Origin of the sequence: Pseudomonas sp. 2957 (assembly GCF_031456345.1) — a bacterium.
Taxonomy (GTDB): domain Bacteria; phylum Pseudomonadota; class Gammaproteobacteria; order Pseudomonadales; family Pseudomonadaceae; genus Aquipseudomonas; species Aquipseudomonas siliginis.
The window spans coordinates 230687-410556 of record NZ_JAVDUL010000006.1; the positions used below are offsets into that span (position 1 = coordinate 230687).

General features: G+C 59.5%; 186 protein-coding genes, 5 tRNA genes and 1 pseudogene (1 of these 192 cut by a window edge). 108 read left to right on the forward strand and 84 right to left on the reverse strand.

The window, feature by feature from the left end; genetic code table 11:
• The 3 genes from pgsA to J2Y39_RS22075 all read left to right on the forward strand — a co-directional run.
• Positions 1-5, forward strand: the final stretch of a protein-coding gene (gene pgsA / locus J2Y39_RS22065; RefSeq protein WP_041478738.1) for a CDP-diacylglycerol--glycerol-3-phosphate 3-phosphatidyltransferase. 556 nt of this gene lie to the left of the window's left edge; the window shows 5 of its 561 coding nt (coding positions 557-561); its start codon lies off the left edge, out of view; its stop codon occupies positions 3-5.
• A gap of 60 nt (positions 6-65) precedes the next feature.
• A tRNA-Gly gene (locus tag J2Y39_RS22070) sits at positions 66-141 on the forward strand.
• Positions 142-187: 46 nt separating this feature from the next.
• Positions 188-261: transfer RNA gene (locus tag J2Y39_RS22075), tRNA-Cys, on the forward strand.
• Positions 262-347: 86 nt separating this feature from the next.
• Here J2Y39_RS22075 and J2Y39_RS22080 read toward each other — a convergent pair.
• The gene (locus J2Y39_RS22080; protein WP_164488345.1) at positions 348-881 is read right to left on the reverse strand and encodes a GAF domain-containing protein; all 534 of its coding nucleotides are present in this window, start codon (positions 879-881) and stop codon (positions 348-350) included.
• Between the two features lie 490 nt (positions 882-1371).
• Between J2Y39_RS22080 and J2Y39_RS22085 the strand changes: the two genes are divergently transcribed.
• Positions 1372-1458, forward strand: a tRNA-Leu gene (locus J2Y39_RS22085).
• 82 nt (positions 1459-1540) lie between these two features.
• Here J2Y39_RS22085 and xerC read toward each other — a convergent pair.
• The 5 genes from xerC to J2Y39_RS22110 form a co-directional block, all read right to left on the reverse strand.
• Positions 1541-2572 carry a tyrosine-type recombinase/integrase gene (gene xerC, locus J2Y39_RS22090; protein ID WP_310219714.1) on the reverse strand — a complete coding sequence of 344 codons (1032 nt, stop codon included), beginning with the start codon at positions 2570-2572 and terminating at the stop codon, positions 1541-1543.
• 1 nt (position 2573) lies between these two features.
• The gene (locus J2Y39_RS22095; RefSeq protein WP_056785291.1) at positions 2574-2780 is read right to left on the reverse strand and encodes a DUF4224 domain-containing protein; all 207 of its coding nucleotides are present in this window, start codon (positions 2778-2780) and stop codon (positions 2574-2576) included.
• Between the two features lie 43 nt (positions 2781-2823).
• Positions 2824-3321, reverse strand: a complete 498-nt coding sequence (locus tag J2Y39_RS22100) for a hypothetical protein (RefSeq protein ID WP_310219715.1) — start codon at positions 3319-3321, stop codon at positions 2824-2826.
• Between the two features lie 51 nt (positions 3322-3372).
• Entirely contained in the window at positions 3373-3690 is a 318-nt protein-coding gene (locus tag J2Y39_RS22105) for a hypothetical protein (RefSeq protein ID WP_310219716.1), read from the reverse strand.
• Between the two features lie 73 nt (positions 3691-3763).
• Positions 3764-4117, reverse strand: coding sequence for a hypothetical protein (locus J2Y39_RS22110; RefSeq protein ID WP_310219718.1), 354 nt, complete (start codon positions 4115-4117; stop codon positions 3764-3766).
• Positions 4118-4516: 399 nt separating this feature from the next.
• Here J2Y39_RS22110 and J2Y39_RS22115 point away from each other — a divergent pair, with 399 nt between their 5' ends.
• Positions 4517-4813 carry a hypothetical protein gene (locus J2Y39_RS22115; protein WP_083386928.1) on the forward strand — a complete coding sequence of 99 codons (297 nt, stop codon included), beginning with the start codon at positions 4517-4519 and terminating at the stop codon, positions 4811-4813.
• Positions 4814-4838: 25 nt separating this feature from the next.
• Here J2Y39_RS22115 and J2Y39_RS22120 read toward each other — a convergent pair whose 3' ends face one another.
• Together J2Y39_RS22120 and J2Y39_RS22125 are read right to left on the reverse strand one after the other, a co-directional pair.
• Positions 4839-5018: a hypothetical protein gene (locus tag J2Y39_RS22120; RefSeq protein WP_150635505.1), complete on the reverse strand. Its 180-nt coding sequence runs from the start codon at positions 5016-5018 to the stop codon at positions 4839-4841.
• Entirely contained in the window at positions 5015-5512 is a 498-nt protein-coding gene (locus tag J2Y39_RS22125; RefSeq protein WP_150635504.1) for a hypothetical protein, read from the reverse strand. The genes J2Y39_RS22120 and J2Y39_RS22125 overlap by 4 nt, the downstream gene beginning before the upstream one ends.
• Positions 5513-5558: 46 nt before the next feature.
• On the opposite strand from J2Y39_RS22125, the gene J2Y39_RS22130 reads away from it, so the two are divergent.
• Positions 5559-5837: a hypothetical protein gene (locus J2Y39_RS22130; RefSeq protein ID WP_310219720.1), complete on the forward strand. Its 279-nt coding sequence runs from the start codon at positions 5559-5561 to the stop codon at positions 5835-5837.
• Between the two features lie 73 nt (positions 5838-5910).
• On the opposite strand, the gene J2Y39_RS22135 is transcribed toward J2Y39_RS22130, so the two are convergent.
• Complete coding sequence (locus J2Y39_RS22135) at positions 5911-7956, reverse strand: DNA cytosine methyltransferase (protein ID WP_310219721.1); 2046 nt, start codon at positions 7954-7956, stop codon at positions 5911-5913.
• Between the two features lie 70 nt (positions 7957-8026).
• The gene (locus J2Y39_RS22140) at positions 8027-8629 is read right to left on the reverse strand and encodes a hypothetical protein (protein ID WP_310219723.1); all 603 of its coding nucleotides are present in this window, start codon (positions 8627-8629) and stop codon (positions 8027-8029) included.
• Positions 8630-8709: 80 nt separating this feature from the next.
• On the opposite strand from J2Y39_RS22140, the gene J2Y39_RS22145 reads away from it, so the two are divergent.
• Positions 8710-9360, forward strand: coding sequence for a hypothetical protein (locus J2Y39_RS22145; protein WP_310219727.1), 651 nt, complete (start codon positions 8710-8712; stop codon positions 9358-9360).
• Positions 9361-9375: 15 nt separating this feature from the next.
• Here the strand turns inward: J2Y39_RS22145 and J2Y39_RS22150 are convergent, their stop codons facing one another.
• From J2Y39_RS22150 to J2Y39_RS22200, 11 genes are all read right to left on the reverse strand, one after another.
• Positions 9376-9756: a hypothetical protein gene (locus J2Y39_RS22150; RefSeq protein ID WP_310219729.1), complete on the reverse strand. Its 381-nt coding sequence runs from the start codon at positions 9754-9756 to the stop codon at positions 9376-9378.
• Positions 9757-9831: 75 nt separating this feature from the next.
• Positions 9832-10296, reverse strand: coding sequence for a hypothetical protein (locus J2Y39_RS22155; RefSeq protein ID WP_310219730.1), 465 nt, complete (start codon positions 10294-10296; stop codon positions 9832-9834).
• Entirely contained in the window at positions 10293-10535 is a 243-nt protein-coding gene (locus J2Y39_RS22160; protein ID WP_310219732.1) for a hypothetical protein, read from the reverse strand. Before J2Y39_RS22160 ends, J2Y39_RS22155 begins: the two co-directional genes overlap by 4 nt.
• Before the next feature lie 2 nt (positions 10536-10537).
• Positions 10538-11206, reverse strand: coding sequence for a YqaJ viral recombinase family protein (locus tag J2Y39_RS22165; protein ID WP_310219733.1), 669 nt, complete (start codon positions 11204-11206; stop codon positions 10538-10540).
• On the reverse strand, positions 11203-12183 hold the full coding sequence (locus tag J2Y39_RS22170; RefSeq protein WP_310219735.1) for a RecT family recombinase: 981 nt from the start codon (positions 12181-12183) through the stop codon (positions 11203-11205). Before J2Y39_RS22170 ends, J2Y39_RS22165 begins: the two co-directional genes overlap by 4 nt.
• A 55-nt stretch (positions 12184-12238) precedes the next feature.
• The gene (locus J2Y39_RS22175) at positions 12239-13381 is read right to left on the reverse strand and encodes a hypothetical protein (RefSeq protein ID WP_310219736.1); all 1143 of its coding nucleotides are present in this window, start codon (positions 13379-13381) and stop codon (positions 12239-12241) included.
• 156 nt (positions 13382-13537) lie between these two features.
• A complete protein-coding gene (locus J2Y39_RS22180) occupies positions 13538-13663 on the reverse strand; it encodes a hypothetical protein (RefSeq protein WP_310219738.1) in 126 nt (41 codons plus the stop codon).
• The gene (locus J2Y39_RS22185; protein ID WP_077571970.1) at positions 13660-13854 is read right to left on the reverse strand and encodes a hypothetical protein; all 195 of its coding nucleotides are present in this window, start codon (positions 13852-13854) and stop codon (positions 13660-13662) included. The genes J2Y39_RS22180 and J2Y39_RS22185 overlap by 4 nt, the downstream gene beginning before the upstream one ends.
• Positions 13851-14084, reverse strand: coding sequence for a hypothetical protein (locus J2Y39_RS22190; protein ID WP_073474139.1), 234 nt, complete (start codon positions 14082-14084; stop codon positions 13851-13853). Before J2Y39_RS22190 ends, J2Y39_RS22185 begins: the two co-directional genes overlap by 4 nt.
• Entirely contained in the window at positions 14081-14317 is a 237-nt protein-coding gene (locus J2Y39_RS22195) for a hypothetical protein (RefSeq protein WP_310219741.1), read from the reverse strand. The genes J2Y39_RS22190 and J2Y39_RS22195 overlap by 4 nt, the downstream gene beginning before the upstream one ends.
• 439 nt (positions 14318-14756) lie before the next feature.
• Positions 14757-14954: a hypothetical protein gene (locus J2Y39_RS22200; protein WP_125926727.1), complete on the reverse strand. Its 198-nt coding sequence runs from the start codon at positions 14952-14954 to the stop codon at positions 14757-14759.
• Between the two features lie 498 nt (positions 14955-15452).
• On the opposite strand from J2Y39_RS22200, the gene J2Y39_RS22205 reads away from it, so the two are divergent.
• Positions 15453-15767: a DUF1654 domain-containing protein gene (locus J2Y39_RS22205; protein ID WP_150635491.1), complete on the forward strand. Its 315-nt coding sequence runs from the start codon at positions 15453-15455 to the stop codon at positions 15765-15767.
• 33 nt (positions 15768-15800) lie between these two features.
• On the opposite strand, the gene J2Y39_RS22210 is transcribed toward J2Y39_RS22205, so the two are convergent.
• From J2Y39_RS22210 to J2Y39_RS22220, 3 genes are all read right to left on the reverse strand, one after another.
• The gene (locus J2Y39_RS22210; protein WP_150635490.1) at positions 15801-16280 is read right to left on the reverse strand and encodes a hypothetical protein; all 480 of its coding nucleotides are present in this window, start codon (positions 16278-16280) and stop codon (positions 15801-15803) included.
• Complete coding sequence (locus J2Y39_RS22215; RefSeq protein WP_150635489.1) at positions 16277-16603, reverse strand: hypothetical protein; 327 nt, start codon at positions 16601-16603, stop codon at positions 16277-16279. The genes J2Y39_RS22210 and J2Y39_RS22215 overlap by 4 nt, the downstream gene beginning before the upstream one ends.
• A gap of 78 nt (positions 16604-16681) precedes the next feature.
• Positions 16682-17512 carry a S24 family peptidase gene (locus J2Y39_RS22220; protein WP_150635488.1) on the reverse strand — a complete coding sequence of 277 codons (831 nt, stop codon included), beginning with the start codon at positions 17510-17512 and terminating at the stop codon, positions 16682-16684.
• A gap of 89 nt (positions 17513-17601) precedes the next feature.
• Between J2Y39_RS22220 and J2Y39_RS22225 the strand changes: the two genes are divergently transcribed.
• The 10 genes from J2Y39_RS22225 (at position 17602) to J2Y39_RS22270 (ending at position 22854) form a co-directional block, all read left to right on the forward strand.
• A complete protein-coding gene (locus J2Y39_RS22225) occupies positions 17602-17811 on the forward strand; it encodes a hypothetical protein (protein WP_131671943.1) in 210 nt (69 codons plus the stop codon).
• A 32-nt stretch (positions 17812-17843) separates the two neighbouring features.
• Entirely contained in the window at positions 17844-18056 is a 213-nt protein-coding gene (locus J2Y39_RS22230) for a hypothetical protein (RefSeq protein WP_047297571.1), read from the forward strand.
• A gap of 18 nt (positions 18057-18074) precedes the next feature.
• On the forward strand, positions 18075-18281 hold the full coding sequence (locus J2Y39_RS22235) for a hypothetical protein (RefSeq protein WP_047297572.1): 207 nt from the start codon (positions 18075-18077) through the stop codon (positions 18279-18281).
• A 100-nt stretch (positions 18282-18381) separates the two neighbouring features.
• The gene (locus tag J2Y39_RS22240; RefSeq protein ID WP_310219745.1) at positions 18382-19143 is read left to right on the forward strand and encodes a phage antirepressor KilAC domain-containing protein; all 762 of its coding nucleotides are present in this window, start codon (positions 18382-18384) and stop codon (positions 19141-19143) included.
• Positions 19140-19925 carry a DUF1376 domain-containing protein gene (locus J2Y39_RS22245; RefSeq protein ID WP_310219747.1) on the forward strand — a complete coding sequence of 262 codons (786 nt, stop codon included), beginning with the start codon at positions 19140-19142 and terminating at the stop codon, positions 19923-19925. The genes J2Y39_RS22240 and J2Y39_RS22245 overlap by 4 nt, the downstream gene beginning before the upstream one ends.
• On the forward strand, positions 19915-20721 hold the full coding sequence (locus J2Y39_RS22250) for an ATP-binding protein (RefSeq protein ID WP_310219748.1): 807 nt from the start codon (positions 19915-19917) through the stop codon (positions 20719-20721). The genes J2Y39_RS22245 and J2Y39_RS22250 overlap by 11 nt, the downstream gene beginning before the upstream one ends.
• A gap of 192 nt (positions 20722-20913) precedes the next feature.
• Positions 20914-21312, forward strand: a complete 399-nt coding sequence (locus J2Y39_RS22255) for a recombination protein NinB (protein ID WP_103486694.1) — start codon at positions 20914-20916, stop codon at positions 21310-21312.
• Positions 21312-21536, forward strand: a complete 225-nt coding sequence (locus tag J2Y39_RS22260) for a hypothetical protein (protein WP_310219751.1) — start codon at positions 21312-21314, stop codon at positions 21534-21536. The genes J2Y39_RS22255 and J2Y39_RS22260 overlap by 1 nt, the downstream gene beginning before the upstream one ends.
• Entirely contained in the window at positions 21527-22177 is a 651-nt protein-coding gene (locus J2Y39_RS22265; RefSeq protein ID WP_310219752.1) for a recombination protein NinG, read from the forward strand. The genes J2Y39_RS22260 and J2Y39_RS22265 overlap by 10 nt, the downstream gene beginning before the upstream one ends.
• A complete protein-coding gene (locus tag J2Y39_RS22270; protein WP_310219754.1) occupies positions 22174-22854 on the forward strand; it encodes a hypothetical protein in 681 nt (226 codons plus the stop codon). Before J2Y39_RS22265 ends, J2Y39_RS22270 begins: the two co-directional genes overlap by 4 nt.
• Positions 22855-23029: 175 nt before the next feature.
• On the opposite strand, the gene J2Y39_RS22275 is transcribed toward J2Y39_RS22270, so the two are convergent.
• Positions 23030-23272, reverse strand: coding sequence for a DUF6555 family protein (locus tag J2Y39_RS22275; protein WP_310219756.1), 243 nt, complete (start codon positions 23270-23272; stop codon positions 23030-23032).
• A gap of 150 nt (positions 23273-23422) precedes the next feature.
• Positions 23423-23659 (reverse strand): hypothetical protein, encoded by a 237-nt coding sequence (locus tag J2Y39_RS22280; RefSeq protein WP_310219758.1) that lies wholly within the window; start codon positions 23657-23659, stop codon positions 23423-23425.
• Positions 23660-24066: 407 nt separating this feature from the next.
• Here J2Y39_RS22280 and J2Y39_RS22285 point away from each other — a divergent pair, with 407 nt between their 5' ends.
• The 3 genes from J2Y39_RS22285 to J2Y39_RS22295 are packed head-to-tail and all read left to right on the forward strand — an operon-like array spanning position 24067 to position 25273.
• Positions 24067-24438, forward strand: coding sequence for a hypothetical protein (locus tag J2Y39_RS22285; RefSeq protein ID WP_056785377.1), 372 nt, complete (start codon positions 24067-24069; stop codon positions 24436-24438).
• Entirely contained in the window at positions 24438-24776 is a 339-nt protein-coding gene (locus J2Y39_RS22290; RefSeq protein ID WP_310219762.1) for a hypothetical protein, read from the forward strand. Before J2Y39_RS22285 ends, J2Y39_RS22290 begins: the two co-directional genes overlap by 1 nt.
• Positions 24773-25273, forward strand: coding sequence for a DUF2514 family protein (locus J2Y39_RS22295; protein WP_310219763.1), 501 nt, complete (start codon positions 24773-24775; stop codon positions 25271-25273). The genes J2Y39_RS22290 and J2Y39_RS22295 overlap by 4 nt, the downstream gene beginning before the upstream one ends.
• Positions 25274-25320: 47 nt before the next feature.
• Here the strand turns inward: J2Y39_RS22295 and J2Y39_RS22300 are convergent, their stop codons facing one another.
• Complete coding sequence (locus J2Y39_RS22300; RefSeq protein ID WP_310219765.1) at positions 25321-25575, reverse strand: hypothetical protein; 255 nt, start codon at positions 25573-25575, stop codon at positions 25321-25323.
• A gap of 72 nt (positions 25576-25647) precedes the next feature.
• Here J2Y39_RS22300 and J2Y39_RS22305 point away from each other — a divergent pair, with 72 nt between their 5' ends.
• From J2Y39_RS22305 to J2Y39_RS22400, 20 genes are all read left to right on the forward strand, one after another.
• Positions 25648-26271: a putative metallopeptidase gene (locus tag J2Y39_RS22305; protein WP_310219767.1), complete on the forward strand. Its 624-nt coding sequence runs from the start codon at positions 25648-25650 to the stop codon at positions 26269-26271.
• Between the two features lie 31 nt (positions 26272-26302).
• Positions 26303-26824, forward strand: coding sequence for a DUF2280 domain-containing protein (locus tag J2Y39_RS22310; protein ID WP_115148299.1), 522 nt, complete (start codon positions 26303-26305; stop codon positions 26822-26824).
• Complete coding sequence (locus J2Y39_RS22315; protein WP_110646876.1) at positions 26799-28079, forward strand: terminase large subunit domain-containing protein; 1281 nt, start codon at positions 26799-26801, stop codon at positions 28077-28079. Before J2Y39_RS22310 ends, J2Y39_RS22315 begins: the two co-directional genes overlap by 26 nt.
• On the forward strand, positions 28076-29866 hold the full coding sequence (locus J2Y39_RS22320) for an anti-CBASS protein Acb1 family protein (protein ID WP_310219771.1): 1791 nt from the start codon (positions 28076-28078) through the stop codon (positions 29864-29866). The genes J2Y39_RS22315 and J2Y39_RS22320 overlap by 4 nt, the downstream gene beginning before the upstream one ends.
• Positions 29863-30993 (forward strand): DUF2213 domain-containing protein, encoded by a 1131-nt coding sequence (locus J2Y39_RS22325; protein ID WP_310219773.1) that lies wholly within the window; start codon positions 29863-29865, stop codon positions 30991-30993. The genes J2Y39_RS22320 and J2Y39_RS22325 overlap by 4 nt, the downstream gene beginning before the upstream one ends.
• Before the next feature lie 11 nt (positions 30994-31004).
• The gene (locus tag J2Y39_RS22330; protein WP_310219774.1) at positions 31005-31484 is read left to right on the forward strand and encodes a hypothetical protein; all 480 of its coding nucleotides are present in this window, start codon (positions 31005-31007) and stop codon (positions 31482-31484) included.
• A 1-nt stretch (position 31485) separates the two neighbouring features.
• Positions 31486-32448, forward strand: coding sequence for a DUF2184 domain-containing protein (locus tag J2Y39_RS22335; protein ID WP_310219776.1), 963 nt, complete (start codon positions 31486-31488; stop codon positions 32446-32448).
• Positions 32449-32460: 12 nt separating this feature from the next.
• Positions 32461-32847 carry a hypothetical protein gene (locus J2Y39_RS22340; protein WP_310219777.1) on the forward strand — a complete coding sequence of 129 codons (387 nt, stop codon included), beginning with the start codon at positions 32461-32463 and terminating at the stop codon, positions 32845-32847.
• 50 nt (positions 32848-32897) lie between these two features.
• The gene (locus J2Y39_RS22345) at positions 32898-33419 is read left to right on the forward strand and encodes a DnaT-like ssDNA-binding protein (protein WP_310219778.1); all 522 of its coding nucleotides are present in this window, start codon (positions 32898-32900) and stop codon (positions 33417-33419) included.
• Entirely contained in the window at positions 33416-34456 is a 1041-nt protein-coding gene (locus tag J2Y39_RS22350; protein ID WP_310219781.1) for a hypothetical protein, read from the forward strand. Before J2Y39_RS22345 ends, J2Y39_RS22350 begins: the two co-directional genes overlap by 4 nt.
• Entirely contained in the window at positions 34456-34842 is a 387-nt protein-coding gene (locus tag J2Y39_RS22355) for a hypothetical protein (protein WP_124376727.1), read from the forward strand. The genes J2Y39_RS22350 and J2Y39_RS22355 overlap by 1 nt, the downstream gene beginning before the upstream one ends.
• Positions 34843-34853: 11 nt before the next feature.
• Complete coding sequence (locus J2Y39_RS22360) at positions 34854-35279, forward strand: HK97 gp10 family phage protein (protein ID WP_310219784.1); 426 nt, start codon at positions 34854-34856, stop codon at positions 35277-35279.
• A complete protein-coding gene (locus tag J2Y39_RS22365; RefSeq protein ID WP_310219786.1) occupies positions 35276-35692 on the forward strand; it encodes a phage tail terminator-like protein in 417 nt (138 codons plus the stop codon). The genes J2Y39_RS22360 and J2Y39_RS22365 overlap by 4 nt, the downstream gene beginning before the upstream one ends.
• Before the next feature lie 72 nt (positions 35693-35764).
• Positions 35765-36418: a phage tail protein gene (locus J2Y39_RS22370; RefSeq protein ID WP_310219789.1), complete on the forward strand. Its 654-nt coding sequence runs from the start codon at positions 35765-35767 to the stop codon at positions 36416-36418.
• Positions 36419-36421: 3 nt separating this feature from the next.
• Entirely contained in the window at positions 36422-36805 is a 384-nt protein-coding gene (locus tag J2Y39_RS22375) for a phage tail assembly chaperone (RefSeq protein WP_310219791.1), read from the forward strand.
• Between the two features lie 62 nt (positions 36806-36867).
• On the forward strand, positions 36868-37116 hold the full coding sequence (locus J2Y39_RS22380; protein ID WP_150635463.1) for a DUF1799 domain-containing protein: 249 nt from the start codon (positions 36868-36870) through the stop codon (positions 37114-37116).
• Between the two features lie 10 nt (positions 37117-37126).
• Positions 37127-40105: a phage tail tape measure protein gene (locus J2Y39_RS22385; RefSeq protein WP_310219793.1), complete on the forward strand. Its 2979-nt coding sequence runs from the start codon at positions 37127-37129 to the stop codon at positions 40103-40105.
• Positions 40105-40443: a phage tail protein gene (locus tag J2Y39_RS22390; protein ID WP_310219795.1), complete on the forward strand. Its 339-nt coding sequence runs from the start codon at positions 40105-40107 to the stop codon at positions 40441-40443. Before J2Y39_RS22385 ends, J2Y39_RS22390 begins: the two co-directional genes overlap by 1 nt.
• Before the next feature lie 9 nt (positions 40444-40452).
• The gene (locus tag J2Y39_RS22395; protein ID WP_310219797.1) at positions 40453-41202 is read left to right on the forward strand and encodes a phage minor tail protein L; all 750 of its coding nucleotides are present in this window, start codon (positions 40453-40455) and stop codon (positions 41200-41202) included.
• 1 nt (position 41203) lies between these two features.
• Positions 41204-41998 (forward strand): C40 family peptidase, encoded by a 795-nt coding sequence (locus J2Y39_RS22400; protein WP_310219799.1) that lies wholly within the window; start codon positions 41204-41206, stop codon positions 41996-41998.
• Positions 41999-42111: 113 nt separating this feature from the next.
• On the opposite strand, the gene J2Y39_RS22405 is transcribed toward J2Y39_RS22400, so the two are convergent.
• Both J2Y39_RS22405 and J2Y39_RS22410 read right to left on the reverse strand, forming a co-directional pair.
• Entirely contained in the window at positions 42112-42315 is a 204-nt protein-coding gene (locus J2Y39_RS22405; protein ID WP_150650869.1) for a hypothetical protein, read from the reverse strand.
• An 84-nt stretch (positions 42316-42399) separates the two neighbouring features.
• Complete coding sequence (locus J2Y39_RS22410; protein WP_310219802.1) at positions 42400-43482, reverse strand: type I restriction endonuclease; 1083 nt, start codon at positions 43480-43482, stop codon at positions 42400-42402.
• 149 nt (positions 43483-43631) lie between these two features.
• Between J2Y39_RS22410 and J2Y39_RS22415 the strand changes: the two genes are divergently transcribed.
• The 8 genes from J2Y39_RS22415 (at position 43632) to J2Y39_RS22450 (ending at position 51492) form a co-directional block, all read left to right on the forward strand.
• Positions 43632-43976: a hypothetical protein gene (locus J2Y39_RS22415; RefSeq protein WP_310219806.1), complete on the forward strand. Its 345-nt coding sequence runs from the start codon at positions 43632-43634 to the stop codon at positions 43974-43976.
• A 78-nt stretch (positions 43977-44054) separates the two neighbouring features.
• Positions 44055-44618 (forward strand): tail assembly protein, encoded by a 564-nt coding sequence (locus J2Y39_RS22420; protein ID WP_186566057.1) that lies wholly within the window; start codon positions 44055-44057, stop codon positions 44616-44618.
• 58 nt (positions 44619-44676) lie between these two features.
• Positions 44677-48243 (forward strand): phage tail protein, encoded by a 3567-nt coding sequence (locus tag J2Y39_RS22425; protein WP_310219808.1) that lies wholly within the window; start codon positions 44677-44679, stop codon positions 48241-48243.
• Between the two features lie 8 nt (positions 48244-48251).
• The gene (locus J2Y39_RS22430) at positions 48252-48563 is read left to right on the forward strand and encodes a hypothetical protein (RefSeq protein ID WP_310219964.1); all 312 of its coding nucleotides are present in this window, start codon (positions 48252-48254) and stop codon (positions 48561-48563) included.
• Complete coding sequence (locus tag J2Y39_RS22435; protein WP_310219810.1) at positions 48563-49243, forward strand: hypothetical protein; 681 nt, start codon at positions 48563-48565, stop codon at positions 49241-49243. The genes J2Y39_RS22430 and J2Y39_RS22435 overlap by 1 nt, the downstream gene beginning before the upstream one ends.
• Before the next feature lie 21 nt (positions 49244-49264).
• Positions 49265-50626, forward strand: a complete 1362-nt coding sequence (locus tag J2Y39_RS22440; protein ID WP_310219811.1) for a hypothetical protein — start codon at positions 49265-49267, stop codon at positions 50624-50626.
• 1 nt (position 50627) lies between these two features.
• On the forward strand, positions 50628-51011 hold the full coding sequence (locus J2Y39_RS22445) for a hypothetical protein (RefSeq protein WP_310219813.1): 384 nt from the start codon (positions 50628-50630) through the stop codon (positions 51009-51011).
• A 58-nt stretch (positions 51012-51069) separates the two neighbouring features.
• A complete protein-coding gene (locus J2Y39_RS22450; protein WP_310219815.1) occupies positions 51070-51492 on the forward strand; it encodes a cell wall hydrolase in 423 nt (140 codons plus the stop codon).
• Positions 51493-51504: 12 nt separating this feature from the next.
• On the opposite strand, the gene J2Y39_RS22455 is transcribed toward J2Y39_RS22450, so the two are convergent.
• Both J2Y39_RS22455 and J2Y39_RS22460 read right to left on the reverse strand, forming a co-directional pair.
• Complete coding sequence (locus tag J2Y39_RS22455; RefSeq protein WP_409037440.1) at positions 51505-51837, reverse strand: hypothetical protein; 333 nt, start codon at positions 51835-51837, stop codon at positions 51505-51507.
• A 78-nt stretch (positions 51838-51915) separates the two neighbouring features.
• Positions 51916-52125: a hypothetical protein gene (locus J2Y39_RS22460; RefSeq protein ID WP_310219819.1), complete on the reverse strand. Its 210-nt coding sequence runs from the start codon at positions 52123-52125 to the stop codon at positions 51916-51918.
• A gap of 193 nt (positions 52126-52318) precedes the next feature.
• Between J2Y39_RS22460 and J2Y39_RS22465 the strand changes: the two genes are divergently transcribed.
• Positions 52319-52454, forward strand: a tRNA-Leu gene (locus tag J2Y39_RS22465).
• A gap of 144 nt (positions 52455-52598) precedes the next feature.
• Here J2Y39_RS22465 and J2Y39_RS22470 read toward each other — a convergent pair.
• On the reverse strand, positions 52599-53525 hold the full coding sequence (locus J2Y39_RS22470) for a universal stress protein (RefSeq protein WP_150635930.1): 927 nt from the start codon (positions 53523-53525) through the stop codon (positions 52599-52601).
• Between the two features lie 255 nt (positions 53526-53780).
• Here J2Y39_RS22470 and J2Y39_RS22475 point away from each other — a divergent pair, with 255 nt between their 5' ends.
• The 4 genes from J2Y39_RS22475 to J2Y39_RS22490 all read left to right on the forward strand — a co-directional run bounded on the left by J2Y39_RS22475 (position 53781) and on the right by J2Y39_RS22490 (position 57426).
• A complete protein-coding gene (locus J2Y39_RS22475) occupies positions 53781-54854 on the forward strand; it encodes an NAD(P)-dependent alcohol dehydrogenase (protein ID WP_310219827.1) in 1074 nt (357 codons plus the stop codon).
• Positions 54855-54889: 35 nt separating this feature from the next.
• A complete protein-coding gene (locus J2Y39_RS22480) occupies positions 54890-55114 on the forward strand; it encodes a hypothetical protein (RefSeq protein ID WP_310219829.1) in 225 nt (74 codons plus the stop codon).
• 46 nt (positions 55115-55160) lie between these two features.
• Complete coding sequence (locus J2Y39_RS22485; RefSeq protein WP_310219831.1) at positions 55161-56402, forward strand: DUF4010 domain-containing protein; 1242 nt, start codon at positions 55161-55163, stop codon at positions 56400-56402.
• Positions 56403-56502: 100 nt separating this feature from the next.
• The gene (locus tag J2Y39_RS22490; protein WP_310219835.1) at positions 56503-57426 is read left to right on the forward strand and encodes a universal stress protein; all 924 of its coding nucleotides are present in this window, start codon (positions 56503-56505) and stop codon (positions 57424-57426) included.
• A 53-nt stretch (positions 57427-57479) separates the two neighbouring features.
• Here J2Y39_RS22490 and J2Y39_RS22495 read toward each other — a convergent pair whose 3' ends face one another.
• A complete protein-coding gene (locus J2Y39_RS22495) occupies positions 57480-58043 on the reverse strand; it encodes a GNAT family N-acetyltransferase (RefSeq protein WP_041478749.1) in 564 nt (187 codons plus the stop codon).
• Positions 58044-58267: 224 nt separating this feature from the next.
• On the opposite strand from J2Y39_RS22495, the gene J2Y39_RS22500 reads away from it, so the two are divergent.
• On the forward strand, positions 58268-59179 hold the full coding sequence (locus J2Y39_RS22500; RefSeq protein ID WP_310219838.1) for a universal stress protein: 912 nt from the start codon (positions 58268-58270) through the stop codon (positions 59177-59179).
• A gap of 41 nt (positions 59180-59220) precedes the next feature.
• Here the strand turns inward: J2Y39_RS22500 and J2Y39_RS22505 are convergent, their stop codons facing one another.
• The 3 genes from J2Y39_RS22505 to fnr all read right to left on the reverse strand — a co-directional run bounded on the left by J2Y39_RS22505 (position 59221) and on the right by fnr (position 62459).
• Complete coding sequence (locus J2Y39_RS22505) at positions 59221-60126, reverse strand: amino acid ABC transporter substrate-binding protein (RefSeq protein ID WP_310219839.1); 906 nt, start codon at positions 60124-60126, stop codon at positions 59221-59223.
• A 49-nt stretch (positions 60127-60175) separates the two neighbouring features.
• Entirely contained in the window at positions 60176-61516 is a 1341-nt protein-coding gene (gene potE, locus J2Y39_RS22510; RefSeq protein ID WP_150635441.1) for a putrescine-ornithine antiporter, read from the reverse strand.
• Positions 61517-61718: 202 nt separating this feature from the next.
• The gene (gene fnr, locus J2Y39_RS22515; protein WP_252887852.1) at positions 61719-62459 is read right to left on the reverse strand and encodes a fumarate/nitrate reduction transcriptional regulator Fnr; all 741 of its coding nucleotides are present in this window, start codon (positions 62457-62459) and stop codon (positions 61719-61721) included.
• A gap of 233 nt (positions 62460-62692) precedes the next feature.
• Between fnr and J2Y39_RS22520 the strand changes: the two genes are divergently transcribed.
• Entirely contained in the window at positions 62693-63613 is a 921-nt protein-coding gene (locus tag J2Y39_RS22520) for a universal stress protein (RefSeq protein ID WP_310219842.1), read from the forward strand.
• A 44-nt stretch (positions 63614-63657) separates the two neighbouring features.
• Here J2Y39_RS22520 and J2Y39_RS22525 read toward each other — a convergent pair whose 3' ends face one another.
• From J2Y39_RS22525 to J2Y39_RS22565, 9 genes are all read right to left on the reverse strand, one after another.
• A complete protein-coding gene (locus tag J2Y39_RS22525; protein ID WP_252869429.1) occupies positions 63658-63870 on the reverse strand; it encodes a hypothetical protein in 213 nt (70 codons plus the stop codon).
• Between the two features lie 342 nt (positions 63871-64212).
• On the reverse strand, positions 64213-64416 hold the full coding sequence (locus J2Y39_RS22530; RefSeq protein ID WP_224787232.1) for a hypothetical protein: 204 nt from the start codon (positions 64414-64416) through the stop codon (positions 64213-64215).
• Between the two features lie 8 nt (positions 64417-64424).
• Positions 64425-65795, reverse strand: coding sequence for an ATP-binding protein (locus J2Y39_RS22535; protein WP_310219843.1), 1371 nt, complete (start codon positions 65793-65795; stop codon positions 64425-64427).
• Positions 65792-66454 (reverse strand): response regulator, encoded by a 663-nt coding sequence (locus J2Y39_RS22540; protein WP_016774538.1) that lies wholly within the window; start codon positions 66452-66454, stop codon positions 65792-65794. The genes J2Y39_RS22535 and J2Y39_RS22540 overlap by 4 nt, the downstream gene beginning before the upstream one ends.
• An 11-nt stretch (positions 66455-66465) precedes the next feature.
• Positions 66466-67110, reverse strand: a complete 645-nt coding sequence (locus tag J2Y39_RS22545; RefSeq protein WP_041478760.1) for a tetratricopeptide repeat protein — start codon at positions 67108-67110, stop codon at positions 66466-66468.
• Positions 67107-67916 carry an SDR family oxidoreductase gene (locus J2Y39_RS22550; RefSeq protein WP_041478761.1) on the reverse strand — a complete coding sequence of 270 codons (810 nt, stop codon included), beginning with the start codon at positions 67914-67916 and terminating at the stop codon, positions 67107-67109. Before J2Y39_RS22550 ends, J2Y39_RS22545 begins: the two co-directional genes overlap by 4 nt.
• Positions 67903-68577, reverse strand: a complete 675-nt coding sequence (locus tag J2Y39_RS22555; protein WP_310219847.1) for an iron-containing redox enzyme family protein — start codon at positions 68575-68577, stop codon at positions 67903-67905. The genes J2Y39_RS22550 and J2Y39_RS22555 overlap by 14 nt, the downstream gene beginning before the upstream one ends.
• Positions 68577-70055, reverse strand: a complete 1479-nt coding sequence (locus J2Y39_RS22560) for an AMP-binding protein (RefSeq protein ID WP_310219849.1) — start codon at positions 70053-70055, stop codon at positions 68577-68579. The genes J2Y39_RS22555 and J2Y39_RS22560 overlap by 1 nt, the downstream gene beginning before the upstream one ends.
• Complete coding sequence (locus tag J2Y39_RS22565) at positions 70045-70722, reverse strand: thermostable hemolysin (RefSeq protein ID WP_310219852.1); 678 nt, start codon at positions 70720-70722, stop codon at positions 70045-70047. The genes J2Y39_RS22560 and J2Y39_RS22565 overlap by 11 nt, the downstream gene beginning before the upstream one ends.
• Positions 70723-70928: 206 nt before the next feature.
• Between J2Y39_RS22565 and J2Y39_RS22570 the strand changes: the two genes are divergently transcribed.
• A complete protein-coding gene (locus J2Y39_RS22570; RefSeq protein ID WP_150742029.1) occupies positions 70929-71480 on the forward strand; it encodes a cytochrome b in 552 nt (183 codons plus the stop codon).
• 132 nt (positions 71481-71612) lie between these two features.
• On the forward strand, positions 71613-71741 hold the full coding sequence (locus tag J2Y39_RS22575; RefSeq protein WP_290127647.1) for a hypothetical protein: 129 nt from the start codon (positions 71613-71615) through the stop codon (positions 71739-71741).
• Positions 71742-71748: 7 nt separating this feature from the next.
• Here J2Y39_RS22575 and J2Y39_RS22580 read toward each other — a convergent pair whose 3' ends face one another.
• From J2Y39_RS22580 to rfaH, 17 genes are all read right to left on the reverse strand, one after another.
• Positions 71749-73158 (reverse strand): MFS transporter, encoded by a 1410-nt coding sequence (locus J2Y39_RS22580; protein WP_409037441.1) that lies wholly within the window; start codon positions 73156-73158, stop codon positions 71749-71751.
• A 215-nt stretch (positions 73159-73373) separates the two neighbouring features.
• Complete coding sequence (locus tag J2Y39_RS22585; protein WP_310219858.1) at positions 73374-74048, reverse strand: polysaccharide lyase family 7 protein; 675 nt, start codon at positions 74046-74048, stop codon at positions 73374-73376.
• A gap of 27 nt (positions 74049-74075) precedes the next feature.
• Complete coding sequence (locus tag J2Y39_RS22590; RefSeq protein ID WP_310219860.1) at positions 74076-75260, reverse strand: MFS transporter; 1185 nt, start codon at positions 75258-75260, stop codon at positions 74076-74078.
• Between the two features lie 409 nt (positions 75261-75669).
• On the reverse strand, positions 75670-77148 hold the full coding sequence (locus tag J2Y39_RS22595) for a family 16 glycosylhydrolase (RefSeq protein ID WP_310219862.1): 1479 nt from the start codon (positions 77146-77148) through the stop codon (positions 75670-75672).
• A 30-nt stretch (positions 77149-77178) separates the two neighbouring features.
• The gene (gene galE / locus J2Y39_RS22600) at positions 77179-78234 is read right to left on the reverse strand and encodes a UDP-glucose 4-epimerase GalE (RefSeq protein ID WP_310219864.1); all 1056 of its coding nucleotides are present in this window, start codon (positions 78232-78234) and stop codon (positions 77179-77181) included.
• A 31-nt stretch (positions 78235-78265) separates the two neighbouring features.
• Entirely contained in the window at positions 78266-79684 is a 1419-nt protein-coding gene (locus J2Y39_RS22605; RefSeq protein WP_150742034.1) for an oligosaccharide flippase family protein, read from the reverse strand.
• 17 nt (positions 79685-79701) lie between these two features.
• A complete protein-coding gene (locus tag J2Y39_RS22610) occupies positions 79702-80631 on the reverse strand; it encodes a glycosyltransferase family 2 protein (protein WP_310219866.1) in 930 nt (309 codons plus the stop codon).
• Positions 80625-81932 carry an O-antigen ligase family protein gene (locus tag J2Y39_RS22615; RefSeq protein ID WP_310219868.1) on the reverse strand — a complete coding sequence of 436 codons (1308 nt, stop codon included), beginning with the start codon at positions 81930-81932 and terminating at the stop codon, positions 80625-80627. The genes J2Y39_RS22610 and J2Y39_RS22615 overlap by 7 nt, the downstream gene beginning before the upstream one ends.
• 1 nt (position 81933) lies before the next feature.
• A complete protein-coding gene (locus tag J2Y39_RS22620; protein ID WP_056785623.1) occupies positions 81934-83040 on the reverse strand; it encodes a glycosyltransferase in 1107 nt (368 codons plus the stop codon).
• On the reverse strand, positions 83037-84116 hold the full coding sequence (locus J2Y39_RS22625; protein WP_236168962.1) for a glycosyltransferase: 1080 nt from the start codon (positions 84114-84116) through the stop codon (positions 83037-83039). Before J2Y39_RS22625 ends, J2Y39_RS22620 begins: the two co-directional genes overlap by 4 nt.
• An 11-nt stretch (positions 84117-84127) precedes the next feature.
• Positions 84128-84835 (reverse strand): WecB/TagA/CpsF family glycosyltransferase, encoded by a 708-nt coding sequence (locus J2Y39_RS22630; protein ID WP_305383007.1) that lies wholly within the window; start codon positions 84833-84835, stop codon positions 84128-84130.
• A complete protein-coding gene (locus tag J2Y39_RS22635) occupies positions 84832-86190 on the reverse strand; it encodes a UDP-glucose/GDP-mannose dehydrogenase family protein (RefSeq protein ID WP_310219872.1) in 1359 nt (452 codons plus the stop codon). Before J2Y39_RS22635 ends, J2Y39_RS22630 begins: the two co-directional genes overlap by 4 nt.
• A 46-nt stretch (positions 86191-86236) precedes the next feature.
• Entirely contained in the window at positions 86237-87628 is a 1392-nt protein-coding gene (locus J2Y39_RS22640) for an undecaprenyl-phosphate glucose phosphotransferase (RefSeq protein WP_258708099.1), read from the reverse strand.
• A gap of 66 nt (positions 87629-87694) precedes the next feature.
• The gene (locus J2Y39_RS22645; protein ID WP_310219874.1) at positions 87695-90004 is read right to left on the reverse strand and encodes a polysaccharide biosynthesis tyrosine autokinase; all 2310 of its coding nucleotides are present in this window, start codon (positions 90002-90004) and stop codon (positions 87695-87697) included.
• A 2-nt stretch (positions 90005-90006) separates the two neighbouring features.
• Positions 90007-90540: a polysaccharide biosynthesis/export family protein gene (locus J2Y39_RS22650; RefSeq protein ID WP_056785638.1), complete on the reverse strand. Its 534-nt coding sequence runs from the start codon at positions 90538-90540 to the stop codon at positions 90007-90009.
• 12 nt (positions 90541-90552) lie between these two features.
• Positions 90553-91713 (reverse strand): outer membrane beta-barrel protein, encoded by a 1161-nt coding sequence (locus J2Y39_RS22655; RefSeq protein WP_310219877.1) that lies wholly within the window; start codon positions 91711-91713, stop codon positions 90553-90555.
• Positions 91714-91764: 51 nt separating this feature from the next.
• Positions 91765-92283, reverse strand: a complete 519-nt coding sequence (gene rfaH / locus J2Y39_RS22660; RefSeq protein ID WP_056785643.1) for a transcription/translation regulatory transformer protein RfaH — start codon at positions 92281-92283, stop codon at positions 91765-91767.
• Between the two features lie 684 nt (positions 92284-92967).
• On the opposite strand from rfaH, the gene J2Y39_RS22665 reads away from it, so the two are divergent.
• Positions 92968-93942 (forward strand): NAD-dependent epimerase, encoded by a 975-nt coding sequence (locus tag J2Y39_RS22665; protein WP_056785646.1) that lies wholly within the window; start codon positions 92968-92970, stop codon positions 93940-93942.
• Between the two features lies 1 nt (position 93943).
• Here the strand turns inward: J2Y39_RS22665 and J2Y39_RS22670 are convergent, their stop codons facing one another.
• Entirely contained in the window at positions 93944-94153 is a 210-nt protein-coding gene (locus tag J2Y39_RS22670) for a hypothetical protein (protein WP_310219880.1), read from the reverse strand.
• Positions 94154-94247: 94 nt separating this feature from the next.
• Positions 94248-95174 (reverse strand): alpha/beta hydrolase, encoded by a 927-nt coding sequence (locus tag J2Y39_RS22675; protein WP_310219882.1) that lies wholly within the window; start codon positions 95172-95174, stop codon positions 94248-94250.
• Between the two features lie 118 nt (positions 95175-95292).
• Between J2Y39_RS22675 and J2Y39_RS22680 the strand changes: the two genes are divergently transcribed.
• From J2Y39_RS22680 to J2Y39_RS22720, 9 genes and pseudogenes are all read left to right on the forward strand, one after another.
• Entirely contained in the window at positions 95293-96198 is a 906-nt protein-coding gene (locus tag J2Y39_RS22680) for a LysR family transcriptional regulator (RefSeq protein ID WP_310219883.1), read from the forward strand.
• Between the two features lie 202 nt (positions 96199-96400).
• On the forward strand, positions 96401-97648 hold the full coding sequence (locus J2Y39_RS22685) for an ABC transporter substrate-binding protein (RefSeq protein WP_056785656.1): 1248 nt from the start codon (positions 96401-96403) through the stop codon (positions 97646-97648).
• A 77-nt stretch (positions 97649-97725) separates the two neighbouring features.
• On the forward strand, positions 97726-98601 hold the full coding sequence (locus J2Y39_RS22690; protein WP_024012825.1) for a branched-chain amino acid ABC transporter permease: 876 nt from the start codon (positions 97726-97728) through the stop codon (positions 98599-98601).
• An 11-nt stretch (positions 98602-98612) separates the two neighbouring features.
• A complete protein-coding gene (locus J2Y39_RS22695; RefSeq protein WP_310219885.1) occupies positions 98613-100394 on the forward strand; it encodes a branched-chain amino acid ABC transporter ATP-binding protein/permease in 1782 nt (593 codons plus the stop codon).
• Entirely contained in the window at positions 100387-101091 is a 705-nt protein-coding gene (locus J2Y39_RS22700; protein WP_073474647.1) for an ABC transporter ATP-binding protein, read from the forward strand. Before J2Y39_RS22695 ends, J2Y39_RS22700 begins: the two co-directional genes overlap by 8 nt.
• 33 nt (positions 101092-101124) lie before the next feature.
• Positions 101125-101895: an SDR family NAD(P)-dependent oxidoreductase gene (locus J2Y39_RS22705; protein WP_310219886.1), complete on the forward strand. Its 771-nt coding sequence runs from the start codon at positions 101125-101127 to the stop codon at positions 101893-101895.
• Positions 101896-101919: 24 nt separating this feature from the next.
• Entirely contained in the window at positions 101920-103065 is a 1146-nt protein-coding gene (locus J2Y39_RS22710) for a glycerol dehydrogenase (RefSeq protein ID WP_310219888.1), read from the forward strand.
• Between the two features lie 108 nt (positions 103066-103173).
• Positions 103174-103710: a 2,4'-dihydroxyacetophenone dioxygenase family protein gene (locus J2Y39_RS22715; RefSeq protein ID WP_024012829.1), complete on the forward strand. Its 537-nt coding sequence runs from the start codon at positions 103174-103176 to the stop codon at positions 103708-103710.
• A gap of 87 nt (positions 103711-103797) precedes the next feature.
• A pseudogene (locus tag J2Y39_RS22720) lies at positions 103798-104703 on the forward strand (LysR family transcriptional regulator).
• 121 nt (positions 104704-104824) lie between these two features.
• Here J2Y39_RS22720 and J2Y39_RS22725 read toward each other — a convergent pair.
• The 3 genes from J2Y39_RS22725 to J2Y39_RS22735 all read right to left on the reverse strand — a co-directional run bounded on the left by J2Y39_RS22725 (position 104825) and on the right by J2Y39_RS22735 (position 108905).
• On the reverse strand, positions 104825-107284 hold the full coding sequence (locus J2Y39_RS22725) for a fimbria/pilus outer membrane usher protein (protein WP_310219890.1): 2460 nt from the start codon (positions 107282-107284) through the stop codon (positions 104825-104827).
• A gap of 197 nt (positions 107285-107481) precedes the next feature.
• On the reverse strand, positions 107482-108231 hold the full coding sequence (locus J2Y39_RS22730) for a molecular chaperone (RefSeq protein ID WP_041478776.1): 750 nt from the start codon (positions 108229-108231) through the stop codon (positions 107482-107484).
• Between the two features lie 68 nt (positions 108232-108299).
• The gene (locus J2Y39_RS22735; protein WP_056785673.1) at positions 108300-108905 is read right to left on the reverse strand and encodes a fimbrial protein; all 606 of its coding nucleotides are present in this window, start codon (positions 108903-108905) and stop codon (positions 108300-108302) included.
• Between the two features lie 320 nt (positions 108906-109225).
• On the opposite strand from J2Y39_RS22735, the gene J2Y39_RS22740 reads away from it, so the two are divergent.
• The 6 genes from J2Y39_RS22740 to J2Y39_RS22765 all read left to right on the forward strand — a co-directional run bounded on the left by J2Y39_RS22740 (position 109226) and on the right by J2Y39_RS22765 (position 117960).
• Positions 109226-110446 carry an EAL domain-containing protein gene (locus J2Y39_RS22740; protein WP_095179872.1) on the forward strand — a complete coding sequence of 407 codons (1221 nt, stop codon included), beginning with the start codon at positions 109226-109228 and terminating at the stop codon, positions 110444-110446.
• Positions 110447-110619: 173 nt separating this feature from the next.
• Positions 110620-111327, forward strand: coding sequence for a response regulator transcription factor (locus J2Y39_RS22745; protein WP_041478777.1), 708 nt, complete (start codon positions 110620-110622; stop codon positions 111325-111327).
• 7 nt (positions 111328-111334) lie between these two features.
• The gene (locus J2Y39_RS22750; protein ID WP_252869452.1) at positions 111335-114967 is read left to right on the forward strand and encodes a transporter substrate-binding domain-containing protein; all 3633 of its coding nucleotides are present in this window, start codon (positions 111335-111337) and stop codon (positions 114965-114967) included.
• A gap of 101 nt (positions 114968-115068) precedes the next feature.
• Positions 115069-115446: a type 1 fimbrial protein gene (locus tag J2Y39_RS22755; protein WP_016774580.1), complete on the forward strand. Its 378-nt coding sequence runs from the start codon at positions 115069-115071 to the stop codon at positions 115444-115446.
• 338 nt (positions 115447-115784) lie between these two features.
• Positions 115785-116216: a hypothetical protein gene (locus J2Y39_RS22760; RefSeq protein WP_310219894.1), complete on the forward strand. Its 432-nt coding sequence runs from the start codon at positions 115785-115787 to the stop codon at positions 116214-116216.
• A 115-nt stretch (positions 116217-116331) separates the two neighbouring features.
• Entirely contained in the window at positions 116332-117960 is a 1629-nt protein-coding gene (locus J2Y39_RS22765; RefSeq protein ID WP_310219896.1) for a methyl-accepting chemotaxis protein, read from the forward strand.
• 74 nt (positions 117961-118034) lie between these two features.
• Here the strand turns inward: J2Y39_RS22765 and J2Y39_RS22770 are convergent, their stop codons facing one another.
• Positions 118035-118574, reverse strand: coding sequence for a hypothetical protein (locus J2Y39_RS22770; protein WP_095179878.1), 540 nt, complete (start codon positions 118572-118574; stop codon positions 118035-118037).
• A 324-nt stretch (positions 118575-118898) separates the two neighbouring features.
• Here J2Y39_RS22770 and J2Y39_RS22775 point away from each other — a divergent pair, with 324 nt between their 5' ends.
• Positions 118899-119855 (forward strand): fimbrial protein, encoded by a 957-nt coding sequence (locus J2Y39_RS22775; RefSeq protein WP_150635413.1) that lies wholly within the window; start codon positions 118899-118901, stop codon positions 119853-119855.
• Here J2Y39_RS22775 and J2Y39_RS22780 read toward each other — a convergent pair.
• Together J2Y39_RS22780 and J2Y39_RS22785 are read right to left on the reverse strand one after the other, a co-directional pair.
• Positions 119850-120209, reverse strand: coding sequence for a response regulator (locus J2Y39_RS22780; RefSeq protein ID WP_016774585.1), 360 nt, complete (start codon positions 120207-120209; stop codon positions 119850-119852). The two genes, J2Y39_RS22775 and J2Y39_RS22780, sit on opposite strands and share 6 nt — an antisense overlap.
• Before the next feature lie 23 nt (positions 120210-120232).
• Complete coding sequence (locus J2Y39_RS22785) at positions 120233-121672, reverse strand: ATPase domain-containing protein (protein ID WP_041478782.1); 1440 nt, start codon at positions 121670-121672, stop codon at positions 120233-120235.
• 313 nt (positions 121673-121985) lie between these two features.
• Between J2Y39_RS22785 and pstS the strand changes: the two genes are divergently transcribed.
• From pstS to J2Y39_RS22815, 6 genes are all read left to right on the forward strand, one after another.
• Positions 121986-123017 carry a phosphate ABC transporter substrate-binding protein PstS gene (gene pstS, locus J2Y39_RS22790; protein WP_051600442.1) on the forward strand — a complete coding sequence of 344 codons (1032 nt, stop codon included), beginning with the start codon at positions 121986-121988 and terminating at the stop codon, positions 123015-123017.
• Between the two features lie 74 nt (positions 123018-123091).
• Positions 123092-124057, forward strand: coding sequence for a phosphate ABC transporter permease subunit PstC (gene pstC, locus J2Y39_RS22795; RefSeq protein WP_024012838.1), 966 nt, complete (start codon positions 123092-123094; stop codon positions 124055-124057).
• Positions 124057-124968, forward strand: coding sequence for a phosphate ABC transporter permease PstA (gene pstA, locus J2Y39_RS22800; RefSeq protein WP_016774590.1), 912 nt, complete (start codon positions 124057-124059; stop codon positions 124966-124968). Before pstC ends, pstA begins: the two co-directional genes overlap by 1 nt.
• 75 nt (positions 124969-125043) lie before the next feature.
• Entirely contained in the window at positions 125044-125805 is a 762-nt protein-coding gene (pstB, locus tag J2Y39_RS22805; protein WP_240996754.1) for a phosphate ABC transporter ATP-binding protein PstB, read from the forward strand.
• Between the two features lie 93 nt (positions 125806-125898).
• Positions 125899-126597: a hypothetical protein gene (locus J2Y39_RS22810; protein ID WP_305383022.1), complete on the forward strand. Its 699-nt coding sequence runs from the start codon at positions 125899-125901 to the stop codon at positions 126595-126597.
• On the forward strand, positions 126597-127238 hold the full coding sequence (locus J2Y39_RS22815) for a hypothetical protein (RefSeq protein WP_236169731.1): 642 nt from the start codon (positions 126597-126599) through the stop codon (positions 127236-127238). The genes J2Y39_RS22810 and J2Y39_RS22815 overlap by 1 nt, the downstream gene beginning before the upstream one ends.
• 151 nt (positions 127239-127389) lie before the next feature.
• Here the strand turns inward: J2Y39_RS22815 and J2Y39_RS22820 are convergent.
• Positions 127390-127477: transfer RNA gene (locus J2Y39_RS22820), tRNA-Ser, on the reverse strand.
• A gap of 123 nt (positions 127478-127600) precedes the next feature.
• Here J2Y39_RS22820 and J2Y39_RS22825 point away from each other — a divergent pair.
• Entirely contained in the window at positions 127601-128272 is a 672-nt protein-coding gene (locus J2Y39_RS22825; RefSeq protein WP_008006561.1) for a Bax inhibitor-1/YccA family protein, read from the forward strand.
• 65 nt (positions 128273-128337) lie between these two features.
• Here J2Y39_RS22825 and J2Y39_RS22830 read toward each other — a convergent pair whose 3' ends face one another.
• Together J2Y39_RS22830 and J2Y39_RS22835 are read right to left on the reverse strand one after the other, a co-directional pair.
• Entirely contained in the window at positions 128338-128667 is a 330-nt protein-coding gene (locus J2Y39_RS22830) for a YceK/YidQ family lipoprotein (RefSeq protein ID WP_130910296.1), read from the reverse strand.
• 58 nt (positions 128668-128725) lie between these two features.
• The gene (locus J2Y39_RS22835) at positions 128726-129163 is read right to left on the reverse strand and encodes an Lrp/AsnC family transcriptional regulator (RefSeq protein ID WP_095179888.1); all 438 of its coding nucleotides are present in this window, start codon (positions 129161-129163) and stop codon (positions 128726-128728) included.
• Between the two features lie 147 nt (positions 129164-129310).
• Here J2Y39_RS22835 and J2Y39_RS22840 point away from each other — a divergent pair, with 147 nt between their 5' ends.
• A complete protein-coding gene (locus tag J2Y39_RS22840) occupies positions 129311-130204 on the forward strand; it encodes a DMT family transporter (protein WP_305383037.1) in 894 nt (297 codons plus the stop codon).
• 3 nt (positions 130205-130207) lie between these two features.
• On the opposite strand, the gene J2Y39_RS22845 is transcribed toward J2Y39_RS22840, so the two are convergent.
• The 4 genes from J2Y39_RS22845 to J2Y39_RS22860 all read right to left on the reverse strand — a co-directional run bounded on the left by J2Y39_RS22845 (position 130208) and on the right by J2Y39_RS22860 (position 134352).
• Positions 130208-131248 carry an FUSC family protein gene (locus J2Y39_RS22845; protein ID WP_243242787.1) on the reverse strand — a complete coding sequence of 347 codons (1041 nt, stop codon included), beginning with the start codon at positions 131246-131248 and terminating at the stop codon, positions 130208-130210.
• 57 nt (positions 131249-131305) lie between these two features.
• Complete coding sequence (locus J2Y39_RS22850; protein WP_016774598.1) at positions 131306-132265, reverse strand: HlyD family secretion protein; 960 nt, start codon at positions 132263-132265, stop codon at positions 131306-131308.
• Positions 132266-132267: 2 nt separating this feature from the next.
• Positions 132268-132624, reverse strand: coding sequence for a DUF3302 domain-containing protein (locus J2Y39_RS22855; RefSeq protein ID WP_016774599.1), 357 nt, complete (start codon positions 132622-132624; stop codon positions 132268-132270).
• Positions 132625-132726: 102 nt separating this feature from the next.
• On the reverse strand, positions 132727-134352 hold the full coding sequence (locus tag J2Y39_RS22860) for an NADP-dependent glyceraldehyde-3-phosphate dehydrogenase (protein WP_016774600.1): 1626 nt from the start codon (positions 134350-134352) through the stop codon (positions 132727-132729).
• A gap of 506 nt (positions 134353-134858) precedes the next feature.
• Between J2Y39_RS22860 and J2Y39_RS26625 the strand changes: the two genes are divergently transcribed.
• The 10 genes from J2Y39_RS26625 (at position 134859) to J2Y39_RS22910 (ending at position 145016) form a co-directional block, all read left to right on the forward strand.
• Complete coding sequence (locus J2Y39_RS26625; RefSeq protein ID WP_095179898.1) at positions 134859-135470, forward strand: transposase; 612 nt, start codon at positions 134859-134861, stop codon at positions 135468-135470.
• A gap of 54 nt (positions 135471-135524) precedes the next feature.
• Entirely contained in the window at positions 135525-137123 is a 1599-nt protein-coding gene (locus J2Y39_RS22870) for a ShlB/FhaC/HecB family hemolysin secretion/activation protein (RefSeq protein WP_122704462.1), read from the forward strand.
• A 12-nt stretch (positions 137124-137135) separates the two neighbouring features.
• Positions 137136-138935, forward strand: coding sequence for a DUF2341 domain-containing protein (locus tag J2Y39_RS22875; RefSeq protein ID WP_305383039.1), 1800 nt, complete (start codon positions 137136-137138; stop codon positions 138933-138935).
• Between the two features lie 11 nt (positions 138936-138946).
• A complete protein-coding gene (locus tag J2Y39_RS22880) occupies positions 138947-139372 on the forward strand; it encodes a biopolymer transporter ExbD (RefSeq protein ID WP_003201710.1) in 426 nt (141 codons plus the stop codon).
• A 3-nt stretch (positions 139373-139375) separates the two neighbouring features.
• Positions 139376-140080: an energy transducer TonB gene (locus J2Y39_RS22885; RefSeq protein WP_122692655.1), complete on the forward strand. Its 705-nt coding sequence runs from the start codon at positions 139376-139378 to the stop codon at positions 140078-140080.
• A 39-nt stretch (positions 140081-140119) separates the two neighbouring features.
• Positions 140120-141817, forward strand: a complete 1698-nt coding sequence (locus J2Y39_RS22890; protein WP_310219922.1) for a putative porin — start codon at positions 140120-140122, stop codon at positions 141815-141817.
• 17 nt (positions 141818-141834) lie between these two features.
• Complete coding sequence (locus tag J2Y39_RS22895) at positions 141835-142464, forward strand: hypothetical protein (protein WP_056785753.1); 630 nt, start codon at positions 141835-141837, stop codon at positions 142462-142464.
• A 17-nt stretch (positions 142465-142481) separates the two neighbouring features.
• The gene (locus J2Y39_RS22900; protein ID WP_056785756.1) at positions 142482-142952 is read left to right on the forward strand and encodes a YbjN domain-containing protein; all 471 of its coding nucleotides are present in this window, start codon (positions 142482-142484) and stop codon (positions 142950-142952) included.
• Positions 142949-143890 (forward strand): peptidylprolyl isomerase, encoded by a 942-nt coding sequence (locus J2Y39_RS22905; RefSeq protein WP_310219924.1) that lies wholly within the window; start codon positions 142949-142951, stop codon positions 143888-143890. The genes J2Y39_RS22900 and J2Y39_RS22905 overlap by 4 nt, the downstream gene beginning before the upstream one ends.
• Before the next feature lie 145 nt (positions 143891-144035).
• The gene (locus J2Y39_RS22910; protein WP_310219926.1) at positions 144036-145016 is read left to right on the forward strand and encodes a LysR family transcriptional regulator; all 981 of its coding nucleotides are present in this window, start codon (positions 144036-144038) and stop codon (positions 145014-145016) included.
• Between the two features lie 364 nt (positions 145017-145380).
• On the opposite strand, the gene J2Y39_RS22915 is transcribed toward J2Y39_RS22910, so the two are convergent.
• Positions 145381-147993 (reverse strand): Ig-like domain-containing protein, encoded by a 2613-nt coding sequence (locus J2Y39_RS22915; RefSeq protein ID WP_310219928.1) that lies wholly within the window; start codon positions 147991-147993, stop codon positions 145381-145383.
• A 411-nt stretch (positions 147994-148404) separates the two neighbouring features.
• Entirely contained in the window at positions 148405-148764 is a 360-nt protein-coding gene (locus tag J2Y39_RS22920; protein WP_252878118.1) for a DUF6124 family protein, read from the reverse strand.
• Between the two features lie 627 nt (positions 148765-149391).
• On the opposite strand from J2Y39_RS22920, the gene J2Y39_RS22925 reads away from it, so the two are divergent.
• The gene (locus J2Y39_RS22925) at positions 149392-149910 is read left to right on the forward strand and encodes a GNAT family N-acetyltransferase (protein WP_310219930.1); all 519 of its coding nucleotides are present in this window, start codon (positions 149392-149394) and stop codon (positions 149908-149910) included.
• 1 nt (position 149911) lies between these two features.
• Here the strand turns inward: J2Y39_RS22925 and J2Y39_RS22930 are convergent, their stop codons facing one another.
• Positions 149912-150604 carry an aspartate/glutamate racemase family protein gene (locus J2Y39_RS22930; RefSeq protein WP_310219931.1) on the reverse strand — a complete coding sequence of 231 codons (693 nt, stop codon included), beginning with the start codon at positions 150602-150604 and terminating at the stop codon, positions 149912-149914.
• A gap of 197 nt (positions 150605-150801) precedes the next feature.
• Here J2Y39_RS22930 and J2Y39_RS22935 point away from each other — a divergent pair, with 197 nt between their 5' ends.
• The 10 genes from J2Y39_RS22935 (at position 150802) to J2Y39_RS22985 (ending at position 166987) form a co-directional block, all read left to right on the forward strand.
• Complete coding sequence (locus J2Y39_RS22935) at positions 150802-151293, forward strand: hypothetical protein (protein ID WP_310219933.1); 492 nt, start codon at positions 150802-150804, stop codon at positions 151291-151293.
• 430 nt (positions 151294-151723) lie between these two features.
• A complete protein-coding gene (locus J2Y39_RS22940; protein ID WP_130911429.1) occupies positions 151724-152698 on the forward strand; it encodes a hypothetical protein in 975 nt (324 codons plus the stop codon).
• Between the two features lie 129 nt (positions 152699-152827).
• The gene (locus J2Y39_RS22945; protein ID WP_076563101.1) at positions 152828-153505 is read left to right on the forward strand and encodes a DUF3313 domain-containing protein; all 678 of its coding nucleotides are present in this window, start codon (positions 152828-152830) and stop codon (positions 153503-153505) included.
• A 288-nt stretch (positions 153506-153793) separates the two neighbouring features.
• Positions 153794-154294, forward strand: a complete 501-nt coding sequence (gene tpx, locus J2Y39_RS22950; protein WP_076563099.1) for a thiol peroxidase — start codon at positions 153794-153796, stop codon at positions 154292-154294.
• A 174-nt stretch (positions 154295-154468) separates the two neighbouring features.
• A complete protein-coding gene (locus J2Y39_RS22955) occupies positions 154469-155773 on the forward strand; it encodes an MdtA/MuxA family multidrug efflux RND transporter periplasmic adaptor subunit (protein WP_041481001.1) in 1305 nt (434 codons plus the stop codon).
• On the forward strand, positions 155770-158877 hold the full coding sequence (locus J2Y39_RS22960; RefSeq protein WP_310219937.1) for an MdtB/MuxB family multidrug efflux RND transporter permease subunit: 3108 nt from the start codon (positions 155770-155772) through the stop codon (positions 158875-158877). Before J2Y39_RS22955 ends, J2Y39_RS22960 begins: the two co-directional genes overlap by 4 nt.
• Positions 158878-159013: 136 nt before the next feature.
• Positions 159014-162121 carry an efflux RND transporter permease subunit gene (locus tag J2Y39_RS22965; RefSeq protein ID WP_056785782.1) on the forward strand — a complete coding sequence of 1036 codons (3108 nt, stop codon included), beginning with the start codon at positions 159014-159016 and terminating at the stop codon, positions 162119-162121.
• Positions 162118-163587: an efflux transporter outer membrane subunit gene (locus J2Y39_RS22970; RefSeq protein WP_150635394.1), complete on the forward strand. Its 1470-nt coding sequence runs from the start codon at positions 162118-162120 to the stop codon at positions 163585-163587. Before J2Y39_RS22965 ends, J2Y39_RS22970 begins: the two co-directional genes overlap by 4 nt.
• 436 nt (positions 163588-164023) lie before the next feature.
• The gene (locus J2Y39_RS22980; RefSeq protein WP_150635393.1) at positions 164024-166105 is read left to right on the forward strand and encodes a bifunctional diguanylate cyclase/phosphodiesterase; all 2082 of its coding nucleotides are present in this window, start codon (positions 164024-164026) and stop codon (positions 166103-166105) included.
• A 135-nt stretch (positions 166106-166240) separates the two neighbouring features.
• Positions 166241-166987, forward strand: coding sequence for an SDR family oxidoreductase (locus tag J2Y39_RS22985; protein ID WP_041480996.1), 747 nt, complete (start codon positions 166241-166243; stop codon positions 166985-166987).
• A 131-nt stretch (positions 166988-167118) separates the two neighbouring features.
• On the opposite strand, the gene mapR is transcribed toward J2Y39_RS22985, so the two are convergent.
• From mapR to J2Y39_RS23000, 3 genes are all read right to left on the reverse strand, one after another.
• Positions 167119-168528 (reverse strand): GntR family transcriptional regulator MpaR, encoded by a 1410-nt coding sequence (gene mapR / locus J2Y39_RS22990; protein WP_217848558.1) that lies wholly within the window; start codon positions 168526-168528, stop codon positions 167119-167121.
• Between the two features lie 369 nt (positions 168529-168897).
• On the reverse strand, positions 168898-170328 hold the full coding sequence (gene ccoG / locus J2Y39_RS22995) for a cytochrome c oxidase accessory protein CcoG (RefSeq protein ID WP_310219941.1): 1431 nt from the start codon (positions 170326-170328) through the stop codon (positions 168898-168900).
• Positions 170329-170523: 195 nt separating this feature from the next.
• Positions 170524-170772 (reverse strand): DUF3203 family protein, encoded by a 249-nt coding sequence (locus J2Y39_RS23000; RefSeq protein ID WP_056785796.1) that lies wholly within the window; start codon positions 170770-170772, stop codon positions 170524-170526.
• A gap of 121 nt (positions 170773-170893) precedes the next feature.
• Here J2Y39_RS23000 and J2Y39_RS23005 point away from each other — a divergent pair, with 121 nt between their 5' ends.
• Positions 170894-171406 carry an MgtC/SapB family protein gene (locus J2Y39_RS23005; protein WP_056785798.1) on the forward strand — a complete coding sequence of 171 codons (513 nt, stop codon included), beginning with the start codon at positions 170894-170896 and terminating at the stop codon, positions 171404-171406.
• Between the two features lie 150 nt (positions 171407-171556).
• On the opposite strand, the gene J2Y39_RS23010 is transcribed toward J2Y39_RS23005, so the two are convergent.
• Positions 171557-171715 carry a hypothetical protein gene (locus tag J2Y39_RS23010; protein ID WP_167351302.1) on the reverse strand — a complete coding sequence of 53 codons (159 nt, stop codon included), beginning with the start codon at positions 171713-171715 and terminating at the stop codon, positions 171557-171559.
• A 217-nt stretch (positions 171716-171932) separates the two neighbouring features.
• On the opposite strand from J2Y39_RS23010, the gene J2Y39_RS23015 reads away from it, so the two are divergent.
• The 3 genes from J2Y39_RS23015 (at position 171933) to glgB (ending at position 179692) form a co-directional block, all read left to right on the forward strand.
• Positions 171933-173930 carry an alpha-1,4-glucan--maltose-1-phosphate maltosyltransferase gene (locus J2Y39_RS23015; protein ID WP_150635389.1) on the forward strand — a complete coding sequence of 666 codons (1998 nt, stop codon included), beginning with the start codon at positions 171933-171935 and terminating at the stop codon, positions 173928-173930.
• 186 nt (positions 173931-174116) lie between these two features.
• The gene (treS, locus tag J2Y39_RS23020) at positions 174117-177458 is read left to right on the forward strand and encodes a maltose alpha-D-glucosyltransferase (protein WP_310219946.1); all 3342 of its coding nucleotides are present in this window, start codon (positions 174117-174119) and stop codon (positions 177456-177458) included.
• A 2-nt stretch (positions 177459-177460) separates the two neighbouring features.
• Positions 177461-179692 (forward strand): 1,4-alpha-glucan branching protein GlgB, encoded by a 2232-nt coding sequence (glgB, locus tag J2Y39_RS23025; RefSeq protein WP_310219948.1) that lies wholly within the window; start codon positions 177461-177463, stop codon positions 179690-179692.
• Positions 179693-179870: the final 178 nt, after the last annotated feature.

Genomic DNA, 179870 nt, shown 5'->3' on the forward strand with positions numbered 1-179870 from the left:
AATAAAAGTTTTTTGAATCAAGGGGTTGACGGGGCTTCTTAATTCTATAGAATGCGCCACACCAAGCGGGAATAGCTCAGTTGGTAGAGCACGACCTTGCCAAGGTCGGGGTCGCGAGTTCGAGTCTCGTTTCCCGCTCCAATTTGTACAGTGTTTGTTGTTGCGCTACTGACAGCAAATACTTTGAGGCCGAGTAGCAAAATGGTTATGCAGTGGATTGCAAATCCACCTACGCCGGTTCGATTCCGACCTCGGCCTCCACTATCAAAAACCCCGTAGATCAATGATCTACGGGGTTTTTTGTTGCTTGTGGAAAAAGTGTGGTGTTCCGCATCGTTTATGGAGGGTCACTCAGTCAGACACGCCCCGGTCTTGATATGGCTGGCACCTTCCACCGTCAGATTCGAGAAAAAGATGCAGCCAATAAGGCGTGCGAATAACGTCAGTGTGTCCGCAAGATCCGGGTTATCAAACAGAACGGCCCTTGAATCCAGAGCACATAGGGCACCCCATAGTCTTCCGTCCGGCAGGAAAACAGGCGCGCCTGCGTAGCTTTCAATTGAATACTGCTTCACCACAGGACGTGACGAAAGTCGTCCATCCTTGCTGATTTGTGGAAGGAAGAGGGCTTGAGGATTTCGTCGAAACTCACTGCAGAGCGTAGTTTCCAGATCCAGCGTATCGCCGACGTTTATTCCCAGTTCAATCGGATCGTATGCCGAACAGACGATCCATTCCGTTTCCGTGAATTTTGCGATTCCGGCAAAGCGTGTACCGGTCAGGCGGGTGACAAGCTGCAGGATATTGGTGGTCGCTTCGATCTCGGCGATCGCCGAGCGCTCCTCTTGGCTTAAAGACGCTTTTAGAACGGTGTCACTCATTTGCATGGAATCAAATCTCCTGATTGCTTGTACATCCCTGAGCTCTGCTCTGGTGACGTTCTGTGAGGCGTGATCGTGGTTGAAGGGGGGCGTGCTGATACCCTTTGATTATTGATTTCGGCGCCAACCTTTAGCGTAGACATCCCGTCCAGACTTGGGTTGCCTGCTCATAATCTCAATCGATGAAACATCTGTCACCCGTGCAGCCAAGGTGATGGTGAGCATCTGAATCTTTTGAGTTTATCGCCACAATTTCCAGTCTGGTTGCTGCGATTTGCCAGTTACCTCGGCCTCTACTTCAAGCAAACTCCGTAGCTCCCTGATTTCTGAGGCTTTTTGATTTTCTGCGGTCAGCGATATTTAGTTCTCAAATCGCGCACTCCAAACTTGCTTCACCGGGACGTGATGTATATATTCCCCGCTCGGCTTTTCAAGCGGTCATCCTGTCAGGATCCAACCGCAAGGCTGAGCAGAGCAATACCGCGCTACCGCCCGAATGGCGAAACTGGTAGACGCATGGGACTTAAAATCCCCCGCTCGTAAGGGCGTGCCGGTTCGATTCCGGCTTCGGGCACCATCTTAAATCAAGGGTTTGCGGGTGAAAGCTGATGCAAGCCCTTGTTTGTTTCTGGTCAGCTATTTCGAACTTGGTCCGCAATTCACTTGGTAGGCATGACCTTTTTGCCCTTTCGATTGCGGATGTACTGCTCGGTCATCACCACCGTCGTATGCCCAAGTTGATCTCTGGCTTGCAAGATATCACCACTGGATTCCGCCTTATCGGTACCCGCCTTGGCGCGCAAGTCGCGCATCTGAAACTCCGCTTTCGGCACGCCGGCCGCCTCCCTGGCCAAGTCGAATCTCCTGCGCAACATCGCCACTGTCATCGGTGTGCCGTCCTCCGTAACGATCAGCCGCGTCGAGCGGACCTTGTGTTCTGACTTCCGGGACATGATTCGATCAATCAAAACCTTCAGCTCCCCAGTTATCTCGATCCGACGCTTCGCCTTTGTTTTGCCCTGCAGAACCCAAATCTGCCCGTCGCGCACGTCGCGCTCGTCCATCAGCCGAGTATCAGTCACGCGTTGCCCGGTGAGATAGGCGAGGTCCATTGCGTCTTGCAGGCCCACATCTGCCTTGTCGTGCACGCGCTTGAATAGCGCATCCTCGACATACGTGTCCCGGCCAGTTTCCTTGTTGCCCTTGATGCCCGCGCATGGATTGGCAAGAGACGTGTAACCCTTGTCCCGAGCGTAATTCCAGATGGCGCTGAGCAGTGCCTTCTCGCGGTTCGCGCGCACCGGCGCGGACTTGCGCCATGTCAGGTACTGGCGTACGTGCAACGGCTCGATCGTTTCCAGCGGCGCGGGCGGGTCGTCGAAGAAAGCGATCAGATTCTTCAGCTCGCGCTTGTTGTCAGCCTGGGTGGCTGTGCCTTTGGTGGGGACGACGTCGACCATGTATTTTTCGGCGACGTAGCGGAACGTGATGACCTTAGCGACCAGATCGCTTGCGGTGCGATCACGCTCTAGCTTCGCGTACTCCATGATCGCCAAGCCGTAGTCGCTGCCCAGTGGAATTTCCTTGCGGTCCTTGCCGCCCGTGTCGTAGTAGTAAAACACCCGGCCGCTGGCTTTCTTGCGTTCCCGCAGCCTGGCGATCGAGCCGGGTTTACTTGGTCGTCTTCCCATGTCAGCTGGCCTTACGTGATTTCCATACGGGCTTTTCTGATTCAAATGCGCCGACGGCGGTGACCGCCATCGCGGTGACACTCGGCCAACCGTTCACTTTAATCGTATGGCGAACGCCATTCTTTTTCAGGTTGAGGATCTGACCTGCCTTGGTCCGCGCGCCGGTGAGCTCGCAAACCTCCTCGTGAGATAGAAACTGGATGGTCATGTGATGCTCCATGCCGCGCGTGGCGGCAGAAGGTGGTGATGGGTTATGCGCCGACCTTGGCCAGAACTGCGTCGGCAACCTTCATGGCAGCCTGCGCATCGTTGACGTAGGCGGTGTCGAACCCGCCTGCCAAGTGGATCGTTGCTTGACAGGCACGCAAGTTCTCGCGGGTGAGTTTCAGCGCCGCGACCAGCTCTTCGTGCAGCTCGCGCTCTTCCCGACCGATTTCCCAGAATCGCGTTGCCCAGTGATCGGATGGCGGCGGGTTCGTGTTCTGCGCGCCGAAGGCCAGCGCTCCTACCACTGCGTCGAGCAAATCGCGCTTGTAGGCGTTATCGCCGTCGATGCTCAGGCCCTGCCGGCGCAGCGCGTCGAGCGCGTTATTCAAGTTCGCCTCGGGCGATGGCAGCACCAGGTCAAAGTCAGCTTTGCCCGGCCGGCAGACGATGACAAACATCTGGCAATCGAGCGGCAGGTGTTGGGCGATATCCGAGATCGATTCGATAGCCACTTCGCGCAGTTGGTGTTTTTGATCAGACATACGAAAACCTCGCCCGCCGTACACCGGCAGGCTGTTGAGTTGGGGGAGGGGTTACTGCTTGATGAGTTCAGCGGGGACTTTCACCGCGGCGCCGCGCTTGGCGAAGATCACGGCGCGGAACACTGCGATGGTTCGGGTTTCGCCGGGCTGGCGGTTGAACGGATCGTTGGCCATGTCGGCCAGCCAAGGGTGCCGGTGTCCAACATCGACCCAGACGCCGTACTTCGTGATCAGTTGCACGGCGTCGGGCAGGGTGAATAGATCCATCTGACCGGTACCGGGCTGCTGATCACCCTCGATCGCGTTGATTGCCCAGTCCAGCGCCGGGCCGGTCAGTTCCTCTGTGCGGACGCTGACCATGCGATTCATCCGATCACCGCCTTTATGGTCAGTACCAATGGAAGCCAGAAGAAGAGGGTGCAGCCGAGTAAGCATTTTGTGATCATGGCGCGGATCTCGCAGCTGTGACCTCGTCGATGAGCGATTGCGGAAGGCGTGCTGCGAACTTGCCCTCCGACCACGACAGCGGTTCGGACTGACGGATCATCTCGTTCAACAGTTCGAACGCCGCGACAAGCTGCTGATCTCGGATTTCGCCATCCTCGGGAAGGTCGTCAACAAATATGTCGGACGGGTCTAGTTCGCGCGGCATGTTCGGCTCGCAGATGCAGAGCTTTTGGTCTGCCAGATCAATATCGCTGTCGATCAGGTAATCACGCAGGCTGTCTTCGTCGAAAAAATATTTTTCATCATCGAAAATGACCAGCGGCTCGCCTGCCCAATCCTTGATCGGCATCGATGCAAACTTCGCCAGAGACTTTCTTCGTAGCACTGGCGGCAGTAGCTCCGGCTCTCGTGGATTGGATGACCTGGATTCTTCTCGCACCGGCGGTGAGTGGCGCCGCACCAGCGAGCCATGTGTTCATCGTTGCCCCAGAAGCGTCCATCGGCTGCGACCCAGCCAGTGAGGGTCTGAATGCTGGCGGCTTCGGGGGATTCGTACATCACGACTTTTTCTTCAGACATGACTTCGTCCTTGCCGCTATAGCGGCTAAAATATGTACAAGGGAATTGGAGCTGTAGAGGTATTGAAACCAGCCGTCCGTAACCGCTTCGGCGCCGTTGCGCTTCGTTCGATCAGGTCTATCTTTGGAGGAGTTTTAAGCCCCTATCAAGGAACAGGCAGGAGGGCGGTATGAGGCTTCGCGGCGACATTTTCTGGGCTTGGGCAGATCCCGAGATCCACAACCGAACACATGATGAAACTCTCAGTAATGGAACTCACATCGACGTGCAGGTCAGGCTATCTCGTACCGGCGAAACTCAAATGTTCATCGGTGTTTATGCTTCCGGTGGCATGGCGTTGCATGAAGAAACCGTTAACCCAAGTCCGGGTGAATCAATGACCAGAGCTATGGCTTGGGGCGTAAGCCGAGCTCGTCAGTTGGCTGCTGCTGGAAGTGCGAGTCCTAAGTCAGCGTCCTCGAAATAGCGGCTGACTTTGAAGGGGGAGGGAGTTACTGGTATTTCTTTCTGATGCGCGTGACGATGGCTTCGAGCTTTTCCGCCATGGCCCACATGTCGCTGTTGTCGCGGCGGGAGACGACCGGGGAGCGCTGAACGTTGCGGTCCATCAGGATCTTCGCTGCCAGCAGGATCAGCCAGGCTTCGAACTTGCGGCGGATGAAGCGCTTCATTCCTGCGGTGCCGGGTGGCTCGCGTTCCAGCGCTCGAAGGCTTCTTGCGTGGTGGCGGCTTCGATCTTCTCGTCGCACTGGTTGCACGCCGCCACACCGCCGGCCGCGCCGACATCGCGGTGACCTTGCTTGCACGGGTTCATATGCCAGTCGTCATCCTGTTCCTGTTCAACCACCTCCACCACCAGGTGCTTGCCGCATGAATGGCAGAAGTGCATGCCGTTTTCCTCCGGCCCGTCCTCGTGGAATGACCAAGTCTCACCGCAGCCACTGTTCCAGATGCCGCTGTCGTCTTCGCGACTCCATTCGCAGGTCCCGGCTCGATCATCGTTCAGTTGATCCGCTGCGTTCAGGCGCTGCTGCAGGGCGTCACGTTCGGCGGTGACCCGGTCGAAGTCAGCCGACTGGACGTACTGGCCGTCATCGGCAGGCACCATGTCCGCACACGACTCATCGGTCTCACGGTCAAGGTCATAACGCATTACTTTGCACATGCTTGTGTCCTATGCCGGGCCATACCCGGGCGGTGGAGTGAGTTCAATGGATCAGGTACAGTTCCGCGATTACCCAAGAAGGATCGCCATGAGCTGCTACATCTGCGGAAATAGCGTTGCACCAGTTGTGATGCCAGACAGCGAGGAAATTCCGTGCCCAGAGTGCGGGCGGTACCGGATTACTGGAACCGCAACAGAACTGCTTAAACGAAACATCCTGAAGTTTGATATTTATCTGTCACGGCGGTGGCTGGCCGACCAGCAGGGCAGCGGGATCATCCCGCTGATCGATAGCAATATCACTGGACGGCTGATGCTGCATTAAGGTGCTGCCCTAGCTCATAAGATCGGTTGATTTCATGGCGCTGGTTCCCCTTGCCGCGGAGTTGGAGGCTGGGTTACGCGGCTTCGGCTTGTCGTTCGGCGGCGCGCCACGGGTCATTGGCCCGTGCCAGTGCAGCCATCGGCGGAGGGCTGACGCTGTTGCCGCACATGTGCACCTGCTGGGTCTTGGTGAACGGCTTGCCGTCTGCTCCGTGACTAATGATGTAGTCGGCAGGGAAGCCCTGAGCCTTGTACAGCTCGGCCGGTTGCAGCATCCGCAGGCAGATGTCGACGATCACGTAAGGCGTGCCCTTGATGGTGACGGTTACCAGCCCGAGGCGATCCTTGGTGGTGATCGTTGGCGCTGGCGCGTCTGCTGCGCTCATGTTCTCGGTGCCGTAGTAGCTGATCAGGAATGCCGCGACCCGCAGTGCACCGGCCTCAACCTCTGGCGAGAGCTGCAGCTCGACCAGCGATCTCTTGCCGCCACCGCCTGCTGTGATGGTCGGCGCCGGTTCGTCCACGCCTTGGCCAACGCTGGCGCCGAACTGACGTTCCATGAAGGCAGTGACCAGCGCGTGATGAGTACCGCCGGCGCTGATGGTGTGCAGCGGATCGTCGGCGTCCCGCGCATCGCAGTTGCCGCGCAGGTGCACCAGGTTCGCCGTCACCAGTTGCTGCTGGCTGCCAGTGTTCGTCACGGTGGTCATCGGATCGTCGACGCTCTTGGCGACGGTGGTGTTGAACCCGCCGTTCATCTGGGCCATGAACACGGTTGAGATCCCCATGGCGTGAGCGGCACCGGCCGGGCGCTTGTAGTCGCCGCCGCTGGTTATGGTCGGCAGCGGCTCGTCGAGCGCCTTGCCTTCGTCCGCAAACCGGAACTTGACCAGGTGCGCAGCGGCGAGCGCGCGGTGACCACGCGTCATCAAGGTGCCGAGAGGCTTGTCCGCCGCTACCGGATTTCCGGCATATACCGGGCCACCAGCGCCTACCAGTACCGGACTGATCAGCGTCAGCTCGCCGCGATTCGCACACGTCACAGTCGGCAGCGGGGCGTGTGGATCGTTGACCCGGTCGCTGCCCTGATGGGTTGCTGGTGCGATGATTGGGCTGGCCATGGCGAACGATCCGCCACGCGGCCAAGACGTCACCGTGCGCAGTGGCTCATGGGCAGACTGGACGCTTTCGCCGGACCAGTTCGCGATCGGCACGATGAATGGGTCAGCGGCATCGATGACGAACTTCTTCATGCCCTTGGCGATCCGGCGCAGGGTGGCGGGTGCCAGCGGCTTTGCCCGGTCGAAAATGCTTTTGCTCGGTATGGTCCAGTCTATGCACTCGGCGGCAGTGCGCCACTTCTTTTGGCCCTTGGCCGGGTTCTTCGCGTGGGTTGGCTCTGGCCACACGATCGGCTGGCCGTCGCAACGGGCGATCATGAACAGTCGCTCGCGGCTGGTCGGCGCGCCGAAGTCGCAGGCCTTGATGACACGCCATTCAACGGCGTAGCCCAGGCGTTGCAGCTCGGCGACGAACACGGCCCAGGTCTGCCCGCGGCGTTTCGGATCAGGGACCAGAAACTGCTGGTGAACCGGTACGACTTCGCCTGGCTCGGCAATGGCGCCGCCCAACTTCATCACGCGGCCGGTCGACTTGCAGCGCTTGGCGATCAGCGGCCCCCACTGGAGGATCTGTTTCACGTTCTCCAAGCTGATGACGCGAGGCTTCTTCTTGCCGGCCCACTTCAGGCCGATCCATGACAGGTTCCGAATCTCCCGCTTGCGCGGCTGGCCGCCGGCGGCCTGGCTGTGGTGCGTGCAGTCCGGCGACATGTGGAACCAGCCCACGGCCTTGCCGCCGCACTCGGTGTCCGGATCACCGTCAAACACGTCGGTGGTGTAATGCACCGCGCCCGGGTGATTCACGGTGTGCATGCTGATCGCCTGCGGGCTGTGGTTCTTGGCGACATTCACCGCGCGACCCAGACCCATCTCCAGCCCGGTACCGGCACCGCCGCCACCGCAGAAGAAGTCGACAACGATCTCATCGTCCTGAGTGCTGAAGCCGAGTCCGTATTGAGTTTTGAAATCGAAGGGGTGTTTCTTCTGTTGTGCGGACATAGGGGATCCTCGCCGGCTGGCGTGATTCGTATAAGTGGGGTATTTGTGTTCGGCCCGGCATGGAGCCGGATCAGGCGGTAATGCGTTCGCCGATCACGGTGGTGGTGAACTGCACGGTGTACTCGGTCACCAGCTTAAATTCGCCGCCGCAGGTGTCGCAGGACATTTCCTTGTCACCGTAATCTTCCGACTCAATGTGCATCACGGTTGCGCAGTGAGGGCACTTGCATTGGTCTTGGGCGCGATAATCCCACTCGTCGTAATCGCGCTCTGCGACCTTGGCCAGCGCCTCGGCTTTCGCGACTGCATCTTCGGCGTCCTGACAGGGTATGCAGGTGAAACCGTCAGGGTGGCCCCATGGTGTTTCCGTGAGCTTGGAGCGGTGAGTGCCGCACAGACGGCAAACGTTGTGTTTGTCGCACACTGAGTAACTGTACTTCTCACCGGTTCCGTTGCACTTGGCGCAGCCAGACACCCAATACCAAGCTCCATCGATACGCTCGGCGTACAGGCCGTTTTCCGGGGGCCGCAGGCTGACTTCAGGCAGGTCAGTGGTGGTACGGTGAAATCGGTGATGATCCGCACCGTTCCACACGTTGAGGTTGCCGTTACGCTGGCGCTGGGTCCACTCACCGGGGATCTCCGGGATCAGGATCTTCGTGTTCTTGTCCATGGATTATCTCCAGTCAGGCGCCGCCCTCCGCGACCGGTGGTGGCAATTTGGTTTGGGTTGGGGTATTACGGGTGACCGGCATGGAGCCGGGTCAAGGAGATAGTGTGGCGATAGAAAATTTGATGGTGACCCTACATCGGCTTCCTGAGATTAAGGCTGTAGTTGATACTGGGACCGACCTGGTAACGCTTTTTGGATTCGTTCTCACCGCAATCGCGGTAATAGTTGGCGCTCTCTACAACACGCACACTTTTAAACGGTCTGTTGAAAGCCAAGAGCGCGTAGCAAAAGGAAGTGCCGAAGTCCTGAGAGCGCAAGGCCGATCTGAAGCAATTGCCATGAATCGTCAGCAGTGGATTAATGGCCTACGAGATGAATTGTCTCATTTTCTATCTCTAGGTTATGACGTGCATACACTTGCTCAGTTCATCGTTGACACCACTTGGATGGACTCATCGATACCTGAAGATCGGGCGAAAAATCTAGAGCTTTACAGACTAAGATACTCGGATTTTTCTGATAAGGTTGCGCGCTCACGCTTTCATTTCGCAAAAATTGAGTTGTTCCTAAATCCCGCAGAAGCCGAATCGAAGGAATTAGTTGACATTATGAGCGAATACATCAGCGAAGCGGTTGCATACGGCGATATTTTGGATAGCGGAAACCGCGCGGTAATGGCTGCACAAGTTATTCTTAAAAATGAGTGGGAAAAAGTAAAAAAAATGGAATGATGGGGGCTTCCACTGTTACGGTAGATGAATCTCGTCTTCATTCTCTCCGGGGTGCTTTGCTAAGTAGAGCAGCCCCGCGTCCCTCAGCTGTCGCAACACCTTTTCACTAGGCTCATAAGGTGTCGTGACACTACGAAGCATCCAAGCCTGTGTTTCGAAGTCGGCGCCTATAAGGTTCCGAATCAGGTTCTGATGGATTTCCTGCTGATTGTTGAATCCGTGCTCTTGCATCACTTTCTTCAGGTCAGGCTTGAACACCCCGGCCACCTCAACCGTAAACTTCTCGACGCCCAATGCAGCGTCCTTTGCTGCTGCCTTCTCGCGCTTCCTGCGCTGCTTGATGGCTTCCGCTGTCGGCTGGGGCTCTTCCACCGCCATTTCCTGTTCTTCGGCCATGGCCTACCTCTTCAATTCCGCTGGCCGGCAAGTCCAGCCAGGTCTGTCGTTTGCGTTGTTGGGTGCGAAAACGTCTCACGCTGCGACCTTCACCTGATGCCAGGCGCCGGCGGCGTAGAACAGCTTTGCGGCTTGGGCTTCGTCCATCGAAATCTCGTCGGGGATAGCGATCCAGCCCGAGGCCACCAGATGGTTCGGGTTCGCGCTGTTGCGCAGCTCAAGGTAGTAATGCTCGATCGCATCGGTGAGACGCTCGACCTTGTAGATGACCTCGGGCGAGATCTCGACCGACTTGATGTACTCGGCGCCGCGCTCGTCTCGACACATGGCGGCGATGTAGATCGTCCAGCGATAGGAGAAATCGAATATCGCGTTGGCGATCGCCAGGCTGCGGATCTGCTTGCAGCTCTTCCAGTTCGCCATGATCTGGCTGCCGCTGGGATCAATGTTCACCACAGCGACGTGGTTGGTGCGCAGCAGCGCCCGGCAACTGCGTTCAGCCCGGGCGAAACCGTTGTTGGGTTTGCGTTTCGACTTCATAGCGCGTCCGCCATTTTGCGCAGCGCCTTACGTTCGGCGGCCGATATCGCCTTCGGCCGCCGCTTGAGGACCGTTTCAGGGTCTATTTTCTTCGAGCGGGGCGGCTTTGGCTTCATTCGGGCGATCGGCAGCTCCTGATAGTTACCGCCGGGGCGCGCCCAGAAGTCCGCCATCGCGGCCGCGATTCGATCCGACTCAGTCTGCTTTTCACGAACTGCGTTGAGGTTGAGGCTGATCATGCTCAGGCTCCTAATCGATGGGCTTGTGCCCGCGCTTTATCCGCTACTTCGTCAACCATCCGGCCAAGCTCCAAATTGAACTGGACCAGCTCTTGATGAAGCATCGCGATGTACTCGTCATCGCGCTTGATGGTCTCGATGTACAGGCGGCAGTCTTCGTCTTGGCGCGGATCGAACGACAGGAAATCCCACCATTCCCGGCCCGTAACGAACATGCAGCCCTGAACCTGAGGCTTGTGTTCGTCGGGCATTCCTTCGAGCCAGGTGCGAACGTGGACGGCTTCATTGAATGGACACTTCGACTCGATGCCGCCGTCCTCGCCAATCAAGCCGTCCGGCGAGCAGCCCAACCAGTCGTATTTTGGATGAACCAAGAAGCCCGACTTGATGACGGTATTGCCGGTCAGAATTTCGTAAAAGTCGTGACTCGACTGCTCGACCTCGGTACCCCACGCCATCGACTTGCTGCTGACCGAATGCTTCGATCGGTTGGCCAGTCGCTCGAAGGCCAACTCGCGCATGTAAGTGGTGCGGGCCGCGAGTGGCTTGCGCTTCCCTTGCTTGTCACGATCACCCCAAGCAATCACATCCTTGAACCTGCTTGCCGTGAGGCGCCCGCTGCGGTCTTGATGCCACTGCTCGGTGCGCTGAAGGTCTACTGAGGCGTTCATTGATTACCGTCCTGCGGATCGTTGTCAGCACTGGCGTTCGAGCTTTCATTGAGGGTTGTAAACTCTGCCTCGATTGTCTGTGCAATCGACTTCAGCTCACCGTGACGTGTCACGCCAATTGCGCCACGCTGCTGCGGTTTCAGGGCCTTCCAGGCTTTTTCGTAGCCATCAATTCCTTGCTCTTGAGCGATCTTTTTGAGCTGCTCGAACAGGTCCGCAGTAGCGTCGGTTGCGTCGCCCTGAGGAACCGACGCAGCTCCCACATCTGCTGGCTTTTCGTTGGTAGATCGTGGGGTAACGTCCGTTTCCGGTAGCGCGTGGCCGTCGTCCAGCTCGTCACGGGTGTACACGCCAAGAATCACGTCGGGGCAATACAGGCGTGCCCATTTTTTCAAGGCCAGGTATGCGATCTGCTGCTTCGGATCGTCCGCCCAGAGCGTGGAGTTTCGGGTTCGAGCCTGAGTCATCAATGTGGTCAGTTCGCGGGGAGCGTCTTCGCCAACGAACGTAGCCCAGACGCGGACGCCGAGGCCTTTCTCGTCGTTTATGTTCCAGTTTGGGACGCGGTATTTCTTCGGCTGTCCGTGATCATCCATTTGCTTTTTGCTTTCGATTTCACGGAAGTTGCCAATGATCTTGTCCCAGTCGCCAAACCACTCGTAATGGATGCGATCAAGAGTCGGCGCTCGAGTGGTGATGACCGCATTGACCAGCTGTGCTTCATAGCTCAACTGGCCACCGTTCACGATGAACGTCTTCTGCGCAACCTGGAACGGATTCATGCCCCATTGCATGGACTGCATGATCACTGCCATGCAGTCGGCAGTGTTTCCGTGGAAATGCTTCGGCAGGGTGGTTTTGCCGCCTGCCATGATGCCCGCGAGTTCAGTCATCGACTGCATGCTGTCGCGATTGAGGATCAGGCCCGTCGGGCTTGTGTCCATTGGTACGGTAGCAATCTGGGTTTGAGCGTTCATTCCTAACTCCATAGCCGACGACTTTGGCCGGCCTCCGGGGTGATTTCAGGGTTTGTTAGAACGACAGGGCGCGCAGCCAGGCCGATGCCTCGTCATTGGTGACGCAGAAGGCCATGGCCACGACCTCGACCACTTCGTTAGCGCTCGGCATGTTCGAGTCAGCGACTTCGTCAGCCACTGGAACCGGATCACCTCCCACTGCATCTGCTGGCGCTGTGTCGGTAACGGCTGGTGTCGTGATGACGCCTGCAACCGCGGCGGGTGCTGCAGCCAGTGCGCGCAGGCGAGCCAACTCTTCTTGGTCGCGCTGATACTGCGCATCGCGTTCGCGCTGCTGGCGCTGCTGTTCTTCTTGCTGCTCACGTTGCTGGCGTTGTTGCGCTTCCATATCGCGGCGCTGCTGGTCGAGTTCATCCTGCTGCTTCTTCAAACGCAGGCGATCTTCCTCGGCGCGCTGCTTGCGCAACTCTTCTGCTTCAGCATCGGCGATGCGTTGCTTCTCACGCAGTTCATCCAGCTCTTTTTGTTGGGCCAGCAGCTTGGCTGCCGCCTCTTCGCGGGCAACAGCAGCCCTTTGCAGCGCTTCAAGCTGTTCAATAGCGTTGTCGCGGGCAATGGTGGCTTCCGCTTCGAACTCGGCGTATTCGTCCGGCAGGATTACCGACTCTTTGACGCTCAGAAGCACGTTGGCAACATCGGCAGCGCTACGGCTTGCATATGCAGCGGCGACTGAGCTGAATCGGGTGATTTTTGCTCGGATGGCTTCGACGCGCTCAGCTTCGATGCGCTCGCGTTCGGCCTTGGCGTCAGCTGCGCGCTTTTCTTCGGCCTTGATGGCTTCGTCGACAGGCGCTTCGATTGCCAGCACGCGATCCTTCAACGCCTCCCCGAATTCCTTCACTTGGTTGACGCGAGCTTGGGCGTCTTTAACCGCCTGTTGATAGGGGATCAGCGCCGTTTTCGTGGTATTGGCCAAGGCGTAGCGGACATCGCGAATATCCACGCGAACTTCCTTCGCATTCGCCAAGCCCTCACTTGTAGAGCAGTCGACAACGAGGTTTGCGTAGGTCGTTTCCAAGCGGACGATTTGTTCTTCATGCGGCCGATATTCGGCGATATCGGTGACAGCTACTTTTGGCGCTACAGCGGTCATTTCGATGGACTCTTGCAAAGGTGCTTGTTGGGCTTTTGCGGACATGACGGTTCCTTGCCGCGGCGAGCGCAGCTTGTGGTGGTGTTGTTTATTGAGTGATGCGATCGGCGAGAGCGCTGAGCAGCATCAGGAAGGTATAAATCGAGAGGACTCGAAACGAGCCGCGCCGAATCAGAGTGCGCCGAGCGCGCTGAAGGCTGGTCATCGGAATACGTGGTAGGTGGTGGAGCGCGGAACCTGGCAAGTGCCCGAGCCATCGCGAATGACACCGTAGGCGCCGGCACCGGCAATCAAGATCACAGCGAGAAACCAGTACAAGAGATTCATGGCCGAGCCCTCACAGCGATGCGTCCGCCTTTCATGGTCACCGACAGGCGCTGCGGGAGGCTGTCGACCAGATCCTCTCGCTTGCGACCGATCACTTCGTTGAAGGGCAGGCCGAAGCCGAGGATCGCGATGCGGCGCTCGATATCGTCGAGCTGCTCATCGACCAAAGTTTTTACCGGAGGCGTTGTCATGCTGCAGCTCCTTGCGAGACGGATGCGTTGTAGGAGGCGTAAATCTGGTCGATGCGTGCGCGGAAGTGACGGTGCTCGGCATCGTCAATGGCACGAAGCATGAAGGCCAGGGTGATGCAGGATGTCGCGGCGGCGCTGGCGTTGGGCTTGCCGAGGTCGCGGATCATGTTGCTGATCTCGCCCTCGATCCAAGTCACCGCCGTTTGATGGTCACGCTGCTGGATGTTCATTTGAGCCCCCAGAATTCGCCGTAGGCGACCACCGCTGCCGCGACTCGCTTGGCCCGCGCCTTGCGGTCGACCAACTCTTGAGCTGCCATCAGCGCCTGACGCTGTGTGCGTTCTCGCGCTGCGGCTTCGTAGTCGTGAAAGTCTTCAACCTTCGGCGCCTTGGGGCGCCCCCATTCATCAAAGCGCCGATCCCACTCTCGGGCCTGCGCACTGTCTGCATAGCTGGTTGCCATGGTCGCCTCCGTGGTGGCGGGTGTTGATCCAACAAAACTCGGATGCACTCATACGCTCCGCTGGTTGCCGTTGGGCGCGGAGGGGAGTGCATTCGGGGTTTGTCGGGTAGGGTGGGTGCAGATGGCCGGAGCTGATCCCGGCATGACTATTAGCGGCCTAAGTGACACCGGAGCTTCACCGGGGCGAAGGTTTCAGCCGCTTATTCTTGGACTCGCCGTGGCCATCTGGGCGCTTACTCACTCTACCGGCCACGATTCCCGCGATCCCTCAGGTCTTACACTTGCCCGTCAGCCCGGGCATTCATCTGCGTGTTGCGGTGATGCAGGCGGGCGGTTATAGGCCGCAGTTTCGTCCGCATCGGGGTGTGAACTGACCTGACCACATATTCCAGTTTCTTGGTTTATGGCGGGTCATTTCAGATCACACCCCGATGCGCTCTCATAGAGAGGATCGGGCAGCAGCCTTGCAATCAGCCGCCGTCATTCGATGGCCGTCTTCGCACTCAACAACGCGCACGCCACTGGTGAGTCCACGCTCAGCGTTGAGCCTATTCGCCTCTCGGATGCAGGCGTTCAGGTCAGCATCAGCGAAGACCTGCAGCTCTCCGCGCAGCGTGATGTGGATTACCTTGTTCATCGTCTTGCCCTCAGTTGATTTCCCGTCTGGCCCTGTCACCAAGGCCAGCCAGTGAAATCTGTTTTTCTCCGCACCCGCTTACCAGGTCATTCACTCAGTTCGGTCAACACCTCGTCCGCCGTCGCAGTGGGCTGCGCGTTGGCAGGCTTTCGGGCCTGTCGGATCGCCGGTCGCCGGTAGAGGCAAGTGCGGTTTTGTTCATCGGTTTACTGACCTCCCACCGATGGAGCCGGGAGTGACCTAACCGGAATGGCCGGGTAGTCGTTCATGGCGCGGGTTTTTAAAGAGCGGCGGGTCTGTTGAGGCTCTTCGCAGTGGCTGTGTGTCGCTGCGATGGGTGCAATTTAGAAAACTTAACAAAACACGTCAACACTTATTTTAGAAAACTTAACAGGCGGGACGAAAGGTAATGGATCGCGCTCATCGCAACAGGTCTTTTTGTTTAGGAATCTACACGCTATGCTGTATGTATATACAGTCAAATAAGGAGCAGTCTGGATGGCAAAGAAGCAGACTAAGCCGGCAGTGCGGCAGGAGATGAGCGGGATCGAGCGACTTGGTCTGAGGGTGTCATCGATGATCAACCACCCTATCGCTCAGGATCAGCGGTGGGTGACGATCCACCGCCTGGATACGGATGGACATAGGGAGTGGGGAGAGGTGATGGGGTTACTGTCCGAGACGGACGGCATAGAAATTACGTTCAACGACGACGATTCGGTGACGCTGAAGTGGGAGGCATCATCAGAAAACGATCATGAGGTTGAGGTGCCTGACGAGTTCATGAAGGTGGAGGAGGTTGCGCCATTTTGACGCACAACGAAGCCCGGCTCTTGGCCGGGCTGATCACTTCGGCGCGACCTGCGCACCCGGTGCTGCTGGAGCAGCTTGGGTTGCCTGCTGCTGGCGCTGAATCTGCTCAAGCAACTGCTTGGTTTCAAGCGACTGCTGTTTAGCTTCTTGAACGAGTGCTGAGGTTTCTCGGCCAGAGTCGAAGGCCGTGAAAGATAGGCTGACCGCAGCAATTATGGTGCCGACCATCACTGCAGTGGCCGACCAGATGTTCGCCTTCATCCCCTTGAGCGGTTGAATCTCAAGCCGAAAGTCGCTTACGGCTTGGCGTATGTCACCTTGGAAATCCGCAATACGGCGATCCATCCGCGCTTCGACAGCGGACAATTTTGCATCTAGCTCTTCACGATTCATATCACTCATAACGACAGTATCCACTGGATTCTGGTTTTCGTCTTGAATCTTTTCCTGGCTCCCAGTCGGCAAATTGTCCCTAATCGGTCTTATGTTTTCACCCCAGCCGTGATTCTTCATATTTCAGCCGCCGGAGGATTGTCTAAAATCCAGCTGATCACTCTCTGAGTATAGATTGACCGATAAGTCCCGCAGTTTTCGCAACTCATCGCGAAGCTCATGCGATAGAAGTTGGTCCCAGCGATCGGCATTTTGTAGGTGGTCAATACCTGATCGTCAGAACCGTCAGCATTCCCGGTAAACACATTCCACTCTCCGGAAGTCCCGCAATGGGGACAGACCATCGACATAGATACGCCATCTAGGAATCTTATAAAATCGTCATAGCTGACTCTGAATTTTTCAGGATCAAAATTGACTGCGCCGTCTTCTGTATCGCTCATCGCAACATCCCTGCATATTCCTTCAAACTTGAGTCTCGATGCTGTCGGAGAATTTAAGTCCTATGCTCGACAGCTTGCCTATGCTTTTCGCCCGTTCCATATAAAAAGAACCTTGGCGTGGATCGTCACATCATCGATTCTGGCTGTCTGATTTTCGTAATGTTGGTTGTCCGAAATCAGGCGGTAATTGTGTTCGTCCAGCCGCATCACCCGCTTGATGTACAGCTCCTGGTGCCAAGTTACGACGTAGATCCCCTCACCAACGAACTCTTTCACGCCGCGATCAACGATCACCAGATCCTTGTCGTTGATCGTGCCTTCCATCGATTGGCCCCACCCGGTGATCATGGCTAGCGCACTGGCTGAGGTGTACGTCACTCCCTTCTCGCGCAAGATTGCCTCACGCACCACAAGGTTGCGGACCGCCTCGTTGTACTCAGGCGGAACCTGGCCGTGGCCCATTGCGGCACGGATGTCGTATTGAGGGATCAGGATCTCGTCGCTCGTTGGGCGCAGCACCGCGTAATTCTTCGGTAGGTATTGCTGTCCGTTTACAGCAGGGGTATCGGCCTCAGCTGCTGCCGCCAAAACCATTTCCCGCGCTTTCTCTGACAGGTTCTTCCCGGCTTTTGTCGCAAGCATGTGAGCCACCAGTTCCGCGCTGGTAGCGCCTGATTTCGGGCCATCTTGCGATGCGGCATCACCTGGCGATCCCGTTCCTTCAGACAGCCATTCGGGCGAGCACTCAAGAGCCTTCGCTAGCGCGAGAAGATTTTTACCCTTCGCCCCATTAGTGCCGGACACCCAAAAGCTGACGGTCGCTTTGGAGACGCCAGTCGCTTTGACTATGTCCGCAGGCGTCAGGCCTAAGGCCTTCATGCGCTCGGTGATGCGGTCTTTAAATTCCATATTTAGGATTCTAAACAAATCACTGTTTAGATAACTTGCCTTGTGTTGTTAAGAACTCTAAACTCGGCGTAGACACTGGAGACACAACCATGACCTACGACGAAGCGTTGACACATTTCGGCACTGGCCGCGCTATCGGCGACGCCCTTGGCGTGACTGGCAGCCGGGTATCTCAGTGCCGAGCCACGGGCGGCTTCTCCTACCCAATGCAATGCGTTCTGGAAAAGGAGTCGAGCGGGGCGCTGATAGCGAAACGCGAAGACGATCCCGCCCAGGCGCTCAAGAAATCCGCCGCATAACCATTTTTCCATCACCAAGGAGCATCACCCGTATGGCCTTTGACAACCCGGCCCACAAACGTAGCGAAGTGATCAAGACCCGTCACAAGCCCGAGGAAGCTCGGAAGTTGCGCATGGAAGCCCGTTTGGCCGGCATGCAGTTGGCGACCTACGTCTACGAGCTGGCGAACCTGGCTCGCAGCCTGGGCGCCGCCGATCTTCTTCGAGAACACCACGGGGCCAGCAAGCAGGATAAATCGGCTTAAGACCCCTATGGAGGGCCTATGCCTGAAACAACATTCGAAATGCTGCCGCTGGAGGTGCAGGAAGAGGTTCGACAGCTGAGTGTCGATCTCGGATGGAGCCTTGAAAGAGCGGCAGATGAATACCTTGAGATGGGCAGGTCGCTAGCGCTTCAAGCCCAGCTCAAACAGGTACGGCGAAAAGCACCTGTGCTTTCGCTGGTAGGACACAAAAAGGGCCTCGATTAGGACTCTTTGTGAACACAGAAGGGGCAGTCACTTTCCTTCGGACGAAAAAAAGCCGGGATTGCAGCTCGGCTCTCTTAAACATCTCTGTGGGACGAATTATATGCACACCACAACATCAACAATCAATACCCCGGCCAGTGTCGCGACACAATTTGGCAACGGTGAAAACGTGTCGCGCATCATTTCAACAATCGCCCTCCGCGACATGATCAACGAGGCGCGTCAGCAAGCCGGCGAGCCAAAGGTTCGCAACGACCATTTCCTTTCCCGGGTAGAAGACGAGCTGGGCGATGATCTGGAGGGGGTGCAAAAATATTACACCCCCCTCCACGGTAACCAGGTTGCTACCTACGGCCTGACTCTCGACCAATGCATGCTGGTAGGGATGCGCGAATCGAAAGCAGTTCGTCGATCCGTTCTTCAAAAGCTCAAGGAACTGGAAGGCCCTCGGGTTCTCGCCACGCTCCCAGACTTCTCCAATCCTGCCGCAGCCGCCCGCGCGTGGGCTGAGCAGTTCGAGCTTCAGCAGGCTGCCAATCAGGCCCTGATTGAGGCCGCGCCGAAGATTGCCTTTGTCGAGCGTTACGTCGAATCAACTGGGCTGAAGGGGTTCCGCCAAGTGGCGAAGCTCCTCAAAGCCAACGAATCGCGCTTCCGCGAGTTCCTGCTCGACAAAAAGATCATGTATCGCATGGGAGGCGAGTGGCAGGCGTATCAGCCTCACATCGACGCTGGCCGCTTTGAAGTCAAAGCCGGCACCAGCGACAGCGGCCACGCCTACAACCAATCCAAATTCACCCCCAAGGGCGTCAACTGGATTGCCGGCCTGTGGGCTCAGCACAATCTCAAGGGGGTCGAATGATGGCTGCGCTTCCGTACATGCAGTTTTATGTCGCCGACTACTTGGCCGACACCACGCACCTGACTGCGGAGGAGCATGGTGCGTACATGCTCCTGCTGTTCAGCTACTGGCAGACAGGCAAGCCTTTGCGCATCGATCGCCTCGCAACCGTCGCACGGATTCCCAACGAACGTTGGCCGTCCGTTGCCGATACGTTGAGTGAGTTCTTCCACGTCACGGAAACGCATTGGGTTCAGTTCCGCGTCGAAGCAGATCTTGAGGCTGTAAACAGCAAAGTCGTTACCGCCTCCAACGCGGGCAAGGCGTCCGCGCGGGCAAAGGCCCTCAAAAAACAACAAGAACTCAACGACCGTTCAACGAACGTTGACGATCCGTTGGAACGGAATGGCAACCATACAGATACAGATACAGATACAGATAAGAACAAAAACAACACTCCACCGATGGTGGATGACCTCTTCCCGAAGTTCTGGAAGATGTACCCGAACAAGAAGGGTAAGGCTGCAGCTGAAAAAGCCTGGAAGAAGCTCAAGGTCACCGCTGACCTGTTCGGCCAGATTGCCGAAGGCCTGGCAGCGCAAGTCGTTTGCGAGGCATGGGTCAAGGACGGCGGGCAGTTCATTCCCCACCCAGCGACATGGCTGAACGGCAAGCGCTGGGAGGACGAGGTGAAAGTCGCCAGCAACGTGCACCCGTTCCCGCAATCCCGCCACACCGGCTTCGCTGATCGCGATTACACCTCCGGTCTGAAAATGCGGGAGGACGGCAGCTATGCGCTCTGAGCCAGTCCAAGCCACTCCAGAACTGCCGCCGGGCACTCGCATCCAGCCAGCCGAGTGCGAAACCCACGGCGCCTACGAGCAGCGGGTCTTCTCCGTGTTGAACAGGGAGCTCAGGAGTAACTGCCCTGAGTGCACTCGCATCGCCCGCGAGAAGTCCGAAGCCGCCGAGCAGGCCAACAAGGCGATGGAACTGCGCATGTCCCTCGCTCGCAAGCTGGGCGATGCGCTGATCCCGAAACGCTTTACCACTCGCACCCTGGGCAACTACCAGGCCGAGAACGAAGGCCAGCGAAAAGCCCTCCGGTTCTGCCAGCACTACGTGCAGATCTTTGACGAGATCCTGAAGACGGGTCGCTGCATGGTGCTGATCGGCAAGCCCGGTACCGGGAAAACCCACCTCGGCGCGGGCATGGCCAACGAGCTGCTGCACAACACGTCTCGCACTGCCGTGTACCGCACTGTCGGCGCAATCCTTCAGGCGATCCGCTCCACGTACGACAAGCACAGCGAACGAAGCGAGGCCGAGATTCTGTCGAGCCTGATCGATCCCGACCTGCTGGTGCTGGACGAGGTTGGCGTGAGCAAGGAGCAGCCGAGCGACTTCGAGCTGACGACCCTGTTCGCAATCATCAATGGCCGGTACGAGCAGGAGCGCCCCACGGTTGTGATCTCCAACCTCGAAGCCAGCCAGTTGCCGGCCGCGATGGGTGACCGCTGCGTCGACCGCCTGCGCGAGGGCGGAATGATCGTGGTCCCGTTCGATTGGGGATCTCAGCGCGGCAAGGAGGGTTTCTGACATGACCGTAAAACTTTGGAGCATGCGCGAGCAGTGTCACATCGTCCGAGGTGTTCGCGGGACCGTGTTCGAGCTGGCAAAGCACTTCGGGATTCCGCCAAAGGTCGCGCAAAGCCGAATCGCTCGGTATGGCTGGAGCGTCGAGAAGGCCGTAACCGAACCGATGCGTGAAGACTCTCGGAGGAAACGTCCATGACCGAGTTCGCAATCCGCAGCCAGCGCGATATCAGCCGCCTCATGGGCGTCCTCCATGCAACCGACTTCACCAAACCCAAGATCGTGGTCATCAAGGACGAGAAGCGCCCGGACGTCTGCAATCGCAAGATGTGGGCAATGCTCAAGGACGTATCCGAGCAGGTGATCTGGCACGGCAAGAAACTCACCAGTGAAGACTGGAAGTGCCTTTTCAGTGCCTCGCTGGAGAAGCAGCGCGCAGAGCCTGGCCTCGACGGTGGCTTCGTCGTGATGGCCGTATCGACCCGCAAGCAGTCGCAGAAGTGGTTCAGCGATCTGTTCGAGCTGATGCACGCCTTCGGCGCCGAGCATGACGTGCGCTGGACCGAGCAGGACAAGTGGGGAGGGCGGTACTGATGCGAGAGGACAAAACCTTCGCCATTGCCGACGCCAAGTGCATCACCACCTGGTATCTGAAGGGCACCGCGATTATCAAAACTGCCGAGGACACCCCGCCTGAATGCGGTGATACGTTCCGCCTCGGCTTCAAGGACTACACAGTGGTCGCGGTGTGCGGCGATTACAGCTATCGGTCTGCTTGCGCGACGATTGTTCCCAAGGAGGCCGAGCCATGCGCGTAGCCCTCAAGGAACAGAAGGCCCCGAAGCCGAAGAAATGCAAGAACCCAGCGTGCGGCATCAGCTTCCCGCCGCAGCGCTTGGGCCAGGCGGTGTGCAGTCCGAAATGTGCGCTTGCCATGGCGCCGGCGAACAGCGAGAGAGCCAGTAAGGCGATCGCCCAGCTCGGTCGCCGCGAGATCAAGGTCCGCAAAGAGGCCCTGAAAAGTCGCGGCGATCACCTCAAGGATGCCGAGAAGGCTGTGCGCGACTATCGGCGCACCTATGAGCTGAGCATCGGCAGCGGTTGCATGAGCTGCGGCGAGTCGCAGGAAAAGATTCTGGCCGCCCAAGGCTGGAAGGTGGGAGGGGCATTTGACGCGGGTCATTTCATGGGCAAAGGCGCCCGGCCGGAGCTGCGCTTAGAACCATCCAACATATGGCTTCAGTGCAAGGCCTGTAACTCAGGCTCCTACATGCACGCCCGCAAGGGATACACCGTCTCCCAAGGCTTCCGAACTGGTCTTATCGCCCGCATCGGCCTGGAGGCCGTCGAAGCGCTTGAAGCCGACCACGAACCGCGAAAGCACACCGTAGACGAACTCAAGGCGATCACCGCCGAATACCGGGCCAAGACCCGAGAACTGAAGAGGGCTGCAGCATGAACTACCACAACGTGATTTCCGCAGTAGTCCGGGCCTTGGCAGCCGAGACGATCAACAGTTCCGGCGGATGCAACGTCGAGCCCAGGGTGCAGGCCAGCAAGCTCAAGGGCGAGATATCCGGGAAGGATGCCGCGCTTTTGGCTGACTGCATTGTGCACAAGCTCTTGCACGCCCAGCTTTCCCCGAGGCACTGGAACGCCCTCGTCGCGAAGTACACCACGCACCGTGGCCGCAAGATCGACTCCATCGGCCGGCTGGTCGCCGTGGTGAAGACGCCGGCACCGCAGCGCTTCACGCAACAGGCCGTTCTCGTTTGGGCGGTACCGCAGCAGGTGAAGGGCATTCAGCGAGCGGTGACCCAGATCAAGGCGCCGAAGCACCGGGAGAACAAGGTGGAGGGGCAGTGGGATTGGCGCAACGCGGCAGCAGACGCTGATGTCGCTCGGGCCAACAAACATGCGCGTGCGGTAGCAGAGGAAAAGCCAGGCGAGATGATCGTGCTGGCCGACTCGAACTACGACATGACGAATTGGGATTCCCAAGGGCTTACAGAGCGCACCTACCAGCGCTGGAACAAGGCCATCAAGGACGGCTTGGAGTCGCTTGTGAACGAGGCTCTGGTCGAGGCGCAACACATGCTTGAAGCAGTCGGAGTGCTGGAAGGCGAGGCGGCATAAAATAGTCCCTCAAAAGGGCTTGCAATGTCATGTCGCCATGTCGCATGATTCACCCATCCTGTCATTCCTGCGTGTTTCAGGATTGGATAGCAGCCCGGCCATTGCGTCGGGCTTTTTTGTGGTTTAAGCATTGCCTATTTCAAGCGAGATGTTTCGGCTGCTGAATGACGGGCGTTTAATCCTCGTCCCAAGTGACTACAGCCGATTCGCGCCATTTCACATCAGTGAGGCCGAACCTTTCTGCCATTGGTTTTGAGACCCGTTTTAGTGGCGGTCGACCAGGCTTAGGTATCGGAACAAGTCCCGCGTCGCAGCTAGCCCATTGCCATGCTTCTGCGTTATTCATCGTACTCGTGCGAATAACAAAAGTTCTTGACTCTCCGCGGAGTAAGTACTCGACGTAATATGTGGTGCTCATGGGTATGTCTCCGTTTGCTCATTGGTAAGTGAGTTCACGGGATCACGGAAATTCAAGTTATTATCAAATTTTTTAAATACGACGCAGTAGCACATTTATTCGTAAATACCTTGGCGCATCGATCCGCGAGAGGATATTTACAGCCGCGGATTAATGGTTTTTCTTGAAGATAGAGCGAGCCTCATCCCACGCTTTTTTGCCTTCAAGCGTTTTAGCATCGGCTGCGGCCCTTGCGTTCTGAAATTCAATCATTGCTTCGGGTGAGTCCGCTGCATGAGTTAGAAGCTCGTAAGCAATAGCGTTCAGCCGATCCGCCTCTTGGAAAAGCGCGCTGCTGCGGTCGGTGGCTATATGCCACGCTGATGTCGTGCTCGGATTATTTTTCATCTTTTCTTCGCTCTTCTGACCGGCATCCCTGATTGCCTGCCGGCACCCAAATTTTCCTATTCGCTCCATTTTATGAACTTTATTAGTGGGTATCGCAAATGATGACTGATGATCGGAAAGGGAAACCTAGCGTGATATTCCGAGATACTCCCCAATTGTCGTAGTGCATCGACAATCGCCTACGAAACAATGTTTAACTTCCGGCACAATTTATTTCTAATAATGTGAACTGTTCGTGCCGATTAATACATAAAACCTCTACAAACTTAGATCCCTTGTTTCGTTTGTCATGAGTGGACAGAAGTTTTTTATTCGGCTCCCACGCCCATTGCTCCCAGCTGGGAGTGCAGCGGACGCCGACCTATTTGCGCTGGCCTGACGGGTCAGCTTTTCATGTTGGAGTTGCGATGGATCCTACTGACCTCGGCCCAGGCACAGCTACCTGGCTGGGCGGTACCGGAACCGTGTTGCTGGCCGGCTTCCTTTGGCTGCGTAAATTCCTCTCGAAGGATGCTGCTGACAGGGCGATGGATAACGCCGACATTTTCACGCTTCGCCGGCTGAATGAGCTTCTGGACTCCGAGCGTGTTGCGCGAAAAGAGGCCGAAGCCCGCGCTGACCAGTTCGCCAAAGAGCGCAACGAGCTCGCCGCAGCAGTAGGGCGGATGGAGGGGAAGATCGAAGCCCTCACCAGCCAAGTCGCACAGCTCACCGCCACGGTTACCTCGCAGAGCGAAGAGATCGCCCGCCTGCGTACCAAGCTGGGAGGCATCAACTGATGGACAGATGCGCTATGGAATTCATCGCTCGCCGCTGGTGGCGTCGGGCAGAGGTATGGTTGATAGCTGCGCTGTTGCTGGCCGGCGGCCTGATCCTCGGTTTCCAAGCTGGTGTGTGGTCAGCCAGTAGTGAACAGACGAAGCAGCTCGCCGAAGTTCGCGCAGCCTACGACGCAGCGCTGGGCAAACGAGACGTTCGCCTCAACAGCCTGGCCGAGAAGACGCAGGACGCGGCAGTAAAGGTGCAAGAGGCATCGAACTCAGCAGTCCAGGCAGCCGATACCGCGAGCAAGGCAGCGGAGAAGGTCAACGAAGCCGTAGAGCGGCAGACCCCGTGAACGCGTTGCTGAAGCTGGTTCCTGCGTGGGTGTGGGTAGTGCTGGCGTCGCTCGCAGCTGTCGGTTATCTATCGCTGCGTCTCGATAGCGTGAAGGACGATCGAGCAGCCATCGCCGCCGAGCTCGACACCGCGACCGCCCGCGTGGATTCGCTCACCCACACACTCCGCATCCAGCGTGAGATCACCAATGACATCAATCGAGTCTCCGACGATGCGAAAGCCAAAACTGAGCATGTGTCGGCTGCCGTTGTTACTGCTGATAACCGGGCTCGCAGCCTGCAGCAGCAAATCACCGACCTCATTGCCAAACGACAGTCCTGTGCTGCCGAGATTGCCAGCGGAAGCAAGGCAAGAGCCGACCTTACCGTTCTGCTCGCCGACCTGCGTAGAAGCGCTGACGAAGAAGCGGGAAGACTGGCAGAAGCGCTTGACCGAAGCCGAATAGCCGGCTTTGCGTGTGAGGCTGCATACGCCGCTGCACAGAAGAGCAAGTAGGTCGCGACACGTTTCGCAAGAGTGCAAATTGTGTCGCGACACAGCATTTACTTGCTGGCAATCGTCACTGTTGAAGTGATTTCAAATACCGAATAGCCCTTTGTTTGGAAGTCGTCCCACACAGTCTGAGGGTCGAAGCCGATAAGCCGTTCTGATGTGTCGAGTTCCTTGGTGTCTTCTGTAACTTGCGGCCCAATCCAGCGCTTGGTGTCATCCGAAAGATCATCCAGTGTCTTGTCGACAGGAATGGCCAGGGCGCGGTGCTTCTGATGGTTGTAGTACGCCTTCACTTTGAACTTCATGTCTCTGCTCCGTGAGTGTTGGAGCGTCACCAATACCGGCAACCCGCCACTATTTCAAGCTCAAGGTGACCCATGGACAGGCCAATGCCTCCGGAGTCGTTGCTCGACCTGTCCGAGATGTCCAGCTTCGGTATTCGCCTGATCCCTGCGCCTGAAGTGTGGGAGTGGCTCCAGAGCGAGATACTCGCCGACACCGGCAGCATCCACAACGAAGACCATGCCCATCTGATCGATGCGGACGTGAGAGTCATGTGGGCGTCTGCCGCCTTCACGAAGAAAGGGCGCACAGTGGTGGGCCAAGCCGAACAGGTAGCGTTCCGCGTCGGTGGTTGGCAGAAGGCCCGGATGGAACAACAGATGATGGATTGGTTCGGCGATGTACCGGCCTACATCATCACCCTGGCTGCCGACTACTGTGCTCAATGCTCAGACGCTGACTTCTGCGCACTGGTCGAACATGAGCTGTACCACATCGCTCAAGCGACCGATCAGTACGGCGCACCCAAGTTCACCCAGGAAGGATTGCCCAAGCTTGAGATGCGCGGACACGACGTTGAAGAGTTCGTCGGTGTGGTGCGTCGCTATGGGGCGAGCGCTCAAGTGCAAGAGCTGGTAGACGCTGCAAACAATCCTGCTGAGGTGGGGAAATTGAACATTTCGAGGGCCTGCGGAACCTGTCTGCTCAAGTCGGCCTGAGGTTAGACAGCAATAGACGGAACCCAATCCTATGGCAGCCCTGAGCAGCGAGGTGAAGGCCTTCATCGTTCAGGCGTTGGCCTGCTTCGACACACCCTCCCAGGTGGCAGAGGCCGTCAAGCGCGAATTCAATATCGATGTGACTCGCCAGCAGGTGGAGACGCACGACCCAACCAAACGATGCAGCAAGACGCTCGCCAAGCGGTGGGTGGAGATGTTTCACGACGCCCGCAAGCGATTCCGGGAGGAGACGGTAGACATCCCGATCGCCAATCGCGCCTTTCGACTACGCGCCATGAGCAGGTACGTCGAGAAGGCCGAGTCGATGAAGAACATCGGGCTGGCTATGCAAATCCTTGAGCAAGCGGCAAAGGAAGTCGGGGACGCTTACGTCAATCGCCGAGTCGAGCCAGACAAGTCGCTGGACGACGAGATCAAGCGGCTCAACATCCAAAAGCTGCAGCGAGAACTGGAAGACCCAAATAAGGGCCTGCCCGAGCCCAAGCAAGTAATCATCGGGGTAGAAGATGCAAGCGACCCTGAAGCTGAATAAGCCGCAGTTCGAGTTCATCAGTCACCCCAAGAAGTTTTCAGCGTTCGTCGGCGGCTACCGAAGCGGCAAGACGTTCGTGGGCTGCGTTCGTATGTGCATCAACGCACTGGAGCACCCAGGCATTCCGCAGGGCTACTTCGCGCCGACCTATCCGCAGATTGCGGACATCTTCTACGACACCATGCCGGTGGTGGCTGAGGCATTCGGCCTGTTCGCTGACATCGTGCCGAGCAAGAAGCGCGTGTACCTGCGCGACAACCGAGGCCGGTGCCTGTCGACCATCGTCTGCAAGAGCATGGAGCACCCGCACCGCATCGTCGGCTTCAACATCGCACATGCGTTGGTCGACGAGATCGACTGCATGGCGATCAAGAAGGCTGACAGCGCGTGGAAGAAGATCATCGCGCGGATGTCCACCGTGTGGCCGACCCGAGCAATGAACACCATCGACGTCACCACGACGCCGGAGGGCTTCAACTGGGTCTATCGCAAGTTCGTCAAGGAGCTTGCCGCCAACCCTAGCCAGCGCCCGTTGTACGGCATCGTGCACGCTTCGACGCGGCAAAACGCGAAGAACCTGCCGAAGGACTACATCAAGTCGCTGCGTGAGTCGTACCCGGCCAACCTGGTGGACGCATACATCGACGGCCTGTTCGTCAACCTGACGTCGGGCAGCGTCTACCCGAACTTCTGCCGAAAGCAGAACCACACCGACGCGACGATCCGCCCGGGCGAGCAGTTGCACATCGGCATGGACTTCAACATCAACCGGATGGCCGCGACGGTGCATGTCATTCGTGACGGCCTTCCGCTGTTGCTGGAAGAGGCCACGCACCTGTTCGACACGCCGGCGATGATCGTCGAGCTCAAACGGCGGTACCCGGGCCACAGCATCACGGTTTACCCGGACGCCAGCGGCAAGAACCGCAAGAGCGTCAGCGGCAGCGAGTCAGACCACAGCCTACTCCGCGCCGCCGGCTTCATGGTCATGGTGAACCCATCGAACCCAGCGGTTCGCGATCGGGTACTGGCCGTGAACGCCATGATGCTCAACATCGATCAGAAACGCCGCTACCTGGTGAACACCGACAACTGTCCGGTGAGTACGCAGGTGCTTGAGCAGCAGGCCTACGACGAAAAAGGCGAACCCAACAAGGACGGCACTGAAGACCCGGTCGACGCACTCGGCTACTTCATTGTCCAGCGCTTCCCGATTGCGGGCAGCTACACACTCGCGAACGTGAGCGACCAATGAGCGCATTCACTTATCTGAAAGACAGCCTGCAGAACCTGGTCGCAGGACTGGGCACCGCGCGCGACAAGGCATCGCACTCGCACTATGCACTCCCGGTGATGGACGACCAGCAACTGCTGAACGCATTCCGTGGATCGTGGACAGCGCAGAAGGGCGTGAGTATTCCGGCCGTAGATGCGTGCCGCAACTGGCGCAACTGGCAGGCCGAAAAGGCTCAGATCGAGCTGATCGAAGCCGAAGAGGATCGCCTGAACGTCAAGGGCAAGATTCTTGAGGCCCTATTGAAGGCCCGGCTGTTCGGTGGTGCTGCTGTGTTCATCGGCACCGGTGAGCGGGACACTGCGTCTGAGCTGAAGCCGGATCGGATCGGGAAGGGCGGCATCAAGTACCTGACGGTGATGACTCGCCGCCAGCTCAGCGCCACGGAGATCGAGCAGGACCCGCAAAGTCCGCGCTTCGGCAAGCCAAAGGCGTACCGGCTGCCGGGCTCTACGGTGGAGATTCATCCGTCCCGACTGGTGATATTCGTCGGCGTTCCGCATCCAGACTCTGAGCTTGCCGTAGGCACTGGTTTCGGCTGGGGCGACTCGGTGCTGCTGTCGGCAATGCCGGCGGTACGTCACTACGACGAGACGGTCGCCAACGTGGTCAGCCTGGTCTACGAGGCCAAGATCGACGTCATTAACATCCCGAACCTGATGTCGAGCATGCAGGACAAGAACTACGAGCGCCTGCTGCTGGAGCGCTTGCGTCTTGCTGCCACGGCCAAGGGCATCAACGGCACGCTGATTCTCGACGGGCAAGAGACGCACAGTTCCAAGTCGGCCAGCTTCGGCAACCTGCCTGAAGTGATCGCCAAGACCGAGCAGGGGGTCGCCGGCGCGTTCGATATCCCCGGCACTCGCATGTTCGGCCAGTCCTCGACAGGGCTCGGCGCGAACGGCGAAGAGAACACCCGCAACTACTACGACAACGTCGCGTCACGCCAGAAGCTGGAGATCAAGCCAGCCATGAGCGTGCTGGATGAGGGCTTGATCCGCTCCGCGCTCGGCAGTCGGCCGAAAGAGGTGCACTACACCTGGGCGCCACTCTGGCAGGCCACAGCGAAAGAGCGGGCCGATATCGGCAAGACCACGGCGGACACCATCAAGGCGCTGAAAGACTCCGGCCTGTTCCCTGAGGATGCGCTTTCGACTGCTGCGGTGAACCTGCTGGTTGAGCTGAGCGTTATGCCGGGGCTGGAAGCGGCGATCGAGAAGTTCGGCGCCGAACTGCCCGATGACGATGATGACCTGCCGAGCACCGGTGCGGATCAGCCGGTAGCGAAGAAAGCAATCACTGACGCCGCGCCTCGTTCGCTGTATGTGTCCCGCAAGGTCATCAACGGCGGCGAGATCATCGAGTGGGCCAAGTCGCAGGGCTTCGAATCAACAGTCCTGGCTGATGACCTGCACGTCACCGTTGCCTACAGCCGCAACCCGGTGGATTGGATGAAGGTTGGCGAGTCATGGTCGGGCGATGGCAAGGGCCAGCTCAAGATTGCACCAGGTGGCGCACGGCTGATCGACAAGTTCGGCGAAGGCGCGGTGGTGCTGCTGTTCAACAGCTCCGAACTGGCTTGGCGGCACGTCTCCATGGTTGAGGCTGGCGCCTCTTGGGACTGGCCGGACTATCAGCCCCACATCACCTTCACCTACGAACCCGGCAGCGTCGATATCGACAAGGTCGAGCCATACCGTGGCGCGATTGAGCTGGGTCCTGAGATCTTCGAGGAGCTCGCCCCATGATCTTCACCGACTCCGTGCCAGTCACGGGAGTGCGGCGCACCGAGGACGGCTATCTGGTGGCCGAGGCTCGAGTCGCGCGCACCGGCATCCAGGACTATCTGGGTACCGAGATCGACCCGGACAACGAACACGGCCTGCGGGATAAGCCAATCGTTCGTGTGTACCGGCCAGAGAGCGCGGTCTTCCACGCTGACGCCATGCACTCGTACGCCTACCGGCCAATGACCAACGGCCACCCGGGCGGGGACGGCGTCAACTCCAAGAACTGGAAAGACGTCGCGATCGGCCAAACCGGTGGCGAGGTTGTCCGCGACGGGCAGTTCGTCAAGGTGCCGCTGGTGCTGATGGACGCCAAGGCGATCGAGGACTACGAGTCCGGCAAGCGAGAGCTGTCCATGGGCTACGGCGCCGAAGTCGTGTTTCAGGATGGCGTTTCCCCCGATGGCGAGCAGTACGACTGCTTCCTCGGCCCTATGAAAATGAATCACCTCAGCCTTGAGCATCGCGCTCGGGGTGGCGAGCACCTTCGCATCGGTGACCATAAACCACACACCCCCCAAGGAGGCCATGACATGGCTGATTCACTGCGTACGGTCATCGTTGATGGCCTGTCCGTCCAGACGACCGACCAAGGCGCCCAGGCGATCGACAAGCTGACCAAGCAGCTGGCCGATGCCGGGGTAAACATCAAATCCCTGACCGACGCGCATACCGCTGCGCTGGCGCTGAAGGATGGCGAACTGGCGAAGAAAGACGCTGAGATCGACGCCCTCAAGGCCAAGCAGCTCAGCGATGCCGATATCGACAAGCGCGTCACCGCTCGCGCTGATCTGATCAGCAAGGCCAAGTCGATCGCGGACGCCGACTACACCGGGAAGACCGACGCCGACATCCGCAAGGCTGTCGTAGTCGCCAAGCTGGGCGATGCGGCCGTGGCCGGCAAGGCTGACGCCTACATCGACGCGCGCTTCGAGATTCTGGTCGAAGACGCCGCCAAAGATCCGGCCGGCGACCCGTTCCGCAAACACATGATTCAGCAGGACGGCAAGACCGTCGGCGATGAATCGGAAAAAGCGCGTCTGCAGATGATTGCCGACATGCAAACCGCCCACCTGCCGAAGGCATAAGGAGCACAGCAATGGCTACTTACCAAACCACGTACACCAGCGCTCCAGCCAAGGGCGTGCCCGGCCAGGTCGCCAACGAAGAGAAGTGCAACAAGATCAGCCGCACCGTCTCGAACGCCGAGGGCATTGTCTTCGGGGCACCGGGCTTCCGCGTTGCGGGTGCAGGCAATGATCACAAGATCGCTGCCACCGGCACTCTTTTCCTCGGGCTGGCCGTGCTGAGCCCTGCGGTTCCACCGGTTGCTACCGGCTCCACACTGATCGACGGCTATCCGCAGGACTTCACCGGCGCCTTCATGACCGACGGCCAGATGTATGTCACCGCTGGCGCTGCGGTGGTGCCAGGTGACGACGTGTACTACGTCGCCGCCACCAATCGCTACGTGACCACTGCTGCCGCTGGCGCTGTGCTCATCCCGGGCGCCTTCTTCGACACCACCGGTGCGAACGGCGACATCGTCGAAATCTCCCTCAAACATCGGAGCGCTTAACATGCCTCAAGTCTTTGAAGACGCTCAGTCGGCGTTCCCGTTTGTTCTGGCCCAAGGCCGGAACATCGAAACCCGCATCTACACGCGCCGTTACCCAGCGTTCAACTATGCGGCAAGCATCCCGGTTGTGACCGAGGGCGCGCCGTGGGCCATCGGCACCACCTTCTTCACCGTCGATACCGCCGGCGAAGCGAAGTTCTTGTCCGGCTCCGGCACCGACATGCCGTTCAACTCCGCGACCCACGATCAGGCATCGCACGACTTCGCGATGATCGGGTCTGGCTGGGAATGGAATCTGGAAGAGGTGAACCAGGCACAGCTGTACGGCATCAACCTGAGCGGCACCAAGGCGGATTCCGCCGCTGACAAGGTTGAGCGCCTGCTGAACTCCATCGCATTCGTCGGCAGCACCGAAAAGCGCTGGACCGGCCTGCTGAACGACGGCAACGTTTCCCGCGTCGACGCTGCTTCGACCGGTACCGGCAGCTCGACGTTCTGGCCAAATAAAGCGCCGGATCAGATCCTGGACGACGTCAACGGTGTTCTGGGTAGCATCCGCACCAACACTGGTGAGGTTGAATGGGCCGACACGCTGCGTCTTCCGCCCGACGCCTTCCGTCACATTGCGACTCGTCGCATGGGTGCTGGTGATGGCTTCATGACCGTGCTGGACTACCTGCGCAAGAACAACATCTACACGGCAGAGACCAATCAGCCGCTGGACATCGCGCCCCTGCGCGAGGCCCGCAATGCTTCCGCTGATGGTGGTGGTCGCCTGGTTGCGTACCGGAAGGATCCGGAGGTGGTTCGCTTCCACCTGCCAATGCCGCGCCGCGTTCTGGCTCCGCGTCAGAAGTCCATCATGGGTTTCGAGACCGGCATCATCGCGCGTACCGGCGGCACCGAGATTCGTCTGCCGGGCGCCGTGGCGTACCTCGACGAAATCACCCCACCAGCAGCCTGATAGGAGGTCGACATGAAAGTGACCAACAACTCGAAGGCGCTTCAGGGCGTGCACACCACGGCTGGCGTTGTTTATGTTCTTCCTGGTGAGACGCAAGACCTTGACCTGACGCCAGAAGGGCACAAAGGCGCATCGCGTCTCGTCTTCATGAGCGTCGATGGCAAGGCGCCTACCGCCGGCGGTGACGAAAAGGCTGAACTGCTCGCCAAGCTGAAGGCGCTGGGCATCGATGCCGCTGGCAACAGCAAAGTCGAAACTCTGCGCAAGAAGCTGGAAGAGGCCGAGGCTGCTGCCGAAAAGCAGAAGGTAATCGACGAGCTGAAGGCGCTGAACGTTGAGTTCGACGCCGAAGCTAATCTGGAAGCCCTGCAGGCCGCACTGGCCGCCGCCAAGGCGTAACACCCCGCAAAACCGGAGCGCATGACGCTCCACCTATTCGAGATATCCCGATGCCAGACTTTTACGGAACCGTCGCAGCCGCCGACGCCTATCACGTTGCGCGCGCGAATGCCGCGTGGGCCGGCGATGACGTGGCGAAGCAGGCCGCGCTGATCCGGGCATCGGTCTACATCGACGGCCGCTATCGGAAGCTGCTGGCTTCAGGTGTATGGCAGTCATTGTTCCCCGGCGTGAAGACCGAGGGCAGAGGGCAAGCCAGGGAATGGCCGCGCACCGGTGCTGAGGATTACGAGGGGCATGCAATCCCATCCGATCAAGTGCCGGTTGAGGTTGAGCAGGCAACGTACGAAGCCGCACTGCGTGAGCTGGTCGAGCCTGGCAGCCTGAGTCCTGACTTCGTGGCCGCGTCCACGGTGAAACGCCAGAAGGTCGGCCCGATCGAGGAGGAATTCTCGGTTGCGGCAGGCGCAGATGGGGCGGAGTCGGTCAGGCCGGTGATCAGCATCATCGACGAGATGATCGCTCCTGTGCTGGTGGCCCGCTACACGCTGCCTGCGGTGTTCGTGGTATGACCCCGGCGCAGATCATCCAGGTCATCGAGGGAATGGAGCCTGCGATGCAGAAGGCCTATCTGGACCAGATCAAGCTGGTGGTAGGCGCGGCAAAAGTTGCTGAGGTTGAGCGACTGATTGCCGAAGAGGATGAAAACGGGCTGGCAGCATTGCTGAGCCTGGGAGCGCTGGCCGCCTTCCTCGAGCTGGCTCGAAATGTGTACCTCGCAGGCGCCAAGTTTGAGATCAAGGCGATCGCGATCCCCAAGGATCTGGGGCGATTTGAATTCGACGTCCGCAATCCTGAGCCAGAGCAGTGGCTGGTGGAAAAAGCCGCCGAGATTCGACGCAACGCCGATGTGAACGTGCGCGAGGCGATCAGGGCAGTCATGGGTTCGCGCAGTCGCGCTGTTGCTACGCCGTCGCTGCAGGTCGAAGTAGGGGCCACGCCGATGACCCGCAGCCCACGGCAGGCGGCGCTCGATTTACTTGGACGAGTAAGCGCGCAAACAGGATCCCGCTCAGGCGGTGTGATTGGCCTGCCCGGCAACTATGCGCAATACGTCATAAATGCCCGCCAGCAGCTGCTGAGCGGAAAACCCGACGAGATGCGCAACTATTTGCAGCGCAAGCGCCGAGATCGCCGTTTCGATGGCATCGTGAATCGCGCCATCAGTGCAGGCAAGCCTGTTGCCCAAGCTGACGTCGACAAGATCGCTGGCCGGTACGCTGATCGGCTGATGAAGACCTACGCCGAGATGCTTTCCAAGGCTGAGGCGCTGGAATCCTTCGGCGCTGGCCGGGACCAGGTCTACGAGCAGCTCATTGCTCAGGGGCTTGATCGCGATTCAGTAACCAAGACTTGGCGAGATCGGGCTGACAAGAAGGTCCGGCACACGCATTCGTTGATGGGCGGGCAGGAAGTGCAGAAGGATCAGCCATTTCAAAGCCCGAACGGCGCGCTGCTTCGTTACCCGGGCGATTCTGCGCTGGGTGCTGGCTGGAGTGAGCGAGCCAACTGTCGATGCTCAGCGATCTACAAAATAAGGCGGAAGTGATGCCAGACATTTATGACCGCGCCAAGGCCACGGCAACCCGCATGCTCGCGCCCCGCAGCAAGGGTGGGAAAGGCCTTGAACTGGTCTTGCGCCGCGAGATCATTGGCGAATACGACCCAGATGCGCCGCCTGCACCCAGCGAGCTGATCGTGAACGGCTCAGGCTTCCGCGAGGAATACGACAACAAGTACATCGATGGCACGCTGATCGTTCGCGGCGACGTGAAGCTACTGGTGTCGCCGGTCCAATTGACTGGGGAAGACATGCCAACACCGCAGAGCAACGACAAAATCACATTCGACGGCACGGTGTACACGGTGATAGCCGTTGCTCCGTGGAACTTCGCCGGTCTGGCGGTCGGCTTCGAGCTGCAGGTGCGCAAGTAATGGCGAATCACATGACCAGCCGCTACGGCGGCCAGCACGGAAGTTTTGCTGAAAGCCTGGCGCAATTCGCCGAGCAGGCGAAAAACGCAATCGATGAGGTGTTTCGCGAAGTCGTTATCGAACTTGGAACCTCTGTCATTCGCCTCTCGCCCGTCGACACTGGCCGATTCAAAGGCAACTGGCATCTGTCGATCGACAATATCGAAAGCGTTACCTTCGACGAGGTTGATCCGACCGGTCAGGACACGATCGCCTCGCTGATCGCCTCAGCCAGTGACCTCACGGCAGGGCAGGCGGCATACATCCTGAATAACCTGCCGTATGCGATTCCGCTGGAATACGGGCACTCAGCCAAGGCGCCGGCCGGTATGGTGCAGATAACTCTGGCCCGCTTCCAGCAGATCGTGCTCGAAGCCATCAGGAACAATCAGGTATGAGCCACAACATCATTGCTGCGGCCTGCGAGTCGCGCCTGCTGACTTGGGCCAAGGCTCGCGCCAAGCCGATCAAGGTTGTGGTCGAGAACGAAACCTACACGCCGGCGACGGGCGAGACTTACCTGCGCGCTTTCACTCTGCCGGCGGTCACGGCCAGCAATACGCTGAGCGGCGATCACCGCGTCTACGCTGGTGTGTTCCAGGTCAACATCGTGACGCCATCCGGCAAGTACCGCACCGAGGCGAGCGGCATAGTTGACGAACTGGCGGCGCTGTTCCCGCTGAACCTGCGTATTCCCCGCGCCGGACTTATCGCGCTGGTCATGACGCCAGTTGCGCCGGGGCCTGGGATACCAGACGGCAACACCTTCACGGTATCGGCTTCGTTCCAATACCGATCCGACACAAACTAATCCGCCCGTTGGGCAAACCCAGTACCCGCCACCGAGCGGGTTTTGTCATTTCTGCACAGAGGAAACACAACCATGGGCTTTCGACTCCCCAACGGCGCCACGCTCGAAATCGCATCTGCATTCGGCCCTGCCATTCCTGTCACAGCGCTGAGCAATGCCAACCCAGCCGTGGCGACCGCAGCAGCGCACGGCCTGTCTGATGGCGACATTATCGCTGTGACCTCGGGCTGGACTCGCTTGAATGATCGGGCTGCCCGCATTGCGAACAGTCTGACCGGTACTTTTGCGCTGGAAGGCATCAACACCACCAACTTCCAACCGTACCCGGCGGGCTCCGGCGCTGGCTCCGTGCGCGAAGTCACCGGCTTTACCGAGATCTCGCAGATCACCGACCTGAACTCCAGCGGCGGCGATCAGCAGTTCCTCACCTTCGGCTTTCTCGCAGATGACGATGATCGCCAGCTTCCAACGACCAAGAACCCAATCAGCATGGCGGTCACTGTCGCCGACGATCCTGACCTGCCTTACGTGGCCATTGTCGAAGCGGCTGACGAAGACAAGCAGACCCGTGTGCTTCGCCTGAACCTGCCAGGCGGTAGCAGCATCGTCTACAACTGCTACGTGTCGATCACGTCGACCCCAGCGCTCAGCCGCAACAACCTGATGACCCGAGTCATCACTCTGTCGCTCGCTGGCCGCCCAACCCGCTACGCAGCGGCGGTGTAACCCATGGCCAAGATCAAGATCTCCCAGAACCCAACCTTCAAGGCGAAGGTCGCGATTCCACGCGTTGGCGCTGAGCCGGTCAGCGTTGAGTTCGAATTCAAGTACATGGATCGGCTGGCCCTGGCCGCACACTTCGATAAGTGGAATGCGGCGCGCGACGAGCATGCCAAGAAGGTGCAGGAAGACGAGCTGAACTGGCAGGAAGCGACCGGCGCCGAAATCGCGCTGCAGGTCGGCCAGCTCAAGGACATCATCGAGGGCTGGGGCTTTGACGAGAAACTGTCGGATGAATCTCTGACGGCGTTGGTCACCACCTGCATTGGCGCACCCCAGGCTGTGCTTTCCGCGTACCAGAGCGCCTATCAACCGGCCCGCCTGGGAAACTGACCGGCGCCGCCCGCGTCCTGTACGAGCCCGGGCCGTCCGAAGCTGATTTGGCAGCCTTCGGCATGACGCTCGCCGACATCCCTGAAGAAGAGTACGAGGTCTGGCCAGACAACTGGCCGGCCTTTCTGCTGTTCGAGGCGATGTCCACGCAGTGGCGCGTAGGTATGGGCGGGGCTACCGGGCTGGACTACAACGCCTTGCCGCCGGTGGCTTCGATGCTGGGCATGAAGCGGCGCGAAATCCCTGAAGTCTTCCACGACATTCGTGTCATGGAAGCAGAAGCCATGCTCGTGATGAGCGAATCGAAATAACGGAGCCCGCATGACTTCTATTGCTGAACTCGGCATCAAGGTCGATTCGACCGATGCTGCGCAGGCGAGCTCCGACCTCGACAAGCTTACGGCGGCAGGTGCACGGGCCGAGAAGGCGGCGGAGGGCGTCTCCAGAGGCGCCGACAAGGCAACAGCTTCGATCAAGAAGCAGAAGGACGAGCTGAGCGATCTGCTCGGCGAGATCGACCCGACAGTTAAGGCGCTCGGCAGGCTCGACGAACTCGAGAACAAGCTGGCGAAGCAGAAGAAACTCGGCGCGCTTGATGCGTCGACCTTCAGCGAATACCAGTCGAAGATCGACCAGTCTCGGGCGAATCTGTCCCGCTTTGACGACAGCCTGACTCGCACTGGCAACACCGCCAAACAGACGGCAGCTGCGCTTCGTGGCGTGCCGGCGCAGTTCACCGATATCGCGGTGTCGCTGCAAGGCGGCCAGGCTCCGCTGACTGTGCTTCTTCAGCAGGGCGGACAGCTCAAGGACATGTTCGGCGGCATCGGGCCGGCGGCGCGGGCCATGGGCGGCTACATCCTCGGTCTGGTGAATCCGTTCACTGTGGCGGCAGCGGCGGCAGCGGCTCTCGGCCTGGCCTACTACAAGGGCAGCCAGGAGGCCGACGAGTACAACAAGGCAATCATCTTTACCGGGAACTCTGCGGGCACAAGCGCCACTCAGCTGGCATCGATGGCGCAGCAGGTGAGCGCAACGGTCGGCACCACTGGCGCGGCTGCTGAGGTTTTGGCAAAGCTGGCGGGCAATGGAAAGATCGCCAGCGGCAGCTTCGAAGAGATCACCGAAGCTGCTCTGCAGATGGAAAAGGCCACCGGCAAAGCCATCGACGAGACGATTGCCGAGTTCGCGAAGATCGCCAAGGATCCGGTAGCCGCAGCCAAAGAACTTAACGACCAGTACAACTTCCTCACTGCCTCGGTCTACTCGCAGATCGTGGCGCTGAAAGAGCAGGGTGACACCATCGGGGCGGCGAAGCTGCTCACCGACACCTATGCCGATACGATCAAAAATCGAACCGGTGAGGTGACGGCGAATCTCGGCCTGATTGAGGGCGCTTGGCAGAAGATCAAAGCCGCAGCGGCCGGCGCGCTGGACGCCACTCTGGATGTGGGTCGAACCCAGCCCATCGATTCGCAGATCACCAACTACCAGAAAATCCTTGATGGGCGTAAGTCCGGCGGCTTTCTCTCGTCGTTTTTCGGCGACGAACTTGGTGCCAATAGCCAATCCACCAAGTTCCTTGAGCAGCAGATCGTCTTGCTGCAAAAGCGCAAAGAGGAAATCACCGCCGGCGCCAAGGCTGACGCTGACCGGGCGAAAACCGAGCGCGACGGCATCGACGCAAGCCTGCGACTCAAGGCAATCAGCGATTCGAACCTCACCAACGAGGAAAAGCGCAACAAGCTGATCAAGGAGTACAAGCGAGACGTCGAGGCGCTGCGTAAGGCGAACCCGAACGATCCGCTGGTGCAGGAAGCGGTTGTCTCGAAGACGATCCAAAACATCAAGGACAAGAACAAGGACCCGAAAGCCGCGACCTCAGCGGTAAACCTGACTGAGTTCAACGACTCGAAAAACCAGCTGTCGCTGATCCTCGGCGAATACAAAAACTCCCAAAAGGAACTGGAAGCCGCGCAGAAGGCCGGACTGGTCACGCAGGAAGACTACCTGCTCAAGCGCCAGGCGCTGATCGGCAACGAGCGCGACGAGGTAACCGCCGCGTATCAGGCTGAAATCAGTTCGTTGGAGGTGGCAAAAGGCAAGGCCAGCACCTCGGCAGCGCAGCGCATCCAGCTCGACCAAAAGATCGCTGATGCCAGGACCAATATGGTCAAGGCTCAGAAGGAAGCCGACAGTGAGCTCGGAGTCATCGCGACGAACGAGCAGGGCCGGCTCGCCAAGCAGGCGCAGGCGATCAAGGTCTACACCGATGCCCTCGACCAGCAGAACGTCGCCCTGCGGCGCGCTGGCGGCCGTGCAGCGGATGGTGTTGGCCGTGGCGACCGGGAGAACGCCATCAATGGCGAACTGAACGGCATTGCCGATCGAGCCAACCAGCAACGTCTGGATCTGGCGCGCGACCGGGCCGACAAGGCGCGCAACATGAGCGCCGAGGAGTACCAGGCCAAGCTCGACGCGATCAACAGAAGCGAAATGGACCTGAGCGAAACAGTGCTCAGCAACTACGAGCAGATGTCGGCCGCGCAGAGCGACTGGCGCAACGGGGCAACCTCGGCGTTCAGCAACTATCTGGAGAGCGCGCGCAACATCGCCGGCCAGACTCGCGACCTGTTCAGCAACGCTTTCAGCTCGATGGAAGACGCAGTCGTCAACTTTGCCATGACCGGGAAGCTGTCGTTTGCTGACTTCACCAAGTCGATTCTGGCGGACATGGCTCGGATCGCGACCCGTCAGGCCAGTTCGGCGTTACTGAGCAGTCTGGTTGGCGCTGGCGCAAGCTACTTCGGTGGAGGCGGCGCGGCAACCTCGGCAGGCTCCACTGCGGCGGGATACAGCGGTGACTTGTCAGGCTTCACGCCGGGCAGCGTCCAAGCGAATGGTGGAGCATGGTCCGGTGGCGTTCAGATGTTCGCCAATGGCGCGGCGTTCACCAACTCCGTCGTGAGCAAGCCGACAGCCTTCGGCATGGCAGGCGGGCAGGCTGGCGTCATGGGCGAGGCAGGGCCTGAGGCAATCATGCCACTGACCCGCACCGCCGGCGGCCAACTGGGCGTGCGCGCAATCAGCGGCGGCGGGAGTGGTGGTGGCAACGTTTACAACTTCCCCGTCGCGGTGTCGGTGCAGATCCAGGGCAATGGCGGCACGGCCAGCACGGAAGACACCACGCAGCTTGGAAAGGGCATTCAGCAGGCAGCGAAAGCCGAAGCCGAAACTGCGATCGCCCGAGCGCTGCAACCCGGCGGCTCAATCTGGAAACTCACGAACGGGAGGGGCTGATGGCCATCGAGACATTCACTTGGCCAACCCAGCACGGTGACGCGCCCGAGATCTTGTATCGGGTGCGCACCGCGCAGTTCGGCGACGGTTACAAACAGGAAGTTGGCGACGGGCCGAACAACAAGGAAGACGCTTACCCGATCACCTACAGCGGCCCTCAATCCAAGGTGCTGGAGATCATGGCGTTCCTTGATCGGCACGCGGGCGCGAAAGCCTTCCTCTGGACTACGCCATTGGGCCAGCTTGGCCTGTTCACCTGCAAGAACCCCGTGCCCACTCCGGTGGGCGGCGGCGTTTTCAAACTCACCGCCACGTTCGAGCGGGCATTCCATCCATAAGGGGCAACCATGCCGCTGATCAGTGACATCCAGGTTCTTGAGCCTGGCAGCGAAGTGCTGCTCTTTGAATTGGACGGCACGGACTACGGTGCGGATGTTCTGCGCTTCCATGGGCACGCGATCCCGCACACGGCGGCCGAGCTGATCGCCGCCGGCGACAATGCAGACCAACTGCCGGCGAAGGCGATCTACTGGCAGGGCAACGAGTACAGCGCCTGGCCGATGCAGATCGACGGCATTGAGGCGAACGGCGACGGTACTGCTGTTCGGCCGACACTGTCCGTCGGCAACGTCAACGGGCGCATCACAGCACTCTGTCTCGCGTTCGAGGATTTGCTGGAGTTCAAGCTGACGATGCGGCACACGCTCGGCAGTTACCTCGACGCGGCGAACTTCCCGGCCGGCAACCCTACAGCAGACCCAACCCAAGAGACGATCGAGGTCTGGTATATCGACCAGAAGACGAGCGAGGACGGGGAGACGGTCAGTTGGGAGTTGGCGAGCCCGGGCGACGTCGGCAATGAGTCAATCGGCCGACAAGCCACAACCCTTTGCCATTGGTGTCTCACCAGCGGATATCGCGGGCCGAACTGCGGTTACACCGGGCCGTACGTCACGAATGACGGTGTCATCACTGACAACCCTGAGCTGGACGAGTGCGACGCCACGCTGGGCAAGGGCTGCATCCCGCGCTTCGGCGAAGGCAATCCGCTGCCGTTCGGTGGCTTCCCCGCTGTATCCCTGATCGCAAGGAGCTGACATGCGAAAGCACATCTTGAACGCGATCCAGGCGCACGCGGCGGCCGAGTACCCGAAAGAGTGCTGCGGGCTGCTGCTGGCGATCGGGCGCAGGCAACAATACTTCCCCTGCATCAACGTCTCCACCGAGCCGAATGAAGAGTTCCGGATCGATCCCGAGCAGTACGCGGCGGCCGAAGACTTGGGTGAAGTCATCGGCGTAATTCATTCACATCCGGACGCCACCAGCAGGCCGTCACCGCGCGACTTGGCCATGTGCGAAGCGACTGCGATGCCCTGGCACATCCTGAGCTGGCCCGAGGGCGATCTGCGCACCATCGTCCCGACCGGCGAAGTGCCGCTGCTGAAGCGCCCGTTCGTGCACGGCGCCTGGGATTGTTGGCAGGTCTGCGCCGATTGGTACAAGCGCGAGTGGGGGCTGGAATTTGAAGCCTTCAAGCGCGCCGATGGCTGGTGGGAGAGCAAAGACAACACCAGCCTGTACGAGGCGAACTATGAGGCCGCCGGCTTCTACCGCGTCGACCAGCCGCAACGCGGCGACATGATCGTGATGGAAGTGGGGCGCACCGTTTACCCGAACCACGCGGGGATCTTCCTCGGCACTGATCCGGAGTTGCCGGGCGAAGATGCCGCCACGTTTGGCCCCGGGCCGTTCCTGCTGCATCACCTGTACGGCAGGCCGTCAGAGGTCATGGTTTTTGGTGGCCCTTGGCTGGATAGAACTCGCATGATTCTCAGGCACAAAGATTCACAGTCACATAACGCGGCTGGGCCGCAGGAGAACCAAAATGGATAACGACAAATCAAAATTACTCAAGTGCCTGGACTCGATGGCGCTTTCTCTGGCGGAGCATGATCATGAATGGAGCCATGAACAGCGCCAGGCATATGAATCAAGCGTTGCCTACCTTACTTCTGGCGATTGTAAGGAGACTGGTTCGTCGGTTTGAGGCTTACATTTTCCTCTGCCGCTTTTGAGTAGATGGAATCCTCTGAACGGCCTAGTTTTAGCCCTATTACCCTGGTTGGAGTGTTTTCTTTGGCCAGTTTTTTCAGTTCGGCTACGTCAGCCGCGCTCCAAGCCTTTCCGGCGTTTTCAGGTTTTTTTGCCATTTTGACCTCCAGGTCATAAACGCGCCGAAATTGGCGCAATCCCAGTCCTTGGGCTTATAGGCAAAGGACTGAGGTATTGCTGCTTCAGCCTTCTTGGTAAAAAGAGATCGTTTCTTTTAGCGAGCTTGAAAACTCATAGATCTCATCGATCGAGCTAATTGGATGGCGGGTTTCGACTTTATCCTTGTCGAAAATCCCGAGGTACTTTTGACCTCGGTTGAAGTGAAGCCGAGCAATCGGTTTCCGATTGTTGTCGTCCAGCAGTATGCCGAAGTAGCTTTGTGTGTCTCTGCTGGCTATACGTTTAGCGTCAATCACAGTACGTACGATGGCTTTGATAATGTGGAAACCTTCAAGCTCTTCCATCGTGGTCAGAATGCGATCCTCAGGTGCTTCCACTGCCTCAGCCTGATTTTCTGCCACGACTGATTCAGCTACCGTAGGATAAGTCGCCTTGCTCATCGCAGACTTTAATCGGTCGTTGATTTGGTCGTTTAGGAACTGAGCGGCTGCTTTGCGTGTGAGTTGCGCAAACTGTTCTCGCACCTTTTGCGTGATTACACCTTCGTAGACGCGAGAGGCAAAAAAACGAACGAAGTCGTCATCTGGCTGAGCGAACTGGGTAGCCAACTCTCTTTTGATGTTGCCCACATACTTCAGCTCACCAGCGGCATTGATGATTGAGTCCACGTCGAAGGCGGACTTAGTCAATTTCTGTAATTCTGGAATGACATGTTCATCAATGTTGAGAAGATCAATCTCCAAAAAAGGCTTTTCATCCATTTTGTTGGGTGCATCGAGATCAGTGTAAAAGCGGTAAAATCTTCCGTTGGTCAGGATAGAAATTCTTGCAGTTGTGACGTGGAAGTAGCGGAATAGCTGGCTCGCGTGATTGATGTTCAGCGGTTCGCCGATCTTCTTGGTTTCGATCAATATCTGGATCTGACCGCCCTTGAGTATCGCGTAATCAATCTTTTCGCCTTTTTTAGTACCGATATCGCAGATGTACTCAGGAACGACTTCGGATGGGTCGAACACATCGTAACCAAGCACTGTATGAATGAATGGCATAACGAATGCGGTCTTTGTGGCCTCTTCGGTTTGGATGGTTGAAGCTAACTGACTTACCTTTGCCGACATTGCGCTCAAGCGTTCTACAAAATCCATTTTCAGCTCCGCGGGGTAGGGCCCAGTCGGGCCTGTAAAGGCGCAACGCTACTACTTGTCTCGGTCAAACGAGTACTGGCATTTCATCCACGCTGGATGCCCGGACAGTGCCGCGTTACAGTGCATCCTTTCCCACAGGAGTGACCTGCATGAAATTGATCGTAGGAGCGCTGGCGGTAGCGCTGTTGGCTGGGTGTGTATCCCCTGGGGATCTTCAGAAAAATGACCCGAGCTTCAAGGCAACAACCGCGAAAGATCCCAAGCGTTATGCGCTGTGTGTTTTCCCGAAATGGCAGGACGCCAGAAGCGATGCCTCAATGTCCGAGACAGAAAACGGATACAGATTGCTGGTCGCGAGCAACAATATGACCGACGAGCTGCTGGATATACGCAAAGCACAGAAGGGTAGTACCGTAACGCTGTATCAGCGCATGGCATGGTCGCCGGGCTATGGCCGAGGAGACATGAAGCAGGCGATAAAAGATTGCCTTTGAACACCCAAAAACAGCCGCCGAAAGGCGGTTTTTTTATGTCTGGAGAAAACCGTGACAGCAACTGCACATTGCCGCCCAATGATGACGACCATTCTTCTATCGGGTCCGCTGATTAAACTGTTCGGCCGAGTTCACTACCGCGAACTGGGCAGTCGTTCCGTAGGGGAGGCGTTCAAGGCGCTGAAGTGCACGCTGGAGGGGTTCGACGCAGCGATCAAAGACTTGGAGCGGCGCGGTCTGCGCTTCGCCATTTTCCGGAACAGAAAGAACGTACCTGAGAAGGATTTCGCGCTGGGCGGCGCTCAGGAAATCCGCATCGTGCCGGTGGTTGGCGGCAGCAAGCGTGCTGGCCTGCTTCAAACGATCATCGGCGCAGTCCTGATTGCTGCATCGTTCATTCCGGGGTTTCAGGCTTTGGCCCCGGTGGGCATTGCACTCGTTGCCGGCGGTGTCATCCAAATGCTCAGCCCGCAGGCCTCTGGCCTGAAGCAAAGCGCATCCCCCGAGAACTCTCCGTCCTACGCCTTCGGCAGCGCCAAGAACACCACTGCCAGCGGCAACCCGGTGCCGATCTGTATCGGCGAACGCCGGTGGGGCGGGATGATCATTTCGGCCTCGATCCTGGCTGAAGACAAAGTGTAATCAGGACAGCAGCACAACGACCGCCCGCGAGGCGGTTTTTTTATGCCTGGAGGAAAGCATGGGCGCACCCGCAAAGATCGACATCCACGGCGAGAAGGGCGGTAGCAGCAAGCCGAAGTCGCCGACCGAAGCCAGCGACAGCCTGCGCTCGACCAACCTCGCCAAGCTCCTGATCGCCGTGGGCGAGGGTGAGTTCGACAGCGTCCCGACCGATTACGACATATACCTGGACAACACGCCGATCCGCGATGCCAGCGGCAACTACAACTTTCCGAACGTGAAGTGGGACTGGCGCCCGGGCTCGGTGGATCAGACGTACATACCCGGCATTCCGTCCGTGGAAAACGAGACGTCGCTGAATATTGAGCTGCGCAGCGATTCGCCGTGGGTGCGCTCGATCACCAATACCCAGCTTTCCGCCGTGCGCATGCGCTTGGCCTGGCCGGCGCTGCAACGCTCGGATGACCAGGGCAACGTCGGCGGCTACCGGATCGAGTACGCAATCGATGTGGCCACCGATGGCGGCGCCTATCAGCAGGTGCTGGTGGACGCGGTCGACGGCAAGACCACCACGCGTTACGAGCGCTCGCGCCGCATCGATCTGCCGGACGCCACCACCGGCTGGCAGATCCGCGTGCGCCGCCTGACGCCGAACCAGAACACCAACAAGATCGCCGACACCATGCTGGTGGCCGGTTACACCGAGGTGATCGACGCCAAGCTGCGCTACCCGAACACTGCGCTGCTCTATATCGAATTCGACGCCGAGCAGTTCACCAACATTCCGGCCGTGACCGTGAAGTGCAAGGCGCGCCGCTGGATGGTCCCGAGCAACTACGACCCGATCGCGCGCACCTACACCGGGACGTGGGATGGCTCGATGAAATCAGCCTGGACCAATAACCCGGCGTGGATCACCTACGGCATCTGCACCGAAGACCGGTTCGGCCTGGGCAAGCGCATCAAGCCGTTCATGGTCGATAAGTGGGAGCTGTACCGCATCGCCCAGTATTGCGATCAGTTGGTGCCGAACGGACTGGGTGGCCAGGAGCCGCGCTTCCTCTGTGACATGAACCTGCAGGGCAAGGCTGACGCCTGGTCGCTGCTGCGCGATATATCGGCGATCTACCGGGGCATGACTTACTGGGCGCAGGGCCAGTTGGTGATGCAGGCGGACATGCCGCGTGCGCAGGACTTCGACTACGTCTTCACCCGGACAAACGTCATCGATGGCAAATTCTCGTATGGCAGCGCCTCGGCGAAGACTCGTTACACCCGGGCACTGGTCAGCTACGACAATCCGGCGAACAACTACGATACCGACGTCATTCCGTTCGCCGATCTGGATCTGCAACGCCGTTACGGCGACCGGCCGACCGAGCTGAGTGCCATTGGCTGCACGCGCGCCTCCGAAGCACAGCGCCGGGGCAAGTGGGCCATCCTCAGCAACAACCAAGACCGCACCGTCTCGTTCAAGACCGGTATGGAGGGCGTGATCCCGCTGCCCGGACACATCATCCCAGTGGCGGATTCGCTGCTGGCTGGTCGCGAAGTCGGCGGCCGGATCTCGGTGGTGGCGGGGCGGGTGATCACGCTCGATCGCGACACCCAGGCCAAGGCTGGCGATCGGTTGATCATCAACCTACCGGGCGGCCGCGCCGAAGGGCGCACAGTGCAAAGCGTCAATGGCCGCGCCGTGACCGTCACAGTCGCCTACAGCGAACCGCCGGTGGCGCAGTTGCAGTGGGCACTCGACGCCGATGATCTGGCAATCCCGCTGTATCGCGTGCTGCGCACCAAGCGCACCACCGAGGGCGACTACGAAATCAGCGCGCTCCAGTTCGACCCGAGCAAGTTCGCATTCATCGACACCGGTGCACGATTGGAAGAACGCCCGATCAGTGTGATTCCAATAACCGTTGTTCCGGCGCCTGCGAGCGTGTCGCTTTCGTCGACGTCGTCGGTTGTGCAGGGGCTGGCCGTGGCCACCATGACAATCACCTGGCCTGCGGTGGACGGCGCGGTCGGCTACGACGTCGAATGGCGCAAGGACAGCGGCAACTGGATCAAGCTGCAGCGCACCGGCATGACCAACGTCGACGTCGTCGGCATCTACGCTGGCGCCTATGTGGCACGGGTGCGCGCGGTGAGCGCCTTCGACATCACGTCGCCGTGGCGCAACTCGATCCTGACCAACCTCAGCGGTAAGCAGGGGCTGCCGCCGGCGCTGGCGTTCCTGACTGCCACGCCGCTGCTGTTCGGCATCTACCTCAAGTGGGGATTCCCTGCTGGGGCCGAGGATAGCCAGCGCACGGAGATCTGGTACGGGCCGACGACCGATCTTGAGGCCGCGACCAAACTGACAGACCTGGCCTATCCGCAGAGCGATTTCTCCATGCTCGGCCTGCGGGCTGGTGTGACCTTCTATTTCTGGGGGCGCATCGTCGACAAGATCGGCAACATCGGTCCGTGGTATCCGATCGGGCTTGGCGTGCAGGGTCAATCCAGTTCGGATGCCGCTGCCATTCTGGAAATGATCGCCGGCCAAATCACCGAGACGGAACTCGGCGAGGATCTGCTGGCAGAAATCGAGAAGATCCCAGGCCTGCAGGCGCAGATCGATGCGCTCGACGGCCTGAAAGGCTACGACTCGGAAGCCACCTACGAAGAGTACGACCTGGTGGTGGAGGGCAAGCGGATCTACCAAGCCACCGGCCCGGTGCCAGTCGGAACTCCGCCGCCGAATCCGCTCTACTGGCTTGATGTCGGGCAGACGGTGGAAACGGCCAATGGGCTTGCCCAGCAGGTAGCGACCAACACCGCCGAGATTACCGAACTCGACGGCGTCGTCACTGCTCAGGCGACAGCGTTCGAAGCTTTGCGGGCCTCCTATCGTGATGATAACGGCGAAGGTGAGCTGGCGGACGCGATGAAGGGCTGGAGCAGTACGGCAGCGATTGCCACCAATGACAAGGTCAGGGCATCGGAGAACCTTGCCAGCGCCCAGAAGATCACCACCCTCGACGCCAAGGTTGGCGAGAACGAAGCCAATGTGACCGACCTCCGCCAGACGGTTGCAACTGACAAAGAAGCTACCGCGCAGGCGCTCACGCAAGTAAGCGTGAAGGTCGGCGAGAACACCGCCGCTATTCAGGAGACGTCGACCGCTTACGCAGACACCAGCGGTAAGTTGTCGACGATGTGGTCAGTGAAAATGCAGGTCACGGCGAATGGGCAGTACGTAGCTGCGGGTATAGGTCTCGGTATTGAAAACACCGGCGCCGGGTTGCAGAGCCAGTTCTTGGTGAGCGCTGACCGGTTCGCAATCGTCAACACCATCGCCGGCGGAGCCATCTCGGTGCCGTTCGCGGTGCAGGGCGGCCAGGTCTTCATGAACTCGGCATTCATTCAGGACGCCTCGATTGGAAACGCCAAGATTGGTTTCTTCATCCAATCGGACAACTACATCGCGGGTGTTCAGGGTTGGCGCATCGACAAGGCAGGCAACTTCGAGTTGAACAGCCCGCTGGGCGGAGGGGCTCGTCAGGTCATAAACAACAACGGCGGCAAGGTATTCGATGAGAACGGCGTGAAGCGCTATCAGTGGGGGAATTTGAACGCATGAGTTACGGCATAAGGATATGGGGCGCCGATGGGGCGCTCCAGCTGGATGAGAACTCATTCACCATTCGTGTCGTGCTCTCGGTGCAAGTGACCTTCGCGCTTGGATCCAGCAAAGGAACGCAGGACTTCTCTGTTCCCGGAGTCGGACCGGGTAACGGAACAGCAATCGTGGTTCCGATTGGTGCCTATCCGGATTCTCAAATGCAGTTCGAAACGGAGATGCTCGATGGAATTGTCCGGGTTTACAACTACACGCGGACGTACGCGGCGAGCACTACTTCGTCCGGAACCATGCGCTTAATAGTCATGAGGTGGAGCTGATGAGCTATGGCGTCCAGTTCACAAACAACAATAACGTGGTGACTTTAGATTCAGAGTTCTCGCGACTGATGGTCATCTCTTCAGGGCGGTATGCCCCGACACAGGAAGGGGGGCTTGGGTCTGTTACTACCTTTGCACGGCCAGTTACTTCTCAGGAGCCACCACTTGTATTTGTTAGGCCCGACACGTTCAACGGAATAGCAGGGCTTTGTCGTATGAGGCTCCTTGGCTCCGCAGGTAATTGGACTGGCTTTTATGTCAGAGCGTACGACGTCAACGCTGCCGGGCTGAACGGGCGGTACTTTGTAGCAGCATTTGATGCCCAGCCGGTGGCGCAATACGGTATGCGATTGTGGGATGGCGCAGGGAAGCTGCTGTTTGACTCCGGTACGCCGAACGCGACATTTACCCGAGCGTTCCAGAACTGGACCTATGTTCGCTACGACACCAGTCAGCAGGGGCTGACGCGCATCTTCTACAGCGTCCCGTTCAACTTCCCTGAGAACGAATTCATGTTGCTGAACACGTTCGGCATGCCCATGACTTCGGGGAGTGGCATTCCGCGCGAGCTTTATTGCTGGTGGGATTTCCCAAACAACACGCTCTATGCCATCACCGTTGCTGCATCGAACCCCTTCGCTTTTTTCCTGCCGGCAGTGTTCGCAAAACAAGCCGCATGACCCATTTATAGGATTTACTTTATGCCCTGGTACAAATCAGGAACGGTCTCTGTCACCCAGAATTCCAATGCGATTATCGGTATCGGTACCGCGTTCATCGCCAATGCTCGCGTTGGTGACGCGTTTCGTGGTCCGGACGGTGGTTGGTACGAAGTGACCAACATCCCCAGCGACACTGGAATGTCGATCGCGCCGAACTATCAGGGTGCGACCAATGCATCGGGGACCTATGCGCTGGCACCGATGCAGGGCTATGTCAGAGATTCCGCTGATGCATTGCGCGCACTGGTGAACCAATTCGGTGGGGTTCTGGCGGTACTTGGCAATGACCCAACGCTATCGGGTGTGCGCCAGGCGCTGAATCTTTCAACTACAGACGGTCTACCGGAAGGTACCACCAACAAGTACCTGACCAACTCTCGCGTTCTCGGCGTGCCATTGACCGGTGTCGACTTGGTAACTCCAGGTGCGATTGTTGCAACGGACACCATCATCAAGGCTCTCGGCAAGCTTCAGGCGAGCAAAGCCGATCTGGCCGGCACGAACAAGGCGGTCGCGATCGATCAGGGAGGAACAGGCGCCAAAACGGCTAAGGATGCCCGGGCGGCGCTTGGCGCGACTGGTCCTAAGAACCTGTTATTGAACCCGCGATTCCGGGTCAATCAGCGTGGATACGTCTCCGGTGCGGCTGCTACGGTTGGGCAGTACACGCTGGATCGCTGGAAAGTGCCTGTGGCGGGCCAGTCTCTGACGTTTGCCGCATCTGGCGCAGGTATGCGCGCAACCTTTCCGGCTGGCGGTTGCGATCAGGTGATCCTTGGCGAAAATGTTCGGGGTGGGATTTATACGCTTTCGTGGGTGGGTACCGCCGTGGCGAAAGTGAACGGCGTCACCATTGCCAACGGCGGTCAGACCGCAACCCTTCCGGCCGGTAGTAATATCACGATCAACCTGTCCGGAGGATGGGCTGAAGATGTCATGTTCCAGCTGGGCAGCGTTGCGACATCGCCAGATGACCAGGGATATGCTGCTGAGCTGTTCGACTGCCAGTACTACGGCTGGTCTTTATCGCCTAGTGTTGCTGGGCAGCCGGTCTGCTCGGTCACTTTTACGTACAGCAACTACCTGGCTATTGGTGCGTTAAGGTTTCCAAGAGCAATGAGGGTTAACCCTACTGTCAGTTTCTTAGCCGGCTCTCCTCCTTCTTTCACCGTAACGGGCGGCGGTGGCGGCGGAATTCCATTGGACAATTTGCAGGTTGCTGCAATCGGTAAAGAGTCTTGCTCCCTTGGTGCCGCGATATCCACCTCGTTTGCCATAGGCTATGGCACTTTGCTGTGCTTCGGCTCATCCCCCAACCTATTCTTCTCGGCCGAGGTTTGAAATGTACAAGTATTCAGACGACGTGATCCTTCGCTTGTCCGATGGCGCTTACATCCCGAAAGATCCAGAAAATCGAGACTATAAGGAGTATCTGGCCTGGGTTGGGTCCGGAGGGGTAACGCTTCCGGAGTTCTCCGAGGAAGATCTGGCCCGACAGAAGGCTCAGCTGGATGCTTCTGTCGAGAGCTCGTGGCGCGCTAGCGAGCTTCAGGTCATAGCCCGACAGATCGAAGCGTTAGAAGAGGCGGATGCTGATGTGTCTCCGCCGGATCTGCTACCCGGCACGAAGCCGCAGTGGCTGAGGTTTCGAGGTCAGGTCAACAACTGGAAAGAAGGAGCTGAAAATTTTCCTGAGCAGGATCAACGCCCAGTGCGACCCGCGTAATTGTCAGCAGCACAAACACCCGCCATCGAGCGGGTATTTTTTTGCCTGGAGAAAAGTGATGACTGCAACCGAGAAAGACCGCGACATCCTCGCTCGCACGCTGTGGGGTGAAGCGCGCGGCGAGGGCACAGCCGGCCAGATCGCCGTCGCCTGGACGATCCGCAACCGCGTGTTCGATGGCAAGGAAAAGTCGTGGTGGGGGGAGGGCTACGCCGGCGTGTGTCAGAAACCCTACCAATTCAGCTGCTGGAACAAGACCGACCCGAACTATCAGTTCCTGATCGGCGTGAAGGGGATCCCGTTCCGCGAGCTGGCCCAGTGCCGTATCGCTGCTGACCAGGTGATCGACGGCAAGGTGCCGGATCCCACCGGCGGCGCCACTCACTATTACGCCACCAGCATCAAGGCGCCGGCCTGGGCGGCAAAGGCCAAGCAGACACTGAAGCTTGGGCACCACGTATTCTTCAAGGACGTGCCGTAATCCGAATCTGGCTCACTCTTCCTCCTCGCTACAGCGAAGCTCCCTGAGTAGGCGCTGGTTTTCATTGAATAGATGGTTTCTGTTGTGCTCGACGTCGGCGAATTTTCGCTTTTCGCTCAACAAAGCCCCTTCGGCGTACTGAAGCTTTGCCCTGAGAGAGATTCTCTCTTCCGTGAGCGCATCATTGTCTCTGACTAGGCCTTCGATATTCGCCAGCGCTCGATCGAGCTTGAGAGTGAGCGCTTCGAATTCGTTCTCATACATCCTGAGCTGGTGTCGGCACGTTTCGAGCGGGGTCGGGTTGCCGAGCCAATCGTCGGTGTCTTCTATATAGAGGGGGTCCACGAGCATGCCTTACTGAATACTGTTTGCATATACAGTAATCGAGGCCGTGCCAGCGGGCGAGAGTGAGGCGACGAGCTGTCAGTCGGGCGTCATCAAAACAGCCAAGGTCATTTTGATGAATTCTTCATTTCGATCGAGCGCGGCCAGAGAGCTGCGGACGTTTTCCGCGACGTCGGCGGATCCCCGCTGCTCGACCCAGAGGGTGAGCTCCATGATGGCGGCTTCAAGGGCGAGCTGGTTTTCATTGATTTTGAGGAGTAGGGAAGGGAGCAGATCAGAGTTTGGCATTGGTTTCCTCCTTGGACGAAACCAGAGTAGCAGGGGATTCAATGTCGGCAGAACGCCGGAGAAGGGCAAAGCGCTGGATTATGCAGAGTCGGCATAATGCCAGCTTCTCAGTGCCAGATAGGATTTCAATCTTTACGTAAAATTTGAGGTCTTTTCTCGGGCCGCAATCATTCTGCGGTATGCGAAAACATTGGGCCGAATGGCAGTCTTTCGAATCGAATTGCGGCCCAAAAAATCGCATCCAAGCCGCAGCCCGCTTGATTCTGGCGCGGGACTTAAAATCCCCCGCTCGTAAGGGCGTGCCGGTTCGATTCCGGCTTCGGGCACCATAAATATCAAGGGCTTGCATGACATATGTCATGCAAGCCCTTATTTTTTGTGCCGTGGGAATGTTTTCCACGCTCCTGACTGGCCATTCCGTCGCCGTCTGGTGCCTGGAGATCCACTCCTTTCTTCAGCGTCGACTGCATCCATCAGCGAGTAAGCGTTTCCGGCGCTACCACCCATACGCTACAGGGCATTTTGTACAACAGATGCTCGACCGTGCTGCCAACCAGTCTGCCTATTCCTCGATGAGTGACGCGGCCCATTACGATCACATCGATGTCGTAAGCATCGGCATAGCTGGAAAGCACCTTGGCGGGATCGCCCACAATCATGTGCTGGTTTTCTGCCGGAATGTTGTTGCGTGCAGCCAGCGCCTGGAAAGCTTCGCCTTGGGCGTCGAACAGTTTCTTGGCTGCGCTGGAAGAAAAGATCGCGGACGCGTTATTGAAGCCGAATTCGGCAGCGCTGATCGATGACAGGTCATGAGCATAAATTACGTCCAGGCTGCCATTGCAGATACCGGCCAGTCTTGCTGCTTCGCGCAGGATCCGGTCGTTGAGGCCCTGGTATTGGCCATCACGATGGAAGGGGTCGACCGCCGCGACGATTCGGCGTGGCAGTGCGTTTTGAGCGTGGCTGACAAAATGCAGCGGCACCGGGCATTCGCGCAACAGGTGGATATCCAGCGGCGTGAACATCAGCCGCGACAGAAGTGATTCGTGCTCCAGAGCCTTTATAAGGGCGGCCATCGGCTGTTCCTTCAAATGGATAAGGATCTCCTTCAAAGGATTGTCCACCCAGACGACCTCGGTGGTGACGGTCACTCCGATCTTGCGCAGCGGCCGGGCTTGGTCTTCGAGCCATTGATGATGGCGTTCGACATAGCCCAGACGCATCTGCTCCAGGGCTTGCTCGTTGACCATTCCTGCGGTCGCCAGGCCCTCCAGATAATCAAACGCGACAATATGCAGTGCGGCATCCGACGCTTTGGCCAGTGCGGCGGCGCGGTCGAATGCGGGACTGTTTTTCATCAGCGGCGACACGACCAGCATGAAACGCGATTGCTCAGACATGACAGAACTCCCGAGGCAGTCACCCAAGCATTGCGCTGCATGCCTGGAGTGAGTAGTGGCGCATGCGCTTATCCTGGAGCGAGCCAGCAGGGCGGGGTTGATATTTATCAACCAGACATCAGCGCGTGGTCGTGAGCGGATGTACGGTCGAGCAAGACTACTGATCCTCGGATAGTTGACCATTATCAACTACGACCCTGTCGCCGCGGCTCAAGCTCTGCTCTGCGCTCACCTGTCGGCGGAGGGAAAGTCATCATGGCCACCATGAAAGCCGCAATATTCGTTGAAAAAAACCGCATCGTGCTCGATGACAAGCCGATTCCCGAGGTCGGGCCGCTGGATGCGTTGATCCGCGTGACCACCACCACCATTTGCGGCACCGACGTACATATCCTGCGCGGCGAATATCCAGTGGCCAAAGGGCTGACCATCGGCCACGAACCGGTCGGCATCATTGAGCGATTGGGCTCGCAAGTACGCGGTTTTATCGAAGGGCAGCGAGTGATCGCCGGTGCCATCACCCCAAGCGGGCACAGTTACGCGTGTCTGTGTGGTTGCGGCTCGCAGGACGGCCCGGACACCCGGCACGGCTTCAAGGCCATTGGCGGCTGGAAGTTTGGCAACACGATCGACGGTTGCCAGGCCGAGTACGTATTGGTGCCGGATGCACAGGCCAACCTGTGCCCGATCCCCGATGAGTTGAGCGATGAACAGGTGCTGATGTGCCCGGACATCATGTCCACCGGGTTCTCGGGGGCCGAGCGGGGCGAGATCGCCATCGGCGACACTGTAGCGGTATATGCATTGGGCCCCATCGGCCTCTGCGCCGTGGCCGGAGCGCGCCTGAAGGGCGCCACCACGATTATCGGTGTCGACGCGGTGCCCGAACGCATGGCCATGGCGCGCCAGCTGGGCGCGACCCATACCGTCAATTTCAAGGACGGCAATGTGGTGGAGCAGATCATGGCGTTGACCGATGGCCGTGGCGTGGATGTGTCCATTGAAGCACTGGGTACCCAAGGCACGTTCGAGTCGGCATTGCGGGTGCTGCGCCCGGGCGGGCGCTTGTCCAGCCTCGGGGTGTATTCCAGCGATCTGCACATCCCGCTCGGCGCGTTCGCCGCCGGACTGGGCGATTACAGCATCGTTTCCACCCTGTGCCCGGGCGGCAAGGAACGCATGCGTCGCCTGATGGCGGTGGTGCAGAGCGGCGCCGTCGATCTGTCACCGCTGGTGACTCACCGTTTCCAACTGGACGACATCGAGCAGGCGTATGAGTTGTTCGCTCATCAACGCGACGGGGTCATGAAAGTCGCAATCACTCCTTGAAAGCACCTTGGCGTGCCGCTGAAACCGGGGTTTGCATGAACATCAAGATCGCTGAAAAACACGCTCCCCATGGCTGGGTCGTGCACATGGATGACTGGGGTGTGGGCTTCAGGAGCCTTAAGGCTGCGCAGGAATTTGTCGAGGTGCTTGAGGCCCGTATCAACGCCCCTCACGAGTGGCCGAATGCGTTTGCCCAGCCGTTGCCAGCGCGGCCGGCAACGGCGCGCCGAATGGCCGTGAGCGTTGAATGCTCGCCGTAAGCCGAATGCAGAGCAGGGTCGCAGACCCTGTGGGACGCTACCCATCATGAATGAGGTTTTTGATCTGTCCGGCGCCGCTGCGGCGTTGGGGATCGGCATGCTCATCGGTCTTGAGCGTGAACGGCACAAGGGCACCGGCGATGCGCGACACTGCGCCGGTTTGCGCACGTTCGCCATTACCGCGCTGTTGGGGTATGTCGCGCTACAGGTCGGCGGTGGCCTGCTGCTGGGGATCGTCGCCGGCTGTGTCACGTTGCTGACCAGCGTTGCGTACTGGCGTAGTCAAAGCGACGACCCTGGGCTGACCAGCGAGGTGGCGTTGATCGCGGTGCTGATCCTGGGCGCGTTGTGCGCAACCGCGCCGGCGCTGGCAATTGCCCTTGGCGTGGTGATTGCGGGCCTTTTGGCCTATCGCCAGACGCTGCATCACTTTGCCAACAGCCAGTTGTCCGACGCGGAAATGCGTGATGGCCTGATCTTGCTGATCGCAGCGCTGGTAATACTGCCATTGGCACCGGACCGATATATCGGCCCGTACGCCGCGATCAATCTGCGCACCATTTGTACCGTGACGGTGTTGCTGATGCTGGTCGGCGCGTTCGGCCACATTGCCGTGCGGGCTTTGGGCTCGCGCTATGGCTACGTCATCAGCGCGATTGCATCCGGCTTCGCCTCCAGTACCGTGACGATCGCGACCATGGGCCAACGCCTTGCCCATGAGCCGGGCAATATCCGCATCCTCAGCGCGGCTGCGATTTTCTCCAATCTGGCAACGGTGATACAGGTCGGACTGATCCTCATGATGGTTGATCCGAATCTGCTGAACAGTATATGGACGCCACTGCTTTGCGGCTTGATCGCCACGTTGTTGTACGGCGCCTGCCTGATGTTCCCAGACCCCACGCGAGGGAGCCGCAGCAAACCGGTCGACACGGCAGGGGCGTTCAATCTGAAACTCGCGGTCATCGTGACACTGACTCTTACCGGCATCACATTCGTCTCCTCGGCCATGCTCAGCCACTTTGGTCAGGCGGGTCTGTGGCTTACCGCAATGCTTTCGGGCTTTGCCGATGCGCACTCTGCCACAGCGTCCATCGCCAGCCTGGCCAAGGCGGGCCAGGTGCCTTATGACTCGATAGTCGTGCCAGCGCTGATTGCCGTCAGCAGTAACTCGGTGAGCAAATGCGTGGTGGCGTGGGTCAGCGGCGGCAGGCGTTTCGCTGCCTGCGTGATCCCGGGGCAGTTGTTGCTGACCTTGGCCATGTGGGCGGGCACTGTGCTGTTTTGAGCGCAATCGGTGCTCTTGCTGATAAAGATCAAGCTGCCAATGGCCACAGCATTCACCCTGAAGACTGTTTGTTCTGGCTGGCCGCATGCCGAGGTATCCCATGTCACAGACTCCGCGTTTACTGTTGATCGCTCCTTCAGCCATGGAGCACACGCCAGCGTTCGAGCGCGCGGCTGCGCTGGCCCAGGCCATGCAGTTGCCGCTGCACATCGTGGCCTTCGATTACTTGCAGGCGCTGGCAGTGGCAGGGCTGTTTGCCCCCGAGCAGATCCGCCTCGCCCGCGATGGTTATCTGCGCACTCACCGGCAGTGGCTCGCAGAGCAGGCTTCATTGCTGGCGAGGCATCAGATCATGGTCACCAGCGAGGTGATGTGGGTTCAGGATCCCTTCGCCGAGATCCTGCAGTTCATCAACGAGATGCCGTTGCTATTGATCATCAAGGATGTGCAGCACGAGTCCGTGCTGGAGCGTATTTTCTACACCCCGCTGGACTGGCAACTGTTGCGCGATTGCCCGGTGCCGGTGCATTTGGTGACCGACGACACTCATCCGCGCCCACGCCGTGTGCTGGCCATCGTCGATGTCTTGCGCAGCGAAGAGCAGGACTGCCTGTTCAACGATCAAATCATCGATGCCGCCACCCAACTGGCCGCGCAGTGCGATGCCCGTCTTGATGTGGTGCATGTTTACGACTGGACGGCGGCTTACGCCACGGACATGGTGTTCGGCGCATTGCCGTTGGCCACCGGGATTCATGAAGCGCTGGGCACTGCGCAGCATGAGGCATTTACGGCCCTGGCCGAGCGCCACGGCGTGCCGGTCTCACGCCGGCACTTCATCGAGGGCGCACCGGTGCGCAGTATCTGCGAGTTCGCCATCAACAAGCAGATCGACGTCATTGTCATGGGCACAGTGCAGCACCACGGCTTGAGCAAGTTGTTAGGCACCACCGCCGAACAGCTGCTGCATCGGGCACCTTGCAGTGTGCTGGCGATCAAGCCGCAACCCACACTGCAATCCTGAAACACGAACGCCCCGAGGTGAATCGTTGGCCGACTCACCTCGGGGCGATTCATTTACAGGTCAAGACGATGAATGACCTGGCGTGCGTCGTCCGGATCATTGTGGGTCTCGAAGCCCAGGCTTTTGGCCAGGTCGCGCATCGCCGCGTTACTGGCGGCATCGACCGAGTACATCTGGCGGAATCCGTTGTGGCGGGCTGCCTTGATCAAGTGTTCCATCAGCAACGTGCCCAAGCCCAGGTGCTGCCATTCATCGGCGACCGTCACCGCGCACTCGCATTGATGTCCGCCTGTGCCGGCATAGCGGCTGATGCCGATTTCGATCAACTTGCCGTTCTCGTGAACCAGTGCAATGAAGGCGGTGCGCTGTTTGTTATCGGTGTCCATCAACTGGTCGAGCAGAGCGGTGCCGGGTTCGCCGATCTGGGCGAGAAAACGCATGTGCCTGGATTCGGGGGACAGGCGCTTGATGAAGTCGTATTCGCGCAGGCGATCCTTCTCCGTGAGCGGCCGGATCAATACATGGCGACCGTCCTTGAGCGCCTCAATCCAGTATTGACCGGAAACCGCTGCATAAGCGGCCACGGCCTGATCGTTGTGGTCTTTGACGGTGAGCATGGTCATTCTCCATCCGGTTCGAGAGGCTGGCGGGCGGTTGGAAAAGCGTCCGCTTGCCTCCCTTCTACGCGGTTGCCCATGGCGACATCTGATCTACATCAGACAGCTGCCATGCGCCTCGTTGATTGACCCGGGTTTGATGTAAATCAACGCCCGGCCAGGGCGAGCGGGCGCAGTCTTGAAGCCTGCCGGCCTACCGCGCCGGTGCCGAGCGGAGGTGTGTGATGGGCCAATATGAACGTCTGTTGCTGGTCGCTGACCAGACGCTGCATCAATCGGCGGCGATGCTGCGTGCCATCGCACTGGCCAAGGCGAGCGGGGCGGCGCTGGATGTGCGGGCCTTCGTCGAGCCGGTGCCGATCACCCATCTGTGGGAGGAAAAAATCGATGACGTGGATGCTCAGCGCTATCAGCGGCGCTACCGTCGCTGGGTGGCCGATGAGCTCGAGCAGCTCAGCAACCAGGGGTTGGACGGCACCGTTGATGTGGTCTTCTCCAGCCATCCGCTGCTGGACATCCTGAAGACCGTCCATGTGCTCAAGCCCGACCTGTTGATCAAGGATGTGCGACTGGAACCGGCGCTCAAGCGCGTGTTCATCACGCCGCTCGATTGTCACCTGCTGCGTGAGTGTCCGGTCCCCGTGCATCTGGTCAATCAGATTCGCTATGCGTTGCCGCATCGTGTCGTCGCGGCCGTTGACCCGTTTGATCCTGATACCCAAATCAATGGCTTGAACGACGTCATCATACGATCGGCGAACGCTTTGGCGTTGCAATGCGACGTGCCGTTGCACCTGCTATGCGCCTACGATTTGTCCGCTGCCTTCAACGGCGAAGCGCCAATGGTCAATGGTGGCTGGAACGAAGATCTGGCGAACGAGCTGCGTCAGACACTGCATCAGGCTTTTGTCGCCCTTGCCGATCGCCACGCTGTGCCCCCTGAGCGTCGACACTTCGTCATGGGCCATCCAGTGCAGGTCATCAATGAGTTCGTCGAGCAGTACCTGGCCGATGTGGTGGTGATGGGCACGGTTCATCGCGTGGGCATCGAACGCGTGATCGGCAGCACCACCGAGCGCGCATTGTATTCGCTGCCAGGGAGCATTCTGGCGGTGAGGAAAGAGCCTGTGCGGTGAGCATGATCGCACAGTAGCGAGCCAGCCTGTTCGCTGGCTCGCTAGGGTATTGCATAGATCCTGAACAGCTTTTTGGCCGCGTTGCCGGCGCCGCCCAGATGTTTGTCGAATGCCTGTTCAATTTCGCCGGATCGGTACATTTCACTCAGCGCCGTGTCGACCAGCAGACGGAAATCCTCATCCTCTCGATCCACTGCCATCGCCGTCGGTGCGGACTCGAAAATCCGCTCCAGCAGCACCAGGTTGCCCGATGGATAATTTCTGGTCAGCAGATGCTTGAGCATCATGCGTTCAGCGAAAAACGCATCGGCTTTGCCATTGGCAACCAGATTCAGACCGGCTTCTGCGTTCTCTACGGTGACCAGCGTGGCGACCACACCCAGCAATCGCATCTGCTGTTGTATCCACGTCTCGGTGACCCCGCCGGCGATGGCGGCATACGTCTGATTGGCCAGACCACGGTTCACCGTGGCTCGCCACGTTGGCCCGGTATGGGCCACTTTGCCGTTCAGCACATTGAGCAAGGTTTCGGAAGCATCCTGGCGCACCACGGCCGAGAGACCGGCGGTGTAAATCGGCACCGAGTAGCTGACGACCCTGCGCCGCGCCAGCGTGGGTGGGGTCGGCGTACAAAGAATGTCGATCTTGCCGGAACTGACGGCGCTCATCTCGTCGTTGAGCGAGACCGGTTGGTACTGGATTTTCAACGTCGGCACATTCAGATCGATCCTGACGTTCTCGGCTATTTTCAGGCAGAGATCAATGGCATAGCCGCTGGCTTTATCGGCGGCCTGATCACTGAAAGGCATGAAGTCAGGCACGTAGCCAAGGGTGATCGCTTGACTGGCACGGATGCGCTCCAGCGTATTGCCATGGGTCACTACCGGTAGCAGCGCAAGGACGCAGACGAGCAGCAGGTGGTGGGCTCTGATCAGTTTCACGTTCATGCGCGCGGTTCCTCGAATTCAGATATCTGTGCTGTACCGAAGACTTCGATCAAGGGTTATCAGGCCGGGGGCCGACAGACGCAGGGGCAGCGACAAAACGTTTGGCAAGGAAACCGTAAAGCAGGTAGCCGAACACCAGGACCAGGATGCCGCCGAATACCGCGTCCTTGCCGCAGGCATACAGCGCATACAACGAATAGGCCACGGCAACCACTAACAGCAGGGTATTGCGCGTGTATACGGCGGCGCTGACTCTGGCTTTGTACATCATGACCAGCAGCCCGGTGGCTGCCGTCACGTAGGGAATCAGGTTGGTCACCGCGGCGAGGCTGACGAGTTTTCCAAACTGCGCGCTTGCGTTCGGCGAAATGGTCGACAGCGCCATCAAGGTCTGCAGTACGCCGCAGACCAGCATCCCGACGATGGGGGCGTTGCGTGCGCTGACCTTGCTGAACAGTTTCGGGAACATGCCCTGATCAGCGGTCACCTTGGCCGTTTGCGCCAACGTGAACTGCCAGCCCAGCAGCGAGCCAACACAGGCCATTACCGCGAGCGCCATGGTGATGTTGCCGACCAGGGGATTGAACATGTGTGCATAAACGAGCGCGAAAGGAGCAGATGAGTTGGCCAGTTCGGCGTTGGGAATAATGCCCTGAATGACCGTCGTCGAGAGCACATAGACCACCGCGGCGCCCAATGTCCCGAACAGACAGGCCAGCGGTACGGTGCGCTTGGGGTTTTCCACCGCATCTGAGGCCTGGGCTGCCGACTCCATGCCGAGAAACGCCCAGAGTGTCAGGGGAATCGCTTTGCTGATGGCCTCGGATATCGGCAGTTGATTCGGGTTCCAGGCGGCGATGATCAGATCGGGTTTGAACCAGAACCAACCGATGATGCTCAAGCCCGCTACAGGAATGATTACCCCCCACACCGTAACCGCACCAATCCTGCCGGTGATGCCTGGGCCGCCGAAATTCGCCACGGTGGTCAGCCAGAGCAGACCGACCGTTCCAACGAATAAAGGAATGGCGCCGCTTCCCAGCCAAGGCATGAACGATGTCATGTATCCCACTGCGGAAATGGCCACCGCCACGTTGGCGATGGCCAGCGACAGGAAGTACAGGTAAGAGCACAGAAAAAAGCCTGACTTTGCATGCGCCTCTTCGGTGTAGGCAGATAACCCGCCAGAGCGCAGGCAGAAGATGCCGCACTGGGAAAAGCAATACGCGATGGCCATGGAGCCGACAGCGGTGACGATCCATGACAACAATGAAACAGCCCCGAGTTGGGCCATGCTCGTCGGCAACATGATGATGCCTGAGCCCATCATGTTCACCGTCACCAGTGTGGTGAGCCCCATGAGGCTCATTTTCTTGCTTGAGTCGGCCATCGCAGTTCCCTCGATTTGCGCAACGCATCACCGCTCAGCCAACGCTCAAGGTTTTGCCGGCATCGGCAGTACGCAGCTTTTCAAGCGACGTTCAACGGTTAGAAAGACAGGTGATTTCAAGTGCATCGAAACAGCGCGCCCATCGCTTCGATATGGCTTGCCCGAGGGATGGCGAAGGCATGGCAGGAACTCATGGACGGGCTCAATGCTGCTGGCGGTTGCAGCCCGACACCATCTGCTTGAGGCCGTCCATGTTGCGGATTTTTACGTCGCGTGCGGTGATTTCCACCAAACCCTGATCGCGCAAGTGGGCAATGCCGCGGCAAATGGTTTCGAGACGCAGCCCAAGGTAGGAGCCGATTTCTTCACGGCGCATTTTCAGCACGAACTCTTTCGAGGAATAGCCACGGGAGCTGAGGCGTTGTGAAAGGTTGACCAGGAAAGCCGCGAGGCGCTCATCTGAGTTCATGTTGCCCATGAGCATCAACATGCTGTGATCGCGCACAATTTCCCGGCTCAGCAACTTGTTGAGGTTGTGCTGCAGCGATGGCAGGCTTTGCGCGAGTTTTTCCAGCTGTGCGAAGTGAATCGGACAGACTTCGCTGTCTTCCAGCGCATACGCAGTACACGCGTGTTGATCGATGCTGATGGCGTCCAGCCCGAGCATTTCGCCGGGAATATGAAAACCGGTCACTTGCTCGCGGCCATCGACGGAGACCACGCTGGTCTTGAACGAACCTATTCGCACAGCGTACAGAGAGCGCAGCGGGTCCCCGGTCCGGTAGAGAGCGACACCTTTCTTCACCTTGTATCGCTGCACGATCAGCGTATCGAGTCGATCAACCTCCGGGCCAGTCAGACCGAGCGGCAGGCACAACTCAATCACGCTGCAGTTGGAACAGGCAGTTTTGAGAATCGGCGGGGGCGAGTGGGCTTCAAGCATGGATAAGCAGCCTCCAATGAGTGTGATAAGCATAGAAGTCTTCGCAGCGCACGTACTTTTCGTTTGGCGTGCCAGCGTGATTACGGACGAACGGCGGGGAGGGAACTCACAGAGGCGTCGGGCTCTTCGCCGCTCTTGTATTGCAGGGTTAATGGGGAAACTTGATGCATATCAAGCGTGGCGGTTGGCAGAGTTGCAGAATCGTCCGATGGCGCTGACTGGAAACACTCGTGATGTTCAGGCTCAAACGAATTCTGTTGATCGCACCTGCCGAAATGACCCGCACCCCGGCGTTTGATCGCGCCCAGGCACTTGCTAGGGCCAGTGGCGCGTTGCTGCACATCGTAGCGTTCGATCATGTCCAGTCCTTGGCGTTGGCCGGTCTGTTCGATCACGACGCCATGGCGCAAGCGCGTGAAGGCTATTTGCAGATGCATCGCCAGTGGCTGGAGCAGCAGGCCCGGTTTCAACGTGGCGCCGGCGTGCAAGTCAGCACCGAAGTGGTCTGGGCCAGGGCCACGCCGGCGCATGTACTTGAGTACATCAATGACTTTCATATCGATCTGGTGATCAAGGATGCTCACCATGTTTCGGCGCTCAATCAAACGTTTCACCAGCCGTTGGACTGGCTATTGGTACGAGATTGTCCCGCCTGCGTGCATCTGGTCATCGAGGCCGCACATCCGAAACCCTTGAAGATACTGGCGGCCATTGACCTGTCGCATCTTGAGGATCTGACCCAAGGGCTCAACGACCGGATACTCGGCGTTGCATCGACATTGGCAGCGAAATGCGATGCCTCGCTGCACTTGTTGAATGTGAGCAACTGGTCGGTGGTGGGTGATGCGGCGATGAGTGTGCCGAACTTGAGTCTGGATCACAGTTTGCGCGATGCGATCAACGACACTCAGCAGGAAGCCTTCGATACGCTGGCCGAGCGCTATGGTCTCGATGAACAGCACAGCCACATGTTTGCAGGTGTCCCGTACCGGGTGATCGAAGACTTCGCCCGGCAGAACGCGTTCGACCTGCTGGTGCTCGGCATCTGTCACCATCAAGCGCTGGACGGCTTCATCGGCGGCACGGCCGAATGCCTGATGAACCGGGCTCCGTGCAGTTTGATGATGGTCAAGGCAATGCCTGCCACAGCCTGACCGGTCATCGCAGCAGTTGATGGTAATCGGTTGAGGGTAATCAATCAGTGACTGCGCCCACCATGTGCGTATTGCCATTGTTGCCAGGCGTGCCGATATTTCTCATCGGCGCGTTTCCTCGCTTCGCTGAACTTGTGCATGGTGTCTGGAGAAAACGGCTCTTCAAGGACGGCATAGGCCTGTTCGCTGAGCCGATCGGCTTCGTGAAACAGTGCGCCACTGTCATCGATTGCGTCGCGGACATTGGCGGTTGTCATGGCTGGATCATTGATGACCATATCGTGAACCTCGCAAAGCAAGAATGAGGGTGGGTTGCGGACCTGCCACCCTGTGGCCGCATCTGTAACTTTCACGCGTTCGAGCAGCTTGTGACTGTCCCTGATCCGAAACGCGGGCGCCGCCGAATCATGACCCTATTTCGATCCAGTTTGTCGTCGCAGCGATTGATCCAGATCAATGCCGCTCGCCAGTTTCATCGCCGCTTTGTCGGTTTCCCAGGCGCTTGCGCAAGGGTGGTGGACAAGCCTCGATATTCAGGTTTTTCACTGTACCAGGACCCCTGCAGCGTACTGGCGGTCTAGCGCAAACGCTGGTGCACCTTACAAAGTCAGCGTTCCGGCCCACAACATCCGGCCAGCGTAAATCGCGGCGGCCCAGATGATGATCAACACACCCGTTTCCGGACCGCTGAGCGGCTGACCCTGACGTGTTTTCAGCGTGCCCAGGTAAATCAACGAGCCAGGCGCGTAGAGCAGAGCGCTGAGCAGCAGGTATTTAGGGCCGGCGGCATACAGCTGAATCAATCGGATGATTATTCCCCTGCCGGAATCGATAACGTCGCCCTCAAACCGCCCTCTGCGCGGTTCGCCAGTTCAATCCGTCCGTTCAGTCGCATCGCGATGGTGTTGACAATGGTCAACCCCAATCCGGCGCCATGCGCCGTGCCACGGCTGTAGAAACGCTCGAACAATCGCTCTCTGTCCGATTCATCGATTCCCGGCCCTTGATCGTCGACCGTCAAATGACAGAAGCCATCGGACTCGCTCAGGTGCACGGTGATCGCACCGTGTTCGGGGGAGAAATTCGCCGCGTTGGTGATCAGGTTATTCAGCGCAATGTCGATGGCGGCGGGGTCGGCGAGGACATGAAACGGTTGGTCGCTGACCTCGAAGATCAATTCAAGGTGTTTGCTCAGCAACCATGGTGTCAATTGCACCAGGCTGTTGCGTACGGTTTCGCTGAGATCAATGCGTTGCAGTGGCGGCGGGTTGGGTTTGGGTTCAAGACGCGCCATGGTCAGCAGCTGGTTGACCAGTCGGCTCGTGCGGTCGACTCCGGAGATCAGAAACTCAAGTGACTCACGGCGCTCCTCTTCGGTACCGGCCTCCTGCAGATTTTGCGCATGCACCCGCAGCACCGCCAGCGGCGTGCGCATTTCGTGCGCGGCATCGGCGATAAAACGACGCTCCCGGCCGAGCACTTCCTGAATCTGCGCGAGCATGCGATTGAGCGCTGCCTGCATGGGCTCCAGCTCACTGGGCAGGGGCGTCAGTTGCAGCGGCTCAAGTGAACCACTGTGACGGGCGCGCAGAGTCGCCGCCATGTCTGCCAGGGGCTTGAGTCCCCAGCCTATGGCCAGCCAGATCATCGCGGCGAGGATCAGGCTGCCAAGCATGTTCGGCCACAGCGTGTGGCGCACGATGCGGTCGACCAGGTCGGCGCGCACATCGTCGCGCTCGCCGACCCAGATGCGCAGGCCGTTCTGCTTGTCTTCCAGCATGAACGCTCGCCATTGCCGACCTTTCAGATCGACAACGTCGCTGAAGCCCGTTCTTGTCGGCGGCGCAGTGAAGGAGGGCGCACTGGCGGTGTGTACCAGCACCTCGCCTTGCGGGTTCCACACCTGGAAGGCGATTTTGCTTTCGTAAGGATGTCCGTCAACCCGTGGCTTGGCTTCCCCGAGAGCCTGATTGAACGCCTGATACAACTGCGCGTGCTCGGTACTCGCCATCGGCATACGCATCACGCCCTGCAGCAGGCGTGCGTTCTGCGCCAGTTGGGCGTCGTAGACCTCGGCGATTTCGTGGTTGCTGTCATGCACGTTGAAGAGGCTGAGTACCGCTAGACCGGCCAGTAACAGGCCGATGATCAGGGTCAGCGTGCGCCGGCGGATCGAGGTCATCGACGCTCCTCCACCAGATAACCCACGCCGCGGATGGTGCGGATCAGGTCGGTGGAGAACTTCTTGCGCAGGTGATGAATGTGCACTTCCAGGGTGTTGCTTTCCGCTTCTTCGTTCCAGCCGTAGAGCAACTGGATCAATTGATCGCGAGTCATCACCCGCCCCGGCGGCGACAGCAGTTCGTGCAGCAGCTGATATTCCTTGGGGGTGAGCGCGACCGGCTGGCCTTGATAACTGACCTGCTGGGTGCCGGGGTTGAGGCTGATGCCGGCGTGTTCGATCAGCGCCTGGGCGCGCCCGGCACTGCGGCGCAATAAGGCGCGCAGGCGGGCTTTGAGTTCGGCGAGGTCGAACGGCTTGACCAGGTAATCGTCAGCACCGGCGTCGAGTCCGGCAATGCGGTCTTCGGTGGCATCGCGAGCGGTGAGAATCAACACCGGCAGGTTCGAACCGCTGTCGCGCAGGCGGCGCAACACTTCGAGGCCATCCATGCGTGGCAGGCCGAGGTCCAGCACGGCGACGTCAAACGTTTCGCTGAGCAGCGCGTGCAAGGCGCTGCTGCCGTCCTTGAGCCAGTCGACGGTGTATCCCTCACGGCCCAGCGCCTGATAGATGCCTTCACCCAGCGCCACGTCATCCTCGATCAGTAATAAACGCACGCGCACTCCTTTCAGTCGAGTTTCTTGTTCACGTCCACCAGCAAGGCGTCGATCTCTTTACGACGCCCGGCATCGGCACTTTCGCGGCCCGCACGGGGTGCGGCTTGTCTGGCCTTGATCAGCGCTGCCTTGGCTTCAGCGTAGCGCTTCTGACGGTAGAGATGGTCGCCCCAGAAGTACAGACTGTCGATGCCATCGGGGTTGAGCTGCAGGGCTTGTTTGAGCAATTGCTCGGCCTTGTCGCTGTCGCCGAAGCCGATCGGCCAGCCCGGTACCCGATCGTACAATGCAGCGAGGCTGGTGTATGCCGAGCCTTGCAGGGCTTTAGGGTCAAGCGTCAGGGATTTTTCCAGGTCCGCTTTGGCGTCCTTGGCTTTGCCCAGGGCACCGAGCCCGCCCTCGGCACCGGCCCAACTGCTGGTGACGATGCCTTTCCAGATCCAGGCTTCGGCCACATTCGGACGTTGCGTGGTGAACGCGTTGGCTTCGCTGGCCAATTGCTCGAACGCCGCGGCGCGCTGCTTTTCCGCGACCTCGTATTGAATGTGCGCCCAGTTCTGCTGGATGCCGGTGAGACGTTGCTGATCAGCCGGCTCAAGCGCCCAGACACTTTGACTGAGGGCGGCAAACAGCAGGCATGTGGAGAGTTTTTTCATGGCTTTGAAGCCTCGTTGTCAGGTTTTTCACTGAGACGGCGGATCAGTGGCAATTGCTTGCGCAGACCGCGATCCACCAGATGCGGAAGTAAGCTGTTCAAACGGACGAAAAATCGCTCCGGCCAGCCTAGGTAGAGATCACGACGGTCGCCGGCAATCGCATGCATCACTGCCGACGCCACGGTCTGCGGATCGTCAACGCTGGCCTTGAGGGCATCGTTCAAGGCTTGCGCAGCGGCGCTGTTCATCGAGGTGCGGGTGGCCCGGGGCGCTACATACAACACGCTGACCCGCGTGTCGGCCAGCTCGCGGCGCAACGCCTCGGAGAATCCGCGCAGGGCAAATTTGCTCGCGCAATAACTGGCGTAACCTGGGTAGCCGATCGAGCCATAGGTCGAGCCGACGTTGACCACCATCGCGCTGTCAGCCTGCTTGAGCTGCGGCAACAGCATTTTGGTCAGGCAGATTGGCGCGCTGATGTTCACCGCCAGCATCGCGTTGATGTCACTGTCATCGAGCTGTTCGAGCATGGCGAAGTGATTGACCCCGGCGGCGTTGATCAGCAGGTTGATGCCGCCGATGGCGTCGGCGGCGGCCAACACTTTGCGGCGATCGCTGAGGAAGGTCAGGTCGGCGGCGACCCAGCACAGGTTCTGCGGATACCGCTCAAGCAGCGGCAACAGCGCCTCCTGATGCCGCGCCACGGCCAATACCCTGGCACCGGCGGCGCACAAGGCACTGGCGATGGCCAGGCCGATGCCGCCACTGGCACCTGTCAGCACCACGCGGGCTTCATGCAGCTGCATATTGGGCCTCAGCGTCGCGGGGCAGATCACGGAACATGTCGGTGTAGAGCCGATAGACGACTTTCGAAGCATGAATGACCGCCGCTTGATCGTCAGGGTCTTCCAGCTGATTCATCAACCGCCGATAGGTCTGCATGTGCTCGATGTCGAGCGCGCCGTGGGAGCTCAGATAGCTGAATGCCGTTTCCGGCAGCGCCAGGCGATCGCGAATGCTCCCCGCCGCGTGGGTCGCCAGGGCAATGCTGGTGCCTTCGAGCACGTTTACCATGCCGAACAGACCCACCGGATTGCCCCGGGCGATCAGGTCGTAGAGAAAACTGACCATCAGCTCGATTGACAATGACGGCTGGCCATCGCGCACGGCGTCGCGATCACCACCACAGACGGCAATGTCGTTGAGTACCCACTGCTCGTGGCCGTATTCATCTTCAATGTATTCGCACACCGCTTTGCGCAGCCATTCCAGGCGCGTCGGCAGGCGTGCACCGCAAGCCATCATCAGCGGCACGGTGTGGCGCACGTGGTAGTAAGCCTGGGCAAGAAAGGCCCGATAGCTGTCGAGGCTGACCTTGCCTTGCAACGCATCGACGATGATCGGCAGGTTGAACAGCTCGTGGCGTTCGCGTTGCGTGGCTTCTTGCAGGGTGTCGAAAAAACTCATTATGCGGATTCCTCGGAAGTGGCGGATTCGGTCAATTGCGTGTGGTACTGCGCGATGATGGCGTCACGGCGCGGCCGGCCATTGGCGGTGAGCAGGCCGTTGGCGGCGGTGAAGGGCTGCGACAGGCGCGTCCACTGATGCACCTGGGCGTAATCGGGCAACGCCTCGTTCGCTTCGGCGACGGCGGCGGCCAGCTCGGCATCGGTGCAGTCCGGACGATGCGGCCAGAGCAGGGCGTGGTTGTGCGGCATCGCCTCGCCATAGACGAACGCTTGAGCGATGTGGCGGCGCTGGGTCAGTTCCGACTCGACCCATTCCGGGTTGACGTTTCGCCCGTAGCTGGTGACGAATTGGTGTTTTTTGCGGCCCTTGAGATAGAGAAAACCTTCCGGATCGAACTCGCCCAGATCGCCACTCGGCCACCATTGATCGGTATACGCCGGCTCCCCCAGATAACCGAGCAACACCGAACCCTTGATCAGCACTTCACCGTCCTCGGCCAACCGCACCTCGAGGTGGGGCAGAGGGCGCCCGACGCTGCCCGGACGGCGCGCGCCGGGGCGATTGAGGCATACGACCGAGGCGCACTCGGACAAGCCGTATCCCTCGTAAACCGCTAACCCGACCCGTTGCGCGCGGTGCAGCAGATCCGCTGACACCCGCGCTCCACCGACCGCGGCGAAGAGCAGGGTTTGCGGATCGAAAGCCTTCTGTTCAGCGGCGCTGACCAGAACTTGCAGCAGCTGTGGCACGAGTATCAGACTCTCCGGCGCACGCTTGCCCAGATAACCGAGCAGGCGCGCAACATCGATGCCGCTGGCACCTTGAATGCCGAGGGTTGTCTGGCTTGGCAGGCTCAACACCGCACCGGCGTACAGCGCGGCATAACAGCCCAGGTTCTCCAGCAGGATCGCCAAAGGCAACAGCGCCAGATGGTGCTCCGGTCCAGTGGCTGCGCTTGCCTGATCAAGCTCCCGGGCAACGCGCAGGAAGCTGTCGGCGCTCAGGCACACCCCTTTCGGCGTGCCGGTGGTCCCGGAGGTAAACGTGAGTTTCGCGGTGCCCGCCGGCATGCGACTCGGGCCATTGAACGAGCGACACCAGAATTCGCCTCGTAATTCATATCCCGCCGCCAGCAGCTCGGCTTGCAGTTGCGGCTCGGCGATCACCCGTTCGGCCTGGCTCTGCTCCAGACAATGGGCGCGCTGCGCGGCACTGAAAAACGGTGGCAGCGTTACGCAGGTCAAGCCTTCGAACAACACAGCCAGATCCCAAAGCATCGCGTCGACGCCGTTGTCCAGCGCCAGCGCAATCACCTGCACCTGCTCATCGCGCAGGCGCTCCTGGCGATACAACACCTCGGCATACAGCGTGGCGTAATCTATTCTCAGCGTGTCGCCCCACAGGGCTGAGGCGTTGTCATTGCGTCGGGCATGGTCGCGCAGGGTTTCCTGGAAGCGCTGCAATTCAAGCGACATGGCAGGCTCCTTCAACGGAAGTCGGCAAACCCAGGCGAGTGAACAGGCCAATATTGCGCAGATGAACAAATCCCGCGCGAATGTTGCCGACGTGCACCCAGGGTTTGCTTTCGTAATAACTGCCCCAGTGTTGACGCTCGTCACCCAGTCGCTGTGGATCAGCGGCGCACAATGTCACGGGCTTCAGACCCAGGCGATGGAAGCTGTTGACCAGTCCGATGTTGCCGGTGAAGGTCACCCATTCCAGGCCGCCCATGGCCAGCAGATAGGTGATGGCGATGATGCTCAGGCGCGCACTGCCGGTATCGCTGGCGGCGAGGTTGCCGACTTCGACAATGACCTTGCGATCCACTGCACGACCGGCGGCGGCGCTGATCAACGGCTCGATCGGTTCATCCAGATAGCGCTCGAGAAACAGTGCCTGCAGATGCGCTCGACGGACCCCGGCCACTGCGCACAACTGGCCATCGCTGTTGTGCATGCCGAACAGCTCGGGCATGAAATGGCGGATTTCGGCACCGTGAGCCGTGCGAAAACGCTGCTGGATAAAGGCTTCGAAGGGCGCGCGCAGCTCGTCCTCCGGCAACGCGTTTCTCAGCGTCATCGGCAACGACTCGGCCTGGCCGAAGTGCAGGGGCAGCGGGATGTTCCAGTCGAATTCGGGCATGGGCAGAACGCCTCCCTCAATGGGTTTGAGCGCAGTATCCAAGCCATTTCTTAACGAAGTCTGAAGATGAAAAACCGTTAACCGCAGCGCCGATCTTCAGACTCCCTTAAGGCTGGGCAAGCATGGTTAGCCTTGATTCAGGGCAACCGGATCGATAATTTCGAGCGAGATGATCGTCGCTCCACAACAATCACGAGGCGTTTCCTATGATTCGCGACACCGCTGTAACCCGTTATGGAAAACTCTCAATCATCCTGCATTGGCTGATGCTGGCGTTGTTCGTCGGTGTGTATGCGTGCGTCGAAATCAAAGGCTATATGCCCAAAGGCAGCGAAGCACGCGGCCTGCTGATGGGTATGCATGGGCTGTTTGGCGCAAGCATCTTCGCGTTGGTGTGGATTCGTCTGATCGGCCGCCTGACCCCGCGTCCGCCGATCATCCCCAAGCCGCCAGCGTGGCAGACCGCAATCGCGCACCTGACGCACCTGGCGCTGTATGGATTGATGATTGTCACACCGCTCCTCGCGTGGTTGATGCTCGCGGCGGGCGATAAGCCGTTTCCTTACTTCGGCTTCCATGTGCCGGCGCCGGTGGCTATTGATCCGGACCTGGCCAAACAACTCAAGTACTGGCACGAATGGATTGGCAGTGCCGGCTACTGGCTGATCGGCCTGCACGCGTTGGCGGGGCTGTTCCACCATTACTGGGTGAAGGACAACACGTTGCAGAGGATGTTGATTGAGCGTGCCCGCTCTTGAGGCAAGCATCTGGCGCTGTTCGCTGAAGGTAATGCTCGCCGTAACTGAAGCGCATGGCTGCGGTGGAGTTGAAAATCCGGAACTGCCGGCCCTCGCCGATGCCGAAATAGCATCGACAACGAGGGCAAAGCCATGACTGAAGAAAAACCCGAAGTGCCGCAAGAAGTACCGGATCAAACAACCCCGGCGCATTCCACCGAAGAAGAGCGCGAGCGCTTGAAGGACTTCAACAAGGACGGTATTCCGCCGGGCAGTTGCTGATCACCAGTTACCGCGGCTGCGTCACCAATTCTCCGCTGATCGCATCCATCATCGCCGGATGCTCCTCAGCGGCCACACGCAAATCCTCGGTGACCCGCAACTCCGCACCCGTCGGCGAGTAGGTTGCTGCCGCCGTGAAAGGTGCGGGGTTGGCCGGCACCGGGCGTTTGCCGCGGCGCCAAAAGAAAAAGCTGACCATGCTCAGGTTGACCACCGCAAATACCCAGAACAGGCCGTTGGCGCCGAACGAGTTCATCACCGGCGAGATCATCATCGGGCTGATGGCCGAGCCCAGCGAGTTGATCAGCAGCAAACCCTGAATCATCGGCACCAGCGCTTCGGCCGGGGCGCGGTCGGCCGCGTGGCTGACGGCCACCGGGTACAGCGCGAAGACGCCGCCACCGAGCAGAAACAGCATCGCCGCGAGCATTGTCGAAGACAGCGGCAGCAGCACAATCACCAGCGATAATGCCGTGCATGCCACCGTCAGAAGCGTCAGCACCTGCAAGCGATCCGTGCGGTCGGACCAGCGTCCGACCGGATACTGCAGCAGCATCGCGCCGAGGATCGTCCAGGCCATCATGCTGCCGACTTCTCCGACGTCCAGACCTCTGCGTTGCAGATACAGCGGCAACAAGGTGTAGATCGCCGCGATGGTCACCCCCGAGCCGAAACAGCCGACCAGCCCGGTCGGCGTCACGCCCAGCAGTTGCCGGGGCTTGAGCGGCTCGACCTGATCGAGCAGCGGCGACACACGCGGCAGGATCACGATCGGCAGCACCGACAGCGCAGCAAGCATGCCGGCAACCATGAACGGCGCGCTGTCGCTCATGCCGGTGATGGTCCCGAGCGTCGCCTGGCCCAAAACGCCAGCGCCATAAAGGACGATCATGTACAGCGCGAGCAGGCGCCCGCGAATCTTCTCGTCACCGGCCAGCAGCAGCCAGCTCTCGATCACCAGAAACACACCCACCGTGGCCCAGCCATTGATCAGCCGCAGGACGAGCCAGCCCCAGGTGTCGTAGAACAGACCCTGCAACAGGATCGTCACGGCAATCAGCGAGGCGAAGCTGCCGTAGGCGCGTATATGGCCGATGCGCAGAATCAGCCGGTCATTGAACACCGCGCCTAGCGTCAGGCCCATGAAGTAGGCCGAGGAAACAATCCCGATCATCGTCGCCGAGGCGCCGGCGGCGTCCAGGCGAAGGGTGGTCAGGGAAGACAGAAAACCATTGCCCAGAGCAATAATGAACAGCCCGAGCAGGGGCGCCAGCGCCATGGCCAGCAAACGCGGAGACATAAAAACCTCAAGAAATAGTACAGCGCAACGTGCGCCTCTGCGCGTGCGGTTGCCAGGCTGGAACAGGTGTTGTGCAAGAGTCTGCCGATCGGGCAGGGCGGTGGCGTCGAACGACATGGCCAGCCCTGCAGATCGCGACTGTGACGAGACACGCGATGCCAGAGCGCGCGGGATTCTACGGCTTGCGCAGGATTTGCCAATAGCTGAAGGCTGCGACGTTAGGACGCAGGCTGTTTTGAGGTTCGAGAGGAGGCTGAAAACCAATCATCGGGCTGAGCTCCGACAAGGGCCATGCATGCAAAAGCTATGCAGGCCCTTGCTCGTTTCAGCGCCTAAGTATGCGATATCAACAAATCACTGATGATGCAGATCGAGCCATCCTCTGGCGGGGTGGCGTCGGTGTAGTCGATCTGGTTGTAGACCCCGCCGTGGAAATTGAACACCTGCGAATTCCAGGTTGAGTCGAGCTGCAAATCACCTGATGTACCGACAACGCCGTTGTAGTCGACGGTGACTCGAGCTACGCCGGCAGAGTTGGCGCGAATGGTCACCTTGAATTTCGCGCCCAGCGGTACGCCCTTGAGCACCGTGGTGTTGACCGGGGTGGGCTGGTTGAAACTCTGGCGGAAGCCCATGGTGATGTTGCCTTTCTGCCAGAACACCTTGATGGCGGGGCTGTCGTCGTTTTTCACATGCATCTGCGAGATAACCACTTTCTGCGCAGAGTTGACCTTGGTCACGGTCATTTCCTGAAAGTTGAGGTGGTCAGCGGCGCTGGCCAGCGACCAATAGAAGGATTCTTTCCATTCGCAGCGGGTGCGGTGGGTGCTCTTGCTTGAGGCGCCTTTGGTCGGCGCGGACAGTTGCAGCGATCCGTCCGGCAGCACGGTGACGATGCTGGGAAATTGCGCAATGGCTTCGGCGCCGTTGAGCTCCAGTGCGACCGGATTGGTCGCCGAGACGGGTACCGGGGTGGAGAGGGTGAGATTGCTGATGTTTACGGCCATGGTTTGTACTCCTGACGATAAAAATCATTAGCGACCCAAGCCTTCAGTGGATTGGCACATCTGTCTGCGCGGACTTTCACCATCTCTTGGGCACAGCACCATAGCGGCGCAAGCGGCCGCCGCGAAAACACAAAGGGCAACGATTACGCCGGCAGCCTCCAGCACCGCGCCGAAAACCGGCGTGCCAGCGGTCTGACCGAGCGCCAGAAGCAGAAACGGAATGCCCAGTCCCAGGTCCGGGCGGTCCGGCAACAAACGAATGCCTTGCAGCAGATAAACGCCTGAAGAAACAATGTAGGCCGCGCCAAACAGGCACATCGCGGCGAGGCCCGATCCGGCGGAAACTGATGCGGCAGAAAGGCCCAATGTCCCGAGGGCGATCCCGGCAAGCGCCAGATGCTGCATCCGTGCGACACCGAAGCGGCCGGTGAGCACACCGGTCATGCAGCCGCTGATTCCCGCAGCGCCCAATACGATCCACGCCCACGCAATGCCCTGATCGGAGAAACCAGCCTCACTGCGCAAAATATCGGCGCCGAATGTCCAGATCGCCGTGCTCGCCAGGCCCATCAGGAAAGCACTGGCGCACAAAGGCAGTACGCCGGGTCGACGCAGCATTGCCAGCGAGAAGCTCTGCGCGACGTCACGCTCGACCCGTCGCGGCACCGCAAACCAGAGCCAGAGCGTAACGCCGATGCCGATCAAGGCAAACAGGGCATACAGCTGGCGCCATTGCCCGGCCGCCAATATCGCCGCAAAACCGGAAAAAACGATTCCCGCCGCTGTCCCTGCATTGATAAAACCATTGGCCCGTGGGCGATCCGCATCATCAAGACGCGCTGCCACCGCACTGGCCAATGGCGGCGAAGTCAGACCCGTGCTCAATCCCGCCAGCGCCACACCGCAGCCCAACGTCAGCCCCGACGAGGCCACAACCACCAGTCCCATGCCCAGCGTCGCGGCGGCGCCGGCCATCACCGTCAACCCGCGCGGACTGATTTTGCCATTGCAGACAAACGTCGCAACGATGCCCACACAGTAAGCGGCGAACGCACTGCCACCGATCCAGCCGGCAGCGGTCACGCTGAGCGTCAGATCCTGACGAATCTGCGGCAACAGCAGTCCATAGGCGAAGCGCGCGAGGCCATAGGACAAGGCGGTCAGCGCGAACGCTGCCGCGACCAGATTGAGGCTGCGCCGGTCAAGACTCACGGTGAAATCGGATTGCTGGCAGGAAAGGTTGTCTCGACCGCATGCTCCGGTCTGGACCAGATGCGATCGGAGTTGGAGGGATCATTAGCCATGAGTGTCCTCGAGGATGTCTGTTGCTGGAGTGGTTACCGATTCTGATAACGGACTTGCACTTGGGTTTGATGATTTTCCAACACAGCCGATGGATGGTAGAGCAAAGGGCGAGGGCAGCCGCTCGGTTGGCTTGGCGCACGTCAACCTTTGCGAGCAGGATCGAGTGATGTTTGCGGGTATCGAGGGGCGGGGGATGGCGCTTGGAGAGAGGCGAGTTAGTGCAGGACGGCACGCCGGAAGAACTGCGCGAGCGTCAGGGAGGTTTCCGCACGCTGTGGCGGATGCAAGCGAAGGTCCAAACCCGTTGAACACAGCACTACTGCGGCGAGCGGGTCCAGACCCTGACGTAATCGATGCGAAACACCGACGGCAGGTCAGCATCGTCGACCACCCCGAACCAGTCCCACATCGCTTCGCTGTCGAAAACGATTTGCATGGGGAAGTGCCAGTAGGTGTTCTTCGCCTCCCGGACCAATACGCCGTCGACGTACCAGCGCAAGGTCTCGGGTTGCCAGTCAAAGCCGTAGACATGAAAAGTATTGGCCAGCCGCCACGGTGCGATCCAGGTGCTGCCGGAGCTCAGGTGTTGATCGTTCTGCGGTCTGGTCCAGACATGCGCGTTCATGTTGTACAGGCGATCAAAGGCTTCGTTGCGGGTCTTGCCGCCGATTTCGAAGATATCGATTTCCGTGGCATTGTCCGGCAGCCCGGTCCACGCCAGCCAGAAGGCACTGGAGCCGGCAGAGTTCATCGGCTTCGCCCGGGCTTCGTAATAGCCGTACATGCCCCGTTCGTTGGTGCGCACCATCGCCGAGCTGTAGTCCTTGTAGCCCAGGGCGACGTATTTTTCCGGGAGGGTCTGTTTGCGGAAGGTGATGTTCAGATTACCGCTGCCGACCTTGGCGTTCTCCGGCAAAAACAGCGCCGGTTTGCGCCCGAGGGAATCGGTACCGGTGGCGTTGTTGACGTGCCAGCGCTCGACATCGAGGGTGCTGCCGTTGAATTCGTCGGACAGCCGTGTATCGAGTTTCCAGCCGCCGGCATTGGCCTGATCCGACAGCGGCAGATCGGGCGTAACGTGCGTCGGGGTCGCGCCTAACGGGCCGACGCGGGTCCAGGCATCGGCCTGCTGCGGAATGGCGACCGCCCATTTCTGCGCCAGATACTCGAACACATTGCGGCGTTCTTCCTGGCTGCTGAATGGGCGGTCATAAACCAGTACTTCGGCGATGTCGCCGCGGAGGATTTCCGAAGTGCCCACCACATTGCGCGCCACCGCGAACGGGCCGATCGGCACGTCACTGGTTTCCAGCAACGCCAGCGCCGGCTCGTACCCGGTGGTCTGCTGCACGCTGATGCCGAAGTTCGGCGCGACATTGTCGTTGTCCGCCAGTTGCGGGCGGGAGCTGAACAGTCGCTGCCAGGCCTTGCCGCCGGCCTGCTCGGGCAGACGTCGCGAGACGACGAAGACCGTCACCGGGCCTTTGCTTGTGCGGATCGCCTGGCCCATGAACGCTGCCGTGCCGTTGAAACGCACCACACCGTGGCCGTTGAGGGCGTTGTCGACGCGCGTGGGCAATGTCGTCGCCGCGCGGTTGTCGACAGTGACGTCATTGCCCTTGCCGGATTTATCCAGCCAGCGTACGACCTGGTTTTGCCCCTCCAGTGTCATCGCGGCCGGGTCATTGCCGTCCAGCCACAACACCAGGCCTTCAGTGACCGGTCGTGGAATATTGGCGCTGACGCCAGCACTCAGCAGCAGCAAAACCAACAGCAAGCATGGTGATCTGTTCATGAGTCGTCCCTAACATGGATGTGCGCCGGTTCAGCTACCCACCGCCAGCAGCGGCGCCGGTTGCGGGCGGTAGCCCCACGGGTTGCTGGTCTGCCAGCGCCAGCTGTCGATGAGCATCTGCGTCAGCTCGCGTTGTGCCCGCCAGCCCAGCTCGCGCCCGGCCTTGCTCGCGTCGGCGCGGCACTCGGCGACATCACCGGCGCGGCGGGCGGCGAACCGGTAGGGAATGCGCAGGCCGGTGACGTCTTCGAAGGCGCTGATGATCTGCAATACGCTGTAGCCGGTGCCGCTGCCGAGATTCCATACGTGCAGGCCATGCTCGTCGCCTTGCAAAACCTGCAGCGCCTTGAGATGACCTTCGGCCAGATCCAGCACATGGATGTAATCGCGAATACAGGTGCCGTCGACGGTTGGATAGTCGTTGCCGTAAACGGTCAACGCCGCGCGCTGGCCGCTGGCGACCTCGGTCAGGCACGGCAGCAGATTGTTCGGTCGACCGCTGGGTGCTTCGCCGATCAGCCCGCTCTGGTGCGCGCCGATCGGGTTGAAGTAACGCAGCACAGCGATGTTCCAGCGTGAATCGGCGAGGGCAAGGTCGCTGAGCAATTCTTCGATCATCAACTTCGAGCGCCCGTAGGGATTGGCCGGTTTGCCGGTGCCGTGGTCTTCGACGATGGGCATGCGGGCCGGCTCGCCGTACACCGTCGCCGAGGAACTGAACACCAGATTGAACACGTGGGCGCGGGCCATCGCCTGACACAGGTTCAGCGTGCCGAACACATTGTTGGCGTAGTAATCCATGGGGCGGCGCACGCTTTGCGCAACGGCTTTGAGGCCGGCGAAATGCAGCACTGCATCAATCGCGTAGGTGCTGAAAATCTCTTCCAGCAGCGCGGCGTCGCGGATATCGCCCTCGATGAAATCGACGTGCGAATGACTCAACAGCTCCAGCCGTGCGACTGCTTCGCGGCTGCTGTTGCACAGATTGTCGAGGATCAGCACCGAGTGTCCGGCTTCGATCAGTTGCAATGCCGTGTGCGAACCGATGTAGCCGGCACCGCCCGTGATCAACGTGGTTTTGCGCATGACGACGTACTCCATTGCGAGGAAATGCAGCTCAGCGGGCGGTGAACACCAACTTGAATTCTTGCGGCCAGCGCGGGTGCAGCAGGCTGTAGGCCAAGGCATAGGTCAGCGTGCCGATGGCAATGTCGCCGGCCAGGTGCGCATAACCGGACAGGCCGGTCTGCCGCGACAGCCACATCACCACGACGACCATCACGAGAGAGGCAAGCAGGCTGCGGTAACTGGACTGAAAGAAGCTGCGCCAGTCGTAACCGATCGCGGCGTGCAGGCCGCGTACCTGCAACGGCGTGATCAGCAGCGTGCGCAGCAGCAATGCCAGCGCCGCCGCCATGCCGCCGTAGGTCGCGCCGAGCAGATACACCAGCGCCAGCGCGAGCAGGGTGGTGGCAACTTCGGCCTTCAGGGTCAGATGTGTGCGATTGACCGCCACCAGCGCAGTGGTTGCATACAGCGCCAGATTGCCCAGCGCCGCCGTGCAGGCGAGCACTTGCAGCAAGGGAATCGCGTCGGCCCATTTCGCGCCGAAGATCAGCAGGATGATGTCTTCGGCGGTCAGGGCGATGCCGAAGAACAGCGGCGTGAGCACGAAGCCGCTGATCGCCGTGGAATCACCTATCACGCCGATCAGCCGCGCCGGTTCAGCGCTGCGCCGGGCGAACACCGGCAAGGCGTAACTCATCAAGCCGTTGTAGATCGCCGAGCGCGGCAGGTCGATGATGCGCATGGCCAGATTGAACATGCCCACCGCGTGCGCCCCGGCAGTCAGGCCGAGAATCAGGTTGACGCCGCGTTGCAGGGTTTGCGAACTCATCACGTTGACACAGACCGGGAGACCGGCGCGCAGCAGTTCGCTCAGCACCTGGCGGTCGATCAGCAAGGGAATGCGCCGACGTTCGCTGCGCATCAGTACCAGTGTGGAAACGCCGTCCATGATCAGCGCTTGGGCAACCACCGCCCACGGGCCGAAACCCAGCAGCGCAACAGCCACGCCGCCAACCCCGCCAGCCACTTTGCCGAGCAAGGTGCGCGAGGCCAGCAGCTTGAAATTGCCGCTGCGGCGCATCTGTGCCACATACACCCGCGCCATCAGGGTGAAAAGGATTTTCACCGAGGCCACAGCGGTCATCCAGCGCAGCGCGGTGGACGGCGTATAGAGCACGACCGCCAGCGAAATCAACGCGATCGATAGCAGGCTGACCAGCACGGCAAACCAGAACACGCTGCTGATGTGTTTGTCTTCCATCCGCTGCAGGCGCACCAGCGGGTCTTCCAGCATCGACGAGAACAGAATGCCGACCACTTCGACCACGGCGATGATCAACGTGCCGATGCCCAGCTCCGTCGGCGTCAGCAAATGCGCGTAGACGACAAAGGTAATCATCGACAGGAAAATCAGGCCGAACTTCTCGGTGAAAATCCATGCGAGGGTCATCAGGCGACGGTTGGCCATGGCGCGATCCCTGAAATTCAGCGGCTGTTGCCCAGACTTTTGAAGCAGGCGTAGAGGTAGCGCAGGGTCGGTTTGCCCCGGGAGAACAACAGCGTCTGCCACGAATGCCCGAGCATCTGTCGGAACACCTCGATGACCCGGTGATGATCGCCGCGCCGGGAGAAGGCATTGAGAAATTCCGCGTGGTTGGCGAGAACGAAATAGATCCGCTGTTGCTGGTTCAAACGGGTGCCGTAACGCGCCAGGTACAGCTGGATGAAGCGCAGCTTGTGCGGGTAATACTTGTGCGGTTGCGCGGTGATGTTGGCGGCGTTGACGGCGCGCCAGTGGAGAATCTGCGGCACGCTGTGGATCTCGCTGATTTCGGCGATGCGCGTCCACAACAGGCGATCTTCAGCGAAGCGCAGGCTCTGATCGAAGCCGCCAATGGCGACGATGATCTCGCGCAGGGCGAGTACGCCGGAGGTGCCGTTGATGATGTTCTCGCGCATGAAGTCGGCAAAGTGCTCGCCGTGTTTACAGCGATCCTCCAATTGGCGTTTGCCATCACTGAATTCGCTCATCTGAAAGCAATCGATCAAACCGACTTTGCGTCCCTGTCGGGTCAATTCCGCGTGCAGTGCCAGTTGTTTTTGCAGTTTTTCCGGATGCCAGCGGTCGTCGGCATCAAGGAAAGCGATAAAGGTTTCTTCGGCGCTGAACACGCCGCGATTGCGTGCACTGGCCGGGCCTTGGTTGGGCTGCTGCAACAGCACGATGGGGAAGGGCGCGGCGTACTGCCTGACGATCTCTGGCCCGGCATCGCTGGAACCGTCATCGACGACAATGACTTTGTCCGGCAGGCGGGTCTGTGCGCACACCGAGTCCAGTGTGCGTTGAATGCTGGCGGCGGCGTTGTACAGCGGAACCACCACGCACACGGTGACGGCCGATGGATCATTCAGCATGGGCGTTGCTCCCGGAAAGTGCCGCGCATTGGCCGAGCATTCGCCGCTGGCAGCGGCTGCGGACGAGCGACGAGGTGGTGGCGGAAGGTCAGGCTGAGCACGCAGAAAATCAGGAACTCGCCCGAGCGGTAGTTGGGAATCACATAGGCGACGTAATTGGTAACGACGAACAGGCCGATGATCACCAGCGCACAGGCCTGATAGCGCGCCGACTGATCCGCCGTGATTGCCCGATAGCGCTTGCTCAGGGTCTGGGCAAACATCAGCAGCAGGGCGATCAACTGGATCAAACCGCCGTTGAGCAGGGTTTCAACGTAGCCGCTGTGGGCATTGCCGATGTAGCCCCAGCGCGTGATAAACGCATCGGCATCGGCACTGGCCCAGAACGCGCCGAAGCCGTAGCCCTTGAGAAATTGCGCATCGATCAGCGGCTGCAACAGCTCCCAGATCAACGTGCGGTCAGTGAGTGACGGGTCGCGGCCGACCAGTTCCAGCAGCATGGCGTAGTTGGCGTAAAGCACCCCACACAAGAGGAAGAACACCAGCGTGGCGGCGGTGAAGGCCAGCAGTGAGCGGTTGATGCGCAGCCGGATCAGCGTGATGAAGTAGGCGTAACTGGCGGTGCCGGCGACGATCAGCGAAATCGCCGTGGCTGACTGCGCCAGACCGATGGCGATCAGCGCGAACAGCCCATACAGCATGGCTAGCGGGTTGCGCTGGCGGATCATCGGCAGCAGCAACAGGATCGCAATCGCGTTCAGGCGTGCGCCAGCGTTCTTTTCCGCGAACACCCCGCGAAAGGCCCCGTCACGGATGCCGCCGGAAATAAAGGCGATGTCCGGGCGAATCACGGCGAAGATCAAGCCGACTAGCGCCGCTGCACCGATCACGCAGCCGAACAGAAAAGCGATCCGCTCGATGCTGTAGCGCCAAGCGATAAAACCGGCAAAAAACACCACGCTGAGCAGCGCAACGAAACGCTTGAAACTGAGCATCGGCTCGCTCGACCAACTGATCGACGCCGCCACGCAGCCGAGAAACAACAGCAAAAACAGGTTCTGCCGGTAGAAACTCTTGCTGAGGAACACTTTGTGGCGAATGAAGAAGAACAGCGGCACCAGCAACGTCAGCAAGCCGCAGACCTGATTGGCCAGATTGCCTTCCAGATCCTGCTGGGCATCGTCCAGCCTGCTCACATTCCCCAGGCGCAGAAAGAAGCCGATCACTTGCGTATAGAACAGCACGCCAAACAAGGTGAAGGCGTCGGCCAGTGTCGAATAACGCACTTGCAGGCGGTTCATCTCAGCGCCTCCCAAGTAACGCCTTGAGGTAGGTCTGCACCGCGCGGCCGCTGACGAAGCGCGCGGCGGCATCAATCCGCCGCTGGCGATGCAGGGCTCGTGGCGCGGCCATTTGTGCGCTGATTGCGCTGGCGAGGGCGGCCGGATCGTCCACCTCGACCAAGGGGGCGACGGCGCCATCTGCGAGGATTTCCTGCGGGCCGTACGGGCAGCGGGTCGCCACGACCGGCGTGCCGGTCGACAGGGCTTCGACCAACGCGTTGGGGCTGCCCTCGAAACGCGACGACAGGACGAAACAGTCCGCTCGGGCAATCTCGGCGATAGGGTCACTGGCGTATCCCGGTAGATCGCAACGCTCTGCGACGCCGAGCGCTGTCGCTTGGGCCAGCAGTTCGCCGCGCAGGGCGCCTTCGCCGAAGATGATCAGCCGCGCATTGCCTTGCGGCAGGCGGGCGAAGGCGTCGATCAAAGTGTCGAAGCCTTTTTGCTGCGCCAGGCGTCCTACAGCGACGATCACCGGAGTGGTTTTGGCCTTGAGCCAGGGATGGCTGGGCGCGGCGGCGGGTTTGTCACGAAAATCGTTGTCGAGCACCGGGTTGTCAGCGGTCGTCACATCGCGCGCGCGGGCGATGGTGGTGTCGACCAGATCCTCGGCGACGCCTTGTGACACGCAGATCACCGGGTTGGGAATCAGCCGGTACAACCACGGCGCCAGCCAGTAGGCGAGCTTGACCGACAGCGCCGGGTTGACGTGTTTGTCACGCGAAAAGGCATTGCGCTCGCTGACATGCAGCCGCGCCAGCGTCCCGGACAGCGCGGCGGCGGCAATCGCCACGACGTTGACGTGTGTGAGGGCGGCCAGTTGCGCGTCGTACTGATTGCTGCGTAAAAACCGTGTCAGTGCCGGCACAGCCGCCGCGCTGCGCGGACTGTCGAGCAGCACTTGTCTGACTCGTGGGTCGAGCGCCGGCTGATTGATGCCGGCACCGGTGAGCATCAGCAGCGTGACTTCGTTGCCGGCCTCAACCAAGGCACCGGCGAGGCGCACCATCATTTTCTCCGCGCCGCCGGCGCCGAGGTCCTGGAGAATGATCAGCAGCTTTTTCATCGGTTCCACACCTGGTAATAAGCCTGCGCGGCGTACTGGCTGGTATAGGGCAGGATCGCGTCGCTGACTGAGCGTCGGGGCGGCGGCTCGGGTTCGCGGCTGGCCAGACTGTCGAGCAGCGCCTCGGCCAGGGCCGGCACATCATTGACCTTGACCAAACGCCCGAGGCGTCCATCGTCGAGCAACTCGCGCGGACCGCTGCCGCAATCGGTGGAGATCACCGGCGTACCCAGCGCCAGCGCCTCGACCAGTACCGTCGGCAAACCTTCGTGCAAAGAACTGAGCACCAACAGTTGCGCATGGCGGATCAGCGGATAGGGATTGCGCAGATGCCCGGTGAAATGCACCAGGCGTTCGATGCCCAGCCGTTGTGTCTGCGCTTCAAGCGCTGCGCGTAACGGCCCGTCGCCGGCAATTACCAGATAGGGCAGCGTGCGTTGTTGCGCCGCCAGGGCGTAGGCGTCGAGCAGCAGCGCGAAGCCCTTGGTTTCCGCTAGCCGGCCGACACCCAGCCAATAATGATGGGGCACGCCACCGGGCAACGGCGCCTGTGCCGCGCGCAACAGTTGCTCGCTGATCACCGCGTTCGGGCAATAACGGATGCGCGGCTGGCCCCACGGCATCAACCCGGCAAGGGACTGGCGCAGACCGTGGGACACCGCGACCACCTTGCCGCTGCCGCACAGGTACAGCGCGTACAACAGACGCAGGCTGGCGCGCCCGGTGTTCTGTTCGGCGCAATCCAGCGCGGCGTGGCGGGTGTAGATGACTTTGCAGGCACTGCCCAGGGTGGCGAACCAGGTGCAGAGGTTGGCCTGCTCCTTGGCGCCAATCAGATGCGTCACGCCCTCACGGCGGATCAGCCGGCGCAGCAGCACGATCGATTTCAGCCAGCCCGCGAGCCCACTGCCGCCACCGGCCATGCTCGGCGCGCCGTCGACGTTGGGCGAGTCGCCGTTCATGACGAAAAAACTCACCCGCCGGCCGTCCGCCAGAAACTGCTCGGCGAGGCGTTGCTGCACGCACTCGACGCCGCCGCCAGTCTGGTAATCCTTGAGCGTGAACAGAATATGCATCGGCACAATCCTCATGGGGCAGTGACATTGATTGCCACTTGCTGGCGCAGAATCAGTTCGGTCAGGCGCAGGGCATTGCTCGGGTAGTCGAGCAGGTAACGCTTGATCGTGTGCGGCTCGCGGTACATGCGGTAAAAGGCGCGCAGGTGCAGGCGATTGATAGCGTCGGGGTAGTAACGCTCGCTGGCATTGGCCTCCTGACGAATGAAACCGCCGCAGGTGAACGCCACGCCGCTGAAACCACCGCGCAGTGCTTCGAGGATAAAGCGCTCCTGCAGACCGGCGCCAAGGCCGACCAGCAGCAGGTTGGTGCGCTGTCGGCGGATGTCAGCTTGAATTGCCGCACCTTGTTCGGCGTCGAAGTAACCGTTGTGCGCGCCGACCAGTTGCAGGCGCGGGTACTGCATACCGAGCTTGTCAACGAAACGATCAAGCTCGGCCTGCCGCGCACCGACCACATAGACGCGTTTGCCGCGCTGCTCGGATTCACGCAACACCGGATCGGCAATCGAGGTGAAATCGAAACTGACCCGCTGCACCGCGCGCCCGGTGATGCGCGACATGAACCCGGACATCAGCATGCCGTCGCAAAAATACGCCAGCGACGACGGCGGCTGGCGGATGAAACTGCCGATCGAGGCGAAGTTGAGAAAGGAGAAGGCCCGGTTGGATTCCAGCAGGGCCGGCGAATAACGGTCGAGCAATTCCAGGCGGATCATGACGCGAGATCCTGTGCTTGGGCGGTGCAGGTCGGCCGGCCGACACTGATGTAGGTGAAGCCGCGCGCGCTGAGGCGCTGCGGATCGAACAGGTTGCGCCCGTCGAAAATCAGCGGATTTTTCAACTGGCGGGCGAGCAGTTCGAAGTCCGGCGCGCGAAACGCTTGCCACTCGGTGACGATCACCAGCGCGTCGGCATTTTTCAGCGCCGCCTCTTTGGTGCCGGCCAGCGTCAGGTCATCGCGCGGGCCATAAAGCTGCTGCGCCTGTTCCATGGCTTTCGGGTCGAACGCCTGCACGCTGGCGCCGGCACGCCACAACGCCTCCATCAACACGCGGCTGGGGGCTTCGCGCATGTCATCGGTGTTGGGCTTGAAACTGAGGCCCCACAGCGCGAAGGTCTTGCCTTCCAGCGCACCGTTGAAGTGCTCGGCGATCTTGTGGAACAGCGTGCTTTTCTGCTCGTTGTTGCGCGACTCCACCGCCCGCAGCAGGCGTGCATCGACATCGACGCCGTGTGCAGCATGGATCAGTGCACGCACATCCTTGGGAAAACACGAACCGCCGTAACCGATGCCGGGATAAATGAACTGGTAGCCGATGCGCGGATCCGAGCCGATGCCATGGCGAACCATTTCGATGTCGGCGCCAAGCTTTTCGGCAAGCCCGGCCATCTCGTTCATGAAGCTGATCTTGGTTGCCAGCATGCAGTTGGCGGCGTACTTGGTCAGTTCGGCGCTGCGCACATCCATGACGATGATTTTTTCGCGGTTGCGATTGAACGGTTCGTAGAGCTCGCGCATCAGCGCTTCGGCGCGCGGGCTGTCGGTGCCGATGATGATCCGGTCGGGGCGCATGCAGTCGTCGACCGCGCAACCTTCCTTGAGAAATTCCGGGTTGGAAACCACATCGAAGGTCAGTGCACCACGCCCGCTTTCGCCGAGGATGGCGCTGATGCATTCGCGCACCCGGTCCGCCGTGCCCACCGGCACCGTGGATTTGTCGACGATGATCTGCTCGCCGCGCAGGTGCTCGCCGATGGTGCGGGCGACACTGAGGACATGTTTGAGATCCGCCGACCCGTCCTCGTCCGGCGGCGTGCCGACCGCGATCAGCAACACATCGCCGTGCTTTACCGCAGCGGCCAGATCACTGCCGAATTGCAGACGGCCACTGTGATGATTGTCCCGCACCAGGCTTTTCAGACCCGGCTCGTAGATGGGCAGAGTGCCGTCGTTCAAGGCCTGCACCTTGGCCGCGTCGACATCCACACACAGCACGTTGTGGCCGACCTCGGCCAGCGCGGCGCCCTGGACCAGTCCGACATAACCGATACCGAATACACTCACATTCATGGGAAAACCTCATGCGTGGCGGGGTGGGCCAGAGCGCTGGCCGCTGTCAGTAGATGTTTTTCGAGAACAGGGTGAAGGGCGTTTTCAGCAGGATCTTGATGTCCAGCCACAGCGACCATTGATTGATGTAATTGAGGTCTTGGGCGACCCGGCGCTGCATCTTTTCCACGGTCTCGGTTTCGCCGCGGTGCCCGGTGATCTGCGCCAGCCCGGTGATGCCAGGCTTGAGCCGATGCCGCGCCATGTAGGCGCGCACCTTGCCGGTGTAATAGATGTTGTGGGTGACCGCGTGCGGACGCGGGCCGACCAGCGCCATGTGGCCGAACAGCACGTTGAACAGTTGCGGCAGCTCATCGATGGAGCTGCGCCGCAGAAAGCGTCCTAGCGGTGTGACGCGGTCGTCGTCGCGGGTGGCCTGACGCACTTGCTGATCGTTGTGCACGCGCATCGAACGAAACTTCCACACGCGGATCACTTCGCCGTCGCAGCCATGGCGGTTCTGCTTGAACAGCACCGGCCCCGGCGAGCTCAGCTTGACCGCGATGGCCACGCCGAGCAGCAGCGGGCTGAGCAGAATCAGCGCCACCGCAGCGACGCTGCGTTCAAACAGGTCCTTGCAGAACAGGCTGCCGGGGTGCGAGGTGAGCAGGCTTTCGTTGAGATAGATCGCCGGCATCCGCTCGATCTCGGAGATCGAATGATTGAGCAAGACCATGCTGCCCAGATCCGGAATCCACACCACGTCGACGTTCATGTCGAGCAGATTGATGTACAACGCTTCGATCGTCGCCGCCTCGGCCATCGGCAGCACGATGTACACCCGCCGCGCCTGCAAGCGCGTGATGATTTCGCGGATGTCCTCGACTTCACCGAGCAGCGGCAGAATGCTCGGCGCCGGGCCGCTGTCGGCTTTCGCCGCGACAAACCCGAGCAGTAACGCGCGATCCGGGTCGAGGAGTTTGCGCGCCAGTTCATGGGCGGTCGGGCAGGTGCCGATGATTACCGCGCGGCGCTCGTTGCAAATCATTTTGGTGTACATGCGCACGAACAGATGCAGCGGCAGAAACGTCGCCGCCTGGGCGAGAAAACCGACCACCGCCCAGACAATCACCACCTGCCGGGAGAACAACGCGCTGGTCTGGGTGACGAAGGCGATGCTCATCAGCAGTCCGAGCAGAATCAGCCAGCCGGCCAGCAAACGTCCGAGCCCGACCAGCAGACCATGGCGCTTGTGGTAGACCTGCACCAGGCCGTAGACCGGCATCGAGCCAAGCACCGTGAGGATGATCAGTAGCCGGTATTCACTGGGCAAGGCGCCGATGCGCCAGTGCACCAGAACAATCAGCAACAGATTGACCAGGGTCATTGCGCACAACCATTGCCCCCAGAAGGTGAGGCCGCGACGGTGTGCCATTTGCGCGGAATATTGCGAGGTCATCGGCGCGATCTCCGATTCGTCGTACAGGGAAGGACAGGCTGCGGCCGGGCGGCACGGCCCGAAGGATCAGCGCGGGGCGAAGTCGTAGTCGTAGAAGGAACGGGAATGGCCATGGCCGTACTTGCGCGCCTTGCGCAGATCGACCTGATTGAGCACCACGCCGAACACCGGCGCCTGGCTCTGCTGCAATACGGCGATGCTTTTGCGCACCTGGCCGACCGGCGTGCTCTGCGCCTTGACCACGTAGATCACCGCATCGGAATGCTGCGCCAGCAACAGCGCGTCACTGACGATTTCCGCTGGCGGCGAATCGATGATGATGTGCCGGTAGCGCGACTTGAGAATCTGCAACAGCCGACCGAGGCGCGGTGAGCTGAGCAAGTCCTGCGCGGGGGCCACGGCGTTGCTCGAACTGCTCGAGGCTTTCAAGCGTGGTGCCTCGAACGGGTCCAGCGCTGCGGGCGTCAGGCAGCCGGCCGGGAGCATGTCCAGATTACCGACACTGCGAATGCAGTCTTCCAGCCGCGCGCTGCCGGCCATGAGGTTGGCGAGGCCGGGGCTCTGCGGCGGGAAATCGAAGTTCAGCGACAGCGTCGGCTGACGCATGTCGGCATCGATCAGCAGCACCCGTTCCAGTGGCGCCAGTGACGAGGCAAGGTTGTTGGCGATGGTACTTTTGCCTTCGCCCGACACCGAGGAAGTGACGAGCACCACCTGCGCCGGGCGTTCGTTGTTCTGCAGCATCAGCCAGGTGCGCAGGTTGCGGATGGTTTCGCAGAAGCGCGGGTGGTCGTTGTCTTCGAACAACCGCGCCAACTGTCGCCGGCTCTTCTTCATCACCAGCGGCACGACGCTGAGCAACGGCACATTGAGCAGACTCTCGACGGTGTCGTCGGTCTTGAAGGTGTTGCTGAGCGTATCGAAGAGGAAGGCGAGGGCAACGCCGACGATCGCTGCGACCAGCGCGACAATCGCGAGAATCAGATTCTTGCGCGGTTTGCTCGCTTCCAGAGGTGCGATCGCCGGGTCGACGATGCGCGCCTTGGCCGAATCCATGTCCGAAGTGGCGGCGGTTTCCTTGAGGCGGGTGACGAAGGTTTCATACAGCGCGCGGGTGCTGTCGACTTCACGCTGGAATTCGCGCAGCTGGAATTCCTTGCGCGAAATGTCCTGAATCTGCGCTTTGTTGCTGTTGAAGGATTTGCGCAGGGCGTCTTCGCTGGCCACCGCCAATTGGTATTGACGCTCGATGCCGGCGACCACTTGCTGCACTTGCAGGCGCAGACTGTTGGCGGCGGTGCGCTGTTCGGAACGGGCGGATATCAGCGCCGGGTGTTTCGGCCCGTAGCGGCCCGACAACTCTTCGACTTTGGCCTGAGCCTTGGCCAGGTCGGCCTGGAACTGCTGAATCAGCGGATTGCTCAGCACTGCCGGCACGCTGGACAAACGGCTGATGTCGCCGTTGCTCAAGGCTTGCGCCTGACGGAACTGGCTCTCCGCTTCAGCACGGTCGCGGCGCGCATCGATCATGCGGTTGCCGGTCATTTGCAGCTCGTTGGCACTGATGGTGGCGACGCCGTCGACATCGACCAGACCCTGTTCCTCGCGATAGGCCTGCAACTTGTTTTCGGCCACGCGCAGGTTGTCACGCAGTTCGACCAGGCGGGTGTTCATCCAGCTGGTGTTGTTTTGCGAAGACTTCAGGCTGGTGTCCTGCTGGCTGTCGATGAAGCCTTGCGCGAGGGCGTTGGCCACCGCCGCAGCGAGTGCCGGGTCGGGCAGTTCGACGTCGATCTCCAGCAATTGACTCTTGCCGACAAACTTGACGCTGGTGTGCAGCATCAGGTTTTGCGTGACGTCGTTGAACATTTGCTCTTCGGTCGCTGGCGGCTTCGGCGGCGGCAGCAGATCCAGCCATGGCAGCCATTGGTCGCGATTTAGCTCCGCCAGCCATTGGCGCGGGGTGAACCAACTCTGCGCCTGCTGGCGTGGATCGGTGACCGGGTGGGTGGTGAGGCCCAGTTTGCGTACGGCGCGCTCGGCCAGCTCCCGCGATTGCAGCAGCGCTTGCTGGGTCTGCAAGTAATCGGTGGTGGTCGCGCCACCGGCTTCGGCGGCTTGCTGAAAACTCATCACGGGCGGCGTCTTGTCCTTGATCAGCAACGTCGCACTGCCGACGTATTGCGGCGTGATGAACGACAGCGCCGCCACGGCCAGCGCGCAACTGAGCAGCACCAGCCAGGCGATGTTCCACTTCGCCGACCAGACCACGCGCCACAGGTGCAGCAGATCAAGGGTGTCCGACTCATCAGCCGCTTGCGTTTGCGAGTGGCCCTGGAGCGGACGTTCGAGGTAGGTGCTTGGGCTGTTGTCCATGATCAGAAAAAGCCTTGTGCAATGGAAATGGTGTCGCCGGGAGCGATGACGGTGGTGCGCGAGATGTTTTCAGTGACCGGTGGGCCGCCACTGCCGCGCAGGATCGTCACGCGTTTCATCGAGGCGCGTTCGGTCAGGCCGCCACCTAGGGCAATGGCTTTTTCCAGGGTGAGTCCGGGCTGGAAGGGATAACTGCCGGGCTTCTGCACCTCGCCGTTGATGTAGAACGGGCGGTATTCGATCTGGCTGAGGCTGACTTTCGGATCGACCAGGTAGCCTTGCTTGAGGCCGTCGACGAGCTTTTGTTCGACCTGATTGGGCGTCAGGCCCTTGGCGACGATTTCGCCTAAAAACGGATAGGAAAAGGTGCCGGCATCGTTGAGGCGGATCTTCTTGAAGCTCAGTTCCGGCTCGCCGAACACGATGATGCGCAAGACATCGCCAGCGGCCAGGCGGTAATGGGTGTCGGTGTCCGCCGCCTCGACCGTGGGCACTGTCCAGAGCAGCAACAACAGTAAAATCAGGCGCGTGTGCATGGCCCAACCCTCCTAAAGACTGACGTCGAACGTGATCTGGAAAACATTGCGGGTGAAGCTTTCGTTGTCGGCATCGGAGTCGTTGTCGCGGTGGCGGTAGGCGACTTCGATGTCCAGCCAGCGGCGCATTGCGTAATTCACGCCGAGTTTGTAATCCTGCAAATCGTCGCTGCGATCCTGGCCTTCGTAGACGTAATGGCCCATGCCGGCTTCAGCAATCGTGGTAATGCGCTCGGTCCAGCCGTGGCGCCAACCGATCTGGGTGAAGGTGGCTTTCACCGCGTCGGAGCCGTCATCGCCTTCGGCCATGGCCTGGCGCGCGAGGAAGGTGAAGGTCGAGTAGGTGCGCGGTTTCCACGCCAGATCCACTTGCCAGGTCGGGTTGCTCAGATCGTCGGAACCGCTCTGGTCGAAATTCTTTCGCTCGTAACCGACGCGCAGCTTGCCGGTGGTTTTCGCTGTCATGTCCCACTCGGCTCCGGCCAGCACTGCATCGGAGCGACTGCTGCGCGGGCTGTTCGATTGCAGGTAATCGAAGCGGGTGTGGTCGTATTCGAGCAGGCCACGGGTCTTGCTGCCGAGGCGGTGATACCAAGTGCTGGACAGATTGCTGGTGTTGCGCTCCTTGTCATCGTTGATGCCGTCGGAGTTGTCATAGCGCAGTTGTGCGTAACTGGCGCCGAGGTCGATCTGGTTCAGCGCACTGCGCGCGCCGAAGGTGTAGACGCCGCCGACGCGCTGGCTCTCGATCTTGTCGTTGATGCCGTCGACGGCGGTCGAGGTGGTGCGCTCGTACTTGCGTGCCTCGGCTTCGAGTTTCAGCCGATGCCGGTCGGTGAACTCCATGATGCTGTCGGCGCGCAGACGCTGGGCGGTGTTCGAAGCGTCCGAGGCGCTGTGATAGATGTAGCGGGTCGGCTCCCAGATCACCCGCGTGGCGCTGCTGCGGTCCTCGGCTTTGAGCTCGAAGGCCGGCGCCAGGCGGGTGACCATGGTCGATTCGACATCGTGTTCGACTTCACGAAAGTTGTCGTCGTAGCTTTCCGACAAGGCAAAGGTCGGGGTGAAATCGAAGCCGTACACATTGATCGCTTGCGGCTCAACGCTCCAGGCAGCTTCGGGGGCACAGCATGCGACGACTAAAACCAGGGAACAGCGAGGCTTCAGAGCCATGGATCACGCTCCTGATTAAGGGGGTCGGGGTCAGGGCGAAGCGGATCCGGACTATTGTCGCTGGCGTTCGAGGTAACTCAGCGGGACGCTGACGTGCTGTTGGCGGTTGAGGAAATTGAGCAGGATCATTACCCGCTCATCGCCCTGCATGGACAGGAACACGCCTTCGAGCGGGGACAGTGGACCCTGGACGATTTGCAGAGGTTCGCCGGGCTTGAGTGTCGGTTCCGCAGGAAAGCCGATCGACTCCTGACTGCGCTCACGCAATTGCGCGATCACGTCTTCATCGACCCGGGCGGGCACATGGTTGAATTCGACGATGCGGCTGACACCACGGGTCGAGCGAATCGGTGCCCAGTTGTCGTCGCGGCTCAGTTGAATGAACACGTAGCCGGGGAACAGCGATTCCAGTGTTCGTTGGCGTTTGCCACGAATACTGCGCTCGCTCATCAGCTGCGGCCGGAAGGTCGAATAGTTCTGTTGCTGCAGATTGAGTTGTGCCCGTTCATCCTGGCGGGGCTTGCACTGCAATAAATACCAGTTAGAGCCGTTGCGGCAAACCGTTAGCATGCTGGAGTACTCCATACATAGCGATCGTTTAAGCAGGACGGCCGATAGCGTGGGACGAGCCGTCATGCTTGCTAGTAGGTAGTAGGCTGATCAAGGCAAAGTGCCGAGCCAGATGCATCAATGTTTATTGGCAGAAGAAGTGTTTCAAAAATGAATCAACTTGTTGGTTATTGTTATATCCGTGGCCGTCTTGGCTATAACGAATCGGCGCGCTTTCATTCAGGCAAAGCTACCGCACGGTTCGCAGTTGCGACCTTCAGGATCCAATTACATAAGTAGCCGGAGAGCAGAAAAGTGCGCGGCGGCGCGAGCTCTTCGGGCAGTGCTAAGTTATCGGCCAGTCTTTGCAAGCTGTCAATTAATAACAGTCAAAAAGACTGCCTTTCATCCGCTGATAATGGCCGTGTTTCGTAAGTCATTGTTTGTGAATGGTGAAATTTATTCGTCGGATTTTTTAAACTTTTCGAAGTTATTGAAGTCGCGGGTGTTAGATGGCGTCCGTGATAGCAAATTAGTTTCAAACTTACATCTTTCGATTCATCGGCAGTTCGACTTTTAAATACCTCGCGTCGGATGCTGCTGGCCAGGGTAACTAGGGTCGTCTATCAATAGTTGCCGTTGTTGGCCGGTAAATGTTCGGTGCTGTGTATCTCCTTAAAGTCCAACCGGTGAGCCGAGGTGATCATGAGTGTTCTGGTGACAGGTGCCGCAGGTTTTATCGGTTATCACACGGTCATGCGTTTGTGTCGCGAGGGGCTCGAGGTTGTGGGTATCGACAATCTCAATCCTTATTACGATGTCAAACTCAAACAGGCGCGTTTGCACAGATTGCAGACGCTGGCCAATTTCACTTTCCATCGACTGGACATTGTTGATCAGGCGGCGTTGAACGCGCTGTTACAGCACGGACACTTCAAACAGGTCATTCACTTGGCCGCCCAGGCCGGTGTGCGCTACTCGCTGGACAATCCTGATGCATATGCGCAATCGAATCTGGTCGGGTTTCTCAACGTTCTGCAGGCATGCCGTCGTCATCCGCCGGAGCACTTTATCTACGCCTCGAGCAGCTCGGTGTATGGCGCCAATACCAAGATGCCGTTTGCAGAAGACGACCCGGTCGACCAACCGGTTTCGTTGTACGCCGCGACCAAGCGTGCCAACGAATTGCTCGCGCACAGTTACTGCCATCTCTACGGCTTGCAAGCCACCGGCCTGCGTTTTTTTACCGTCTACGGTCCCTGGGGTCGACCGGACATGGCGCTGTTCAAGTTCACCGAAGCGATGCTGCAGGGGCGCGCCATCGACCTTTACAACCAAGGCGAAATGGCGCGGGATTTCACCTACATCGATGACATCGTCGAAGGGATTTTCCGACTGCTCGACAAACCGCCCGCACTCAGCGCCGAGCGTGGTACTAACCGGCTGTTCAATATCGGTCGCGGCAGTCCAGTAGCGCTATTGATCTTCGTCGAATGCCTGGAGCAGGCATTGGGCATGAAGGCCCAGCGCCGTTATCTGCCGATGCAGGAGGGCGATGTATTGAAGACCTGGGCCGACGTGTCGGCGCTGGCACGCTGCATCGACTTCAGCCCGCAGGTGCCGATCGAGCAGGGCGTGCAAGCATTCGTGCAGTGGTATCGCGAGTTCTATCAGGTCTGATTCAGTGCAGGGTGACGGCCCTGCGACTTTCCCCGATGCGGATCCGGTCGAGGGCGCGATTCAGCGCATCCAGTGCATCGAGCAGCGCCTTGGCCTCGGCCTCACGACCTTCACCCCATAGGCGTTCGGCCATTTTGTTCAAGGCCAGAATGGCGCGTTCGATGTCGGCTGCGCTGGCGATGCTGTCAGGGGCTGGTGGTTTTTTCGGCATTCAGGGTTCCTCGGCGGTCGGCAAATCACCATACCGCCAAGGCGCCGAGCAATACAGCGACAAGTGTCCCCGATCAGCAGCGGACGCAGTTTGGTCAGCGATTAGCCTCAGTCAATCCCGCCTCGATAAACCGCACCGAACTCTCCAGCGCCTGCTGCCCCTCGGCCAATATGCCCGCGTAGAAATGCCAGGCGTGAAACATGCCGGGCCACACTTCAAGATTGGCCCGGACGCGGTTGTCCGCCAGGTGATTGGCCAGACGCATCGCGTCACTGAGCATCAGTTCGTTTTCGCCGATCTGCACCAGAATCGGTGGCAGTCCGGTGACGTCGGCGAACACCGGCGAGGCTAGCGGATGGTTGGCCAAGGTGTCGCCGAGAAAGGCTCGCGCGAGGATGTCCAGCACTGGCTTGGAGTTTAGCGGGTCAAGGCCTTCACGATTGCTCATGGAAGCGCCGGTGTGTTCGAGGTTGGCCCATGGCGAAATTGACGAGCCCACCGCAGGCAATGGCAAACCTTTGGATTTTGCCGCGACCATCACGCTGACCACCATCGCGCCACCCGCCGACTCGCCAGCGAAGGCAATCTTGCTGGCGGCGATGTTCTGCTCAAGCAACCACTCATAGGCGCGCAAAGTGTCATCGATGGGGGCGGGGAACTGATGCTCGGGTGCAAGGCGGTAATCCGGCATATACACCCGCGCGCCGAGCATTTTTGCGTAGTTGCCGCCGATGCCGTGGTAGCCGTCAGGTCGACCGACGATGTAGGCGCCACCGTGGATGTACATCAGCACCGCGTCGGTCTTGAGCTCATCCGGAGTCACCAGCGTAGCGGGCACGCCGCCCATGTCGACTGTTTCAAACCTCACGCCAGCCGGCGGCTGATTCTGCCCGAGCATTTTTGCGTAGGCATCGCGGATGTCGCTCATCTTTGTGGTGGTATCGGTGCCCTTGAGCACGGGTACCAGATCGCTGAGGCTGTTGGCCCAGGTTTGCACGGCTGCTTTTACTTCAGTGTTCATATGACCTCAATCAGGCGTTGGTGATGGATTAACTAATCGAGATGTTATCCTCATGATTGGGGAATAGGGTTCCCCATAACCGGTGCCAAGCCGCCTGAATGCCAAATCCGGAGGCCTCATGGAACTGCATAACCTGAACGACATCGCCGCCTTCGTCGCCTCGGTGGATGCCGGAAGTTTTACGGCGGCGGCCAGGCAACTCGGGCTGACTCGCTCGGCCGTCGGTAAATCGATCGTGCGGCTCGAATCGCGTCTGCAGGTCCGTCTGCTCAACCGCACCACCCGCAGCCTGAGCCTGACCGACGATGGTCGGGTGCTGTATGAGCGATGCGTGGGCATCCTGCAGGATCTGGACGAGGTCGAAGAGGCTTTGGCGTTCCGCCGTTCGACGCCCAGCGGCCGCTTGCGCATGAGCCTGCCGGTAGCACTGGGCCGGCTGCACGTTGTGCAGCACATCGAGCGCTGCTTGAGAGACTGGCCGTCGCTCGCCATCGACGCGACGTTTTCCGATCGGCTGGTCGACCTGATCGACGAGGGTTTCGATCTGGCGATTCGCATCGGTCCGCCCAAGGAAGACTCCGGGCTACTCACGCGCACGGTGGCTTACCAGCAAATGATCACCTGTGCCTCGCCCAATTACCTGAATGAACATCCGGCACCGCAGACACCTGAAGATCTCGCCGGGCATGCGTGCCTGCACTTCGTCAGCGGTGGCCGATTGCTGCCGTGGAATTTTCGCGTCAATGGTCAGCCTGTGTCGGTCATTCATGCCGGGCGGCTGCAGATGGACAGCGCTGAAGCCTTGCATCAGGCGACTGCCGCAGGCCTCGGTATCGCGACGTTGCCATCCTATGTGGTCAACGATGACTTGCGCAGTGGCAAGCTCGTGCAGCTGCTCGCAGAGCACGCCGAGGCTGCCGAGCCGATCCGGGTGATTTATCCGAGCAAGCGACACCTGTCGCCGAAGATTCGGCTGTTCATCGACAGGCTGGTGGAAGCGTGGTCGCCGGCGCCTTGGGACTGATCAATTGGCGATAGAAGCTGTGCCGAAAATTCACAGCAGGTGTGCTTTTTCAGCTATATCCAGCCAATCTTGGCGAGCCGTACTCTTGCAAACAGTGGCGCAAAAACTTGCGTGTCATCGCCACTGTAATCCGACGATGTCTGTGCTCGGCACGGATCATTTGAAGGAACAATAAAAACAATATCTGCGGGAGATGAATCCAATGAGACTCGCTCAAGAGGAAGCCGTGGCCGTGGCGGCTACCGCGAAAAGCTGGCTGAAAGCTGCCGGCATCCTGCTTTGCCTGTCCACTCCGGTTGCCGCGCTCGCGGACATCAGGATCGGTGCGCTTTATCCCCTGAGTGGATCCCTGGCGTTGCTGGGCGACGAGAGCTTCCGTGGCCTCGAACTGGCCGTCGCCGAACGAAATGCCTCGGGCGGTTTGAAGGGCGAGCCGATCAAATTGCTCAAGGCCGACGCAGTCGATGCGGGACAAGCGGTCGGTGCCGCGCGCCGGCTCACCTCTGTTGAGAACGTCACTGCTGTATTTGGCAGCTATTCCTCGGCGCTGTCATTTGCGGCCACGCAGGTGACGGAGATGGCGGGGGTGCCATTTTTCGAATTGGGTGCGGTGTCCGACCACATCACTGAGCGTGATCTGAGCTACGTGATGCGCAGCAACCCGACCGCCAGGAATTTTGCCGAGGGCACCATTACCGCCATCACGGAGATTGTCAGCCCATCGCTCAAGGTCGATCCGAAACAATTGAAGGTCGCGATCATCCACGAGGATGCGCTGTACGGTACGACCATCGCCGGGTTTCAGAAAAAAATCGCTCAGGAGCAAGGTCTGAATGTGGTCGAGGTACTACCGTATTCGGCCAAAGCGGTCGATCTCTCATCGCTGATCCTGCGTTTGAAAGGTGCCCAGGCGGATGTGGTATTGCAGACCAGTTATCAGAACGACACGACGCTGTTTTTCCGCCAGATCCGCGAAGCCGGTTTCAGGCCCAAAGCCGTTATCGGCGCCGGCGGCGGCTATTCCATGCAGGACACGGTCAAGGTCGTCGGCGCAGCCAATATGGAAGGCGTGCTCGATGTCGATTTCCCACAGTTCCAGACCAATGAAAACGGCGCTCCCGGTATCGGGGCGTTCGCCAAGGCATACAAGGATCGCTACGGCAGCGAACCGCGCTCGGGCCACAGCCTGATCAACTATGTCGGGGCGAAGATATTCCTTGATGCCATGGAAAACAGTACTTCGCTGGACGCCGATGCGATCCGTGCCTCGGTGGCAACCATCGATATTCCTCTCGGCGGCACGGCTGCCGGCATCGGTGCCAGGTTTGGCAAGAACGGCCAGAACCAGCGCGCCAATACGGCAATCATGCAGTGGCAGAACGGACTGCTGAAAACCGTTTACCCCCAGGCAGCCGCCGTTGCCCAAGCGCGTTTTTCCGACCAACCCTGATACCTGAACCCCGCAATCTGCTGAAGCTTGATCATTGAGCTTCACGGGTTCGTTCGCTCGCAAAGAGGGCGCCAACCGTGGAAATTTTCATCCAGCTCCTGTTGAACGGCTTATTGCTCGGTGGCACGTTGGCCATCATCAGCATCGGCCTGACGTTGATTTTCGGCATCGTGCGTGTGGTCAACTTCGCCCATGGCGAGTTTCTGATGATCGGCCTGTATGCCGTGTACTTGCTGAATTCGCACTTCGGCATCCACCCGTATATGGCGATCATTCCTGCGACGATCCTGTTGTTTGCCGCTGGTGCGGCAATGCAGCGTTTCATCATTCAGCCGTTGCTTGGCGCCGAGGGACATATCCAGATTTTCGCCACCGTGGGCGTCTCGATTGCCCTGATGAACGGCGCGTTGCTGATCTTCGGTGCCGACGTCATGACGGTGAAGAACATCAGCGTCGGTACCACGACCGTCAGCTTCGGCGCCTTTCGCGTCAGCAGCGGTCAGTTGATCACGTTTGTCGCGTCGCTCGCACTGGTCGCGGGGCTGCACTGGTTTTTGCAGAACACATTTCTCGGCCGGGCTGTCCGCGCTACTGCACAGCATCGCAACGCGGCGCAACTGATGGGTGTCAACGTCAAAAACATCTATGTGTTTGCCTTCGGCCTGGGTTGCGCCTGCCTGGGCGTCGCCTCGGGACTGATCGCCCCGCAATATCCGGTCTTTCCAACCGTTGGCACTTTCTTCGTGCTGACGGCGTTTGTGATTGTGGTGCTGGGCGGCCTGGGTAGCCTGTCCGGCGCACTGATCGGCTCAATGCTGATCGGCATCGTCGACAGTCTCGCCGGTTACTACATCGCGCCGGACCTCAAGGAGGTCGTCTACTTCACGATTTTCCTTGGCATCCTGGTGTTTCGTCCGACAGGTCTTTTCGGCGCCGGTCGCGGGTCTGAGTGAGGAAGATGTTCATGAATATTTTGCACCCGCGTGTCTATGTCAGTGCACTGGCCCTGGCGCTGTTACTGATCATTCCATTGAGCGTTGGCTCGCCGTTCGTTTATCACCTGTTCATCCTCATATGCAGTTATGCGGCACTGGCCAGTGCCTGGAACATCGTCGGCGGGTTTGCCGGCCAGCTGTCGTTGGGGCATGCCGTGTTCTATGGGGTGGGCGCTTACACGACGACGCTGCTGATGATGAAACTGGGCATCAGTCCATGGATCGGCATGTTCGCTGGCGCAATCCTGTCGTCGATTGTCGCGGTGCTGATCAGTTGGCCGTGCTTCAGATTGCGCGGGCCGTTTTTTGCCTTGGCGACCATTGCGGTGCTGGAGGTCGTGCGTCTGGTGGCGATCAATCAGCATGACGTGACCGGTGGTGCGGCAGGGCTGGGCGTACCGCTGAAGCTCGGTTTCGAGTGGATGTTGTTCCGCCCGCGCTGGCCATACCTGCTGATTGCCTTCGCGTTTCTGCTCATCACATTGGCAGTGTCGTGGAAGATCAAGAATTCCCGACTGGGTTATTACCTGATCGCCGTGCGTGAACGTGAAGACGCCGCCCATGCGGTGGGCGTGAACTCGGTCAAGGTCAAGCTGGTCGCCGTGGTGTTGTCCGCATTTATCACCAGCCTGGTCGGCAGCTTTCATGCGATGTACCTGACCTTCATCGAACCCGGCTCGATGTTTTCTCTCGAGATGTCGATTCAGATCGCCATGTTCGCGTTGATTGGTGGACTGGGCACGGTATCGGGACCGCTGATCGGCACTTTGCTGGTGCTGCCGCTGGCTGAACTGGCACGCGGCTGGCTTGGCGATCTGGGCAGCGGGGTGCACGGTCTGGTCTATGGCATCGTGCTGGTCGTGGTGGTGCTGACTATTCCGCAAGGCGTGGTGGGGCGTTTTGGGGCCCGGATATTTGCCTGGATCGACTCATTGCCCGGCGGCCGTCGTTCGATGGCAAATACAAAAGCACCGATCGGGCCGACCTTGGCGCAAGCCCACTCGGCCACCCACGGTGAGCCGGTTCTGGTCGCAGAAAACCTGCACAAGTTCTTTGGCGGACTGCACGCCACCAACGATGTTTCGCTGAGCTTGGCCGAAGGCGAAATCGTGGGTGTGATCGGCCCGAACGGCGCCGGCAAAACTACGGTGTTCAACCAGCTCTCCGGGTTTCTTCTGCCATCCAAAGGCCAAGTGAAAGTGCGCCTGCTCAATGGCGACTGGGTCACCCCGAACAGCCCGGCCGAGTTCGCCCGGGCAGGCATTGGCCGAACCTTTCAGATCGTCCAGCCATTCGCTGATTTGAGTGTTTGCGAAAACATCATGCTCGGTGCATTCATGCACACCGCCGACGCGAAGGAGGCGAGGGCGATCGCCGAGCAAGTCGCCGAGCTGACCGAACTCACCGCGCTGCTCGACACCCGGGCGCGCAACTTGACGGTCGGCGGCATGAAGCGCCTGGAAATGGCCCGCGCCCTGGCGACGCGCCCGCGCATCCTGCTGCTCGACGAGGTCATGGCCGGCCTCAACCCGACGGATGTTGCCAAGGCCATCGCAGTCATTCGCCGGGTGCGTGATTCGGGCGTCAGCGTGTTGATGATCGAGCACCTGATGCAAGCCACCATGAGCCTTTCTGACCGCATCGTCGTGATCAGTTCCGGCACGCTGCTGATGCAGGGCGCGCCTCACGATGTGATCAACGATCCTCAGGTTATCGAAGCCTACCTCGGTAAGGAGTACAGCCATGCTTAAACTCGACAACGTCCACAGCGGCTATGGCGGTACGGAGATCCTTCGTGGCGTGTCGTTCGAGGTCAATGCCGGTGAGGTGGTGACTATCGTCGGCGCCAACGGCGCCGGCAAAACCACGACCCTGCGCAGCTTGTGCGGCATCGTCACACCGTCCCAAGGCACGATCGAATTCGAAGGCCAGCGCATCGATGGCAATCGCCCCGATCAGATTGTCGACGCGGGCCTGACGCTGATACCGGAGGGGCGCCAGTTGTTTCCCTTCATCAGCGTGCGCGACAACCTCTTGATGGGCGCCTACAAACGCAGTGCACGAGCGGGCTACAGGCAGCGTCTGGACAATATTCTCGATCTGTTTCCGAGGGTACGCGAACGCCTTGATCAGAACGCCGGGACACTGTCGGGCGGCGAACAACAAATGGTCGCCATCGCCCGGGGCCTGATGGCCGAGCCGAAATTGTTGATGTTTGATGAACCGTCGCTGGGCCTGTCGCCGCTGCTGGTGTCGCAGGTCTTCGAGATTATCAACAGGATTCTCCAGTTGGGCACCACCGTGTTGATCGTCGAGCAGAACATCGTTCATACGCTGCGCATTGCTCATCGCGGTTACGTGCTGGAGAACGGCGAAGTGGTGCTCAGCGGCACCGGCCAGGAACTGCTGGAAAACCCGCACGTCAAGCGTGCTTATCTGGGGCTCTGACCCAGTCCATTCATCTGCAAGTGAGAACAGCTCATGACTCATTCCAGACACGCCGGGCGCACCGTATTGGTCACCGGCGCCGGGGGCGGCATCGGTGCGGCGATCGCGCGGTTGTATTGCGAAGAAGGTGCAGCCGTGGCGCTGCTCGATGCTGATGCCGACAAGGTGCAACAGCAGGGCGTGGCGTTGCGTGATGCGGGTTTTGCGGTCGCGTGGGCGCAGGCTGATGTCGCGAGTTTTCAAGACTGCGCTGCTGCCTGCGAGCGCTTGCAAGGTGAGCTCGGCCTCATCGATACCCTGATCAACAACGCCGGCATTTCGCCCAAACACCACGGCGCACCCGCGCCGATCTGGACCATGGCGCCGGATGAGTGGCTGCGGGTGGTCGATATCAACCTCAATGGCTCCTTCAACCTGGTGCGAGTGCTCGCGCCCGGCATGGTCGAGCGCCGGTTCGGGCGCATCGTCAATATGTCTTCGGTGGCGGGCAGCGCGTTCTTGCCGATTGTCGCAGCGCACTACAGTGCGACCAAAGCCGCAATCATCGGCTTTACCCGCCACCTGGCCGGCGAACTCGGGCCGTTCGGTGTCACCGCCAATGCGCTGGCACCTGGACGAATCGAAACGCCATTGCTCAAGACCGTATCGGCCCAGGCCAATCAAACCGTGGTCGACGAGACACCGCTGCGCAGGCTGGGCACACCGCTTGAGGTGGCGAGAGCGGCGTGTTTTCTCACGTCAAGCGAAAGCGACTTCATTACCGGCCAGGTGGTTGATGTCGCGGGCGGCTGGTTGATGCGCTGATGACTTCTTGCGAGGACGTTTGTCATGGTTAAAACGATGGGATTTCCCGGGCGCTACGAGCAGGGTCCGAATGCATTGCAACAATTGGGCAGAGTGCTGAACGACATGGGCCGATCACGGCCGCTGGTGCTTTGCGATGAGTTTGTCGCCCGGCATCTATGGCCGCAGGTTGGCGCCACGTTGCAGGACCAGGGATTGGAGCCATTGCACATCGAGTTTCCCGGCGAGTGCACGCGCACTGCGATTGCGCAGTTATCCGAGCAGGCATTGCTGCACGCCCCCGACACGATCATTGCGCTGGGCGGTGGCAAGACCATCGATACGGCGAAGGGGCTGGCGGCCAATCTCGACGTGCCGATCATTGTCTGCCCCACGATCGCTTCAAGTGACGCGCCAACGAGTCGGCTGATCGTGCTTTACGACGAAGAGCACAAAGTGGTGGGCGTGGAGTTTCTGAAGATGAATCCCGCTGCGGTGATTGTCGATACAGAGGTCATCGTTCAGGCGCCGGCACGGTTCTTCGCGGCCGGGATCGGCGATGCCATCAGCAAGAAATTCGAAGCCCGACAGTGCTACGCCGCCGGCGGCCACAACTCTTTCGGCACACCGCCGCTGCACACGGCATTGATGCTCACCAACCTGGTTTTCGACACGCTGATGCAGTACGGCGTCCCGGCATATCAGGCGGTGTGTCGACATGAACTCACCGATGATGTCGAGCGGGTCATCGAAGGCACCGTGCTGATTAGCGGTGTCGGTTTCGAGAGCGGTGGTTTGTCACTGTCCCATGCCCTGGTTCGGGGGCTGACCGCGATACCGGCGATGGCGTCGATGCTGCATGGCGAACTGGTGGCGTTCGGCACGCTGGTGCAGATGGCGGTGGAGGCGCGACCGGCCGAAGAGATTGAACAGGTCGCGCGTCTGCTGCACGCGGTGAAGCTGCCCGTGACGTTCGCTGAACTGGGTCAGCGCACGCCGTTGACGACGGCGCAGATCAATATTCTCGTGGACGCAACCTTATCGGCGGTTTACGCCAGAAACATGCAACCGCCCTTGAACTACCAGCGCCTGGTGGAAGGATTGGCGGCGGCTGACAGCCTTGGTTCACGGCTGGTCAGAGTCTGCGCGAACCCGCCCCGACACTGTGATCCTGCGTCACAACAGGTGTGACCAAGTAGCTGTTTTCTCCCGTACAGCGACGCCATAACCTTTCCCTCAAGCGAAATCCTGGCGCAATCAAGTGCTGTGAATTCGTCAAAAAAACCGAGAGGCCTGACTATGAATACTCCTGTTAAACCTGATGAACTCGCCATTGCGTATCAGTTGCCGCAAGTTCCCTTCATGACGCCCGACATGGTGCATCCGGGCGTCATGACGCAGTGGCTCGAAGACGATGCGCTGTGGGTGCCGGTAACAAAATCTGTCTCCTTCAAGCCATTGCTGCTCAACACCAGCGGCGGCTATTACATCAACCTGTTGCGGGTGCGTCAGGCCGGCGTGCTGTCGCGTCACCGCCATACCGGCGGCGTGCATGCGATCGTGCTCAAGGGTCGCTGGTACTACCTGGAGCATGACTGGGTCGCGGAGGAGGGGTCTTTTGCCTATGAGCCGCCCGGTGAAACGCATACCCTGTTCGTCCCCGAGGATGTGAGTGAAATGATCACCTGGTTCCACGTGCAGGGTGGCTACACTTACGTCGATCCGCAGGGCGTTGCCGTGGGTTACGAAGATGTGTTCACCAAGCTTGAAGCCGCCCGAGCGCATTACAAGACGCTGGGTTTGCCGGACGACTACATCGAACAGTTCATTCGCTGACCCGGACCCCAGGAAAAAGCGCGCTTCGGCGCGCTTTTTCATAAGCGTTGAGACAACATGCCTTCAAGCTTTTCGCCAGGACCGGCCATGGACAATTATTCGCAGCTGCTCGCTTTTATATGGTCTACCGAATGTGGAAGTTTTTCTGCTGCCGCGCGCGCCCATCACCTGACGCCATCAGCGGTCAGCAAACTGATCACCCGCCTGGAAGATCGCTTGCAGGTCCGGCTGTTCCAGCGCGGCTCACGCGTGCTGACGCTGACCGAGGAGGGCGCCGCTTACCTGCGCAGCGCCAAAGCCGTCGTTGAAGCCATGAACGAGGCGGACTCGCTGGCCGAGGCGTTGCCCTCCAGGGTCAGTGGCACCCTGCGCATCCACACCATGACCTCTTTCGCCAAACACTAGATCGTGCCGTGGCTACCGGAATTTCTGGATTTGTATCCCTCACTGGACGTTGAGATTCAACTCGGCGCGCAATTCGTCGATCACTTCGAGCAAGGGCTCGATATCGCCATCCACAGCGGCGTATTGCCCAGCTCATCACGCATTGCCAGACGCATCGGCGAATGTGAATGGCTGATCTGTGCCTCGCCGCAGTACCTGGCTGAACACGGCACACCAACCACACCCGCAGATTTGCTGAATCATCGTTGCTTCAATTTCAGCTTCGTCAGCCCGTGGAACAAATGGTCATTTTTGCAGGATGGAGACGGCGTCTCGGTACCGGTGACCGCCAGCGCGTCTTTTACTCAAGGCGATCTGTTGCGCGACATGGCGCTGTCAGGCGCTGGCGTGGTGAAGCTTGCGGACTTTCATATCGGACTTGATGTAAAAGCGGGAACGCTGGTGCCGTTGCTTGAGGATTTCAAAACGGGTGTGGTTGAGCCGATCTACCTGCTTTATTCGGATCGCAAGCATTTGAGTCCACGGATACGAGTCTTCATCGAGTTTTTTCAGAACAAGTGGCGTGAGCATCCGTGGAAGGTCTCCTGACGTTCAGCTCTGGGACCAGCGTATTGATCAACGCGATGCTCAAACTGCGCATTAAAAAGCCCTGAATCTTCAGGGCTGAGTTTTGGTTGAGGGGGCGTAGAGTGACAAGCTCGCGGTCGGTCTACTTCGCGCTCGAAGAGCAAGCCAACCGATATTGCTCGTAATTCAAACCTTCGACCTTTTCCGGCAGCTTGTATGGCACGGGGCAGCTTTTGCCCTGCCACTTGATGGTGATGACACCGTGATCTTTGGTCACCAGCGCCAGGGCCTTGCCTGTCGGATCTGACAATGCCAGTTGTTTGCCGTCGCTATCCAACAGCACCGCGCCGAATGGAATCGGCTGGCCGTTGGCATCGTACAGTTCAAACTGGACGCGTCTGCCTTTGCTGCCTTCGAAGCGTGCAAGAACTATCGAACCTCGTCTTGGCACCAGTTGCTGGGTGGCATTGTCCAGCTCGATCTCACCGCCCAGGTTACGCGTGTCCAGCGTTACCCAGTTCACGCGGTACGGTTGCGCGTTAGGCAGAACCGCATAGCCGTTCAGGCCGGTTTTCACACCCGAATAGCTGCTGACTTCGACGCCCGACATGCCGGGCACTTCCACCAGACCGAACGTTTCACCGACGGTCTGGCCCATATTGATGCCGCCTGCATGGGCCACCAGCGATCCGGCGGCACTCAGGTTCTGTGATTCATAACCGTTGCCTCGGTTGTAACCCAGGCTCAGGTCGCCCATCGATGTGCGGGTACTCAGGCTCAGCGAGCCAGATCGATCGCCTTGGACACTGCGCCCGGTCTGCACGGAATAGTAGGTGTCGCTGTCCTCGGTCAGATAACCGTTGATCCCGGCTTGGGTGCTGGTACCGGTGTTCTGATGGTTACTGGAAATGTAGGCGCGCGGTGCGCGGGGTGTCGAACCGAGCGGAAACGAAATCGAGACGCTCAGTTGTGTGTCGTTGCTGGTGTCACCGCGCGCGCCGAACTCCTGGGTTTTGCTCAGGCTGATGTTGTAGTTCAGGTCGCGCCAATTGTTGTTGTAGCCGGCGGAAAAGCTCCGCGAGCCACCGCGATCCCAATAGCGCTGGTCACTGGCGTTCAGGTACAGCGAGCCGAACTGGCGTGCTTCGCCCAAAGTCTGGTTGACCGTGAGGTCGGTGCGGGTTTTGGAATTACCCAGGCGCCGGGTGGCCCCGGAGCTGGTGTCCTGGACATGGTCGGTCAGCGTGCGATAACCCTCGGTCGAATAACGATAAGCGGCGAGGGTGAAGCTGGTATCGGTGCCGGTGAAGGTCTTTGCATAGAGCGCGCGTATGCTGCTGCCTTGGGTGGTTTTGCCGAATGCCTTGCTGGACGATTGCGTCACGTCCAGGGACATTGCGCCAATCGAGGTGTTCTTCGCCGCACCGATGGACAGCGCCTTGAAGCCGTTGCTCGCCTGAATGCCGGCAATGCCCGTCAGGTTGCTGGTCAAGCCGTAGGCGAAAGTGCCCCCAAGGAAAGCCGGTTTGTCATAGCCCTCGCTGTTGTTGTTGAACTTGCCGCTCGACAGGCTGTACTTCAGTTGCCCCTCACGCACCATCGTCGGCAGGGCGGAGAACGCCTGCCGGGTAACCTTGCGCCGTCCATCTGCTTCAACAATGGTGATCTCCAGATCGCCGTTGGAGCCCGATGGATAGATGTCACTGATCTCGAACGGACCCGGCGGCACGTTGGTGGTGTAGAGAATGTAGTTATCCTGGCGGACCTCGATCGTGGCGTTGGTTTCAGCAACGCCACGTATGATCGGCGCATAGCCGCGCTCGCTGTCTGCGCGCATGCCCTCATCAGAGGCCACCTTGACGCCTTGATAGCGCACGCTGTCGAACAGATCCGAATCGGAAAAGATTTCACCCGCGCTCAGTTGCCCCTTGATCGCCGTGAGGTCGCGCTGGATGAACGTGCGGTTGCTGACAAAACGATTGGGCCGGCCGGTGGAGCTGCTCAGATTGGAATCGTTGCGCAGACGCCAGGCGCCAAAGTTGATGCCGTTGCGCAGCCCCAGGTTATTGGAGATTTGCGTGGTGTAATCGGTTTTGCTGCGGGTGCTGCTCAGCTGGTAGTTGATGAAACCGGCGGCCACACCTTGGTCCCAAAGCTCTGGATCTACATAGCCGCGCATGCCACGCGCCATGGCGACCTGCGGCACGCTGATATTGAGGCGCAGGCGGTTGGCATCGAAGCTGAGACTGGCTTGCTCGATCATTGCAGGCAGGTCGTAGTGATCGGCAGGGTGTTGCTCGTCAACCAGACCCTGCTCACGAAGTTTGCGCATGTCCACACCCAGCTGCTGCAACAGTTCCAGAGTGATGCGTGGCTCGACTTTGCCGTTGACCGGGTTGGCCGCGAAATCGATATCGCGACGCCCGACCAGCGTGCCATTGCTGAACACGTCGACGCGGTATTGGCCCGGCAGTACGCTGTTGGCATTCAACAAGGGTTGCAGATCGACCGCTGATGAACCTTCAAGAAACAACGTATTGAAAGCTTCACCCGCTACCGCGGCCGGCGCGTCGGCACCTATGGCAAATCCACAGATAGCCATGTTGATTGCAAAGCACAATGGATGCAGGCAGCCCAACGCCGCTTTGTTTTTCTGGCGCGCAACATGATGCTTAACACAACTTTCAGATGTGTGGTGTTGGGAGGGAAACATGCAATTTGCCTTATAAGTCCGTGTTGCTTCAACCGGAGTCCGGAACTTGTGAATAGCTTGTAAGTTGGCAGGGTGGGGTGGGGGATTTACTGGGCGGAGGCATCTTTCACGCGCTCGGCATGGCTTTCGGCAACGCTTAGTGGTGCATCGAATCGTTGTTGTGCGCCGTAATCGTTAATTGCTGAAAAACTCAAATGCGAAGTACCAGCTGGCAGATCTTTCAGATTGAATGAGCGAACTTCCCCTGGAACGATCATTGTCGAATCAATTACCAATTCCGCTTTTTTTCCTGCAACGACTTTCAGATCGGCCAGCGACACGTGGTAGTTGCTTTGGTTTTTTACTTTCAGCACCGACTTGCCAGCCTGAGTGACCAATTGCCATGCAAGTTGCTCCGGTGCCTTTGCGGCATCACCGGTGAGTCCGTCCGGGCGGAAGAAGACCTTGATACGCTGACGTACCGCCAATTGCAGCGTGTTGACATCGGCAGCACTGGCCTGGGGGATTTCCTGCACGTTCAGCCATACCACCGACTCCTTGTCCGCAGGCATGCCGCGGCCTTCATAAAGAATCCTCAGTAATTGCTGTTGATTGGGCTCAAGTTTGGCCAGTGGTGGAGTAACTGCGAAAGGCGGTGCGCTGCCAGCGGTGTCGCCGGCATCCAGCCACGATTGCGCCAGAATGGTTTGTCCGCCGTTGCGCACGGTGACATTCGCCTCTTTGTGCGCGCCATCGAAGATAATCCGGGTGGAGCTCAGAGAGATGCTGGCGAATGCCGAGTGCGTCATCAACACCCCGGCAAGCCCCAGGCAAAGCGGAAAGTAGCGACTTAACATAGATTTCACCGATTAATCTGTTCGGGAAGGACGAGGCACAGCGGCCCCGTCCAGGTATTGCGGGCTGCTTATTCGTATTCGAGAACGAACGGCAGAGTGGCGTTACCGGTACCGGCAGTAGCGGTGGTCTTGTCGCCGGTGGTGACGTAAGCGGCTGCGAACGACAGGGTGCCGTCACCACCTGTGGTTGCGTCGCCAGTCAGGTTGGTCTGCACTTTGGCAGTGGCTTCGGAGCTCAGGTCGATCAACTGGCCATTGCTGTCCAGCAGTGCGATACCAACGCCCTTGGCCGCGTCTGCACCCTGCAGCTTGAGAACTTTCTTGCCATCAACCAGGCCCGAACCGCCGTTTACGGTTGGTTTGAACAGCATCGAAACCTTGGTGCCAGCGTTGCAGTTCACTTTCAGGTTGAAATCGTTGGCGGCCACACGACCGGCGCCCGGAGCAGAGTCGGTGCCCATGTCTTTGATCGACACGCTGCCCATGTCCACGGCAATCATCTTGTCGTTACCCGAAGCGCCGTCTACCGAGCAGGCGTCGTTGTTGATAACGCCGGTGAAGCTGATTTGACCGCTGCCGCCCTTGACAGCTTTAGCGGCTTCTTCTTCAGCCACTGCACCAGTGGAGGCAGCCAGTACGGAAAGAGTGAGTACTGCGAAAGCGAACTTTTTCATGTTTATATCCGAAGTTATTGTGAAGTGCTGCATTGAAATGCCAGGCCATATTAGGTGTGCGGTGGTGGCGGGTCTTTGGGATTTGTCTTAAAGCGATAAATGTGCGAGCCAGTCAGTAATATGGCAGTGGCGTATTCATATTTGCGGTAATGGTGCAGCGAACCAAATGAGACAATTCTCAAAGTCGTGCGGTCTTTGTCTGGCTAGTATTCGCGGATGCAGAAATTCTCAGTCAACGCAAAGTTTGTGAGCGGGCGTCCTGCTTGAAAGATTATTCAGACTTTCGCTATTAACGACTGATAGAAAGAGGTTCCAGGTTTGTGAACACGCTTCGTATATTGGTCTTGGAAGATCACGCCTTTCAGCGCACGGCGGCAGTCAGTGCGCTTAATAGTCTGGGGTACAAAAATATCTTTCAGGCGGCTGACGGCAAGGATGCGCTGGCTGTGATATCCCAGGCTGGAGGCGTGGACGTTGCATTGTGTGACTTGAGCATGGCCGGGATGGATGGTTTGACGTTCTTGCGCCTGGCGAGAGAGGCCGGTTTGATTCGTGCAGTGATCATCTGCAGTTCACTGCCTGAAGACTTGTTGCGCACGGTTGATCGAATCGTCACGTTGCAGGGGCTTGAGCTGCTTGGCAGTGTCGGAAAACCGTTGATGGTCGATGTGCTGGCGCCGTTGTTGGCTCGCTACCGGCCGCACAATCAGATCGATGCCAAAGTGGCAGAAAGTCAGCTTGATCAGCCCACAGAGGGTGAGGTACTCGAAGCCATTCGTCGGCAGGAGTTTCGCGCCTACTTCCAGCCCAAATTTCATCTGCGCAGTGGTGAGGTGGATGGCGCCGAGGTGCTGGTGCGATGGCAGAGCCCCAGTCGTGGATTGCTTTCGCCGGGCATGTTCTTGCCGACGATCGAGCGCTGCGGGCTGCTCGATGAGATGTTTTTCAGCCTGCTCACGCAAGGCTTGAGTCTGCAGCGCTTCGTCCAGTCTCACGGCAAGCCGTTCAAGCTGGCGTTCAATCTCGACGTGACGCAGATGGCCAATCCGAATCTTGTCGACCGGATCAAGGCGCTGTTGCGCATCCATGGCGCCTCGCCAGCTGGGCTCATTTTCGAGCTCACGGAAACCGGCCTGCTGCAGATGCCCGAGATCAGCATGGAAAACATGGTGCGTCTGCGCATGCTCGGCTTCAGTCTGGCAATCGATGATTTCGGTGTCGGCTATTCTTCACTTGAGCGGCTGTGCCAGATGCCGTTCAACGAAATCAAACTCGACGCCGGCTTCGTGCAGAATTTCCATCAGGCGCGCTACAGCGCGGTCATCCACGGGGCGTTGGCCTTGGCGCGGGAATTGGACATGCGCGTGGTGGCAGAGGGTATTGAAACCGCAGATCAGGTTCAGCATCTGGCGCGGCTTGGTTGTCAGTGGGGGCAGGGCTTCTTCTATGCTCGCCCGATGAATTGGGCGCATTTGGTCGACTGGCGTTTCGAAGGCCAGAAGTCGTCCTGGCGCCGCGCGATAGGCACATCCGATCGTTGATGCAAGCGGCATTCTGACTTTTGGGACAAAGCCCTATTTCGTCACGCCTTCAAAACACTCATCATGTGCCGAGAAATCAATCAGATGCACCTGAATGCTTCGGTGATGCCCGGGATTTGCTGCGGTTGCCAAGTGCTGATGGTCCTCCAACACTCTTCATCATGGAGCTGTTCATGCATTGGTCAGTCGTGAATCCGTTACGCGTTGCCATCCTTGATGATCACTCGCTCATACGTCTGGCGATGAAGTCGCGGCTGACGCGCGAAGCCGAGTTCAGTGTCGTAGGTGTGTATGGCAGCAGCGCGCAGTTGCTCACCGGATTGCGCGAAATCGACATCGACCTGCTGATACTCGATTACAAACTGCACGATGGGGAGCTGGACGGGCTCAATCTGATCCGCCTGCTGCGCAAGCAATATCCGGGCATGCGCATCCTTGTCTCATCTTCCGAAGAGCGCCCGGCGGTAGTGAATATGGCGATCGGGGCGGGCGTCAGCGGATTCTTCGGCAAGTCGCAGTCGGTCGATGACCTGATCACCGCCATCCGCAGTGCTGCGTCCGGCCAGTTGTATCTTTCGCCGGAAATGGCCTTCGAACTCGATGTGCTGCCTGCGTCGGTCGACGAACCTGCTGGTGCCAATGACGATGGCGCGGCGCACGGCGACGACTTCCTCAGTAATCCTCTTCTGTCACCGAAAGAAAAAGAAGTATTGCGCTGCTGCCTCGAGGGGATGGGAGTGACGCAGATCGCTTTGAAGTTCTCGCGCAGTCGCAAAACCATCAGCGGGCAAAAACAGGCCGCTTTCAAAAAGCTTGGCATTCGTGGTGATGCGGAGCTGTTCAAGTTGCAGCACAGCCTGACGGCGGACAACCAGGGATAACTCGCTTATGTTTCATCTGTTGCGCGGTGTTTTGCTAGTCAGTGTGCTTGTCATGTTCGGTAGCGGGTCGTTGTGGGCAGCAGAGCCGCGCACTCTGCAGGTGTTCGGTCGGTCTGACTGCAAGGAGCTACAGGTCGATCTGGCCAATGAAGACTGGAGTTGGCTGCGGCAGAAGCGCAGTCTGGTGCTGGGCTCGGCGCTTCCGGATTTCCCGCCTTATGTCATGACCGCCAGCGGTACGCGGTACGAGGGAATAGCCGCCGACATCGCCTGCATTATCGGTCAGGCCTTGCATGTCGAAGTTACCGTCAAGGCTTATCCCGACCGTCGCGACGCCATGGCGGCGCTCGAGCGTGGCGACATCGACATGCTGGGCAGTTCCAACAGTTTCGAGTTGATCGACGGCCTCGTCACGCTCAGTAAGCCTTATGTCGAAGACGTGCCGGCAATGTTCATGCGCGGTGATGATCGGCGCCCGATGCCGGCCAATCTGGCCGGTTTGCGTATTGCGGTTGCCGACGATTACCTGCCTTCCAGTCAATTACACGCGTTATACCCCAACGCCGAATTCGTGCTTTTTCCATCGAACGAGTTGGCACTGGCTGCGCTGGCTTTTGGCAAGGTCGACCTGTTTCTCGGCGATACGGTGTCGAGCAATTACCTGATCAACCTCAACTACTTCAACTATGTGCGGCTGCACTCTTTCGTCAAAACCCAAACCAGCGGTTTCAGCTTTGCCTTGCGCCGGGGCAACGACCAATTGCTGCGTCTGATCGATTCGACCCTCGAGTCGCTGGGTGATGCGAAGATTGCCGAAATTACCAAGCGCTGGTCGGGCGGCGGCGGGGCGCTGACGCCCAAACGCATTGACCTGACACCCGGCGAAGCACGTTGGCTTGAGCTGCATCCGGTCGCGCGGTTCGTGATCAATGACGATCAGGCACCGTTTGCATTCTTTGATGGTGACGGCAACTTTGGCGGGATCGGCGCTGATCTGCTCGAGCTCATCCAGCGGCGTACCGGCTTGCAGATCAATGTCGAGCGCACCGACAGCTTTTCCAGTCTGAGCACGCGTCTGCTGGATGGCAGCGCGGATATTTCTCTGCTGACACCAACGGTCTCGCGGGAAGTCGGCATGCGTTTCACTCATCCGTTCCTTGCCAGCCCCTTTGTGATCGTCACCACCAAGGACGCAGGCGCGCCTTCAAGCCTGCAGGAGCTGCGCGGCAAGCGCGTCGCAGTGCCCGAAAGTTCGGCTGAGCGTGAGCTGCTCAAGGACTACCCCGACATCGAGATCGTTGATAACGAAACAGTTCTGGGCGCCTTGGCTGACGTGAAGGACGGTCGAGCGGACGCGATGATTACCACGTTGCACAGTGCGCGCTACTACATCGCCCACATCTACAGCGACAGCTTGCGTATCTCCAACATCGTCGGCATGAACAAAGGCTTCCTCGCTTTCGCCGCGCGGCGTGCCGATACCGAACTGGTCAGCATTCTGAACAAGGCGCTGCTGAGCATTCCGCCGGATGAGCTGGACGTAATCCTCAACAGGTGGCGTCCCATTGCAGCGTTTTCGGGGTTGTCGTGGCGCGATTACAAGGCGCTGATCTACCAGATCAGCGCTGGCGCGTTCCTGATTATCCTGGGATCGCTGGCGTGGAATTTCTACATCCGTCGGCAGATTCGCGAACGCAGTCGTGCAGAGCGCTTGCTCGGCGATCAGCTGAAGTTCATGGGGGCGCTGATCAACGGCACGCCGCATCCCATTTACGTACGTGACCGGGAAGGTCGGCTGGTGACCTGCAATAATAATTATCTGCAAACATTTGGCCTGTCAGAAAAGGACGTGATCGGCAAGACCGTGCTCGAAAGCGGCAAGCGCAATCGTCAGGAGGCGTTGCAATTTCACGACGACTACCTGCGCGTCATCGAGCAGGACGAACCTTACGAGGTGGATCGCACGCTGCATGTGGGTGATACGCGGCTGATCATTTACCACTGGATCCAGCCGTATCACGACACGGCGGGTGAAGTCAGAGGCGTGATCTGCGGCTGGATCGATATCAGCGAACGCCGTGAACTGATCGAGGAGTTGCGTTCGGCGAAAGAGCTGGCTGACGAGTCGAGCCGCGCCAAAACCACGTTCCTGGCGACCATGAGCCACGAAATCCGTACGCCGATGAGCGCCGTGATCGGCATGCTCGAACTTACCCTCAAGCGTGCCGAGCAAGGTCACTTCGATCGGCCGGCGATTGAAGTGGCATACGACTCGGCAAAAGGTCTGCTGGAACTGATCGGCGATATCCTCGATGTGGTACGCATCGAATCGGGCCATGTCAGCCTTTCGCCGAAACGTGCCAACCTGCGCGAATTGGTCGAATCCGTGGCGCGGGTGTTCGACGGCTTGGCCAGGCAGAAGAGTCTGGTGCTGAAGCTCGACATCGACGCCACTGTCGGCTGTGACGTATTGGTTGATCCGATGCGCTTCCAGCAGGTGCTCTCGAACCTGGTGGGCAACGCGATCAAGTTTACCGACACCGGTCATGTCAGCGTCTCGATTCGCGGCCAACGTCTCGCTGACGAACGCTTACAGGTCGACCTCAAGGTCGAGGACACCGGCATCGGCATTTCCAGCGCCGATCTGCAGAATCTGTTCCAGCCGTTTTCCCAAGCCAACCATGGTCCCTCCAGCAGAGGCGGCACCGGTCTGGGACTGGCGATCTCCCGTTCATTGTGCGAATTGATGGGCGGGCGGCTGAACATTACCAGTACGCTTGGCAAAGGCACCTGCCTGGAAGTGTCGCTGTTCTTCAATATTCTCAGCCCGCTTGGCGGCAAAGTGCTGCCTGTTTCGGTTGTTCAGGACAAACCGGTACCGACACTCAGGATTCTCGTAGTCGATGACCAGAGCGCCAACCGCCTGCTGTTGACGCAGCAGCTGAGTTTCCTTGGCCAGGCGGTGCGTGATGCCGCCGACGGTGCCCAGGCATTGGCGCTGTGGCGCTCGGAGCCGTTCGACATTGTGATCACGGACTGCAACATGCCGGTCATGAACGGCTATGAGCTGGCCCGCACCATTCGCCAGGACGAACGCGAAAGTGGTGGATCGCCGTGCATCGTACTGGGCTTCACGGCCAACGCGCAGCCGGAAGAAAAAGTGAAATGCCGGGAGGCCGGGATGGATGATTGTCTGTTCAAACCGATCAGTCTCGGCACCTTGTCGATCATGCTTGCAGGCTGGGAAAAAAATGTTGAAACCCAGCCATTTGAAAGCCCGCCTGCGGCGACTATCAAGGAGCTGGGTTCGATTCGCGAGCGTCTTGACGAGCTCACCGGAGGCGATCTCGACATGATGAAAGAACTTCTGCGCGAGGCGCTGTCGAGTTGCGAAAAGGATCTGGAGGAGTTGCATTCGCTAATACCCGAAAGCGATCCCGGGCTGTTGGCTGACCTGGCGCACCGCATCAAGGGGGCGGCGCGCATTGTTGCCGAGCATCAGGTCATTGAGGCGTGTAACGAGCTTGAAGCCGAGTGCGAGGCGCCTGTTATCGATCCGCTGGACCTCAATCGCAGTGCATTGAAGCTGGAGCATGCACAGGCTGATCTGATCAAGAAAATCAAACGGATCGAGCTGTAAACGTATCGGCTCATGACCATCCGACTGGCCTTGCATTAAAGCTGACGTTAAAGATCATTTTGCAGCGGGCGATACCTTGGTAATAACCATGGAGTTTCGCGATGATCATTCGACGTCCTTTATTGATTGCCTGCCTTTGCCTGCTCGGTTTTGACACCGTCAGCGCAGCCCAGTCTGCGCCGGTCAGCGGAGTGATTCGCTTCAGCGGTCGAATTGTCGAGGCAAGTTGCATTGCCAGTGGCGCCAGCCATTCTTCTGTCGAGTTGCTTGATTGCCCCCAGGCAAGCACCGGGCAGATTTTTACCGTGAACAACGTCAGTGCGGCAGGGCGAGGTGAGTCGCGCCAGCAGGTGTTTGTGAAGGTGATTGCCGATACTCATGAGCAGGACGATTATTACGACCAGCGCTTGCTGCTCACGGACAACAAGGGTCACCAGATAACGAGCGGTAATTACGTAGTGACGATGACGCTGCCTTGATGGCTTGGAAAGAATGAGCCTGCGCCCCTTGTTTCAAGGTTACTGACAAAGAGGGGCGTTAATAATGAGAATTGTCTGGTTCGCACAGAACCGTCCCGCGCTTCTGGCTTGTCGCCACTCCCCTGCGTTGCAAAATCCCTCCTTCAACACTTTCTGAGCCAGACCATGCGCCGATCGCTTGGGCTGTCGTCAAGGTGTGGCTTTTTATCATCTATCCCTGCGTTCATTTTTGAGACAAGTCTCATATCAGGCAGGTTGGCCCTTGGTTATTTTCTTGAAAGGAAGAATGGAGCTGCCAAAGGTGTCCGATGTTTCTTGAAAATAACCGCAGTCGATCCTTGCGGATCCTGATCGCCGATAGCGATGTGCGAAGAGGCCAGTCAATCGAACAGCAGTTCAACAAGCTGGGCTGTCTCAGCGTCTTGAACGTTTGCACTTATCGTGACCTGAAAATACTGACGTATTACTGCCCTCAACGGTTGAGCCTGGTCGTCGTCAATGCTGAGTTGCTCAGCGAAATGGCGATGGATCCGCTCGACTTTTTCGGGGAAAACCCGCTGATTCGTCATCTGCTGATTTTCAATCCCAACGATGATCACCAGTGGTCGAAGACCTTCTTCAACCCGCATCCGCAACGCTGGATGCGCCTGGTCTCGAAAATCAATCTGCCGCGCCTGGCAGATTTTCTGATGCTGGCCGACCCGGCGCTCAAGGAACTTGCGGAGCCGGCCTCGACCGACTCCACACTCTCTTCGTGCGCAAACCGCTAGCTGCTGCACCTTCCCGCGATGATCCACGTAGACGCTGAGGTGCTATTGCCCAGCGCCTGCTGTGCCGCCCACTCGTTTGCCCCATTGTCTTGAATACACTCTAAGGTAAGGCATCATGCTGCTTCGTAAACTCAATCTCGCGCCTCGTTCGGCGCTGTGTTTCGGCTTGTTCTGTCTCATGATTATCGCGATCGGATTGATCGCTCTGCAGCAAGTCGACTTGCTCAACAAGGCAGAAACGTACGTCGAGACGACGATCGTGCCGAGTATCAAGCTGCTCGGCCAACTCGATCGAGAGTTCGTCGAAATCAAGGGCAACAACGCTCGCTTGCGCAATCCCATTGAAACGAGTGAGCGCAAAGCGCAGGCCCTGATTGACATCCAGCAGTCGCGTCAGATGATCAAAAATCATCAGCGTGCGCTCATTGACCTGTTGGCGACTGACGCCGGTCGCGAGGCGTTCGAGGAGTTTGCCAAAGCACAGAAGGTCAACGATCAGGCGCAGGATCAATACCTTGAAACAGTGGCGAACGGGCAGCTTGAAGCGGCCATTGCGTTGTCAAAGAATCAGATGCGTGCTGCCTCGGATGGCGTACAAGTCGCGCTCAAGAAGCTGATTGCACTCAACGAAATAGAAGCTTATGAGGCGGGCAAGCAGGCCGACAATGTCTATGAGCACACGCTGTTGATCGTCAGTGTGTTCATTCTCATCGCGATCGGTGCTTCGTTGGCCCTGGCCGTGTTGTATACCCGCAGTCTGACCGTGCCGATTGCAGGCTCGCTGAGGGTAGCGGAATGCATCGCCGCCAATGATCTGAGCGAAACCATTGCGCTGGATGGCTCTGATGAGGCGGCGCAAATGCTGTCGTCATTGGCGGCGATGCAAACCAGCCTGCGAGATGCCCTGATCATGATCCGTGATTCGTCCACGCAGTTGGCCGAGACCTCGGAGGTCATGCACGGCGTCACTGAAGATATCTCGCGTATCACTCAACGTCAGAGCCATGAAATCGAAATGGCCGCCACCGCCGTCACTGAAATGAGTGCAGCGGTGGAGCAGGTTGCAGACAACGCCGCATCGACCTCGCAGCTGACGTCGGAATCAAGTGCGGCAGCCGTCGCCGGTCGAAGCCAGGTTAGCGACACGGTAGCCGCAATCAATCTGATGGTGTCCAGCGTGCACAGCACCTCGGCTGAGGTGCAGGCGCTATCGACCATGGCGAGCGATATCAGCAGCGTGCTGGACGTTATCCGAGAGGTTGCCGAACAAACCAATCTGCTTGCCTTGAACGCAGCGATCGAAGCAGCGCGGGCGGGGGAGGCGGGTCGCGGTTTTGCCGTGGTTGCCGATGAGGTGAGAGGGCTGGCGCAGCGTACTCAGAAGTCGACCGAGGACATCGAGTCCATGGTCAGCTCCATTCAGTCGGGCACCAGCCGCGCAGTTTCCTCCATGAGCCACACCCGCGCTCAGGCCGAGAGAACGCTCGAAATGGCCAATATCGCCGGCGAAGTGCTGACCGACATCACTGGCTCGCTGAATCTCATCAACGAGCGAAACCTGCTGATGGCAACCGCTGCCGAGGAGCAGGCTCAGGTTGCGCGGGAAGTCGACCGCAGCCTGATCAGCATTCGTGACCTGTCATGTGAAACAGCAGAGGGGTCGAAACAGACGGCAGTTGCATCGGCGGAGCTGTCGCAACTGGCGGCATCGCTGAATAAATTGACCAAGGAATTCAAGCTTTAAGACGTTAACGGGAAGCCCTGATTGCCAGGGCTTTTTTGATCCGCGATCAAGCGCAGCGCGCAACGAGTGCTGACTCAACTCTGTGTTGGCGATTCGGTGTGTGCCGTCAGTTGTTCAATGCAGGTGGCGAGTTGTTTTTCATAGCTTTCAAGCACGGCTTCGGCTTCAGCTTCGCGCTCATCACGCAGACGAAAGAAGTCGTCGCGACTGAGTTGGTCCGCTACGAGTCGGATATTTTGCTCGATGATCGCGCAGAGTGAGTCTTCATCCTCTAACGCCGCGCTGGTTTGTGCTGCGCGTTGAGTGTTTTCGAGTTCGGTCTTTGCCGCCTCGGCGGCCTTCGCCTGTTCCTTCGCGGTAAGCAGGTCGGTTTCCAGGGCCTGCTTTTGTTCCGCCAGACGCTTGAGTTCAGCGGTCATTGACTGGATGGTATCGGAGCGCTGCTTGAGCTGGATCTCCTGCTGTTGCACCACGGCCTTCAGTGGAAAGAGATTGTTGAGCTCATAACCGGCGACGACAGTCATGGCGATCAGCGCCAGTGCCAGAATCGTCAGGCAGTAGAGGGCGGCGTTGCTGTGGGGTTTTGCGCTATTGAGGGTATCGAGGGCTCTCACGGAATCTGTTCTCCTATCAAGAACAGTCAGGGTACTGGCCGAGTTCCACTGTGCATTTAAGACGAGTCTTAAATTGGCTTTAGTTATTTGCGCTGAGTAAGTGTGATGCTAAATAGCGTGTCTGTTTGTAGATTTTTCAGGTCTGACTGGCTGGTTATAAATCTATGAGAATTGTCTTGTTATTGAATAAATAAATTTTTGCTCAAGTGTTCTTTTTTTATTATCTTCTCGTTCCGGTCGTGGTGATTTTGCTGCCAATTAAATAGGTGTGGCTACGTCAGCCATTCAGTTGTTTACACGCTAGATAGAGTCAGAGAGAGTGTTATGAAATTGTGCCGTGTATTAATTGTCGGGCTCTTGTATATGCTGTCGTCAAACGCAATGGCGGCGGTATGCGAATTTTATCCGGACAATTCCATGGGCAATATGCGGGTTATACTGCCGGCCACTCTCTCGGTACCACGTGACGCGCCGAATGGCACGGTTATCTATGAAAGTCCGATCGTGACGCTGGGTTCCATTCCCAGTTCGTTCAGGTGCTCTGCAGTGCACAATGAAGGTGTGCGCAATAATGTCGGCGTTACTCAGCCGGGCGTGGAGATTTTTCCTATTGGGAATACCGGAATCGGCTGGCAATGGGTCCGACCGCCATCGGGGAAAGCGTGGAAGGGCTTTCCAGGAACTACCGACACTGCTGGCGGTTGGGGTTGGAATGGTTCGGAGCACATCTTGCGTTTTGTAAAGACGGGCACTATTTCCGGCAGTGCGACGATACCTTCAGGCCAACTGGGGACGTTTGTCGCTGCTGAAATCGAGCCTTTGGCAATGAATACCAGCGGCACGCGGGTAGTCTCACAGTCTTGCGAAACACCCGATGTGAAAGTCGATATGGGCAGCTATAACTTGAGCGATTTCCCCGAGAACGGCGCATCTGCCAAGGAGCAATACTTTTCTCTCAATATGAAAAACTGTCCCACAGGAATTAACAACTTCCGATTTTCCTTCTCACCCACTGCGGGCAGCCCTGTGTGGGACGCTGGTACTGGTATGGTAAATCTGAACAGTAATTCCACTGCCAAAGGTCTGGCATTGCAGATGCGCTTCAGTGACAAGTCGACACTCAAACTGAATCAGAACTACATAATGAAAGCGCCCACATCGCAAGGCGGCAATGCATATATTTCCTTGCAAGCCCGCTTCGTGCGCATCGAGCCTTCCAATGCGCAAATGCGAGCGGGCGATGCCAATGCCGAAATTGCCTTTGTCGTCGAGTATCTATGAGCCCAACAGCCTCTTCACCTCAGCCACAATCACCGCAATATCAAACGGCTTGGGCACCACCACATCAAACAGATCCGAACGCTGCATGCCGATGTGCGCTTGCGCGCCACTCATGAGAATGATCGGCAAGTGTTTGACGGACGGCTGGGCACGCACGGCTTCGGCGAATTCGAGGCCGTCCATGACCGGCATCATGAAGTCAGTGATGACCAGGGCTGGACGTTCTCTTTCCAGCACTTCGAGAGCCTTCTTTCCATTGCTCGCGGTCACAGTCATGAAGCCCTCATCCTCAAGCGCAAAGCCAAGAATGTCAGCAATCAGATACTCGTCGTCGACTACCAGGATGGTGGTCATGTTATTTCAACCCGCTTGCAGACTTACGAAATTGAACCAGGCAATGACTCAGCTGTGACTGAAGGTTCATTTTTCAAAGCCTTTTCCAGGAACACATCTTGATCACGGATAACCACCTCGAACCGCGACGGGTTGTAGGAGCTATCACGTATCTTGAGAATGGAAAGCGTCCTGTGAAGTTCAGCGTGATTCTCAAAGAAACGCATGAGCATCAGGTTGTCGACAATACTGGACAGGTCGGAGTTCGGTGCGCTGACCTCGGAGCCGAACAAATCGCGCATTTCCCATGAGGCGAACACCGTAACGCCTCTGGATCGCAGCTCATTCATCAGCGCGCTGAAAAAGTCGGTGATGCGTTCCGGTGTGGTTGAAACCCGAGTCATGCCGCTGAGGCTATCGATGAACAGGCGCTTGATGCCTTTTTCATCGACCAGGCTCAGCAGGCGTGCGCCGAGGCCGTCCAGCAAGCCTTCGGTAGTTGGCTGCCAGGCAATGCTCAGCGCACCGCTGTGTTCCATGTGTTCGATATCAATGCCCAGCGAACGGCCTTTGAGCCGCAGCCGCTGCGGGCTTTCATAGAAGCCGAAGTGCAGGCCCGGCGCTTCGGCCGTCGACTGTGCGATGAACTTCAGACCCAGCGTGGTCTTGCCGATCCCGGAAGGCCCCATGACCAGCGTCACGCTGGAGCTGTGCAAGCCACCCCCGAGGATGTCATCCAGTGAAGCAATGCCGCTTGGAATGCGCGTCATGTCCGCGCTGTCAGGGGCGGAAGGGCGCTTGTAGAGGCTTTCGAGGCGCGGGTAGACGACCAGGCCGTTATCGGTGATCTCGCACTCGTGAAGACCGGTCAACGCGCCGCTGCCGCGAGTCTTGCGCAAATGAATGCGCCGTACGGAACGGGTACCGAACAGCTCTTCGCCCATTTCGATGACGCCGTCGACCATCGTGTGCTCGGGGCTGCCGTCGTCCAGGCGCGAGCTGGTCAGGAACAGCACGGTGCAACCGGCAAATGCGGCATGGCCTTGCAGTTCAGAGATGAATTTTTTCGTATCGATCGGCGAGTCGGCTTTGGAACGTGCGTTGAGCAGGCCGTCGACGACCATGACGGTCGCCTTCTGCCGGGTGATTTCGCGCCGAAGCAGCTTCACGACTTCATCGAGGCCTTCGTTTTCCAGCGTATCGAAGGCGCTGACAAACTGAATTTCGGCGCCGACTCGCGAAGCGTCGAAGAAACTCATGGTCGACAGGAACTGGAACAGCCGGTCGTGGGACTCGGCCAGCAACGTGGCGACCAGAACACGGCCGCCGTTGCGGGCATGGTGAAATCCGAGCTGATTGGCAAGGATGGTCTTGCCGGAGCCCGGACGCCCTTGAATGATGTACGAGGCGCCCGCGACAAAGCCCCCCTGAAGCAGCGCGTCGAGCCCTTCGATCCCGCTTTGAAGGCGTTTTAGCTTTTCCACAATGCAACCCTGATCTGAATAAACAGGCTTGTTCAGCCGAATGAGTGAAATGCTAACGCCATTTCCGGTCGAGGGCCATAAAGGCTGGGGAAAAGTAGCGTTTTTGCAATGTGAACCTGGCGCGTGACTGCTCGGGATCAGGGGGTAGTGACAAGCCCGGCACAGGAAGATTCGATTTTTCGAAACCCGGAGGCCGATTACATCCATAGGCGCTGCTGCGGACCATGAGGGTAACGCTTGCCACTTTGCTTTCATGAAATCGTCACAAAACTGCTGCAGAGTTCGGGAGCCCGTAATCACTAGGTGTCATTTAATGAAAAGTTTGATGAAGTCTGCTGCGCTCGCCATTGCGGTATCTCTTTGTGCCACCTCGGCCTCCTTTGCAGCAGAAAATGTTCGCCTGACGGGGTCCGGAGCAAGTTTCCCGGCGCCGATCTATCTGACCTGGTTCAAGGATTTCAGCAAGAAATCCGATGGTGTCACTGTCGATTACCAATCCAAGGGCAGTGGCGCGGGCGTACAGGACTTCTTGAACAAAACCGTGGATTTCGCTGCCAGTGACTCGGCAATGAAGGACGAAGATATCGCCAAGGTCGCCGAAGGCGTGCAGTTGCTGCCAATGACCGCCGGGGAAATCGTGCTGGCCTATAACCTGCCGGGCAATCCCAAGGGTCTGAAGCTGCCACGCGACGTCTATTCCAACATTTTCCTGGGCAAAATCACGCGCTGGAACGATCCGCAGATCGTCGCAGCCAACCCGGACCTGAAACTCTCCGATACGCCGATCACGGTTGTCGTGCGTGCAGATTCCAGCGGTACTACCGCCGTATTCACCAAGCACCTGGCAACCGTCAACGCCGAGTTCAAGCAGGCGTTGGGTGAGGGCAACACCGTCAACTGGCCGGCCAGTGACAAGTTCATCAAGTCGCCGAAAAACGATGGCGTAACCGCTACCGTGCGTCAGACCCCTGGTGCGATTGGTTACATCGAATATGGCTTCGCCAAGCTGGCCAAGGTCGACTTTGCCCAGTTGCAGAACAAGGCAGGCAATTACGTCGTGCCAAACGCCGAAAGCGGTGCCGAGGCCCTGGCGGCGGTGAAGATGCCGGAAAACCTGGTGGCCTGGCTGCCTGATCCGGACGGTGCCAAGTCCTATCCGATCACCTCTTATACCTGGATGATTTTCCGCAAGGACAATGGCAACCCGGCCAAGGCCAAGGCCATGCGTGAAATGGTCGAATACAGCCTGACCGAGGGGCAGAAGATTGCCGATTCGATGGGTTACATCCCGTTGCCGCAATCGGTCGTCGAACAGGTTCGCAAAGCGTCCGCCAACATTCAGTAACGCCGTGAGGTCTCTCTCGGCGTGTGCGTCTGCGCCACGCCGGGAGAGTTTTCCCCCTGTTCCGGACCTAGCCCATGAACAAACCTTTTGTCGTACCGGTTAATCCCGACTCTGCCTGCCAGCCACCCTCGACGAAGGATTTTCTGGTTGATCGCACCTTCCGCGCGCTCGCACGCATCGGTGTGGTACTGATTCTGGCGCTGGTATTTGCACTGGTGTTCGAAGTCGGACGCAAGGCACTTCCCGGTATGGAGAAGCACGGCTTCGATGTGCTTCTGGGCAGTGTGTGGGACGTCAACCAGGGCAAATACGGCATCCTGCCGGCCATCTGGGGCACGCTTTACAGCGCCTTCATCGCGTTGCTGATCGCCGGTGTCTTTGGCGTGAGCATGGCGATTTTCCTGACCCAGGATTTCCTGCCGACCAAGCTCGCTGCGCTGTTTCGCACCATCGTCGAACTGCTCGCGGCCATCCCCAGTGTGGTCTATGGCCTGTGGGGGATCTATGTGGTGATTCCGGCGATTCGGCCGCTGACGACCTGGCTGAACAGCGAGCTGGGCTGGATACCCTTTTTCGGCACGTCCCTGAGCGGTCCGGGCCTGCTGCCCGCAGCTCTGGTGCTCGCCATCATGATTCTGCCGACCATTGCCGCCGTTTCGCAGGACGCGCTTACGGCTGTGCCGATGAAAACCAAACAGGCCGCGTACGGCATGGGCACTACCCATTGGGAAGCGATTCTCAAAGTGATGGTGCCTTCGGCCGCCACCGGCATTTTCGGCTCTCTGGTGCTGGGCCTGGGGCGCGCGCTGGGTGAAACGATGGCGCTGGCCATGCTGGTCGGCAATGCCAACAACATTTCCCTCTCGCTGTTTGCACCGGCCAACACGCTTGCCGCTCTGCTGGCGCTGAACTTCCCCGAAGCCGGACCAAACGAGATCGAGGTGTTGATGTATGCCGCGCTCGTGCTGATGTTGATTACGCTGATCGTGAACATTTTCGGCTCGATGATCATGATGTACGCCCAACGGGGTAACAAGTGATGACTGATCTGACCGCAGCAACAGACCTGACGGCGCCAACCGGCGCGATGCCCAGTTTGCAACGCAGGTTCGAAGGCCGCGCGCTGCGCAGCCTGATCCTGACCACCCTGGTCTGGGCAGGTGCTTTGCTGGCCAGCGTGCCGCTGATTTCCGTGCTCTACATGCTGATCACTCGTGGTGGCGCGCGTCTTAACCTGGAAGTTTTTACCGAACTGCCGCCGACCGGCTTCGAGATGGGCGGCGGTTTCGGCAATGCGATGGCGGGTACCTTTGTGATGGTCGGTATCGCGGCAGCGATCGCGGTGCCGGTCGGGATCATGGCGGCCATTTTTCTGGCTGAACTGGGGCCGGATAGCAAGCTGGGGAACGCCGCGCGTTTTGCCGCCAAGATGCTTACGGGCCTGCCATCAATCCTGGCAGGTGTATTTGCCTACGCCTTGGTAGTGATGACCACCGGCACGTATTCGGCACCGGCAGGTGGCGTGGCGCTCGCCGTCCTGATGCTGCCTATCGTGGTGCTGACCGCCGAAGAGTCGATGCGGATGGTGCCCAAGATCATGAAAGATGCTGCATATGGCATGGGCTGCACCCGCTCGCAGGTCATCTGGAAAATCATTTTGCCGACCGGCATGCCGGCGATCCTGACTGGCGTGATGCTCGCCGTGGCGCGTGCCGCAGGCGAGACGGCCCCTTTGTTGTTTACCGCGCTGTTCAGCAACTACTGGATCTACCACCAGGGCAATCTCGATGTCATGAATCCGACTGCCTCGCTGGCGGTGCTGATCTACAACTTCTCCGGCATGCCTTTCGATAACCAGCTCGAGCTCGCATGGGCGGCCTCTTTGGTGCTGGTGATGATCGTGCTGTTCGTGAACATCATCAGCCGGATTTTCGGCAAGCCCAAGTATTAAGAACGGGAGCATCTGATTTTGAACGTATCAACTGCGCAAATTGCCGCTCCGTTTGTCACCCAGGCGCCTGTAGTCATGGACTGCAAACTGGACAAGATTTTCTACGGCAACTTCATGGCAGTACGTGACAGCCACGTGCCCATCGAGAAAAACAAGATCACCGGATTCATCGGTCCCTCAGGCTGCGGCAAAAGTACCGTGCTGCGCAGTCTCAACCGGATGAACGATCTGGTGAAGGGCTTTCGTTTCGAGGGCCATGTGCATTTCCTCGGCCAGGATGTCTATGGCAAGGGCGTCGATCCGGTGGTCGTACGTCGCTACATCGGCATGGTGTTTCAACAGCCTAACCCGTTCTCGATGAGCATCTACGACAACGTCGCGTTTGGTCTTCGCCTCAATCGCTACAAGGGCGATATCGGCGACCGGGTCAAGCATGCGCTGCAAGGCGCCGCGCTGTGGGACGAAGTCAAGGACAAGCTCAAGGTCAGCGGCCTGTCGCTCTCCGGTGGCCAGCAACAACGCCTGTGTATCGCCCGGGCGATCGCCACTGAGCCGGAAGTCCTGCTGCTGGATGAGCCTTGTTCGGCACTGGACCCGATTGCCACCCGACGCGTCGAAGAATTGATGGTCGAGTTGAAGAAGGACTACACCATCGCACTGGTGACCCACAACATGCAGCAAGCCATCCGTGTTGCTGACACCACGGCGTTCTTCTCGGTGGATATTTCCCAGGGCACACGCACCGGTTATCTGGTCGAAATGGGGCCGACGGCGCAGATCTTCGACAACCCGCGTGAACAGATGACCGGCGATTACATCAGCGGCAAGTTCAGCTGAGCCTTGCCACCGGTCACGGCCGCCTACCTGCACAAGCCAAATGGATTTGGCGGGCATCGGTGGACATTTACCAAGCGTTTCCAAGGAGCTCCAATGCCTGCCACGCATCGCCTTGATTTGCCTGCGATTGAACGCGCACTGCGGAAAGTGCAGAGCCGTTTTGCCGAGCTCAGCCGGCACTTCACCGAGCCTCGGGACCCGTTCACTGACGAAGTTCTGCACAATGTGCTTGAAGGCTATGCGTTGGTTGACGAATATGTTGCCCGCGGCATCGACCTGTTCGATCTGCAGCAACTGAACCTGATGCTGGAGATCAATGCCACAGTGCTTTGTGGCCGGGATCCGGCGCGCCGGCTGGAATACGCCCAGCATCTGGCAGCCACTGAGGCGCACTTCTTCAACAATGTTGAGGGAGGCATCAAGGACTTGTACAACTGGTATTGCGCGTATCGCAGTGAATCGGTCTGGAAGCGTGCAGCCGGTGTCTATGTGCGCATTCTGAGCAAGCCGCAGCTGTTTATCGAAGGCAATAACCGTAGTGGCTCGCTCATTGTGAGCTACCTGCTCATGCGGGCGGGGCTGCCTCCATTCGTGTTGACGCTGGAAAACGCCGAGGGCTATTTCAACCCGTCTTCGGTCATCCGCAACTCCGCCAAGCATGGCGTCAAGGCGTTGTACGAATTGCCCAAGATCAAGAAAAAATATGCAGCATTCTTAGAAGAACAGGCGCCCGATCCAATGAAGTTCTTTCTCAAAGGCAAGCCTTTGCCTCTCTCTCAAGGTGGCCATTGATGAACTGGGCACCAGCATTTGCCAGATTGAGAACCTTCGGCAGCCGGGCAGGGCAGGCTATCCGCTGCGCTTTGCCGCAGTTGTTCGAACGTCAGCGCATACGAATTTCGTTCGATATCGATGACACGCTCGCTTGCCAGCTCCACCACTGCGCAGTGGAGAAGAGTCGACTACCGGCCTGTATTCATCGCTGGCTGGGTGAACCGTTGCGGATGGGCACACGATCGCTGATCCGAGAGCTGCGTCGCCAGGATTGCAGTGTCTGGGTCTACACCTCATCCGGGCGCACGCCGTCCTATATCAGGCGCTGGTTGGCGCTGTACGGTATCCGCGTCGATGGCGTGGTCAACAGCGTGCTGCACAACCGTGCGCTGACGGCGCACGGGATGTCGAATGCGCCTTCCAAGTATCCGCCAGCGTTCGATATCGACTTGCATGTCGATGATTCGGAGGGCGTGCAGATTGAAGGCAAGGATCATGGCTTCCGGGTGGTCGTGGTGCATCCCGAGGATGATCGCTGGGCGCAGAAAGTGCTGGATTCGGTGGCCAAGGTCCAGGCGCAGCTCGCCTGGCAGCAAATGCTCAGACCTCAGGCGCCGGTGCAACAGCGTGCGGAGGCTGTCTTTGAGTCGCTTGGCTGAGCGGGTACGCATTGGCTATTCGGGCAGCAGCGCCTCAGGTGTACGAGGCACTGCTGTGAAATGACTCAACAGATGCGCAAACGATGCTGCGCAAAACATATCTCGCAGAAACGACAAAGCCCTGAATAATCAGGGCTTTGTCGTATAAAGATGGCGGAGGCGATGGGATTCGAACTCATGGACCTGTTACAGTCGACGGTTTTCAAGACCGTTGCCTTAAACCACTCGGCCACACCTCCGTTTGCGTTGCGGGCGCCATAATACCTGAATGAAACACACTGTCAAACTCTCTGCATGGCTTGTTACAGAGCGTCTGTTATGATCTTTGCGACTGAACGTTTCAAACCAACAGGAGTGTCGCCATGCGCGAACAGGATTACGCAGTTAATAACAGCGTGCAGGCTGAGCAGCTAGAGGTTAGCCGCGTCCTGCGCAACACTTATGGTCTCTTGGCTCTGACCCTCGCATTCAGCGGTGTGATGGCCTTCGTAGCCCAGCAGATGCGTGTCGGCTACCCGAACATTTTCGTGGTGCTGATCGGCTTCTACGGGCTGTTCTTCCTCACCAACAAACTCCGTGATTCCGCGTGGGGCCTGGTATCCGCCTTCGCGTTGACCGGTTTCATGGGTTTCCTGCTCGGCCCGATCCTCAACCGTTACCTGGGCATGCAGGGCGGCGCTGAAGTGGTCAGCTCGGCTTTCGCCATGACCGCACTGGTGTTCGGTGGTCTGTCGGCCTACGTGCTGATCACCCGCAAGGACATGAGCTTCCTTGGCGGCTTCATCACCGCAGGTTTCTTTGTCCTGCTGGGCGCTACGCTGGCGAGCTTCTTCTTCCAGATCAGCGGCCTGCAACTGGCGATCAGCGCCGGCTTTGTGCTGTTCTCGTCGGTCTGCATTCTGTTCCAGACCAGCGCGATCATCCACGGCGGCGAGCGCAACTACATCATGGCGACCATCAGCCTGTATGTATCGATCTACAACCTGTTCGTCAGCCTGCTGCAACTGTTCGGCATCATGAGCCGCGACGACTGATCGTAATGGCTGCAATAAAAAACCCGCTTCGGCGGGTTTTTTATCGTCTGGACAAAGGTGTCTGCTCAGTTGATGACGATGCTGCCGTCCACTTGCTGACGGTAGATCGTGTAGGGCAGCAGCAAGGTATCTAGGGCGCCGGAGACCACGGCGTCCACCAGCACCACCGGAATCGCCGCGTTGCGGTGATCATCGGGATCGATGCCTGAGGCCAGCGGAGCGTTCAGCGTGCAGAAGTCATAAGCGAGGCCGCTGTAGATTCTCGGTACCGCGCCGCAATAACTTTTCTGCTGCTTGAGTCCGTCAACGGCAGCCTGATCGTTGCGCGCTACTGTTTGAATCGTGCCACAGCCGCCGAGCAGCATGCCGGCCAGCAGTATTGCCTGAATTTTCATAGCGCCATTCCTTAGCCGCAAAAAAACCCAATCTACCCTGATCATTGGTAAAAGACACCTACGCCATCGGTGGCAGTCGCCGCTTGACCGGGGTCTTCTTGACGATCGCGGTGTTGGTTTCGGCCAACGTATTCAGTCGGTCGAGCAGGGTATCGAGCTGCTCCATCGAGCGCACGTGCAGGCGGGCAATAAAGCAGTCGTCGCCGGTGACCTTGTCGCACTCGGTGAACTCCGGGATCGACATGATCTGCCGCTCAACCTCCTGCAGTTGCCCTGGCAGCGGCCGCACACGGACGATCGCCTGCAACTGATAGCCGAAGCATCTCGGATCGATCTCTACCGTGTAGCCCTTGAGCACGCCACGTTCTTCCAGACGCCGCAACCGCTCGGCCACGCTGGGCGATGACAGGCCGCTGATCTGCGCCAGCGCTTTGAGCGAGCGACGCGAGTCTTCCATCAGCGCGCTGATAAGGATCTGATCGATATCGTCAGTCACATTCAAACTCCGGATTAGGCGAAGGGCGCGAATCACCCTCGATAAAAAAGGCGAAAACCAAGTTTAGCCTGCTTTATGCGCTGGAGCAGCCCGAGGTGCGCTTGGCATACTTTTGCCATGCTTCGCTCACAGCCTCAGGAGAAGATGATGGACAACGCAATCCGCCGCGGTTCGCTGGAAATGACCGCCGCCATGCTGATATCCGGGACGATCGGCTGGTTTGTGCTGGTGTCCGGGCAACCGGTGCTGGACGTGGTGTTCTGGCGCTGCGTGTTCGGCGCCGGCACCTTGCTGTTGGTCTGCGCCGCGTTCGGATTCCTGCGTCCGGGGATTCTGACCCGCACAACGTTTCTGCTGGCGGTGCTCAGTGGAATGGCGATTGTCGGCAACTGGGTGCTGCTGTTCGCATCCTATTCCCGCGCCTCGATTGCCATTGGTACGGCGGTCTATAACGTGCAGCCGTTCATGCTGGTCGGCCTGGCGGCGTTGTTCCTCGGCGAAAAAATCACCTTGCAGAAGCTGTTCTGGTTGGCGATTTCGTTTCTGGGCATGCTGGCGATTGTCAGCGCCCATGGTACCCAAGGCGAGAGCGGCAATGACTATCTGCTGGGAATTGCCCTGGCGTTGGGCGCGGCGTTTCTGTATGCGATTGCCGCACTGATCATCAAGCGCCTGACCGGCACGCCGCCGCACCTCATCGCGCTGGTTCAAGTGTGCACCGGTGTGTTGTTGCTCGCGCCGTTCGCGCATTTCGATGCGTTGCCACAAGGCGCCGATGCGTGGGCGAGTCTGCTGACTCTCGGGATCGTGCACACCGGTCTGATGTACGTTTTGCTGTACGGCGCGATTCAAAAATTGCCGACGGCATTGACCGGCGCGCTGTCCTTTATATATCCGATCGCGGCGATTTTCGTTGACTGGTTCGCCTTCGGCCATCGCCTCCAATTGCTGCAATGGATAGGCGTCGCAGCGATCCTGCTGGCGGCCGCCGGCATGCAACAAGGTTGGGGCGGGAAAGCCCGGCGGCTGGCGGCGCAGTAAGGATCAGATGTTCCAGCGCGGTGCGGTCGCTGCCAGGCGCTGGCGCATCTCGCTGATATTGGCCGCCAGTTGTCGGGTCAACATCCGGTAGCCGTCGAGCGTATTGGCAACCGGCGCATCAAGGTCCACTGCTGGCAGCTCCATCGGTCGCTCCAGCCGTTGCGAGGCCCCGGTTTTCAACGCGCGAGCCATGCCGATCAGCTGCACACGAATTTGCCGGTGCTCAGCCTTCAGTGCCGTTTGCAGATGTGCCGTGGCCTGCGGGTCGCTTGCGTTGGGGCGGATATTGCCGAGGATCTCCAGCGTGCTGATGCACATGCGCAGGTTGCGCTGAATGGCGTCGAGCTCGGTCATGGAAATTTTCACTTCCTTGGACACCGACGGCATCAGCGAGCGCAACTGCACCATCACCGCACCGACCTTGCTCATCAGCCGCACGTGTTCGTCGGCGCTGACCGCTTCACCGTTGATGATGCGCCCGTACACCGTGGCGCAGTCGCGCAAGGCATCGGCGAGGTTGTAGCGCCACGAGTAGACCGCGTACAGCGGCAGGGCGAAGGAAAACGCCAGGGCGAGGGCGATGCCGATCAGGATGTCGACCCCGCGCCACAGTCCATCGGTGATCGGATTGTCGCCATGCCCGGCGACGATGAACACGGTGATGGCCGAGAGCAGGGCGGTGTAGCCGCCCTTGCCAATCGCGTGATAGGAGAAAAAACCACAGACCACAGCCATGGAAAAATAGGTCAGCCACGGCATGCCCAGCCAGGCGTGCTGCGCCACCAGGGCCAATCCGACCCCTGCACCGATCAGGGTGCCGATGGCGCGCTCGGCGGCTTTTTTGCCGATGTTGCCGTGGTGCTGCAAACCGCCGATGACCACCAGCATGGTCACCGATGCCCATTCGCCGTGGGGCAGATTGATGCCAGTGGTCAGCAGAATCGTCGCCAGCAACCCCAAGGCCACCCGCACGGAATGGATCAGTCGGGCGTGACGGTAGCGCCGATACGGGTCCAGCAACGGACGCAGGATACGGCGCAACAGCGGTGGCAGGCGGTGGGTGCTGTAAGTAGTCAGTGCGAACCTCGTGAGTCAGTCAAATCAGTGGAAGGGGAAAATGTAATTCATCCAGGCGGACATGCGCAGCAGGATTTTGCGCATCGCGCCGATGTGGTGAAAGTGCTGACTGTAAAGCGCCGCTTGCCCGTAGGCGCCGCCCGGCATGAGCGCGCTGTATTCGGCGAACGCCGGATCGGTTATCTCGATGATCACTGGCACCCGTCCGGCCGGTGGCGAACCGGTGTAGCTGATCAGGGTACCGGAAGGTTGCACCTGGCCCTCGGCGATCACCCCGATCACACTTTTCACCCGACCGGCGAAGACCTTGCCGGGAATGCCGTCGAAGGCGACTTCGGCCTCGTCGCCCACGGTCAGACGCAGCAGGCTGTTCTGACGCATCCAAGCGGCGAAGTACTGACCTTCCTGCGGGATAAACACCATCGACGGGCGCAGCGGCAGCTTGCTCGCCATCATCCCCGGTCGCAGCGAAACGTGGGTGACGAAGCCTTTGCTCGGTGCTCGAACCACGGTGTTGTCCAGCTCGAACTGCGCATTGTCCAGTTGCGCCTGCAGATCGTCGGTGCGGGCGATGGCCGCGTCCAGTTCACGCTGGGTGCCGAAGTTGCGGCGAATCAGTTCGGTGATGCGGTAGCGGTCGCCTTTGGCTGCAACCAGTTGCGCCTTGAGCGATTTCAGGCGGTTCTGGAAAGGCGTGGGATCAATGCGGAACAGCACGTCGCCTTTTTCCAGGGGTTCGTTGCCCTTTACCGGTACGTCGATCACCTGGCCACTGATGATCGGAATAACCGGCACCGAGACGAAGTAGGAGCGCGCCACCTCGGAATAGGGATGGTTGTAGTTCATGGTGAAAATCAGCGCGCCGATGATCAGCACGCCACCCAGCACAGCGGTGGGCACCGTCCATTTGTTCAGCGGAATGCGGAAGATCTTGAAGATGGCGACGCAGAGCGCGGCATACGTGAGGATGAGCAACAGATCCATGCTCAGATCCCCCGGCTGTCAGATTGCGGCGCAACCGGCGACTGCGCTTCGAGCCGCTCGATCCGGGCTTGCAGCTCGACGACCTGCTGCTCCAGTTGATTGACGTGATTCTGAATGGGTTTGCCATCGCCGAACCCCCAACCGCGGTCCTCGCGATAAGCCATCGCCCAGATCCACAGAAACGGCCAGAGTGCATGCAAGGTGAACAGACTGACCCAGCCCGTGGCATGGATCGCGTCCTGGTGCGGGTGGTTGCGGTGGACGGCGATCTCGTACGGGATGTCATGCAGCACGATGATCCCGTAAAACAGCACGAGACCGACAAAAACCAACAGACCCAATGCGAAGTAATCGAGCATGGTCAGCCTCCCGGGCATCCAGCAATGCTGGGCTGAGTGTAGTCACTGAATCGCCGGGGGGCTGACGGATCGGCAGGATCATTCAATCCTGCCGATCACCCGTCAAAAGATGTAATCGGTGGTCAGGAAGCTCGAATCACGCCCGCGAATGATCTCGCTGATCAGATCCTTGTTGCTCTCCTGGAACTTGGTCGCCACCAGGGTGCGGATCGAAAACACTCGCAATGCATCGTGAACCGACAGCGTGCCTTCGGCGGAGTTTTTGCGGCCATTGAACGGGTAAGTGTCCGGGCCGCGCTGGCACTGGGCGTTGAGGTTGATCCGCCCGACCTGATTGGCAAAGGTGTCAACCAGCCGGCCGACCGCCACCGGGTTGGTGCCGAAGATGCTCAACTGCTGACCGAAATCCGATTCCAGTACGTAGTCGATCACGGTATCGAGGTGGCGGTACGGCACGATGGGCACGACCGGGCCGAACTGTTCTTCCTGATAAACGCGCATCTGCGGATTCACCGGATACAGCACTGCCGGGTAGAAGAACGAGGCGTGGGACTCGCCACCATTCGGGTTGACCACCTGGGCGCCTTTGCTTTGCGCATCCGCGACCAGACCGTGCAGATAGTCGACTTTGCCCGACTCCGGCAGTGGCGTCAGCGCCACGCCGCTGTCCCACGGCATGCCTGGTTTCAGCGTGGCCAGTCTGGCGTTGAATTTCTCGATGAAGCTGTCGACCACGTCTTCATGGACGAAGAGGATTTTCAGTGCGGTGCAGCGCTGGCCGTTGAACGACAGCGAACCAGTGACGGCCTCGCTGACTGCATTGTCGAGATCGACTTCGGGCAAAACGATGCCCGGGTTCTTGGCGTCCAGACCGAGAGCGGCGCGCAAACGGTGTGGTTTCGGGTGCAGCTTCTTCAGGTCACTGGCAGCCTTGTTGGTGCCGATGAAGGCAAAGATATCGATCTTGCCGCTGGCCATCAGCGCGCTGACGGTCTCGCGGCCGCTGCCGTAGATGACGTTGATCACGCCGCTCGGGAAGCTGTCGCGGAAGGCTTCGAGCAACGGCCGAATCAGCAGCACGCCGAGCTTGGCCGGTTTGAACACCACGGTGTTACCCATGATCAGTGCCGGAATCAGCGTGGTGAAGGTTTCGTTCAGCGGGTAGTTGTAAGGCCCCATGCACAAGGCGACGCCGAGCGGCACGCGGCGGATCTGGCCGAGGGTGTCCTGCTCCAGCTCGAAGCGGCTGGAGCGGCGGTCGAGTTCTTTCAATGCGTTGATGGTGTCAACGATGTAATCGCAGGTGCGATCGAACTCTTTTTCCGAGTCCTTGAGGTTCTTGCCGATCTCCCACATCAGCAGCTTGACCACGGCTTCGCGCTGCTCGCGCATACGACCAAGGAATGCTTCGACGTGCTGGATGCGTTCGGCCACGCGCATGGTTGGCCACAGGCCTTGGCCGCGATCGTAAGCGCGAACGGCAGCGTCGAGGGCGGTGAGGGCGGTGTCGGCATCCAGCAGCGGCGTGCTGCCGAGGATCACCTGTTCTTCGCCGTTTTCGCTTTTCAGATAGACCGGGCTGCGCACCTGCGCGAGCGGGCCGTCCCAGCGGCGCAACTGGCCATCGACCAGATATTCACGCTGCTCGACCTGAGCGTCGAGGCGATATTTTTCCGGGATGTCGCTGACCGAAGGGAACAGGTTGCCAAGGATGTTTGCTGTGGTCATGTCACTACCCTGTGTTGAAGTCGGCGTGCCGATTGAAAGTCTTGTGAAGGTTATACGCCTGAACGGGCCGGGATTTAACCCCGTGAATGTCACGCGAATGTCACGCAACGGTGCAACCACAGTCCACCTTGTGGGAGCGAGCCTGCTCGCGAAGGCGGCGGCACATCCAACATCCTCATTGCCTGACACAGCGCTTTCGCGAGCAGGCTCGCTCCCACAGGTTCATGTGCACAACCAGGAGGGCCTGCCACACACAATTCCCGTGTAGGAGTGAGCCTGCTCGCGATCGCTGTGTATCAGTCACAGAGAAGTTGGCTGACCTGACGCCATCGCGAGCAGGCTCACTCCTACAGGGCATCGGCACCACCGATGCCATCTTCGGTAATGAAGCTTTTATGACAAAAGTTCGGTAGCCCTTTGCCAGTCCGGTCATGCCTGTGTAACGCGCTTGAGGGGCCTTTCGGGGCGCACTTTGCAAGCCGAGGCGGGACGCCGGGAGTGAGGCAATGGGGACTATGGAACGCTATTCGAAAGTGGGCATGCAGGAGCTCGATCAACGCCTGTCGAAGATCGTCGAAGCCGCGCGCAAGAAGCCGGTTTCGGTGTATCGCTACGGCGCGCCGTGGGTCTGGATCGTCTCGCAGGATGACTGGCAGGGCGCTTTGAAAGAGGTCTCCAGCTACATTCCGCCGGGCCATTCGCTGGTGCTGCTGCGCCCGCAGATCGACGATCTGCTCGACGCCCACCAGGACCTGCTGCGCGACCTCAATGCCGCACCCGGCATGCTCATTCCCGCGCAGACGGTGATGCACATCCTGCTCCTGCAATTGCTGTATTCGGTGCCCAGCGAACAGCAGCTCTATGAACAGCTCAATTACAACCTGCTGTTCCGCTGGTTCGTCGGCCTTGGCCTGAACCAGAAGGTCTGGAGTTTCACCGCCCTCAGCCGTGACATCGCCACGCTGCTCAACGAGCCGCGTGCGGTGCTGCTGATTCAGAAAATCATCGGCGAAGTGTTCTGCGGTGCCTTGCTGCAAATGCCCGAGTTCTCGCTGAACTTTGCGCTGTTGCACACCTGGCTGGGCAAGCATGCCTGCGCCACAACGATCAGCAATTGACGCATCACATCGGGCGCTAACGCCTACAGGTCATCGCGAATTTCAGGGGGTAGTGTGGAACGGATTTTCACGTCACGGCTGGCACTGTGGGGCTGGCTGCTGGTGACGGCGGGCGCGCAGCCGGCGCTGGCCGAGGAGGGCACAGAAGCGCCCGCCGCGCAGCGACTGGTCGACGTCAACGAATACTTCGTGCGCGGCAACACCGTGCTTGATGCGCGGGCGATCGAAGAAGCGGTGTACCCGTTTCTCGGCCCGCAGAAAGCCTTGAGCGATATCGAAGGCGCCCGCGATGCGTTGCAGAAGGCCTATCAGGAGCGCGGCTATCAATCGGTATTTGTCGAGCTGCCCGAGCAGGCCGTGGCTGATGGCATCGTCTATCTGCAAGTCAGCGAAACCAAGGTCGGCCGGGTGCGCGTGGTCGGCGCCAAACACTATTCGCCGCTGGACATTCGCGACAACGTCCCGGCGCTGAAAGAAGGCGAGGTGCCGGACTTCGCCAAGGTCCAGGGCGAACTCGCGCAACTTAACAAGACCCCCGGTCGCCAGGTCATGCCGCTGGTGCGCGAAGGTCAGCGCCCCGGCACCATGGATGTCGACTTGCAGGTCGAAGACCAGAACCCATGGACGGCCAGCGTCGGCCTCAACAACGACTACAGCGCCGACACCGAAAAGCTGCGCAGCGTCACCAGCCTCGGTTACAACAACCTCTGGCAACTCGGTCACAGCGTCAACCTGACGTTCTTCACCGCGCCGCAGGAAACCGACAACGCCAAGGTCTGGTCCGGGTCCTACACCGCGCCGCTGAGCGAGCGCTGGAGCGTGCAATTCTCCGGTTACCAGTCCGACAGCAACGTCGCCACCATCGGCGGCAGCAACGTGCTCGGCAAGGGGCACAGCTACGGCGTCGCGGCAATTTACACGCTGCCCTCGAGTGGCAACTGGTCGAACTCGCTGTCGGCCGGCATCGACTTCAAGGACTTCGACGAGCGCCTGAGCCTGTCCGGCGAAAGCGACAAGGTGCCGCTCAAATACGCGCCGTTCACCTTCGCTTACAACGGCTATCGCTACAGCGAAAAGAGCCAGCTCGGCCTCGGCCTGAGTCTGGTTGCCGCCACGCGCAGCGTGTTCGGCTACGGCAGCGACGACGAAGACTTCGACTACAAACGCTATCGCGCCAAACCGAGTTTCGCCGTGCTCAAGGGCGACACCAACTACACCTGGACCTTCGACAGCGACTGGCAGAGCGCAAGCAAAGCCGCATTCCAACTCGCCTCGGGGCCGCTGGTTTCCAACGAACAATTCTCCGCCGGTGGCGCCACCTCGGTGCGCGGCTATCTCGCGGCTGAACGTACCGCCGATGACGGCTACCTGCTCAGCCAGGAATTGCGCACACCGTCGCTGGCGAAATTCGCCGGCACGTGGATGCAGGACTGGCGCTTCTATGCCTTCGCCGAAGGCGCGCAGTTGTACCTGCGCGACGAACTGCCGGATCAGGACGCCAATTACGCCCTGGCCAGCGTCGGCCTCGGCACCCGCGCCAGCCTCAGTAAATGGCTGTCCGGCAGCCTCGACTGGGGCTACCCGCTACTCGAAGGGCCGAACACCTCAAAGCAGGAATCGCGCCTGCACTTCAACCTTCAAGCCACTTTCTAACGGAGCACGTCCATGCAACGCCTCTTCCTTTCGTTGTTGATCTGCCTGGGCTTCGTGCTCCCGGCCACGGCTCAGGCCTGGTGGCAGGACGACTGGCATTACCGCAAACAGATCGCCGTCGACACCACGCCACAAGGCGCGGCGATCAATCAGGCCCTCGGCCGCACCGCGCTGCTGGTGCGCCTGCACACCGGCAACTTCACCTTCGACGGCGTGAAAGAGGACGGCTCCGATCTGCGCTTTGTCGCTGCCGATGACAAAACCGTGCTCAACCACCAGATCGAGAGTTTCGATGCGCTGATGGGCATGGCGCTGATCTGGGTCGATGTGCCGAATGTCGAGGGCGGTCAGCGTCAGGACATCTGGATGTATTACGGCAACCAGAAAGCCCCGGCTACCGGCAACGGCCAGTTGACCTTCGATCCGAGTTACACCGCGCTGTATCACTTCGACAGCGCCACCGGCACCCCGGCGAAAGACACCACTGCGTACGGCAACACCGCGCAAAGCGCGACCGGCACAGCGATCGATGGCGTCGTCGGCCGTGCGTTACAGTTCAGCGGTCAACCGTTACTGCTACCGGCCAGTCCTTCACTGCAACACAACGCCGGCAGCGCGTTCACCTTCAGTGCCTGGCTGCGTCTGGATCAGGCCACTGGCGAACAACTGATCCTGGCTCGGCGCGAAGGCTCGCAGAGCCTGCTGATCGGCGTTAGCCAAGGCCTGCCGTTCGTCGAAATCGACGGCCAGCGCGCCGCTGCCACGCAGGCGCTGGCGCCGGCGCAATGGCAACACGTTGCGCTGACCGCCGAGGGCTCGAAAGTCACCCTGTACATCAACGGTCGCGAAAGTGCTGCGTTGGCTCAGGCGATGCCGGCGTTCAACTCGGTCATGGCCATCGGCGCCGATCTGCAGGAAGGCGCGTTGCAGCCATTCACTGGCGCTATTGATGAGCTGCGCCTGTCGAAGGTCGCCCGTCCTGCTGCGCTGTTGCTGGCCGATGCCACCTCGCAAGGCGCCGAGTCGAAACTGGTCGCTTACGGCGTCGATGAAGAACAATCCGGCTTCGGTTTCGGCAGCCTCGGCTTCCTCCTCAACGCGGTGCCGATCGACGCTTGGGTGATCATCGCCGTGCTGGTGCTGATGATGTTCCAGTCGTGGATCATCATGCTGCGCAAGAACCGCAGCCTCAGTCGCGTCACTGCGGCCAACGAAGACTTTCGCGTGCAATTCGCCAAGGTCGGCACGCGTCTGGAAATGTTCGCCGACGACGCGCAACTGGCTCAGCGTCTGCAGCATTCGTCGCTGTGGCGCCTCTATCTGGTGGCGGTCAAAGAGATCCGCACCCGCCGCGAGCAGGGCGCCGATACCTCTTCGGTCTCTGCCGCGACTATCGAGGCCATTCGCTGCTCGATGGACGGCGTGCGCACCCGCGAGAACCAGCAACTGAGTTCGAAACTCTCGACCCTGTCCAACGCCATCGCCGGCGGTCCGTATATCGGCCTGCTAGGCACGGTGCTGGGGATCATGGTGGTGTTCCTCGGCACGGCAATGGCCGGCGACGTCAACATCAACGCCATCGCGCCGGGCATGGCCGCAGCACTGCTCGCCACAGCGATGGGCCTGTTCGTCGCGATCCCGGCGCTGTTTGGCTACAACCGCCTGATCACTCGCAACAAGGAAGTCAGCGCCGACATGCGTGTGTTCGTCGACGAGTTCATCACTCGTCTGGCGGAGATGCATGGCGAGAGCCAGTTCAGTGAGGCGTCGCACCAGCGCGGCCATCACGCCAACCACTCCGTACCGGCCTGAGGAGTACTGCCATGGCGTCCGTAAATGCCTCCCACGACGATGATGACGATGCCGCAGTCGACAGCATCAACATCACCCCACTGGTCGATGTGCTGATGGTGGTGCTGGTGATGTTCATCCTCACTGCCACCGCGCAGGTTTCCGGGATCCAGATCAACCTGCCCAAGGCCAGCGCTTCGGTGTCGCTGTCGGAGGCCAAGACCAAGGCGATCTCGGTCAACGACGGCGGCCAGGTGTTTCTCGATGCCTATCCCGTGACGTTGGCGGAGCTGGAAGAACGCCTGCGCATCGAGAAAGCGCAGAGCCCGGATTTTCCGGTGATCGTGCGTGGCGATGCGACGGTGCAGTACCAGAAAGTCATCGAAGTGCTGGACCTGCTGCGCCGGCTCGAACTGTCCCAGGTCGGTCTCGTCACCGGCAAACCGAGTCAGGGCTGAGTCATGACCGCACAACTCCCGATCGAACCGCCGCCCGTGAAAAAGTCGCCGTTGCGTTATGTGAAGTGGGGCGCCGGATTGCTGGTCGGCGCACTCGCCGCGTGGTTCCTCTGGCAGTGGGCCAACGACATGGCCGGCGTGCGTCGCGAAGCGCCGAAGGTGCCGACGATCATTCCGTTGCCGCCACCGCCACCACCGCCGCCGGAGAAACCGCCAGAGCCGGAAACGCCGGTGGAAGAAAAAGTCGTCGAGCCCGAGCCAACGCCGGAGCCGGAGGAGGTCAAGCCTGAAGAAGAAGCACCGCCATCGCCGGCGGACGACCTGGCCAACCCGATGCAAATGGACGGCGACGCGCAGGCCGGCAGCGACGCTTTCAACATCGGCGCGGGCAAGGGCGGCGGCATGGCCGGTGCCGGCGGCGGGCGTTTGGGTACGGGCACGTACAGCCAGTTTCTCGCGTTCACCTTCCAGCGTTTGCTGCGCGAGAACCCCGAGCTGCGCAACCTCGCGTTCTCGCTACAGGCCGATGTATGGCTGAGCAGCGTCGGCGAGATCACCCGTGTCGAGCTGATCAAGTCCAGTGGCAACCCGCAAATCGATACCCAGGTGCTGGCCGCTTTACGCGGTGCGCCAGCCCTCAGCGAACGGCCTCCGGCCTCCATTACTTTGCCCGTGCGCCTGTCCCTGCAAGGGCGGCGTCCGGGTTAATTCACTTATTCAAGCTTTGGCAAAAGGAGTTGTGTGCAGATGATTTCCAACGTGAATCGATTGTCCCTGGCGGTCGGCATGGTCATTGCGACCCTGGTCGGTCAGGCCGTGGCAGCGCCTGCGCCTTCGGAGAACGCCACGATCAATCTGATCCGCTTGCTGGTCGAGCAGGGCATTCTCAAACAGGACAAGGCCGACGCGCTGATCGCCCAGGCCCAGAACGAAGCGGCGCAGGCCAAACAGGCTGCCGCGTCCACTGCCGTAGCGGCTGGACCGGTCGCCGCGCCGGGGGATGTGCGCGTGCAGTACGTGCCGGCAGCGGTGCGCGACCAGATCCGTGATCAGGTCAAAGCCGAGGTCATGGCCACCGCCAAACAGGAAAACTGGGCAGCGCCGAATACTTTTCCGGACTGGGCCTCGCGCATCAGTTTCGATGGTGACATTCGTCTGCGTGACGAATCGCGTTACTACTCGGGCAACAACAGCAACGAAATCGTCGACTTCGCCAAGCTCAACAACAATGGCCCGTACGACGTGAATCCCAACAGCAGCACCAGCCTGCCGCCGTTGCTCAACACCCGCGAAGACCGCGAAAATCTCTTTCGCCTGCGCGCACGCCTGGGCATGAAAGCGCTGATCTCGGAAGAGTGGACCGCCGGCATTCGCATCGGCACCGGTTCGGACAACAACCCGGTATCGACCACGCAGAACCTCGGTGGCGGCTTCGCCAAGAAGGACATCTGGCTCGATCAGGGTTACCTGAGCTGGAAGCCAACGGACGAACTGACCCTGACCGGCGGGCGCTTCGCCAACCCGTTCATGTCCACCGACATGCTCTATTCCAACGACCTGAATTTCGACGGTGTGGCAGCGATCTTCGACCACAAGCTCAACCGCGATTGGGGGGTGTTCGGCACCGTCGGCGCATTCCCGGTGGACTACACCAACGACACCTCCAGCAGCAACGGTTTCGACAAGGAAGAGAGCGACAACAAGTGGCTGTACGGCGCGCAGCTCGGCGCGAAATGGGCGATCAATAGCAACAACCGCCTCAAAGGCGCGCTGGCCTATTACCGCTTCGATGACATACAGGGCCAGCGCTCCAGCCCCTGCGAACCGTGGGCCGGCGCGCCGGGTTGCGACAGCGACGGCACCCGCGCGGCGTTCATGCAGAAGGGCAACAGCGTGTTCCTGCTGCGTGACATCACGCCGAACCCGCTCAACCCGAGCGCTACACCGCAGCCGCAATTCGTCGGGCTTGCGTCCGAGTTCAACCTGCTCGATCTCAACGTCGTGTGGGACGCCGACCTGCCGCAGGACTTCAAACTGCGTAGCCAGGGCAACTACATCCACAACCTCAGCTACGACGAAGGCGACATGCGCAAGCGCTCCGCCGGGCAGATCGTCAACAACCTCGACAGCAACGGCGAGATCGAAAGCGGCGCCAATGCATGGATGGTGCAGTTCACCCTCGGCAACGCACTGGACCTCAAACGCAAGGGCGACTGGAACCTGTTCGCCGGCTACAAGTACATCCAGCCGGACGCCTTGCCCGACGGCTTCAACGACTCGTCGTTCCACCTCGGCGGCACCAACGCCAAGGGCTATTTCATGGGCGGCAACTACGGCCTGGCGAAGAACGTTTCCGCCACGGGTCGCTGGATGAGCACCGAAGCGGTGTACGGCGCGCCGTTCGACATCGACGTCTTGCAGCTTGAGATCAACACGCGCTTCTAAGGCGCCGGGAGAGCTTTATGAACACGCGTTTTCTCGCGCTGGGCCTGGGTTTGTTGATTGCCACCGGGGCGAGCGCCGAAGGCATGGAAGAACGCTTGCGCACGCAATTGCGCAGCACCACCCAGCAATTGCAGGCCCTGCAAAGCCAACAGGCCCAGGCCAGCGCCGCGCAACTGGCGGCGCAGAACGAAGCCAAGGCAGCGCAAGCGCAAATCAAGCAATTGACCGCCGAACTGGCCAAGGCCAAAGGCCTCGCCGAGCAACTCGCCGGGCAGCAACAGAGCCTGCACAGCCAGGCGCAGGCGCAAGTCGCGGCCAGTGCCGAGCAGACCGGCAAGTTCAAAAAAGCCTACGACGAGTTGCTGGTCCTCGCTCGCGGCAAAGAAGCCGAACGCTCAAAGCTGCAAGCGCAACTGGCGGAACGTGACACACAAGTGCAGCAATGTTCAGCCAAGAATCAGCAAATGTACGGCGTCGCCAAACAGATCCTCACGGCCTACGAAAACATCGACGTCGCCGAAGTGATGAAGATCCGCCAGCCCTTCGCCGGCAGCGCCCGGGTCAAGTTCGATGAACTGGCCCAGGGCTTTGGCGACGAGCTGTACAAAACCCAATTCGACGCGCCGCAAGCGGCGATCGCTCACTGATAACAAGGAAGAAAGCCATGACTCAATTGATCACCCACGTTTCCCCGCAATCACTGACCGACGTCCTGCAAGCCGCCGGTTACCGCGTCAACCAGAGCGAACAGAACGGCATCGTCCAGTTGCTCAGCGCCAGTCAGGGCATCGGCTACGCCGTGCGCTTCGGCAACCCGGCGGTGGAACAGGGCAGCTTTGTTGATTTCACCTTCAGCTGTGCGCTGCGCGTGCAGGGCGACTTGCCCCAGGGCGTGGCCGAGCAGTGGAACGCTACGCGGCGGTTTGCACGGTTGTCGTTGCAGGGTGAGTTTCTGCTGATGGAAATGGACGTGGTCGTGGCCGCAGGGGTGAGCAACGAGCACCTGCGCGGCAATCTGGAGTTGTGGGATCGCCTGTTGCAGGAATTCATCGTTTACCTGCGCGATTTTAGCCAGACCGCTGCTGTGCAACCCGCCAAATCCGCTGTCGCCGAAGCAGAGGAAGTCGCACTGTGAAAAAGCCTGCCATGGTGATCGGCGCCGGAGCGGTGGCGTTGTTGGTGGTGGCCGTGGCGCTGCTGCTGCGACCGGGCAGTGATCCGGTCGCCGCCCAGCAGCCGTCGCCGTTTCCGGCGGTTGCAGCCGGGCCAGCGGTCGCGCGGTTGGGCAATCAGCAGGTTTCGCCAGAGGAATTGCAGGCGCTGCTGGCCACCGTCCCGGCGCAAACCCGCGAGCAATTGCGCGGCAACCGTGAGGCACTGGAGCGCTGGATTCGTGCGCGGCTGGCCGAGAAAGCGGTGCTGGAACAGGCCGATGCGCAGGGTTGGGCGCAGCGTCCGGACGTCGCCCGGCAGACTCGCGCAGCGACTGAGCAAATCGTGTTTCGTGATTACTTGCGCTCGGTGAGTCAGGTGCCGGCGGAGTATCCGAGCGCAGCTGAATTGCAGCAGGCGTACGACGCCGGCAAGGCCAATTGGCAGACGCCGCCGATGTACCGGGTCAGTCAGATTTTCCTTGGCGTCAGTGACGCAGCGAATGTGGAAACCGTGCGCAAACAAGCCGCTGAATTGAGCAAGAAGGCGCAATCAGCACCGGCTGATTTTGCGGCGCTCGCTACGCAATATTCGCAGGATCGCGTCACGGCAGAGCGGGGCGGTGATACCGGCCTGCAACCGTTGCAGCAACTGGTGCCGGAAGTACGTGGCGCTGTGGCGCGGCTCAAGGTGGGCGCCGTGTCTGATCCGGTGCAAAGCGCCGCCGGTTTCCACGTGATCAAACTCACCGAACAACAACCGGCCCGCACCGCGACGCTGGAGGAACTGCGCGACCAACTGACCCAGGCCCTGCGCGCACAACGCCAGGAACAGATCGCCCAAGCTTATCTGGACGGCATGCTCAACACCGCGACGCTGAGCATTGACGGTGCCGAACTGAACAAAGTGATAGGTAACTGACACACGGTGTTTCTGTAGGAGCTGTCGAGTGAAACGAGGCTGCGATCTGTTGATTTTGCTTTTAAAGATCAAAAGATCGCAGCGTGCCGCAGCTCCTACAAAGATTTGCGTAACGACACCACATTAGATCGACAGGGAGTCATCAATGTCATTCACCGAACCCGCAGGACGCCCGGGCACCGTTGATTATCAATCGCCGCAATCCCGCTCCGAGCCCTGGCTAAACCAGGCCGCGACCATCGACAGCGAAGTCGCCCAATACTTCCTGGTCAGTGCTCGCTGCGGCTGCTTCATGCAAGCCGCGCGCAGCCTCAACGTGCGCTCAACTGTATTGCGCAAACAACTCGCGCAACTCGAACAGCAACTGCAACGCAGCCTGTTCAGCTTCCAGGGCAGCGCCCTCAGCCTGACCCGCGAAGGCCAACAGTTGCAGGCCCGACTCATCACCCTGGCCCACGAACGCAAACTCCCGGTCATCGAACAACCGCTGATTCGTCTGGCCATCGCCGAATCGATCCTGCACGACATCCTCGGCCGCGACCTCATCGCACTGCTGCGGCGCAACGCCAGCCTGCGCCTGGAAATTATCGCGCTGGATTGCGAACTGGCATTGCGTGCGGTCAGCGCCGACATTGTCCTGTGGCTTGCTCCTGGCGAATGCCCAAACTCCGGCCCGACCTTTTCCACCAGCCAACCGCAACACCTCGCGCGGATCGAGTACCTGCCGCATATCGCCAAGCGCTATTCACGGGTGACAGCGCGACCGGAAACGCCGGAAGATCTGGCTGATTTCATGTTGGTGCACTGGCAGCATGACCGACAGGTTGAGAGCTTTCGGCCGTGGAATGAGTTGGTGGAGGAGAGGTTGGCTGGGGTGGTGCAGATGCAGTCTTATGGATTGATGCTGGAGATGATTCGCTGCAGCGCGTGCATCGGGTTGCTGCCGGCATACATGAGCCGCTTCGACCGTGGCCTCATCGCACTGCCCGGATTATTCGCCGAACCGATGCAGCTACACGCGTGGCTCGCCGTCAACACCGACTCGCAAAACTCCCCCGAAATCAAAACCCTCATCGACCTCATCCAGCAAACCTTCAACGAACGCCACGAATGGTTCCAGCCTTAACCCGCCCCCCTGTAGGAGTGAACCTGCTCGCGAAAGCAATCCGCCAGTCGAAGCCTCAGTGACTGACCCACCGCCTTCGCGTGCAGGCTCGCTCCCACAGGAATCTTCGTTGCTTACGCGTTGATCGTTCCCACGCTCCGCGTGGGAACGCAGCCCGGGACGCTCTGCGTCCCCACCAGAGCTGGAACGCGGAGCGTCCCTTGAGGCATTCCCACGCAGAGCGTGGGGACGATCATCATCCGTAAGACTTGGTGATTGCCGGTGCGCGAGTATGGCCTCCATCAGTAATTTAGGCACTTTTTCGGAGTGTGGTTTAGGCGACAGGTGGCTTTAAATCAATAAGCCGATTGGACAGTTTCAACCATCATGTCGGGACAACGAACAGTGCCCGAAATGGGGGGGCAAAGGTCCCGGTGTGAAAGGATATGCCATTTGACCAGGACATATACCTAGTCCCATTGGGGAGACCGTGAGTGTACACCCACGATGACAATGGGCTTCCCCATTGAATGCTCTCGAACAAATCGCCGAAAACGTTTGTGAAGTTAGCGTTAAGGGTTGCGGCGTGCCAAACGTTGTGGATTTGGCCGAGATGGAGGCCACCTTGGCTTCCGATCCATTGCTGCGCGGCAATGCCTCCAGGATCGCCGATATACGTCGTACTTCCCTTGGTGATTCGATAAACGTTTTTAACATTCACACTAAACGAAACGGCGGCGCCTGAGACATCGCGCACTCGAATCGTTGTTGTGCCATTTTTTAATCCGGTAACCTTTCCTGTAGATGTCACTGAAACCACGGCCGGATTATCTGATTGATAGGTGTAGGGTGGAGTGCCACCTTGTGCCTGACGAGTCAGAACGTTTCCGGGAACTTCTTTAGTGCCCCAGCCGTAGCTTTGTACGAATTTCACTGCGTCTAGATTCATAACACTTTCGTCGATGGTCAGCGCAGCCACAACATTGAATTTTCTGACTGCGGACTTATTGCCTGAGCCATACGCTGCCTCAGCGGTGATTTCATGGAGGCCTACGCTGAAAGTGGCTGTCATCGTCCAAACACCATCGGCAGGATCGGCTGTGGGGCCGCCAATGGAGGTCAATCCGTCCAGAATATTCACTTTCAATCCGTTGGCTGCTTTCCCTGTCAGCGTCACACTTGTATCCGACGTTGAACCTCCTTCAGGTATTTCGACGTTGCTGGGCGAGCCTTTAACCGAATCAATCGTCGGCGCGACATCCGCTGTCACCGTAAGACTACGCGCGCCTGAATCAACTTCTCCACTGTGATACAACGATCTCGCAAATAACCGGTGCTTCCCTTCAGCAACAGTCACTTCTCGTGTCCAGATCCCCGTCAGCGGGTCGGCCGTCGCTCGCCCTTTGGCAACAGTGCTCGACCCATCATCATCGAACACCTCGATATCCAGTCCCTTACTGGCAGTTCCCGACAACGTTAAGCTAGTGCTGACCGTCCATCCCCCTTCCAGCACTTCCTCACCGTTCGAGTCCAATACCCTGTCCAGTGTCGGCACAACCAGTTCCACAGACTTGATCGTGTAAACCCGATCCGGAAATTTCACTGCGTTCGTTTCGATATTGCTCTTGTCCAGCGCCACCAGGTATTTAAGCGTCAGTGTCGTGCCATGCCCCAATTGCACGAGATAGCTGTTAGCCAGCGACTTCGGCCAGAAGCCTTGCCTGATCCAAGTGCTGTTGACCTTGGCCGGTAATCCTGCCCAGATCGTCAGATTATGCGCAGTGCCATCAGCCTTCTTACCCTCAAGCCGCAGCCAGCAGGGCTGTTCGGCTTCAATCAAGGTATGCAGCAGCGCATGAATGGTTGCGTTTTTGGTGCCGAGCGCCGTTATGTCGAGAAAATTGTTGGCATCGGCCTCGACAATTTTCGGGGAGTTCAAAGCGGTTGCCGGCAGCGGCAGAATGTCCAGCAGCAACACAGCCGACTCCACGGGTTTGTCGTCGCGGTCGATAAAATAACTGACTGCAACCCGTTGGCCCAGGCTGTAGGCGAGCACCGAGCGCGGCACCGCAATCTCCAGGCCGGCACTGACCAGCCGAGGCGGGCTTGGGTAGGAGCCTTCAGGGACAGCCGTCGCGCCTTGCCAGTTCACCCACAACGTGTCGGTGGGCAGTAACGAACCCTGCGGTACTAGGACTCTGATTTCCGGAGTGGTCGGACTGAACTGATTGCCGTTCATGCCACGGACGGTGGGTGCCAGCAGAGAAAGGCGACCGAGGTGAATGTCCACGCGCTTTTCACCTGACATGACGGCATTGCCCAATTGGTCAAATACTCTGAATTCCGCCACAGCATTCGGGTTGTCACCGGCACGCTGGAAGGTATCGGTGAGCAGGGTCAGGTTGATCGGGGCCGGCGCGTCGGGCACGTCGAAGCGCACGGTGGTATCGCCGAGCGCAAAAACGATGGAGTCGAAGTGGCGTCGGTTGGTGTAAGTAAACGCAAATGTCACACCTCGTGCGGCGAGCTCCGGCCCCACGCCTTCACGTACTACTTCCGGCGGAATGATCAGATCCAGAGATTCCGGCAGACGCAAATGGTAGAGGGCTAGCGTGTCCCGAGACGATTCATCGTTACCTCCTACGCGCGTGACCTTGTAATACAGGCGATTGACGCCCTGATTGAGCCAGCCGTGGGGCAAGTACAAGCGCACCCGCTGTTGTTCTTCGCCCGGGGCAACGGTCTTGCCCGTTGCGGGAGTAGGGTTGTCGTTGACGTACAGATCGACGCGGTCATCAGCGGCCATGGTCCAGGAAGCGAGCTGCATTTCCGTCCACGGATCTATCAGACATTCCAGACCCTGCGTCTCGCCATCGTAAAGCACCTTGGGAATCCCGCCTTGGGCAATGCCCTGCGGCTTCACCGGTGTGACCCAGCCCCTGATGATGACCGGATACAAGACAAACAATTCGTTGAAAATCGAAGACTGGATATCCATGGAAGCGCTCCCTGAGAATTTTGCCGTGCCGTGCCGTGCCGTGCCGTGCCGTGCCGTGCCGTGCATTGAATGGGATCCATCTCACTCCAGTTTGAAAAAAAGCACACCTGTCAGATCTGACAGGTACAGGCGGTATTCAGACGAGCGGTCGAGCCGGCTCTTGTTTGCGCGGTTGTTGTGGGAGCGAGCCAGCCTGCGAATTTGTCGTAATGTTCGGTTGCAATGCTGACTGCTCCGACGCTTTCGCGAGCAGGCTCGCTCCCACAGGAATCTTCATTGCTTACGCGTTGATCGTTCCCACGCTCTGCGTGGGAATGCAGCCCGGGACGCTCTGCGTCCCCCAGAGCTGGAACGCGGAGCGTCCCTCGAGGCATTCCCACGCAGAGCGTGGGAACGATCATCAAAGGCCCGCTACTGCGGCAACTCCAGATTATCAAGCACCCGATTCACCGCCAGTTCGCCGAGCATGATCAACTGCGCAATCCCCATCAGCGTCCGCCGCTGCGATGGCTTGACCAGCCCGGCGAACTCCTGGGCGATGGTTTTGGCCGAGGCGAGGGTTTCGCAGGCGTTGGCCAGCAGGTCTTCGTTTTTGGTGTCGGCGGTGACGGCGTACATGGCGCGGGGGCTGAAGGGCGGCGGGGTGGAGCCGGGTGGGCAGAAGTAGTGGTCGAGGGCGCGGTCGGCGGCTTGGTGAAGTTTTTTTGAGTCGAGGGATTCGTAGGGAGAGGTGGGGTCGGTTTGGGGTGGGTTGGGTGTGGGTTTGATCATGGTAAAGCTCCTAGAGTCGACGGAGCTGCCACCTTTCGCTGCGATACGAAATGGTTGGTGGCAGCTGTACGCGGGTCGCAGACCGGGACTCTAGAACCGGCAGACCCGAAGGTCTCCCACGTACAGCCGCCATAAAAACAGCGGGTGTTGTGCGTCCAGAGATCGACGGGCTGCGAGACCCGATCGCTGATTCGTCAGCGACCGCACCACAATAGAACCCGCCCCCAAGGCGCACAAGCCGGCGGATTCTGGCTTGGCTGTAGGCAACGACGCAAGGATTTGTAGCCTGGAAGGCGTGTCAGCAGGTGTCATTTAAACAGCGGTGTTTAAAAAGCAAAAAATTGGCGACAGCACGGTAGACGTTTTTGCCGGGAAGCAGGTGTTGGCTATGAGGTCGCTTTCGCGAGCAGGCTCGCTCCCACAGGAATCTTCAGTGCTCACAGGGGTTGTGCCCGGGCTGGATCAAAATGTGGGAGCGAGCCTGCTCGCGAATGCAATCTGCCAGTCGAGGCTTCAGTGACTGGCCAACCGCCTTCGCGAGCAGGCTCGCCCCCACCATTGCCGCTCGCCAGATTCCAGATCAGCGGTTTAGAGTGACCAGCCACACGCTGATCACGGACCGATCCCATGTCAGACCCAACCTCCACGATCCATCTCGAACGCTCCAACGAATCCCACCTCGAAGGTATCACTGCGCTTTACAACGACCCCGTCGTTGCACGGCAAGTGCTGCAAATGCCGTTTCAATCCACCGAGGTCTGGCGCCAGCGACTGCAGGCCGACAACGAGCGCGCGCTGAAACTGGTGGCGCTGCATCAGGGCGTGGTGATCGGCAATCTGGGCCTGGAAGCTTATTCACGCATGCGCCGCGCCCACGCCGGCAGTTTCGGCATGGCAGTCGGGGCGGCTTGGCAGGGCAAGGGCGTCGGTTCGATGTTGTTGGCGGCGGCGCTGGAGGTCGCCGATAACTGGATGAATCTGCACCGCGTCGAACTCACGGTGTACGCCGATAACGAGGCAGCCATCGGCCTTTACCGCAAGTTCGGTTTCGAGGCCGAAGGGCTGTTGCGTGATTACGCGGTGCGCGACGGGCAGTGGGTCGACACCCTGAGCATGGCCCGTCTACGCAATAGCCCGAAAGCCTGAGTCAGTCGCCCAGTGCGAACGCCACTGCCGACTGCGCATGCAGCTCGGTAGTGTCGAGCAGGGGCAGGGCGCTGTGTTCGGGTTTGATCAGCAGACCGATTTCGGTGCAGCCGAGGATGATTGCCTGGGCGCCACGGGCGGTCAGGGACTGGATGACGCCTTGATAGATTTCTCGCGATTGTTCGCTGATCACACCCACGCAGAGTTCGTCGTAGATGATCCGGTGCACCTCTTTGCGCTCGGCATCATCCGGCACCAGCACTGTCAGGCCTTGGGCGATCAGACGCTGCTTGAGGAAGTCCTGCTCCATGGTGAACGCGGTGCCGAGCAACCCGACGGTGCGCGCGTCGATTTCCAGTGCAGCCTGCGCGGCGGGTTCGGCAATGTGCAAAAACGGAATGCTGATCGCGGCCTGAATCTGCTCGGCGACCTTGTGCATGGTGTTGGTACACAGCACCACGCATTCTGCGCCACCGGCTTCAAGCCTGCGCGCGGCATCCACCAGAATCGCCGCTGCATCGTCCCAGCGCCCGGCGTGCTGGGCCTGTTCGACCGGACCGAAATCGACGCTGTACATCAGCAACTGCGCCGAGCGCAACGGGCCGAGGCGCTCGCGAACCTGTTGGTTGATCAGGCGATAGTATTCGGCGCTGGACTCCCAGCTCATGCCGCCGATAAGGCCGATGGTGCGCATTGGATTTCCTCAAGCAAATATCAGTGTCGAGCATTCAGGGCTGCCTGAAGTTTCCTTCTGTTCGAGACTCGACGCCAGTACCGACTGACTGTACCGCCGATCTTTCCCGCAACTGTGCATCTGCAAGAACTAAACGTACGCCGCGCCGGGGATCTGCCACTATCACCCTTCGCAGGTCCTTTCCGAGGAACACCGCAATGAACGACATACAGCAACTGGGCGAAATGCTTCGCCACTATGCCGAAAGCGAAGCGCACAAGAAGCAACTGTTCACCACGCAATCGGCTGCTTGGGCGGCTCGGATTGGCGCGCTGTTCGACCAGATCGAACAATGGCTTGAACCGGTCAAGGCGCCCAATCTGCTGGAGGTCAGTCGCGAGGCGTATGTCGCATCCGGGCCGAGCGTGCCGGTGGAAACCTCGACGTTCAAGACGGAAAAATTGAGCATTGTGATTGCCGGCAAACCGGTGGAATTTGTGCCGGATGTGATGGGCAGCGGCGGGCAGATTTCCCTGGCAGTGATGGGGCTGACGGCGGCCCGGTATGGGAGCATTTCGCTGGTTGGCCTGGCGGATGGTGCGTGGCAGTGGCGCAAGACCAATGGCTTGAAGGATCCGGATACGTTTGCCTTCGACGCCGATTTCCTTGCTCAGCAATTGCAGAGCCTGATACCTCGCGATCGCGGTTAAGATCAAAAGCTTACCCCCTCACCCCAGCCCTCTCCCCCAAGGGGGCGAGGGGGAAAGGGGGGCAGACCGAGTGATGTTCAAAACTTGAGCTCGACGCGATATTTCAGGTCGACGTGAGTCCTACGAACACTTCGGTCAGTCCCCTCTCCCTCTGGGAGAGGGCTAGGGTGAGGGCAGCCCGCCGCCAGCCACAAAAACATCACGCCCAGCGCATCAAAAAGCATCTCCATCACCTGAGCCCTCAAGCAATTTGAGCATGACGCCGGGCCAGCGCCACATCCGCAGGAGGAGTGAGGCGTAGACCGGGGAAACCCTTAGGTTCGGTGCCAATCCGGCATTTTCCCTTGGGTCACTGATGGCCTTTTGGTAGAGTCGCCGTCGCCAGCGGGTTTTCGGCTGGACGATGGAACCGAAGAAGGGAGTCTGATCAGTGAGTCCGGGCAAAAAAATCCTCGGTCTCACGGCGTCGCTTTTGTTGCTGACGCTGTGGGCCAGTTACTTTTATGTATTCAAGGAAAACCGCGACGGCCAGCTTGGCGGTGTCGGCGAAAGCACCGCGTGGTGCGGCACGCCACCGACCAGTGAAGCGGCGTTGCTGGGCAAGGATCAACTGACCTTGCGCGTCACCAACAACCTGCGTGGCGAATTCATGGTTGGCGGCTCGCTGGTGGTTTCCGAACGAACCTTCAACCGCTACGACCTGGGCCGCAACGAACTGCGCCTGCGTCTGGAACCGCTGCAGTGGTCGTTCGGCGTGACGCCGATCTTCCTCGAGCAGGTCAAGGTGCAGCCGCTGAGCCGCAACCTCTCGTCGACCAACAAAAGCGCCTTCGCCGAACTTGAGCCTCGCGCAATCGGCGTGCACGCTCAGACTGCCGCGTTCCCCTTCGATACCTATCGCTACGGCTATAAACCGGTGCTGTATTACCTCAAGGGCAGCGAGCGCATCGACTTGCGCTTCAAGAACATCACCACGCTGATGGAGATGTCCAACACCTTCACGCCGATCCAGAAGTACAACCGCGCCGACTACATCAACGAGAAAAACTCGATGATCCGCGATGAGGACTACAAGCCGTACGGGGCGCATGAGTGCGCGTTCAGCGTCGAGCGCAAAGGCTCGTTCAAGGTCGTGGTGTTGCTGCTCTTGCTGGTGCTGTGCCTGCCGCTGATGCTGGTGTTTTACCGCGATGAGCCGGGGATCGACTTTCTCGCGACGCTGGTGGGAATTGCGGTGGTGCGCACATTGCTGATCGGGCCGGTGGAAGATTTCCAGCTATACAACATCGACTTCTTGTTTGGTGCGGCGATTCTGCTGGTGGGAACGGTGTCGCTGATCAAGGCGATGCGCGCCAATAGCCGGCGAGAGATGGCGTTGCGCAGTGGCGAAACATCCTCCTGGTAATACCGGTTGGCGAGGCACACGCGCTGTCGGATGTGAACTTTGCAATTGGCCATCGCATTTGCCGGGGTTTTGGCTATACCTGTATCTCCCCTATGCAAAATGTCTTGGCCTTCTCAAAGGAATTACAGCATGAAGCTAGCCGTCGTGATGGGCACGCTGTGCATTGCCACCCTTGGCGTGGTGGGTTGTTCCAGCAAAACCGTCGAGCCTGACCAGTATTCCGGCTTTCTCAAGGATTACAGCCAGCTGAAGGAGGCCAAGTCACCCTCTGGTGCCGAGGTGATGCGCTGGATGGACCCGAAACTCGACATCAATAAATTCACCAGCGTTTACGTAGAGCCAAGCCAGCTCTACCCGAAGCCGCAAGCCACCGAGAAAATCCCCCAGCAGACTCTCAACGGCATCACCAGTTATTACGATCAGGCGCTCAAGCGCGAACTCGGCAAATCGCTGCCGTTGGCCGCAGGTCCCGGGCCGGGCGTAATTGTGGTGCGTCCGGCGATTACCGCAGTCAGCAGCAAGACCGAAGGCCTGCAAGTCTATGAAGTGATCCCGATCGCACTGGTCGCCGCAGCAGTAAGCACGGCCACTGGTATCCGCGACCAGGAAACCACGCTGGCCACCGAAGCGGTATTCATGGATGGTGCGACCAATCATGTCATCGCGCAGGTGGTGCGCAAAGGTACCGGCAAACCGCTGGAAAACTCTTCCCAGGTGATGAAAGCCGACGACATGAAAGCGGTGATCGATGGCTGGGCAAGCGATCTGCATCAGTCGTATCTGAAACTCAAATCTGAAGCCAAATGATGCAGTAAGGCTGGTTGCCTTTTCGCGAGCAGGCTCGCTCCCACACTGGACACGTATTCAGTGTGGGAGTGAGCCTGCTCGCATTTCGGTGTATCAGTTTCGAATATGCGGCCTGACACAACCCTTTCGCTAGCAGGCTCACCCCTACAGGGAAGCTGTGGTGGGTTGTATACAATGTCACCGTTCAGCATCCAACAATTTCAAACAGGGCATAGGTCGTCAGCCGATTTCGTGGTTAACTTCCGCCTCTTGCATGCTTTCCAATCAAAAAACAGAAGGACTCAAGTCATGGCTCAAGTCACCCTCAAAGGCAATCCGGTTCAAGTCAACGGCCAGTTGCCACAAGCCGGTTCCAAGGCGCCAGCCTTTTCCCTGGTAGCCGGCAATCTGTCCGACGTCACCCTGCAAGACTTCGCCGGCAAGCGCAAAGTCCTGAACATTTTCCCAAGCGTCGACACCCCGACCTGCGCCACCTCCGTGCGCAAGTTCAACGCCCAGGCCAACGACATCAGCAACACCGTGGTGCTGTGCATCTCCGCTGACCTGCCATTCGCCCAAGCACGCTTTTGCGGTGCTGAAGGTCTGGAAAACGTACAGAACCTGTCGACTCTGCGCGGCAGCGAGTTCATCGAAAACTATGGCGTGGCCATCGCTGACGGCCCGCTGAAAGGCCTGACCGCTCGCGCGGTTGTGGTGCTGGATGAAAACGACACCGTTCTGCACAGCGAACTGGTCAAGGAAATCGCCGAAGAGCCTAACTACGAAGCGGCACTGTCCGTTCTCAAGTAAGGCTTTTACAATTGTTAACGGCCTGGCCCTGTCCAGGCCGTTTTCATTTGTGTATCAGGGTTTTGCCTCACACCTTGAAACGTAAGTGGAAGGTAAATTGCCGGTAAAGCTGCTTTGCTTAAATCCACTCAGTGCTTATCGTTCAGCCTCCCGTAATAGAAGCCCACGCGCCCAATGGTCAATAACTCCATGCAATCGTCCCCCCGCAAATCCCGTCGCTGGCTGATCAGCCTGCTCGTCCTGTTGGTCATCGCTGTCCTGTGCTGGAAATTCTGGCCCGCCGGCTCTGCTGACAAGGCGGGAGGCGACAAAGCGGCCGCTGGGCATACCGGGCGCTCGGGAATGATGCGGCCTGGCTTCGGCGGCGGTACCGGGCCGATTCCGGTGCGTGTGGCGCCGGCGGTGAAGGGCGACTTCCCGCTGTATTACAAGGCACTGGGCACGGTTACCGCGCTGAACACCATCAATGTTCGCAGCCGCGTGGGCGGCGAACTGGTAAAGATTCATTTCGAAGAAGGGCAGATGGTCAAGGCGGGCGACCTGTTGGCCGAGATCGATCCGCGTCCTTACCAGAATGCTTTGCTCCAGGCCGAAGGCACGCTGCTGCAGAATCAGGCGCAACTGAAAAACGCCCAGGTCGACGTCGAGCGTTACCGCGGTCTGTATAAAGAAGACAGCATCGCCAAACAGACCCTCGACACCGCCGAAGCGCTGGTTGGCCAGTACCTGGGCACGGTCAAGACCAATCAGGCGGCGGTCAACGACGCCAAGCTCAATCTCGAATTCACCAAGATCCGCGCACCGATTGCCGGTCGCGTCGGTCTGCGTCAGGTCGACGTCGGCAACCTCGTCGCCGCTAATGACACGACGTTCCTCGCAGTGATCACCCAGACGCAACCGATCAGCGTGGCCTTCACCTTGCCGGAAAACAGCCTCGACACCGTGCTGGCCCGTTACCGCAGCGGCGCCAAGTTGCCCGCCGAAGCGTGGGATCGGGGCGACACCAAGCTGCAGGCTACCGGTGTGCTGCAAAGCCTCGACAACCAGATCGACGTCGCTACCGGCACCCTCAAGTTCAAGGCCCGTTACGATAACCGCGACCAGTCGCTGTTCCCCAATCAGTTCGTCAACGTTCATTTGCTGGCCGACACGCTCAAAGGTGTAGTGCTGGCACCGTCGGCAGCGATTCAGTTCGGCACCAATGGCACTTTTGTCTATGCGCTGGACGGCGACAAGAAAGTCACCATTCGCCAACTGAAAATCGGTGCCAGCGACGGTGACAACACCGTGGTCACCGAAGGCCTCGCCGCTGGCGATCGCGTTGTGCTTGAAGGCACCGATCGCCTGAAGGAGGGCAGCGAAGTCGAAGTGGTCAATGACAGCAGCGAAGTGCCGACCTCGCCGACCGAACACCTGCAAGGCAAATCTGCCGCCAATCCCGATGCGACCACAGCCGATAAGGCCAAGAAGGGCGCATGAACATTTCGCGGCTGTTCATCCTCCGTCCGGTAGCCACCACCCTGAGCATGCTGGCCATTGTTCTGGCCGGCCTGATCGCTTATCGCCTGCTGCCGGTTTCGGCCTTGCCGCAGGTCGATTATCCGACCATCCGCGTCATGACCCTGTACCCCGGCGCCAGTCCGGACGTGATGACCAGCGCCGTCACCGCGCCGCTTGAACGCCAGTTCGGGCAGATGCCGGGCCTCACACAAATGGCCTCGACCAGCTCCGGCGGCGCTTCGGTGCTGACCCTGCGTTTCAGCCTCGACATCAACATGGACGTCGCCGAACAGCAGGTGCAAGCCGCGATCAACGCCGCGACCAACCTGCTGCCGACCGACCTGCCGGCACCGCCGGTGTACAACAAGGTCAACCCGGCGGACACGCCTGTTCTGACCTTGGCCATCACCTCGAAAACCATGCTGCTGCCCAAGCTCAATGATCTGGTCGATACGCGCATGGCGCAGAAAATCGCCCAGATCAGCGGCGTCGGCATGGTCAGCATCGCTGGTGGCCAGCGTCAGGCCGTGCGGATCAAGGTCAACCCCGAAGCGCTGGCGGCCAACAGCCTCAACCTGTCGGACGTACGCACGCTGATCGGCGCCTCCAACGTCAACCAGCCGAAAGGCAACTTCGACGGCCCGACCCGGGTGTCGATGCTCGATGCCAACGACCAACTGACCTCGCCCGAGGACTACGCCAACCTCATCCTGACCTACAAGAACGGCGCACCGTTGCGGCTCAAGGACGTCGCGGAAATCGTCGATGGCGCCGAGAACGAGCGTCTGGCCGCGTGGGCCAACCAGAATCAGGCGGTGTTGCTGAACATCCAGCGACAGCCCGGCGCCAACGTTATCGAAGTGGTCGACCGCATCAAGGCCTTGCTGCCAAGCATCACCGACAACCTGCCGGCCGGCCTCGACGTCACGGTGCTGACGGATCGCACCCAGACCATCCGTGCCTCGGTCACCGACGTGCAACACGAACTGCTGATCGCTATCGCGCTGGTGGTCATGGTCACGTTCCTGTTTCTGCGCCGCGCCAGTGCGACGATCATTCCGTCCGTAGCCGTGCCGCTGTCGCTGATCGGCACCTTTGGCGTGATGTACCTCGCCGGTTTCTCGGTGAACAACCTGACGTTGATGGCGCTGACCATTGCCACCGGTTTCGTCGTCGACGATGCCATCGTCATGCTCGAGAACATTTCGCGCTTCATCGAAGAAGGTGACAGCCCGATGCAGGCAGCGCTCAAGGGCGCGAAACAGATCGGCTTCACCCTGATTTCCCTGACCCTGTCGCTGATCGCCGTACTGATTCCGCTGCTGTTCATGGCCGATGTAGTGGGGCGCCTGTTCCGCGAGTTCGCCATCACCCTGGCGGTCGCAATCCTGATTTCCCTGGTGGTGTCGCTGACCCTGACGCCGATGATGTGCGCGCGCCTGCTCAAGCGTGAACCGCAGGAGCACGAGCAAGGCCGTTTCTACCGCGCCAGCGGTGCGTTCATCGACTGGATGATCAAGGAATACGGGCGGATGCTGCGCTGGGTGCTCAAGCATCAGCCGCTGACCTTACTGGTCGCCATCGGCACGCTGGCGTTGACCGTGTTCCTTTACGTCATCGTGCCGAAGGGTTTCTTTCCGGTGCAGGACACCGGCGTCATTCAGGGCATTTCCGAAGCGCCGCAGTCGATCTCCTTCGCGGCGATGGGCGAGCGGCAGCAGCAACTGGCCAAGATCATTCTTGAAGATCCGGCGGTGCAGAGCCTGTCGTCCTACATTGGCGTCGACGGCGACAACGCCACGCTCAACAGCGGCCGCTTGCTGATCAACCTCAAGCCCCACGGCGAGCGCGATCTGACGGCCAGTGAAGTGATTTCTCGCCTGCAACCGCAACTGGACAAACTGGTCGGCATTCGTCTGTTCATGCAGCCGGTGCAGGATCTGACCATCGAGGACCGGGTCAGCCGCACCCAGTACCAGTTCAGCATGTCCTCGCCGGACTCGGAATTGCTCAGCCAGTGGAGCGGCCGTCTGGTCGAAGCCCTGGCCCAGCGTCCGGAGTTGACCGACGTGGCCAGTGATCTGCAGGACAAAGGCTTGCAGGTCTATCTGGTGATCGACCGCGACGCCGCATCGCGCCTTGGCGTGTCGGTGGCGAATATCACCGATGCGCTGTACGACGCCTTCGGCCAGCGGCAGATTTCGACCATTTACACCCAGGCCAGCCAGTACCGCGTGGTGCTGCAAGCCCAGGCCGGGGAGAAGATCGGCCCGCAGGCGCTGGATCAGATTCACGTCAAGACCACCGACGGCGCGCAGGTACGCCTGTCGAGTCTGGCGCATGTTGAAGAGCGTCAGGCGCAATTGGCGATCACTCACATCGGCCAGTTCCCGGCGGTGATGATGTCGTTCAACCTCGCGCCGGGCGTGGCGTTGGGGCATGCCGTGGACATCATCGAGCAGGTGCAGCAGGACATCGGCATGCCGGTCGGCGTGCAGACTCAGTTCCAGGGCGCGGCGCAGGCGTTCCAGGCTTCGCTGTCGAGCACCTTGCTGCTGATTCTGGCGGCCGTGGTGACCATGTACATCGTCCTCGGTGTGCTCTACGAGAGCTACATCCACCCGATCACCATTCTTTCGACCTTGCCGTCCGCCGCAGTCGGTGCCTTGCTGGCGTTGCTGCTCAGCGGCAACGATTTGGGCATGATCGCGATCATCGGCATCATTCTGTTGATCGGTATCGTCAAGAAGAACGCGATCATGATGATCGACTTCGCCCTCGACGCCGAACGCACCCAGGGCATGGCCCCGGCAGAGGCGATCTATCAAGCGGCGCTGCTGCGCTTCCGGCCGATTCTGATGACCACGCTGGCGGCGTTGTTCGGCGCAGTGCCGCTGATGCTGGCCACGGGGTCTGGCGCGGAACTGCGTCAGCCGTTGGGTCTGGTGATGGTCGGCGGCTTGTTGGTGAGCCAGGTGTTGACGCTGTTCACCACGCCGGTGATTTACCTGTACTTCGACCGCCTCGGAAGGCGCTTTGGCAAAGCCAAAGCCAAAGCCGAAGGTGACGAGGTCGCGGTATGACGGTCGGAATATATCTCCCCTGTGGGAGCGAGCCTGCTCGCGAAAGCGGTAGGTCAGTCACTGCCAAAGTTGAAGGTAAGGGCGCATTCGCGAGCAGGCTCGCTCCCACAGAAGTATGCGGGGAGAACAAGAGTCGATGAACCTCTCCGGCCCTTTCATCAAACGCCCCGTGGCAACCATGCTGCTCTCCCTGGCAATCATGTTGCTCGGTGGGGTCAGCTTCGGGCTGTTGCCGGTATCGCCGTTGCCGCAGATGGATTTCCCGGTGATTGTCGTCCAGGCCAGTCTGCCGGGCGCCAGTCCCGAGGTGATGGCTTCGACGGTGGCGACGCCGCTGGAGCGGTCGTTCGGTGCGATTGCCGGCGTCAATACCATGAGCAGCCGTTCCAGTCAGGGTTCGACGCGGGTGATTCTGCAGTTTGACCTCGACCGCGACATCAACGGCGCGGCGCGGGAAGTGCAGGCGGCGATCAACGCCTCGCGCAATCTGCTGCCGAGCGGGATGCGCAGCATGCCGACCTATAAAAAGGTCAATCCGTCGCAGGCGCCGATCATGGTGCTGTCGCTGACTTCGGATGTGCTGGAGAAAGGCCAGCTCTACGACCTGGCTTCGACCATCCTCTCGCAAAGCCTGTCGCAGGTGCAGGGCGTTGGTGAAGTACAGATCGGTGGCAGTTCGCTGCCGGCGGTGCGGATCGAGCTCGAACCGCAGGCACTGAACCAGTACGGCGTGGCTCTCGACGATGTACGCAAGACCATTGCCGACGCTAACGTGCGCCGGCCCAAGGGTTCGGTCGAGGACGGCGAGCGCTTGTGGCAGATCCAGGCCAACGATCAGTTGGAGAAAGCCAAGGATTACGAGTCGCTGATCATTCACTACGCCGATGGCGCCGCATTGCGTCTCAGGGATGTGGCGAAAGTCAGCGATGGCGTCGAAGACCGTTACAACAGCGGTTTCTTCAACGACGACGCGGCGGTATTGCTGGTGATCAACCGTCAGGCCGGCGCCAACATCATCGAGACGGTCAACGAGATCAAGGCGCAGTTGCCCGCGCTGCAAGCGGTGCTGCCGGCCAGCGTCAAACTCAATCTGGCCATGGATCGCTCGCCGGTGATCAAGGCCACGCTGCACGAAGCCGAAATGACCTTGCTGATCGCAGTCGCTCTGGTGGTGCTGGTCGTGTATCTGTTTCTGGGTAACTTCCGCGCCTCGCTGATCCCGACGCTGGCGGTGCCGGTGTCGCTGGTCGGTACCTTTGCGGTGATGTACCTGTACGGGTTCTCGCTGAACAACCTGTCGCTGATGGCGCTGATTCTCGCCACCGGTCTGGTGGTGGACGACGCCATCGTGGTGCTGGAAAACATTTCCCGGCACATCGACGAAGGCGTCAAACCGATGCAGGCCGCGTACCTTGGGGCCAAGGAAGTCGGTTTTACCCTGCTGTCGATGAACGTCTCGCTGGTGGCGGTGTTCCTGTCGATCCTGTTCATGGGCGGGCTGGTCGAGAGCTTGTTTCGCGAATTTTCCATCACCCTGGCGGCGGCAATCGTGGTGTCGCTGGTGGTTTCCCTGACGCTGACGCCAATGCTCTGCGCGCGCTGGCTCAAGCCGCACACGCCGGGCCAGGAAAACCGCCTGCAACGCTGGAGCCACAAGACCAACGACTGGATGGTCGGCAAATACGCCACCAGCCTCGACTGGGTATTGCGTCATCGCCGTCTGACCTTGTTCAGTCTGCTGCTCACCGTTGGCGTCAACATTGCGCTGTATGTGGTAGTGCCGAAAACCTTCCTGCCGCAGCAGGACACCGGCCAGTTGATCGGTTTCGTGCGTGGCGACGACGGTCTGTCGTTCAACGTCATGCAGCCGAAAATGGAAACCTTCCGCCGCGCCGTGCTCAAGGACGAAGCGGTGGAAAGCGTGGCCGGCTTCATTGGTGGTAACAACGGCACCAACAACGCCTTCATGATCGTGCGCCTGAAACCGATCAAGGAGCGCCAGCTGTCGGCACAGAAAGTCATCGAGCGTCTGCGCAAGGAAATGCCCAAGGTCCCCGGGGCGCAGTTGATGCTGATGGCCGACCAGGACCTGCAATTTGGCGGCGGCCGCGAGCAGACCAGTTCGCAATACACTTACATCCTGCAAAGCGGCGACCTCGCTGAATTGCGCAAGTGGTTCCCGAAAGTGGTCACCGCGTTGCGCGCCTTGCCCGAGCTGACCGCCATCGATGCCCGCGAAGGTGCCGGGGCGCAGCAGGTGACACTGATTGTCGACCGGGATCAGGCCAAGCGCCTGGGGGTCGACATGAACATGGTCACCGCCGTGCTCAACAACGCTTACAGCCAGCGGCAGATTTCGACGATCTACGACAGCCTCAATCAGTATCAGGTGGTGATGGAGGTCAATCCGAAATACGCCCAGGATCCGGTGACGCTCAAGCAGGTCGAGGTGATTACCGCTGACGGTGCGCGCGTGCCGCTGTCGACGTTCGCCCATTACGAAAACAGCCTGGAAAACGACCGGGTCAGTCATGAAGGCCAGTTTGCGTCCGAAAGCATTTCATTTGATATGGCCGAAGGCGTGACCGTAGAGCAGGGTAGCGCCGCCATCGAACGAGCGATCGCCAAGGTCGGCTTGCCGGAGGATGTGATTGCGAAAATGGCCGGCACTGCGGACGCCTTCGCCGCCACGCAGAAGAGCCAGCCGTTCATGATCCTCGGTGCATTGCTGGCGGTGTATCTGGTGCTCGGTGTGCTGTATGAAAGCTACATCCACCCGCTGACCATTCTCTCGACCTTGCCCTCGGCCGGGGTTGGCGCGTTGCTGTCGATCTATGCGCTGGGCGGCGAGTTCAGCCTGATTTCCCTGCTGGGGATATTCCTGCTGATCGGCGTGGTGAAAAAGAACGCCATTCTGATGATCGATCTGGCGCTGCAATTGGAGCGGCATGAGGGCCTGTCGCCCCTGGAGTCGATCCGCAGCGCCTGTCTGCAACGCTTGCGGCCGATCCTGATGACCACGCTGGCGGCGATCCTCGGCGCCTTGCCGTTGCTGCTCGGCCGCGCCGAGGGTGCGGAAATGCGCCAGCCGCTGGGCCTGACCATCATTGGCGGCCTGGTGTTCAGCCAGGTCCTGACCCTCTACACCACCCCGGTGGTTTACCTTTATCTCGACAAGCTGCGCCATCGCTTCAACAAATGGCGTGGCGTGCGTACTGATGCCGCTCTGGAAACTCCGCTATGACTGACCGTTCGCTTATCCAATTGGCCACCGTCCGCGGCTCGCGCCTATTGAGCCTGTCGCTGTGCGTGGCGCTGCTCAGCGCTTGCGCAGTCGGCCCGGACTACCAGCGCCCGCAAACTGCCGAAATCGCTCAGTTCAAGGAAGCCGAAGGCTGGCGTCAGGCCAATCCCAGCGACTCGCTGGCCCGGGGCGCCTGGTGGGAGTTGTACGGCGATCGGCAGCTCAACGCCTTGGTGGAAAAACTCAACAGCTCCAACCAGACCGTCGCCCAGTCCGAAGCGCAGTTTCGTCAGGCGCAGGCTTTGGTGCGCAGTGCACGCGGGGCGTTTTACCCCAGTGTCGACCTGAGTCTGGGCAAGAACCGCTCGAGTCAGGGCACCGGCAGCAGCAGTTCGAGCCTGAGCAGTTCCTCAAGCGGTATTCGTGATACCTACACCGCGCAACTGGGCGTCAGTTGGGAAGCCGATGTCTGGGGCAAGCTGCGCCGTGGGCTGGAGGCGGATGAGGCCAACGCCCAGGCGAGTTTTGCCGATCTGGCGGCGATGCGTCTGAGTCAGCAGTCGGAGCTGGTGCAGAACTACCTGCAACTGCGCGTCATCGATCAGCAGAAGCGTTTGCTTGAAGCCACGGTTGCCGCTTACGAGCGATCACTGAAGATGACGCAGAACCAGTACCGCGCCGGGGTTTCCGGGCGCGATGCGGTGGCGCAGGCGCAAACCCAGTTGAAAAGCACCCAGGCCGATCTGGTCGACCTGATCTGGCAGCGCGCACAGTTTGAAAACGCCATTGCCGTGCTCACTGGCGAAGCCCCGGCCAACTTCAGCATTGCCGAAAGCCAGAACATCCCGAATCTGCCGCAAGTGCCGTTGAGCCTGCCTTCGCAATTGCTCGAACGCCGTCCTGACATCGCTTCGGCAGAGCGCTCTGTGATCGCCGCCAACGCCAATGTCGGCGTGGCGAAAGCCGCGTATTACCCGGACCTGACCCTGAGCCTGAGCGGCGGCTACAGCAGCAGTACCTCGAAAAACCTGATCAGCCTGCCGAACCGTTTCTGGTCGGTCGGCCCGCAGCTTTCTCTGCCGCTGTTCGACGGCGGCATTCGTTCGGCCGAGGTTGACCGCAGCGAGGCGGCCTATGACGAAACCGTCGCGCGCTACCGCCAGACCGTGCTCGACGGTTTCCGCGAAGTGGAAAACTACCTGGTCCAGCTCAAGGTGTATGAGGACGAAGCGGCAGTGCGCCAGGAAGCGCTGGATGCTGCCCGCGATTCTCTGCGCCTGACGGAAAACCAGTACAAGGCCGGGCTGATTGCCTATATCGACGTGGTCGTGGTGCAAGCCACGGCGCTGAGCAACGAACGCAGTGTGCTGAATATTCTGCAGAACCGACTGATCGCCAGCGTGCAACTGATCGCCGCGCTGGGCGGCGGCTGGGACGGCCAACTCGACGTCAGCGACAACCGCTGAACCTGTGGGAGCGAGCCTGCTCGCGAAAGCGGTGGGTCAGGCAGCCACGATGGTGGCTGTGCCGACGCTTTCGCGAGCAGGCTCGCTCCCACAGGGATTCGCGTTCGAATGGTGCGGGGTGGCTGGACGCTGAAAAATTGTGGGAGCGAGCCTGCTCGCGAAAGCGGTGGGTCAGTCGAGTGAGATGGTGGCTGTGCCGACGCCTTCGCGAGCAGGCTCGCTCCCACGGGGATTTTTGTCTGGCATGAGATCGCTTTCACAGGGTGAGGTTAAAGCCCACCGCAGAGCCTTGTAGGACGATCGAACAAGCGTTTCATCGGCTTGATGGCAATTTGGTTACTTTGTCAGTGCGTTCTTCCGCGCAATCAGTACAATCGCCGCATTTGCCCGACCGAGAATGGAAGCAGTACGGTTTCGGCTTGTCACGAGAACGTCCATGCTCATCGGCAGCTACTCCTTCACCCTGGTTTTCATTTCGTTGTGCGTGGCCATTCTGGCTTCCTACACGGCGCTCGATCTCACCGGGCGCATTGCCACGGCTAAAGGCCGGGCCGTGCATTTCTGGACGGCGGGCGGGGCGTTGGCGATGGGCGTTGGCGTCTGGTCGATGCATTTCATCGGCATGCTCGCCTTCAAATTGCCGATCGACCTGGGCTACGACTTCGCCCTCACTGCGCTGTCGCTGCTGATCGCGGTGCTGTCCTGCGGCTTCGCGTTGTGGCTGGTCAGCCAACCGAAACTGCCGCTGGCGCAACTGGCTTTCGGTGCGCTGATCATGGGTTCGGGCATCAGCGCCATGCACTACACCGGCATGGCCGCGCTGCGCATGACACCGGGCATCGATTACGACCCGACCCTGTTCAGTGCCTCCCTGCTGATCGCCGTCGGCGCCTCGGCAGCGGCATTGTGGATTGCCTTTCGCCTGCGTCAGCACTCGCCCTATGTGCGGCTGATTCGTGCCGGCGCGGCGGTGATCATGGGTGTGGCGATTGTCGGCATGCACTACACCGGCATGGCGGCGGCGCAATTTCCTGACGGCAGTTTCTGCGGCGCGACGCTCAATGGCTTGAAGGGCAATGGCCTCGATAGCCTGGTCGTGGTCACTACGCTGGCGGTGTTGTCGATTGCCCTGTTGACCTCGATTCTCGACGCCCGCCTCGAAGCGCGCACGGCTGATCTGGCGCACTCGCTGACGGTGGCCAACCGCGAACTCACCCAACTGGCCCTGCACGATCCGCTGACCAGTCTGCCCAACCGCATGCTGCTCGACGACCGCATCAATCAGGCGATCAAAAAGGTGCAAGAGCAGGGTGGCTGCTTCGCCTTGATGTTCATCGACCTCGACGGCTTCAAACCGGTCAACGACGCATTCGGCCATCACATGGGCGACCAATTGCTGCGCGAGGTCGGCGCGCGTCTGCGTGAAGACTTGCGCAGCCAGGACACTCTTGCGCGGATCGGCGGCGATGAGTTCGTTCTACTGGTGCGTTTGAGCGAGCCCAATGACGCCTTGAGCCTGGCTGCGCGACAGGTCAGCCTGATCGGTCGCACGTTCCGCGTCGCTGAACATGATCTGCAGATTTCCGCCAGCGTCGGCATTGCCCTCTACCCGGGCAACGGTGACAACGCCCAGGAACTGCTGATGAACGCCGACGCCGCGATGTACCACGCCAAGGGCGGCGGCAAGAATGGCTACAGCTTCTTCGATGCGTCGATGAACACCAACGCGCGCAAACAATTGCAACTGTTACAGGATCTGCGCGCGGCCATCGAGCACAACCAGTTCTGCCTGCATTACCAGCCCAAATTCGACGCCGCCAATGGCCGTCCGGTCGGTGCCGAAGCGCTGCTGCGCTGGAAGCATCCGCTGCATGGCATGCTGATGCCGGATAAATTCATCGATCTGGCGGAGAAAACCGGGCTGATCATTCCGATGGGTGAATGGGTGCTCAACGAAGCCTGCCGGCAGATGCGTGAATGGTACGTGCTCGGTTACACCGACTGGCGCATCGCCGTGAACCTCTCGGCCTTGCAGTTCTGCCATGCCGGGCTGGTGCAAAGCGTGGCCAAGGCGCTGGCGACCCACCACTTGCCGGCCAACAGCCTGACCCTGGAAATCACTGAAACGACAGCGATGAGCGACGCTGACGCGAGCATGACCGTGCTGCAAGAGTTGTCGGACATGGGCGTCGACCTGTCGATCGACGACTTCGGCACCGGTTATTCCAGCCTGATGTACCTCAAACGTTTGCCGGCCAATGAGCTGAAGATCGACCGCGGTTTCGTCCGCGATCTGGAGCATGACAGCGATGATGCCGCAATCGTCTCGGCGATCGTTGCGCTGGGGCAGGCCCTGGATTTGCGGATTGTCGCCGAAGGTGTCGAAACCGGCGCGCAACAGGACTTCCTGACCAAACTGGGCTGTGATTCGCTGCAGGGCTATCTGCTCGGCCATCCGATGCCGGCGGAGCGCTTCATGCAGGACATCGTGCGTGGGCAACGGCTGGCGGTGGTCTGAGAGACCGAGTCATCGTTCTTCGCGAGCAGGCTCGCTCCCACAGGGGATGGCGGCAACACCAGAACTCATGCAAAAGCCATGAATGGCAGTTATTCTTCCCCCGACTGTTACGTGTGCACGTGGGGGAAGGCCAGCATGGATAAAGTCATTGTCATCACCGGGGGCGGGCGCGGAATCGGCGCGGCTACGGCATTGCTGGCAGCCGAACAGGGCTACCGGATCTGCATCAACTATCAGTCGGATGAACAGGCCGCACACAGCGTGCTCGAGCAGGTTCGCGCCTTGGGCGCGCAGGCCATCGCGGTTCGCGCCGATGTCAGCATCGAAGACGAAGTGATCGCGATGTTTCATCGCGTCGACACCGAACTGGGCCGTGTCACCGCGCTGGTCAATAACGCCGGCACCGTCGGACAGAAATCGCGGGTCGATGAGATGTCCGAATTCCGCATCCTCAAAATCATGAAAACCAATGTGCTGGCGCCGATCCTCTGCGCCAAGCACGCGATCCTGCGCATGTCGCCCAAACATGGCGGGCAGGGCGGCAGCATCGTCAACGTCTCCTCGGTCGCGGCACGCCTCGGTTCGCCGAACGAGTACGTTGATTACGCCGCATCCAAGGGGGCGCTCGACACCTTCACTATCGGTCTGTCGAAAGAAGTCGCGGGTGAGGGCATTCGCGTCAATGCCGTGCGTCCGGGCTACATCTATACTGACTTCCATGCGCTGAGCGGCGACCCGGATCGGGTCAGCAAGCTCGAATCGGCGATTCCCATGGCCCGGGGCGGGCGGCCGGATGAAGTGGCGGAGGCGATTGTCTGGTTGCTGTCGGACAAGGCATCGTATGCGACAGGGACGTTTGTTGATTTGGGGGGTGGGCGGTAAACCGGTGGGTTTGCAGTGTTAAAACCGGCCTCTTCGCGAGCAGGCTCGCTCCCACAGTGGATTTGTGAATACAGACCCCATGTGGGAGCGAGCCTGCTCGCGAAGGGGCCAGTCCAGACAACATCTATCCCTCAGAACGACCGCACAATCCGCCCCAACGTCTCCATGGCCTTTTCCGATTCCTCGGTCCAGGGGCTGCCGTAATTCAACCGAATGCAATTCCTGAAGCGCTGGGTCGGCGAGAATATCGGCCCCGGCGCGATGCTGATGCCTTGTGCCAGTGCCATCTGAAACAGCTTCAGCGAATCCATCTGCTCCGGCAATTCCAGCCACAGAAAGTAGCCGCCCGCCGGTTGGCTGACCCGGGTCTGCGCCGGAAAGTAGCGGGCAATCGCCGCGAGCATCGCGCTCTGTTGTTCTTCCAGGGCATAACGCAGTTTACGCAGATGCCGATCGTAGCCGCCGTGTTGCAGATAATCGGCGATAGCCGCTTGCGCCGGCATCGAAGCGCACAGTGAGGTCATCAGCTTCAGCCGTTCGATTTTCTGCGCAAAACGCCCGGCCGCCACCCAGCCGATGCGATAACCGGGCGCGAGACTTTTGGCGAACGAGCCGCAATGCATGACCAATCCTTCGGTATCAAAAGCCTTGGCCGGTTTTGGCGCCTGTTGCCCGTAATAAAGCTCGGCGTAGACGTCGTCTTCGATCAACGGCACCTGATGCTGACGCAGCAGTTCGACGAGTTCCTGTTTCTTCGCCTCGGGCACAGTCGCGCCCATCGGATTCTGGAAACTGGTCATGCACCAGCAGGCCTTGATCGGGTGACGATCCAGAGTTTGCGCGAGCACACCGAGGTCGATGCCATCGCGCGGGTGCACGGGGATCTCCACGGCTTTGAGCTTCAGACGCTCGAGCACCTGCAGGCTGGCGTAGAACGCCGGGGCCTCGATGGCCACCAGATCACCAGGCTCGGTCACCGCTTGCAGGCACAGGTTCAGCGCTTCGAGCGCGCCGTTGGTGATGAGCAATTCTTCCATCGGCAGCATCAGCCCGCCGACCATGTAGCGCAGAGCAATCTGCCGGCGCAGTTGCGGGTTGCCCGGCGACATATCGGTGACGACCATGCGCGGGTCCATCTCCCGCGCGGCGCTGGCCAGGGAGCGCGACAGGCGTTGCAGCGGGAACAGCGTCGGGCTGGGGAACGCCGAGCCGAAGGGCACGGTGTTGGGGTCTTTGATCGAATCGAGTACCGAGAACACCAGTTCGCTGACGTCAACCTCGGTGGATTCATTGACCTGGCTGCTGATCACCGGCTCGGAAAATGTGCTCGGCGTATGGGCGTTGACGAAGTAACCGGAGCGCGGCCGGGCGCGGATCAGGCCACGGCGTTCGAGCAGGTAATAGGCCTGGAACACCGTGGACGGGCTGACGCCGTAGGTCTGGCTGGCGTAGCGCACCGACGGCACCCGCTGGCCGTGGCCGAGGACGCCGGAGCGGATCAGTTCAGCGATGTCGTCGGCGAATTTTTCGTAGCGTTTCATCGGTGGGCCTTGGTGGACTTGATTTTGTGGGGTGTCAGGGAAGGAGCCCTCACCCTAGCCCTCTCCCAGAGGGAGAGGGGACTGATTGGGGGATGCTGATGAAATATGCCGACCTGACAGTGCTTTGCCGAATCCATAATCGACTCGGTCTTTCAGGTCGATGCATAGCGACAGACACCTCGGTTGGCTCCCTCTCCCTCCGGGAGAGGGGACTGATTGGGGGATGTTGATGAAATATGCCGACCTGACAGTGCTTTGCCGAATCCATAATCGACTCGGTCTTTCAGGTCGATGCATAGCGACAGACACCTCGGTCGGCTCCCTCTCCCTCCGGGAGAGGGCTGGGGTGAGGGCAGCAATGCCAAATTCTCAACGATTTATCGGCGCCACAAACCGGCTCTTCGCCACGCTGTATACCTGCGGCTCGTCACTGTCTTCAATCCTGAAACTCAATGTCTGCGAACTGCTCGCCGGGCGCTCGGTGGTCATCGCCACCGACACCGGCACATCGACAATCTCCCCGGGCGCCAGGCTCAATGCCGTTTTGCCCTGCAACTCAAACCCGTCGCCATCAACCAGACTCAACCGGTATTCCTGTCGCTGCTGAGTCTTGTTGATCACTTTCAGCGAATAAATATTCTCGATCTGCCCCTGAGCGTTCTCGCGGAACAACCCGCGATCCTTGGTCACGTCCAGCGACACCATCGGCCGCTCGATCAATGCCAGCGCCAACGCTCCGATCATCACCAACAACACCGCCGTATAGCCAATCAAACGCGGACGCAGCAGATGGGTTTTGCCGCCCTGCAATTCGCGCTCGGAACTGTAGCGGATCAGGCCGCGCGGGTAATGCATTTTGTCCATGATCGAATCGCAGGCGTCGATGCACGCTGCGCAGCCGATGCATTCCATTTGCAAGCCATCGCGGATGTCGATGCCGGTCGGGCAGACCTGCACGCACAACTGGCAGTCGATGCAATCACCCAGGCCGGCTTCGACCGGGCGCACATCACGCTTGCGCGGACCACGGTTTTCGCCACGGGCGGCGTCGTAGGCAATGGTCAGCGTGTCCTTGTCGAACATCACACTCTGGAACCGCGCATACGGGCACATGTGCATGCACACGGCTTCACGCAGCCAACCGGCGTTGATGTAGGTGGCGGCGGCGAAGAACAGCACCCAGAACAGACTGACGCCACCGATCTGCAGGGTCAGCAAATCTTCAGCCAGCGGCCGGATCGGGGTGAAGTAACCGACGAAGGTCAGGCCGGTCATCACGCTGATCGCCAGCCACAACGTGTGCTTGGCGGCGCGCCGCGCCAGTTTGTTCAGGCTCCACGGCGCCGCTTGCAGTTTGATCCGTTGGTTGCGCTCGCCTTCGGTGATCTTCTCGCACCACATGAAGATCCACGTCCACGAACTCTGCGGGCAGGTGTAACCGCACCAGACGCGACCGGCGAACACGGTAATCGCGAAGAGTCCGAACGCAGCGATGATCAACAATGCTGAGAGCAGAATGAAATCCTGCGGCCAGAACGTCGCGCCGAAGATGTGGAATTTGCTCTCCGCCAGATCCCACAGCACCCCCTGCCGACCGCCCCAGTTCAGCCACACGGTGCCGAAGAACAGCAGGAACAGAAACCCGGCACCGCTCATACGCAGGTTGCGGAACAGGCCGGTGAAACTGCGGGTGTGGATCTGCTTGTCGCTGGATCCGGCAGTCGCTTTCAGAGGGCGTGCGGGTACGCTTCTTATCGTCGGCGCTGCTTCTACGGTTCGGACGGGGATTTGCTCGCTCATGTTCGTTCGCTCATCAGCCTCCATCAGGCCGATGCACTATGAGCGCCGATCTGTTTGCAGAACAGACTCAGGTTTGGCAATAAAAAGCGGATCAGATGGGGTTTGGCGCAATCCCTGCGACAACTTGAAGCATCAGGGTGGGCGCGGCGCAAACGCCTATTGCAGGCGCCTGCGCCGGGTGTTGATCGAGATCAATCAAACCACCGAATCACTGTCATCGGCCTTCAGATGTTTGCGCCCGTCCTTGGCCCCGGCGACGGTCAAGACATCGGCTTCTGCTTCGGTGATGTAGGCGCGTTTGCCTTCGATTTCCACGAACGACATGGCTTTTTCGCTATCGGTCTCGACTGTCAACGTGTCGCAGATACGGATTTCCTCACCATGCTCGACGGTGAAAAAACACACTTTCTGCTCAGGGTTGGATTCATCGATTCGAACGGTCATGGCGGCAGTCCTTTCAAGTGAGGTCTGCACGTTAGGAAACGCAGCGCGCAGTTCGTTCTGCGCAACCGATTAATGGTCGCTGTTGTCCATCGCTTATCAAGCCAATAACAAGGGAAGCACGATGGAAGACTGGTGGGATGAAGTGTGGGCCACGATGCAAGCCGAATTTGCCGATATCGGCGACGCCTCGCAAATGACCCGGATCACCGTACGCCTGCTGATGGCGGCGATTCTCGGCGGGATACTCGGATTTGAGCGCGAGCATAAAGGCAAGGCAGCGGGCGTGCGCACGCACATGCTGGTGGCGTTGGGCGCTGCGCTATTCGTGTTGGTGCCGCAGACCTCGGGCGCAGAATCCGATGCCATGAGTCGGGTCTTGCAGGGTGTGATTGCCGGGATCGGCTTTCTCGGCGCCGGCACCATTCTGAAAAATCAGCAGGGCGACGAGGCCCATGTCAAAGGCCTGACCACAGCGGCGGGCTTATGGATGACGGCGGCGATCGGCGTGGCGGCGGGGCTGGGCAAGGAAGCGACGGCATTGCTCAGTACCATTCTGGCACTGGCGATTTTCAGCGTGATGCCTTACGTGGTGAGAGTGTTCGAAAAGGATGTCGACAAGAATGACCACCTCTGACTTCCCGCCGGCTGATGATCGTTGCCTGATCGTTCCCACGCTCCGCGTGGGAATGCAGCCCGGGACGCTCCGCGTCCCTTCTGGAGCCGAACGCGGAGCGTCCGTTGAGGCATCCCCACGCGGAGCGTGGGAACGATCAGGGGGGCAGGGTCAGACGATCACTGGCGGCATCGTATTCGGTGGCTCTTCTTTCGGCGGTGGCGTGGTGCCGGGTGGCTCTTGCTCGGGCACCGGTGGCGGCTCGGTATCCGGCAGGGTGGGTTTGTCGATGTTCGGATCAGGCGTTTCCGCCGGGATCGGGATGTTCATCTGATGACCTCCGTATGGCACATGGCGTGGGACGTGCTTAAGTAAGTTGACCCGGCCACGGCAAATTCGATCCGCCGGTTTGTCTTGTTAATTTCATCTGAACTTTTCCCCGCGCCGGTTGCTCGGAACCTAAGTGAGTTCATGACAGGGCCGGCGCTTTGTCGCGAATACTGTTCCGGCACAAGAGCGTCCTTGGGGCGTTAAGGAGAGATGCTCAATGACTGCTGAAAGACCTTCAGAGCTGAGTTACAACCCGCACATGCCATTGTCGCAGGCGTTGCTGCTGCCTCGAATCGTTATCGAAAACACCATGCCGACCCTCGACGGCGGCCAGTTTGCCGTCAAGTCGGTTGCCGGACGCGAAGTGGTGGTGACCAGCAAAGTGTTTGCCGACGGCCATGACAAGCTCGCCGTACGCATCCGCTGGCGCGAAGAAGGCCAGGAAACCTGGCAGACCGAGGTCATGTCCGATCAGGGCAACAACACCTGGCAAGGCCAGTTCCGCCCGCAAGAGCAGGGCCGCTATCTGTATTGCATCGAAGCGTGGATCGACCATTTCGCCAGCTTCCAGTACGAACTGGAAAAGAAGCACAACGCTGCTGTGCCGGTTTCCCTGGAGCTGCAGGAAGGCCGGACCATGGTGCAACAGGCCGCAGAACGCAGCGAAGGTCAGCTCAGCGAGCAGCTTGCCGCGCTGCACCATGAATTGTCCGGCCTGCTCGAAACCGAGCAGGTTGCGCTGTTTCTGCACTCGCGCAGTGCAGAGCTGATGGCTCAGGCCGATCACCGCGCCTACCTCAGCATCAGCGCCGAATTCCCCATGGACGTCGAGCGCGAACTCGCCGAGTTCGCCAGTTGGTATGAGCTGTTTCCGCGCTCGATCACCGACGATCCTCAGCGTCACGGCACTTTCAACGACGTGCACTCGCGTCTGCCGATGATTCAGGACATGGGCTTCGACGTGTTGTACTTCACGCCGATTCACCCGATCGGCCGCGCCCACCGCAAGGGCCGCAACAATTCCCTGACTGCTGGCCCGGATGATCCCGGCAGCCCGTATGCGATTGGTAGCGAAGAGGGCGGCCACGAGGCGATTCACTCGCAGCTCGGCACCCGTGAAGATTTCCGCCGGCTGGTGGCTGCCGCCGCCGATCACGGTCTGGAAATCGCTCTCGACTTCGCCATCCAGTGCTCCCAGGACCACCCGTGGCTCAAAGAGCATCCGGGCTGGTTCAACTGGCGCCCGGACGGCACGATCAAATACGCCGAAAACCCGCCGAAGAAATACCAGGACATCGTCAACGTCGACTTCTATGCGCCGGATGCAATTCCGAGTCTATGGGTCGAGTTGCGCGACATCGTTGTCGGCTGGGTCAAGGAAGGTGTGAAGATCTTCCGCGTCGACAACCCGCACACCAAACCGCTGCCGTTCTGGCAATGGTTGATCGCCGATGTGCGCACGCTGTATCCGGAAGTGATTTTCCTCGCCGAGGCCTTCACCACGCCGGCGATGATGGCGCGTCTGGGCAAGGTCGGTTATTCGCAGAGCTACACCTATTTCACCTGGCGCAATACCAAGGCCGAGCTGGCGGAATATTTCACCGAACTCAATCAGTCGCCGTGGCGCGAATGCTACCGGCCGAATTTCTTCGTCAATACCCCGGACATCAACCCGGCGTTTTTGCATGAGTCGGGGCGTCCCGGTTTCCTCATCCGCGCTGCCTTGGCAACGATGGGCTCGGGCCTGTGGGGTATGTATTCCGGCTTCGAGTTATGCGAATCGGCACCGGTGCCGGGCAAAGAGGAATACCTGGATTCGGAGAAATACGAAATCCGCGTCCGCGACTTCACCGCGCCGGGCAACATCATTGCCGAGATCGCTCAGCTCAACCGCATCCGCCGGCAGAACCCGGCGCTGCACACCCATTTGGGCCTGAAGATCTACAACGCCTGGAACGACAACATTCTGTACTTCGGCAAGCGCAGCGCCGATGGCAGCAATTTCATTCTGGTCGCGGTCAGCCTCGATCCGCATAACGTGCAGGAAGCGAATTTCGAACTGCCGCTGTGGGAAATGGGCCTGCCGGACGATGCCACCACCCATGGCGAAGATTTGATGAACGGCCATCGCTGGGACTGGCACGGCAAGTATCAGTTCATGCGCATCGATCCGGCGTATCAGCCGTTCGGGATTTGGCGGATTACCGCTTCGTAACATTTGCACCGCCTCCGTGGCGAGGGGATTTATCCCCGTTGGGGCGCGCAGCGGCCCCTGTTTTCAAGCTGCACCGCGTTAACAATTTGCGACTGCTGCGCAGCCGAACGGGGATAAATCCCCTCGCCACAGGGGCTCACCAATGCTAGCTCCTCGGTGTATCAGAGAATTTTTCAGGAGTTCCACATGGCGAAGAAACCCAAGGCAGCCGCCTTCATCAAAGACCCGCTCTGGTACAAGGATGCGGTGATTTATCAGGTTCACGTCAAATCGTTTTTCGACTCCAACAATGACGGGATCGGCGACTTTCCCGGGCTTATCGCCAAACTCGATTACATTGCCGACCTCGGCGTCAACACCATCTGGCTATTGCCGTTCTATCCCTCGCCACGCCGCGACGACGGTTACGACATCGCCGAATACCGTGGCGTGCACAGCGACTACGGGACCATGGCCGACGCCAAGCGCTTCATTGCCGAAGCGCACAAGCGCGGGCTGCGGGTGATCACCGAGCTGGTCATCAACCACACCTCCGACCAGCACCCGTGGTTCCAGCGTGCGCGTAAAGCCAAGCCGGGTTCAGCGGCGCGGGATTTCTACGTGTGGTCCGATGACGATCAGAAATACGACGGCACGCGAATCATCTTTCTCGACACCGAAAAGTCCAACTGGACCTGGGATCCGGTCGCTGGCCAATACTTCTGGCACCGCTTCTACTCGCACCAGCCGGATCTGAACTTCGACAACCCGCAAGTGATGAAAGCCGTGTTGTCGGTGATGCGTTACTGGCTCGACATGGGCATCGACGGCCTGCGCCTCGACGCGATTCCGTACCTGATCGAGCGCGACGGCACCAACAACGAAAACCTGCCCGAGACCCACGACGTCCTCAAGCAGATCCGTGCCGAGATCGACGCCAACTACCCCGATCGCATGCTGCTGGCCGAGGCCAATCAGTGGCCGGAAGACACCCAGCTGTATTTCGGTGACACCGACGCTGCTGGCGTCAATGGTGACGAATGCCACATGGCCTTCCACTTCCCGCTGATGCCGCGCATGTACATGGCACTGGCGCAGGAAGATCGCTTCCCGATCACCGACATTCTCCGGCAGACCCCGGAAATTCCGGCGAATTGCCAGTGGGCGATTTTCCTGCGCAACCACGATGAGCTGACCCTGGAAATGGTCACCGACCGCGAGCGCGATTACCTGTGGAACTACTACGCGGCTGACCGTCGCGCGCGGATCAACCTCGGTATTCGCCGTCGTCTCGCACCGTTGATGGAACGCGACCGTCGCCGCATCGAACTGCTCAACAGCCTGCTGCTGTCGATGCCCGGCACGCCGACGCTGTACTACGGCGACGAAATCGGTATGGGCGACAACATCTACCTCGGCGATCGCGATGGCGTGCGTACACCGATGCAGTGGTCGATCGACCGCAACGGCGGTTTCTCCCGCGCCGATCCGGCCAGTCTGGTACTGCCGCCGATCATGGACCCGCAGTATGGCTATCAGTCGGTCAACGTCGAAACCCAGTCCGGCGATCCGCACTCACTGTTGAACTGGACGCGGCGCCTGCTCGCAGTGCGCAAGCAATCGAAGGCGTTCGGCCGTGGCACCTTGAAAATGCTCTCGCCGAGCAACCGTCGCGTGCTGGCTTACACCCGCGAATACACTGATGCCGACGGCAAGCACGAAATCATTCTGTGCGTGGCCAACGTCTCGCGCAGTGCGCAAGCGGTCGAGCTAGACCTGTCGGCGTATGTCGGCATGGTGCCGGTGGAAATGCTCGGTGGTAACGCGTTCCCGCCGATCGGTCAGTTGAATTTCCTCCTGACCCTGGCGCCGTACGGTTTCTATTGGTTTGCACTGGCGGCAGAAAACCAGATGCCGAGCTGGCACGTCGAACCGGCGCAGAGCCTGCCGGATTTCACCACGCTGGTGCTGAAAAAACGCATGGAAGAACTGCTCGAAGTGCCATCGCGGACGACGCTGGAGCAAAGCATCCTGCCGAGCTGGCTGCAGAACCGTCGCTGGTTTGCCGGCAAGGATGCGGCGATCGAGAAGGTCAATCTGGCTTACGGCGTGCGTTTCGGTGATGCCCAGCATCCGGTGCTGCTCAGCGAAATCGAAGTCACCAGCGGTGGCCAGACCAATCGTTATCAACTGCCGTTCGGCTTCATTGGCGAAGACCATGTCGGCCCGCCATTGCCGCAGCAATTGGCGCTTTCGCGTGTACGCCGTGTGCGTCAGGTCGGCCTGATCACCGATGCGTTCACCTTGGAAACCTTCGTCCGCGCCGTTCTGCAAGGCATGCAGAACAACACCGTACTGGAGTCGATCGAAGGCGAAATCCGCTTCGAACAGACAGATCATCTGGAAAAACTCGGCCTCGGCGCCGAGTCGGATGTGCGCTACCTGTCGGCCGAGCAATCGAACAGTTCAGTGGTAATCGGCAACAGTCTGGTGCTTAAGCTGATACGCAAAGTCGCTTCTGGCGTACACCCGGAACTGGAGATGAGCGCTTACCTGACCGAGGCCGGGTTTGCCAATATCTCTCCACTGCTCGGTTCGGTGATTCGCCGCGACGCGCAAGGCGAAGACAACTTGCTGATGATCGCCCAAGGCTATCTGAGCAATCAGGGCGACGCATGGGAATGGACGCAGAACAACCTGGAACGGGCGCTGCGCGATGAACTGGCCGACGCCATGTCCGAGCAGGAGCAGCATTACAACGCCCTCGGCGAGTTGAAGGACTTCGCCGGCATGCTTGGTCAGCGTCTGGGCGAGATGCATCAAGTGCTCGCTGCGCCAACCGACAATGCCGACTTCGCGCCGCAAGTGTCGTCGAGCAAGGACATGGCCACGACAGGCAAGGACGTCACCGCCCAGGTCGAACACGCCTTGAAACTGCTCAAACAGCATCAAGGCGAGTTGAATGCGACGGATCAGAAACTGGTCAAGCGTCTGCTCGACGAGAAGAAAACCATTCTTGCCCATGTGCAGGATCTGGCGAAGAAAGCCACCGGCGGCTTGCGCATCCGGGTGCATGGCGACTTGCATTTGGGCCAGGTGCTGGTGATCAAGGGCGACGCCTACCTGATCGACTTCGAGGGCGAACCGGCGCGGCCATTGAGCGAGCGTCGCGGTAAACACAGCCCGTACAAGGACGTCAGCGGCGTACTGCGTTCGTTCGATTACGCAGCGGCGATGACCATCAATGTGCATAACGTTGATAACAGCGTCGAAGCCGAAGCGGCGCGCAAACGGGTCGCCGAGCGTTATCTGCGTGAGGCACGCGAGGCATTTGTCCAGGCATACCGCGAGGCAGCAGCTAGTCTTGAGCATGCCTGGCAGGATCCTCAGGGTGCCGACGCCGCGCTGGCGTTGTTCGGCCTGGAAAAAGCCGCTTATGAAGTGGCTTACGAGGCAGAAAACCGCCCAACGTGGCTGCCCGTGCCATTGCACGGCTTGTATGGATTATTGACAGGGCTTAAACCCTTTTCCGATCTTGGTGGAGAGTAGTCATGAGTTTCTCGAACAAGGAACAGGGTGTGGTAAAGGAAGCATTGTTACCCTCGGCGCGCGACATCGATGCTTTGGTGCGCGCTGAACATCAGGACCCGTTTTCAATCCTCGGCCCGCATGGCGATGGTGCCGGCGGGCAGTTCATCCGCGCCTATTTGCCAGGTGCGCTGAGTGTTGCAGTGCTGGACAAGGACAGCGGCGAAGAGCTTGGCCCGCTGGAAATGACCGAAACGCCGGGGCTGTTTGTCGGCCATTTCGACCAGGCGCGACCGTATCTGTTGCGCACACGCTGGGCCGGTGGCGAGCAGGTCGCCGAAGATCCATATAGCTTCGGTCAGTTGCTCGGCGAAATGGACCTGTATCTGTTTGCCGAAGGCAATCACCGTGACCTCAGCGCTTGCCTCGGTGCACAGCTGAAAACCGTTGATGGCGTTGACGGCGTGCGCTTTGCCGTGTGGGCACCGAATGCCCGCCGTGTTTCGGTGGTCGGCGATTTCAACGTCTGGGACGGGCGTCGCCATCCCATGCGGCTGCGTCATCCGTCCGGTGTCTGGGAACTGTTCATCCCGCGCCTCCAGGCGGGGGAGTTGTACAAGTACGAAATCCTCGGCGCCCACGGCATTCTGCCGCTCAAGGCCGACCCGATGGCACTGGCCACCAGCCTGCCGCCGGACACCGCTTCGAAAGTTGCCTCGCCCCTGCAGATCGACTGGCAGGATCACGACTGGATGAATTCCCGTCAGGATCGCCAGCAGCGCTCCAAACCTCTGTCGATCTACGAGTTGCACGCCGGTTCCTGGCAGTGCGAGCTGGATGATCTCGGCGAGGTCGCGCGCCAGTACACCTGGCCGGAACTGGCCGAGCGCCTGATTCCTTATGTCAAAGAGCTGGGATTCACCCACATCGAACTGATGCCGATCATGGAGCACCCCTTCGGCGGTTCCTGGGGCTATCAGTTGCTTTCGCAATTCGCCCCGAGTGCGCGTTATGGCACGCCGGATCAGTTCGCCGAGTTCGTCAACGCCTGTCACCAGGCCGACATCGGGGTGATTCTCGACTGGGTGCCGGCGCATTTCCCCACCGATACCCATGGTCTGGCGCAGTTCGACGGCACCGCGCTATACGAATACGGCAACCCGCTGGAAGGCTTCCATCAGGATTGGGACACGCTGATCTACAACCTTGGCCGCACTGAAGTGCACGGCTACATGCTCGCCTCGGCGTTGCACTGGCTGAAACACTTCCATATCGACGGCCTGCGTGTCGATGCGGTGGCGTCGATGCTGTACCGCGACTATTCGCGCAAGGCTGGCGAATGGGTGCCGAATCGCCACGGCGGTCGGGAGAACCTGGAGGCCATCGACTTCCTGCGGCATTTGAACGACGTGGTTGAGCTGGAAGCGCCGGGTGCGCTGGTGATTGCCGAAGAATCCACCGCCTGGCCGGGCGTCAGCCAGAGCACCCAGCAGGGCGGCCTGGGCTTTTCCTACAAATGGAACATGGGCTGGATGCACGATTCGCTGCACTACATCCAGCAGGACCCGGTGTACCGCGCCCATCACCACAACGAGTTGAGTTTTGGCCTGGTCTACGCCTGGTCGGAGCGCTTCATCCTGCCGATTTCCCACGACGAAGTGGTGCACGGCAAACACTCGCTGATCGACAAGATGCCCGGCGACCGCTGGCAGAAATTTGCCAACTTGCGCGCCTATCTGAGCTTCATGTGGACGCATCCGGGCAAGAAGCTGTTGTTCATGGGCTGCGAGTTCGGCCAATGGCGCGAGTGGAACCACGATCAGCAGCTGGACTGGTACCTGCTGCAGTATTCCGAGCACAAAGGCGTGCAGAAACTGGTTGGCGATCTCAACCGGCTGTATCGTGAAGAGCCAGCGCTGCACGACCAGGACGATGCGCCGCAGGGCTTCCAGTGGTTGATTGGCGACGATGCGATCAACAGCGTTTACGCGTGGTTGCGCTGGAGCAAGGATGGCTCGCCAGTGCTGGTGGTTGCCAACTTCACCCCGGTACCGCGCCAGGCGTATCGGGTCGGCGTGCCGTTTGCCGGGCGCTGGACCGAGCTGTTCAACAGTGACGCCGACATTTATGCCGGCTCCAACTATGGCAATGGCGGCGGAGCGTTGACCGAAGAAGTGCCAAGCCATGGTCAATCGTTGTCGCTGGAACTGAACCTGCCACCATTGGCGGTGTTGATTCTCAAGCCGCACGGCTAGCACCTGTGGGAGCGAGCCTGCTCGCGAAGGCGCCATGTCAGTCAACGATGATGTTGAAGGTGGCACCGCTTTCGCGAGCAGGCTGAACTGGCCTAATGATTTTGGACACTTCAATCAGGCGCTATGATGGCGTCCAAATCTGAGGTGTTCGGATATGCGTAACTCTTATTCAACTGAA

What these genes read in the sequence shown, in the direction of transcription:
- J2Y39_RS22125 (WP_150635504.1), bottom strand. Translation starts at nt 5,512, where the DNA reads ATGTGCAAAGTAATGCGTTATGACCTTGACCGTGAGACCGATGAGTCG.
- J2Y39_RS22830 (WP_130910296.1), bottom strand. Translation starts at nt 128,667, where the DNA reads ATGAAAATTCAGGCAATACTGCTGGCCGGCATGCTGCTCGGCGGCTGT.
- J2Y39_RS22355 (WP_124376727.1), top strand. Translation starts at nt 34,456, where the DNA reads ATGCCAGACATTTATGACCGCGCCAAGGCCACGGCAACCCGCATGCTC.
- J2Y39_RS22420 (WP_186566057.1), top strand. Translation starts at nt 44,055, where the DNA reads ATGATGACGACCATTCTTCTATCGGGTCCGCTGATTAAACTGTTCGGC.
- J2Y39_RS22850 (WP_016774598.1), bottom strand. Translation starts at nt 132,265, where the DNA reads ATGGATCTGTTGCTCATCCTCACGTATGCCGCGCTCTGCGTCGCCATC.
- J2Y39_RS22935 (WP_310219933.1), top strand. Translation starts at nt 150,802, where the DNA reads ATGAACGACATACAGCAACTGGGCGAAATGCTTCGCCACTATGCCGAA.
- J2Y39_RS22080 (WP_164488345.1), bottom strand. Translation starts at nt 881, where the DNA reads ATGAGTGACACCGTTCTAAAAGCGTCTTTAAGCCAAGAGGAGCGCTCG.
- J2Y39_RS22765 (WP_310219896.1), top strand. Translation starts at nt 116,332, where the DNA reads ATGCTGCTTCGTAAACTCAATCTCGCGCCTCGTTCGGCGCTGTGTTTC.
- J2Y39_RS22595 (WP_310219862.1), bottom strand. Translation starts at nt 77,148, where the DNA reads ATGAACAGATCACCATGCTTGCTGTTGGTTTTGCTGCTGCTGAGTGCT.
- J2Y39_RS22275 (WP_310219756.1), bottom strand. Translation starts at nt 23,272, where the DNA reads ATGAGCACCACATATTACGTCGAGTACTTACTCCGCGGAGAGTCAAGA.
- J2Y39_RS22445 (WP_310219813.1), top strand. Translation starts at nt 50,628, where the DNA reads ATGTACAAGTATTCAGACGACGTGATCCTTCGCTTGTCCGATGGCGCT.
- ccoG (WP_310219941.1), bottom strand. Translation starts at nt 170,328, where the DNA reads ATGAGCGAGCAAATCCCCGTCCGAACCGTAGAAGCAGCGCCGACGATA.
- J2Y39_RS22880 (WP_003201710.1), top strand. Translation starts at nt 138,947, where the DNA reads ATGGCGTCCGTAAATGCCTCCCACGACGATGATGACGATGCCGCAGTC.
- J2Y39_RS23005 (WP_056785798.1), top strand. Translation starts at nt 170,894, where the DNA reads ATGGAAGACTGGTGGGATGAAGTGTGGGCCACGATGCAAGCCGAATTT.
- J2Y39_RS22395 (WP_310219797.1), top strand. Translation starts at nt 40,453, where the DNA reads ATGCCGCTGATCAGTGACATCCAGGTTCTTGAGCCTGGCAGCGAAGTG.
- J2Y39_RS22915 (WP_310219928.1), bottom strand. Translation starts at nt 147,993, where the DNA reads ATGGATATCCAGTCTTCGATTTTCAACGAATTGTTTGTCTTGTATCCG.
- J2Y39_RS22335 (WP_310219776.1), top strand. Translation starts at nt 31,486, where the DNA reads ATGCCTCAAGTCTTTGAAGACGCTCAGTCGGCGTTCCCGTTTGTTCTG.
- J2Y39_RS22775 (WP_150635413.1), top strand. Translation starts at nt 118,899, where the DNA reads ATGAAATTGTGCCGTGTATTAATTGTCGGGCTCTTGTATATGCTGTCG.
- galE (WP_310219864.1), bottom strand. Translation starts at nt 78,234, where the DNA reads ATGCGCAAAACCACGTTGATCACGGGCGGTGCCGGCTACATCGGTTCG.
- rfaH (WP_056785643.1), bottom strand. Translation starts at nt 92,283, where the DNA reads ATGCTAACGGTTTGCCGCAACGGCTCTAACTGGTATTTATTGCAGTGC.
- J2Y39_RS22495 (WP_041478749.1), bottom strand. Translation starts at nt 58,043, where the DNA reads ATGCTCACCGTCAAAGACCACAACGATCAGGCCGTGGCCGCTTATGCA.
- J2Y39_RS22505 (WP_310219839.1), bottom strand. Translation starts at nt 60,126, where the DNA reads ATGAACGTGAAACTGATCAGAGCCCACCACCTGCTGCTCGTCTGCGTC.
- J2Y39_RS22345 (WP_310219778.1), top strand. Translation starts at nt 32,898, where the DNA reads ATGCCAGACTTTTACGGAACCGTCGCAGCCGCCGACGCCTATCACGTT.
- J2Y39_RS23000 (WP_056785796.1), bottom strand. Translation starts at nt 170,772, where the DNA reads ATGACCGTTCGAATCGATGAATCCAACCCTGAGCAGAAAGTGTGTTTT.
- J2Y39_RS22970 (WP_150635394.1), top strand. Translation starts at nt 162,118, where the DNA reads ATGACTGACCGTTCGCTTATCCAATTGGCCACCGTCCGCGGCTCGCGC.
- J2Y39_RS22415 (WP_310219806.1), top strand. Translation starts at nt 43,632, where the DNA reads ATGAAATTGATCGTAGGAGCGCTGGCGGTAGCGCTGTTGGCTGGGTGT.
- J2Y39_RS22635 (WP_310219872.1), bottom strand. Translation starts at nt 86,190, where the DNA reads ATGAATGTGAGTGTATTCGGTATCGGTTATGTCGGACTGGTCCAGGGC.
- J2Y39_RS22310 (WP_115148299.1), top strand. Translation starts at nt 26,303, where the DNA reads ATGGCAGCCCTGAGCAGCGAGGTGAAGGCCTTCATCGTTCAGGCGTTG.
- J2Y39_RS22305 (WP_310219767.1), top strand. Translation starts at nt 25,648, where the DNA reads ATGGACAGGCCAATGCCTCCGGAGTCGTTGCTCGACCTGTCCGAGATG.
- glgB (WP_310219948.1), top strand. Translation starts at nt 177,461, where the DNA reads ATGAGTTTCTCGAACAAGGAACAGGGTGTGGTAAAGGAAGCATTGTTA.
- J2Y39_RS22470 (WP_150635930.1), bottom strand. Translation starts at nt 53,525, where the DNA reads ATGTCTGAGCAATCGCGTTTCATGCTGGTCGTGTCGCCGCTGATGAAA.
- J2Y39_RS22285 (WP_056785377.1), top strand. Translation starts at nt 24,067, where the DNA reads ATGGATCCTACTGACCTCGGCCCAGGCACAGCTACCTGGCTGGGCGGT.
- J2Y39_RS22560 (WP_310219849.1), bottom strand. Translation starts at nt 70,055, where the DNA reads ATGTCGCTTGAATTGCAGCGCTTCCAGGAAACCCTGCGCGACCATGCC.
- J2Y39_RS22190 (WP_073474139.1), bottom strand. Translation starts at nt 14,084, where the DNA reads ATGAACATCCAGCAGCGTGACCATCAAACGGCGGTGACTTGGATCGAG.
- J2Y39_RS22385 (WP_310219793.1), top strand. Translation starts at nt 37,127, where the DNA reads ATGACTTCTATTGCTGAACTCGGCATCAAGGTCGATTCGACCGATGCT.
- J2Y39_RS22715 (WP_024012829.1), top strand. Translation starts at nt 103,174, where the DNA reads ATGAATACTCCTGTTAAACCTGATGAACTCGCCATTGCGTATCAGTTG.
- J2Y39_RS22245 (WP_310219747.1), top strand. Translation starts at nt 19,140, where the DNA reads ATGATGGCTGCGCTTCCGTACATGCAGTTTTATGTCGCCGACTACTTG.
- J2Y39_RS22120 (WP_150635505.1), bottom strand. Translation starts at nt 5,018, where the DNA reads ATGAAGCGCTTCATCCGCCGCAAGTTCGAAGCCTGGCTGATCCTGCTG.
- J2Y39_RS22575 (WP_290127647.1), top strand. Translation starts at nt 71,613, where the DNA reads ATGACTGAAGAAAAACCCGAAGTGCCGCAAGAAGTACCGGATCAAACA.
- J2Y39_RS22340 (WP_310219777.1), top strand. Translation starts at nt 32,461, where the DNA reads ATGAAAGTGACCAACAACTCGAAGGCGCTTCAGGGCGTGCACACCACG.
- J2Y39_RS22520 (WP_310219842.1), top strand. Translation starts at nt 62,693, where the DNA reads ATGTTCAGGCTCAAACGAATTCTGTTGATCGCACCTGCCGAAATGACC.
- pstB (WP_240996754.1), top strand. Translation starts at nt 125,044, where the DNA reads ATGGACTGCAAACTGGACAAGATTTTCTACGGCAACTTCATGGCAGTA.
- J2Y39_RS22350 (WP_310219781.1), top strand. Translation starts at nt 33,416, where the DNA reads ATGACCCCGGCGCAGATCATCCAGGTCATCGAGGGAATGGAGCCTGCG.
- J2Y39_RS22610 (WP_310219866.1), bottom strand. Translation starts at nt 80,631, where the DNA reads ATGCTGAATGATCCATCGGCCGTCACCGTGTGCGTGGTGGTTCCGCTG.
- J2Y39_RS22695 (WP_310219885.1), top strand. Translation starts at nt 98,613, where the DNA reads ATGAATATTTTGCACCCGCGTGTCTATGTCAGTGCACTGGCCCTGGCG.
- J2Y39_RS22400 (WP_310219799.1), top strand. Translation starts at nt 41,204, where the DNA reads ATGCGAAAGCACATCTTGAACGCGATCCAGGCGCACGCGGCGGCCGAG.
- J2Y39_RS22255 (WP_103486694.1), top strand. Translation starts at nt 20,914, where the DNA reads ATGACCGAGTTCGCAATCCGCAGCCAGCGCGATATCAGCCGCCTCATG.
- tpx (WP_076563099.1), top strand. Translation starts at nt 153,794, where the DNA reads ATGGCTCAAGTCACCCTCAAAGGCAATCCGGTTCAAGTCAACGGCCAG.
- J2Y39_RS22390 (WP_310219795.1), top strand. Translation starts at nt 40,105, where the DNA reads ATGGCCATCGAGACATTCACTTGGCCAACCCAGCACGGTGACGCGCCC.
- J2Y39_RS22095 (WP_056785291.1), bottom strand. Translation starts at nt 2,780, where the DNA reads ATGACCATCCAGTTTCTATCTCACGAGGAGGTTTGCGAGCTCACCGGC.
- J2Y39_RS22840 (WP_305383037.1), top strand. Translation starts at nt 129,311, where the DNA reads ATGGACAACGCAATCCGCCGCGGTTCGCTGGAAATGACCGCCGCCATG.
- J2Y39_RS22925 (WP_310219930.1), top strand. Translation starts at nt 149,392, where the DNA reads ATGTCAGACCCAACCTCCACGATCCATCTCGAACGCTCCAACGAATCC.
- J2Y39_RS22315 (WP_110646876.1), top strand. Translation starts at nt 26,799, where the DNA reads ATGCAAGCGACCCTGAAGCTGAATAAGCCGCAGTTCGAGTTCATCAGT.
- J2Y39_RS22545 (WP_041478760.1), bottom strand. Translation starts at nt 67,110, where the DNA reads ATGAAAAAACTCTCCACATGCCTGCTGTTTGCCGCCCTCAGTCAAAGT.
- J2Y39_RS23015 (WP_150635389.1), top strand. Translation starts at nt 171,933, where the DNA reads ATGACTGCTGAAAGACCTTCAGAGCTGAGTTACAACCCGCACATGCCA.
- J2Y39_RS22195 (WP_310219741.1), bottom strand. Translation starts at nt 14,317, where the DNA reads ATGGCAACCAGCTATGCAGACAGTGCGCAGGCCCGAGAGTGGGATCGG.
- J2Y39_RS22670 (WP_310219880.1), bottom strand. Translation starts at nt 94,153, where the DNA reads ATGCCGAAAAAACCACCAGCCCCTGACAGCATCGCCAGCGCAGCCGAC.
- J2Y39_RS22640 (WP_258708099.1), bottom strand. Translation starts at nt 87,628, where the DNA reads ATGACCTCGCAATATTCCGCGCAAATGGCACACCGTCGCGGCCTCACC.
- J2Y39_RS22625 (WP_236168962.1), bottom strand. Translation starts at nt 84,116, where the DNA reads ATGCATATTCTGTTCACGCTCAAGGATTACCAGACTGGCGGCGGCGTC.
- fnr (WP_252887852.1), bottom strand. Translation starts at nt 62,459, where the DNA reads ATGCTTGAAGCCCACTCGCCCCCGCCGATTCTCAAAACTGCCTGTTCC.
- J2Y39_RS22500 (WP_310219838.1), top strand. Translation starts at nt 58,268, where the DNA reads ATGGGCCAATATGAACGTCTGTTGCTGGTCGCTGACCAGACGCTGCAT.
- J2Y39_RS22750 (WP_252869452.1), top strand. Translation starts at nt 111,335, where the DNA reads ATGTTTCATCTGTTGCGCGGTGTTTTGCTAGTCAGTGTGCTTGTCATG.
- J2Y39_RS22490 (WP_310219835.1), top strand. Translation starts at nt 56,503, where the DNA reads ATGTCACAGACTCCGCGTTTACTGTTGATCGCTCCTTCAGCCATGGAG.
- J2Y39_RS22105 (WP_310219716.1), bottom strand. Translation starts at nt 3,690, where the DNA reads ATGAATCGCATGGTCAGCGTCCGCACAGAGGAACTGACCGGCCCGGCG.
- J2Y39_RS22145 (WP_310219727.1), top strand. Translation starts at nt 8,710, where the DNA reads ATGGAGCCGGGTCAAGGAGATAGTGTGGCGATAGAAAATTTGATGGTG.
- J2Y39_RS22485 (WP_310219831.1), top strand. Translation starts at nt 55,161, where the DNA reads ATGAATGAGGTTTTTGATCTGTCCGGCGCCGCTGCGGCGTTGGGGATC.
- J2Y39_RS22980 (WP_150635393.1), top strand. Translation starts at nt 164,024, where the DNA reads ATGCTCATCGGCAGCTACTCCTTCACCCTGGTTTTCATTTCGTTGTGC.
- J2Y39_RS22645 (WP_310219874.1), bottom strand. Translation starts at nt 90,004, where the DNA reads ATGGACAACAGCCCAAGCACCTACCTCGAACGTCCGCTCCAGGGCCAC.
- J2Y39_RS22115 (WP_083386928.1), top strand. Translation starts at nt 4,517, where the DNA reads ATGAGGCTTCGCGGCGACATTTTCTGGGCTTGGGCAGATCCCGAGATC.
- J2Y39_RS22960 (WP_310219937.1), top strand. Translation starts at nt 155,770, where the DNA reads ATGAACATTTCGCGGCTGTTCATCCTCCGTCCGGTAGCCACCACCCTG.
- J2Y39_RS22815 (WP_236169731.1), top strand. Translation starts at nt 126,597, where the DNA reads ATGAACTGGGCACCAGCATTTGCCAGATTGAGAACCTTCGGCAGCCGG.
- J2Y39_RS22710 (WP_310219888.1), top strand. Translation starts at nt 101,920, where the DNA reads ATGGTTAAAACGATGGGATTTCCCGGGCGCTACGAGCAGGGTCCGAAT.
- J2Y39_RS22220 (WP_150635488.1), bottom strand. Translation starts at nt 17,512, where the DNA reads ATGGAATTTAAAGACCGCATCACCGAGCGCATGAAGGCCTTAGGCCTG.
- J2Y39_RS22615 (WP_310219868.1), bottom strand. Translation starts at nt 81,932, where the DNA reads ATGAACCGCCTGCAAGTGCGTTATTCGACACTGGCCGACGCCTTCACC.
- J2Y39_RS22215 (WP_150635489.1), bottom strand. Translation starts at nt 16,603, where the DNA reads ATGAGCGATACAGAAGACGGCGCAGTCAATTTTGATCCTGAAAAATTC.
- J2Y39_RS22700 (WP_073474647.1), top strand. Translation starts at nt 100,387, where the DNA reads ATGCTTAAACTCGACAACGTCCACAGCGGCTATGGCGGTACGGAGATC.
- J2Y39_RS22270 (WP_310219754.1), top strand. Translation starts at nt 22,174, where the DNA reads ATGAACTACCACAACGTGATTTCCGCAGTAGTCCGGGCCTTGGCAGCC.
- J2Y39_RS22425 (WP_310219808.1), top strand. Translation starts at nt 44,677, where the DNA reads ATGGGCGCACCCGCAAAGATCGACATCCACGGCGAGAAGGGCGGTAGC.
- J2Y39_RS22460 (WP_310219819.1), bottom strand. Translation starts at nt 52,125, where the DNA reads ATGCCAAACTCTGATCTGCTCCCTTCCCTACTCCTCAAAATCAATGAA.
- J2Y39_RS22135 (WP_310219721.1), bottom strand. Translation starts at nt 7,956, where the DNA reads ATGTCCGCACAACAGAAGAAACACCCCTTCGATTTCAAAACTCAATAC.
- J2Y39_RS22240 (WP_310219745.1), top strand. Translation starts at nt 18,382, where the DNA reads ATGCACACCACAACATCAACAATCAATACCCCGGCCAGTGTCGCGACA.
- J2Y39_RS22945 (WP_076563101.1), top strand. Translation starts at nt 152,828, where the DNA reads ATGAAGCTAGCCGTCGTGATGGGCACGCTGTGCATTGCCACCCTTGGC.
- J2Y39_RS22175 (WP_310219736.1), bottom strand. Translation starts at nt 13,381, where the DNA reads ATGTCCGCAAAAGCCCAACAAGCACCTTTGCAAGAGTCCATCGAAATG.
- J2Y39_RS22745 (WP_041478777.1), top strand. Translation starts at nt 110,620, where the DNA reads ATGCATTGGTCAGTCGTGAATCCGTTACGCGTTGCCATCCTTGATGAT.
- J2Y39_RS22280 (WP_310219758.1), bottom strand. Translation starts at nt 23,659, where the DNA reads ATGAAAAATAATCCGAGCACGACATCAGCGTGGCATATAGCCACCGAC.
- J2Y39_RS22160 (WP_310219732.1), bottom strand. Translation starts at nt 10,535, where the DNA reads ATGATCAGCCTCAACCTCAACGCAGTTCGTGAAAAGCAGACTGAGTCG.
- J2Y39_RS22290 (WP_310219762.1), top strand. Translation starts at nt 24,438, where the DNA reads ATGGACAGATGCGCTATGGAATTCATCGCTCGCCGCTGGTGGCGTCGG.
- J2Y39_RS22910 (WP_310219926.1), top strand. Translation starts at nt 144,036, where the DNA reads ATGTCATTCACCGAACCCGCAGGACGCCCGGGCACCGTTGATTATCAA.
- J2Y39_RS22985 (WP_041480996.1), top strand. Translation starts at nt 166,241, where the DNA reads ATGGATAAAGTCATTGTCATCACCGGGGGCGGGCGCGGAATCGGCGCG.
- J2Y39_RS22705 (WP_310219886.1), top strand. Translation starts at nt 101,125, where the DNA reads ATGACTCATTCCAGACACGCCGGGCGCACCGTATTGGTCACCGGCGCC.
- J2Y39_RS22650 (WP_056785638.1), bottom strand. Translation starts at nt 90,540, where the DNA reads ATGCACACGCGCCTGATTTTACTGTTGTTGCTGCTCTGGACAGTGCCC.
- J2Y39_RS22180 (WP_310219738.1), bottom strand. Translation starts at nt 13,663, where the DNA reads ATGAATCTCTTGTACTGGTTTCTCGCTGTGATCTTGATTGCCGGTGCC.
- J2Y39_RS22585 (WP_310219858.1), bottom strand. Translation starts at nt 74,048, where the DNA reads ATGGCCGTAAACATCAGCAATCTCACCCTCTCCACCCCGGTACCCGTC.
- J2Y39_RS22325 (WP_310219773.1), top strand. Translation starts at nt 29,863, where the DNA reads ATGATCTTCACCGACTCCGTGCCAGTCACGGGAGTGCGGCGCACCGAG.
- treS (WP_310219946.1), top strand. Translation starts at nt 174,117, where the DNA reads ATGGCGAAGAAACCCAAGGCAGCCGCCTTCATCAAAGACCCGCTCTGG.
- J2Y39_RS22165 (WP_310219733.1), bottom strand. Translation starts at nt 11,206, where the DNA reads ATGAACGCCTCAGTAGACCTTCAGCGCACCGAGCAGTGGCATCAAGAC.
- J2Y39_RS22680 (WP_310219883.1), top strand. Translation starts at nt 95,293, where the DNA reads ATGGAACTGCATAACCTGAACGACATCGCCGCCTTCGTCGCCTCGGTG.
- J2Y39_RS22675 (WP_310219882.1), bottom strand. Translation starts at nt 95,174, where the DNA reads ATGAACACTGAAGTAAAAGCAGCCGTGCAAACCTGGGCCAACAGCCTC.
- J2Y39_RS22860 (WP_016774600.1), bottom strand. Translation starts at nt 134,352, where the DNA reads ATGACCACAGCAAACATCCTTGGCAACCTGTTCCCTTCGGTCAGCGAC.
- J2Y39_RS22895 (WP_056785753.1), top strand. Translation starts at nt 141,835, where the DNA reads ATGAACACGCGTTTTCTCGCGCTGGGCCTGGGTTTGTTGATTGCCACC.
- J2Y39_RS26625 (WP_095179898.1), top strand. Translation starts at nt 134,859, where the DNA reads ATGGGGACTATGGAACGCTATTCGAAAGTGGGCATGCAGGAGCTCGAT.
- J2Y39_RS22735 (WP_056785673.1), bottom strand. Translation starts at nt 108,905, where the DNA reads ATGAAAAAGTTCGCTTTCGCAGTACTCACTCTTTCCGTACTGGCTGCC.
- J2Y39_RS22170 (WP_310219735.1), bottom strand. Translation starts at nt 12,183, where the DNA reads ATGAACGCTCAAACCCAGATTGCTACCGTACCAATGGACACAAGCCCG.
- J2Y39_RS22330 (WP_310219774.1), top strand. Translation starts at nt 31,005, where the DNA reads ATGGCTACTTACCAAACCACGTACACCAGCGCTCCAGCCAAGGGCGTG.
- J2Y39_RS22725 (WP_310219890.1), bottom strand. Translation starts at nt 107,284, where the DNA reads ATGGCTATCTGTGGATTTGCCATAGGTGCCGACGCGCCGGCCGCGGTA.
- J2Y39_RS22890 (WP_310219922.1), top strand. Translation starts at nt 140,120, where the DNA reads ATGATTTCCAACGTGAATCGATTGTCCCTGGCGGTCGGCATGGTCATT.
- J2Y39_RS22260 (WP_310219751.1), top strand. Translation starts at nt 21,312, where the DNA reads ATGCGAGAGGACAAAACCTTCGCCATTGCCGACGCCAAGTGCATCACC.
- J2Y39_RS22875 (WP_305383039.1), top strand. Translation starts at nt 137,136, where the DNA reads ATGCAACGCCTCTTCCTTTCGTTGTTGATCTGCCTGGGCTTCGTGCTC.
- J2Y39_RS22550 (WP_041478761.1), bottom strand. Translation starts at nt 67,916, where the DNA reads ATGCAGCTGCATGAAGCCCGCGTGGTGCTGACAGGTGCCAGTGGCGGC.
- J2Y39_RS22235 (WP_047297572.1), top strand. Translation starts at nt 18,075, where the DNA reads ATGCCTGAAACAACATTCGAAATGCTGCCGCTGGAGGTGCAGGAAGAG.
- pstA (WP_016774590.1), top strand. Translation starts at nt 124,057, where the DNA reads ATGACTGATCTGACCGCAGCAACAGACCTGACGGCGCCAACCGGCGCG.
- J2Y39_RS22380 (WP_150635463.1), top strand. Translation starts at nt 36,868, where the DNA reads ATGACGCTCGCCGACATCCCTGAAGAAGAGTACGAGGTCTGGCCAGAC.
- J2Y39_RS22810 (WP_305383022.1), top strand. Translation starts at nt 125,899, where the DNA reads ATGCCTGCCACGCATCGCCTTGATTTGCCTGCGATTGAACGCGCACTG.
- J2Y39_RS22565 (WP_310219852.1), bottom strand. Translation starts at nt 70,722, where the DNA reads ATGCCCGAATTCGACTGGAACATCCCGCTGCCCCTGCACTTCGGCCAG.
- J2Y39_RS22150 (WP_310219729.1), bottom strand. Translation starts at nt 9,756, where the DNA reads ATGGCCGAAGAACAGGAAATGGCGGTGGAAGAGCCCCAGCCGACAGCG.
- J2Y39_RS22100 (WP_310219715.1), bottom strand. Translation starts at nt 3,321, where the DNA reads ATGTCTGATCAAAAACACCAACTGCGCGAAGTGGCTATCGAATCGATC.
- J2Y39_RS22230 (WP_047297571.1), top strand. Translation starts at nt 17,844, where the DNA reads ATGGCCTTTGACAACCCGGCCCACAAACGTAGCGAAGTGATCAAGACC.
- J2Y39_RS22480 (WP_310219829.1), top strand. Translation starts at nt 54,890, where the DNA reads ATGAACATCAAGATCGCTGAAAAACACGCTCCCCATGGCTGGGTCGTG.
- J2Y39_RS22265 (WP_310219752.1), top strand. Translation starts at nt 21,527, where the DNA reads ATGCGCGTAGCCCTCAAGGAACAGAAGGCCCCGAAGCCGAAGAAATGC.
- J2Y39_RS22630 (WP_305383007.1), bottom strand. Translation starts at nt 84,835, where the DNA reads ATGATCCGCCTGGAATTGCTCGACCGTTATTCGCCGGCCCTGCTGGAA.
- J2Y39_RS22965 (WP_056785782.1), top strand. Translation starts at nt 159,014, where the DNA reads ATGAACCTCTCCGGCCCTTTCATCAAACGCCCCGTGGCAACCATGCTG.
- J2Y39_RS22405 (WP_150650869.1), bottom strand. Translation starts at nt 42,315, where the DNA reads ATGGCAAAAAAACCTGAAAACGCCGGAAAGGCTTGGAGCGCGGCTGAC.
- J2Y39_RS22570 (WP_150742029.1), top strand. Translation starts at nt 70,929, where the DNA reads ATGATTCGCGACACCGCTGTAACCCGTTATGGAAAACTCTCAATCATC.
- J2Y39_RS22155 (WP_310219730.1), bottom strand. Translation starts at nt 10,296, where the DNA reads ATGAAGTCGAAACGCAAACCCAACAACGGTTTCGCCCGGGCTGAACGC.
- J2Y39_RS22920 (WP_252878118.1), bottom strand. Translation starts at nt 148,764, where the DNA reads ATGATCAAACCCACACCCAACCCACCCCAAACCGACCCCACCTCTCCC.
- J2Y39_RS22605 (WP_150742034.1), bottom strand. Translation starts at nt 79,684, where the DNA reads ATGGCCAACCGTCGCCTGATGACCCTCGCATGGATTTTCACCGAGAAG.
- J2Y39_RS22130 (WP_310219720.1), top strand. Translation starts at nt 5,559, where the DNA reads ATGGATCAGGTACAGTTCCGCGATTACCCAAGAAGGATCGCCATGAGC.
- mapR (WP_217848558.1), bottom strand. Translation starts at nt 168,528, where the DNA reads ATGAAACGCTACGAAAAATTCGCCGACGACATCGCTGAACTGATCCGC.
- J2Y39_RS22200 (WP_125926727.1), bottom strand. Translation starts at nt 14,954, where the DNA reads ATGAACAAGGTAATCCACATCACGCTGCGCGGAGAGCTGCAGGTCTTC.
- J2Y39_RS22370 (WP_310219789.1), top strand. Translation starts at nt 35,765, where the DNA reads ATGGGCTTTCGACTCCCCAACGGCGCCACGCTCGAAATCGCATCTGCA.
- pstC (WP_024012838.1), top strand. Translation starts at nt 123,092, where the DNA reads ATGAACAAACCTTTTGTCGTACCGGTTAATCCCGACTCTGCCTGCCAG.
- J2Y39_RS22360 (WP_310219784.1), top strand. Translation starts at nt 34,854, where the DNA reads ATGACCAGCCGCTACGGCGGCCAGCACGGAAGTTTTGCTGAAAGCCTG.
- pstS (WP_051600442.1), top strand. Translation starts at nt 121,986, where the DNA reads ATGAAAAGTTTGATGAAGTCTGCTGCGCTCGCCATTGCGGTATCTCTT.
- J2Y39_RS22300 (WP_310219765.1), bottom strand. Translation starts at nt 25,575, where the DNA reads ATGAAGTTCAAAGTGAAGGCGTACTACAACCATCAGAAGCACCGCGCC.
- J2Y39_RS22730 (WP_041478776.1), bottom strand. Translation starts at nt 108,231, where the DNA reads ATGTTAAGTCGCTACTTTCCGCTTTGCCTGGGGCTTGCCGGGGTGTTG.
- xerC (WP_310219714.1), bottom strand. Translation starts at nt 2,572, where the DNA reads ATGGGAAGACGACCAAGTAAACCCGGCTCGATCGCCAGGCTGCGGGAA.
- J2Y39_RS22655 (WP_310219877.1), bottom strand. Translation starts at nt 91,713, where the DNA reads ATGGCTCTGAAGCCTCGCTGTTCCCTGGTTTTAGTCGTCGCATGCTGT.
- J2Y39_RS22685 (WP_056785656.1), top strand. Translation starts at nt 96,401, where the DNA reads ATGAGACTCGCTCAAGAGGAAGCCGTGGCCGTGGCGGCTACCGCGAAA.
- J2Y39_RS22555 (WP_310219847.1), bottom strand. Translation starts at nt 68,577, where the DNA reads ATGAGTTTTTTCGACACCCTGCAAGAAGCCACGCAACGCGAACGCCAC.
- J2Y39_RS22140 (WP_310219723.1), bottom strand. Translation starts at nt 8,629, where the DNA reads ATGGACAAGAACACGAAGATCCTGATCCCGGAGATCCCCGGTGAGTGG.
- J2Y39_RS22410 (WP_310219802.1), bottom strand. Translation starts at nt 43,482, where the DNA reads ATGGATTTTGTAGAACGCTTGAGCGCAATGTCGGCAAAGGTAAGTCAG.
- J2Y39_RS22225 (WP_131671943.1), top strand. Translation starts at nt 17,602, where the DNA reads ATGACCTACGACGAAGCGTTGACACATTTCGGCACTGGCCGCGCTATC.
- J2Y39_RS22110 (WP_310219718.1), bottom strand. Translation starts at nt 4,117, where the DNA reads ATGCCGATCAAGGATTGGGCAGGCGAGCCGCTGGTCATTTTCGATGAT.
- J2Y39_RS22375 (WP_310219791.1), top strand. Translation starts at nt 36,422, where the DNA reads ATGGCCAAGATCAAGATCTCCCAGAACCCAACCTTCAAGGCGAAGGTC.
- J2Y39_RS23010 (WP_167351302.1), bottom strand. Translation starts at nt 171,715, where the DNA reads ATGAACATCCCGATCCCGGCGGAAACGCCTGATCCGAACATCGACAAA.
- J2Y39_RS22440 (WP_310219811.1), top strand. Translation starts at nt 49,265, where the DNA reads ATGCCCTGGTACAAATCAGGAACGGTCTCTGTCACCCAGAATTCCAAT.
- J2Y39_RS22525 (WP_252869429.1), bottom strand. Translation starts at nt 63,870, where the DNA reads ATGACAACCGCCAATGTCCGCGACGCAATCGATGACAGTGGCGCACTG.
- J2Y39_RS22900 (WP_056785756.1), top strand. Translation starts at nt 142,482, where the DNA reads ATGACTCAATTGATCACCCACGTTTCCCCGCAATCACTGACCGACGTC.
- J2Y39_RS22320 (WP_310219771.1), top strand. Translation starts at nt 28,076, where the DNA reads ATGAGCGCATTCACTTATCTGAAAGACAGCCTGCAGAACCTGGTCGCA.
- J2Y39_RS22210 (WP_150635490.1), bottom strand. Translation starts at nt 16,280, where the DNA reads ATGAAGAATCACGGCTGGGGTGAAAACATAAGACCGATTAGGGACAAT.
- J2Y39_RS22780 (WP_016774585.1), bottom strand. Translation starts at nt 120,209, where the DNA reads ATGACCACCATCCTGGTAGTCGACGACGAGTATCTGATTGCTGACATT.
- J2Y39_RS22580 (WP_409037441.1), bottom strand. Translation starts at nt 73,158, where the DNA reads ATGTCGTTCGACGCCACCGCCCTGCCCGATCGGCAGACTCTTGCACAA.
- J2Y39_RS22955 (WP_041481001.1), top strand. Translation starts at nt 154,469, where the DNA reads ATGGTCAATAACTCCATGCAATCGTCCCCCCGCAAATCCCGTCGCTGG.
- J2Y39_RS22665 (WP_056785646.1), top strand. Translation starts at nt 92,968, where the DNA reads ATGAGTGTTCTGGTGACAGGTGCCGCAGGTTTTATCGGTTATCACACG.
- J2Y39_RS22825 (WP_008006561.1), top strand. Translation starts at nt 127,601, where the DNA reads ATGCGCGAACAGGATTACGCAGTTAATAACAGCGTGCAGGCTGAGCAG.
- potE (WP_150635441.1), bottom strand. Translation starts at nt 61,516, where the DNA reads ATGGCCGACTCAAGCAAGAAAATGAGCCTCATGGGGCTCACCACACTG.
- J2Y39_RS22885 (WP_122692655.1), top strand. Translation starts at nt 139,376, where the DNA reads ATGACCGCACAACTCCCGATCGAACCGCCGCCCGTGAAAAAGTCGCCG.
- J2Y39_RS22185 (WP_077571970.1), bottom strand. Translation starts at nt 13,854, where the DNA reads ATGACAACGCCTCCGGTAAAAACTTTGGTCGATGAGCAGCTCGACGAT.
- J2Y39_RS22620 (WP_056785623.1), bottom strand. Translation starts at nt 83,040, where the DNA reads ATGAAAAAGCTGCTGATCATTCTCCAGGACCTCGGCGCCGGCGGCGCG.
- J2Y39_RS22475 (WP_310219827.1), top strand. Translation starts at nt 53,781, where the DNA reads ATGGCCACCATGAAAGCCGCAATATTCGTTGAAAAAAACCGCATCGTG.
- J2Y39_RS22205 (WP_150635491.1), top strand. Translation starts at nt 15,453, where the DNA reads ATGGCAAAGAAGCAGACTAAGCCGGCAGTGCGGCAGGAGATGAGCGGG.
- J2Y39_RS22435 (WP_310219810.1), top strand. Translation starts at nt 48,563, where the DNA reads ATGAGCTATGGCGTCCAGTTCACAAACAACAATAACGTGGTGACTTTA.
- J2Y39_RS22855 (WP_016774599.1), bottom strand. Translation starts at nt 132,624, where the DNA reads ATGCTCGATTACTTCGCATTGGGTCTGTTGGTTTTTGTCGGTCTCGTG.
- J2Y39_RS22365 (WP_310219786.1), top strand. Translation starts at nt 35,276, where the DNA reads ATGAGCCACAACATCATTGCTGCGGCCTGCGAGTCGCGCCTGCTGACT.
- J2Y39_RS22930 (WP_310219931.1), bottom strand. Translation starts at nt 150,604, where the DNA reads ATGCGCACCATCGGCCTTATCGGCGGCATGAGCTGGGAGTCCAGCGCC.
- J2Y39_RS22250 (WP_310219748.1), top strand. Translation starts at nt 19,915, where the DNA reads ATGCGCTCTGAGCCAGTCCAAGCCACTCCAGAACTGCCGCCGGGCACT.
- J2Y39_RS22755 (WP_016774580.1), top strand. Translation starts at nt 115,069, where the DNA reads ATGATCATTCGACGTCCTTTATTGATTGCCTGCCTTTGCCTGCTCGGT.
- J2Y39_RS22450 (WP_310219815.1), top strand. Translation starts at nt 51,070, where the DNA reads ATGACTGCAACCGAGAAAGACCGCGACATCCTCGCTCGCACGCTGTGG.
- J2Y39_RS22535 (WP_310219843.1), bottom strand. Translation starts at nt 65,795, where the DNA reads ATGACCTCGATCCGCCGGCGCACGCTGACCCTGATCATCGGCCTGTTA.